This is a genomic window from Streptomyces sp. NBC_00523 (assembly GCF_036346615.1).
In the GTDB taxonomy this organism is placed as follows: Bacteria; Actinomycetota; Actinomycetes; order Streptomycetales; family Streptomycetaceae; genus Streptomyces.
This window is the reverse complement of record NZ_CP107836.1, coordinates 3,244,671-3,472,748: the sequence shown is the minus strand read 5'-3', so window position 1 is coordinate 3,472,748 and position 228,078 is coordinate 3,244,671. Positions and strand designations below refer to the sequence as shown.

Sequence of the window (228,078 nt, the reverse complement as noted above, 5' to 3'; positions counted from 1 at the left end):
GCTGCGCGTGGGGCCGGGCTCGAACTCCGTCACCGGGTACCTGACCGACGTACTGCCCGCCGTGGCCGTCCTCGGCGTCGGTCTCGTCACCGTCGTGGCGCCGCTCACCGCGACCGTCCTGGCCTCCGTCGACACGGGCCGGGCCGGGCTCGCCAGCGGCATCAACAACGCCGCCGCCCGCGCCGCCGGCCTCATCGCGGTGGCCGCGTTGCCGCTGCTCGCCGGCATGGGGCCGGAGGCGTACCGGGACGCCGGGGAGTTCGCCGCGACGTTCCGGCGGGCGATGCCGATGTGCGCCGGACTGCTGGTGCTGGGCGCGCTGATCGCCTGGGCGACCGTACGCACACCCGCCCCCGTGGACGACACCGCGCGGCCCGAGTGCGCGGTGCACTGCGGCGTCACGAGCCCGCCGCTGGAACCCGCACCGGAGGCCGCCCGGCCGGACACCACCGGCTGACGGGCGCGGGCTGTTCCCCGGCCGCACGGGCCGGGGCCGGAATCGTGCCCACCCGGTCCTCGGCGCGTCCCGTGCCAGGCACACTGGGAGCATGTCGATCCACGAGAACCTGCTCGGGGGCCCGCCCCCGACCCACCTGCCCGACGACCCGGAGCCGCGCGAACTGCTCGCCGCCGGCACCGCGCCCGCCGATGTCGCCGCGAAGTACCCGACCTCCTCGCTGGCCTGGGCGCAGCTCGCCGACGAGGCGTTCGAGGGCGGCCGGGTCGTCGAGTCGTACGCCTACGCCCGCACCGGCTACCACCGCGGCCTCGACGCGCTGCGCCGGGCCGGCTGGAAGGGCCACGGCCCCGTGCCGTTCGAGCACGAGCCGAACCGCGGCTTCCTCCGCGCCCTGCACGCCCTCGCCCGGGCCGCGCAGGCCATCGGCGAGCAGGAGGAGTACGAGCGCTGCTCGTCGTTCCTGCGCGACTCCTCGCCGACCGCCGCCGAGACCCTCGGCTAGCAGACGCCCTACCGCAGGCCCCGCAGCTCCGCATCCGCGACTGCGGGGCCTGCGCGTGTCCGGAGCAGGCGTTTAGTATGCGAACAGGGGACCGGGGCTCCACTTCCGAGGGGAAGGGGCGGACCGCTACCCGGAAGCTCGTGTCGAGGAGACAGCGATGTCGACGATTCACCCCGACCCCGAAGCCACCGGTGCGGAGACCCCGCACCTCGACTTCGCGGGCACGACTCCGTACGAGGACTATGTCCAGGCGGATGTCCTGACCCACCTCCAGCACCTCCGCTCGGACGATCCCGGCGAGATGGTCTTCCTGGTCACCACCCAGGTCATGGAGCTGTGGTTCACCGTCATCGTCCATGAGTGGGAGACCGCCGCGCACGCGATGCGCGAGGACCGCCTGGACGTCGCGCAGGACGCGCTGAAGCGGTCGCTGCGGGAGCTGGAGGCCCTGAACGCCTCCTGGACGCCGCTCGCCCAGCTCACCCCCGCCCAGTTCAACTCCTACCGCTCCTCGCTCGGCGAGGGTTCCGGTTTCCAGTCGGCGATGTACCGGCGGATGGAGTTCCTGCTCGGTGACAAGTCCGCGTCCATGCTGGTGCCGCACCGGGGCGCGCCCCGGGTCCACGCGGAGCTGGAGAAGGCCCTCGCGGAGCCCGGCCTGTACGACGAGGCCCTTGCCCTGCTCGCCCGGCGCGGGCACCCGATCCCGGAGTCCGTGCTCGGCCGGGACCTGACCCGGAAGTACGAGCCGTCGCCCGAGGTCGAAGCCGTCTGGGCGGAGATCTACGCCAACCCGGACCAGAACGACGAGCTGGTCCGTCTCGGCGAGGTGCTCACCGATGTGGGCGAGCTGGTGTGGCGATGGCGCAACGACCATCTCCTCGCGACCCGGCGGGCCATGGGCTCCAAGACCGGCACCGGCGGCTCGGCCGGCGTGGCCTGGCTGGAGAAGCGTGCCACGAAGAACGTGTTCCCCGAGCTCTGGACGGCCCGCAGCCATGTCTGACCTGCAGGAGCGCGCACAGGCGCTCGACACCGAGGACGCCCTCGCACCGCTGCGCGAGCTGTTCACCCTGGACGACACCGTCTACCTGGACGGCAACTCACTCGGCGCGCTGCCCCGCCATGTGCCCGCCCGGGTGCAGGAGGTCCTCACCCGCGAGTGGGGCGAGCTGCGCATCCGGTCCTGGGGCGAGAGCGGCTGGTGGACGGCGCCGGAACGGATCGGTGACCGCATCGCCCCGATCGCCGGCGCGGCGGCCGGCCAGATCGTCGTCGGGGACTCGACCAGCGTGAACGTCTTCAAGGCCCTCGTCGCCGCGACCCGGCTGGCGCCGGAGGGCCGCGACGAGATCCTGGTCGACGCGCAGACGTTTCCCACCGACGGCTACATCGCCGCTTCGGCGGCCCGGATGACCGGCCACCGGATCGTCCCGGTCGCCCCCGCCGACGTGCCGGACGCGCTCGGCCCGCGGACCGCCGCCGTCCTGCTCAACCACGTCGACTACCGCTCGGGCCGGCTGCACGACCTGCCGGGGCTGACCGCCGCGGTGCGGGCCGCGGGCGCGATCGCCGTCTGGGACCTGTGCCACAGCGCGGGCGCGCTCCCCGTCGGCCTGGACGAGCACGGCGTGGACCTGGCGGTCGGCTGCACGTACAAGTACCTCAACGGCGGCCCCGGTTCGCCCGCCTACCTGTACGTCGCGGAGCGCCACCAGGCGTCCTTCGACTCGCCCCTGCCGGGGTGGACGTCGCACGCCGACCCGTTCGCGATGACGCCCGGCTACACCCCGGCGGACGGTGCGGTCCGGGGCCGGGTCGGCACACCGGACATCCTGTCCATGCTGGCCCTGGAGGCGTCCCTCGACGTCTGGGACGGGGTCGGGATCGAGGCGGTCCGGGCCAAGTCCCTGGCCCTGACGGACTTCTTCCTGGAGTGCGTCGAGGCGTACGCCCCCGAGGGGCGGGTCACCTCCGTCACCCCGGCCGCCCACGCGGAACGGGGCAGCCAGGTCGCGCTGCGGTGCGACGACGCCGAGCCCGTGATGGCCGAGCTGATCGCGCGCGGTGTCGTCGGGGACCTGCGCCGTCCCGATGTGCTGCGGTTCGGTTTCACACCGCTGTACGTGGGGTTCGCGGACGCGGAACGCGCGGCGCGGGTTCTCGCGGAGGTTCTGGGCGCTCCGGCGGCGTAGGCTGCCGCATCCGTCCGGTGACCGGCTCGCCCCGGTCACCGGACGGCGCCGTGCGGGGGCTCGCGCGGGACGGGGCCGGCGCGGTGTGCGGGGTGCCGATTCCCGGTGGGCGGGGTGGTCCGCTGTACTGGTACCGTCCCCGCAGGTCAGGCCAGTTGGGCCGGACGACAGGGAGGGTGGAGCAGGATGTCGGATTCCGCCGCGCGCGAGCGGGACGCCGCCGAGACCGAGTCGGCCTTCTCGCATCCGGCCGTCGCCCCCGACGCGTCCGCCGCCTACGGCAGCCACCCCGACCAGGTCATCGACTTCTACGCCCCGCGCGGGGGCCGCACCGGCGTGCCGGTCGTGGTCGTGCTGCACGGGGGCGCGTGGCGGGCTCCGTACGACCGGGCGCACGTGTCGCCGTTCGCGGACTTCCTGGCCCGGCACGGATTCGCCGTGGCCAGTGTGGAGTACCGGCGCGGCAGCGAGCTCCCGCAGCAGCGCGGGACCGGACCGGTCGCCGGGCGCTGGCCGGAGACCTTTGACGACGTCGCCGCCGCGATGGACGCGCTGCCGGAGCTGCTGGCGCGGGAGCTGCCCGCGGCGGACGTCCGCCGGATCGTCGTCACGGGGCACTCGGCGGGCGGACAGCTGGCGCTGTGGGCCGCCGCCCGGCACGTACTGCCGGAGGGGTCGCCGTGGCGGCTCCCGAGGCCGCCCGCACTGCGGGGCGTGGTGGCGCTGGCGCCGATCGCGGACTTCGGCTCGGCGGTCGCGCTCGACGTGTGCTCGGGGGCGATCGGCCAGCTTCTGGGGGCCGCGGAGGACTTCGCCGAGCGGAGCGCGCACGCCGATCCGTCCCGGCTGCTGCCCACGGGCATCGCGACCGCGGTCGTCCAGGGCACGACGGACCTCACGGTCCCGGCGGCCGTCTCCGAGGCGTTCGTGGACGCGGCGGCGAAGGAGGGCGAGACGGTGGGGCTGACCCTGCTGCCGGACGTCGGCCACTTCCCGCTGATCGACCCGGCCGCCGACGCGTGCGCGGTGGTCGCGGAGGAGATCGCCCAGCTTGCCTGGTAGACGTGTGGCGGCGGGCGCGTAGTACTTGCGACGGACGGCCGGGAATCCGCAACACTGCTGACGACCCGGCCCGCCGCCCCGCCTACCGTGGAGGCGTGACCGAGACCAAGACCCGAAGCCCCGAGCTACGGCTCGCCGCGCGTGCGATGGACGACCTCTGGGAAGACCTCTTCGAGGACGCCTTCGCCTACCGGCCGATGGCACCGATGCGCACGGACGGGGCCCTGACCAGGCGCTTGCCGCGCCGCCTCGCGGCACGGGCCGCGTGGCTCACGCACGCGGCGGTGCTGGGCGTCGCGCTGATCATCTTCATGGCGGGGTTCGCCGTCACCGGCAACGCCGGCGTCCTGCTGGCCGGGCTGCTGCCCGCGGCCTGTGTGGCGATGACGCTGATCAGGCCGGTCGGGGCGTTCTGGATGTCGATGGTCCTGATGCCGGTGAGCGTGGTGGTGGGCGGCTACGAACCGTGGTCGGCCACCGTCTTCGTCTGCCACCTGGTGGTGCTGTTCGTGGTCGCGGCCAGGACCCGGCCGCGCACCGCGGCCTGGATGTGGGTGCTCACGCTGCTGCTGGGCCTCGTCGTGGAGGGCGTCGTCACCGGCGGGGCCGGTGGGCCGAACACCGCGGGCATGGCGGTGGCCTCGGCGTTCGCGCTGCTCGTGGTGAGCATGGTCCAGGTCCGGCGGGAGGCGCAGCGCGAGGTCACCGTGCAGCGCACCGTCACCGCCGTCGAGCGCGACCGGCGCACCCTGCTGGAGGAGCGCAGCACGATCGCCCGGGAGCTCCACGACGTGGTCGCCCACCACATGTCCGTCGTCGCCATCCAGGCCGAGGCCGCCCCGTACCGGGTGGAGAACCCGCCGCCGGAGCTGGAGCAGGCGTTCGTCACGATCCGGGAGAACGCCGTGGCCGCGCTCACCGAACTGCGCCGGGTGCTCGGCGTCGTCCGGGCCGACGACTACGAGGCACCGGACGCGCCGCAGCCCACCCTCGCCGACCTCGACCGGCTGCTCACCAACGTCGGGGACGCGGGCCTGGTGACGGAGAAGGCGGTGACCGGAGCGGTCCGCGAACTGCCCCAGGGCGTCGAGCTGTCGGCGTACCGGATCATCCAGGAGGCGCTCAGCAACAGCCTGCGGCACGCCCCGGGCGCCACGGCCAGGGTCGAGATCGGCTACGTCCTCGGCGGGCTCGGCCTGCGCGTGGTCAACGGACCGCCGACCGCTCCCGTGAAGCCGTCGCCGGGGGCCGGGCACGGAATCACCGGGATGCGGGAGCGCGTCGCGATGCTGAACGGCGAGATGACCGCCGAGCCCACCGAGGAGGGCGGCTACGAGGTCACGGCCTTCATCCCGGCCCAGCAGACGGCGCCCGGTGCGACCGGCGCCTTCAAGGAGCAGGCATGACGACGCAGCCCGCCGCCCCGCCGATCCGGGTCCTGATCGTGGACGACCAGATGATGGTCCGCGAGGGCTTCTCGGTCCTGCTCAACGCCATGCCGGGCATCGAGGTCGTCGGCGAGGCGGTGAACGGCCGCGAGGCTGTCTCCCAGGTCACCGCGCTCCGCCCCGACGTGGTGCTGATGGACATCCGCATGCCGGAGCTCAACGGCATCGAGGCGACCCGCGAGATCGTCGCCGCGGACGCGGATGCGAAGGTCCTGGTCCTCACCACCTTCGACCTGGACGAATACGTTTACCAGGCGCTTCGCGCGGGGGCCTCCGGCTTCCTCCTCAAGGACGCCTCGGCCCGCCAGCTGGCCGACGGGGTACGGGTGGTCGCCTCCGGGGAGGCGCTGCTGGCCCCCACCGTGACCCGGCGCCTGATCACCGAGTTCTCCAAGCTCGCCTCCGCTCCCCGCCCTCCGGCCCTGGCCCGGGTCGGCGACCTCACCGAGCGCGAGACCGAAGTGCTCGTCCTCATCGCCCAGGGTCTGTCGAACGCGGAGATCGCCGGGCACCTCGTCGTCGCCGAGTCGACCATCAAGACCCATGTGAGCCGCATCCTGGTCAAACTCGGCCTCCGCGACCGCACCCAGGCCGCCGTCTTCGCCTACGAGGCCCGCTTGGTCACCCCTTCCTGAGCACCGTGGTCTAGCGTCGGCCCATGGACCAGCCCAGCACCTCCCCCGCCCCGTTCGACCCCTGGTCGGCGGCGTTCGTCGCCGACCCGTACCCCGCCTACGCCGAGCTGCGGGCCACCGGCCGGGCGCACTACTTCGAGGCCACCGACCAATGGCTCGTCCCGCACTACGCCGACGTGTCGGCCCTGCTGCGGGACCGGCGGCTCGGGCGCACCTACCTCCACCGGTTCACGCACGAGGAGTTCGGCCGGACACCGCCGCCCCCGGAGCACGAGCCGTTCGAGACGCTCAACGGGCAGGGGCTGCTGGACCTCGAACCGCCGGACCACACCCGCATCCGGCGCCTGGTGTCCAAGGCGTTCACCCCGCGCACCGTCGAACAACTCGTCCCCACGGTCCAGCGGCTGGCCGCCGGACTCGTGGACGACTTCGTGGAGCAGGGCGGGGGCGACCTGCTGGCGGCCGTCGCCGAGCCGCTGCCCGTCGCCGTGATCGCCGAGATGCTCGGTATCCCGGAGTCCGACCGGGCCCCGCTGCGGCCCTGGTCCGGGGCGATCTGCGGGATGTTCGAGCTCAACCCGTCCGAGGACACCGCCCGCGCCGCCGTCCGTGCCTCCCTCGAATTCTCCGCGTATCTGCGCGAGCTGATCGCCGAGCGGCGCGCGCACCCGGGTACCGACCTCATCTCCGCCCTCGTCGCCGCCCACGACGAGGGCGAGCGGCTGACCGAGCAGGAGATGGTCTCCACCTGCGTCCTCCTCCTGAATGCCGGGCACGAGGCGACCGTCAACACCACGGTCAACGGCTGGTGGACGCTGCTGCGCCACTCCGAGCAACTGGCCGCCCTCCGTGCCGACCACGGGCTGCTGCCCACGGCGCTGGAAGAACTGATGCGGTACGACACCCCCCTTCAGATGTTCGAGCGCTGGGTCCTGGACGACATCGAGATCGACGGCACCGTCATTCCGCGGGGGTCCGAGGTGGCCCTGCTCTTCGGCTCGGCCAACCGCGACCCCTCCCGCTTCGCTGCCCCGGACACCCTGGACCTCGCCCGGCGGGAGAACCCGCACATCACCTTCGGCGCCGGCATCCACTTCTGCCTGGGCGCCCCGCTCGCCCGGGTCGAACTGACCGCCTCCTTCGGTGAGCTGCTGCGCAAGGCTCCCGGCCTGCGACTGGCCGCCGAGCCCGAGTGGAACCCGGGCTACGTCATCAGGGGCCTGAAGGAGCTGAGGGTCGAGGTGTGAGCCCGTGGGCGGGCGGCCCTCCCGTTCGCGCCCGCCCCACCTCAGGTCACCAGATCCCGGCGGCGCAACGCCGTCAGGGCCGCGGCCACCAGAACCGCCGACAGCGCGGTGAGGAGCGTCACCGGCCCCCATTCCATCCCCGCCCCCGGCAGCTTCGGCAGGTGCGTGAACGGCGACGCGTCCATCACCGGCTGCGGCAGGTCCAGGGCGGGCCCGATCCAGCCGAGCGCCAGGCAGAGCCCCACCACCCCCCAGCTCGCCGGGGCCGCCTTCGGTATCGCCCCGTGGAGCAGGGCCGTGATCCCGCCGAGCAGCCAGACGGCGGGCAGCTGCACCAGGCAGGCGCCGAGCACGGCCGGAAGCGCGTGACCGTATCCCGCCGCCAGGCCGAGGCCGCCGACCGCCATGATCAGGGCCGCCCCGCCGAAGGCGATGAGCAGATGGCCCCCCGCCCAGCGGAGCCGGCCGACCGCCCCCGCGAGCACCGGCTCCGCGCGGCCGGCGGTCTCCTCCCCGTGCAGCCGGAGCACCGACGCGGCGATGTACAGGGCGGCGACCGTGCCGAGCACGGAGACCATCGAGGCGAGGAACGCGTCGGTGAGACCGGACTGCCCGCCCATCCGCTCGAAGATCTCGCGGGCCTTCTCGTTGTCCCCGACCAGGTCCGCCGCCCCGCCGGCCAGTCCACCGAAGACGAAGCCGACCACGGCGAAGGACACCGTCCACCCCAGGAGCGCACCGCGTTGCAGCCGTATCGCGAGGCCCCAGGCGGTGGACATCCGGCCCCGCGCAGGCCCCGGACGCGCCGCCAGGAAGCTCATGCCGACGTCCCGGCGCCCGGTCAGCGCGTACCCCACGAGGCACTGCACCACCACCGCGCCCGCGATCAGGAGCAGCACCCACCACCGCTCGTCCGCGTACGGCCGGACGTTCTCCGCCCAGCCGAGCGGGGAGAGCCAGGTGAGGAGGGACGAGCCGTCGTCCGTGGCCGAGTCGCCCGCCGCCTTCAGGACGAACGCGGCACCCACCACCGCCGCCGTCACCCCCTTCGCGAGACGGCCGCTCTCGGTGAACTGCGCGGTGATCGCAGCGGTGCAGGCGAACAGGACACCGACCCCGGCGACGGCCGACGCGAGCGCCAACGCCCCCGCGCCCCCCGCGCCCGAGCCGGCCATTCCGGCGGTGATCACCAGCGTCAGGCCGGCATTGGCGATCAGCGCCGCGAGCAGTGCGGCCGTGAGCGGGGCGCGGCGCCCGACCACCGCTGAGGAAAGCATCTCCTGACGACCCGTCTCCTCTTCCTCCCGGGTGTGGCGCACGACGACGACCAGGCTCATCACCGCTGCCAGCGCCGCGCCGAAGGCGAGCATGCGCCAGCTGACGAGCCCTCCTACGGAGTCGCCGAACACGGGCCCGTACATCGCCCGCACGGAGCTGTTGGCGTTCATCGACGCGGCGAGCTCGGCCCGTTGGGACGGCGTCTCGTAGAGCGAGGAGATGGATTTACCGACGGAGGAGAAGGACCCGCCGAGGACGAGTACCCAGACAGGGATGACGATGCGGTCGCGTCGCAGGGCGAGCCGCAGCAGGGCACCGGTCCCGGTGAGCGAGCCGGTGGACGCGCGGCGCCGCACACCCGTCTTCGTCGCGAGGGGCACGGCGGTCATCGCGCCACCGCCCCCGACGACTGCTCCGCTTCCGCCGTGTAGTGACGGAGGAACAGCTCCTCCAGCGTGGGCGGGGTGCACGTCAGCGAGCGGACGCCGGATGCGGACAGGGACTTGAGGGCGGCGTCCAGCCGGTCCGTGTCCACTTGGAGCGAGACCCGCCGCCCTTCGACATCGAGGTCATGGACCCCCGGGAGCCGTGTCAGGCCGTCCGGCTCGCGTATCAGCTCGGCGCTGATGTGCGTCCGCGTCAGATGACGCATGTCTGCGAGTGATCCGGTCTCCACCGTCCGTCCCTGGCGGATGATGCTGACCCGGTCGCAGAGCGATTCGACCTCGCTCAGGATGTGGCTGGAGAGCAGCACCGTCCGACCGCGCTCACGCTCCTCGGCCACGCAGCTCTGGAAGACCTCCTCCATCAGCGGGTCGAGCCCGCTGGTCGGCTCGTCCAGGATCAGCAGATCGACGTCCGACGCGAAGGCGGCGACCAGCGCCACCTTCTGCCGGTTGCCCTTGGAGTACGTCCGCCCCTTCTTCGTCGGGTCGAGCTCGAAGCGGTCCACGAGGTCCGCGCGCCGGCCCCCGTCGAGCCCGCCGCGCAGCCGTCCGTACAGGTCGATCACCTCGCCGCCGGAGAGGTTGCGCCACAGGGTGACGTCCCCGGGGACGTACGCCACGCGCCGGTGCAGCTCGACCGCGTCGTGCCAGGGGTCGCCGCCGAGCAGCTGGGCAGCGCCCGAGTCGGCTCTGAGCAGCCCCAGCAGGACCCGAATCGCCGTGGACTTCCCCGACCCGTTCGGACCGAGGAATCCGTGGACCTCACCGGTCTCGACGGCCAGGTCGAGCCCGTCCAGCGCCTGCGTCCGGCCGAACGATTTGCACAGTCCGGCCACGGTGATTGCTTTCGTCATGATTTTGAACGTACGCTACTTTCACAAAATTGTGAAGTTAAGGAACCGTATAAACTCGAAGGAGTGACATGCAGTGGCGCACGGAGGAAGAGGAGCGGGATGAGCGGCGAATCCGCGGAGGAGAGCGCGGGCGAGGACGCGGTCCGGGGCCCCGGGGACCGGGATACCGAGGCCGTCGCGCGGTTTGTCGAGCGGTTCGCGTCCGAGATGACCGAGGCGGGGATGCAGCGCATGGCCTCGCGCGTCTTCGCCGCGCTGCTCGCGGACGACGACGCCTCGATGACCTCGGCGGAGCTCGCCCTGGCCCTGCAGATCAGCCCCGCCGCCGTATCCGGCGCGATCAACTACCTCACGCAGGTCAGCATGGTCGGCCGCGAGCGCGAACCGGGCTCGCGCCGCGACCGGTACCGCCTGCACAACGAGATCTGGTACACCACCTTCGCCAGCCGCGACCAGGTCCTCACCCGCTGGGAGCGCACCCTCAAGGAAGGCGCGCGCACGCTCGGCGAGCACACCCCGGCCGGCGCCCGGATCGCCGAGACGGCGGCGTTCTTCGAGTTCCTGCAGTCGGAGCTGGAGGGGCTGATGGGGCGCTGGGAGGAGCACCGCAAGGCCCTCGACCTGCCGGTGGGCAGGTCCGGCGCGGGCACCTGACCGCCCGCGTCCGCTACCCCGCCGGGAGCATCAGCCCCCAGGCCCCCGCCCGTACCGTCCACGTACGTGTCCGCACCGGCCCCGCGACCTGTATGTCCGCCCGGTAGCGGAAGTCCGCCCCCGAGACCGTGACCGCCTTGGCCTCCGTGGTGACCGGGGCGGTATCCGGCGCGTCGATCGTCACGGCGGCCAGGCCGTCGTCGCCGCAGCCCGACGTCACCGTCACGGAGGCGACCGGGCGGTCGAGGTCGTTCAGCACGACGCCGTCGGCCTCCACGCGCAGCCGGTGCGTCGGCGGCACGGCGGCCGGTTCCGGAGGAGCGGGGCGCACCAGGGTGCGGACCAGGGAGCGGCAGGCGTCCCAGACGGAGGACACGCCCGGCCGGTCGGCCGCCGTGCCGGGGGCTCCGTTCAGCGCGGGGATGCGCAGCGCGCCGAGGACCACGCCGTCGCTGTCGTCCACGAGCAGGTCGAGACGGCGCACCGCCCCGTCCAGCGCCGTGCGCGCCGCCGCCACGGCGCCGTTCGGCACGCCGAGCGAGTGGGCGAGTTCCAGCGCACCCGACGCGCCGACGGGGACGAGCGACAGCGCGCTCATGGCGGGCTCCCGTTCCCGGTGCAGCAGAGACACGGCGCGCCGCAGCGCGCGGTCGTCGCCGATCACCACCGGGCGCCGGCCGCCCCGGCGGGACAGGGCCCGGGCGAACTCCCCGGGGCTGTCCGGGAGGCAGATCTTGGCGTGCGAGCCGGCGCTCAGCACGTCCTTCGCGATGCGGACGGACTCGCCGTCCGTCCGGCGGGCGACCGGATCGATCACCACCAGCAGGTGGGGCGCACCGTTACCGGGGGGCTGGGCAGCCGACACCTCGGTCCTTCCTCGGGTAGCATCTTGGTGCAAGAGCCCCTTGCGCTATTGCGCCAGGGGTTTCGTCTATTCCGGGGCACCCGGTTCGACGGTTCGGACTGTGCCGTACAACGACGTACGGCATGTACGGCGTTTTCGTACGCCCCCTGACCTTGGACATGCCCCGCCCGGAAGGGGTGTACGCCTGTGCCCGCACTTGTGCTGCTCGGTGCTCAGTGGGGTGACGAGGGCAAGGGAAAGGCCACCGACCTCCTCGGTGGATCCGTGGACTATGTGGTGCGCTACCAGGGCGGCAACAACGCCGGCCACACGGTGGTCGTCGGTGACCAGAAGTACGCACTGCATCTCCTCCCCTCCGGCATCCTGTCACCGGGATGTACCCCGGTCATCGGTAATGGTGTCGTCGTCGACCCGGCGGTCCTGCTCTCCGAGCTGAGTGGGCTGAACGACCGCGGCGTGGACACGTCGAAGCTGCTGATCAGCGGCAACGCTCATTTGATCACCCCGTACAACGTCACCGTCGACAAGGTGACGGAACGGTTCCTCGGGACGCGCAAGATCGGCACCACCGGGCGCGGCATCGGCCCGACGTACGCCGACAAGATCAACCGGGTCGGCATCCGCGTCCAGGACCTCTACGACGAGTCGATCCTGGAGCAGAAGGTCGAGGCGGCCCTGGAGCAGAAGAACCAGCTTCTGGCCAAGGTCTTCAACCGGCGCGCCATCGAGGCCGGCAAGGTCGTCGAGGACATGCTCCAGTACGCGGAGCAGCTCAGGCCGTACGTGGCCGACACGACGCTCGTCCTGAACAACGCCATCGACGAGGGCAAGGTCGTCCTGTTCGAGGGCGGCCAGGGCACGCTGCTCGACGTCGACCACGGCACGTACCCCTTCGTGACCTCCTCGAACCCGACCGCGGGCGGCGCCTGCACCGGTGCCGGGGTCGGTCCGACCAAGATCAGCCGGGTCATCGGCATCCTCAAGGCGTACACGACCCGTGTCGGCGCCGGTCCGTTCCCGACGGAGCTCCACGACGAGGACGGCGAGGCCCTGCGGCGGATCGGCGGCGAGCGCGGTGTCACCACCGGCCGTGACCGCCGGTGCGGCTGGTTCGACGCGGTCATCGCGCGGTACGCGACCCGGGTCAACGGCCTCACCGACTTCTTCCTCACCAAGCTGGACGTGCTGACCGGCTGGGAGCAGATCCCGGTGTGCGTCGCGTACGAGATCGATGGCAAGCGCGTCGAGGAGCTTCCGTACAGCCAGACCGACTTCCACCACGCGAAGCCGGTCTACGAGATGCTTCCGGGCTGGTCCGAGGACATCACCAAGGCGAAGACGTTCGCCGACCTGCCGAAGAACGCGCAGGCGTACGTGAAGGCGCTGGAGGAGATGTCCGGCGCCCCGATCTCCGCGATCGGCGTCGGCCCCGGCCGGACCGAGACCATCGAGATCAACTCGTTCCTGTAGCCGTACGGGGGCACAGGAGGGCCGGGGCGGCGGATCAGCCCCGGCCCTCCGGCGTGCGCGCCCAACGGGGCCTGTCTGGTCTAGACCTTGACAGGTTCAGACCAGCGACGGTTGGGTGCAGGGATGCCCGCACGGCCGCCCGCCGAGGTGTGCGGCGCACCGTGCCCCGTCCTCGCAGAAGGAGTGAGCAGCGCTGAACCGCATCAAGAGCATTCTGACCGTACTGAGCGCGGTCGTCGCCACGGCGGCCTTCCTGCCCGGCGCCGCCAACGCCGCACCGGCCGCCTCGGACACCGCAGGCTCCGCGTCGTGCGCACCCCTGTGGAACTCCTCGACCGCCTACACGGCCGGCGGCGCGGTCTCGCACCACGGCCGCAACTGGACGGCGAAGTGGTGGACGCAGAACGAGAACCCGGGCGCCACCACCGTCTGGGCGGACGAGGGCGCCTGTACGGGAGGGGTCTCCGACTTCGTCATCAGTGAGGCGGAGTTCGACGCGATCTTTCCCGAGCGCGACCCCTTCTACACCTACCAGGGCCTGATCGACGCGCTGCACGCGTATCCCCGCTTCGCCAACACCGGGACCGAGGAGACCAGGAGCAGGGAGGCCGCGGCGTTTCTGACGCACGCCGACTTCGAGTCGGTCGGCCTGCGGTATGTGAAGGAGATCAACGAGGCCAACTACTGGATCAAGTGCGACTACAGCCAGCCGTTCGGCTGCCCGGCCGGCCAGTCCGCCTACTACGGGCGCGGCCCGATCATGTTCAGCTGGAACTTCAACTACAAGGCGGCCGGAGACGCGCTCGGCCTCGATCTCCTCAACGACCCGTGGCTGGTGGAGCGCGACCCGTCCGTCGCCTGGCAGACCGCGCTCTGGTACTGGAACACCCAGAACGGTCCCGGAACCATGACCTCACACGACGCCATGGTCGGCGGGGCCGGCTTCGGTGAGACCATCCGCTCGCTCAACGGCTCGCTGGAGTGCAACGGCGGAAACCCCGGGTCGGTGCAGGCGCGGGCGGCCAAGTACGAGCACATCACCGAGGTCATCGGCGTCGACCCGGGTTCGCACCTCACCTGCTGACGCTGCCTCGAACCCCGGTGCCCATGCCGTCTTTGTGCAGGGGGAGGGCTCCGGGGTTCTCGCGGCGGAAGAGGTTCCGTTTTTTGGTCTAGACCTTGACAGGTCCAGACCAACCGCGCTTGAGTGGCGGCAACCCCCCACGGCGGTGCGCCGCGACGATCGGTGCGCCGCGACGAAGGAGTGTGCAGATGTTCCGTCGCATCATGGGCCTGCTCGCCGCGCTGGGCGCGGTCGTCGCTGGGCTCGTCGTACTCCCCGCCACCACCGCGTCGGCCGCCGACTGCGCGGCCGCCTGGAACGCCTCGTCCGTGTACACGGGCGGCGGCTCCGCCTCGTACAACGGGCACAACTGGACCGCCAAGTGGTGGACTCAGAACGAGACGCCGGGCAGCTCGGACGTCTGGGCCGACCAGGGCGCCTGCGGAAACGGAGGCGGCACGGACCCGGGTGACCCGGGCTCGTCCTCCGGCTTCGTGGTCAGCGAGGCGCAGTTCAACCAGATGTTCCCCGGCCGCAGTTCCTTCTACACGTACAGCGGGCTGGTCGCCGCGCTGGACGCGTACCCGGGCTTCGCCAACACCGGCAGCGACACCGTCAAGAAGCAGGAGGCCGCGGCCTTCCTCGCCAACGTCAGTCACGAGACCGGCGGACTGGTGTACATCGTCGAGCAGAACACCGCCAACTACCCGCACTACTGCGACAGCAGCCAGCCCTACGGCTGCCCGGCGGGCCAGGCCGCGTACTACGGGCGCGGTCCGATCCAGCTCAGCTGGAACTTCAACTACAAGGCCGCGGGCGACGCGCTCGGCATCGACCTGCTGGGCAACCCCTACCTGGTCGAGCAGGACGCCGCCGTGGCCTGGAAGACCGGCCTCTGGTACTGGAACACCCAGAACGGCCCCGGCTCCATGACGGCCCACAACGCCATGGTGAACGGCGCCGGCTTCGGTGAGACGATCCGCTCCATCAACGGCTCGATCGAGTGCAACGGCGGCAACCCCGCCCAGGTCCAGAGCCGCATCGACAAGTACCAGGCTTTCGTGCAGATCCTCGGAACCACGCCCGGTTCCAACTTGAGCTGCTGACCAGGGCTTTAGCCCGGCAACTTCACTCGTGTGGGGGATGCCTCCGGCCTCGTGGCCGGAGGCATCCCCCCTCTCGTTGTCAGTGGTCGCCTCTAACGTCGAAAGCGTCGGGACCGCAGGCGGTCGGCGCATGAGGAGAGGGCATCACGATGGAGTTCCGGATCGAACGAAGCGAGCTGACGGACGCCGTCTCCTGGGCCGCCCGCGTTCTGCCCACCAGGTCGCCCGTGCCCGTCCTGGGCGGGCTGCTGCTGGAGGCGGCGGACGACAGACTGAGCATCTCCGGCCTCGACTACGAGGCGTCCGCCCGCATCGAGGTCGCGGCGCGGACCGAGCGGCCCGGGAAGGTCCTGGTCATGGGCCGCCGCCTGCTGGACGTGTGCAAGGTGCTGCCCGAAGGGCCGGTGGAATGCGCGGTCGAGGGCTCACGGTTCACGGTGACGGGCGGCGGCGCCGGGTTCGGTCTGTCCGTCCTGCCGCTGGACGACTACCCCGCGCTGCCGCCGCTGCCGGAGATGCTCGGCGAGGTGGACGGGCAGGAGTTCGCGGCAGCCGTCGCCGACGTCTCGGTGGCCGCCGGCCGGGACGACACCCTCCCCACGCTCACCGGAATCCGCCTGGCGCTCGACGGTGAGCGGATGACCCTCGCGGCCACCGACCGCTACCGCTTCGCCGTCCGCACGCTCGACTGGCGGCCCACGGGCCACGGTGTCACGGCCGACGTCGTCGTCTCGGCCCGTCGGCTCACCGAGATCGCCCGCTCGGTCGGCAGCCGCCCCGGTACGGTCCGCCTCGCCCTGGACGGCGGTTCGGCGGGCTTCGAACGGGAGGGCATGCGCACCACCGTCCGGCTGCTCGACGGCCGACTGCCGCGCCACGACAAGCTGTTCGTGCTGAGCGCCCCGGTCACGGCGGTGACCGAGCGCGAACCGCTGGTCGAGGCGGTGAAACGGGTCGCGGTCGTGGCGGACGGCGACAGCCCGCTCCAGTTCGCCTTCACCGGGGAATCCGTCCTGCTCCAGGCCGGGTACGAGGACGACGTGGCCTCCCAGCGCCTGCCCGCCGTGCTCCTGGGCGCCGAGGAGATCACCGTGGGGTTCAACCCCGCCTACCTGATGGACGCGTTGGCCACATTCGACGCCCCGGTGGTCCGGTTCCAGCTCATGGGCCAGGGCCAGCGCGCCATGATCACCGGGCACCGGGACCACGAGGAGGCGGCGGCAGCGACGGACGGGGTGGGGGACACGGTCCACCAGCACCTGCTCATGTCGCTCCGGCCGCTGGTCCAGTGAGCCCGGCGGCGGGGCCGCCCGGCAGCGGGCGGCCGCACGCACGCAGGGGCGGCCTCGCCCGGTCCGGAGGGTCAGCCGGACTTCGTGTACGTGAGCTTCTCGCCGCTCGACGTGTTCTCACGGCTCAGGCTGCCGTCCGGGAGCAGCGTGAGCGTGGTCGGAGCCCCCGGAGTGCAGGAAGCCGCCGGTTCGCCCTCCGTCACGGTGGAGGGGCCGATGCGGACGGACTCGCCGTCACCGGTCTCGGCGCTCAGGGTCGCCTCGAAGACGCAGCGGTAGGTGCCGCCGCCGGCGAGAGGGCCCTCGGCGGTCAGGGTGAGGATCGTGTCGCCCACCTCGCCCTGACGGATGACGAGTTCACGGGTGGAGTGGCCGGTGGCGTTGTCGATGCTGCCCGACCAGGAGCCCAGGTAGCTGTCGGGGACGGCTCCCTCCTCGCCGTTGGCCCCGTCATCGGGCGAGGGGTCCGGGGAGACGTCGGGGGTGGGGGAGTTGTCGATGGCCCGCGAGGGGGAGGGACCGGCCGAGCGGGTGGGCTCGGCCGTGGGCGTTCCTCCCTTGTCGCTCATGAGGGCGTAGACGGACCCGCCCGCGCCTATGGCGACCAGTACGGCGACGAGGATCAGCGCGATGGTCGAACCGCTGCTCCTGCGGGCCGGTTCGGGAGCGGGGGCCGGATGCTGGGTGCCCGTGGGGTACCCGGGGCCGTAGGGGGGAGTGGCGCCTTGGCCGGGCTGCTGCGGATAGCCGTACGGGTAGCCGTGGTCCGGGCTCGGCTGCTGGGGGTAGCCATATGCCTGGCCCTGGCCGGGATGCTGTGGATAGCCGTACCCCTGGCCGGGGTTGGGCTGCTGCGGGTGGCCGTAGCCCTGGGCCTGCTGCGGCTGGGCGGCCTGGTGCGGGTAGCCGTAGCCGGGAGGCGGGGTGGCCGGGGGCGGCCCGCTCGGCGGCGTGGCGGCGGCCCCGGCCGCGCCGGCGGCCGCGGTGGGGAGCGCGTGGACGGGCCCGGGCCCGGGCTGCCCGGGGGACGGAAGCGGGGCGGGCGGACCGGCGGGGGCGTCGAGGACCGCGGTCTCCGGCTCCGCGGGAGGCTCGGCGCCCGGTCCGGACGGGGCGCCGACGGGAGCATCGGACGGGCCGCCGGGGACGGCGTCCGACGGGGCGCCGCTCGCCGCGTCGGCGGGGGCGCCCGGCTTGGTGAGCGGGACCGCGCCCTGCGGCTTCCCGCCGACCGGGGCGGGGGAGGTGCTCGGGGTGCGGTCCGGGTCCGGCACCGCGTCCGCCGGTGCGGCGTCACGGGGCCCCGCATCGGCGGGCGCCGTGCCACCCGGCGCCACTGCGTCGGCCGGCACCGCGTCCTCGGGGTCCTCCGAGTCGAGCAGTTCCACGGCGTGGCGCCCGAGTTGGGCGAGGAGCGCACCCGGGAGCCAGGGCTCCGGGCTGTTGTCGCCGTCGGCCAGGATCGCCAGGATATCGTCCGTGGACGGCCTGGCCTGCGGGTCCTTGTGGAGGCAGCCGCGGATCAGGTCGTCGAGCCCCGGCGTGACCCCGGTCAGGTCCGGGTCCTCCTGCGCGATGCGGAACAGCAGGGCGTGCATCTCGTTGGCCGCGGCGCCGAAGGGAAGCCGGCCGGTCAGGGCGTACGTCAGCACCGAGCCCAGGCAGAACACGTCGCTGGCCGCGCTCACCCGCTCGCCCCGCACCTGCTCCGGAGACATGAAACCGGGCGTGCCGACCAGCGCGCCGGTGCGGGTGAGGCCGCCGTCGGTGATGGTGTCCAGGGCCCTGGCTATCCCGAAGTCGATGACGCGCGGGCCGTCGATCGTGAGCAGGATGTTGGAGGGCTTCAGGTCGCGGTGGATCAGCCCGGCCGTGTGGATGGCCTTCAGGGCGTGCGCCAGGCCGGAGCCGAGAATGCGGACGGACCGCTCCGGCAGGGGGCCGTAGGCGCCGGGGGCCCGGCCGGACGCGGTGCCCGGCCTGCCCGAGACGGTGGCGTGAAGGGAGGGGCCGGCCACATACCCGGTGGCGACCCACGGGACGTCGGCCTCGGTGTCGGCGTCCAGGACGGACGCGGTCCAGGTGGAACCCACCCGCCGGGCGGCCCGCACCTCCTGGCGGAACCGGTCGCGGAATTCCTGCTGCGCGGCCAGCTCCTCGCGTACCAGCTTGAGCGCGACCGTGCGGCCGCGGTCGGACCGGGCCAGATAGACCTGCCCCATCCCGCCCGCGCCGAGGCGCCCCAGCAGTCGGTAGGCGCCGATGCGCTGTGGATCGGTGGACCCGAGCTTCTCCATGGTGTGCGGCCTCCCCCGTACGACAACACGCCGGACGGGGACGAGAATAGCGGCGTGGATCGTCCGGCCGGGCCCCTCCGGGGCTCAGGGGCGGTACGACCCCGGTCTAAGGTGACCCGGAACCGAATGGGGGAGGGGCGCCATGTGCCCGAGCGGAGCCGTCACCCGCAGCACCCTGCGACAGCAGATCGCGGACGCGCTGCGTGACGAGGTGCTCGCCGGGCGTCTACTGCCGGGGCGCGAGTTCACCGTCAAGCAGATCGCCGAGCAGTACGGGGTGTCCGCGACGCCCGTTCGCGAGGCGCTGTTCGACCTGTCCGCGCAGGGCCTCCTCGAATCCGACCAGCACCGCGGATTCCGGGTGCACCAGTTCACGGTCGCGGACTACCGGGCGATGGTGGAGGCCCGCGCCCTGGTGATGGACGGGGTCATCCGGGACGTCTTCCACGAGCCGGTCCCGGACCGGCGGGCCGACTACCGGGACGCGCTCGTCTCCGTACGGCGACGGGCCGAGGAGGCCGCCCGCGCGGCACGCGGCGGTGACCTGGACATCCTCATCGGCTACGACCTGCGCTTCTGGCGCGAGCTCGGCGGGCTCATCGGCAACGGCTACATCAGCGACTTCCTGCACCGGCTGCGCGTCCAGGCCTGGGTGTTCGCCGTGCCGTACCTGCGGGGCGACGCCGATCTGCGGGACTGGCTGTGGAACGGCCATGCCGAACTGGTCGCCGCCATCACGCACCGGGACCGCGAGGCCCTGCGCGCGGTGATAGACGGGTACAACGGCCATGCGCTGAGCTGGGCCGACCGACTGGCCGGGCTGGGGCCGTCCGGGGCGGAGACCGAGGGGCCGGTCTGAGCCCCCGGCACCGTCGTCGCTCCTCTGCGCCTCGGGCCGGTCGTGAGTGACCACTGTGCGCGCGCTGCCGGTCGCATTACGCTGTCCCGACCACCGCACGCCCCCGTTGGAGAGCGAGACTTCGTGGCCTGTGACCTGTGGCTGGTCCCCCTCGTCGATGTGCTGTGCCACAGCCCCGACAACCCCTTCGCCGAAGAGATCGCCCTCTACGACAAGGCCCTGGGCGAGGCCGGACTGCCGCCCGTCCCCGTCTACGCCTACATGCCGGGACTGACCGGAGACGTCGCCCCGGTCGCGGGCTTCGACTACGACGCCCTGCACTTCCTCCGCCGCGCCTATCTGCTCCAGCTCAGCGGCCTCGCCGTCACGCCGGTCGGTGAGCTGGGTGGGGACTACGAGCAGCTGCTGGAGATGTTCGAGTCCACGGCCCGGCAGTCGCACCTGGTGTGGCACTTCGACCACGCGGGGGCGTACGTCCCCCTCGACTTCGCCGCACCCGTGTCCACCGACGACCTGCTGGCGGCGGGCGGACCGCTCGGTTCCGCGCACGGGCTGCTGCGGGAGCTGGAGTTCGTCGCCCCGGCCATCGGAATCGACCCGGCGAACCCGCCGGCCGCCCCCCTGCCGCCCGCCGCCCCCACCGAGCTGGAGGAACCGGCGACCTCCGTCCCGTACGACGACAACCCCTTCGCCCGGGAGCGCCACGTCTGGCTCGGCCTGCACGCCGCGGCCACCCGCAGCCTTGCCCAGGGATCGATGATCGTCTTCAGCTGACGCGGTCCCGGCGTCCCGCGCCGGAGCCCCGCACCGGCCGGAGAGCGGTCAGCGCGGGGACTCCGGCGGGCGCTGCCGGGGCATGTTCGGCCGGCCCATCGACTGGAGCGGGAAGCGTCCGGGCGCCGCCCCCGGCTCCGGGCGCCCGTTCCCGGAGCCGCCGGAGACCAGGGCCTGCATCCCCAGGGGCGCGGGACCGGCCCGGAACTCCACCATCCAGTCGGCGGTCTCCGACCGTACGAGCTCCGTGATGTCCTCGGAGAAGCGCCGCAGCACGCCCAGGCACCGCTCGGTCGCCTCGCTCGCCGTGCCCTCGGCCGGGCCGAGCACCTCCCGTACGCACTCCGACGCCCAGTCGAACCGGAGCACCTGGAGCCTGCGCTGCACCGCCTGCGCGGTCGCGAGGTTCCTTATCCAGCCCGAGGTCAGGCCGAAGTAGCGGTCGCACGCCATGCACGCGGCACCGAGCAGCAGCGACAGATAGCCCCAGCCGGCCGCGCCGTGCAGCGCGCCCGTCAGGTCGAGCAGGGGCAGGGCGGCGCCCGCGACCATCCCGGCGGCGGTGCCCATCCGCAGCGCCCTGGCGCCGCGCCGCTTCCACAGCCGGTCGTTCAGATACCAGTCGGCGGTGCGCAGCGCGTCCGCCTCCAGCCACCGGTAGAGGTCGTCCAGCCGCTGGGACGGCTCTCCCCAGTCGCCCAGCGGGAACGGCTCCCCGGTCAGGTCACGGGCCCGCCCCGCACGGTCCTCGGAGTCCGTACCGGAGGGAGCGGCCGCACCCGCCGGGCCGGACGTGCCGGACTTGCGGGGCGGCACTTCGGGCTGCATCTCCGGCTGACTCACCGGGGTACTCCTCTGCATGCTGCATAGCGACGCGTGCTCTCGACCGCGTACTCGACGACGGGGCGGATCTCTGCTCTGCTCCCGGTCCCTTGACGCGACGGGCAGTCCCCCATGCGTAACCATGCGTGACGAGGGGTAGGCGCGTGCGTGCCGGGACGCATGCCCTTCCTACCGCCGAATGGTGGGGCGTGGGGTCGAAATCGCGGTATTCCCGGGTGCGCACGGCCTCTGGTCAGGTATAGGAGTCCCGGCACCGCTCCCGCGATCTCACTCGAAAGAGTTGCTCGTCGGCGGGTGGGGCGCGCCGCCCGGGGACAACGTAGGCTCGGCGTACCGAAACATTTGTCGTCGAAATGCCTGGAGTGACCGTGATTCCCGGTGGTGGTCAGCCCAATATGCAGCAGCTGCTGCAGCAGGCCCAGAAGATGCAGCAGGACCTCGCTCAGGCCCAGGAAGAGCTTGCCAGGACCGAGGTCGACGGTCAGGCGGGCGGCGGCCTGGTCAAGGCGACGGTCAACGGCTCGGGCGAGCTGCGCGCCCTGGTGATCGACCCGAAGGCGGTGGACCCGGAGGACACCGAGACCCTCGCGGACCTCGTCGTCGCGGCGGTCCAGGCGGCCAATGAGAACGCCCAGCAGCTCCAGCAGCAGAAGCTGGGCCCGCTGACCCAGGGCCTGGGCGGTGGCATGCCCGGCCTGCCGTTCTGACCGGCCGCATACCCAAGACCGTACGTACCCCCTACGGTACGTACCACGACTCAGCCGACTCAGTCAGGAAGGCGTTCCGTTGTACGAAGGCGTGGTTCAGGACCTCATCGACGAACTGGGCAGGCTGCCCGGCGTCGGTCCCAAGAGCGCGCAGCGGATCGCCTTCCACGTGCTGCAGGCGGAGCCCACGGACGTGCGGCGCCTGGCCCACGCCCTCCTGGAGGTCAAGGACAAGGTCCGCTTCTGTGCGGTCTGCGGCAACGTGGCCCAGGAGGAGGAGTGCGGGATCTGCCGTGATCAGCGCCGCGACCGGTCGGTCATCTGCGTGGTCGAGGAGCCCAAGGACGTCGTCGCGATCGAACGGACCCGTGAGTTCCGGGGGCGCTACCACGTGCTGGGCGGGGCCATCAGCCCCATCGAGGGCGTCGGCCCGGACGACCTGCGCATCCGCGAGCTCCTCGCCCGCCTTGCCGACGGCTCCATCACCGAGCTGATCCTGGCGACCGACCCCAACCTGGAGGGCGAGGCCACCGCGACGTACCTGGCGCGGATGGTCAAGCCGATGGGCCTGCGCGTCACCCGGCTCGCCAGCGGCCTGCCGGTGGGCGGCGACCTGGAGTACGCGGACGAGGTCACGCTCGGCCGCGCCTTCGAGGGGAGGCGGCTGCTCGATGTCTGACGGTCGCGTTTCCGCATCTCACGGCGGCTTTACGTTCAGCGCGGTTATCTTCTACTCACCGTCTCCGACCGTGCACACGGGAGGTCTCCTCGATGTCTGACGCCACGTTGAACACCGTCACGCAGGACCCCGGCGATTTCGCGGTCCAGATCGCGGACCAGATCAAGACGTTCATCGTCGCGGTCACCGAGGTGTCCAAGGTCGAGGAGCCGGAAGAGGCCGTTCCGGTCCTGCTCCTCCAGGTCTCCCAGCTCCTGCTGGCCGGCGGCCGGCTCGGCGCGTACGAGGACATCCTCCCTGACGAGCGCTACGAGCCCGACCTGGGCGCCGAACCGGACGCGGACGGCCTGCGCGAGCGCTTCGCGGCCCTCCTGGAGCCGATCGACGTCTACTCCGAGGTTTTCGACCCGTACGAGCCCCGCAAGGCCCCGGTCGCGTCCCGCATCTCCGACGACCTGGCCGACCTCGTGACCGACCTGCGCCACGGCCTGGCCCACTACGAGGAGGAGCGCACCACCGAGGCCCTGTGGTGGTGGCAGTTCTCCTACTTCTCCAACTGGGGCTCCACCGCTTCCGCCACGCTCCGCGCCCTTCAGTCCCTGATCGCCCACATCCGCCTCAACCAGCCCCTCCAGGAGCTGGACGGCCTGGACACCGACCAGGACGCCGGCGACGACGACCTCGCCGAGGAGGCGGGCCGCGTCATGTTCGAGGAGATCGCGGGCCCGCTGGGCCTGCGCCCGGCCAAGTAGCGGCCCCATGTGGTCCGGCCCGTGTGTGGGCTGGGCCACAAAGGGGAATGCGTACGTGTTCGGTGGGCAGCAGGGCGGTACGAGCAGTTCGGGACGACGCCCCGATGATCACGTGGTGAGCGGGACATCTCACCATGTGGTATCAGCGGGGCGTTTCCGGGCTGCTCGTTAAACTGAGCCGACCGCAGTAATGGACTGAGCGAGGAGCGCACGTGGGCCTTGTCGTGCAGAAGTACGGAGGCTCCTCCGTAGCCGATGCCGAGGGCATCAAGCGCGTCGCCAAGCGAATCGTCGATGCCAAGAAGAACGGCAACCAGGTGGTTGTCGTGGTGTCCGCGATGGGCGACACGACGGACGAGTTGATCGATCTCGCCGAGCAGGTATCCCCGATACCGGCCGGGCGTGAGTTCGACATGCTGCTGACCGCGGGAGAGCGGATCTCCATGGCGCTGCTGGCCATGGCGATCAAAAACCTGGGCCACGAGGCCCAGTCGTTCACCGGCAGCCAGGCAGGCGTCATCACCGACTCGGTCCACAACAAAGCGCGCATCATCGATGTGACGCCGGGCCGTATCCGTACGGCGCTGGACGAGGGGAACATCGCGATCGTCGCGGGGTTCCAGGGTGTGTCCCAGGACAAGAAGGACATCACCACCCTCGGCCGCGGCGGGTCCGACACCACTGCCGTCGCGCTCGCGGCCGCGCTGGACGCCGAGGTCTGCGAGATCTACACCGACGTGGACGGCGTGTTCACCGCCGACCCGCGGGTCGTCAAGAAGGCCCGTAAGATCGACTGGATCTCCTTCGAGGACATGCTGGAGCTGGCCGCGTCCGGCTCCAAGGTGCTGCTGCACCGCTGCGTCGAGTACGCACGCCGATACAACATCCCGATCCACGTCCGCTCGTCCTTCTCCGGACTGCGCGGCACCTGGGTCAGCAACGAGCCGCAAGGGGACCAGAAGGTGGAGCACGCGATCATCTCCGGAGTCGCCCATGACGTCTCCGAGGCCAAGATCACCGTCGTCGGCGTGCCCGACAAGCCGGGCGAGGCCGCCGCGATCTTCCGTACGATCGCGAACGCCGAGGTCAACATCGACATGGTGGTGCAGAACGTCTCCGCCGCGTCGACCGGTCTGACGGACATCTCCTTCACGCTCCCGAAGGCCGAGGGCCGCAAGGCCATCGACGCCCTGGAGCGCAACCGCGGCGTGATCGGCTTCGACTCGCTGCGCTACGACGACCAGATCGCCAAGATCTCCCTGGTCGGCGCGGGTATGAAGACGAACCCCGGGGTCACCGCGGGCTTCTTCGAGGCGCTGTCCGACGCCGGCGTCAACATCGAGCTGATCTCGACATCCGAGATCCGCATCTCGGTGGTCACCCGCGCCGACGACGTCAACGAGGCCGTGCGCGCCGTGCACACCGCCTTCGGTCTCGACAGCGACTCCGACGAGGCCGTCGTGTACGGGGGCACCGGCCGATGACCGCACGCCGCCCTTCGCTCGCGGTCGTCGGTGCGACCGGGGCGATCGGTGGCGTCATGCTCCAGATCCTCTCGCAGCACGCGGACGTCTGGGGCGAGGTCAGACTCGTCGCCTCACCGCGCTCGGCCGGCCGCAAGCTGGTCGTACGCGGTGAGGAGTGCGAGGTCCTCGAAATCACCGAGGACGTCTTCGAGGGCATCGACGTGGCGCTGTTCCTGGTGCCCGCCGAGGTCTCCGCGCGCTGGGCACCGCTCGCCGCGTCTAAGGGCGCGGTCGTCATCGACGACTCCGCCGCCTTCCGGACCGACGACGACGTTCCGCTCGTCGTGCCCGAGATCAACCCGCACGCCGTACGGATGAGACCGCGCGGCATCGTCGCGAACCCGAACTGCACCACGCTGGCGCTGATCGTCGCCATCGGTGCCCTGCACGCCGAGTTCGGTCTGCGGGAACTCGTCGTCTCCTCGTACCAGGCCGTCAGCGGCGCCGGCCGCGACGGGGTCGCCGCACTGCGCGAACAGCTGTCGATGGTGGCCGGCACCGAACTCGGCACGAAACCGGGCGACGTGCGCCGCGTCGTGGGCGACACGCACGGCGGCCCCTTCGCCGCTCCGGTCGCGCTCAACGTCGTCCCGTGGGCCGGTACGGACGCCGGCGACGGCTGGTCGTCGGAGGAACTGGCCATCCGCGAGGAGTGCCGCAAGATCCTCGGCCTGCCGAGCCTGCGGGTGTCGGCGACCTGCGTGTACGTACCCGTCGTCGCCACGCACTCGATGTCCGTGCACGCCCGCTTCGAGAACGAGGTCGCGGTCGACCGGGCCCACGAGATCCTGGCGACCGCTCCCGGGGTGGTGCTGTACGACAGCCCGGGCGCCGGTGACTTCCCCACCCCGTCCGACGTGGTCGGCACCGACCCCACCTGGGTCGGCCGGGTCCGGCGCTCGCTGGACGACCCGCAGGCGCTGGAACTCTTCGTCTGCGGCGACAACCTCCGCAAGGGGGCCGCGCTCAACGTGGCGCAGATTGCCGAATCGGTGGCCGCCGAATTTCCCCGGTCCTGAGCGATCGTGATCATGAGGTCCGGATCGAACCCCTTTTGCACTTTCTGTGAACGATCTGTGAGCAACTCGCTGGTCTGAACCTCTTGAGCTGGGCAGTCGCCGTGACCGACGATGACCTTTCGGTTCGTTGCAACCGCGGGTCGGGCGCCAAGCGTCTAAGCGGTCACTTCTTGCGCGGCGGGGCGCATGTGCGGGGCATCTGAAGAAGAGCGGGTACGTATGAAGGCATATCGCAGGGCCTCAAACGCTGTGCCGTATGCGTACAACCCTGACGGGGGGAAGCGTGTCCAACTGGCGTGGCAGAGGTTCTCGATATCACAGTGGTGGGCCCCTTGCGCGGCGCTTCGGTGCGACCGCTCCGACGGGCCCGTGCAGCCGGTGGCATGCCGGTGATCGCGCCCATGCCCGCCGCGCGCCAGACGGGGCTGCCGGCGCAGCGCGAGGGTGCTGAAGAGAGCGTGGCAGCCGGAACAACCGTCGACCATCTCACCGAAACCTACCGCGCCCACTACCGTTCGCTGCTCGGCCTCGCGGCCCTGCTGCTGGACGACACGGCGTCCTGCGAGGACGTCGTGCAGGAGGCGTTCATCCGCGTGCACTCCGCGCGCAACCGGGTCCGCGAGCCCGAGAAGACCCTCGCGTACCTGCGCCAGACCGTCGTCAACCTCTCCCGCTCCGCCCTGCGCCGCCGCATCCTCGGGCTGAAGCTCCTCTCGAAGCCGATGCCGGACATGGCGAGCGCGGAGGAGGGGGCGTACGACCAGCTGGAGCGGGACGCGCTGATCAAGGCGATGCGCGGCCTCCAGAGGCGCCAGCGCGAGGTGCTGGTGCTGCGCTACTTCGCGGACATGACCGAGGCTCAGGTGGCCGAGACGCTCGGGATATCCCTGGGCTCGGTGAAGGCGTACGGGTCACGCGGTATCGCGGCCCTGCGCGTGGTGATGGAGGCGCAGGTATGACCCGGCGCGGTGAGCACCACGATCACGACCATGAACAGGACCCGCGGCCGGGGGGCCGTAACGGATACCGGCGCGGTCCCTCGCGCGGGTTCCCGCTGGACCGGACTGGGAACGGAACTGTGAACCACGGGCCGGAGAACGCTCCGCACGCGGACCGCGACGACGACACCCTGGGCCTCGCGGCCACGGCCGGCCTGTTCGGCGGGGGCGGCTCGTCCGGCGGGGGCGTGCCCTTCGGCGACGACGGTGACGAGGATGCGCTGCGCCGCATGATGCACGGTGTCGTGCAGGGCCTGGAGCCGAGCGAGGGCAGCCTCGACCGGCTGCAGCGCGCGGTGCCCGCCCGGCGGGCCCGCCGACGGCAGGCCCTGGTGGGCGCCGCCGCGGCGGCACTGCTCATCGGCACCGCGATCCCCGCGTTCGTGCACGTCGCCAACTCGGACGGCTCCAGCACGGCCAGTCCCGCCATCGCCGGTCACGGCGAGCAGGCCCAGGGTGGCAGCGGCGACGACTCCGGCGCGGACTCCGGCAACGGCGGTGACGGCGAGAGCGGTGGCGGCCACCCCAACGGCGGCCAGGGGCTTCCGGAGAGCACCATGAGCCCGTCCGGCAGCAGCGGCCAGGGCCAGGAGGGGGACCCGGCCGGGGCGTCCGCCGACCCCTCCAGAAGCGCGGTGGACGCCATGCGCCCGTGCGACCCGGGCCAGCTCGGCGTGGAGTCGGCCAGGACCGGCGCGGCGGGTGCCGACGGCACGGTGTACGGGGCCTTCCGCATCGCCAACGTGTCCGGCGAGAACTGTGCGGTGCGGAGCAGCGGCACCGTGGGCTTCGAGGCGATGGGCGCGGCCGACCCGACCCGGATCGAGGTCGTCCGGCACACCCAGGGTGATCCCGCGTCGGGCCTGCCCGACCCCGCCGCCGAAGAGCCCGTCGTCGTGCTGAAGCCGGACGCGGTCTACGAGGTGCAGTTCGCCTGGGTCCCCAAGGACACCTGTCCGTCCACCGGTGGTTCGCCCTCCCCGACGCCGACCGAGGGTGCGGCGGGCGCCGCAGGTGGCGGCGGCGCGGCCGGATCCGGGGCGGCCGGCGGCTCCGGAGAGAGCGAGACGGGTACGGAGACGCAGTTCGGCGCCGACGGTGGCACCCCCGCCCAGGGCAGCATCTCCGTGCAGCACACCCCCGAGCCGGGGGCCCCGGTGGCCGCCGCGAAGATCGACAACGCCTGCGCGGGAACGATCTACCGGACGGGCGTCCTGGAACCGTCGTCGTAGGAGCCGCTACGGGGCACCCGGCGGCCCGCACCGCCGGGCCACCGGCTCACGTCCCTGAGCGGGCCTCCGCCTCGGGGACGGCCTCCGCCTCGGGAACCGACGGGGAAGCGGGCTCCGCGTCCGGGATCAAACCGAGCCGCACGTCCCGGGCGGCCTCGGCCTCGCGCCGGAGCAGCCGGAACCACATGAAGACCACGAACCCGGCGAAGACGAACCACTCACCCGTGTAGCCGAGGTTCTGGAACGCCTTGAGATCGAGACCGCCACCCTCCGGCGCGGTGGCCGGCACCGGGCGCAGCGCGGTCGCCTCGGACGGGGCGGCACCGCCCGCCGCCTCCCCCGAGGCACCCGCGGCCTTCTCGGAGCCGCCCGCACCGCTCGCCGGGAGCGTCACCCAGGCGTCGTACACCTGGTACGGCACCAGGTTGACGAGCGACGCCGCGCTGATCATGCCGACCTGGCCGTCCGGCAGCCCGCCCGTCGCGCCGATCCCCGCGGTGCCCGCGTTCTCCGAAGCCTGGAGGTCGCCGGTCACCGTGACCCGCCCGGCCGGCGCGGGCGGCACCCGGGTCTGTCCGGGCTTCCCGGGCAGCCAGCCGCGTACCACCGGCAGGGCCTTGCCGCTGTCCGTCCGCAGCATGTCCAGGACGTAGAAGCCCTTCCGGTCGTCCAGCTCACGGCCGGGCACCAGGAAGCGGTCCGCGTACCGGCCGGTCGCGGTGGCGGGCCGGCCGGAGGTCTCCGTGTCGACGGGCAGCAGCTCGTCGAGCGGTTTGGCGGCCCTGGCGCCCGGCGCGGGCTGCTTCTCGGCGGCCTCGTGCGTGTGCACGCGGTCCTCGAAGCGGCCGAGCTGCCAGGTGCCCATGAACACGCAGAACGGGATCGCCAGCACGACGAAGAGGTTGATCCCCCACCATCGCGGGGTCAGCAGGAACCGGTACACCCCTCCACGGTACGGTCCCCGCTCCGGCCGACCGGAGCGGGGGCACCCGGAAAGCAGCCCTTTATCCGGCCCCTACGCGCCGATCAGCTCGTCGTCCGCCCACCGTCCGACGCCTCGCCCACGTACCGGCCAACACCTCCCTTACGCGCCCCCGGTCGGCACCTCCTCGCCCTGGCCGACCGGGTCCCCGGGCCCCGCCGGCGACCCCCCGGACAGGTGCCGGCGGGCGAAGTCGAGCTCCAGCCGGACCTGCTTGATCCGCTCCTCCACGACGAGCGAGCCGTGCCCCGCGTCGTACCGGTAGACCTCGTGCACGGCGGCCCGGTCCTTCAGCCGGTCCACGTAGTTCTCCACCTGGCGGATCGGGCAGCGCGGGTCGTTGACCCCGGCGGAGATGTAGACCGGGGCGCGCACGGCGTCGACGTACGTCAGGGGCGACGATGCCTCGAACCGTTCGGGCACTTCCTCCGGCGTCCCGCCCAGCAGCGTGCGGTCCATCGCCTTCAGGGCCTCCATCTCGTCGTGATACGCCGTGACGTAGTCCGCGACGGGGACTGCGGCCAGCCCGAGCGCCCAGTCGCCGGGCTGCGTCCCGAGGCCGAGCAGCGTGAGATAACCGCCCCAGGAGCCGCCGGCCAGGACGAGCTTCGCCGGGTCCGCGAGGCCGGACTTCACCGCCCACTCCCGTACCGCCGCGATGTCCTCCAGCTCGATCAGCCCGACCCGGTGCTTGAGCGCGTCCGTCCACGCCCGTCCGTAGCCGGTCGACCCGCGGTAGTTGACCCGGACGACCGCGTAGCCGTGGTCCACCCAGGCCGCGGGACCGGCCGCGAAGGCGTCGCTGTCGTGCCAGGTGGGGCCGCCGTGGATCTCGAAGACCGTCGGGAACGGCCCCTCGGCGGGGGCCGCCGGACGCTGGACGAGCGCGTGGATCCGGCCGCCGGGCCCGTCCACCCACACGTCCTCGACGGGCACCGAGGCCGGGGCCTTGGCACCCGGCGGGTCGAGCACCACCGCGCCGGTCGTGGAGCGGACGACGGGCGGCTCGGCCGCCGACGACCACAGGTATTCGACCGTCCCGTCCGGGCGGGCCGTGGCGCCGGAGACCGTGCCGGTCGGCGTCTCCACCCGGACCGTCTTGCCGTCGGCCGCGGCGGGCTCGTACCGCCAGAGCTCGCTGCGGGCCTCGAAGCCGTGCTCGATGAGCAGCGCGGAGCCGTCCGGATACCACTCGGCGCCCACGTCGCCCGGCAGGTCGATGGCCAGGTCCGTCTGCGTGCCCGCCACCGGGTCCCAGATCATCGGCTCCCAGCGTCCGCGCCTCTGGTGTCCGACCAGCAGCCGGGTGTCCCCGGCGACCGGGGCGAAGCCGAGGACCGCGAGGCCGAGCTCCTTCGTACCCCCCTCGGTGTCGTCCAGCTCCGCGACCGTCGTCCCGTCCGGCCGGACCACGCGCAGCGCGGAGTGCATCGCGTCCCCGTGCTCCGTGTGCTCCAGCGCGATCAGCGTCCCGTCGTGGCTCAGGTCGCCGACCCCGGCCGACTCGCGGTGCCGGTAGATCTCCACGGGGGCCTCGCCGGGCCGTACGACGTGGACCGTCGTGCCGTCCTCGTCCGTCGAACGGCCGATCACCGCCGTGTTGTCCCGGCCGATCGCGAGCCCGGCCGGATAGGACGGCCCGAGACCGGGGGCGGCCGGTGCGGACTCGGTGTCGACGCCGCCGTGGAACGGCCGGCGCATCCACACCCCGAACTCGTCCCCGTCGGTGTCGTCGAACCACCACACGGCCTCGCCGTCCGGTGTCAGCACGCCGTCCGTCGTCCCGTTCGGCCGGTCGGTCACCTGACGCTGCTCACCGGTCGCCCGGTCCCACGCGTACAGCTCATAGGTCCCCGTCGCGTTGGAGACGAACAACGCGCGGTCCGGCGCGTCCTCGGCCCAGTCGGGCAGCGATACCCGGGGAGCGCGGAAGCGCTGCTCCCACAGTGGGGCGGATGCGGTCGTCGGGGAACCAGTGGCCTCAGTCATGACCCCATTCTGCGCAGAACCCCCGACAATCCGTTCGCTTCGTCCGCAGCCTGTGGATAACCTCGCGCACATGTCCACCGCTCCGATACCGCCCGACTGGCGCGAGGCCAACCGCAGGATGTGGGATGAGCGTGTGCCCATCCATGCAGGCGGTGACTTCTACGACCTGGGCTCCTTCCGCGCGGGGAAGGACGCCCTGAGGCCCTTCGAGGTGGCCGAGGTCGGTGATGTGACCGGACGCTCGCTGCTGCACCTGCAGTGCCACATCGGACTCGACACGCTCTCCTGGGCGCGGCACGGCGCGGCGCAGGTCGTCGGCCTCGACTTCTCCGAACCGGCCGTCGAGACCGCTCGCGCCCTCGCCGAGGACCTGGGGCTCGGCCCCGACCGCGCGGCCTTCGTCGCCGCCGACGTGTACGACGCGGCCCAGGCCGTACCGGATTCCTCGTACGACATCGTCTATACGGGCGTCGGCGCGCTGAACTGGCTGCCCGACATCGAGCGCTGGGCCGAGACGGCCGCGTCGCTGGTGAAGCCCGGTGGCTTCCTGTACCTCGCGGAGTTCCATCCGCTCACGGACTGCCTGGACGACGAGACGGGTTCGCGGATCGTGCACGACTACTTCAGTCGCGAGGCATGGGTGGACGAGACGCCGGGTACGTACGCGGACTTCGATGCCCCAACCGTCCACAACCGCAGCGTCGAGTGGCAGCACCCGGTGGGCAGCGTGGTGTCCGCGCTGGCCGCCGCCGGTCTGCGGATCGAATTCCTCCACGAGCACGATGTCTCGCTCTTCGCGCGTTTCCCGGTCCTGAAACGCGGCGGGGACGACTTCTTCCGCTTCCCGTCGGACCGTCCGCGCATCCCGCTGATGTACTCCCTCAAGGCCACCCGCCCGACGGCCTGACGGTGGTGCGGCGCCCTGGTTCTCCACCGGGGCGCCGCCTCCGTGTTACGCCGCCGAGCGGAACGCCGGCAGGTAACCGCCGGACTGGCCCTCGGGCTTGGGGTGGTACGAGTTGGAGACGGGGATCGAGACGCTGTGCAGCCACGGGTCTCCGGAGCACAGCTCGTGCCCGGTGAACTCGTCGGCAACCCCGGAGAAGGTGAACCCGGCGTTGGCCGCCTGCTTGGCGATGACACCGTTCAGCACGTCGGACGCGTTGTTGATGGCCGTACGCGCCTTGTCGGACAGACCGACGACGCAGCTCCCGCCGATCTTGTAGAAGCGCGGGTACCCCAGCACCACGACATGGGCCTGCGGCGCCTTGGAGTGGATGGAGGAGTACAGCGAACTCAGCCCTGACGGCAGGGTGTTGTTCATCTTCCCGACGGCCGCGTTCACGGCCGAGATGCAGGTGGACTCGCCGGACAGCACGCAGTCCTGCATGACATCGGCGAACCCGACGTCATTGCCGCCCGCGGTGACGCTCACCAGCGAGGTGGACGAGCTGAGCGCCCCGAGCTGACCACTGGCCACGGTGCTCGAGGTGGCGCCCGAACACGCGACGAAGGTGAACGAGGACGGCGAGTTCGCCGCCGCCCAGAGGTACGGGTACGCCTTGGTGCTGCGCTTGCAGTCACCGCTGTCGGACAGATAGCTTCCCGCGCCGACACCGGACGAGTACGAATCGCCCAGGGCGACGTACCCGCCGGCGGCGGCCGAGGAGGACGCCGAAGCCGGCTGGGCGATCCCCAGAGCGGCAGCGGCGGCGAGGAGCAGAGTGGATGCGGACGCCCAGAATCTCCGTACTGACATAGCTGTCAGCCCTCCGAAGTGTGGGGGGTGGGTGGGGGGTTGAGTGAGCGGTCCCTGTTGTAGCAGCTCCCGGTACCAGTCGGTAATAGCTCTGCGAGAACCCGCCTGAATTGCCCGAATGATCGGTCGGGAGTCGTAGCTCCGCGCGTAGATAAACCCACAACTCCCCCTGAAATAAAGGTTCTAGAGCGTTTGCTCCGCTGCTTCGCAGGGGTGCTCTCTTCGGGGTTCTGCGCCCCGGATGGCGTCCGTACCGGTCGAGCCGGGCCGCGTCATCGCTTCCTCGGTGTTCATCAGATCGGGGGAAGCGGATCTCGTTCCGTAGCTTGAACCGTCACTTTTGATTACTGTCAGTGACATTCATGCTGCTGGCCAACGGCTGTCGGAGATCGGGGGAACCGCTCGCCATGGACGCCATCCTTCGCGCCACGGGCCTGGAGCTGAGCTATGGCTCACAACGCGCTGTGTCTGATGTGGACTTCACGCTGAGGTCAGGGGAGGTCTGTGCGATCACGGGCAGCAGCGGATCGGGGAAGTCCTCGCTCCTCCACTGTCTGGCCGGGGTCGTGGCGCCCACGCGAGGGGACGTCTACTTCGGAGGAGTGGGGTTCCGGAGCCTTGACGACGGACGAGCTGAGCGCTGTGCGCCGAGAGCGGTTCGGGTTCGTCTTCCAGTACGGGGAACTGCTTCCGGAGCTGACCGTCGAGGAGAACGCCGCCCTTCCGCTGCGGCTGGCCGGGCGGCGCAAGGCGGCTGCGCACGAGGTGGCGGGGGGAGGTGCTCGGCCGGCTGGGCCTCGCCGAGCTGCGGCAGCGCAGGACTTCGCAGATCTCGGGAGGCCAGAGCCATCGAGTCGCGGTGGCCTGGGCGCTCGTCCACCGCCCCGCCGTGGTCTTCGCGGACGAGCCGACAGGTGCTCTCGACAGTGCCAACGCCGATGCGGTGCTGGAGGAGTTCCTGAACCTGGCGCGCTCCCAGGACACCGCCGTGATCATGGTGACCCACGATGCCGCGGTGGCCGCCCGGGCCGACACCCGGTACACCGTGACCGGCGGTGCCCTGACCAGGCAGGCAGCGGCGTGAAGCCGCGTCCCGCGATCAGCCTGCTGATCGGGATCAGGCTTCTGCGCGGTGCCGGCCGTGCCGGCCTGGCGCGCTTCCTCCTGATGTCTCTGGGCTGTGCGATGGGCGTCGCTTGCCTTGCCGCCGTGCTGACCATCCCCGCGATCCTGTCGGCGCACGACAGCCGGGCCGCAGCGCGCGAACCGCAGCCCGTGACCGGGGCCTTGCACGCCCGGTCCGCCGCCGACACCGTTTTCCTGACACGCCGGGACCCCTACGGCTCCCAGCCGTTCACCCGGGTCTTCGTCGGGCACGTGGCCGGTGACCACCTGCCCCGACCACCTGGCGTCGACCGCGTGCCGAGTCCCGGCGAGGTGCGCGTCTCGCCACACCTGCGGGAGGTCCTGGCCGGCCAGCCAGGCCTCGCCGGACTTCTTCCCGGCCGGATCGTCGGCACGATCGGCCCCGCAGGGCTCACCGGGCCCGACGAGCTCTATGCGTACATCGGCCGCACTCCTGGGCAACTACCCGCCTCCGCAAGGCCACTGGCAGGCTTCGGTTCGAAGTGGGCTCCGACTCCCGCGGTGGACTCCTCGACCCTCGACATCCTGCGCTTCGCCCTCGCCTGCCTCGTGCTGCTGCCCCTGGCCGTGTTCCTGTCCGTCTGCGCCCGGCTGTCCGCCGAGGCGCGGGCGCGCAGACTGGCCGCGCTGCGTCTGCTCGGACACAGCGTGAAGGGAACCCTGCGCGTCAACGCCGTGGAGACGGTGGCCGCCGCACTTCTGCGCGCGGTGATCGGCGTCGGCGTGTACGCGCTGGCCAACGAAGTTCTCGCGGAGGTCGGCCTGCCGGGGCTCCAGTGGTATCCGCCCGACGGACGCCCCACCACCACCGTCCTGGCCGTGTGTCTGATCGGCTGTCCCGCCCTGGCATGGTTCGTGGGACGCCACCGAGCCCGTGAGGCCGCGCTTCGCCCGCTCCAGGTACGGAGAGGGGCACGGCCGCGGCCCCCGAAGAAGTACGGGCTGCTGCTCCTTCTGCCGGGACTGGGCGTCATCTGCGGCTACTGCGTCCTCGGTGTCCTCGGCCGTGATCCCTCCGAGGGGCCGGCCAATTCGGTCTTCGTCCCCGCCGGGGTCCTGCTGGCGGGGGCCGGCCTCGTCCTGGCACTCGCGCCGGTCACGGCCTGGCTCGCCCGTCGACTCGCCGGCACCACCGAGTCGTTGCCCATGGCCCTCGCCATGCGCCGCAACGAAGTCGAACCCGGCAGCTCACTGCGCGTCGTCACGGGGCTGGTCCTCCTCGTCTACGCCGCATCCCTCGCCCAAGGCCTCCTGGTCGAGCTCGCCCACATCAGTCGCCCCACCTCATCCACCCAGGAATACGCGATCCCGCTCAGCGATCTGAGTGACAGCCGCCGTGTACGGATGGGGCTGGTCGAAGGCGTGAAGGGGCAGGCGGTCGCCATGGGCTCCTGGATCCCGGACGCCGGGTCTTCCGAGCCCCGCATCACCGCCGTGGTCGCCGACTGCGCCCAACTCGCGGCGTTCAGCGCGGTGCCGCCCCGAGGATGAGTAGAAGGCAGGATCCAGCGCCTCACCGACCCTGAGGTGGCCGAGGACCCGGGCATCCGGCCCGGCCGCAGCTCGGCCCGCGGCGGGCAGCTTCCTCCTGCTGTCGGATTCGGACCCGGACACCGTACGCGCGGTGCTCGACGGCCTCTGAGCTCTCGCACCTACCGCCGAGGTGGAGGCGGTGGGCGTCAACGTGGAGGCGCTTCAACAGATCACCGTCGTCAAGAGTCTCCTTGCGGCCGGAATGGTCCTCGGCCTCGCCATCGGTGTCGCCGCCTTCGCCGTGTCCGCCGCAGACCGTGCGATCGAGCGCCGAGGCCGGCTCGCCATGCTGAACCTCCTGGGTGCGTCCCCTGACCGTCCGCGCGGCCCAGTGCATCCAGGTCCTGCTCCCGCTCGCCGTGGGCCTTGTCGGCGCCCTGGTCGCAGGCCGCCTGGCTGAGTCCAGCTACCTGATCACCGGAGGCGGGACCGTCCACTGGGACGCCGACGGGCTTCCGCTCCTGGTGGTCTGCACCGGCGGCATCCTGCTCGCAGCAGCCCTGGCCTCCCTGTCGCTCACCCGGCGCCACGTCGAGATCCAGCACATCCGCCGCGACTGACCCGAGGCTTCCCGCTCGAAGAGATCTCGCGGCTGGTGGGCCATTCCGGCACAGTCATCACGCGGATAGATACGGACAAAGCCAGAGGGCCGGTACTGAGATCAGTACCGGCCCTCTGGCCTGCTGCTTAGCTGTCGGGGTGGCGGGATTTGAACCCACGACCTCTTCGTCCCGAACGAAGCGCGCTGCCAAGCTGCGCTACACCCCGATCGCCGCCGGTCTCCCGGCGACATCGACAACTCTAGCCCACCGGCGCCCGGAGACGAAATCCGGTTTTTGTCGTGATCGGCGGGAGCGCGGCGGTCAGGCGTCCCGGGGTGTCAGGGTGAGCAGGGTCGCCTCCGGGGGGCAGGCCACGCGGACCGGGGCGTAGCGGCTCGTACCGCAGCCCGCCGAGACGTGGAGGTAGGAGCGGTTGCCGCCGGAGTAGTGGGTGGAGAGGCCCTTCACGCGGTCCGTGTCCAGGTCGCAGTTGGTGACCAGGGCACCGTAGAAGGGGATGCAGACCTGGCCCCCGTGGGTGTGACCGGCCAGGATCAGGGGGTAACCGTCCGTGGTGAACGCGTCCAGGGACCGCAGGTATGGGGCGTGGACCACGCCGATCGAGAGGTCGGCGCCCGTCTCGGGGCCGCCGGACACCTCGGCGTAGCGGTCGCGCTTGATGTGCGGGTCGTCCAGGCCGGTGAAGGCGAGCTCCAGGCCGTCCAGCTTCAGGCGGCCGCGGGTGTTGGACAGGTTCAGCCAGCCCGCCTCGTCGAAGGCGTCACGCATCGGCTCCCACGGGTTGTGGACGACGCCGGTCGCCGGGGCGTTGCCGTTGAGGCCGTGCTTGCCCGACGCCTTCTCGAAGAGATAGCGGACCGGGTTGCGCAGCTTGGGGCCGTAGTAGTCGTTGGAGCCGAACACGTACACGCCCGGGAGTTCCATCAGCGGGCCGAGCGCGTCCAGCAGCTCCGGCACGGCCTCGGGGTCGGAGAGGTTGTCGCCGGTGTTCACCACGAAGTCGGGGCGCAAACCGGCCAGGGACTGGAGCCAGGCCCGCTTCCTGCGCTGTCCGCTGACCATGTGCACGTCGGAGACCTGGAGGACGCGCAGCGGGCGCGCCCCACTCGGAAGCACCGGGACCGTGACCCTGCGCAGGCGGAACGAGCGGACCTCGAAGCCTGCCGCGTAGGCGAGACCGGCGGCGCCGGCCGCGGCGGTGACCGCCGTGATTTTCAGGGGTACTCCGTAGCGTGCGCGCATGCGCCCATCGTCGCAGACGTCGTGCGCCCGCAGGAAAACAGGCGGGCGCCGGGTGTCCCGCACCTGCCACAATCACCTCATGACCACGCTCAAGTCCAAGCTCAAGGAAGACCTCACCACGGCCATGAAGGCGCGTGACGAGCTGACCTCGTCCACGCTCCGGCTGACCCTCACCGCGATCACGAAGGAAGAGGTCGGCGGCAAGACCGCCCGCGAACTCTCCGATGACGAGGTGCAGAAGGTGATCGCCAAGGAGGCCAAGAAGCGCCGTGAGGCCGCCGACGCCTTCGCCAAGGGCGGCCGGACCGAGCAGGCCGAGCGGGAGAAGAAGGAGGGCGCGATCCTCGACGCGTACCTTCCCCAGCAGCTGAGCGACGAGGAGCTGACCGCGATCGTGGCCTCCGCCGTCGAAGAGGCGAAGGCCGCCGGGGCCGAGGGGCCGCGCGCGATGGGCGCCGTCATGAAGATCGTCAACCCGAAGGTCGCGGGGCGCGCCGAGGGCGGCCGGGTGGCCGCCACGGTGAAGAAGCTCCTCGCGGGCTGAGCGGAGCCGGAGCAGGAGCAGGAGCCGGACGGACCGGCCGTACGTACGAGGGCGGGGCGCCCCGGATGATCCGGAGCGCCCCGCCCTCGTATGCGTAACGGCTGATCAGGGGCCGTTCGTACCGCCGTCGTTCTGACCGCGGCCGTGGCCGTTGTTCCCGCCGAGGATGTCCGGCGGGATGCTGATGCCGGGGAACGGGTTGTCGTCGCCGCCGGGCTTGTTGTCGCCCGGCTTCTTCTTGTCCCCGCCCTTGTCCTTGTCCTCCTTCTCCTTCGCCCGCGGTACGTCGACCGGGTTGAAGGAAGGAGTCTCGGACGGGCTCAGGGCGCCGGTCATCGCCGTCCGCCAGATCGGACCGGGCAGGCAGCCACCGCAGACCTTGTCGTAGTACTGGCCGCCGATGGTGATGCCGGTCATCTCGTTCTGGTGGGTGCCGTCGCTGCCGACCCATACCGCGGTGGACAGGTTCGGCGTGTAGCCGACGAACCAGGCGTTCTTGCGTCCGTCGGTGGTACCGGTCTTGCCCGCGTTGTCACGGTCGCTGAGGCCGGCCTGCGTGCCGGTGCCGTCCTCGACGACGCCCTTGAGCATCTGGTTGATGGTGTCGGCCGTGTGCTCGCTCATCGCGCGGTTGCACTGCGACTTCGGTACGTCGATCGGCTTCCCGTCCGGCTTGGTGACCGAGAGGAGCGCGACCGGGGTGCAGTACGTGCCGCGGTTGGCGAAGGTCGCGTACACCGAGGCCATGGCCAGCGGGGTCGACTCCTGCCCGCCCAGCGTGGTGTTGGCGACCTGCCACAGCGGCTTGTTGTCGCCGCGTTCGTAGCCGACCTTCTTCGCCATCGCGAGCGTCTCGCAGAGGCCGGTCTTCTGTTCCAGCTTCGCGAAGTAGGTGTTGATCGACTTGCCCAGCGCGCTGGTCATGTCGAACATGCCCTTCTCCGACTCCGTCTCGTTCTGCACGTCCCACGGCTTGTCGTCCGTGGGGGCGCCCTCACAGGTGCGGAAGGCGTCGGCGGGCAGGCTGATCTTGCGCGGGGTGTCGAAGCTCTGCGCCGGGCTGATGCCCTTCTCCAGCGCCGCCGCCGCGGTGATCGGCTTGAACGTCGAACCGACCTGGAAGCCGACGTAGCTGCCGCCCATCGCGTGGTCGACGGAGAGGTTCAGCACGGTCTGGTGCTTGGAGGCGTCGAGACCGTACGGCCGGGACTGGGCCATCGCCAGGATCCGTCCGGTGCCGGGCTGGACCTGGACGACCGCGTCGGCGACCTTGTCGTCCTTGTTGACCCGGGAGACGGCGGCCTCGTTGGACGCGGCCTGCGACCTCGGGTCCAGGGTCGTCTTGATGGTCAGACCGCCGGTCGCCCAGAGCTTCGCGCGGTCCTTCTCGGTCTTGCCGAAGGCCGGGTCGTTCTTGACGATCTTCGAGACGTAGTCGCAGAAGAACCCGGCACCGCTCACGGCGGTGATGCAGCCGTTCTGCGGTCGCTTGACCTTCAGCTTGATCGGGGTGTTCTTGGCCTTGTCCGCCTCTTGCTGCGAGACCTTGCCGATGTCCGCCATCCGCTGGAGCACGGTGTTGCGGCGCTTGGTCGCTTCCTCCGTGTCGTTGATGGGGTCGTAGCGGCTGGGTGACTGCACGATCCCGGCCAGCAGCGCCGCCTCCTCCAGCTTCAGGTCCTTCGCCGACTTGGAGAAGTAGCGCTGGGAAGCCGCCTCGACGCCGTATGCCTGCTGCCCGAAGAAGGTGATGTTGAGGTAGTTCTCCAGGATCTTCCGCTTGCCGAGCTCCTCCTCGACCTGGATCGCGTACTTCAGCTCCTGGACCTTGCGGCCCAGCGTCTGCTGGGTGGCCTCGGCGACCTTGGCCGGGTCGTCGCCGGCCTCCTCCACGAAGACGTTCTTCACGTACTGCTGGGTGAGGGTCGACGCGCCCTCCGCCGTACCGCCCGTCTGAACGTTTCGGTTCAGCGCGCGCAGGATGCCCTTGAGGTCGACCGCGCCGTGCTCGTAGAACCGGGCGTCCTCGATCGCGATGATCGCGTTCTGCATGTACGGGGAGATGCTCGTGAGCGGCACCACCGTGCGGTCGCGCGAGTAGACCGTGGCGATCAGGCCGCCCTTGCTGTCGAGGATCTTGGTGCGCTGGCTCAGCGGCGGGGTCTTCAGGTTGGCCGGGATCTCGTCGAAACCGTCGACCGTCCCCTTGGCCGCGAGGCCCAGTGCTCCGGCCGCCGGCAGCGCGATGCCCGCCAGGACGACTCCGGAGAGTGCGGCGACACCGAGGAACTTGGCGGCCTGCTGGGTCGTGGTGAGACCCCCGCCCGAGCGCTTCTTTGGCATGGGGGCAGCCTAATCCGTAGATATGAGTGTTCCGTGGGACCGGGGGCCTCTCGGAGCGTTCGCGTACCGGACCGTGACATTCGGAACCGGCGTGGGTGCCGCGCTGCGGATGCTGGACCTGGTGGCATGGTGACGAGAGGCGGCTACGTTCCCATTCGCCGGACACACGGATATGCCTTGGCCTAAGCTGCTCTCAACTGTCACAGCAGTCCGGTTCCGTATCAACCCCCGTGCACGATCCGGCCACACGCCCGGCGCTCCCGAATTCGCCCGGTGTGTCACCGAACGCCCGATGCGGTTCTAGCAGACTGTCCCGATTCTGACGGGATAGTCCTGCATGTCCTCACCTCACTCCCCTGGGTGATCTGCCGTATACGCATAGTCCGTTCGGGCCATTCAAGATTGGGCCCGAAGGGGGTGTTGTGCTGTCGCCACCTTCCGTAACGTCCTCAACTGGCAGCGGTGAATATGCCGCTGCCGCCGTGGGGGAGCCTCGATTCGGGAGAGGACGGCGCCGGGATGGGCTGGGTAACCGACTGGAGTGCGCAGGCAGCCTGCCGCACTACTGATCCGGATGAACTGTTCGTACAAGGGGCAGCGCAGAACAGGGCCAAGGCGGTGTGCACCGGATGCCCGGTGCGGACCGAGTGCCTGGCCGACGCGCTGGACAACCGCGTCGAATTCGGCGTGTGGGGCGGGATGACCGAGCGGGAGCGCCGCGCGCTGCTGCGCAGGCGGCCGACGGTGACGTCGTGGCGCCGGCTGCTGGAGACCGCCCGCAGTGAGTACGAGCGTGCCTCGGGCATCCTGCCCGTGGCGATCGGGCTGGAGGGCAGCGAGGAGCTGCACGAGACGTTCGCCGCCGTCGGCTAGTCCCCGGCGGTCCGTACGCTGTACGGCTTACGTAGGACGAGGGGCTAGGCAGCTCCGGCCGGTGCGGAACCGGTCGCGAGGCGGTCCCCGATGGTGCGCAGGCCCGAGAGGTCATGGACGTCTCCGGGCAGCGCGGCCACGGCGGTCACGGCCACCTCGGGGTGCAGCGCGGTGAAGCGGTCGCGTGTGTTCTGTTCGCGCGCGACCACCTGCATCCGCTCGGCATGCAGACGGAGCAGGCCCGCGGTCAGTTCTTCGGTGGTGACGGCTGCCGTGTTGTCCGGCCGGGGTTCGGAGTCCGTGGTGGGTGCGTGCCCGGCCGCGGGGGAGTCGGCGGGCTCACGCAGTCCAGCCTTCCCGGCCGCCTGATCCACAATGCCGTCGGTTTCAAGATTTTCTGCTTCAAGTTTCTCCGCGCCGGCCAGCGCCTGCTCGGCGGAGAGCCGCGCCGCCTCGCTGCCGTGGACCCGGTTGAGCACCAGCCCCGCGAGCGGCATGTCCTCCGCGGCCAGGCGCTCCACGAAGTACGCCGCCTCGCGCAGCGCGTCCCGCTCCGGAGTCGCGACGACGAGAAACGCCGTACCGGGCGCCTGAAGGAGTTTGTACGTGGCGTCCGCCCGGGTACGGAAGCCGCCGAACATGGTGTCCATCGCGGCGACGAACGTCTGTACGTCACGCAGGAACTGACCGCCCAGCAGCTTGCCCAGGGTCCCGGTCATCATCGACATGCCCACGTTGAGGAACTTCATCCCCGCGCGGCCGCCCATCTTCGCGGGCGCCATCAGCAGCTTGATGAACTTCCCGTCCAGGAACGACCCCAGACGCTTCGGGGCGTCCAGGAAGTCCAGCGCGGACCGCGACGGCGGGGTGTCCACGACGATCAGGTCCCATTCGTCCCGCGCCCGGAGCTGCCCCAGCTTCTCCATCGCCATGTACTCCTGCGTGCCCGCGAAGCCCGCCGACAGGGACTGGTAGAAGGGGTTCTCCAGGATCGCGCGGGCCCGCTCGCCGTCCGCGTGCGCCTCGACGATCTCGTCGAAGGTCCGCTTCATGTCGAGCATCATGGCGTGCAGCTCACCGGAGCCCTCGATGCCCTTCACCCGGCGCGGGACGTTGTCCAGCGAGTCGATGCCCATGGACTGGGCGAGCCTGCGGGCCGGGTCGATGGTGAGGACGACGACCTTGCGGCCGCGCTCCGCCGCCCGCACCCCGAGCGCCGCGGCGGTGGTCGTCTTGCCGACGCCGCCGGAACCGCAGCAGACGATGATCCGGATGCCCGGATCATCGATCAGGGCGTCGGTGTCCAGAGCCGGTACGGGATCCGCCGCGTCGCCCTCGGCACTGCTCTCCGTCCCCGTCTTCGTGCGCGCTGTCATGAACCCGCCCCTCGTCCGGCTCCCGGTTGGCCCGCGCCCTGTTCGCGGAGGGCGGCCGCCAGGTGGTCGAGCCCGGCCCGGTCCACCCCCTCGCCCATCAGCGGCAGCTCGTACCCCGGCAGACCGAGCCCGGCCAGCACGCCGCGCTGCTCACGCTCCAGCGCGACCCGCTGGGTGTGCTCGGCGGCCTGCTCGACCAGCGGGCGTACGAGCCCCGCCGCGCCGGTCACGCCCGCCCGCGTCAGCGTCTTGGCGATCTCCTTGCGCCGTCCGCCCACCGTGGCGCGCAGCGCGTCCCCGTCCAGCAGCTGCGGGCGCACCATGTTCACGATGACCCGGCCCACCGGCAGCTCGGCGGCGCGCAGCTCCGCGATGCCGTCCGCGGTCTCCTGGACCGGCATCTCCTCCAGCAGCGTCACCAGGTGCACCGCGGTCTCCGGGGACTTCAGCACCCGCATCACGGCCTGCGCCTGATTGTGTATCGGGCCGATCCGAGCGAGCCCGGCCACCTCGTCGTTCACGTTGAGGAAGCGCGTGATGCGGCCGGTCGGCGGGGCGTCCATGATCACGTAGTCGTAGACGAACCGGTTCTGCCGGTCCTTGCGGCGGACCGCCTCGCACGCCTTGCCCGTCAGCAGGACGTCCCGCACCCCGGGCGCGATGGTGGTGGCGAAGTCGATCGCGCCGAGCTTCTTGAGCGCCCGGCCCGCGCTGCCGAGCTTGTAGAACATCTGGAGGTAGTCGAGGAGCGCCAGCTCCGCGTCGATGGCGAGTGCGTAGACCTCGCCGCCGCCCGGAGCGACGGCGATCCTGCGCTCCTCGTAGGGGAGGGAGTCCGCCTCGAAGAGCTGGGCGATGCCCTGTCTGCCCTCTACCTCCACGAGGAGGGTGCGCCTGCCCTCGGCCGCGAGGGCGAGCGCGAGGGCGGCGGCGACCGTGGTCTTACCGGTACCGCCCTTGCCGCTGACGACCTGGAACCTGCTCACGTATTCGAGCCTAACCAGTCGCACCGCAGGCTACGCACGAGGCTGCGCGTGCCCTGGATTGCGCAGGCATTACAGTCGGGCCATGACCAAGTGGGAATACGCGACCGTGCCCCTTCTCGTGCACGCGACCAAGCAGATTCTGGACACCTGGGGCGAGGACGGCTGGGAGCTGGTCCAGGTCGTTCCCGGCCCGAACAACCCCGAGCAGCTCGTGGCCTACCTGAAGCGGGAGAAGCAGTAGTGGCGGGCGCCGTCGAGGCGAAGCTCGCCGAGCTGGGACTGCCGCTGCCGGCCGTCGTACCGCCGCTGGCCTCGTACCAGCCGGCCGTGCAGTCCGGGGTGTACGTGTACACGTCCGGTCAGCTGCCCATGGTCGACGGCAAGCTGGCGGTGACCGGCAAGGTCGGCGCCGAGGTCACGGCCGACGAGGCCAAGGAGCTCGCGAAGACCTGCGCGCTGAACGCCCTCGCCGCCGTGAAGTCGGTCGCGGGCGACCTGGACCGCATCGCCCGGGTCGTGAAGGTCGTCGGCTTCGTCGCCTCGGCCACCGACTTCACCGGCCAGCCCGGTGTGATCAACGGTGCGAGCGAGCTGCTCGGTGAGGTCCTCGGGGACAAGGGTGTGCACGCCCGCAGCGCCGTGGGCGTCGCCGTGCTGCCGCTGGACGCGCCGGTCGAGGTCGAGATCCAGGTCGAGCTGACCGGAGTCTGATCCGTACCGTCTCCGCCCCTGATCCCGTCCGGCCGTGAGGACCGGGCGGGATCTTGTGTGTACACGCCATGTACGGATCCGGGGACCCCTCGAACATCGACGCGGTTCCGGATAGCCTCCGGCCATGTCCAATGGTCAGTGGTACCCCCCGGAATGGCCCGGCCGGATCAGGGCCCTCGCCGCAGGCGAGCTGACGGCCGCCGAGCCCCGGCGGGCCGCCACCGTGATGCTGCTCCGGGACGACGCCACCGGCGCAGGGGGCGCGCCCGCCGTCCACATGCTGCGCCGGCGCACCTCGATGGCCTTCGCCGGAGGGGCGTACGCCTATCCGGGTGGCGGCGTCGACCCGCGCGACGACGACCGGCTCGTCCGCTGGGCCGGGCCCGCGCTGGAGACCTGGGCGCACCGGCTGGGGGTCGGCACGCCAAAGGAGGCGCAGGCGATCGTCTGCGCCGCGGTCCGCGAGACGTACGAGGAGGCCGGCGTCCTGCTGGCCGGTCCGACGCCGGAGACCGTCGTCACCGACACCACCGGCGACGACTGGGAGGCCGACCGCGCGGCGCTGGTCGCCCGGGAGCTGTCGTTCGCCGGATTCCTGGAGCGGCGCGGGCTGGTGCTGCGCTCGGACCTGCTGGGCGCGTGGGCGCGCTGGATCACTCCGGAGTTCGAGCCGCGCCGCTACGACACCTGGTTCTTCGTCGCCGCGCTCCCTGCGGGCCAGCGCACCCGGAACGCCTCGACGGAGGCCGACCGCACGGTGTGGATCACCCCGGGCGACGCGGCCGACGGATACGACCGGGGCGAGCTGCTGATGATGCCGCCGACCGTGGCGACGCTGCGGACACTGCGGCCGTACGCCACCGCCGCGCGGGCGCTGGAGGCGGCGTCGGACCAGGACCTCACCCCCGTACTCGCGCAGGCGCGTCTGGACGGTGACGAGCTGGTGCTGAGCTGGCCGGGGCACGAGGAATTCACCAAGCACGTCTCCACGGCCGGGGCGGACGAAACGCACGGCGGGGAGCAAAAGGGCGACGCGGAAGGCGGTGCGGCATGAGTGACGCGGCGGCGCTGCCCGGACAGCCGCGCGGCAGTGTGCTGTCCGGTCCCGCCACGGCCCGTACGGTCAACGTCCTGGCGCCCAACCCCTCGCCGATGACGCTGGACGGGACCAACACGTGGATCGTCGCCGAGCCCGACTCGGACCTCGCGGTGGTCATCGACCCGGGCCCGCTGGACGACGCCCATCTGCGGGCCGTCATCGACACCGCCGAGCGGGCGGGCCGCCGGATCGCGCTGACGCTCCTCACCCACGGCCACCCCGACCACGCGGAGGGCGCGGCGCGGTTCGCGGAGCTGACCGGGACCAAGGTGCGCGCGCTCGACCCGGAGCTGCGGCTCGGTGACGAGGGCCTGAGCACGGGTGACGTGATCACGACCGGCGGCCTGGAGATGTACGTGGTGCCGACGCCGGGCCACACGGCGGACTCGCTGTCGTTCCACCTGCCGGCCGATCAGGCGGTGCTGACCGGCGACACGATCCTCGGACGCGGGACGACGCTGGTGGCGCACCCGGACGGGCGGCTCGGGGACTACCTCGACTCGCTGCGGCGGCTGCGCTCGCTGACGGTGGACGACGGGGTCCATACGGTGCTGCCCGGCCACGGGCCCGTCCTGGACGACGCGCAGGGGGCGGTCGAGTTCTATCTCGCCCATCGCGCGCACCGGCTGGCCCAGGTGGAGACCGCGGTGGAATCGGGCTACCGGACCTCGTCCGAGGTCGTGGCCCATGTCTACGCGGACGTGGACCGTTCGCTGTGGCCGGCGGCGGAGCTGTCGGTGCGGGCGCAGCTGGACTACCTGACCGAGCACGGGCTGATCTGACAGGCATGCATGAGAAGAGGGGCCCGGCCGGCTGTCGGCGGGGCCCCTCACTCATGGCGTACGACGGGTCAGCGCGACCGCTTGGCCAGCCGCTCCACGTCCAGGAGGATCACCGCGCGGGCCTCCAGGCGCAGCCAGCCGCGGCCGGCGAAGTCGGCGAGGGCCTTGTTGACCGTCTCGCGGGAAGCGCCGACCAGCTGGGCCAGCTCCTCCTGCGTCAGGTCGTGCACCACGTGGATGCCTTCCTCGGACTGGACGCCGAAGCGGCGCGACAGGTCCAGGAGGGCGCGGGCGACGCGGCCGGGCACATCGGAGAAGACCAGGTCGGACATCTGGTCGTTGGTCTTGCGCAGGCGCCGGGCGACGGCACGCAGGAGGGCCGTGGCCACCTCGGGGCGCGCGTTGAGCCAGGGCTGGAGGTCGCCGTGGCCGAGGCCGAGGAGCTTGACCTCGGTCAGCGCGGTGGCGGTGGCGGTGCGCGGGCCCGGGTCGAAGAGCGAGAGCTCACCGATCAGCTCGCCGGGGCCGAGGACCGCCAGCATGTTCTCGCGACCGTCGGGGGAGGTGCGGTGGAGCTTCACCTTGCCCTCGGTGACCACGTAGAGGCGGTCACCCGGGTCACCCTCGTGGAAGAGCGCGTCACCGCGCGCGAGGGTCACCTCACTCATCGAGGCGCGGAGCTCCGCGGCCTGCTCGTCATCGAGCGCCGCGAAAAGCGGGGCGCGCCGCAGAACGTCGTCCACGAGTTCTCTCCTTGTCGGCCTGTTCAGGGAACCGTGGTCCCCATCATGCCGGACGGTAAAACAGTGCGATCAATCACAAACCAGTTTGACGCACGCGCGTGCCGAGGGGTACGGCAGGGGGCCGATTGGGGGCGGATCACCCGTGACCGGGGCGGATGTCAGTGCCGGGCTCTAGGCTGGCCGAGTGTCCGGATTGCCGGTGAGAGCGCAGGCCAAGGGGGCTGATGGGGTGTCGGAGGGGCGTGATTCCGCTGTGGGCGAACAGGGTGCGAGCAAGAGGAAAAACCTGAAGAAATCGACCGAAAGCGGCTCCGGGGCGGCGAAGAGCCGGTCCGCCGGAGCGGCCGCGCCGAAGAAGAAGCCGGGGCGGCCCGAATCGCATCTGGCCATGGTCCGCCGCGCCCGCCGGATCAACCGCGAGCTCGCCGAGGTCTACCCGTACGCCCATCCGGAGCTGGACTTCCGGAATCCGTTCGAACTGCTCGTCGCCACGGTTCTCTCCGCCCAGACCACCGACCTGAGGGTCAACCAGACGACGCCCGCCCTCTTCGCCGCCTACCCCACCCCCGAGGACATGGCCGCCGCCGTTCCGGAGAAGCTGGAGGAGATCATCCGGCCCACCGGCTTCTTCCGGGCCAAGGCGAGGTCGCTGCTCGGGCTGTCCGCCGCGCTCCGCGACGACTTCGGCGGCGAGGTGCCGGGGAGGCTCGCGGATCTCGTGAAGCTGCCGGGGGTCGGCCGCAAGACGGCCAACGTCGTGTTGGGCAATGCCTTCGGAGTGCCTGGAATTACCGTAGACACCCATTTCGGGCGGTTGGTCCGGCGGTGGAAGTGGACCGAGCAGGAGGACCCGGAGAAGGTCGAGGCGGAGGTCGCGGCGATCTTCCCCAGGAGCGAGTGGACCATGCTCTCGCACCGCGTCATTTTCCATGGCCGCCGCGTCTGCCACGCCCGCAAGCCCGCCTGCGGCGCCTGCCCGATCGCCCCGTTGTGCCCGTCGTACGGTGAGGGCGAGACGGACCCGGAGAAGGCCCGCAAGCTCCTGAAGTACGAGATGGGCGGCAAGCCGGGCCAGCGGCTGAGCCCGCCGCCGGACTACCCGGGAAGCCCGGCACCTCCCCTGGGCGCCGACTGACGCGGACCGCCGCTGCGGAACGAATCGCGGGACGACGGGCGTTGTGAGACGGAGGGGTGCCTATGAAGACGCATGAGACCGGCACGGAGCGCGGTGGGCCGGACGGCCCTGCGGTCATGGTTTCGGAGGAGGGGCTGCCCGACTGGCTCGACCCCGTCGCCCGTGCCGCGCGCACGGTGCGGCCGCAGCAGCTCAGCCGCTTCCTGCCGCCGGAGAACGGGGCGGGACGCCAGTCGGCCGTGCTCGTCCTGTTCGGAGAGGGCGCGCGCGGCCCGGAGCTGCTTCTGATGGAGCGCGCCGGAAGCCTGCGCTCCCATCCCGGCCAGCCGTCGTTCCCCGGCGGCTCGCTCGACCCGGAGGACGGCGACCAGGCGACGACCGGGCCGCTCAGGGCCGCCCTGCGCGAGGCGGAGGAGGAGACCGGCCTCGATCCGCGCGGGGTGCAGATCTTTGGTGTGCTGCCCCGTCTCTACATCCCCGTGAGCAGCTTCGTGGTGACGCCGGTCCTGGGCTGGTGGCGGACGCCCAGCCCGGTCGACGTGGTCGACCCGGGCGAGACGGCACGGGTCTTCACGGTCCCCGTGGCGGATCTCACGGACCCGGCCAACCGGGCGACGGCGGTCCACCCCAGCGGTCACCGAGGCCCGGCATTTCTGGTCGAATCAGCACTCGTCTGGGGGTTCACGGCCGGCGTGATCGACCGGATTCTGCACTTCGCGGGCTGGGAACGCCCGTGGGACAGAGCCAGGCAGGTGCCGCTCGACTGGCGCGCATGACAGGCTGACTTCCGTGCTCCGCCGATCCGGGACCGCCCGGCCACGGAGACGTACGGGCCCGGTGACGAATCTGCGAGGCTATAGACGGTGAACGTGCTGGACATCCTGCTGCTGGCCGGAGCCGTGTGGTTCGCGGTCATCGGCTATCGCCAGGGGTTCGTCGTCGGCATTCTGTCGGTGATCGGGTTCCTGGGCGGCGGTCTCGTCGCCGTCTACCTCCTGCCGGTTCTGTGGGACCAGATGACGGACGGTTCGGAGGTCTCCTCCACCGCGGCCGTCGTCGCGGTCGTCATCGTCATCGTGTGCGCGTCGATCGGCCAGGCGTTCACCACCCATCTGGGCAACAAACTCCGCCGCCACATCACGTGGTCGCCCGCGCGCGCCCTGGACGCGACCGGCGGCGCCCTGGTCAACGTGGTGGCGATGCTGCTCGTCGCCTGGCTGATCGGCTCCGCCCTGGCGGGCACCTCGCTGCCGACGCTGGGCAAGGAGGTCCGCAGCTCCTCGGTCCTGCTGGGCGTCTCCCGGGTGATGCCGCCCCAGGCGTCCACCTGGTTCACGGACTTCTCCTCGGTCCTCGCGCAGAACGGCTTCCCGCAGGTCTTCAGCCCGTTCGCCAACGAGCCCATCACCGAGGTCAGGGCCCCCGACCCGGCGCTGGTCGGCAGCCCCGTCGCCGCGCGCGCCAAACAGTCCATTGTGAAGGTCGTGGGTACGGCCCCGAGCTGCGGCAAGGTCCTCGAAGGCACCGGGTTCGTGTTCTCCGACCGCCGGGTGATGACCAACGCGCACGTCGTCGGCGGCGTGGACGAGCCGACCGTGCAGATCGGCGGCCAGGGACGCCTGTACGACGCGAAGGTCGTCCTCTACGACTGGCGGCGCGACATCGCCGTACTCGACGTCCCGGACCTCGACGTGAAGCCGCTGCGGTTCACCGGCCCCGACAGCGACGCGGAGACGGGCGACAGCGCCATCGTCGCGGGCTTCCCGGAGAACGGCTCGTACGACGTACGCTCCGCGCGCGTCCGGGCCCGCATCGATGCCAACGGCCCCGACATCTACCACCGGGGCACGGTCCGCCGTGATGTGTACTCGCTCTACACCACGGTCCGCCAGGGCAACTCCGGCGGCCCGCTGCTGACCCCCGAGGGCAAGGTGTACGGAGTCGTGTTCGCGAAGTCGCTCGACGACCCGGACACGGGCTACGCGCTGACGGCGGACGAGATCCGCGACGACATCACGCAGGGCCGTACCGCCAACCAGCAGGTCGACAGCCAGGGGTGCGCGCTCTAGAGGTCCGCGGTGGTGCCCGCGGGTACGTCAGTTACGAGGATGGCGCAGCCGCGCCGAGACCCAGCGGGCCCTGCGGCGGAGGATGCGTGAGATGCCGAGCCGAGGATCATGCATGACGTGCAAAGCGTGCACCCGGCCCTGAAGGCCGTCCCCCTCGTGAATGCCCGGATCCGCCGTGGCGGTCGAGCGACGGTTGCGTGCTGCGTCACCGAAGTCGTGCGTCCAGCCCATACCCGGACGTCTGCCCGTGCCTCATGGTCCGTAACCGCCTATCCGTCAGCCAATTGGCTTATGCGCCAGGCACGTGGCCGTTCGTAGGACATGTGTGCCAGAACGGCTAGCGATCCGGCTCGGAATCCTTGAGCCAGTTGATGAGTTCGGCCGAGAACCCCGCCGGATCCTCCTCGTGGGGGAAGTGGCCCAGACCGTCGAAAAGTCGCCAACGGTAGGGCGCCTCGACGTACTCGCCGGACCCGGCCGAGCTGCGCGTGCGGACCGCCGGATCGAGTGAACCGTGAAGGTGCAGCGTCGGCACCCGAACGGGCCGCTTCATGCGCCGGTTGAACTGGATGCCGTCCGGGCGCGCCAGCGAGCGCACCATCCAGCGGTACGGCTCGATCGAGCAGTGCGCCGTCGAGGGGATCGTCATGGCCCGCCGGTAGACGCCCAGCGTCGTCTCGTCGGGGAACTCCGCCTTGCCCGGTCCCGGTCCCGCCCACTCGCTGATCAGCCGGCCCACCAAGGCGCCGTTGTCGGCGACGAGCTGACGCTCCGGCACCCAGGGCCGCTGGAAGCCCCAGATGTACGAGCCGGCCCGGGACTGCGCGAAGTCGGAGAGCATCGAGGAGCGCCACCGCCGCGGGTGGGGCATCGAGGAGACGACCAGCCGGCGCACCAGCTTCGGGCGCATCACGGCGGCCGTCCAGGCCAGGTACCCGCCCATGTCGTGGCCGACGAGGGCGGCGTCCGGCTCGCCGAGGGACCTGACCACCCCCGTGATGTCGAGCGCCAGGTTGGCGGGGTCGTAGCCCCGGGGCGTGCGGTCGCTGCCGCCGACGCCGCGCAGGTCCATCGCCACGGCCCGGAACCCTGCCTCGGCGAGCGCGGGCAGCTGGTGGCGCCAGGTCCACCAGAACTGCGGGAAGCCGTGCAGGAGGAGGACCAGCGGCCCTTCACCCATTTCGGCGATGTGGAAGCGGGCGCCGTTCGCCGCGACGTCCCGGTGGGTCCAGGGGCCGTCGAGGCGGACGGGGCCGCCGGCCGGGGCGGACGGTGCGGGAACGGTCATGTGGACGAGCGTGCCACAGCCGACGCCTTGTCCTGGACCGGTGCGCTCTCGATGGCGCGGTCGGAGCGGGTGCTGCCACCCACCGGGAGGATCGCGTCGGCGGCGGTCTCGGGGCGCGGGTGCGGCTTGACGCCCTGGAGGACGGCGGCGGTCTGCTTGGCGGAGGCGATGGACTTCTCCGGCGGCTTGACCTTCTTGATCTTCGCGTACCCGAAGAGCGCGAGCAGAATGCCCAGCAGGATGAACGCGCCGCCCACGATCAGGAACGACCAGGCGAGGCCCAGTCCCAGGTTGTGGATGCCGTACGCGGCCGCGAAGCTCAGCACCGGGATCGCGAACAGGATCAGCACGCCCGTGACGATGAACGCCACGCTGCCGATGACGCCGCGCTTGACGTCCTGCCGCACCTCGGCCTTGGCCAGGGCGATTTCGTCGTGCACCAGCGCCGACAGTTCGGCCGTCGCCGACGCGACCAGCTGGCCGAGACTGCGGTCGGCGCTGCCCGCGTAATTGCCGGGGTCGCTCATCCCTGACTCCCTCTCCTGTTCAACACGTCCGATGTCAGATCATGCCGGACTGTCCGGCCTGTTGCTCGCTGCCCCCGCCAGTCGGGCAAGGCGGCGGTGCTCGGCCGCCTTCTCCTCGTAGATGGCGGCCATCCTCAGGTGGTAGGCCGGATCGTCCTGTTCGTAGACGTCCGGCACCCCTGAACCGTCCTCGTCGAGTTCCTCGGCGTCGGTCAGTGCCCTGTATCTGCGTACCCGGAGTTTGAGCAGTACACCGGAGAGTACGGCGGCAATGAGGGAGCCGACGAGAACCGACGCCTTGATCTCGTTGATCATGTCGTCGTCACCGGCGAACGCGAGCTCCCCGATCAGCAGCGACACGGTGAAGCCGATGCCGGCGAGGGTGGCGATCGCGAAGACGTCCGCCCAGGCCAGGTCCTTGTTCAGCTCGGCCCTGGTGAGCCTGGTGGTCAGCCACGTACCGCCGAAGACGCCGATGGTCTTGCCGGCGACGAGGCCCAGGACGACCCCGAGCGTTTCCGGCCGTTGGAACACAGCGCCCAGCGCGCCTCCGGACAGGGAGACCCCTGCGGAGAAGAGCGCGAAGACCGGCACGGCGAAGCCCGCCGACAGCGGGTGCACCAGGTGCCCGATGCGCTCCCCGGGTGAGTGCTCCTCGCCCTCGCGGCGGGTGCAGCGCAGCATCAGGCCCATGGCGACACCGGCGATGGTGGCGTGGACGCCGCTGTTGTACATCAGCCCCCAGATGACCAGGGCGAGCGGCACGTAGACGTACCAGCCGCGCACTCCGAGGCGGAGCAGCAGGTAGAAGAGGCCCAGGCCGAGGAAGGCGCCGCCGAGCGCGAGGAAATTGATGTCCTCGGTGAAGAAGACGGCGATGATGAGGATCGCGAAGAGGTCGTCCACGACGGCGAGCGTCAGCAGGAAGGCCCGGAGCGCGTTGGGCAGCGAGGCGCCGATGACGGCGAGAACGGCGAGCGCGAAGGCGATGTCCGTGGCCGTGGGGACTGCCCAGCCGCCCTTCGAGCCGTCGCCGAAGACGTTCACCAGGGTGTAGACGAGCGCCGGGACCGCCATGCCGCAGAGCGCGGCGGCCACGGGGAGTGCCGCGGCCTTGGGATCGCGCAGCTCTCCCGCCACGAGTTCGCGTTTGAGCTCGACGCCCGCGACGAAGAAGAAGACCGCGAGCAGCCCGTCGGCGGCCCAGTGCTCCACGGAGAGGTGCAGACCGAGGGTCTGGGGCCCGATGTGGAAGTCGCTGACGGCCGAGTAGCTCGAACCCGCGGTGTTCGCCCACACCAGCGCCGCCACGGCGGCGACCAGCAGGATGACGCCCCCGACGGTCTCCGTACGCAGGGCGTCGGCGACGTAGTTGCGCTCAGGGAGAGGCAGCCGCCCCAGAAGGGTGCGGCGCGGGCCGGCGGGCGTAGGGGTGGGTGTGGCCACGGGGGGAGACCTCCGGGTCGGTACGGCAGCGATGGCATGGCTGATGCACTTGCCGACCAGACTTCCCGGCACCCCTGTGAAGATTTTCTTATCGTGTTGTCGATCAGCTGCCACTGTACCCGCGGGGCGTGGCGGTGAGGATGCTTGGGAGCGGTGCTCTCACCGTAAGCGCCCGAAGGGCACCCGGCGCGCTGCCGGGTGCCCTTCGGATCGTGCGTCGCTGTCAGTCCTCGGAGGAGGCCGACGGCAGCTGGCTCTGGATCAGATCCATGACCGAGGAGTCGGTCAGGGTCGTGACGTCGCCCAGGGCCCTGTTCTCCGCCACGTCGCGCAGCAGACGGCGCATGATCTTGCCGGAACGGGTCTTCGGCAGCTCGGCCACCGGCATGATGCGCTTCGGCTTGGCGATCGGGCCGAGGGTCGCCCCGACGTGGTTGCGCAGCTCCGCGACCAGCTCGTCGGAGGCGGTCGCGGTGCCCCGCAGGATGACGAAGGCGACGATGGCCTGACCGGTCGTCTCGTCGGCGGCGCCGACCACGGCGGCCTCGGCGACCGAGGGGTGCGAGACGAGCGCCGACTCGACCTCGGTGGTCGAGATGTTGTGCCCGGACACCAGCATGACGTCGTCCACCCGGCCGAGCAGCCAGATGTCGCCGTCCTCGTCCTTCTTGGCACCGTCACCGGCGAAGTACTTGCCCTCGAAGCGTGACCAGTAGGTGTCGAGGAACCGCTGGTCGTCGCGCCAGATGGTGCGGAGCATCGACGGCCACGGCTCGGTGAGGACCAGGTAGCCGCCTCCGCCGTTCGGGACCTCGTTGGCCTCGTCGTCCACGACGGTCGCGGAGATGCCCGGCAGGGCGCGCTGGGCGCTTCCCGGCTTGGTCTCGGTGACGCCGGGCAGCGGCGAGATCATCATCGTGCCGGTCTCGGTCTGCCACCAGGTGTCCACGATCGGGCACTTGTCGGCACCGATGTGCTTGCGGTACCAGATCCACGCCTCGGGGTTGATCGGCTCACCGACCGAACCGAGGACGCGCAGGGACGACAGGTCGAACTTGGCGGGGATGTCGTCCCCCCACTTCATGAACGTACGGATCGCGGTCGGCGCGGTGTAGAGGATCGTGACCCCGTACTTCTGGACGATCTCCCAGAAGCGCCCCTGGTGCGGGGTGTCGGGGGTGCCCTCGTACATCACCTGCGTGGCGCCGTTGGCCAGCGGTCCGTAGACGATGTAGGAGTGCCCGGTCACCCAGCCGATGTCGGCGGTGCACCAGTAGACATCGGTCTCCGGCTTGAGGTCGAAGACCGCGTGGTGGGTGTACGCCGCCTGGGTGAGGTAGCCGCCGGAGGTGTGCAGGATGCCCTTGGGCTTCCCGGTGGTGCCCGACGTGTACAGGATGAAGAGCGGCTGCTCCGCCTCGAACGCCTCGGGCGTGTGCTCGGCGGACTGGCGGCCCGTGATCTCGTGCCACCAGACGTCGCGGCCCTCGGTCCACGCGGTGTCCTGGCCTGTACGGCGGACGACCAGGACGTGCTCCACGCTGTCGATACGGGAGACGGCGTCGTCGACCGCGGGCTTGAGCGCGGAGGGCTTGCCGCGGCGGTAGCCGCCGTCGGCGGTGATGACGACCTTCGCGTCCGCGTCCTGGATGCGGGCGGCGATGGCGTCGGCGGAGAACCCGCCGAAGACCACCGAGTGCGCGGCGCCGATGCGGGCGCAGGCCAGCATCGCGAAGGCGGCCTCGGGGATCATCGGGAGGTAGACGGCGACCCGGTCGCCCTTGCCGACACCGAGCTCGGTGAGGGCGTTGGCGGCGCGGGAGACCTCGTCCTTCAGCTCCGCGTAGGTGATGGCGCGGCTGTCGCCGGGCTCGCCCTCGAAGTGGATGGCGACCCGGTCGCCGTTGCCCGCCTCGACATGACGGTCCACGCAGTTGTACGCGACGTTGAGCTCGCCGTCCGCGAACCACTTCGCGAAGGGCGGGTTGCTCCAGTCGAGGGTCTCGGTCGGCTCGGTGGCCCAGGTCAGGCGGCGGGCCTGCTCGGCCCAGAAGCCCAGCCGGTCCGCTTCGGCCTGCTCGTACGCCTCTGCGGTGACGTTGGCGTTGGCGGCCAGCTCGGCAGGCGGAGCGAACTTCCGCTCTTCCCGAAGCAGGTTGGCCAGGCTCTCGTTGCTCACGACTTCTCCCAGTCCCAGGGTGTCCGTTGTGTCCCGGGGCATAGCTCATCAGTCCCAAGGCCAGGTGACAAGTGTCTGCCGGGAATTGGTTTAGACCTGTGTCTCGTGTATAGAGGCATGATCCCGCCTCCACGCCGTGGCGGCGCGGTGGAGCACACCGTCGGTGCGGGCGCCGCCGACACGGAAGCGGGATCACCAGGTCTTACGGATCTGAGCTGCCTGCGGTTCAGCCGCCGGTACGGGCCAGCTCGGCCGGGTCCGCCGGTGCGGCCGGGTCGGCCGGGTCCGCCGGTGCGGCCGGGTCGGCCGGGTCGGCCAGGTCCGCCGGTGCTGTCGGGCGCGCCGGTGTGATCGGGTGCGTCGGTGTGGCGGACTGATCCGGTGTGATCGGGTCGAACACCTCGGCCGTGCCGCTCTCCGTGCCCGTGCTCTCGTCCAGCAGATACGACTGGGCCTCGGCCACGTGGAAGTACATGCCGTGGAGCTGAAGGGTGCCGTCGGCGATCCGGCGCGCCACCGATGGGTGGGCCCTCAGATGGTCGAGCTGCTGGACCACGTTGGTCAGGCAGAGCTGCTCCACCGCGTCGGCGGGCAGCCGTCCGGAGAGCCGGACCGGGGCGTCGCCGGCCGAGGTCACCCGGGTCAGGCTGGGCAGCCCGTTTCGGAGCCAGCGCCACAGCGAGGTGTCCGGGGCTTCCGGGGCGGCCCCCAGCAGCGCGTTCATCGCGCCGCAGTCCGAGTGGCCGCAGACGGTGATGGACTCGACGCCGAGCACGTCCACCGCGTACTCGATCGCGGCCCCCACCGAGTGATCGCCCTCCTCGGCGTCGGGAGGTGGCACCAGGTTGCCGATGTTCCGCACGGTGAACAGGTCACCCGGGCCGCTGGCCGTGATCATGCTCGTCACGAGGCGAGAGTCCGCGCAGGTGATGAAGAGCTGCGAGGGGCGTTGGCCCTCCCTGGCGAGCCGCGCCAGTTCCCCCCGGACCAGGGGCGCCGTGTCCCGCTGGAACGAGCTGAGACCTCTGACCAGCCGGTGATCGCGGGCGGGGCGCGTGGGCCGGCCGGTGGATGCGGGCTGCCCGGTGGGGGCGGATTGAGCGGGGCGATCCGCGTGCGGGGCGGTGAGTGCTTGGGAGGAGGCGGAGGTGGGGGTGGTGACGGTGGGGGCGGTGCTGCCGGTGTGAGGCGGGGCGGAGGCGGGGGTGGGGCTGCCTGGGGCCGGGCCGGTGGAAGGTGCGATCCCCGTGGGGGTGACTGTCGCGGCGCCAGTGGTGGATGTGGGGCTCGGCGGGTGGACCGTGCCCGGGGCGCTCGCCGGGTGCTGCGGGACCTCGGTCGCGGCGGCATCCGCGCCGTCGTCGACCTCTGCGGGAGGGGCATGCTCGGGTTGGTCGTGGCAGTGGTGGTTGCGCCAGGGGGTCCATGGCCGGCAGCAGGAGTGTGCTGCCGCAGCGGGCTCGGCGATCCTGCCGCCCGACCTCCCGGCGAACGCCACCTGGCCGCCGTGGGCCGCATGGGCGCTGGACCAGTCCTGGATCGTCTCGTATGCGGCGTGGTCCACGAACGACCCGTCCAGCTCCAGGACCACATCGGCATCCTGGGGGAGCCGGCCCAGGACCCGGCTGAGGCGGGGGACGGCCAGGAAGGTCAACTGGCCCCGTACGACCACGAGATGCTGTCCGTTCTGTTCGGACACCGAGATCCGGGTCTGGCCCAGCCGGTGCAGGGCGACGGCCACCGCTACGGCGATGCCGATGACCACGCCCTTGAGTACGCCGACGACCAGCACCCCGGCGATGGTCGCGCCGTACACCAGGAACTCCCGGTGCTTATGGACGTTGCGGATGTGCGCCAGGCTCACCATCTTGAGGCCGACCATCATCACCAGCGCCCCCAGGGCGGCGAGCGGGATGCGCTCCAGCAGGGTGACGAGCAGGCCGGATGCGACCAGGATCCATACGCCGTGCAGCACGGTGGACGCGCGACCGGTCGCCCCGGCTCTCACATTCGCCGAACTGCGCACGGCGCCACCGGAGACCGCGAGTCCCCCCAGCAGGCCCGATACCGCATTGGCGACGCCTTGTGCGCGTAGCTCCCGGTCGAGGTCGGAGCGTTTGAGCAGGGGTGGCGCGGGTCGCTTGGTGCCGTCCGGGCCGGCATGGGCGGTGGCTGCTTCGACGGCGGGTGTCCCGGAAGAGTGCGGGCGGTCCCTGTTCTCGCGGGCCTCGTCGCCTCGTACCTCACCGGGCCGCGCAGGAGAGTCTGTCGAGTGGGCGCGGCTCCGGTCGGCGGCCAGTTTGTCCACGGCGACGGCGGCGAGCAGTGACTCCAGGCTGGCCACCAGCATCATCGTGAACACGGCTGTGGCCAGGCCGAGCACCGGCCCATGCGGCATTTCCGGCAGGGCGTGCGAACGCCAGGACGGGAGATCGACCCGGGCGATCGACGGTGCCGCCCACGCGGCCACGGCCGTGGCCAGACCCACAGAAGCCAGGGCCGCCGGAACGCGGCGCAGGAGCCGTCCGGTCCGGCCGGGCAGCAGTGGCCACAGGACCAGGATGGCAACGGTGAGCGCGCCGATCAATGGGGCGGCGGGACTGACACGTGCAAGTTGGTCGGGAAGATGCAGCACGTTGGAGATCGCCGAGCTCTGCGGGGAACCGCCCAGCACGATGTGCAGTTGAGCCAGCGCGATGGCCACGCCGATGCCGGCGAGCGTGCCGTGGACGATGGCGGGGCTGACGGCAAGTGCGCTGCGGGCCGCCCGCAATGAGCCGAGCGCGAGCTGAAGCAGGCCCGCCCCGATCGTGATGGCGCAGGTGGTGCGCCAGCCGTAGACCTGGATCGTCTCGGCGGTGACCACGGTCAGTCCGGCGGACGGGCCGGAGACCTGCAGGGGGGTGCCGCCGAGGAGTCCGGCGACGATGCCGCCGACTGCGGCGGAGATGAGGCCCGCCTCCAGAGGGGCTCCCATGGCGACAGCCAGGCCGAGCGACATGGGGATGGCGAGCAGAAAGACAGTGATGGACGCGGACACATCGGCGCCCGAGATGCGGAACCGTCCGCCGCGCGGCGGCGGGGGCGGGCTGTGTGGTCGCTTGACCCCCGAGGACCGGGAGGGGCGCGAGCTGCGGGATGAGTGGTCGTGGCGAGTGGGTACGCAGGCAGACATATTTCCCGTCTCTTCCTGGGCAACGCGGTCGTGGAACTCGATGACGCGGCCGTGGGTCGGGGCATGCAGCGGCGGGATTTCTCAACTCTCAGTAAACAGACAGTAATGGAGAGTAAAGAGCGGTGTCCAGGATTAAGGGCAAATGGGCCATCCGGCCACCCATTCCGGTGAATAGTCAGTTTTTCATTCGGCCTGTCGTGCTGACTCTTGGACAGTGCGTGCGACTTTGGCGGCGCCGTGTCGGCACCCGGCGCAAGCTACCTGCGAGAAAGAGGTGGGCGGATGATGGCCGCCGCGAAGAAGTCGATGGGCGCCACGAGAAGGATCGCCCTGGGCGTCGGGACCGTCGTACTGGTCGTGGGGGCGGCCGGGTGCGCGGGGACCGGCTCCGGCGCGGAGGGCTCCGGCCTCGGGGCCGTGAACGGCGCCGCGGGAGAGAAGAAAAAGGGTGCTGAAGCCGCACCCAAGCGCGTGTTCCGGGCCATTGGCGATGGTTCCACCGCGTTCACGGGTGTCCAGCCCAAGCAGCCGGCTGTGGCCCACCTGACGGCCGGCCAGAAACCCCCGCAGTTCGTTGTGTTCTCGTGGGACGGGGCGGGCGAGGACAGTCAGCGGCTCTTCTCGCACTTCCGCGAGGTGGGCAAGAAGTACAACGCCGCGATGACGTACTTCCTCAGTGGCGTATATCTGCTGCCGGAGGGGAAGCGGGCCCTGTACGACCCGCCCAAGCACAACGCCGGCGCCTCGGACATCGGCTTCAACGACACCAAGGGCATCCGCGACACCCTGACCCAGCTCCGCGGCGCCTGGCAGGACGGCAACGAGATCGGCACCCACTTCAACGGGCACTTCTGCGGCAAGGACGGCGGCGTCGGCACCTGGTCCGTCGAGGAGTGGAAGAGCGAGATCAGCCAGGCCAAGTCATTCGTGAAGGGCTGGAGGACGAACGACCCGGTCCTCAAGAACGAGAAGGCGCTGCCCTTCGACTACGACAAGGAACTCGTCGGCGGCCGTACCCCCTGCCTGGAGGGTCAGAAGAACATGGTGGAGGCGGCACGCACCATGGGGTTCCGCTACGACTCCAGCGGTGTCAACGACCAGGTGTGGCCGCAGAAGAAGAACGGTGTCTGGGACCTCTCCATGCAACTGGTGCCGGTCCCGGGGCGCGCGTTCGAGACGCTGTCGATGGACTACAACTTCATGTTCAACCAGTCCGGAACGACGCAGGGCGACCCCGACAAGCACGCGTACTGGGGGAACCAGATGCGGGACGGCCTGCTCCAGGCGTTCGACCGCGCGTATGACGGCAACCGCGCGCCGCTGATCATCGGCAACCACTTCGAGTCCTGGAACGGTGGCACGTACATGCGTGCCATCGAGCAGACGATCGCGGCGGTCTGCACCAAGAGGGACGTGCGCTGTGTCTCGTTCAGGCAGCTGGCGGACTGGCTCGACGCCCAGGACCCGGAGACCCTCGCGAAGTTCCGGACGCTGAAGGTCGGCCAGGCGCCCAAGGCAGGCTGGCCCGCGTTCCTGGAGGCAGGCCGGGAGCAGTCGCCCTCAAAGGCTCCGGCCGCTGCCGCGGGCAACCCGGCCGGTCGTTAGATCCGGTGGCTCCGGGCGCCGGGCAGGAGACATGCCCGGCGCCGTCCGGTGCGCCCCTCGGAGCCACGGCGGCGCCGCGGCATGCCCGCCCGGGACCTCAGTCGCTCACGCGGGCTGGGCGGCTTCGGCGCGGATGAAGCGTTCGTCCAGTACGAAGCCGGGGTCGACCTGCGCGGCGAGGTCGGCGCCGGTCTTCTCGTTCCCCCAGCTCTCCGCGTTCCTCAGGTGGAAGTGGACCATCTGGCGCGTGTAACGGCCCCAGTCCCGGCGCTCGTACGAGTCCTCCGCCGCGTTCTGCAGGGCCTGCAGGGCCATCCGGTTGTCCGCCTCGAGCAGCTCGAAGCGAGCGGGGCGGCCCTTCTCCATGGCCCGCACCCAGTCGGAATGGCCGACGGCCACCAGCAGGTCGTCGCCCACTTCGGAGCGCAGGAAGTCCAGGTCGTTTTCGTCCTGCACCTTGTTCCCGACGACCTTCAGGTCCACGCCGAAGTCCCGCGCGTACTCCTTGTACTGACGGTAGACGGAGACGCCCTTGCGGGTCGGTTCGGCGATGAGGAACGTCATGTCGAAGCGGGTGAACATCCCCGAGGCGAAGGAGTCCGAACCGGCGGTCATGTCGACCACCACGTACTCGTCGGGGCCGTCCACGAGGTGGTTGAGGCAGAGCTCGACCGCGCCGACCTTCGAGTGGTAGCACGCCACGCCCAGGTCCGATTCGGTGAACGGCCCCGTGGCCATCAGCCGGATGTCTCCGTCGTCGAGCCGGACCGTACGGGCACAGGCGTCGAAGATCGGGTTGTCCTCGCATACGCGCAGGAGGCGGGAGCCCTCGCCCGGCGGCGTCGTCTTGATCATCGTCTCGGCCGAGGCGATGCGCGGATTGCTGCCGCGCAGATACTCCTTGATCAGGGGCAGCTGGGCGCCCATGGCGGGCAGCGCTGCGGATTCGTCCTCGTCGAGGCCGAGTGCGGCTCCGAGGTGCTGGTTGATGTCGGCGTCCACCGCGACGACGTGGGCTTCATTGGCTGCGAGGTGGCGGATGAAGAGCGAGGACAGCGTGGTCTTTCCGCTGCCGCCCTTCCCTACGAAAGCGATCTTCATGTTCACCTAGGGTAGTCGATTGCTCGCTATGAGTTGTGTGGTTTCGTGAAGAAGGCCACTCCCGGCGGGTAGGTGGGCGGGAGGCGCGTAGCCTCGCTACTTATGAGTACGACTTCCTCGGACCCGCTCGTCGCTCTGGGCGCTCTGCCGGGCGTGACCGACGCGGTGGACTCCGTACGCAAGGCGGTGGACCGCGTGTACGGCCACCGTGTGATGCGGCGCCGCAGCAACGAGGTCACGGCGGAGGCCGCTCTGCGGGGCGCGCGCGGATCGGCCGCTCTGTCCGGCGCCGACTGGAACCTCGAAGAGGTGCGCCGGCGCACCGATTTCAGCAGCGACGACGAGGCGCGCGTCGTCGGGGCCGCGCTTCGCCTGACGGCGGAGGCCGGTCAGCTCCTCTCCATCTGGCGGCAGTCGCCGCTGCGGGTACTGGCGCGGCTTCACCTGGTGGCGGCCGGCAGTGCCGCCCCGGAGGACGCGGTCGGACGGCCCCGGCTCGCGGGCGAACCGGTGGACGAGCCCCTGATCGAGGCACCGCTGCCGGGTGCCGATGAGGTCGCGGGCCGACTGGACGGCCTCAGCAGAATCATCCTTTCGGGGAGTGAGGCGCCCGCTCTGGTGACCGCCGCCGTCGTCCACGGAGAGCTGCTGGCGCTGCGTCCCTTCGGTTCGCACAACGGCCTGGTGGCGCGGACCGCGGAGCGGATCGTGCTGATCGGAAGCGGGCTCGATCCCAAATCGATCTGCCCGGCCGAGGTCGGGCACGCCGAGCAGGGGCGGGCGGCCTACGCGGCCGCCTTCGACGGCTACCTGTCCGGCACGTCGGAAGGCATGGCGGCCTGGATCGGTCACTGCGGACGCGCGGCGGAGCTCGGTGTCAGGGAATCGACAGCGGTGTGCGAGGCGCTGCAGCGAGGCGCCGCATAGGGCGGGCTGCCGCTCGTCACCGGCGCAGGCCGGTGACTGCTGTCCGGGGCGTCGCTGTCGTACAGGCTGAGCATGGTTGCGGCGGTACCGGTCTCGGTACCGCCGCTGGCACGTCCGCCCGGTTACCAAGCGTCCTCGATATGTGCCCATCAGGGCGGAGTCTTTGCCCGCTCCTGGTGTGGCTGGCCCGTAATCGACGGGTCGACGTCGCGTGGGTGCCGGGTTTTCATGCGCGGTCCGTGGGGCCTTTGCTGCGTAATTCAGGTCATCCTCGCGGATGTCCTTGGTCTCGCGGGCCGTTGAATCCTTTGTACTCCAGGGGCCCGTGGAGCGGTAGTGGTGGCCGCACTTCTTTACTTTTAGGTTCAATTACGGACGAGTTGGTTCAATCGGTCGGTCGGTTCAGGCGGTAGCGGCGCCGGCCCGTCGGCGGGCCGCGTACCAGACGGCTCCTGCCGTGAGTGCGGCCGCACTCACGGCAGCCGCGGCCACGAGTGCCGGTCGGGGCGGCAGGGAGAACGCCGAGAGGCGCTGCTTGAGGCGGACGGGCCGGTCGAAGGCGAGAATCGGCCACTCGCGGAGCGTGGCCTCCCGTCGCAGCGCACGGTCCGGGTTGACCGCGTGAGGGTGTCCGACGGATTCCAGCATCGGGACATCGGTGGCCGAGTCGCTGTACGCGTAGCAGCGGGCCAGATCGTATCCCTCGGATTCCGCGAGCGCCTTGATGGCTTCGGCCTTCGTGGGGCCGTACGCGTAGTACTCCACCTCGCCCGTGTAGCAGCCGTCGTCACCGACGACCATGCGGGTGGCGACCACGCGGTCGGCGCCGAGCAGCTCACCGATCGGTTCGACCACCTCGGCGCCCGAGGTCGAGACGATCACGACGTCGCGGCCGGCGGTGTGGTGCTCCTCGATGAGGGTCGCCGCCTCGTCGTAGATGATGGGGTCGATCAGTTCGTGCAGGGTCTCGGCCACGAGTTCCTTGACCTGCTGCACGTTCCAGCCCTTGCAGAGCGCCGAGAGATATTCGCGCATCCGCTCCATCTGGTCGTGATCCGCGCCCCCGGCAAGGAACACGAACTGTGTGTACGCGGTACGCAGCACCGCGCGGCGGTTGATCAGCCCGCCGTGGTAGAAGGACTTGCTGAAGGTCAGTGTCGAGGACTTCGCAATGACCGTCTTGTCCAGGTCAAAGAAGGCGGCTGTGCGCGGCAAGAAGCGGTTTTCCACACCGCAGAGCATAGGGGCCCGCCATTCGGCGTAAACCCCGGCGCGTGGGTTTGCTTGAGAAGGGCCTCGGGTACACCATGGAAGTCACGGATCGTTCGCGACCGTGCTAACCCGGTCCGGCTCCTCCCCCCCCGAGTCGGCCGTGGGGACGACCCCCGCTCTCCCCCCCGGCGGGGGTCGTCGCATGTCCGGACGCGGTTTCTCGCGCGGAATCGACCATTTCTCCTCCTCCTGCTTTCTGTCGGGCTGTGTCCACGCCCGACTCACTTCAGCGTGCACTGTGACGCTGGGTAGCGAAAGAGTCGCACCAGGAAGTCACCGGTATGAGCGACGAAGTTATTCACAACCACTGAGTTGTCCACGGTTTTTGAGCAAGATCCACATGATTTCCGGAAGCGCTGCACCTTGATTCCACCCGCGAACTCCGCGGGTACCGGAATCACCGTTCTCGGACGGGCTCCGAGATCGCCGCGACCCGCGGTGAAGGTGAGTGATGGAGGGGGAGAGCGTGGCTGAATCCAGTGCGCAGGGCCGATGGGCGGGTGTCACCACGCGGCGGGGTGGACCGCTGATCGTGACCGAGGACGTGGATCTGCTCGACGACCTGCTCAGGCTGTGTGCCGCCGCCGGCGCGGAACCGGAGGTGCATCACACGCTGCCGGACCATCGAGAGGGGTGGGAGCAAGCACCCCTGGTCCTCGTCGGCGACGACGCGGCCGCACGGTGCCACGGTGCGGCGCGCCGGCGGGGCGTCATGGTCGTGGGACGAGGCCGGGACGTGCCGGACGTGTGGCGTCGTGCCGTCGAGATCGGCGCCGAGTGCGTGATCCGCCTGCCTGACTCCGAGAACTGGCTTGTCGACCAGATCGCCAACGCGTCGGAAGGCGTCGGCCGGCCAGCGGTCACGGTCGGGGTGATCGGGGGCCGGGGAGGTGCGGGAGCGTCCACACTTGCCTGCGCCCTCGCGGTGACCGCGGCCAGGGCGGGGCAGCGGACCATGCTCATCGACGGGGACCCACTGGGGGGCGGCATCGATGTGCTGCTCGGCGGCGAGCGGGCGGACGGCATGCGGTGGCCGGATTTCGCCCACTCCAAGGGCCGGGTCGGCGGGGGCGCGCTGGAGGAGTCACTGCCCGCGCTGCATGGGCTTCGGGCGCTCAGCTGGGGCCGTGACGACTGGGTGGTGATCCCGCCACCCGCCATGCGGGCGGTGCTGGCAGCCGCACGCCGGCTCGGCGGAGTGGTGGTGGTCGACCTGCCGCGCCGGGTGGACGAAGCGGTGGCCGAGGCCCTTGCCCAGCTGGACCTGGGGCTTGTGGTCGTTCCCGGCGAGCTGCGCGCGGTCGCGGCGGCGAAGCGGGTGGCGTCGATGGCGGGGACGGTGCTTGACGATCTGCGGGTAGTGGCGCGGGGTCCGTACGCGCCGGGGCTCGACGCGCAGTGGGTGGCTCGAGCGATGTGCCTGCCACTGGCCGGTGAGGTCCCGCTGGAAAGAGGTCTGTCGGCCGAGCAGGACGCCGGCGAGCCGCCCGGTGGCAACGCGCGCGGCCCGCTGGCCAGATTCTGTGATGCCTTCTGGGAACAGGCCCTCGTGGGGGAGAGCGTCAGCGGCCCGGCCGTGGGGGTCGCCTCATGACCGAGGCGCTGCTTGATGCGGTGAGGCAGCGGCTCGCCTCCAGCGGCACTGCTCCGACCCCGGCCGGGGTCGCCGCCGCTCTGCGAGCCCAGGGTCGTCTGCTCGGTACCGCTGAAGTGCTCGGACGTGCGGACGAACTGAGGGGGGAGCTGATCGGGACCGGGGTGCTGGAACCGCTCCTCGCCGACCCCGATGTCACGGACGTTCTGGTGTCCGCGCCCGACAGGGTCTGGGTGGACCGGGGCGGCGGACTCGAACTCACCGAGGTGACCTTCGCGGACGCGGCTGCGGTCCGCAGGCTGGCCCAGCGGCTCGCCGCCGTGGCGGGGCGCCGGCTGGACGATGCCAGGCCCTGGGTGGACGCGAGGCTGCCGGACGGCACCCGAATGCACGCCGTGCTTCCCCCGGTATCGGTCGGGTCGACGTGCCTGTCGCTGCGGGTGGTCAGGCCCCGGGCCTTCTCACTGGCGGAGCTGGTCGAGGCCGGGACCGTGCCGCCCGGAGGCGACCGGGTGCTGAGGGCCCTGGTGGAGGCGAGGGTCTCCTATCTGATCAGCGGCGGGACGGGGGCGGGGAAGACGACCCTGCTTTCGAGCCTTCTGGGTGCGGTGGGGGAGCGCGAACGGATCGTGCTCGCCGAGGACTCGGCAGAGCTGCGACCGGACCATCCGCACGTCGTACGGCTGGAGTCGCGCCCTCCGAATCAGGAGGGTGCCGGACGGGTGACCCTTCGGGACCTGGTGCGACAGGCCCTGCGTATGCGTCCCGACCGGCTGGTGGTCGGTGAGGTGCGAGGAAGTGAGGTGACCGAGCTCCTGGCCGCCCTCAACACGGGACATGAGGGAGGCTCTGGAACGGTCCATGCCAATGCCGCCGGGCACGTCCCCGCACGGTTGGAAGCGCTCGGAACCGCGGCGGGGCTGGACCGGCTGGCGCTGCACAGCCAGTTGGCGGCGGCTCTGTCGGTCGTGGTCCACCTCGTACGGGACCGGACGGGACGCAGGCGGATCGCGGACATCCATGTGCTGGAGCGGGATGTGGCCGGGCTGGTACTGACTGTTCCGGCGTTGCGGTGGGGTACCACGGGCTTTGAGCGGGAGCGGGGCTGGGAGCGGCTGCGCGAGCTCATCGGGGGTGCGCTGTGACCGTGGAGTCGGCGCACGTCGGGGTGCCGGACGTGGTGCACGCCGCGGCGCTGTGCGCGGCGATGGCGGCCTGGCTGGTGGTGATCGGACGCAGTCGGCCGCTGCGCCGGGCGCGAGCGCTGTTGACCGACGGGGGCGAGCGGTCACCGGCCGGGGAGAGGTGGTGGAGGGTCCGCAGCCGGATCGAGAAGCGGCTGCGTGGGCGGTGGGAATGGCTGTGTCTCCCGGTCGCTTCGGTGCCGGCGGTGCTCGGGCAGTCCGTACTGCCGTTGATCGCGGGGGCCGCCGCCGTTCCGCTGGCACGGAGATGGCTGCTGAAAAGGCGGTCACGCGAGGAACAGGAGGCCCGGGCGAACGGGGTCGTTGACCTGTGCGGTGCGCTGGTCGGCGAGCTCAGGGCCGGCCGCGAACCGGGGGAGGCGCTGCTCGTCGCGGTGCGCGGCACGGACGTCATGGGCGAAGCCGGATTCCGGGTGTCGGCCGCCGCGCGGTTCGGGGGCGACGTGCCGCGAGCTCTCGTCCAGGCGGCGGGGGAACCGGGGCTCGCCGGGTTGGCCGGGGTGGCCGCCTGCTGGCGGGTGGCGGTGGGCAGCGGGGCCGGGCTCGCGGCGGGCCTGGGACGGCTCGAAAGCGCTCTGCGTGCCGAACGCCGTCAGCGGGACGAACTGCGGGCGCAACTCGCGGGGGCGTGGTCGACGGTCACGGTGCTCGCCCTCCTCCCCGTGGTCGGGCTGGGGCTCGGCGCCGCGCTGGGCGCGGACCCGTTGGGGGTGTTGCTGCACAGCACCGCCGGCCTCGTCTGCCTGGTGGCCGGCCTCCTGCTGGAGGTGTGCGGTCTTTTCTGGGCTGCCCGCATCGTCCGGGCGGGGGAAGCGGGATGAGCGCTTCGGCCGGCGGGATGGTCCAGGCGGCGGAGGCCGTTGGGGTTGCGTTGTGCCTCCACTCGCGCGTGGTTCTTCCTCTGGCGCGGCGGCAGGTCGGTCGGCGGGTACGGCGTCGGGGCGAGCGGCTTCTGGCGGTGGGACCGGCGGTTCCCGGGGTCTGGACGGGGCCGTTCCGGTCCGGGCCTCGGGTGGGCCGGATGGCCTCCGTCGGCCCGGTCCGGCAGTGGGCGGTGTTGTCGGCGGTCGTGCTGACCGGGTGGTTCCTCGTGGGCGGCCTGGCGGGATGGGCGGTCGGCCTGGCTTCGGCCTGCGGTGCGCGGCGGTGGCAGCGGCAGAGGCTCGGACACGCCTCGCTCCTCGCCGCCGAGAGCAAGGCCCGAACGGCGGAGACCGTTCGGCAACTCCCCATGGCGGCGGACCTGCTGGCGGCCTGCCTCTCCGCCGGTGCCGGCCCGGTGGAGGCGGCCCAGGCGGTGGGGGAGTCCCTGGGCGGTCCGGTGGGCGATCAGCTCGCCCGGACCGCGGCGGAGATCCGGCTCGGCGGAGACCCGGCCGTCGCCTGGGGGAGGTTCGGCGGGATACCGGGGGCGGCCGCCCTGGCCGGCTGCCTGGACCGGGCGGGCTCGACCGGGGCCCCGGCGGCGGAGCCGGTGGCCCGGATCGCCGAGGCACTGCGGGCCGAGCGGGCAAGGGCGGCCGTGGCGCGGGCGCAGAGGGCCGCCGTGATGGTCACCGCGCCCGTGGGGCTCTGCTTCCTTCCCGCGTTCCTGGCGGTGGGGGTGGCGCCCGTGGTGATCGGGCTGGCCGGGGGCCTGCTCCAGCCGGCGTAGTCCGGAAGGCCAAGACGTAAGAGCAGTTCAGCCGTGTTGTACGTAACCGATGTATCGGGGGTTTGAAGTGATGGGGGTTTGAAGTGATGCGCAAGATCAAGAACTGGACGCGGTCCGTGGTCCGTCTCGCACGGTCCCGGGCCGACAGCGGAATGACGACGTCCGAGTACGCAGTGGGCACGATCGCGGCCTGTGCGTTCGCTGCCGTGCTCTACAAGGTCGTCACCAGTGCGGCGGTGATGTCCCAGCTGCAGTCGCTGCTGAAGGGCGCGCTCGATGCGAAGTTCTGAGGCCGTTGCGGCGGTGGCAGGGGCCGGGCTTGGAGGCCAGGCGGGACGAGAGGACGGACGGTGCGGGGGCGCTGTGCCGGGCGGCAGGAGGTTCGGTGATCGGGGAGCGGTGACGGCGGAGGCCGCCATGGTGATCCCGGTGCTGGCGGTGTTCGCCCTGGCCCTGCTGTGGGCGCTGATGGCCGCGTCGGCCCAGATTCGCTGTGTGGACGCGGCCCGGGCCGGTGCTCGTGCCGCAGCCCGTTCGGAGCCGGCGCCCCAGGTGCGGGAAGCCGTTCTTTCCGCCGCGCCCGGCGGGGCTTCGGTCGAGGTGGAGCGGGCCGGAGAGCTGTGGCGGGTGACGGTGACCGCTCCGACGCCCGGGCCCGGGCGCCTCGCCGTGACGCTGAGAGCGGAGGCGGCGGCTGCGGCTGAGGACGCCCCGGTGCCTGCTGCCGGGTCCGCCGCGGGCGCGCCGGACCCGGCGGTGGAAGGGCCCGGCCGGTGAGGGGGCGGCGTCGGTGCCGGTGGGTCGGGGCTCCGGTCCGGTGGTGGGGGCGGCGTCGGATGCCGGTGGGGGATCAGGGGCTGGCGACCGTTTGGGCGGCGGTGACCACGACGACGTTGTGCACCGTGTTCGCGGTCGTCCTGGCGCTCGGGCAGGTGGTGGCCGCTCGGCACCGGGCCGGGGGCGCGGCCGACCTGGCGGCGCTGGCGGCGGCGGACCGGGCGCTGGAAGGCATGGAGCGAGCCTGCGCGTCGGCCGAGGAGGTGGCCAGGGCGCAGGGGGCGGAGGTGGTGCGGTGCGCGGTGCTGGGGGAGGTTGCCGATGTGACGGCCCGGGTGCGGTTCGGGCCGTACGCGCCGGAGGTCAGGTCCCGGGCGGGGCCGGCGGAGGTTGTTCCTCCGGCGGGCGTGCCGCCGCCCCGGGCGGGCCGGGATCAGCGCGGTGGCCCGGACCGGATTCAGCCGGGTGGCCCGGGCCCTCCGCCGTAGCGCCCCGGTTCTCCGGCGGAACGCCAGGCCCCTGGGGCGCCCTGCCCGGCTGCTGGGCCGCCCCGCCGGGCCCCCGGTCCGCCCCGCCGAGGCCCCCCAGCGCACCCTCCTGGCCCTCCACCGCATCCCCCGGCTCGTCGGCCCCGACCGCTCCGACCGCCTCGCCCGTCTCCCCGCCCGGAGCGGAGCGGAGGAGTTCCGTGAGGAGGCGGACGGCGCCTCGTTTGTGCAAGGGGTCGTTGCCGTTGCCGCACTTGGGGGACTGGATGCAGGACGGGCAGCCCGCGTCGCACTCACAGGACGCGATGGCCAGGCGCGTGGCGGACAGCCACTCGCGGGCGGTGTGGAAGGCGCGCTCGGCGAATCCGGTGCCGCCCGGGTGGCCGTCGTACACGAAGACCGTGGGCAGCAGGGTGTCGGGATGCAGCGGGACGGACACCCCGCCGATGTCCCAGCGGTCGCAGGTGGCGAAGAGCGGCAGCATGCCGATCGAGGCGTGCTCGGCGGCGTGGAGCGCGCCGCCGAGGATCTCGGGGTTGATCCGGGCGGCGTCGAGCTGGTCCTCGGTCACCGTCCACCAGACGGCTCGGGTGCGCAGGGTGCGGGGCGGCAGGTCCAGCTTGGTCTCGCCGAGCACCTCGCCGGAGATCAGTCTGCGGCGGAGGAAGGAGACGACCTGGTTGGTGACTTCGACGGACCCGTAGCAGAGGCGGCCGTCCCCCCAGGGGATCTCGGTGTCGGTGTCCAGGACGGCGATGGAGGTGGTGTCGCGGGCGGTGGTCGAGTACGGCGGGTCGGCCTGTTCGACCAGGGCCACGGAGTCCTCCAGGTCCAGTTTGCGGACCAGGTAGGTGCGGCCCTGGTGGAGGTGGACGGCGCCCTCGTGCACGGCGCTGTGGGCGGCGGACTCGTCCACGGTGCCCAGCAGCCGGCCGGTGCCCTCTTCCACGATCTGGACGGGGCGGCCGCCCTCGCCCCGGATGTCGGTGAGGTCGGCGGCCCGCTCACGCCGGGTCCAGTGCCAGCCCGACGGCCGTTTGCGGAGCAGCCTGGCGGTTTCCAGCTGGGGGAGGAGTCCGGCTGCGGCCGGGCCGAAGAGCGGGAGGTCGTTCTCGGTGAGCGGCAGCTCCGCGGCGGCGGCGCAGAGGTGGGGTGCGAGGACGTACGGGTTGTCCGGGTCCAGGACGGTCGACTCCACGGGCTGCTCGAACAGGGCCTCGGGGTGGTGGACGAGGAAGGTGTCGAGCGGATCGTCGCGGGCCACCAGGATGGCGAGGGCGCCCTGACCCGCCCGCCCGGCCCGGCCCGCCTGCTGCCAGAGGGACGCCCTCGTCCCCGGGTAGCCGGATATGACGACGGCGTCCAGCCCGGACACATCGATGCCGAGTTCGAGGGCGGTGGTGGCGGCGAGGCCCAGGAGGCTGCCGGAGTGCAGGGCGCGTTCCAGGGCGCGGCGTTCCTCGGGGAGGTACCCCCCGCGGTAGGCGGCGACCCGGGACGGCAGGGTGCGGTCGACCTCGGCGAGGCGCTCCTTGGCGATGACGGAGATCAGCTCGGCGCCGCGTCGGGAGCGTACGAAGGCGACCGAGCGGACGCCCTGGACGGTCAGGTCGGTGAGCAGGTCGGCGGTCTCGGCCGTGGCGGTACGGCGTACGGGAGCCCCCTTCTCGCCGTGCAGCTCGGTCAGCGGGGGTTCCCACAGGGCGAAGACCAGTTCGCCGCGCGGGGAGGCGTCGTCGGCCACCTCCGTGACGGGGAGGCCGGTGAGGCGGCCGGCCGCGAGGGCGGGCTCGGCGGAGGTGGCGGAAGCGAGGAGGAAGACGGGATCGGAGCCGTAGCGGGCGCAGAGACGGCGGAGCCGGCGCACCACCTGGGCGACGTGGGAGCCGAAGACACCCCGGTAGGTGTGGCACTCGTCGATGACGACATAGCGCAGGGAGCGCAGGAAGGAGGACCAGCGGGGGTGTGACGGGAGGATGCCCCGGTGCAGCATGTCGGGGTTGGTGAGGACGTAGTTGGCGTACTGGCGCACCCACTCGCGTTCCTCGACCGGCGTGTCGCCGTCGAAGACGGCGGGCCGGATGCCGTTGCCCAGCGGGGCCGCGAGTGCCTTGACCGAGCGTCGCTGATCGGCGGCCAGGGCCTTGGTGGGGGAGAGGTAGAGAGCGGTGGCGCCGCGCCCGTTCGGGGCTTCGGAGCCGTCCAGGAGGGCGCTGAGGACCGGGGCGAGGTAGGCCAGGGACTTGCCGGACGCCGTTCCGGTGGCGATCACGACCGACGTGCCGTCCAGCGCGTGCTCCGCGGCGGCCGCCTGATGGGCCCAGGGGTGGTCGATGCCGGCCTTATGGATGGCGGCGATCACTTCCGGACGGATGCGATCGGGCCAGACTGCATGGGTTCCCGCGCGCGGGGGCAAGTGCTCCGTATGAGTGATGCGCGCGGACCGGCCCGCCCCTGCGGCGAGCCGGTCGAGGACCATGTCGGGAGAGGGGCGGGAGCCCCCACTCCCCGGGGGTCGACTGGGGCGTTGATTCTTGGCCATCGGCACCGAGTGTGTCACTGGCGAGGCGGACAATGGTCCGAAGGCGTCGTGCATGGCTGCCGGTAAGTGATTGAATGCCATCGCGGCTGGCGATCCGTCCCCCGGCTCCGTCGGGGAGACCGAGGGGCGACCGCTCGATAGCAAGGTGCTGGAGGATCCGTGGACCTGTCCTTGTCGACTCGCAATGTGTCCGGCCCTGGTGGCGACCGTACGGTCGTCGAGGTCGGTGGCGAGATTGATGTGTATACCGCGCCCAAGCTGCGCGAGCAGTTGGTCGAGTTGGTGAATGACGGCAGCTACCACCTGGTTGTCGACATGGAAGGCGTCGACTTCCTCGACTCCACCGGCCTCGGCGTGCTCGTGGGCGGCCTGAAGCGGGTGCGGGCCCATGAGGGCTCGCTGCGCCTGGTGTGCAACCAGGAGCGCATTCTCAAGATTTTCCGGATCACCGGTCTGACCAAGGTGTTCCCGATCCACACCACGGTCGACGAGGCCGTCGCGGCCACCGACTGACGTCCGGCCCGGCGCCGGGCCGGTTCGTGCCGGTCCGGCGGCGGCCCGCCCGCGGCGGCTCCGCAGGGAGCCTGCCGGGGTGGCAGTCCCTGTCCCGCCGTGGCCGGTGGGGCGTGCAGCGGGCTGCCGGGATCACCCGGTCGGCGGCCGTGGCCGATTTATTTGTCAGCTGTTGTTCGTCAGCCGCCCGATCCGTCCGGGAGAGTCCGCTCGGCGCCGGGAGCCAGGGTCCCCAGAGGGAGCCGGGGCTTCGGGTCGCGCGGCCTGTCCCTGGCATGCACATACGTACGTTCGAGGGGGATCGCATGGCCACCGTTGAACTCCGCTTCAGCGCCCAGCCCGAACACGTCAGGACCGCCCGTCTCGTGGCGGCGGCCGTGGCGCGCAGGGCCGGAGTGGACGAGGCCGTGCTTGACGAGGTCCGCCTCGCCGTGGGCGAGGCGTGCAGCCGCGCCGTCGGCCTGCACCGCAGCCACGGCATCACGGCTCCCGTCACGGTCCGCCTGATCGAGGAGGAGAAGACCTTCGCCATCGAGGTCGGGGACGAGGTGCCGGGCCCCGGCGCCGATGGCTCCGTTCCCGGCGGGGTCTCCGGGCGAGGCGGCACCTCCGGCGGAGGACCCGATGAGGCCGAGGCCGACGAGGAGGACGAGATGGGCCTCGCGGTCATCAGCGGCCTCGTCGACGACGTGGAGGTCAGGTCCGGTGCGGAGGGCGGGGTCATCCGGATGAGCTGGCCGAAGACGCCGGTCGCCGTTCTTCCCTGAGCGGTGCCGACGCACGTCCCGAACGACGCGCGCTCAGTTCTCTTCCCAGAGGGTCGTTCTGACGCCGCGTCCGCCCCGTCGGTCTCCCGCGAGAGTGAAGAATCGTTCGCGTGTTCACCTCGGTGAGGGCTGTCCGGGTGAGTTGCGTATCCCTCATTTCCCTTGGTGCAAATGGCTGCAAAAGCCTGCCTATCGGACGCCTGGCACCCGGATGGAGGGCGTTCGGCGTGTAAGTTCCGGGGCCGAGAGCCTTGGAAGGGACCAAACCGGTGAACAAGAAGCTTGCAGCCGCGCTGTCCGGCGGTGCGGTACTCGTACTGGCACTGTCGGGCTGCAGCGACGACAGCGACGACAAGGTGAACGACTGGGCGAAGAAGGTCTGCGACCAGGTTCAGCCGCAGCTGCAGAAGATCGCGAACGCCAACGCGTCCATCCAGCAGCAGACCTCCGACAACAGCAAGCCCGCGGACGTCCAGAAGACCGACTCCGCAGCCTTCCAGCAGATCTCGCAGGCGTACAAGGCGCTGGGCTCGGCCGTCGAATCGGCGGGTCCGCCGCCGGTGGACGACGGCGAGACCACGCAGAAGGAGGCGGTGAAGGAGCTCAACGCCTCCTCCGCGGCCTACGCGAAGCTCCAGGAGAAGGTCGACGACCTGGAGACGAAGGACCAGGGCAAGTTCGCCGACGGACTCAAGAGCATCGCGGAGGAGCTGAACAAGATCAGCACCAGCGGTGACCAGGCGCTGCAGAAGCTCCAGTCCGGCGAGGTCGGCACCGCGATGGCCAAGCAGGAGGGCTGCCAGAAGCCGACCGCCTCGGCGTCTCCCTCGGGCGGATCGTCGGACGACTCCGAGCCCTCGTCCAAGCCTTCGATTGAGCCGTCGAAGGAAGCGTCTCCCTCCGCGTCCGCCAGCAAGAAGGCGTAACCGGGCGCACGGCGTCACGGCCCGCGGAGAGCGGACGGAAACCGGGTGAGCGGCCCGGCCACCCCGGGGATACCCGGTGCGGTGGCCGGGCCGCTGCCGTTGTCAGCGGGAGCCGTCACAATGGAGCACGTGAGTAAGACCAGCCTTTTCGCAGCAGACCTTCCCGCGGCGGACCACGCGCACCGGTTCCGCGAGGCCCTGCTCGCGGCCGCGTTCACGGCCGACGGGCTCCTCGACCGGCTCGGCGGGTCCGCCTACGCCGCGCTGGCGCGCAGTGAGACGGTCCCGGCGCTGCGGGCCACCCGTGGCGACGCGCCGCTCGACACGCTGGTGCGCCTCTTCCTCCTCCAGCGCCCCGTGCCCGTCGAGCGGGCGGCGGCCGTGCTCCCGCTGAAGGAGTGCGTGGCGGACGGCTGGCTGGCCGAGACGGCCGGCGAGGTGCGGGCGACCGTCGATGTGCGGCCGTACGGCGGGCCGGACGGCGAGGACTGGTTCATCGTCTCCGACCTCGGCTGCGCGGTGGGCGGCGCCGGTGGGATCGGCTCGCACGAGAAGGGCGTCGTCCTCGGCATCGGCGGGGCCTCCACCACCCTGGCCGGGATCACCGTCCGCAAGCCCGTCGGCTCCGCCCTCGATATCGGTACGGGCTCCGGCATCCAGGCGCTGCACGCCGCGCAGCACGCCACCAGGGTCACGGCGACCGACCTCAATCCGCGCGCCCTCGCGTTCACCCGGCTCACCCTCGCCCTGTCCGGCGCCGCCCCCGCCGACCTGCGCGAAGGCTCGCTGTACGAGCCGGTCGGCGCCGAGACCTTCGACCTGATCGTCTCCAACCCGCCGTTCGTCATCTCCCCGGGCGCCCGGCTCACCTACCGCGACGGCGGAATGGCCGGTGACGACCTGTGCCGGACCCTGGTGCGGCAGACCGGCGACCGGCTCAACGAGGGCGGCTTCGCGCACTTCCTGGCCAACTGGGAGCACACCGAGGACGAGGAGTGGCAGGACCGGCTGCGCACCTGGGTCCCGGAGGGCTGCGACGCCTGGATCGTGCAGCGCGAGGTGCAGGACGTCACGCAGTACGCCGAGCTGTGGCTGCGCGACAGCGGCGACCACCGCACGGACCCGGCGGAGTACGAGGCGCGGTACGACGCCTGGCTGGACGAGTTCGAGGCGCGGCGGACGAAGGGCGTCGGCTTCGGCTGGATCACGCTGCGCAAGTCCGCCGCGGCCGCGGCCGGGAAGCCCTCCGTCGTGATCGAGGAGTGGCCGCACGCGGTGGAGCAGCCGCTCGGCCCCGCCGTCGAGGCGCACTTCGCCCGCCAGGACTATCTGCGCGAGCAGGACGACGCCGCGCTCCTCGCCGCCCACTTCACCCTGGCCGCCGAGGTGGTCCAGGAGCAGGTGGGACTCCCCGGCGCGGAGGACCCGGAGCATGTGGTGCTCCGTCAGAACCGGGGCATGCGGCGGGCCACCAAGGTCGACGCGGTCGGCGCCGGGTTCGCCGGTGTCTGCGACGGCTCGCTGCCCGCCGGGCGCATCCTCGACGCGATCGCCCAGCTGATGAACGAGGACCCCGTGCTGCTCCGGGACCGCACCCCGCAGGCCATCCGGCTGCTGGTCGAGGAGGGCTTCCTGGAGCCGCTGCCCCCGGGCGGGCGGTGACCGGATGATCCGGATCGAGCTGGACGAGGCGTCGCTCGGCGCGACCCGTATCGCCATCAGCCCGCTGTGGGACGCCTTCTGCAGCCTCCATCTCGCGATGCCGCACCGCCACCCCTCCCGCCCGTACGAGGAGTGGGTGGTGCGGGCCCGCGAGGTGCTGCGCGAGGACGAGCGGACGCATGCGCTCCGGCTGCTGATCGACGGTCCGCACCAGTTCCCCGACTTCATGCTGCCCCGGCCGGTCGGCGCCACCTCCGTCGGGACGGAGCTCGACGCCGTACGGACCACCCCGGCCGACGCCGTACGCGCGGGAATCGCCGAGCACTACGCGGGGCTGGAGGACCATCCGTACGTACGCCCCTATCTCGCCGATCCCGAAGGCGCGTGCGCGGCGCTCGCCGATGCGTACGCGGCGTACTGGGAGGGCGCGATGGCCGCCCACTGGCCCGTCATGCGCCGCCTGGTCGAGGACGAAGTGCTCATCCGGGCGCGGACCTTCGCCACCGAGGGCATCGACGCGCTCTTCACCGGCCTGGAGAGCCGGGCCAAGTGGCAGCCACCCGTCCTGGAGCTGACGAAGCACATCGACGCCGAGTACCGGGCGGGCGAGCGGCGGCTCCTGCTCGTGCCCCTCGTCTTCGCGGAGGGCTGCCGTCTCTACTCCACTGACGACCCCGAGGTCCTGACGGTGTCCTTCCAGGCGCGCGGCGCGGGCGCCCTGCGCGAGCGGCCGGTGGAGCGCGCCGACAGCGGCGACCGGCTCGGACTGCTGCTCGGCCGGGGCCGGGCCTCCGTGCTGCGCCAGCTCGGCGGTCCGCTCACCACCGCCGGGATAGCCGACCGGCTGGGGCTCGCGCCGAGCACGGTCTCCGAGCATCTGTCGGCCCTCGCCGAGGCCGGTGTCGTCACCCGGCACCGGATAGGCCGCAGCGTCTACTACCAGCTCACCGACACCGGCCGCGCCCTCCTCGCGCTGCTCTCCGGGGAGGACGTGCTGCGCGCGGTCTCATGAGCGCGAGCGCGGACGATTCGGGGGGTTCCGAATCGATGGCAGAGCGGCAGCGACGGACCTAGCGTCCGGGCCATGCTTGCGATCGAGGCGAAGAACCTGCGCCGCACCTACACCAGCCGGAGCGGCTTCCTGCGTCCGCGCCGCACCGAGACCGAAGCCGTGCGGGGGATCACCTTCGAGGTGGCGCGCGGCGAACTCTTCGGGCTGCTCGGGCCGAACGGCGCGGGCAAGACCACCACCATCAAGATGCTCAACACCCTGCTGCTGCCCACCTCCGGCACGGCCCGGGTGCTGGGGCACGACGTGGCGTCCGACCCGGTCGCCGTACGCCGCCGGATCGGGTACGTCTTCGGCGGTGACCGGGGCCTGTACGACCGGCTCTCCGCCCTCGACAACCTGCGCTATTTCGCCGAGCTGTACGGAGTCGAGCCCCGGGACCAGAAGCGGCGGATCGCCGCACTCCTCGACCTGGTCGGCCTCGCCGGGCGCGAGAAGGAGCGCGTCGAGGGGTACTCGCGGGGCATGCGGCAGCGGCTGCACATCGCGCGCGGCCTGCTGCACGGCCCCGATGTGCTGTTCCTGGACGAACCCTCCATCGGCGTGGACCCGGTGGCGGCGCGCGACCTCCGCCGCACCGTCGCCGACCTGCGCGCCGACGGCACCACGGTGCTGCTGACCACGCATTACATGGCGGAGGCCGACGAGCTGTGCGACCGGATCGCCGTCATCGCGGGCGGCACGATCAAGGCACTCGGCACCCCGGACCGGCTCAAGTCCCGCGTCCAGGAACGCGGCATCCTGGAGATCGAGGCGTACGGGGCGGGCGAGGACCACCTCGAACGCATCCGTGCCGTGGCCGGTGTGCACGGCGTGGCCGCCGAGGACCGGGGCAGCCGACAGGCCGTCATCGTGCAGACGGAGCACGGCGCCGACCTGCACGGACAGGTCCTGGCGGCGCTCGACGGGGTCCGCGTCGGACGGGTCGTCACCCGGGAACCCACGCTGGAGGACGCCTACATCGCCATCGTGGAGGAGGCGGACGAGCCCTCCCGCGCGGAGCCCGCACCGACCGGGCCGGGTCCCGGCGAGCAGGCCCCCGTTGCCGGAACGGACCGCCACCTCGACGGGGAGGTCGCCGCATGACGCCCGCCCGGGCCCTGCGCCTGACCACCGTCGGCGTGCGGACGCACGTGTCGTACATGAGCCGTTCGCCGCTGGAGATCACCTTCGCCGTCCTCGTCCCCCTGGTCTACGCGACGCTCTCCGTCTACCTCTTCCGCGCCGCCGACGACCCCGACCGGCTGCTGACCGCGGCCGTCGGCGCGGGGCTGATGGGCATCTGGTCCTCGGTCCTCTTCGGATCGGGCGGGGCCGTGCAGAACCAGCGCTGGCTGGGCACCCTGGAAACGCTCGTCGCCTCGCCCACCCCGCTCGCCCTCGTCCTGCTGCCCATCACCCTGGCCACCGCTGTGATCGGCACCTACTCCATGGGCGCGACGGTGCTCTGGGGCGCCGTGCTCTTCGACGTGCCGCTGGACTTCGCGCATCCGGTGCTCTTCCTGGCCGCCGTCCCGGTCTGTGTGCTCTCGCTCGGGATGATGGGGCTGCTGCTCGCCGCCACCTTCGTCCTGCTGCGCAACGCGAACGCGCTGGCCAACCCGCTGGACGCGCCCGTGTGGCTGCTCTCCGGAATGCTCGTGCCGATCACCGTCCTGCCGGACTGGACGCGTCCGGTCTCCTGGGCGCTCCCCACCACCTGGGGCTCCCGCGCGGTGCACGCGGCGACCTCCGGCGGCGCGGGCGCGGCCGAGGTGCTGGTCCCGATGGGCGCCGCCCTCGGACTCGGGGCGCTCTACGCGCTGCTCGCCGTCCTCGTGCTGGGACGCGTCGAACAGCGCGCGCGGGCCGCCGCGACCCTCGCCCTGGCCTGACCCGGCGCGCCGCCCGCGCCGACCCTGCCCTCCCCGCCTCCCCTTCCGCCCCACCCCAGGAGTTGCCGCATGCCCGCCCGTATCCCCCACGCGGATTCCGGTTCCGCGCCCGGCCTCCGCCGCCGGATCGTTTCCTCGGCCAGGCTCGTGGTGATCGGCGGCGCGCTCTCGTACCGGGCGCTCTTCAACTGGACGACACCGCCCATGTTCATCGGCACCCTGCTCGTCGGCCCGCTGCTGCAACTCCTCTTCTTCGTCTTCCTGGGACGGCAGCTGGGCCTCGCCGACGACCGCTTCTACCTGCTCGGCAACGCCGTGATCTCCTCGTCCACAGCCTGTGTGTACGGCGGCACGATGGCCGTCGCCAACGAGCGGCGCTACGGGACGCTCGGCGCGGTCCTGCTCAGCCCCCGCCACCGTGCTCCGCTCTGGTTCGGCCGGGCCCTCCCGTATGTGCTGAACGGCCTCGTCATCAGCGTCTTCACGCTCTCCGCCGCCTGCCTCCTGCTCGGCCTGCGCATTCCGCTTGGGGCTCTTCCCGGGCTCGGCGCGGTGCTGCTCGCCGCCGCTGCCGGATGCTCCGCCTTCGGCCTGGCGCTGGGGGCCCTGGGGCTGCGCTTCCGGGACGTCTTTCTCGTATCGAACGTGGCCGCTTCCGTACTCCTGCTCCTGACCGGTGCGAACGTGCCGCGGGAGACCCTGCCGGGCTGGATGCGGGCCGTCGGGGACGTACTGCCGCTGACTCACGCCGCCGACGCGGCGCGTCAGTTGTCCGCCGGGGCCGGGCTCGACGGCCGGGGCATCGCCGCGGAACTGCTGACGGGCGCCGGGTACGCCCTGCTCGCCGTCGTCCTGCTCGCCCTGTTCGAACGGGGGAGCAGGCGGCGCGCGACGCTCGACGTGATGTGACGCGCCCTGCTGTTCACCCCGCGTTGGCGTCCGCGACGCTCCGCGGTGGGAGCCTCCCCGCGTATCCGAGATGTGGCAGGGGAAGAGGGAGGCGTACGGAATGGAGAGCGGGCCCGCTGTCCTCGCCGGAACGACGTTCGCACTGTTCGGCGCGGCGCTGCTGCTGTGGACGGGGGCGCGTGTGCTGAACCGCGCGCCGGTGGCGTACGGGGTGCGCCCCCTTGTCTCCACCGCACTCGCCACCGTGTTCGGCGTACTTTTCCTCGTCCTCGGGGTGTGGTGCTTCGGCCGCGCGTGAGTACGCCGGTGCGGCAGGTGTACGAGGCCGGGCCGCTCCAGGACCCGGTGGTGAGGCCGGAAACACGCCCGGGCCGCGTGACCCTCGCGCCCCGCACCCGCAGGGCGGTCCGGACCGTACCGAAACCCGCAGGCCGTGGCCGTGCGCGCGGCGGACCGAGCGGGCCGGGCGGCAGGAATGGCGGAAGTCGGGTTACCGTTCGAGTGGCCGTTGCGGGCTTTTGCCGTTTGACACGGGGGCGGGTTGTACCGTCACACTCCGCAGCGACAGCACTGTCGGCAGCGCCCTCGCGCTGCCCCGGATGCCCACCGAGCGTCGACCGGAGAGAAGAGCGAAGTTGTCCCCGACCAGCGAGACCGCACAGGGCGGCCGCCGACTCGTCATTGTCGAGTCCCCTGCCAAGGCGAAGACGATCAAGGGCTACCTCGGCCCCGGATACGTTGTCGAGGCGAGCGTCGGGCACATCCGCGACCTCCCGAACGGTGCCGCCGAGGTGCCCGACGAGTACACCGGTGAGGTGCGCCGTCTCGGCGTCGACGTCGAGAACGACTTCGAGCCGATCTACGTCGTCAACGCGGACAAGAAGGCCCAGGTCAGGAAGCTGAAGCAGCTGCTGGCCGAGTCCGACGAACTCTTCCTCGCCACCGATGAGGACCGCGAGGGCGAAGCCATCGCGTGGCACCTCCAGGAAGTCCTGCGGCCCAAGGTCCCTGTCCACCGGATGGTCTTCCACGAGATCACCAAGGACGCGATCCGCGCCGCCGTCGCCAACCCGCGCGAGCTGAACCAGCGCATGGTCGACGCCCAGGAGACCCGCCGTATCCTCGACCGCCTCTACGGCTACGAGGTCTCGCCGGTCCTGTGGAAGAAGGTCATGCCGAAGCTCTCGGCGGGCCGCGTCCAGTCCGTCGCCACCCGGCTCGTCGTCGAGCGGGAGCGCGAGCGCATCGCCTTCCGCTCCGCCGAGTACTGGGACCTGACCGGAACCTTCGCCACCGGGCGGGGCGGCGACGCCTCCGACCCCTCGACCTTCACGGCCCGGCTCAGCGCCGTCGACGGGCGCCGCATCGCCCAGGGCCGCGACTTCGGCGCGGACGGGCAGCTGAAGTCCGGCTCCGGCCAGACGCTGCACCTGGACGAGGCGAACGCCCGGGCCCTGGCCGCCGCGCTCGCGGACTCCTCGTTCGCCGTGCGGTCCGTCGAGTCGAAGCCGTACCGCCGCTCCCCGTACGCGCCCTTCCGTACGACGACCCTCCAGCAGGAGGCGAGCCGGAAGCTGGGCTTCGGGGCGAAGGCCACGATGCAGGTCGCGCAGAAGCTGTACGAGAACGGCTTCATCACCTATATGCGTACCGACTCCACGACCCTCTCGGACACCGCGGTCTCCGCGGCCCGGGCGCAGGTCACGCAGTTGTACGGGGCGAATTACCTGCCCGAGAAGCCGCGTACGTACGCCGGCAAGGTCAAGAACGCGCAGGAGGCGCACGAGGCGATCCGCCCCTCGGGCGACCGCTTCCGCACGCCTGCCGAGACCGGCCTCACCGGCGACCAGTTCCGGCTGTACGAGCTGATCTGGAAGCGGACCGTCGCCTCCCAGATGAAGGACGCGACCGGTAACTCGGTCACCGTCAAGATCGGCGGCCGGGCGAGCGACGGGCGGGACGCCGAGTTCTCCGCGTCCGGCAAGACGATCACCTTCCACGGCTTCATGAAGGCGTACGTCGAGGGCGCCGACGACCCGAACGCCGAGCTGGACGACCGCGAGCGGCGGCTGCCGCAGGTCACCGAGGGCGACGCGCTGTCCGCCGACGAGATCTCGGTCGACGGCCACGCGACGAAGCCGCCCGCCCGGTACACCGAGGCGTCGCTGGTCAAGGAGCTCGAAGAGCGCGAGATCGGCCGGCCGTCGACGTACGCCTCGATCATCGGGACGATCCTCGACCGCGGCTATGTGTTCAAGAAGGGCACGGCCCTGGTGCCGTCGTTCCTCTCGTTCGCCGTCGTCAACCTGCTGGAGAAGCACTTCGGCCGGCTCGTCGACTACGACTTCACGGCCCGCATGGAGGACGACCTCGACCGCATCGCACGCGGTGAGGCCCAGTCCGTGCCGTGGCTGAAGCGGTTCTACTTCGGTACGCAGGAGGGCGACGACGCGGCCGGTGCGGGGGCGGCCTCCGACGCGGGCAACGGCGACGGCGACCACCTCGGCGGGCTCAAGGAGCTCGTCACCGACCTCGGCGCGATCGACGCGCGGGAGATCTCGTCCTTCCCCGTCGGCAACGACATCAAGCTTCGCGTCGGCCGCTACGGCCCGTACATCGAGCGCGGCGAGAAGGACTCCGAGGGCCACCAGCGCGCGGACGTCCCCGAGGACCTGGCCCCCGACGAGCTGTCCGTCGAGTACGCGGAGGAGCTGCTGGCCAAGCCGAGCGGCGACTTCGAACTCGGCGCGGACCCGGTCAGCGGGAACCAGATCATCGCCAAGGACGGCCGCTACGGGCCGTACGTCACCGAGGTGCTGCCCGAGGGCACGCCGAAGACCGGCAAGAACGCGGTGAAGCCGCGGACGGCCTCGCTGTTCAAGTCGATGTCGATCGACACGGTGACGCTGGCCGACGCGCTCAAGCTGATGTCGCTGCCGCGGGTGGTCGGCGTGGACGCCGAAGGCGTGGAGATCACGGCGCAGAACGGGCGCTACGGGCCGTACCTGAAGAAGGGCACGGACTCGCGGTCGCTGACCTCCGAGGACCAGCTCTTCGATATCACGCTCGAAGAGGCGCTGGCGATCTACGCGCAGCCGAAGCAGCGGGGGCGGGCCGCGGCGAAGCCGCCGCTGAAGGAGCTGGGCACGGATCCGGTGAGCGGGGCTCCGGTCGTCGTGAAGGACGGGCGGTTCGGTCCTTACGTCACCGACGGGGAGACGAACGCGACGCTGCGTACCGGGGACAGTGTCGAGGACATCACGCCGGAGCGGGGGTTCGAGCTGCTGGCGGAGAAGCGGGCCAAGGGGCCGGCGAAGAAGAAGACGACGAAGAAGGCTGCGGCGAAGAAGGCGCCGGCGAAGAAGACCACGACGAAGAAGACCACGACGAAGAAGGCTGTCGCCAAGAAGGCTGCGGCGGAGGAGTAGGGGGCGCCTGCGGCGGGCGTCTTCCCCTACCCGCCCCTTCCCGAAACCGGGGCTCTGCCCCGGGCCCCGCGCCTCAAGCGCCGGCGGGGCTGGAGTTTCGGGGCTCTGCCCCGGGCCCCCGCGCCTCAAGCGCCGGCGGGGCTGGAGTTTCGGGGCTCCGCCCCGGGCCCCCGCGCCTCAAGCGCCGGAGGGGCTGGAGTTTCGGGGCTCCGCCCCGGACCCCGCGCCTCAAACGCCGGCGGGGCTTGGTGGTGCGGCGGGGCTGGATTGGCGGGCGGGGCACGGGGGATGTGGGTGGGCCGTTAGGCTGGGCGGATGACGCGAGCCGAGCAGCCTACGGTCGTGAGCCCCACCTCCGACGCACTTGCCGCAGACTCACGCGAGCGCGCCGTGCGAGCCCTGTTGCGTGTTCCTCCGCTGAAGCGGTTGTGGAGCGCCCAGCTCGTCGGCAGTACCGGCGATGCACTCGCCCTTCTCGTGCTGGTGCTGTTGTCGCTGCAAGCGGCGGTTCTCGAGGGCTCATTCGGGACCGGATACCGGGGGGCGGCCTTTGCCGTCGCCGCCGTGTTCGGGGCCCGGATCATTTCCACCCTGCTCTTCGGAGCCGTACTTCTGGGGCCGTTGACGTCGCTCACGGCACCGGGCGGGCCGGTCGACCGGCGGTGGCTGATGATCGGCGCCGACGGGTTGCGGCTCCTGCTGCTCGTCGTGGCGCCCCTGTGGATCGACTGGACGCCCGCCAACGCGCTCACGATGATCCTCGTCACCGTCTTCGTGGCCGGGGTGGCCGAGCGGCTCTGGACCGTCGCCAAGGAGAGCGCGGCGCCCGCGCTGCTGCCCGCCCCGCCGATCGAGGGCGCCGCCGTGCGCCCGCTGCCGGACCACCTCGACGCACTGCGCCGGCTGTCCCTGCGTACGGACTTCGCGGCCGTTCCGCTGGCCGCGGCCGTTCTGCTGGTCGCCACGGTGATCGGCAGCCTGCTGGGCTCCGGCCTGGACTGGTTCTCCTTCCATCAGGCGGCCCTCGGTTCGTACGTCGCGGCCGGGCTGTTCTCCGCCTCCATCTCCACCCTGTACTTCCTGCAACTGCCCGCCACACAGACGCCACGCCCGCGCTCGCCCCTGGAGGGGTTGCGCCGGCCGTCCGCGGGGAACGGGCCCGACAAGGGCCGCACCGGTTCCATCCCGCTGATCGTCGCCACCTGCGCGGCGGTCGCCGGAGCCATCGCGGCCGCGGCCGCCGTCGCCGTGCTGCACGCCAGCGACCTCGGCGGCGGGCCCGTCACGCTCGCCCTGCTGGTCCTCGCCCTCACCGGCGGTACGGGTGTGGGCATCCGTACGGCGGGCAAGGTGCTGCCCACCCTGTCGCGGCGGCGGATGCTCTCGTTCGCCACCGCCGTCACGGGCATCGCCCTCCTGGCGATGGGCCTCGTCCCGGACACCGCGACCGTCGTCCTGCTCGCCGTACTCGCCGGATACGCGGCGGGCGTCGCCGCGAACACCGGTCACGTCCTGGCCGACCAGGAGACCGAGGAGGCCCGCCGGACCCGGATCACCGAGCACCTCCAGGCCGTCGTCCGGATCCTCATCGCCCTCGGCGCGGTCGGCGGCCCCCTGGTCGCCGCGGCCATCGGCACCCACCGGCTGACCATCGGCGACTTCGTCTTCGCGCACGGCGGCGCCGCGTTCACCCTGATGCTGGTCGGCGCCCTGCTGCTGCCCGTCGCGGTCATCGTCCTCGCGAAGACGGACGATCGTTCCGGCGTACCGCTGCGGCGCGATCTGCGCGAGGCGCTGCGCGGCGGCGACCCGGCCGTCACGCCCGCCGCGAACGGCTTCTTCATCGCCCTGGAGGGCGGCGACGGAGCCGGCAAGTCCACCCAGGTCGAGGCGCTCGCCGAGTGGATCCGGGCCAAGGGCCACGAGGTCGTCGTCACCCGTGAGCCGGGCGCGACCCCTATCGGGAAGCGGCTGCGGTCCATCCTGCTCGACGTGTCGTCGGCCGGGCTCTCCAACCGGGCCGAGGCCCTGCTGTACGCCGCCGACCGCGCCGAGCACGTCGACTCGGTCGTCCGCCCGGCCCTGGAGCGCGGCGCCGTCGTCATCTCCGACCGCTACATCGACTCGTCCGTCGCCTATCAGGGCGCGGGCCGCGATCTGGCCCCCACCGAGATCGCCCGCATCTCGCGCTGGGCGACGAGTGGCCTCGTACCGCACCTGACCGTCCTCCTGGACGTCGCGCCCGAGACCGCGAGGGAACGGTTCACCGAGGCGCCCGACCGGCTGGAGTCCGAGCCGCCCGAGTTCCACGCCCGGGTGCGCTCCGGCTTCCTGACCCTGGCCGCCGCCGACCCGACGCGGTACCTCGTGGTGGACGCCGCGCAGGAACCGGAGGCCATCACCACCGTCGTACGCCACCGCCTCGACCAGGTCCTGCCGCTCTCCGAGGCCGAGATCAAGGCCCGCGAGGAGGCCCGCAAGGCCGCCGAGGAAGAGGCCAGGCGCCGCGCCGAGGAAGAGGCCGCCCGCAAGGCCGAGGAGGAGCGCCTGGAGCGCGAGCGGCAGGAGCAGCTCGCCAAGCTCCGCGCCGAGGAGGAGGAGCGCAAGCGCCGCGAGGAGGAGGAAGCCCGCCGCCGCGAGGCCGAGCGCCAGGCGGAAGAAGCCCGGCAGCGCGCCGAGGAGGCCAGGCTCCGCGCCGAGGAGGAGGCCGCCCGCAAGGCCGAGGAGGAGCGGCAGCGTGCTGAGGAGGCCCGCCGCGTCGCCGAGGCCGAGCGTGTGCGCCGCGAGGCCCAGGAAGCGGCGTACGAAGCGGAGCAGGCGCGGCTGCGCCGGCAGGCGGAGGAGGAAGCCCGGCTCCGCAAGGAGGCCGAGGCCGCGCGGCTGGAGAAGCAGCGCAAGGCCGAGGAGGCCCTGCTCCGGGCCGAGGCCGCCCGCCGCCAGGCCGAAGCGGAGGCCCGGGCGAAGGCTCAGGCCGAAGCGGATGCCGCCGAGGAGCGTGCCCGTGAGCGGGCCGCCCGCGAGGAGGAGGCCCGCGCCCTGGCCGCACGGCAGGAAGCCCGCGCCCGGGCCGCCCGGGAGGAGGAATCCCGGCTGCGGCAGGACTCCGGGGGCTCATCGGAGGCCGGCGGTTCCGGCAGCGGCGACCGGCCCGCCGGGCCCGACAACGAGTTGACCGTGCCCACGCCGATCGTGGACCCGAACGAGATCACGCAGCCCGTTCCCGCGCCCGGGGAGCCGGAGTCCGGCTCCGGCCGGGGGCCCTGGCCGTCCGACCAGGACGAGACGACCGTGATCCCGAAGTTCTCGGACGACTCCGAGGAGACGACCGTGCTGCCCGCCGTGCCGGACACCGGGCGCGGTGCCGGCGTACGGGACTCCGACCCGGCCGGCCGCGTGCCGCGCGGCATCTTCCGGGACGAGCGGCAGCCGGAGGGCGACAACGAGCGCACCCGTGAGCTGCCGCAGGTCACCGACCCGCACGCGGAGCAGCAGCGACCCCGGCGCCCCCGGCCCGACTGGGCGGAGGAGACCCCGCTGGACGACCTGCCCAGCCTGGCCGACGAACTGCTGGGCGGTTACGACGACGAGGGCCCGGAGTCCTCGGGCCGGGGACGACGGCCGCGCCGCTGACCGGGACACCCTTACGGGACGACGCCGATGGCCCCGCACCTTTCCCTGGTGCGGGGCCATCGGCGTCCGAGTTGTCAGACCCGTCCCTCACAATGGGAGACCGGAGCGACGGGAGCCACGCGTCGAGCGAAGCGGAAAGGCGGTGCCCCATGTCCGTGTGGGACGACCTGGTCGGCCAGGACCGGGTGCAGGAGCAGCTGGGCGCCGCCGCCCGGGACGCCGATGTGCTGGTCACCGCCGACGCGGCGGGGGAGCCGGTGCCGCCCGGCTCGAAGATGACGCACGCCTGGCTGTTCACCGGCCCGCCGGGCTCCGGGCGCTCCACCGCCGCCCGGGCCTTCGCCGCAGCGCTCCAGTGCACGAGCCCCGACCGCGCCCTGGGCGGGGCGCCGGGCTGCGGCTTCTGCGACGGCTGCCACACCAGCCTCATCGGTACGCACGCGGACGTCGACGTGATCCGCACCGACCTGCTCTCCATCGGTGTGAAGGAGACCCGTGAGCTGGTGCGCCGCGCCCAGCTCTCGCCGGCCGTCGGGCGCTGGCAGGTCATCGTCATGGAGGACGCCGACCGCCTCACCGAGGGCGCGGGCAACGTCCTGCTGAAGGCGGTCGAGGAGCCCGCCCCGCGCACGGTGTGGCTGCTCTGCGCGCCCTCGCTGGAGGACGTGCTGCCGACGATCCGGTCGCGGTGCCGCCACCTCACCCTGCGTACGCCGCCGGTCGACGCCGTCGCGGACGTGCTGGTGCGCCGGGACGGCATCGACCCGGAGCGGGCCGCAGCCGCGGCCCGTGCGACGCAGGGGCACATCGGCCGGGCGCGCCGCCTCGCCACGGATGAGCGGGCCCGGGCGCGGCGGGCCGCGGTGCTGAAGCTGCCGCTGCGCGTCGAGGACATCGGGGGCTGCCTGAAGGCGGCTCAGGAGCTGATCGACACCGCGACCGAGGACGCCAAGCAGGCGTCCGAGGAGGTGGACGCAAAGGAGACCGAGGACATGAAGGCGGCGCTCGGGGCCGCCGCCGGAGGCCGGATGCCGCGCGGCACGGCCGGGGTGATGAAGGAGCTGGAGGACAGGCAGAAGCGCCGCAAGACCCGCACCCAGCGCGACAGCCTCGACCTGGCGCTCACCGAACTGACCGGTTTCTACCGCGATGTGCTCGCCCTGCAGTTCGGCTCGCGGATCGCGATAGCCAACGCCGACGCCGAGGACGCCCTGGACCGCGTCGCCCGCGCGTCCACCCCGGAGCGCACGCTGCGCCGGATCGAGGCGGTGTCGGCCTGCCGCCGCGCCCTGGACCGCAATGTGGCGCCGCTGCTGGCGGTGGAGGCGATGACGATGGCGCTGCGCGCGGGCTGAGACGGCGTGCCCGTACACCCGCCGGATCACCCGAAAGAGCAAGGAATCGGGTGAACGGCCGGGCTGCGGCTACGCTCCGGGCATGGACACCAGGCGCCCGTTCCGCACTCTCGCCCTCGCGCTCGGCACCGCCGGCCTGCTCGTCTCCGGGTGCAGCGGCGGAGACTCGTCGTCGGGAACCTCGTCCTCCGCCGACACGGCGTCCGCGTCGCCCTCGGCGGTCCCGGCCGCCCTGAAGTCGTACTACGCGCAGCACCTCAGCTGGCGGGACTGCGGAGTCAGCGGCTTCCAGTGCACGACGATGAAGGCGCCGCTGGACTACGCGAAGCCGGACGGCGGCGACATCAAGCTGGCCGTCTCGCGCAAGAAGGCCACCGGCCCCGGCAAACGGATCGGCTCCCTCCTGGTCAACCCGGGCGGCCCCGGCGGATCGGCTATCGGCTACCTCCAGGGCTACGCAGGGATCGGCTACCCCGCCCAGGTGCGGGCCCGCTACGACATGGTGGCCGTCGACCCGCGCGGGGTGGCGCGCAGCGAGCCCGTCGAGTGTCTGACCGGGCCGCAGATGGACGCGTACACGCAGGTGGACCAGACCCCGGACGACGACGCCGAGGTCACGAAGCTGAGTGACGCCTTCGAGAAGTTCGCCTCGGGCTGCGATAAGCGCTCGGGCGAGGTGCTGCCGCATGTCTCGACCGTGGAGACCGCTCGCGACATGGACATGCTGCGCGCCCTGCTCGGCGACGAGCGGCTGAACTACGTGGGGGCGTCGTACGGGACGTTCCTCGGGGCGACGTACGCCGAGCTGTTCCCCGGCCGCACCGGCCGCCTGGTCCTCGACGGGGCGATGGACCCCTCGCTCTCGTCGGTGGAGATGAACCGGGCCCAGACGGCGGGGTTCGAGATGGCGTTCCAGTCGTTCGCGAAGGACTGCGTGCAGCAGGCGGACTGCCCGCTCGGGAGCACGTCCGCCTCGGATGCGGCGGACCGCCTGAAGAAGCTCTTCGCCGACCTGGACGAGAACCCGATCCGCACGGGCGAGTCCCGCGAGCTGGGCGAATCGCTCGCCACGACGGGCGTCATCGCCGCGATGTACGACGAGTCGGCCTGGCCCCAGCTCCGGAGCGCGCTGACCGGTGCCGAGTCGGGTGACGGTGCCGGGCTGCTGGCCCTGGCCGACAGTTACTACGAGCGTGAGCCGAGCGGTAAGTACACCAATCTGATGTTCGCCAACGCCGCGGTGAACTGCCTCGACCTCCCGCCCGCCTTCACCGGTCCCGAGGCCGTCGAGAAGGCGCTCCCCTCCTTCGAGAAGGCGTCCCCGGTCTTCGGCAGGGGCTTCGCCTGGGCGGCCCTGAACTGCGGCCACTGGCCCGTCCCCGCCACCGGCACCGCCCATCGCATCGAGGCGAAGGGCGCCGCCCCCATCGTCGTCGTCGGCACCACCCGCGACCCGGCCACCCCGTACGCCTGGGCCGAGTCCCTGGCGGACCAGCTCTCCTCGGGCACCCTCCTCACCTACGAGGGCGACGGCCACACCGCGTACGGACGCGGCAGCGACTGCATCGACACGGCGATCAATACGTATCTCCTGGAGGGCACCCCGCCCGCCGCGCACAAGAAGTGCCGCTGACCTGCGCGAACGGTGCCGGAACGGGCTGGTTCGGAGCACCCCTGGAAACTGTGTAGACTTGGCGTCGCTGCTGATCGCATCATGGTGCGAACAGGGCGCGCCGCCTTAGCTCAGTTGGCCAGAGCAACGCACTCGTAATGCGTAGGTCTCGGGTTCGAATCCCGAAGGCGGCTCAGTCGAGAACCCCAGGTCACTTTCGTGACCTGGGGTTTTTGGTTTCGGGCCTGCGGGTCAGGTCGTCAGGTGGTGGGCGAGGCGGAGGGCCAGGGCTACTACCGTCAGGGTGGGTGGGGCGTAGCCGCCGGTGGGGAAGGTGGAGCCGCCCGCGATGTACAGGTTGGTGACGTCGTGTACGCGGCTGTCGCTGTTCACCACGCCCTCGGACGGGGAGTCGGCCATGCGGGTGGTACCCAGGTGGTGGGGGCCGCCGACGGTGTCCAGGGACCAGGCGTTGGGGCGTATGCGGGCCTCGGTGGCGCCGAGGGTGTGCAGCAGGTCGCGGGCGGCGGCCGCCGCCACGTCCACCGTGCGGTGGTCCGTGTCCGTGAGCTCCCAGTGGACGACCGGCTTGGGCACTCCGTAGCGGTCCCGGTCCTCGCCGAGGACGACGCGGCTGTCGCGGTTCGGGATCTGCTCGGTCACCGCGACGAGGGCCAGTTCGTCGCTCGTGGCGGGCACGCTCTGCTTCAGGTGGACGGGGCGGTCCCGGTGCTCCACGGCGATGCGGTGCTGGGTGTGGTCGCCCACCTCCTCCAGGAACAGCTGCGCCCTGCCCACCCCGGCCGCGCGGCAGGCGTCGTCCGAGAGCATCAGGGCGCCGGTCGTGGACATGGGCTGTCCGTCACGGGACGTCCCGGCCGGTTCGCCCGCGAAGAAGCCCAGGTCGAAGTCGGCGGCGTTGCCGCGGAAGCGGAGGATGTCGACGTGAGGGTGCTCCATGAAGTAACGGCCCACGATGTCATGGCCGTTGCCGAGACCCTCGGGCCACTGACCGTTCGCCGAGGCGAGGAGCAGGCGGGGTGTCTCGAAGCCGCCGGCGGCCAGGACGAAGGAGCCGCCGGTGACGCGGCACTCGCCCTTCGGCGACGCCACGACCAGGTGGTCGACGCTCGACCCGTCCGGTGACGTCACGATCCGCGTCACCGTCGCGTCGAGCAGGAGGTCCGCCCGGCCCGTCGTGAACATCCCGGCGTGCCGGTGGCCGAGCTGGACGGCACCGAGCGCCGGGAAGCACCGCGACTCCAGCGGGGAGCCCGCCGCACGCGCCTCGTCCTGGCGCTTCCAGGACCTGAGGTCCACCTTGTCGGGCACCCCGCAGAAGGCGAGCGCTTCGGAGTAGTACGGCGCGAGCTCCGCGTGGTCCAGGCACCAGCCGGACGCGCCGGTGACCTCGGGGCGGTCCTCGAAGTCGATGGGGTCGAGCGGTTCGATCCAGCCGCCCCACAGCGTCGTGCTGCCGCCGAGACCTCGCGGCCGGCACGCGGCGAGGTTGTAGTACGGGTTGCCGCCCTCGATCCGGCCGCCGCCCAGATCGGGGTCGGGGGCGGGGCGGAAGGCTCCGCTGTCGAGTACGAGGACGTGGCGGCCGGCTTCGATGAGTCCCGAAGCCACCGCCATCCCCGCGGGGCCGGCGCCGACAACGACTACGTCCGCTTCGAGCGCGGGCTGCTGCGGATCGATGGTGGAGATCACCGGACTCGTTCCTCGTGTCTCGTATCAGGGGTGGGCGGAAGTGGGGTCTATTCGGCTTCGGTACGGATCTCCGGGCGCCCACCGGCGTACGGGCCCGTGAGCAGCTGCCGCTGGCGCGGGGTCCAGGGCTGGTCCAGGTTGGCCCAGGGGGATGCCTTCTCCCACTGGATGTGCCCGGGGGCGTACTTGCAGAGAACCGCGCGCCGGTCGTGCCCGGCGGCCCAGGGGAGCGATCCGTGGGTGACGGCCTCGGTGAAGATGACCGCGTCGCCGGCCTTCATGGGCACGTGGACGACGGGCGGTTCCTCGCCGGTGATCGCGCGGATCTCGTCCGGGACGGGGAACGACGACTTGTGGCTGCCGGGTATGACGCAGAAGCCTCCGTCGCCCGGGTTGACGTCGCTGAGCGCGAAGGAGACGACGACCAGCCCGTTGTGCATGCGGCCGTCGCGGACGAGGTAGTACTGCGAGGGGTCGAACGGTGTGGCGCCGTTGTGCAGGTGGTGCGGGGTTCCGTCGCCGGCGCCGGCGCGCATGAAGATCGCGTAGCTGTGGTCGATGCGGAGCTGGGGGCCCAGGAGCTGTTCCAGGGCCGGCAGGATGCGCGGGTGGTCGACGAGGTCCCGGAACGGCTTGCCCCAGTCGCTGAGGAGACCGTTCGTCAGGTCGACCGGGCCCATGGACTCGTCGTCGTTGCCCTCCTCGGAGTCGGGGAACCCGGTGTGGATGTAGTGCGTCTTCTCCAGGAGTTCGGGTACGCCCGCCTCGTCGACGCCCGCGTTGAGGGCGGTCAGCTCCTCCTGGCTCAGCACATCGCGCAGCACGATGTAGCCGTTGAGGTCGAAGAGGTAGCGCTCGGTCTCGTTCAACGGATGTCCTTCGGTAGTGACGTGTGAGGGAGGCCGCGGCACTTCCCGGGCCTTCCGAGTACGGCCGGTGCTACTTCGGGGCGAATTCCGCCCGCAGGACGCATTCCTGCCCGGCCCCGGCATCGAGTTTGTAGAGCTCGTCACCGCGCCCGGTCCGGAGGCGTGCGCAATCGCGAGCGGTGAGTTGTCCGAGCGTTTCTTCCAGCAGGATTCTTCCCGGACTGTACTTTCTGAAGTCCGTGGAATAGCTGCGCATATAGAGAAGGGGATCCTCCGGTGGGCCGACATGCAGGTCCTCGGCTATGCGGAGGCCGTTCAGTTCGAGCACCCATAGCCTGGCCATATTGCGTTGTGCCAGCCCGCACATCATGGTGCCCATGAAGTGAGGAAATCCGGGGAGGCGTTCGACCGAGGGAAGCTGGTCGATGCGTCCCTGCCGGGTCCAGTTCTCGAATCTTGTCCGCAGGAACCTTTCGCCTTCGGCGACCGTCAATTCGTCCCCGGTGACGACACCGAAGGTGAGAGGCCCCCGGCCGCCCAGATAGCGCCTTCTTCGTGCATGTCTCGCGGCGTTGACGCGGGCCAGTGCCGGCGTGATGACGGGCGCGGCCTCCGTCTCCAGGGCCCACTGCGGGGACCGCCGCAGTTCCCGGGTCAGGTGGCCGTTCGGCGCCAGGGCGTCGAGCGTGACCTTCTTGCCGACCTCGGCGGCGACGTCCTCCAGCAGCCCCACCAGTGCGGTGACCAACTCGCCTGCCTGATCAGGGCGGTGGAGGACCAGGTCGTGCTCGTCCCCCAGCGGTTGGCCGGCGAGGGTGAGCGTGCCCGCGCCCGGCTCACCGGCTTCGGTGAGTGCCACCGCGGCCCAGGCGTCGTCGTCGCGGACGACGGCCACGGCGGGCTTCCCGAGCTCGGGCAGGCTGTTCCATGCGGAAAGGACCCATTCGGGCCGGCAGAACTCGGTCGCGGTGATCTCCGCGGGCCAGTTCTTGACGAATTCGACGGCGTCGGACGAACGAAGCACTATTGCAGAATGCAATTGATCGGACACCTCCCCCGTGTCTGCATTGATAGTACCCAGCAAGATCGCACCGTCAAGCGTCTTCCGTGACGGACCGAGAGGGCGGGCCGCACCCGCTCCTTCACCCATGACGTCACGTCAACTACCAGCGGTTCCACAGGTCGTGGGATCAAAGGTGTAACGCAGAGCACATGCCCCCGGCACCCGCCAGGACGGTGATCGAGATGTCTTCTATGTCGCTTTGATTAGATTTTTTCGTCCGCCATGAAGACGCCTTCGTGTGCTTCACTGTTTGCCGACTGAAGATCTGGTCACCTCACAAGGGGGATGTAGTGACGGACGCAGCCGATCTGATTCCTGCCCTGCCCGACATAACCGATGACCTCGGCACTGCCATCGAGCACGTACGCGCATACGGATGCGCACGATTGGCCGGTGCGCTGTCCGAGGAAGAAGTCGGTGAGCTCCGCGAAACAATTCACGCGGAAGCGGCGAAGGACTTGGCCGACGACAACGACCACATCTATTCCGACGGGTCGAACCAGCGCGTCTGGGCGCTGTTCAACCGCGGTGAGTCGTTCCTGAAGCTCGCCGAACACCCCACCGCCCTCGCGCTCATGGAGTCCTGCCTGGGGCCGGATGTGCGCATGTCCAACCTGAGTGCCAACATCACCGGTCCGGGCGGCGGTGCCATGACGCCGCACTGGGACCAGGACTGGGCGGCACGTCCCTGGCCGCAGGCGCTCGCGGCCCATGTCATCTGGATGGTCGACGAGTTCACGGAGGAGAACGGGGCCACCCTGGTCGCGCCGGGCAGCCATCTGCTCGACGGCCCGCCGCCGGAAGGTTCGATGGTGCCCGCCACCGGGCCCGCCGGTACCGCCCTGGTCATCGACGGCCGGATCTGGCACGGCACGGGGGCCAACCGGTCGGCCGGCTCCCCGCGCACCGGCGTGCTCGCGTACTACTGCCGTCCGTACATCCGCCAGCAGGAGAACTTCCAGCTGAGCATGGCCCCTTCGGTGCTGGAGTCGCTTTCGCCCGCGCGCCGCGACTTCTACGGCTTCGGCTTCTACGAGTACCTCAACATGATCAGCGGACCGCCGCGCGACCTCGACCGCTACTGAGCAGGGGGAAGAACGGAGTGAAGGTCAGTATCGGCATCTTCGCCCACAACGAGGAACACACCGTCGGCCGCGCGATCGAGGCGATGCTCGCGCAGGAGCCGGAGCAGGCGAAGATACTCGAGATATTCGTGCTGTCCTGCGCGAGCACGGACAGCACCGTCGCGGCCGCCGAGGCCTACGTCCGCCATGACGCCCGCCTCACCGTGGTGAACAGACCGAAGCGCGAAGGCAAGCTGGCCGCCATCAACGACTTCCTCGCCCGGGCCACGGGCGACGTCCTGGTGATCGCCGGCGCGGACCTGGTGGTCGCGCCGGGTCTCGTGGAACGCCTCGTCGAGCCCATGAGGCGCGATCCGCGGTGCGGGATGACCGGACCCCGTATCGCCACGCACGGCACGGCTGGGCTGACCGGGCGGATGCACGATCTGCTCTGGCGCATGCATCACGAGATCGCCTCCATGCAGCCCAAGCTCGGCGAAGTCGTGGCACTGCGACGAGATTTCGTGCCGGAGGGGCTGCCCACGGGCATCCACTGCGACGAGGTGGTGATGGAGGCCGAGGTGATCCGGCAGGGCGGCCTTCTCGCGTACGTCTCCGAGGCCGAGGTGCGCAACTTCCCGCCGAGCGACGTCCGCGAGTTCTACGGCCAGCGGCGCCGCATCGCCTGCCAGCACCGGGCGGCGGACCGCCGGCTGTCCTACCGGCCGGCCACCCTGAGGAAGCGGAACGTCGTGCGCGCCGCCCTCAACGTCGTGCGCGAGAACCCGGGCCGGGTGCTCACCCTCGCCTCGCTCTGCGGAGTCGAGCTGGCCGCCCGGATGCAAGGGGCCATCGATGAGCGGCGCGGGCGCACGTACCAGGTCTGGAGCCCGGTGCTGCGCGAAGTCCGGGTCAACGCCACCCAGCCCAACTGAACCGCCCGCAACGTGAGGTGAAGAGAGACATGCCCGAATACGCGGCACAGCAGTACTGGGACGAGGTGGCCGGCCACATCGGAGTCCGCTCCGACGGCGGCGGTGTCGTCGCCGGGGACGACACGGAGTTCTACCGGCTCAAGCGCTCCATGTTCATGCGGCGGTTCCTGGGCCCGGCGCTGCGGGACGCGGCCACGGTCCTCGAAGTCGGCTGCGGCCCCGGCGGCAACGTCCGGTGGCTGACCGAGCAGGGCAAGAAGGTCGTCGGCGCGGATCTTTCGGAGACCATGCTGCGGCACGCCGGGCGTACGGTCGACGCCGAGTTCGTCCACATCGACGGCCGGACCCTGCCGTTCGAGGACCGGCGTTTCGAGGCGGTGTTCGTCGCCACGGTCCTCCAGCACAACCCGCCCGAGGACGCCCGCTCACTGCTCCTGGAGATGGCCCGGGTCGCCGAACGAGACGTGCACCTCTTCGAGGACACCGCCGTGCTCCCGGTCCACGACCGGTCATCGCACTGGCTGCGGCGGCCCTCGTGGTACGCGGCGACGCTCCGCGACGCCGGATTCACCCCGGTGGCGACCGAGCGGCTGAGGCTGAGCGCCCAGGAGGTGTCCGCCGCGCTGGTGCGCGCCGCCGCGTCGGGCGGGCGGCACGAAGGAGCGAGGGCCACCCGGCGGCACATCAGGGCCGAGGCCGCCGTGCTTCCGGTGGCGCGGGTGGTGGACGCGGTCGTGCCGCCGGCCGTGGGGCTGACCCGTATGTCGTTCCGGCGCGTGCGGTAAGGGGCGGGTGCGGCAAGGAGCGGGTGCGGCAAGGAGCGGGTGCGCCCGTCCTTCCGGGCGTCAGCGCGAGAAGCGGTTCAGCGAGCGGCGGTAGGTGCCCATCCCGATGAGCAGGGGCTTGGCGGGGGTCCTGGGCGCCTGGCGCCGCTCGCCGCCCTGCCGGTCCTGCGGCGTCCCGGGCTCCTGGGGCTCCTGGGAGTCCTGCGATTCCTGGGATTCCTGTGCCCTCCGGGACTGCTGTGGCTCCTCGGTCTGCTGCGACGGCTCGGTGCCGGTTCGCCGGTCGCCGACGAAGACCGTGGCCGGGTGGCCGTTGACCAGGATCTCGTGCGTCTGACGGACCGCGAGGCCGGCCTCCGTGAGCGCCGCCTCGAAGGCGGGCGCGCCCCGGCGGGCGCAGAGCAGCACGTACCGGCCCTTCGCCGGGTTCAGCACCCGGGCCAGGGAGAGCGCCGTGGTCCGGGCGAACTCCTCGTACGGCACGGGCAGTTCCTCGTGCTCGCCCCACGGGGGGTCCGTCACGACGGCGTCCACCGAGCCGTCGGGGACGGACGGGAGGTCCATGGCGTCCTCGTCCAGCAGTCGCAGCCGGCGGTCGCGCAGCACCTCGCCGGGCAGCAGTTCGCGGTGGTCCGCGAGGTCCAGGTCGGAGTAGACGACCTCCCGCGCCGGCAGGGAGAGCCGGGCGACCACGAAGGAGCCGCTGCCGGCGAACGGATCGAGGAAGGTGTCCTCGGGGCGCGGCTCGGACGCCAGGACGAGCATGGACGACAACTCGTGGGACAGGGCGCCGCGGGCCTTCTTGGGCCGGGCGGGCTTGGGCAGCCGTGCGCAGAACATGAGGTCGCGCATGTCCAGGCGGCCGATGACCCAGTACTCCTGGCCGCGGCCGCTGGGTTCGAGCCGCATGCCCGTGCAGGCGGAGACCGTGCGCTCGATCTCCCTCTTCGGGGCGCCCGCGACCGACGCCAGTTCGCCGTCGATGTGGACCATCACGCGGAAGCCCCGGGCGCGGGGACCGGGGAGCGGCGGGAATTGCGATTTCTTCAGCGATCCCGCGAGCTGCGCCACATTCGCATTGATGTCTCCGCGCCGGATTTCGGAGATCACCGCAAAGGCGTTCTTCGCGAAGGGAATGTCCGCGACGCGTTCCATCGGTGAACTGGACGAGAAGAGCATGGCGCTGTCGTCCTGGTACTCCGCGCGGAAGTCGTCGACGAAGTGCGACATGGCATCCGCGACGAGTTCGCTGGTGCCGGCGGGGTACTGGATGAAATAGCGCATCCGGGAAGCGTACCGGAACCGGGGGCCGCCGGAGGCGGCCGTGTTCGGGGTGCGGAGGGCCCCGCGCCCCGGTCCGGTCCGGGGCGCGGGCGGCCCTTCCCGGCCGCCTAACCGCCGGTGAACCGCCCGCCCCCGACACGGCCCCGCGGTCAGCGGGAATGCGAGGTGGCGAGCGGCCAGGCGGTCGACGTCGCCCGGGCGTATACCTCGCTGATTTCCGCCCACATGCGGGCGACTCCGAATTTCTCCATGGCCCGGAGCCGGCCCGCCCCGCCCATTTCCGTCGCCTTCCCCGGCGCCTCCAGGAGGGTCCGCAGCGCATCGGTGAGCTGGGATTCGGAGCCCGCGTCCGTCAGCAGGCCCGTCGTGCCGTCGGCCACCAGATCGGGAAGTCCGCCGACCCGGGTGGCCACCACGGGCAGCCCGGCCGCCATGCCCTCCACGACGGCCCGGGGCGTCCCCTCGGTGTCCGAGCAGCACACGAGGATGTCCGCGCCGGCCAGCAGATCCGGGACGTCCCGGCGCAGGCCCGTGAAGTGGACGCGGGCGGACAGCCCGAGGTTCGCGGAGCGCTTCTCGTACTCCGCGAGCAGCGGGCCCGCCCCGATGACGACGAAGGACACATCGGCACGCTCCCGCGTCAGGGTGCGCGCCGCGCCGAGGAAGAGATCGGGCCGCTTCTCCGGGGAGAGACGTCCTACGTACACGACCTTGGGGCCTTCGGGGGGCAGGGGGAGTGCGTCCATGGGGAAGGACTCCCCGCCGCCCGGCGCGGCCCGGACGCCGTTGGCCACGTACTGGACGTCGGCGTGGCCGAGCGCGCGCAGCCGGGTCGCCTCCGCGGCTCCGGCGGTGATGATGGCGTCGGCGAAGCGGAGGCAGCGTTCGTTCAGGACGGTCATCGCGCGCAGTTTGATCCCGGTGCGTATGAAACCGTGGCCGGAGATGACGTAGGACGGGAATTTCCCTTTTCCCGTGCCGGGCATCACCTTCAGGGCGGTCGCCACGTAGTCGGCGTCGTAACCGTGCGAGTGCACGAGCGTGGGGCCGATTTCTTCGACGTACGCCCGGAGGTGCTTCGTCCAGCGGCGCAGTCCGTCGGCCGGCAGGCCCGAATTCTCTATGCCCCGGGCGTCCAGGAGTGCCCCGTACTCGGGATTTCCGTAATGGCAGACGAGTGCGCGTGCGCCGGTGCGGTTCTGTTCCTCGGCGAGGTCGGCGATGTGCAGGTCCGCGCCGCCGACCTCGCCGGGGGGCTGCGGGCGGATGACGTGCAGGACGGTCGGCAGGGTCACGGCCGCCACCAGTACCGCTCGGCCGGGGTCCCGCCGCCCAGGGCGGTCGCGTGCGCGGTGATCTCCTCGCGGCGGGAGTCCGGTTCGAACCAGAGAATGGGGTGCTGGGAGGCGTAGCAGTCGATCGCGTCGAGCTTCCGGTCCCAGTTCTCGCGGGAGTACCGGCTGATCAGCGGGGTGCCCGGGGCGATCTCCGCCTCCCAGCCCGCGCAGTGGTCGTAGAGGATGTACGGCAGTTCCTCGTACCAGACGACGGAGTCCCGGGGGCGGTCGAGCCGGCGGGCCGCGGCCGCCACCAGTACGTGGTCGGCGTGGCGGCCCACGCCGAGCGGAGCGAGGACCAGATCGGCCTCCTGGACGGCGGGCAGGGCGGAGAAGGCGGCGGCCAGCCGGCCGGTCAGTTCCGGTTCCAGGTCCTGGGCCTGCCCGGGGACGAAGATGTCCTGGTCATGGGGGTAGAGGTGGCGTCCCGACGCGTCGCACCGGTACAGCGCCTCCGGCATGCCCAGTCGCGTGGAGCCGACGCCGAGCAGACCGTGCGCCCTGTCGTCCTCGGCCTCACGCGGCCCCATGGGGTCGTCGGTCAGGCCGATCGACTCGTGGAAGCTCAACGCGGCCTCGGACAAAGGGCTTTCGGGCATCCCGTTGAATACGGTGACGGTCGTGACCCGGGAACCCCATTCGGCGCAGGACGACAGGAGTGCGCCGCAGGACAGAACCGCGTCGTCCAGGTGGGGCGAAAGCACCACGAGGGAACGGCCCTTGAACATGTCCGGGTCTTCCTCGGCGCCGGGAATCGGCTGAATGGCTGCGGACGTCATGCTTTCCCCTTGTGCATGTGTTTCTGAACTACCCTTTTATTGAGCGTACTTGAGGTATGGGTGCCGGAAGTAAGGAATATGAGTTGACGGGCTTCGACCGGATTGAGGTCGCCGGCTTCAACCTTCACTGGGGGTGCGGCGGCGACGGGGTTCCTTTCGACGTGACGGCCGCGTGCGCGGCCCTCGGCGCGGATGTGATCGCCCTCCAGGAGGTGTGGACACCCAGCGGCCGGCCGAGCATCGCCGCGCGGGCCGCCGAGGAGCTGGGTTACGGGATCAGGGAGCTGCCCCTGACCGGCCTGGCGGACATCGATGGGTTCCGGGTCGTGGAGCGCGAGCAGGAGGCCACCGGGTCGTGGGGCCTCGCCCTCCTGACCCGCCTCCCGGTCACCGCCTACCGCGTCCTGGACCTCGGCCGCGCGGCGGGTGACACGGTGCGCCGGGCGGCGCAGTCCGCCGTGCTGGAGCTCCCCTCGGGGGGCACGCTGCATGTGGTGAACACTCACCTGACGCACCGGCTGCACGCGGGCCCCCGGCAGTTGCGGCGGCTCGTCCGCGGGCTCGGGCCGCTCAGCGGGGCCGTGGTGATGGGCGACCTGAACATGACCGGCCCGGTCGCCGCCGCCCTGGCCCGTCGGCGGCGCGCGGTAACAGGGCGGACCTGGCCGGCCGGGCGACCGGTCGCCCAGCTCGACCACATCCTCGTACCACGCGGATACGAGAGCGCCGGGGGAGAGGTGCTTCCCGGTCTCGGCTCCGACCACCGGCCCGTCCGGGCGGCGCTGCTGTCCCGCGCACAGTGATCACTCGTCCTCCTCGGGAAGCGGCTGCGGTGCCCAGGTGCCGCCCGCGTCCCGCACCAGGAGGACCGTCGCAGGGCGGCGGTCGTCGCGTTCGCCCATCGGGCTCGTACCGGCCCACACCAAGTGGATGAGGGCCGCGTCCGAGCGGTTGTCGTAGCGTTCCCCGACGCCCGCGCGGATGCGGCAGTCCCGCCAGCGGTCCGTGGCCGACGCGCCCTTGAAGTAGTCCGGGAACGCCTTGCGGCCCGTGCCGGTGACGTCGGCGAGCAGGACCTTCCCGCCGAGGTCCACGAGGCGCTCCTCCAGCGTGGGCGGGATGTTCGCCTGGCGGCTCAGCCGGAGCGAGTGCAGCAGGGCCGCGTCGCTGACCGACCCCGCCAGGTCGTCGCCGTCCCGGGGCGCGGAGGCGGACGGGGACGGGGACGGCGAGCCGGTGGTGCGGGACGGGCTGGGCGTCGGCTTCGGCCCCACCGTGGGGGTGACCTCGGGCGAGGGGGCGGCCGTCGTGGGCGACGGGGCCGGTGAGCTGGCCGGGGGCCGGGCCACCGGGGCCCGGCCGCCGCTCATGTCGGGCCAGAGCAGTGCGACGCCGACCACGGACAGCACTGCCGCCATGGCGAGCATCACGAGGCCGGAGCGCTCCGCGCCGGTCACTTCAGATGTCCGATGCTGTCGAGCGAACCCATCCGGACGTCGGACTCCTTGACGAAGTCGTTCGGTTTCGGCGCCTCGATCTGTCTGTTGCCGCCCAGATAGATGGACACGTGGAAGATCCCCTTCCCGCTCCCCGGGTTGTCCGAGAAGAACAGGAGATCGCCCGGCTGCGCGTCCTTCAGGTTCCGCTGGTGGGTGACCCGCACCTTCCCGCTGTCGTGCTGCGCCTGCGCGGTGCTTCCGATCATGATGCCCACCCTCCCGTAGGCGTACTCGGTCAGCCCCGAGCAGTCGAAGCCCTTGATGCCCCGGCCGGAGTGGCCGCCCGGGGAGCAGCAGATGCCGTACGAGGGGCCCAGGGTGTCCCCGCCGCCCCAGGAATAGGGCTGGCCCGTCTGCGACTTGGCGGCCTGGATGATCTGCTTGGCCTTTCCGGAGGCGTTGACCGGCCCGGAGATGTCGCCCAGGGCGTCGTACTCCGCCTTGGCGTTCAGGACGTCCTTGACGTACTGCTCCGAGTGGTTGTAGCGGAAGATCGCGTCGTGCTCGGTCTTCGCGTCGGACATGTCGACCTCGCCCTTGCCGCACAGCAGCGCGGCCGTGCTCAGCGCGGAGTCGAAGACGTTCTGCGGGTCGGTGTCGCCGTCGTCGTCACCGTCCTGGGCGACGCTCTCCCAGGTCTGCGGGATGAACTGGGTGGGGCCGACGGCCCGGTCGTACGTGGTGTCGCCGTCGTACTTGCCATTGTCGGTGTCGTAGATCCGCTGGGTGTTGTGGGTGCCGTCCAGGACCGGACCGATGACCGGTGGTTCCACGTTGCCGTACTTGTCGCCGTACTTGTCGATGACCTTGCGGCCCATGAACGTGCCGTGGTGGGACTCGATCTTGCCGATGCCGGCCAGCAGGGTCCAGCTGAGGTTCTTGCACTTGGGGCGGACTTCCTTGATCTTCTCCTCCGCCGACAGATACGCCTCGCAGGTCGGCTTGGGGATGCCGGACACCTTGACGCAGCTGACCGCGACCGGGACCTTCTCCTCGCTCGACGCGCCGCCGGGCAGCATGCTCGCCGCGATGAAGGTGGCGATGATGAAGAAGATCCACGGGGCGAAGGCGGTGATGGCCAAGCCGATGGCCCATTTCTTGCCACTGCTCATCGGCTCGGCCTTGGCGGCTGCGCTCACCTGCCGTTACCTCCGCCGCCTCCTCCGCGTGGCGTGCGGCGGCCGTTCCGGCCGGAGGAGCGCCGTGCGTTGCGCTGCTGGCTGCGGCGGCTGTTGACCGTACCGTTCACCTGCTGGCTGCCACTGCGCTGCCGGCTCCTGGTCTGGCGCATCCGGCGGGCGGCGTCCCGCTGCGAGTCGCGGGCGCGCTCGCCGTCGGTCGGCGGGACGCTGTCCGCGAGGTTGCGCCGCTCGGCGGCCGCCGCGTTCCGGAACCTGCTCCGGGTGATGGGGGCGTCGTTCTTCAGATACCGGCCGGTGCGGGCGGCCGTGAGGGTGGCCCGGCCGACGCGGTTCTTCTGGAGCCGGTTCGTCGCCGCCTTCTTGAGGCGGGCCTTGAGGGCGGCCTTCGCCGTGGCCTGCACCGCGGCGCTGGTGCCGCCGGAGCCGACGGCCGCCGCGACGGTGGTGCCCAGCTTGACGGCGCCCTGGACCCGGTCCTTGAGGCTCTTCTTCGGCTTGCCGGAGCCGGCACCGCCGCCTCCGCCGCCCGATCCGCCTCCGCCACCCGGTGCCTTGCCCTTCCAGAGGTCGCGGGCGCGGCCGCCGACCTTGCTGAGGGTGGCCCCGTCGTCCTTGAGCTGTTCCAGGCCGGACTTGCCGTTCTCGGTGGCGCCCTGGAAGGCATTCGGGGGCGCGTCGTCGGGATCGACACCGTTGCCGGTCTTGGCGGCCATCCGCTGGCCGAAGTTGGAGGAGATGTTCTTGGCCGCCGCGGTGATCCTCTTCCGGAAGATCAGGAAGGCCACGGCCAGGAAGTCGATGGTCAGGAACTTGACCGTCATGACCTCGCCGGTGTCGGCGTTCAGCAGGGCGATGACCATGACGAGGAAGAACGCCAGGAACATCACCGACAGGAAGATGGCCAGGATGACGCGTACGACCCCCGACACCCAGTTCCACATGGCGGTCCGGCCGCCACCGGGCAGGATGCCGGCCACCAGCGCCGGCTGGGCGCGGATGACTTCGATCGCCATCCACACCTGGGAGATCAGGAAGGTGCAGGAGACCGCGACCACCAGCACCACGACGATGATCGCGGCGAGGGCGATGAACCAGACGCTGAGCAGGTTGTCGAGCGAGGCGGAGATCTGCTGGTCGTCCATGGGGACGTCGCCGCCGCACGCCTTCTGGACCTTCGGGTCGGCCGCCTGGTCGGAGCCGTTCTTGCCGCTGATGTAGGTCTTCCAGGCTTCGGTGCCCTCCGCCTTCTTCTTGAACTCCTCCACGGCCTCCTTCTGTTCGCCCTTCACCACGGTGTAGATGGCCCAGGGGTTACCGGTGGCGATCAGCAGGCTGTCCTTGAGCCCGTCGAGGGAGAACACGTCGCTGAACGCGTCACCGAGCTTCTCCATCCAGCCCTTGTTGTTCTCCTCCTCGATGAGCCTGGGCAGGACGAGCCGGTTGAAGTTGTAGCGGGCGAGCGTCGCCCTGCCGTACGCGGCGCTGCACGCGCCGTCGATCGGCTTCTTGGTGTAGAGCACCCACACCGGGCGCTGGATGAAGGCGTCGACCAGCCCGTCGGTGATGGGCCGGGCGACCGAATCGCTCTTGGACTTGCCCTTGCCCTGGCCGTCGCAGGTGGTGGCCTGGCCGTCCTTCTCGGCCGGGGTCACCCCGTCCGCCGCGCACCGGTCCTCCAGGATCACGTCGGCGATGTCCAGGGAGAACTGCTTGGTCTTGCCCAGCACGCCGGTGTCGTCGGCGTTGCCGATGAGGAACGCACCCGGGCTGGCCAGCGTGACCGTGGCGATCGAGGCGATCACGAGGGAGGTGCAGATCTCGATCCAGCCCTTGGACCGCTGCTTGAACAGGATGAGGTAGCCGGCGTACACGGCGACGAGCGTCAGGAAGAGGATCTTCAGACCGAGGCTGTCGATCACCTGGGCCTTGATCGTCGCGGCGACGTCGGACACCGGGTTGAGCAGCTGCTTCGCCAGACCGAAGTCCAGGGCCCAGTCCACCAGCCAGCAGGCGAAGCCGATGACGGTCCGCAGGACGCTGAAGCCGACGCCGATCAGAAACGCGATGATCTTGCTGATGACGTCGAGCATGCCGCCCTGGTCGACGTTGAGACCGTAGGCGCTGATCGGGACGCCGTTCTTGTCCACCACATCGAAGATGCCGAGGACCTTGCCGTTGTCCTTCGGCTTCGGCGGCTCGCAGAAGAGGTTCGGAACGTCGTCCTTCGGGCTGCAGTTGTCCGCCCAGGCGTGGTGCGAGAACAGCAGCGTGAGCAGGATCGGCACGCCGACCAGCACCAGCAGCCGCAGCCAGGTGCGACGCTGCTGGATCACCCCCGTGAGTGCGGTCATATGCGCTGCGCCTCCACCGCTTCCGTGGCGTCGGCCGCCTCGATGGCCTCGGCGGGCTCGTCCAGCGTGGCGCGGCCCGGGGTCGTGTGGATGGCCTCGGCCGCGTACTCGTCCGCCGGGATCAGGACCTTCATGCCGCCGATCCGCTTCTTCAGGTCGTAGTAGAGGCACTCGCCGGAACGCAGCAGCCGCTCGTCGTCCGAGACGTTGATCGGCGACAGGTTCTCGGTGACCAGCTTCAGCAGCTCCGGATCGGTGCCGTCCAGGCCCAGGAACTCCAGCCCGCGCGCGGCCAGCTGGCGGTTGCGGTGGCGGAAGAGGAACCGGTGCGAGACCAGGCCCCGGATCTTCTCGCCGTACTCGGAGTTGGCCGGGCCGACGTCGTACGGGTCGTGGGAGCCGGCGAAGGCGCCGCAGCCGTGCTTACGGCCGTCGTTGATGATCTCCAGGAGCAGTTCCGTACCCTCGGCGGACGAGGTCAGCCACCAGCACTCGTCCAGGAAGACGCCGACGAACTCCTCCGGGTCGGCGAAGGCGATCTCGCGGCAGAGCGCGGCCACCAGATACATCAGGCGCCAGCCGAACTTCTTCTCGACCTCCAGGCTGGACAGCCGGTGGCCCTCCAGCTCGGTCTTCTTGGGCAGACCGATGTTGGCGGCGGAGAAGATGATCGTGTCGGCGTCGGTGATCTCCACGATCGGCAGGCTCGGGTCGAAGATCACCCGGCCCAGGTCCTTCTTGGCCAGCGACCGCAGCTTCCGGGCGAGTTCGCTCGCCGCCGCCCGGACGTTGTGGTCGTCCGGGTCCAGCGGATCGGGCGTCTGCGCGCGCTCCGTCAGGGTCTCCAGGAGCAGCCGCATGCTGGGCTCGGGCGCCTTGTGCGTGGCGTCGATGGCGTCCGCGAGCGTCACGCCCTCGGTGGACATCGAGGCGATGTCCAGCAGCGGGGTCAGGAAGGACTCGGTGTAACGGGCGGCCCGCGGGCCCTTGAAGACGCGCAGCGGGTCCAGCGACACCGAGGCGTCCTCGTCGACGGTGATCACCTGGGTCTCGCCGGGGCAGGCGCGCGCGAACCGGGCCCATTCCTGCTGGGGCGTACGGTCGATGGCCAGCGCCCGGCCGCGGCTGCGGGAGCGCCCGACGCGCCGGCCGGTCGTCAGGATCGAGTACATCGCGGTCTTCATGGCGACCGACTTGCCGGAGCCCAGCTCGCCGATGAACACGGCGGACGCCGAGGCGTTCATGCGCGGGCCCAGACTGAAGTCGACCAGGACCGGGCGGGCGCCGCCGCCGTTGAGCTGGAGGCCGAAGAGCGAGCCGCCGTCGTCGCCGAGCGCCTGTCCGCAGAACGGCAGGGACATCGCGAAGTCCCGGGCCAGCAGGAACTGGGCGTAGTCGTTCATCACCCGGGGCGTGGGCGTGCCCGGGAGCATGCTGTGGAAGAGGGACGTCTGCTCGCCGATCGGGCGGACGAGCGTGTAGTCGTTGCCGCCGAAGTGGTTGATCAGCGCGGCGGCCTTCTCCTCGGTCTCCTCCGGCGTCCCGCCCCATACGCAGGTGACCACGCTCGCCCTGATCTCGACCTCCGTCGAGGACGAGGTGAGCCGGGAGCGGTACTCGTTGAGCGCGCTGCTCGCCTTGTCCAGGCTGGCCGGGACGCCCGCCGTCTCGCCGTCGTACTCACCGCGCTGGTGGGCGAGTTCGCGGGCCTGGCGGCGCGACTTGGGCTCGGCCTTGGAGCCCTGCTCGATGTGCAGCCGGACCGCCCAGTCCACCGGGAAACCGAAGTCGTCCAGGGCGGCCAGGTATTCGCTGCCGGGGAAGGCGAAGGAGTCCGGCATCTCGGCCAGGATCGAGAACGACTGGTAGCTGTCGCCGAATTCGGTGCTGGACTTCACATAGCGGTGCCGGAAGGGGTTGAGCGGGACGCCGCGCCGCTCCTGGATGCCGTCGCCGCGCCCGCCCTCGTCCAGGATGACCTCGCTGTACGCGGCCACGGGGCGCCCGCGCCCCACCACCGCGCGCGGTTCGTCGTGCTCCGGGAGCAGCGGCTCGGCCAGGCCGCGGCGCGCGCAGTGGCCGTAGATCCACAGGATCTCGCCCTCGGTGGCGGGCCGGAGCCGGATGGCGCTCGGCCAGGTCGCGGCGAGGTGCCGGGCCTGCTCGATCCGGCGCTCCTCCTCGGCCTTGCCGACCGGGGTGGTCGGCAGCCCGAGGGTGTTCATGACCTCGTAGTGGGCGGAGGACAGGACCGCGAACGCGCCCTGCTTGAAGTCGGTGTGCTTCATCGGGACGGCGAGGAAGTCGACCCGCCCCGAGAGCTCCATCTCCTCCAGCTCGTCCAGGACCCGCAGGGACAGGTCCACGTACTCCGGGGACGCGTCCAGGTCGATCCCCGCCGTCATGCGGGTGACCACACTGGCCGCGTCCACCTGCGGGCAGAGGCTGAGCAGCAGGGCCTCGCCCTTGATCGCCTTGAACAGGGACTCCAGGGCGTTGAGCCGTTCGTGCTTGGCCGCCTTGGAGGCGTGGCTGTAGTTGTCGGAATCGACCCGCCACACGGCCCACACCGTCGCGTTGGTGGTCCAGATCAGATGGCCGCTGATGTGGCGCACGGGAAGACGCATGGCAGTTCATCCATCCTTCGGTTCAGTGCTGCCGCTCTGCTTCGTCGAGCAGTTCCTGGAGGCGGGTACGGGGCCGGGCCGGCGCGGAGCCGGATGCGGGCGGTGCCGCCTCGGCAGGGGGCCCACCGGTACGGCCCGTCGTGGAGACGAGCCGTACCGGGCGGGCCTCGGGGGCGGGGGACGGTGCGGGCTCCGCGGGGAGCCGCACGTTGACGGTCACCCGTCCCGTCACCAGCTTGGTCTTGAAGGTCCGTTGCGGGCGGCCGGCCAGCCGGCCCCCCGGCGGCGAGGTGCCGTAGGTCAGCAGTCCGAGCAGGGCCCGCGCGGGGTCACGGCCGTCCATCCGGGCGTACCGCATCAGCCACGCGAGTCCCCACGGGACGACGACCAGGACCAGGGCGTTCCCGAGTCCGAAGAACGCCCACAGGTCCCGGAGGCCCAGCAGGAGCACGAAGACCCCCACCATGGTCACGATCTGGGTGATCGTGTACGGGCCGCCGGGGATCCGTCCGCCGCCGGGGAGCTTGCCGATGACGAGAGGGTGCTTCCGTGCCCGGGTGTACGAACGCCCGATCAGCGGCTTCCCGTCGGACGGCTGCCCGCCGCTCACAGCAGGTCGGCCTGGCCCACCGCGGTGGCCGGCGCCTCATAGGGCTGGACCACGGAGATGGCGTCCTTCGGGGCGTCCGGCACCTCGCTGTCGACCATGTTGCTGAGCGCGTCCATGTTGCCGACGGCGAAGACCACGACGGCCCCCAGGATGGCGGCGGTCAGGGTGCCCGCCCACGACTTCGTCTTCACGTACGCCATGACCGTGCCGACGATCGCCATGACCGTGGCGGCCGTGACGGCCAGGGTCTTGATGTTGCGGAGGGTGCCCTTGACCCAGTCGAAGACGCTGCCGTCGACGGCCAGTTGCACCATGTCGGTGTGCTCTGCGTAACTCACTGTCATTTCCCCTCGTGTGATCAGCTGGGTGGTGCGTCGCTCCCCGGCGGCGTCCGCCGGGGCGTCTCAGGACTCGTCCGACGAGGCGTCCGGTGCGGGCCCGGCCTTGTCGGCGACCGGTCCGGTCTGGTCCGGGGACAGCGCCGGGGCGGTGTCGAACGACGCCACCTCCCAGCGCCCGTCCCGGGTGGTCAGGGTGAGTGCGTAGCTGAGCAGGTAGTCCTGGCCGCCGGTCGTCGCGCTCACGGAGACCAGTACGTGCCGCTGCGTGCCGTCCTCGGGGACCGCGTCCGCGTCGTCGCTGTCGGCCGGCTGGTCGTCCCGGACGCCGGTGAGCAGCGTGGACTCGTACGGGGCGGGCGTGATGGCCGCGACCTGGAGGCCGGGGGACACGTAGCGGTTGAGCTCGCCCTGTCCGGTCAGGTAGGCCGCGAGGAAGCGGCTCACGGTGTCGGTCACGGGGTTGTCGGCGCTGACGCCCCGGTCCGATCCGTAGGCAAGGTCGCCGTGCTCGGCGGCGGCCGGGGCGTTGACCTCGGCCGGCAGGGAGGTCGCCGCGTAGAGCGCCGCCGGGCCCCGGTGCGCGGGGGCCGGGGCGGAACCGCTCGGCTGCGGCGACGCCTGGGCGGCGGGCGAGGACTGCGCGGGGGACGGGGCCGGGCCCGAGGCGGCCGGGGAGGCCGGGCCCTCGGCGGCCTTCGACGGGTCGATCGTGCCGCCCGCCTCCGGTGTGCCCGAGACCTGGACGCCGACCCGGTAGTAGTGCATGCCCCGGTCCTTCATCTTTCCGGCCTTGTCCTTCGCCGAGATCCGGGCCGCGACCGTCACCGACCAGTAGCCCTTCTCCGCCTGCTGGGCCGCCACGGTGACGACGCTCGACGCGGAGCGCGAGCCCGGCTCGTTCGCGAGGGTCACCGGCTCGGAGTAGTACGGAAGCAGGTCCTCCTCCGTGCCCTCGCCCGCCGCCAGATACGCCGCCACGTACAGCTCGGCGAACCCCGACGGCCCGGTGGCGGACGGGGCGGAGCCGGTCCCGCCCTGCTTGCCGGTGGTCGTCGGCGCCTGCGAGGAACTGGCCACCGCGACCGCGAAGAACCCCAGCAGCGGTCCGGCGACGACCATGATCCAGACGACGACGGTGACCAGCTTGGTGAGGCCCGCCATCTTGACGGTGGTCTGCTGCCAGCCGGTGGCCGCCTCGTCCAGCTCGTCGGTCTCCTCCTCGGCGACTGCCTCGGCGGGCACCGCCCGGGGAACCGTGGCGTAGCGCGAGGTGCGCGTGGCCTTCGGCTTCGACGGTGCCTGTTCGGTGGTCTTCTGCTTCTTGTTCGCCAGCCTGAGGCCGCGCTTCATCGCATGTCTCCCTGAGCGGTCCGCAGCATCGGGTGTGCACGGGGCAGGTGGATCCGGCCGTACGGGTGTGACGTCAACAGGCCACCATCCTGGGTGACTTGTGTCACTGGATCGTCACTTCGCTGTCGCGAACCTGTCAGGGGTTGCGAACCTCCCGGAGGCCGCTGCCGTGAGCCGCCGGACGGCCCTGCTCCGCCGCTGCCGCTGCCGGGCACCGTCCCGCGCGGAGGGGCGCGGGGTGACCGGATGGCCGGCCGGCCGGTCCCGGTAGTAGCCGGTGATGAGGCGCGCGTCCTCCACGTCCAGCGCGCCCGACTCCAGCGCCCAGACGAGGAGTTCGACCAGCTCCGCCCGGGCGTCCCAGCCTGCCGCGCGCCCCGGTTCGTCCTCGGCGAGCAGCCGGTAGTCGGCGGCCCTCGCGAGGAGCAGGGTCAGTTCGGCCTGGGAGGCGGGGGAGGGGTCGGCGGTCGAGATCCCGGCCGCACTGTCGGGGTCCAGCGGCACGGCGGACGCGTCGTCCCCGATCAGACGGCGCGTCAGGCTCAGTGTCTCCAGGGAGAGGTTGGCCGCGATACGCCGGGGGCGGCGGTGGATGGGATAGGTCCGGACGACCTCGTAGAGGGCGCCGACCGTGAGGGAGACCGTCTCCTCCCAGTCGTACTGCGGGCGCAGCTGGCTGCGGGCGATGCGGATCGCCTTCGGGAGCATCGTCTGCACCACGGTGCGCGCGGCGAGCGGGCCGCCTGGGCCGCCCGTGACGGCCGCCCTGAGCAGCGGGAGCAGGATGCGGTCCTGGCCGCCGGAGGTCCGGCAGGCGCGCAGGGTGTCGAGCAGGGACTGCGGGCCGGTGGGTGCCGGGTCGCCGTACCAGCGGCGCAGGTGCAGCCGGAACGTCTCGTCCTGGCTCAGGTCCGCCCACTCGGTGTTGAGGCGGCCTATGAGCCCTTCGCTTCTTGTGGGTGGTGGTGCGTGGGTGCGCATTGGATCGTCTCCCCCTGGACGCGCTGTGGAACACGGCTGATGGTGCGCCTCACCCCTTGACCGCCCCCTTGACCGCGCGAAGGAATCTTCTGGACAAGGGCGGTTGGCGGTACGGACAAGGTCTTGACCGGCCAACTCGGAGCCGCTGCCGGACCGATGGCAGGGATGTGATCGGTGTGGCGGGTGAGGTGATCAGATTCTGCTCATACGCAGGTCATCAACCGGCCCTTCTGTCACCGCAGTCGGACATAGTTGTGACAGAACGGCGCCCGTTCGGCCCGGGACCGTGATGCAGAATGACGGCACATCACTTTCCGGACGCAGACGACGATGCGCACCACGGCGCATGACCAGGGGGGTCCGATGGCACGCGGGAAGAAGGCCGGCCTGATGGCCTGTTCGGGGATGGCGGTCTGCCTCCTCGTACTGGCCACGGGCTGTGGTGCGAAGGACGAGAAGAAGCCCGCCGGGCCCACGGCGAGCGCCACCAAGGACGACGGCGCGGCGAAGAAGCGCGCGGCCGCCGAGCGGGACGCCCTCGCGGCGTACCGCGGGATGTGGGAGGCGCAGACCAAGGCGTACTCCACGGGCAGCATGAAGGACGTGAAGCTCAGCGAGTACACGACCGGCGACGCCGGCATGATGATCATCGAGGCCTTCACGTACTACCAGAAGACGGGCATCGCCTTCACGGGCCCGCCGGTCATCTCGCCGAAGGTCACGGCCGTCGATGTGGACTCCTCGGTGCACACCGCCACGATCACCGACTGCGTCGACGTGACGGGCATCGTGGTGCGCCGGGCGACGGGCAAACCGATTGCAGGTGTGAAGGAGGACGACCGTCGCCCCTGGACCGCGAAGGCCACCACGGCCAAGGACGGCAAGGGCGGCTGGCGGATTGTCGACTACACGATCGACAAGGACCGGACATGCTGACCCCGGTGCGGTACGCGCGCGGTGTGCTCACCGCCCTGGCCGCCGGCGCCCTGGCGCTGGCCGGCACGCAGGCAGCGGTGGCCGACGGCGGCGTGAAGTGCCCGCCCGGCACGCAGGTCTGCGACATCACCGCCGAGGACCCCGGCGATCCCGGGGACGACGGCTCCGGCGGGGGCACGGGCGGCGGTTCCGGGGGCGGCCGGAAGTGCCACCGGGAGAACGGCCAGGAGATCCCCTGCTACGTGCCGGGGCTCGGCTTCTGGAACGAGTCCTGCTACTGGACCCTGCTCGACCCGCAGCCCCCGGCCGACGACTACATCATCTGGGGCAACCACAAGCCCGACGAGGGCGACATCTACCACCCCACGAACTGCCCCGACTTCCCGTACAAGGGCGCCGGGACCTTCGTACCCCGTGACACGTTCTTCCCCAACGGCACCATCGGCAAGGACGCCGGGCCCACCCCGGCCGAGCTGGCCGAGCGCGCCGTCGCCCGGATGACCCTCAAGGGCGCGGACATCGGCATCGCGCCGGAGCCGGGCCGCACGGGTCTGGTCGGGCTGCCGGTCTGGATGTGGAACAAGCAGCACCCGAACACCACCGGACCGCAGGCCAGGACCGTCACCGCCGGGGCCGTCTCGGTCACCGCCACCGCCAAGGTGTCGAAGGTCGTGTGGAACATGGGCGACGGCTCGTCCGTCACCTGCACCAAGCCCGGCGAGCCCTACCAGGCGTCGTACGGGAAGCGGGAGTCGCCCGACTGCGGGCACGTCTACCGCCACACCTCGCGCGGCGAGGCCGGAAACAAGTTCAAGGTCACCGCCACGTCCACGTGGACCATCCACTGGGAGGGCGGCGGTGAGAGCGGCGACCTGACCGAGACCCGGGAGTCCGCCACCACCGTGGCCATCGGCGAGCTCCAGGTCGTCGGCTGACGACCGGGAAGCACCACCGCCCGATGACGAGCGCGCGCAGCGAAAGCACTGCTGGAGGCACCCATTGAGCAGGACCAAGACCGCCGCCCCGCCCTACCAGGGCGGCGCGCCGGGCACCCCCACCCCCGTGGCGCCCCCGCGGGCACTGAAGCAGCGACGGCGCCGCCCGGCCCTCATCGCCCTGTCCCTCGCCCTGACCGCCGTCGGCGGGCTCTCCGGCGCCCTGCTGTTCACGGCGACCGGCGAGCGCACCGACGTGCTCGCCGTCACCCACGCGGTGGCGGCCGGTGAGGTCATCGAGGACGGCGACCTCACCGAGGTCTCCATATCCCTGGACCCGGCCCTCAAGCCCGTCAAGGCGGCGGACCGGGGCGCCGTCGTCGGCAAGCGGGCGGCGGTCTCGCTCACCCCGGGCGCCCTGCTCGCCCGCGACCAGTACACCTCCACCAGCCTCCTCAAGCAGGGCGACACCCTCGTCGGCGTCGCCACCAAGCCCTCCCAGCGGCCCACCTCCGGGCTGTTCCCGGGGCGCAAGGTCCTCATCGTCAGCACCCCGGGCGAGAACGACGAGACGTCCGACGCCCCGCCGCAGACCATCGCGGCTACCGTCGTCGCGGTCGGCGACCCCGCCGACGCCACCGGGGTCGCCACCATCGACGTGGCCGTCCCGGCGACCGACGGACCGGCCCTCGCGGCGCGGGCCGCCACCGGCCGGGTGGCGATCGTCGTGAAGAGCGGGAGCGGTTCCTGATGTCCGTGATCGCGCTGGCCGGCGGGACCGGGGCCCCGGGGGTGACCAGCTCGGCGCTCGCCCTGCTGCTCGCCTGGCCCCTGGACCCCGGGCGCCGGCTGATCCTCGCCGAGTGCGACCCCGACGGCGGGGCCGTCCTCGCGGGCGCCCTCCAGGGCCGCATGGACGCCCGCTACGGGCTGCGCAACCTCGCCGTGGCCCAGCGGAAGGACGAACTGGTCGAGGCGTTCTGGCGGCAGCTGGTCGACATCTCCGAGGACAACAGCAGCAGCCGGCTCCTGCTGCCCGGGATCACCGACCCCGCGCAGGCCGCCGGGCTCGACCCCGCCTGGGGCAGCCTCGCCGAACTGTTCGCCCGGATCGAGGACCACCAGCACGACGTCCTGGTCGACCTCGGCCGGCGCGGCGCGTTCGGCGCCTCGGCGGTGCTCGCCAAGCGGGCGGACGTCGTCGTGATGGTCGTCCGCAACACTCTGCGCGGGGTCCAGAGCGCCCAGGTCCGCGTCGAGGCGCTGCGCAAGTCGCTGGCCGGGCCCGGCGGCACGGGCGCCGACGCGCTCGCCGTCCTGCTGGTCGAGGGCGGGCCCTACACGTCCGGCGAGGTCGAGAAGGCGCTCGGGGTGCCGGTGCTCGCCAGGATGCCCTGGCGGCCCAAGCAGGCCGAGGTGCTGTCCGACGGGGTGGACGGCGGCAGCCGCTTCGACCGCTCCGACCTGATGCGCGCCGCCCGGGCGGCCACCGGTCCGCTGCGCGAGCGGGTCGCCCTGCGCCGCGACCGCCTCGCACCCCGCGCCCCGGGCCCGTACCACCAGGGCGCCGCCTACCACCCGCAAGGACCGTACGGGGAAGGGGAGAAGGCCGATGCGCGCTAACCCGCTGCACCCCGACCCGGTGATGCACCCCAATCCGGCGGCCGAGCACACCGTCGCGTTCAAGCGCGGCGAGTTCGGCCCGCCCGTCCCGCCCCGGACCGACCCGCGCGCCGGGCAGCGGCCCACCGCCGGGGTCTCCTCGATCCGGGCGATCGGCGAGACGCGCCTCCCGCAGGCCACCGTCGACTACCGGGTCGCCGGCGAGATCAAGAAGCGGGTCGCGGACCGGCTCGCCCAGGAGATCAAGGCGTCGGCCCGGATGAGCCCGGAGTCCCAGGCCCAGCGCGGCCGCGCCCTGATCAACGAGGCCGTCGCCGTCTGGTCCGACGCCATCGCCGTCGAACGCGGGGCGAGCACCACCCAGGCCGAGGACGCGGCCCTCGCCTCCGCCGTCTACGACATGCTCTTCCGGGCCGGGCGCCTCCAGCCCTATCTGGACGACGAGCGCGTCGAGAACATCCTCATCAACGGCTACGACGAGGTGTGGCTCGACTACGGGGACAGCGGGCGGGTCCGGGTCGCGCCCGTCGCCGACTCCGACGAGGAGCTCCAGGAGATGCTCCGGGACCTGGCGCGCCGCACCGGGCAGAGCGAGCGGACCCTGTCCACCGCCGACCCGTTCCTCGCGCTGCGCCTCGCCGACGGCTCCCGGCTCCAGGCCGTCACCGGGGTCACCCCGAAGACCTTCGTCACCATCCGCAGGCACCGCGTCAAGGACGTGGACCTCGACGGGATGATCCAGCTCGGCGCCATCGACGAGACCCTGGCCGCCTTCCTGGCCGCCGCCGTGCGCGCCGAGAAGAACATCATGATCACGGGCGAGCAGGCGGTCGGGAAGACCTCGCTGCTGCGCGCCCTGCTCAAGGAGATCGACCCGGACGAGCGCTTCGCCACCATCGAGACCGAGTTCGAACTCTTCGCGCACACCAACGGCTTCCACCGCCAGGTCGTGCCGATGGAGTCCCGCGAGTCCAACGGCGAACGCGGCGCCGACGGCCGGGGCGCGGGCGAGATCACCCTGCTCGACCTCATCCACCGCGCGCTGCGCATGTCGCTGTCCCGGGTCGTCGTCGGCGAGGTCCGCGGCCAGGAGATCGTCGCCATGATGCAGGCGATGACCAACGGCAAGGGCGGCAACCTCTGCACCATCCACGCCCGCCGCCCCGAGATCGTCTTCGACCGCATCGCGGAGCTGTACCTGCTGGCCCAGGACAACATGACCGAGCAGCTGGCGTACCGTCAGGCCGCCAACGGGCTGGACTTCATCGTGTTCGTCTCGATGCGCGACGAGACCCGCATCGAGGGCAAGCGGCACCGGTTCGTCTCGCACGTCCTGGAGGTCACCGGCATGGGCGAGAACGGCCGCCCCGCCACCAACCGGATCTTCGCGCCCCGCCCCGGCGAGCCGAGGGCCGTCCCGCACATGCACCCCTCCTGCCTGGAGGACCTGGTCCGGGTCGGCTTCCCCGTACACCTGCTGGACCATCCGCACGGCTCCTGGCCGCGCCCGCTGGACCTCCAGGTGATGGCCGGATGAATCTCATGCTGATGTGGGTGCTCGCCGGACTCGCCGTCGCCGGCGGCCTGGTGGGCCTGGTCGCGGGACTGGTCGGCACGACGGCCCCGCGCCCGGTCCGCCGCTCGCGCAGGGGCCTCGGCGGCAGCGTGGCGCACGACGCGGCCATGCGCCGCCGGACCCGCTGGGCGGCGGGCGGCGTCCTCGCCCTGGCCGTCTGGGTGATCACCGGCGTCTTCACCGGCGGGCTGCTCGTCGGCGCCGCCGTGGTCGGGGTGCCCTGGCTGCTCTCGCCCACGAAGAACGCGACCGTGCGCATCGACAAGCTGGAGGCGCTCGGCGAGTGGACCCAGCGCCTGTCCGACGTGCTGCGCCTCGGCATGGGCCTGGAACAGGCGATGATCGCCAGCCGCCGCGGCGCGCCCGCCGACCTGGAGAACGAGATCGCCGACCTCGCCGACCGCCTCCAGGTCGGCTGGCGCCCCGCCGACGCGCTGGAGTCGTTCGCCGACGCGCTGGACGACGTCACCGCCGACAAGGTGCTCGCCGCGCTGATGCTCTGCGCATCGGATCGGGGTCCCGGTCTCGCGCAGGCGCTGGAGGACCTGTCCGAAGCGGTACGCGAAGAGGTCGGCAAGCGCCGCCAGATCGAGGCCGACCGGGCCAAGCCGCGCACCACCGTGCGGTGGATGACCATCATCACGCTCTGCGTGGTCGGGGCCGGCTTCCTCGTCCCCAGCTACACCGCGCCCTACGGCACGCTCCTCGGACAGCTCGTCCTGGCCCTGCTGACGGCGGCGTTCGCCGGGGTGCTGATCTGGATGCGCTCGCTGGCCGACCACCGCCCGGTGGCCCGGTTCCTGATCGCCGATCCGCGCAGCCGGGTCAAGCTGCCGGAACCGCCCGAACCGCTCCAGGAGGCCCAGTCGTGATACCCCCGGCCGCGATCTTCGCGGGCCTCGCCGTGGGCGGCGGCCTCGCCCTGCTCATACGGGAACTGGTCGGCCCGCAACCCGACTTGGCGGCAAGCCTGCGCCGCCTGAACGCCACCGCCCCGGAAGCGGACCAGGAGACGGGCCCGGTCAGCCGGGACGACGCGTGGGGCGCCTGGCTCCTCGAACACCTCCAGGGACTGCCCGGGGTCACCATCCCGCGCAAGGACCTGGCGCTGGTCGGCCAGACCCCCGAGCGGTTCCTGCTGCTCAAGGCGGCGCTGGCGGGCGGCGGACTGCTGATCCCGCCGTTCGTCGTCGGCGCCTGGACGCTGATGGGGCTCGGCGTGCCGTTCTACCTGCCCGTCGTGGTGGGTCTGGTCCTGGGCGTGCTCCTCTGGTTCATCCCGGACCTGTCCGTACGGGACCAGGCGGCGCGGGCACGCGAGGAGTTCTCGCACGCGATCGCCGCCTACCTGGACCTCGTCGCGCTCAAGCGGGCCGCCGACTCCGGGCCGACCGAGGCCCTGGAACGCGCCGCCGCCGTCGGCCGGGGCTGGGCCTTCACCCGGCTCCAGGAGGCGATGATGCGGGCCCGCGTGGACAAGGTCCCGCCGTGGGAGGCGCTGGTTCAGCTGACCCAGGAGCTGGACCTGCCGGTCCTGGAGGACGTCGCCGAGATCATGCGGATGTCGGCGCACGACGGCGCCGCCGTCTACACGACGCTGCGGGCCCGGTCCAAGTCCCTGCGGACCGAACTGCTCGCCAAGCAGGCCGCCGAGGCGAACGAGAACAGCGAGAAGATGACCGCCCCCGGCGCGCTCCTCGCCGTGCTCGTGATGCTGATGGTCGCCTTCCCCGCGGTGATCAACATCATGGCCACGTAACAGCGGTAACAACCGGCTACGCGCCGAACCGGCGTGACGGCCAACGGCGTCTCCTCACAAGGGAGTCGACGCTTACGAAGAGAAGGAACGAGGAGGCTCGCAGCATGAACGCGATCAACAAGCTCACGAACCGGGCCGCTGTATCCCTGACCATGGTCCTGGCGGTGCTGGCCGACCGCGTCGAGCAGGGCGCCAAGGACCCGGACCGCGGTGACGTCTCCATCACCACGGTGATCATCTGGGTCGCCGCCGTGACGGGTGCGCTGCTCATCGCCGGCACCATCGCGACGGTCATCTCCAGGTACAACGGCAAGCTGGCGGGCATCTGATGAAGCCCGCGGTCGTCGCGCGCCGCCCGCTGGACGACCGCGGCGACACCTCGGTCCAGATGGCGATCGTCTTCCCGTTCATCATCCTGCTGACGATCGCCGTGGTGCAGGTGTCGCTCTGGTACTACGCGCGCAACGTGGCCCTGACCGCCGCCCGTGAGGGCGTCGCGGCCGCCCGGGTCTACGAGTCGGGCCCGGGCGCCGGCGCGGAGCGCGCGCAGGCGGTGCTCGGCCGGATCGCGGGCAACACACTGCTCGGCCCGTCCGTCTCCACGGGCGGCAGCACGGCGGAGCGCATCCGCGTCCAGGTCACCGGACGCGCCCCTTCGCTGCTGCCCGGCGTGCCGGGGCTGACGATCACACAGAGCGCGTCCGGGCCCGTGGAGCGCTGGACCACCGGGGGATGAAGTGAACTGGGACGACCGGGGGAGCGAGGCGATCCAGGCCGCGATCGTCACGCCGTTGATGATCATTTTTCTCTGCCTGGCCCTCGCGGGCGGCCGGGTGGTGACCGCCGGGAACAAGGTGGACGCCGCCGCCGAGGACGCGGCCCGCGAGGCGTCCATCTCGCGCACCGCCGGGGCCGCGCAGAGCAACGCCCTCGCCGCCGCGCAGGAGACGCTGGCGGACCAGGGCCTCACCTGCTCCGGCACCAGCGTCAGCGTGGACGCCTCGGGGCTCAACGCCCCCCTGGGCACCGTCGGAACGGTCCGCGTGACCGTCGCGTGCACCGTTCCGCTGTCCGACCTGATGCTGCCGGGCGCCCCCGGCAGCCACACCCTCACGTCGACGTTCACCTCGGCGGTCGACGCGTACCGGGAGCGCGACTGATGCGTACGTACGACGACCGCGGCGGCATCGCCGTCTACAGCGCCATCGTCACCGTGGCGCTCCTCGCCGTCATCGGGATCACCGTGGACGGCGGCGGCAAGCTGCGCGCCACGGAGCGGGCCGACGCCATCGCGATGGAGGCCGCCCGGGCCGGGGGCCAGGCCATCGACCCCGCGCAGGCCATCCCGGGCAAGGCCGTCGTCGCCCAGCCCGCCGCCGCGCAGGCCGCGGCGGCGGCGTACCTCTCGGCGGCCGGGGCGCACGGCAGCGCGACGGTGTCGGCCGACGGGAAGCGGGTGACGGTCACCGTGACCGGCACGTACGACACGCGCTTCCTCACGGTCGTCGGCATTTCCTCCATGTCCGTCCACGGGGAGGGGCACGCCACGCTCATCCACGGTGTCGTCGCCCCGGAAGGGTCGTGATCGCGGTGCGTACGGTCGGCAATCTGATACGGGCCCTGCTGAGCCTGCTCGTCCTGGCGGCGCTGCTCGCCGGGCTGCCGGTGCTGCTCTGGTGGGCGACCGGTGTCGTCCTCGGCAACGGCATCGAGGACCTGACCCACCTGTTCTCCCGGCAGGACACCGGGGGAGCCTTCCTGCTCCTGCTCGCCGCCGTCGGCTGGGTCGGCTGGGCGGGCTTCGCCTTCTCCGTCCTGCTGGAGATCCCCGCCGGGCTGCGCGGCCGCACGGCCCGCCGGCTGAGCGGCCTCGGGGCGAGCCAGCGGGCCGCCGCGACGCTGATCGGCTCCATCCTGGTGCTCCTGCCGACGGCCGGATCGGCCCTCGCCGCACCGGCCGCCGCGCCGGTCTCCGTCACCCAGTCGTACGCCCACACCGGCGCCCAGGACACCGCGCACGCCTCGGACGCCCGCACCACGCGGCAGGCCGCATCGGCCGACTCGTACACCGTGCGGGACGTCCGTCCGGCCGAGAGCCTGTGGAGCATCGCGGAGGACCGGCTGGGCGACGGCAACCGCTGGCAGGAGATCGCCACGCTCAACGAGGGCCGGGTGATGACGGACGGCACGGTCTTCCACGCCCAGGGCTTCCTCCAGCCCGGCTGGAAGCTGCGGATGCCGGCCGGTACGGGGGCCGCCCACGAGGCGGCGGCGTCCTCCGGCGAGAGGGCGACCGTGCGCCCCGGCGACTCGCTGGGCGCCATCGCGGACCGCGAACTCGGCGACCCCGCGCGCTACGGGGAGATCTTCGACCTCAACCGGGGTACGGAGCTGCCGGGTGGCGGCACGTTCACGAACCCGGACCTGATCATCCCGGGCCAGAAGCTGAAGCTCCCGGCCTCCGGCCCGGACGAGGCGGGCCCGGCGAAGCCCCGGCCGGCGGAGCCGGCGAAGCCGAAGCCGGCGGACCCGGCACCGGACGAGTCGGCCCGCCCCGCCCCCGCCCCGGCCAAGCCCGCCGAGACGGCGAAGCCGAAGCCCGCCGAGACGGCGAAGCCGCACCCGGCCGAGAGCGCCGAGCCCGTACCGGCCAAACCGGCGGAGACTGCCAAGCCGAAGCCCGCCGAGACGGCACCCGCGAAGCCCGCCGAGACGGCACCCGCGAAGCCCGCCGAGTCGGCGAAGCCGAAGCCGGAGGAGTCGGCCAAGCCCGCCGAGTCCGCCAAGCCCGCGCCCGCCGAGTCGGCGAAGCCGACCCCCGCGCAGTCGGCGCCCGAGACGGCCGCCCCGGCTCCCGCCGACACCGCCTCCGGTGACGAGGACGCCGGGTTCTCCGCCCGTACCGGCGCCGGAATCGGCGCCCTGCTCGCCGCCGGGGTGCTCGGCGTCCTCGGCACGCGCCGCATCGTGCAGCAGCGTCGCCGGCGCCCCCGGCGCCGCATCGCGTTGCCCGAGGGCGATGCGGCCGTGCTGGAGAGGGACATGCGGGCGGCCTCGGCGGACGTGCCCGAGGGCCTCGACCTGCTGGACCGCGCCCTGCGCACCCTCTCCGCCGAGCTGGCCCGCGAGGGCACCGCGCTGCCGCGGCTCGACGCCGTCGTCGTCACCCCGGACGGGGCCGCGCTCCACCTCTGCGAACCGGCCGTCCCCGTCACGCCGTTCGTGCCCGTGGTGAGCGGGGAGGAGATCTGGTGGTGCCCGAAGGACTCGGCGGCGCTGCTGCCCGCCGAGGGCGCCTCGGCCACCGCGCTCCCGTATCCGGCGCTGATCAGCCTGGGCACCAGCTTCGAGGGGTTCCCGGTCCTGGTCGACCTGGAGCGGATCGGGATGCTCCGGCTCGACGGCGAGACGGACGACGTACGGTCCGTGCTGCTGGCGCTGGCCGTGGAGCTGGCCTCCGACTCGCTGCACGCCGAGCACACGATCCGGCTCGTCGGCTTCGGCGAGGAGCTGAAGACCGCCTTCCCGGGCCGCGTCGCGCACCACGCGACCCTGGAATCCGCCGTCACCGGCCTCCGCGCCCACGACGAGGCGCAGCGGCGGGCGCTGGCCGAGAGCGGGGCGGAGAGCCTGCGCGAGGCGCGGTTGATGGGGGCCGGGGCGGACGCCTGGGCACCGCAGATCGTGCTGTGCGCGCTGCCGCTGACCGGCTCGGACCCGAGCGCGCTCGACCTGCTCGACCTGACGGCGGCGCAGCCCCGCACCTCGCTGGCCGCCGTGACGAGCGCCGACGCCGGGCTCGGACTGCCGGAGACGTGGAGCGTCGACGCGGCGCCCGGCGTCGTCGTGACGATTCCGGAGACAGACCTCGAAGTGATGCTGCAACGCCTCGAACCCGCCCAGTACGCGGCCCTCTTGGAGCTGATGGCGGTCTCCGGGCAGCCCATGGACGAGCCGACGCCCGACTGGGCCCGGCCGCAGGACCCACGACTCACGCTCGCCGTCATGGCCGCCCCGGAAGCGGAGGCCGCCGGGAAGGACGGGAACCCGATGCACGCCGTCCCCGTGGAGGAAACGATCACCGCTGCCACGCCGATGCCCGCCCACCCGTACATCCGGGTGCTCGGGCCGGTCGGGATGGAGTCGGCGGAGGGGCCCGTCGAGTCCAACCGCCGAGGCCGGCTGACCGAGATGGCCGCCTGGCTCGTCCTGCACCCGGGCCTGGAGCACCGCGCGCTGGACGCGGCGATCTGGCCGGGCCGGGAGGTCGGGCACTCGCTGCGCAACTCCAACATCAGCAAGCTGCGCGCCTGGATGGGCGGCCAGTCCTACCTGCCGTTCGTGACGGACGGGCGGTACGCCTTCGCCCCGTACGTGCGGTGCGACTGGCTGGACTTCCAGGAGCTGTACCAGGAGGGCATGCACGCCCGGGGCGCCGCCGCCGACACCGCGCTGGCGCGGGCGCTGTCGCTGGTCCGGGGCACCCCGTTCGCGGGGACCAACCCGCGCAACTACCTGTGGGCGGACACCATGTTCCACGACATCGTGTCGTCGGTCGTGGACGTCGCCCACGAGCTGGCGGAGCGGTGCCTGGCGGCCGGTGACCTCACCGGCGCCGTCGCGGCGGCCACGCGCGGCCTGGTCGCCTCGCCGGAGAGCGAACTGCTCACCCGGGACCTCTTCCGGGCCCACGCGGCACGCGGCGACCGGCCCGCCGTCATCGAGGCGGCGGACCGGCTCAACCGGCTCAACGAGGAGCTGGGGACCGACGCGGAGGACGAGACGATCGACCTGCTCCGCGACCTCCTCAAGGCCCTCCCCGACACGCCCGCGCCCGCCACCACATCGGCCGCCTAGAGGGGTTCGTACGCGAACCAGTCGAAGCGCACCGTGCCGCTCGCCGCGTACAGGCCGATCACCCGGCCCGTGAAGCCGCCGGTCACCTCCGTGGAGAGGTAGCGCCCGTCGAGGGAGCCGAGCGCGGTGAACGTGCCGTCCGGCTCTTCGACGCCCAGGGACACCGTGTCCGGGCCGGTGCACGGGTCGAGCGGGGCCCGGGTGGGCACGATGTCGATCCCGAGCACCACCGGTCCGGCGGGCGCCGGGCGGGACGCGACCACCGTGCGGAGCGGGCCGATGCGGGCGACGAGCCGGATCTGGCCGCCGCCCGCCTCGACCGCGTAGTGATGCGCCTCGTCGAGCCGGACCGCGAGCCCGCCGTGGCCGTCCGCCGCGTCGGTCAACGCCCGTGCCCGGCAAGCCAGGTGCTGCTGGCGGCGGCCGGTGAACACCGCGTCCGGGTCGTCCAGCGTGCCGCCCCGCCCGTGCAGGGTCAGCCAGCCGGGGCGCTCCTTCGTCCCGGCCCGTCCGGCGGTCGAGCGGCGGGGCGAGATCCAGTACGGGCGCGGCTCGGCCTCATCGAAGTCGTCCCGCGCCGGGGCGTCGGGCACGGGCGTCAACGGCCAGGGCGGCGCCGGGAGTTCGGTGGCCACCTCGCCGACGACGGGCCAGCCGTCCACCCAGGTCACCGGCGCGAGGAAGGTCTCCCGGCCGAGCACGTGCCAGCCGGGGGTGCCGCCGCCCGGCCGCACGCCGAGGAGCACCAGCCACCAGGAGCCGTCCGGCCCCTGCACCAGGTCGCCGTGGCCGGTGTTCTGGACGGGGTGCTCGCGGCCCCGGTGGGTGAGCACGGGGTTGTCCGGGCACGGCTCGAACGGCCCGGCGGGCGACGGGCCGCGCGCGACGGAGACGGCGTGCCCGCGCTCGGTGCCGCCCTCCGCGATGACCAGGTACCAGTGGTCGCCGATCCGGTAGAGGTGAGGCGCTTCCGGCGCCTTCGCCCCGGGCGCCCCGGACCAGATGCGGCGCGGTTCGCCCAGGGCCTCGCCGGTGTGCGGGTCGATGCGGACCTGGGAGACCCCGGCCACGGTGCACCAGCAGCTGCCGTCCTCGTCCCAGGCCAGGTCCGGATCGATGCCGGGGACGCCGGGCAGCGGGACCGGGTCGGACCAGGGGCCGGCCGGGTCGGTGGTGGTGAACAGCAGGTTGCCCACCTCGACATTGGTGACGACGAGCCAGAACCGGCCGTCGTGGTGCCGGAGCGTCGGCGCGTAGATGCCGCCGGAGGCCCGGGTCCCCGGGGTCAGGTGCAGCTGCTCGGGGCGGTCGAGGACGTTGCCGATCTGCGTCCAGTGGACCAGGTCGCGGCTGTGGAAGAGCGGGATGCCCGGGAAGTACTCGAAGCTGGAGCACGCCAGGTAGTAGTCGTCGCCGACGCGGCAGACGCTGGGGTCGGGGTGGAACCCGGGGATCACCGGGTTGCTGACGGTGGTGCCCGTCTGGTCTCGGACTGGCATGGCATCCGTTCCTGTACGTCGCGCGTGCTGTCGGAGGAGGGCGTCGAGGCGTGTCTGTCGAAGCGCTTCGACAACGAGGTGACCCTAATGACCGGGTGCGCGCGCGACAAGGGGGTCCTCCGTCAGCGGCGAGGGCCCTACGCGGCTCCGCCGTTGCTCTTGAGCAGCTGGCCGTTGACCCACTGGCCCTGCGGCGAGCACAGGAAGTCCACCAGGTGGGCGGTGTCCTGCGGGGTGCCGAGCCGGCCCAGCGGGGTGCCCAGGCGCAGCTCCTCCGCCAGCTCCTCGCTCATCCACCCGGTGTCCACGGGGCCCGGGTTGATGACGTTGGCGGTGACCCCGAGGTGCGCCAGTTCGCGCGCGGCGGCCAGCGTGATGCGGTCCAGGGCGCCCTTGCTGGCCCCGTACGGCAGGTTGCCGACGGTGTGGTCGCTGGTGAGCGCGACGATCCGGCCCGTCCCGGCGGGGGCGCGGAAGCGCAGCGCGTACTCCCGTATCAGCAGCCACGTGGCGCGGGCGTTCACCGCGAAGTGGCGGTCGAAACTCGCGAGGGTGGTGTCCAGGAGCCCGGAGTCCACGGATTCGGCGTGGCTCAGGACGAGCGCGGTGACCGGCCCGATCCGGCGCTCCGCCTCGTCGAAGATCCGGGTGGGGGCGTCCGGGTCGATCAGGTCCGCCTCGATCGCGGCGGTGCGGGCGCCGTGCGCGGCGAGCGACGCCTCGATGGCCGCTGTCGCCCCGCGCTCCTCGCCCCAGGTCATGCGCCGGTCGTAGGGCGTCCAGTAGGTGAAGGCGATGTCCCAGCCGGACGAGGCCAGTTGGCGGGCGATCCCGGCACCGATGCCGACCGTGCGGCCGACCCCGGTGATGAGCGCGAGGGGACGGGGCGGGACGGCGGGCTGCGGCGTTTCGGTGGTGGTCACGGGGTCCGATCCTGCTCGACAACCCGGGCCCCGGGCAATGGAATTCGGGGACGTACCCCTGGCCGCCCGAGGGGCCCGAACGGGCAGTGCGTACGGGCAGGCCCACGGGCCATCCCGGCCGGGCAGCCCGAAGAGGGAGCTGCCGGGGCGGCGGCGGGAGCGGCAGGCTGAAGGCATCGCACCGCACCCCTTCCCTTCTGCTCCGAGGAGTCTCCCCATGGCACTGACCGCCGACCGGCCCACCGCGACGCAGGACACGACGGGCCCGCGGGCCACCGGCCGGCCGGACCTCGCCGTCCGCTCCCGGCTCGCCGCGCTCAACGCGTTCCTGATGAGCGGGCTCACCCTGTGGCTGGGCCTCGTCACCCTCAACAACCTCAACGACTTCGGCACCAACAAGGCGCTCATCGGCTCGATGCTGACCATGCGCGACCTGGTGAAGGACCCGATACGGGGCAACGGCCTGGAATGGCGCGCGATGCCCGAGTCCATGGCCACACCGGCGCTGATCGGCGTCATCATCTACGAGCTGCTGATCGTGGCCCTGCTGGCCCGGGCGGCGTACGGGCTGTGGCGCAGGGCGCGCGGTCTGGAGACCGGGATCGTCGTGACGCAGCGCGCCAACATCGCGCTGGGCGCCTTCGCCGGGCTGTTCCTGCTGTTCCTCTCGGGCGGCATGTTCTTCGGCTACTGGATCTACATCGGCGCCGCCCAGCAGGTCCACTTCACCGGCCTCATCATCGGCCTGCTCGCCGCCCTGCTGGTCAACCTGCCCTCGGTGACGGGCGCCCAGCGGGAGAGCTGACGCTCCGTCAACTCAGCTGCCGGCACTGCCCCGTCGGCGGTCCTTCCGATACGGCCCCTTCCCCAAAAGGGGTATCGGAACGCCCGCCGATGGGGCATGTGTGTGTCCCGGGCCCGTCATTAATGTCCCTGGTCATGGGGGCATACACCGCACAGCTCAGTTCCGCGACACCGACTTCCACCCTGCGGATCGCAGGTACGGCACGCGCCGCCGTCCTCTTCCTCGAAGAGGCCCGCGTCAGTGTGCAGATCGTCTTTCTGATGCGTTTCCTGGCCGCCGCCGCGGTCACCGCCGGGGGCGGGCTCACGGGGGTGGGGCCCGGGCTGATCGCCCCGGCGGTCAGCTGGGTCCTGGCGACCCTCTTCACGTACGGCATCAACGGGGTGTCGGACGTCCAGGAGGACCGGCTGAACCGGACCGGGCGGCCGATCGCCCGGGGCGACCTCTCGCCGACGGCGGCCGCCCGGCTGACCTGGCTCTCCGCCGCCGGCTCCGTCGTCACCGCGCTGGCCTGCAACAACATCCTGCTGATCACGTTCGTGCTGGCGTTCCTCTTCCTCGGCTACGCCTACTCCGCGGCGCCCTTCCAGCTCAAGCGCAGCGCGGCCGGCACCTCGGGGTCCGTCCTGCTGATGGGCCTGCTGACGTACGCGGCGGGCTGGACGGCCGCGGGGGAGGGCAGGCCGCCGGGCGCGATGCTCGTCCTGGCCGCCGCCATGTCGCTGTGGATGTGCGTGGTGGGCGCCGTGACCAAGGACTTCTCGCACGTCCGGGGCGACGCGGCGGCGGGCCGCCGTACCTCGGTGACCGCCTGGGGCGACACCACCGCCCGGCTGGTGGGCGGGGCGGGCGCCCTCCTGACCGGCGGGGGTTTCCTGGCCGCCGCGCTGACCGGCTGGCCGGCGCTCCTGGGCCCGGCGGCCGCGGTCCTGGCGGGCGGGTCCCTGGTGGTGGCGGTGCTCTGCTACTCGACGCGGGGCGACGCGGCCCGGGGCCGCACCCCGTACCGCGCCTTCATGGTGACGCAGCACCTGGTCCATCTCACCCTGTTCGCCGGGCTGTTCGTCACCGCCTGACCCGGCCGTCCGCACCCGCCCCGCACACGCCTCGTGTGCGGGGCCGAGCCGTTCTCAGAAGCGGCGGCGGGGCTGTTCGGGCTGGGGGAGCAGGCTGCGCTCCACGGCCTTGTTCACGGCGTCGATGCGGGAGACGGCGTCGAGCTTGGTGAAGATGTTCCGCATGTGCCGCTTGATGGTCCCCTCGGCGATGCCGAGCTTCACCGCGATCTGACGGTTGCTCATGGCCTGCGCCACCAGGGCCAGTACCTCCGCCTCGCGTTCGGAGAGTCCGCCCGCGCCGTCGGGTGCGGGCTGCGGTGCGCGCAGGCTGTCGGGCGAGACGGAGACGGTCACGGTGCGCAGCTCGCCGCCCTCGCGGGAGCGGACGGCGGAGATCAGGGTCTCGCGGCCGGTGCTCTTGTGCAGATAGCCGCTGATGCCGAGCTGCAGCAGCTCCTGCACCAGCTGCTGCCCGTCGTACATGCTCAGCACGATGATCCGGAGGCCCGGATCGCCCTGGAGCAGTCTGCGGACGGTGGCCGGGGGGTCGTTGCGCGGCATCTCGATGTCGAGCAGGACGACGTCGGGGCGGTGCGCGGCGGCGAGCCGGATCGCGTCCTCGCCGTTTCCGGCCTGGGCCACGATCTCGAAGCCGGGCTCGGAGCGCAGCAGGTCGCACAGGGCCTCGCGCAGCAGCGTGTGGTCGTCGGCGACGAGGATGCGTACGGATTCGGGGGCGGTCTCGTTCATCGGAGAGCCCGGTCCTCCTTGATCGGTATCCACATGGTGACGTGCGTGCCCCGCCCGGCCGACGAGCCGATGTGCAGGGTGCCGCCGAGCAGGTCGGTGCGTTCCTGGAGGCCGGTGAGGCCGTTGGTGCGGTCCCCGGCGAGGACCTGTTCCACGTCGAAGCCGAGGCCGTCGTCGATGATCTCGCTCTGGATCTCGTGCGGGGCGATGTCGATGTGGACGACGATGTTGCCCGCCTCCGCGTGCCGGAAGGCGTTGCGCAGGCACTCGCGGACCATGACGAAGACCTCCTCCGCCACGGGCGCCGGAATCCACTCGTCCAGGCCCCGCACCCACAGCTGTACGGGGACGCCCTCGTCCCCCATGGAGGCGACGAAGTCGGCGAGCGCCGCCTCCAGGCAGCCCGTGATGGCCGGGCGGCGCAGTTCGGTGACCAGTTCCCGGGTGTGCGCGAGGGTCTCCAGGATGGCGTCCTGGGCGGCCCGCACCTCCTTGGGCACGTCGGAGTTCTGCCGGGCCACCTGGAGCTCGTACAGCTCCAGCTGGCGCATGGCGAGGCTGAGGGAGTTGCCGATCTGGTCGTGGATCTCACGGGCCAGCTTGCGGTGGCCCTTGTCGTGCACCTCGCGGACCCGGGCGAGCATGAACGAGTCGTACGCGATCGAGCCGACCTCCAGGCGCCTGCCGATGCCCTGCTGAAGGGCCCGGATGGCGGCCGCGTAGGCCCGGTCGGCGCCCTCGACGCCCACGGTGCACTCCAGCAGGCGTTCCAGGACGGTGTCGAAGAGGATCACCCCGGCCCGCACCGAGTGCGTGAGGTGGACGCCCTGCTGGACCCGGGCGCTGCCGAGGTCCACGACCTCGGCGATGTGGCTGTCGGAGACCTCGGTCAGGCCGGCCTCCAGGCTGTCGGCGCAGTCACGGAAGACCCGGCGGCCCTGTAACTCGCACTGCGCCCAGACCTCGTCGTCGGCGGCGAGCGGACTGCTGATCCCGCGGAGCCGGGCGTGGTAGAGGGCGATGACCTCGTCCTCGTACGCCCTGAAGCGTTTCACGGGCGGGCCGCCCTGGCGGCTGCCGAGGCGGCTCTGCGCCGGTTCTCTCATCACGCTCTCCTCCCCCGGGGCTCAACTGCTTCTCTAGCGCTGAACCGGTGCAGGATAAGCCGATTTGCGGACTGCGTGGCGGTGATGGCTGGAATCAGCCATTGCCGCACGGCTCAGCCGCGGCGGCGCAGGACGGCGGCGCGGACCTTCAGGAGGTTCGGCACCAGCGTGTAGACGACCGCCGGCACGACGATCCCGGTGATCACCAGGGTGCGCAGAAGCATCGGGAAGCCCTTGACGTACGGGCCGACCAGCAGCTGCACCACGGTCAGGGCGGAGAAGACCGCGATCCAGGTGAGCAGGGCACGCATGTGGACGGAGGGCAGCGCGGCCGGCTGGGCCGGGGTGGCGGGGCGGGGCTGATTCCGGTCGGCGGCGGAGGTGGCGGAAGCGGCGGCGGGGCGGGCGACGGTGGTCATGAGAAGTCCCATCCAGGTCGGTGTGCGGTGCGTACGGAAGGCGGTACGGGCAGTGCTGTCGCTGGTCCTGTCCTGGGGCCTGGGCGGTGGTGCTGCCCTCGGCGACGTGTTCCACTCTGCCAACCAACTAGTTGGATGTCAACCATCCAGTTGGTTGGCATCTGCGGGAAGGCGTTCTACGCTGGTGGCATGACCTCGGACACGACCCACACCAAGGAACGGCTCCTCGCTGCGGCGAAGGAGGAATTCGCAGCTCACGGCATTGCCGGGGCGCGCGTCGACCGCATCGCGGAGCTGGCCGGCGTGAACAAGGAACGGATCTACGGCTACTTCGGCAACAAGCAGAAGCTGTTCGACGCCGTCGTGGGACGTGCGCTGGACGAGCTGGCCGCGGCCGTCCCGCTGAAGGGCGGCGACGACCCCGCCGAGTACGTGGGCCGGGTGTACGACTTCCACCGCGACAACCCGGTCCTCGTCCGGCTCTTCTTCTGGGAGGGCCTGCACTACCGCGACGGCGTCCTGCCCAACGAGGAGGGCCGCCGCGGCCACTACGAGGAGAAGATCGCCGCCCTCGCGGAGAGCTTCGGGACCGAGGCGTCGCCGCAGGTCGCGGCCTGTCTGCTGAGCCTGATCGGGCTCGCCGCCTGGCCCAACGCGGTGCCGCAGCTGGCCCGCCTGATCATCGGCCCCGACGCGGAGGCGGCCGGCGGCCTCGACCTGCGCGCCCACGTGGTGGCCTTCGCCCGCCAGGCCCTCTCCGACGTCCCGCTCGCGGCCCCGGCGGCCTGAGCGGCAGCCCCCAGCGGCCGGATACCCCCGAGGTATCCGGCTACTACTTTCGGTCCGCGGCCACCCGGACTAGGAGGCAGTGACGGCCTCCGGGGCCCTTCGCGCGTCTAGCGTTCCTTGCATACGGGTGGCCCCAGCGGTCACCGACAAGGACCCCTGGGGGTAAGGGCAATGTCGCAGAACCGCGCGGCTCCGGGCCGTGTCCGTGAAGTCCCGTCTGGCCCGCGACGCCTGGCACGCACTCTCGCCGCACCGGCCGAAATCCCAAGTACGTCCAGTACGAGGGATGTCGGCCGGCACGCCGAGAGCACGCACCAGACGCCGCAGGCCACGCCCTCCGGGCGTACGACGGGACTTCACGGACACGACCCGGCAGTCGCCGCTCCGCCGGTACGTTCCACCTCGCCGCTGGTCCCGCAGCAGGCGACCGATGTCATCCTCTCCGTCCGCGACGACCTTCAGCGCTACGGCCTGGAGCGCATGCTCGGTGCCGTGGACGCGGTCGGGAGCTGCCGGGCCTTCCCGGAGCTGTCGGCGGCCGTGGACGCGGTCGGCGACCCGGCGACCGATGTGCTGCTCATCGTGCCGGAGCCGGCCGACCTGGACGGCGACTCCGTGCTGCACCGCGTCGCCGCGTACGGGGTGCGCGTGCTCCTGCTCCTGCCGGACAGCCGGTCCTTCGACCTCGACCGGGTCGCCTCCGTGGCGGGCGCCTCGCTGCTGTTCTCCGACGGCCTCGACGCGGCGGCCCTCGGTGACGTGCTCGGCGCGATGCGGGCCGGCGAGGCGCGCATACCGGCCGCCCTGACCCGGCCCCTCCTCGAACTCGCCGGGCGCGGCGCCCGCGAGGTCCCGGCCGCGCCCCGGCTCACGCCGCGCGAGCGCGAGGCCCTGACGCTCGTCGTGGACGGCCTCAGCAACAAGCAGATCGGGCGCCGGCTGCGGATCTCCGAGCACGGCGCGAAGCGGCTGGTCGCCAACATCCTGGCCAAGCTCAACTGCCCCAACCGCACGCTCGCCGCCGCCCGCGCCCTGCGCGAGGGCCTGTGCGGCCCCGCCCCGCAGGCCGCCGCCCACGCGCCGGCCTCCCCCTACGGAACCGGCTGGTGAACTCCGCGATGAACTTCATGAACCGAGCGATCACGACGAAGGCCACCCGCGCCGCCTTCTTCGACGTCGACGAGACGCTGATCAACACCAAGAGCATGTTCGACTTCCTGCGGTTCTGGATGGCCCGCCACGGCGACGACGGCTCAGGACACGCCGCCGTGATGGCCGGCGTCCGCGAGGCCGCCGACTCCGGCGTGCACCGCTCGGAGATCAACCGCCGCTACTACCGCCGCTTCGCCGGGGTCCCGATGGACGCGCTGCGCACCGCCGGGCGCGAGTGGTACGAGGAGTACCGGCGCGGGCCCGCCGCCGTCACCGTCGCCACCTGGGCCGCCGCGAGCCGGCACCGGGAGGCGGGGGACCTGGTGGTGCTGGTCTCCGGCTCGTTCCGGGGCTGCCTGGACCCGCTCGCCGAGGACCTGGGCGCCGATCTCATCCTCTGCTCGGAGCCGGTCGTCGGCCCCGACGGACTGCTCACCGGTGAGGTGGAGCGCCCGATGATCGGCTCGGTGAAGGCCGACGCGGTCCGCGAGACCATCGCCGGACTCGGCCTGGACGCCGGGGAGTCGAGCTGTTACGGGGACCACGCGAGCGACCTGGACATGCTCCTCGCGGTCGGCCGCCCCGTGGTCGTCGGCGGCACGGACCGGGTCCTGATGGAGCACGCCCAGCGCCTCGACTGGCCGGTCCTCCCGTCGGCCCCGGGCCAGTTGCGTACGGCGGGCGCCTGGGCGGCGGCGGAGCTCACGGGCCTCGCGGACCGGTCCACGTTCACCGCCGCCGCCGTCACCGCCCCCGCCGCAGTGCGATCGCGGTGAGCACCAGGCCCTCGCGCACCGCCCAGTGGCCGGTGAACCAGCCCAGGCGGGCGCCGTCCATCACCGGCCCCGGCACCATCAGCCGGGCCCGGAAGGTGCCCGCCTCCGGGTCGAACGCGAGCCGGGCGTCCCGGAAGCCGAGCCAGCGCCCGGTGAGCGGGAACCACGTCTTGTAGACGGCCTCCTTCGCGCTGAACATCACCGTGGGCCAGTGCACTTCGGGCCTGGCCCGGGCCAGCTCCGCCAGGTGCTCGCGCTCGGCGGGCACGGAGATGTGCCGCACCATCCGCTCCTCCAGGGGCGCGTGGCACTCCGCGTCGATCCCGACGCTGTGGAACCGGTCGCTGCGGGTCAGCGCCGCGGCCCGGTAGCCGTCGCAGTGGGTCATGCTGCCGGTCACCCCGGCCGGCCAGCGCGGTTCGCCCTTGGCGCCCGGGAGGACCGGGGCGGGGGCGACCCCGAGCGCGGACATCGCGCGGCGGGCGCAGTGCCGGGTGGTGGTGAACTCCCGGCGCCGCTGCTCCACGCACTTCGCGAGCAACGGCTCCTCCTCCGGCAGCACTTGGGCCGCGGGGACGTCGGCGGTGGCGTCGGCGCAGGCGACGGCGGGCGGCAGGATCTGCTGGATCACTTCTGCTCCTGGGGGCAACGCGCCGGAGAACCGGCGCACCGGGGCCGGCCGGATTCGGCGGCCCGCTGCCATCCCAGGACAGGTCACGGCAGTCGTGCGTTACGCCTCCCAGCATGCGCCGGCCGATGCCTCTTCCGCTACATAGCCGTGCGGCTACCCCGTACCCCTGCCCGAATGGCCACTCCGAATGGCCACCCCGTACGAGGGCTCATAAAAGCCATATTGAGCGGCGAATTACCGCGTACTAGCTTCGAGTCATCGACATCCGAAAGCCTTCGAAATCCAGGAGAAAACAATGCCTCACCCTTTTCTGGCCCGACTGGAATCCTTCCGGGATTCCGAGGCCGTCGCTTTCGAGGGCCGCAGTTACCGCTACGAGGACCTGCTGAGGCTCGTGGACGAGTGGCGCGGCTTCCTCGACCGCCACCAGGTCCGCCCCGGCGAGGTCGTCACGCTGGAGGGGGCGTACTCCCCGCAGGCGTGCGCCGGTCTGCTGGCGCTCATCGAGCGCGGGGTCGTCGTCGTCCCGCTCACCGTCCTGCCCGCCGCCAAGCGCGCCGAGTTCCTGGACGTGGCCGAGGTCGAGGTCGTCGTCCGGGTGGACGAGGGCGGCGTGCACCGCTGCGAGCGCACCGGCCGCCGCGCGGACCACGCCCTCTACGGCGAGCTGCGGGACGCCGGCCGGCCCGGCCTGGTGCTCTTCAGCTCGGGCACCACCGGCCGCAGCAAGGCGTCCGTGCTCGACTTCGACAAGGTCCTCGCCCGCTACGGCGAGCCGACCCGCCCCTCGCGCATCCTGTCCTTCCTCAGCCTGGACCACATCGGCGGCGTCAACACCCTGCTGCACACGCTCAGCCAGGGCGGCACCGTGGTGACCGTCGCGGAGCGCACCCCGGAGGCCGTCTTCGAGGCCATCGCCGACCACCGGGTGCAGATCCTGCCGACCACGCCCACCTTCCTGAACATGGTGCTGATCTCCGGCGCCCACGAGCGGTACGCCACGGACTCGCTGAAGCTCGTCACGTACGGCACCGAGCCCATGCCGCTCCAGACGCTGCGGCGGCTCGGCGAGGCGCTGCCGGGCGTCCGGCTCAAGCAGACGTACGGGCTGTCCGAGCTGGGCATCCTGCCGACCCGGTCGCGAGGCGACGACACCCTGTGGGTGAAGCTCGGCACGGCCGGATTCGAGCACCGGATCATCGACAACATCCTGTGGATCCGCTCCGAGATGGCCATGCTCGGCTACCTCAACGCGCCCGCGCCCTTCGACGAGGACGGGTTCTTCAACACGCAGGACGTGGTCGAGGTGGACGGCGACTGGGTGCGCATCCTGGGCCGGAACTCCGAGATCATCAACGTGGGCGGCGAGAAGGTCTACCCCAGCGAGGTCGAGAGCGTCCTGCTGGAGGTCGAGAACATCGCGGAGGCCACCGTCAGCGGCCGCCCGAGCCCGGTCACCGGCATGGTCGTCAAGGCGACCGTGCAGCTGGTCGAGGACGAGGACCGGCGCTCCGTCACCCGCAGGGTCCGCGAGTACTGCGGCCGGCGCCTGGAGGCGTACAAGGTCCCGGTGCTCGTGGAGGTCTCCGCCGCCCCGCAGCACTCGGAGCGGTACAAGAAGATCCGGAGTGCGGCATGAGCGCCGACGGGGCTACCGCCTCCGAGGACCGGGTCGCCCTCGTCAGCGGCGGCAGTCGCGGGCTCGGCCGGCTTCTGGTCGAGCGGCTGCTCGCCGAGGGGTGGCGGGTCGCGACCTTCAGCCGGTCCGCCAACGACTTCGTGAAGGACCTCCAGGCCGAGCGGGGCGACCGCTTCCTCTGGGAGGCCGCCGACCTCGGGGACCCGGACGCGCTGCGCGGGGTCGTCCGCACGGTGGTGCGCCGCTTCGGCCGGGTCGACCTGCTCGTCAACAACGCGGCCGTGCTCCACCAGGAGCTCTTCCTCACCACCTCTCGCAAGCAGACCGAGACGCTGATCGCGAGCAATCTGCTCGCCCCGATCACCCTCGCCCAGGCGTGCGCCCGCGCGATGACGCGCCAGGGCGGCGGCCAGATCCTCAACATCTCGTCCATCAACGCCATCCGCGGCTACCGGGGCGTGGCGGTCTACGCCGCCACCAAGGCCGGGCTCGACGGATTCAGCCGCAGCCTGGCCCGGGAACTCGGGGCCTTCAATATCCGGGTGAATTCGCTGGTGCCCGGATTCTTCGACAGTGACATGACCGAGGAAGTCACCGAGAAGAATCGGGAACGCATTCGGCGCCGCACCCCGCTCGGCCGGCTCGGCACCATGAACGAAATCGCCGACGCCGTTCTCTATCTCATCTCGCCCGCCTCTTCATTCATCACCGGACAGTCGATCGTCGTAGACGGAGGAATCACATGCTGATCGCAGCCGACATCACCGCCCTGGTCCACCAGGAGATCAACGCCCTGCTCGCCGAGGCCGAGCGCCCGACGCACCCCACGCTCACCGGCTCGGAGTTCCTGCACGAGCTGGGGCTCAACTCCCTGCTGCTGGCCCGCCTCGTCATCCAGCTGGAGATGGAGCTCGGCGTCGACCCCTTCGAGGAGGAGTACGTCATCTCCGACGTCCGCACGGTCGGCGCCCTGTCCGACGCGTACGTCCGCACCGTCGAGCAGCTGGCGGCCACCGCCGTCTGACGCACCGCACCCGCCCGCACCAGCCCCACATCCTGGAGGGATCGACATGTCGCACGAAGCACTCATCGCCGTCGGGGACCGTTTCGAGGACTTCCTCGCCAACCGGGGGACCGTCCCGGTCTCCGAGCTGATCGCCCGGCTGCGCGCCGGGGAACTGGCCGAGAGCCTGACGGTGAGCATCGGCCAGGGCCTCAGCGCCGGCCAGCTCGCCGAGATACGCGCCCTGGCCGAGGCGCACGGACCGGCCGTCTCGCTGGGCAAGGGCGGGGTTCCGGAACCGGCCGACCAGCACCTCACCCACAAGCACGACGCCAAGAACGTCCTGATCGGCCCGGTCGGCCAGACCGGTGAGAAGCGCTTCGTCGCCGACCTCGTCATCGACGAGCGCGTCGAGGTCCTGGAGGACCACCTCACCGGCCAGCACATCCCGGCCATCACCCTGCTGGAGGCGGCCCGCCAGATGTGGACGGTGGTCACCGAGCAGTTCTTCGTCACCGGCCCGGAGAAGACCCGCTTCGTGATCGGCTCGGTCAACTCCGAGTTCCACAGCTTCGTCTTCCCGCTGCCCGCCACCGCCCAGTACGAGTTGCTCGAACACACCCGCAGTCCGGTCGGCTCGGTCTTCCGGTGCCGCATCGGCTTCCACCACGGCGAGAAGCTCGCCAGCGTGGTCGAGGCCGAGTACCGGGTCATCCCCGAGCGGTTCTCCGTCAAGCAGGAGAAGCTCGCCGCCCGCCAGGCCGTCGTCAGCGAACTGACCCGGCTCCGCGAACAGTCGGCCCCCGCGTTCAGCACCGAACGCGCCGCCTGAGCGGACCCCGTCACCCCCACCGGAAGGAGAAGGACATGTTGTGGGCGATCCACTGCCTGGACGCGCCGGGCACCGCGGAGCTGCGCGCCGCCCAGCGCCCGGCCCACTCGGCGCGGCTGCGGGAGGCGAGCGTACGACCCGTGCTGTACGGGCCGTTGACGGCCGCCGACGGCACCACCGCGGTCGGCAGCCTGATCGTGGTCGAGGCCGCCACCCGGGAGGAGGCGGAGGAGTTCGCCACCGGTGACCCGTTCGCCGTCTCCGGGGTGTGGGAGCGCATCGACGTCCAGGCCTTCGTGCCCTCGGAGCGGTCCCCGGTCCGGATCGGGGCAGGCACGCCGTGAAGGTCCGCCGGCTCCCGCCCGGGGTGGACGGCCGGGACTTCACCCGGGCCCTGGCCGCCTTCCGGGTGGCCCTGGGCCCGCGGTGGGTCCTGACCGAGGGCGCGGTCGGCCTCCCCGGCTACACCGACCCCCAACCCGTGGTGGACGAGGGTCACTTCGGGGCCTCCGCCGCCCTGATGCCCGCCACCGTCGAGGACGTCCGGGCGGTGGTGCGCATCGCCGGGGCGTTCGGAGTGCCGCTCTCGCCGGTGCTGCCGGGCCGCGACCCCGGCTTCGGCGGCCCGGCCCCCCGGCTCCCGGGCGCGGTCGCCGTGGACCTCGCCCGGATGAACCGGGTGGTCGAGGTGGACCCGGCGGGCGGTTACGCGGTCGTGGAGCCCGGGGTCACCTTCCACGACCTCGCGGGGCGCATCGCCGAACTCGGCCTGGACCAGCGGGTGGACCTCGAAGGTCCCCGCTGGGGCAGCGTCCTCGGCGAGGTCCTGGAACGCTCCACCGGCGGCCCCGGCTACGAGGGCGCCGACGCGGCCCCGTACGGCATGGAGGTCGTGCTCGCCGACGGGGAGGTGGTGCGCACCGGGGCCGCCGCCCTGACCGGCCCCGGGCCCTGGGCCCCCTACGGCTGCGGACCGGCCCTCGGCGCGATGTTCGCCCGGTCCGCGTTCGGGATCGTCACCAAGCTCGGGGTGCGGCTGCGCCCCGAACCGGCGGCGCGCCGGGCCTACGCGGTCGCCGTTCCGGCCGAGGACGGCCTCGGGCCCCTGGTCGACGCCCTGCGCCCGCTGCTGCGGGACCGCACCGTCACCGGGACGCCGACCGTCCGCAGCGTGCTCCTCGACGCGGCGGCGGCCGGCAGCCGCGCCACGTACCACCAGGGCACCGGGCCGGTCCCCGACAGCGTCGTCCGCACGCTGATGGCGGACCTCGGCATCGGCCGTTGGAACCTGTACGGGGAGCTGGCCGGGGCGCCCGCCGTGATCGACGCCCAGTGGTCCGTCATCCGGGACGCGCTCGCCGCCGTCCCCGGCGCGCGGTTCTCCCGTACCGGGGCGGCGGGCGGCGAGGCGGGACACGTACGCCCGGCGGACGAGGCCGACGGCTGGCTGCCGTACGCGGGCCGGCTCGACCTCACCCCCGTCTCGCCGGTGACCGGCGCGGACGCCCTCGCGCAGTACGCGCTGGCCCGGGACCTCGCGCACGCCCACGGCACGGACTACCTGGGCGCCTTCGCGGTCGGGGCGCGGGCCCTGCACCACCGGGTCACCGCCGTCTTCGACACCCGGGACGCGGACGACCGGGCGCGCGCCCTGGGGCTGTGCGAGGCGCTGGTCCGGGGCGCGGCGGAGGCCGGATACGGCGTCCAGCGGGCCCATCCCGCGCTGATGGACCGGGTCGTCGCGACCTACGGCTTCAACGACCACGCCGTGCGCAGGCTCGGCGAACGCATCAAGGACGCACTCGACGCGGAGGGCATTCTCGCCCCCGGCAAGCACGGCATCTGGCCGCGCCGCTACCGCGGCCTCGGCCTCTGACCCGGCTGAGCAGACAAGGGAGTCGAACCGTGGAAACCCAGACACTGGCCGAACTGGAGGAGGAGTTCGCGGCGCCCGCCGCGGTGCTCTCGCTCCGTACCCGCACCGCCGAACTGAACGGCCTGCACACCACCGTGGCCACCGGGGACGCCGCCGCCACCGAACGCCAGCACGCCAAGGGCAAGCTCACCGCCCGCGAGCGCATCGAGCTGCTGCTCGACCCGGGCACCTTCCAGGAGGTCGAGCAGCTGCGCAGGCACCGCGCGACCGGCTTCGGCCTGGAGGACCGGCGCCCGCACACCGACGGCGTCGTCGGCGGCTGGGGCACCGTCGAGGGCCGCACGGTCTTCGTCTACGCCCACGACTTCCGGATCTTCGGCGGAGCGCTCGGCGAGGCGCACGCCGCGAAGATCCACAAGGTGATGGACCTGGCCCTCGCGGCCGGGGCCCCGCTCGTCTCGCTCAACGACGGCGCGGGCGCCCGCATCCAGGAGGGCGTCACCGCGCTCGCCGGCTACGGCGGCATCTTCCAGCGCAACACCCGTGCCTCCGGGGTCATCCCGCAGATCAGCGTCATGCTCGGCCCGTGCGCGGGCGGCGCCGCCTACTCCCCGGCGCTCACCGACTTCGTGTTCATGGTCCGCGAGACCTCCCAGATGTTCATCACGGGCCCCGACGTCATCCAGGCCGTCACCGGCGAACAGGTCACGCAGAACGGCCTCGGCGGCGCCGACGTCCACGCGGGCACCTCGGGCGTCGCGCACTTCGCGTACGACGACGAGGAGACCTGCCTGGACGAGGTCCGCCACCTGATCACCCTGCTCCCGGCCAACAGCACCGAGGAACCGCCGGCCGCGCCCTGCGACGACCCGGCCGACCGCCCCGGCGACACCCTGCTCGACCTGGTCCCGGCCGACCCGCAACGCCCGTACGACATGCGCCAGGTGGTCCGCGAACTGCTGGACGACGGCGACCTGATGGAGGTCCACGAGCACTGGGCGGGCAACGTCATCTGCGCCCTCGGCCGGATCGACGGACGCACGGTCGGTGTCGTCGCCAACCAGCCCATGGTGCTGGCCGGGGTGCTCGACATCCACGCCTCCGAGAAGGCCGCCCGCTTCGTGCAGCTCTGCGACGCCTTCAATATCCCGCTCGTCACGCTGGTCGACGTGCCCGGCTTCCTGCCCGGCGTCGACCAGGAGCACGGCGGCATCATCCGCCACGGGGCGAAGCTGCTGTACGCGTACTGCAACGCGACCGTGCCCCGCATCCAGGTCATCCTGCGCAAGGCGTACGGCGGCGCGTACATCGTCATGGACTCCCGGTCCATCGGCGCGGACCTCTCCTACGCCTGGCCGGCCAACGAGATCGCGGTCATGGGCGCGGAGGGCGCCGCCAACGTCGTCTTCCGCCGCCAGATCGCCGCGTCCGACGACCCCGAGGCCGCGCGGCAGCAGCTGGTCAAGGAGTACAAGGCGGAGCTCATGCACCCGTACTACGCGGCCGAGCGCGGGCTCGTGGACGACGTCATCGACCCCGCGCACACCCGGGCCGTCCTCGCGGCCGGTCTCGCCATGCTCCGGACCAAGTCGGTGCCCCTGCCGCACCGCAAGCACGGGAACCAGCCCGCATGAACATCCGCCTCCTGTCCGGAGACCCCACCCCCGAGGAACTGGCCGCCGTCCTCACCGTCCTGCACGCCCTGGCCTCCCACCGCGCCGAGGCCCTGCCCGCCGACGTGGTCCGCCCAGCCCCGTGGGCGCGCGCGGGCCGCCGCGTCCGGCCCGGCGGCCGCAGCGAGGCCGGCTGGGCGCGCAGGTCCGGAGGGGTCAGCCCCTGAGACCGGAGGGGTCAGCCCCTGAGATACGCCAGCACCGCGAGCACCCGGCGATTGGTGGTGTCGTCCACGGACAGGTCCAGCTTGCCGAGGATGGAGCCGAAGTGCTTGCTCACCGTGCCCTCGCTCACCGAAAGGGCCGCCGCGACCGAGGCGTTGGACTTGCCCTCCGCCATCAGGGCCAGCACCTCCAGCTCGCGCGCGCTCAGCCGGGACAGCGGATCCCGGCGGTGCCGGATCAGCTGCCGGACCACCTCCGGGTCCACCACGGTGTCCCCGGCGGCGACCCGGGCGAGGGCGTCCACGAACTCCTCGACGTGGCCGATGCGTTCCTTGAGGAGATAGCCGACGCCCCGCCCGTCCGCCGAGTCGAGCAGATCCTCCGCGTAGGTGCGCTGCACGTACTGGCTGAGCACGAGCACCGGCAAGCCGGGCTGCTTCGCGCGCAGTTCGAGCGCGGCGCGCAGGCCCTCGTCGGAGAAGCCGGGCGGCATGCGGACATCGGTCACCACGATGTCCGGGCCGTGCTCGGCGACCGCCGCGATCAGCTCGTCCGCCGTCCCCGCGCCCGCCACCACCCGGTGGCCGAACCGTTCGAGGAGACCGACGAGCCCTTCGCGCAGGAGCACGCTGTCCTCGGCCAGTACGATCCGCACGCTCAGGGCCTCCCGCTCGCACCCGGCACCGGGACTTCCAGGCGGAACACCGTGGGCCCGCCGGGGGGACTGGACAGTACCAAACGGCCGTCCAGCACCGAGAGACGGTCGGCCACCCCCTGGAGCCCCGTCCCGTCCCCGGCCGAGGCACCGCCCCGCCCGTCGTCCGCCACCTCCACCACCAGTCGGCCGCGCGCCACCTGCCCGGACACCCGGACCCGCTCCGCCCCACTGTGCCGAGCCGCGTTCGCCAACGCCTCGCACACCGCGAAGTAGACCCCGCTCTCCACGGCCCCCGGCAGCCGCGCCGGCAGCTCCAGCTCCACATGGACCGGTATCACCGAGCGGTCCGCGACGTCCTCCACGGCCGCGCCCAGCCCCCGGTCGGTGAGGACCTGGGGGTGGATGCCCCGGATCAGCTCCCGGATCTCCACCAGCGCGGTGTCCGCCTCGCCGTGCGCCTTGGCCAGCAGCCCGGCCAGCGGCTCCGGCGGGTCCTCCAGCCGGGCCAGTCCGAGCGTCATCGACAGGGCGACCAGCCGTTGCTGCGCCCCGTCGTGCAGATCGCGCTCGATGCGCCGCCGCTCCGCCTCGAAGGCGTCCACCAGCCGGCTTCGGGAGCGGTCCAGCTCCCGCAGTCGCGCGCCCGCCCCGGAGTCCGAGAGCAGCGCCCGGGCCACCGTCGCGCGCCAGGCCGCCAGCACCCCCAACGGATACGCGAACACCGGGAGCAGCATCAGCCCGGCGAGCAGCGACCCGAAGGCGGCCGGATAGGAGTGGACGAGCCACAACTTCAGCACCCGGACCTCCTCGCCGCCGCTCACGGCCAGCGCCACGGGCGCCGCGATCAGCCCGCCGCACACCGTGAGCGCCGCCCCCACGGTCACCGCTTCCACCGGCCACAGGACCACCGCGGTGAGCAGCGCGTACCCCAGCTCCCGCCAGGTCGCCCGCTCCCGCAGCCGGGTCCGTAGCCAGGCGGTGAGCCCGGTGCCGTCCGGTTCGCCGTGGACCGGGGCGAGCGGGCGGGGGTCCACCAGCCGCAGCCTGCGGCGCTCCAGAGCGGCGAGCGGGATGCCCGAGAGGGCCAGGGTGAGCAGGAGCGGGAGGCCGACGAGGAGCACGGCGAGCGCACCGCCCGCGACCGCGAGCAGCAGGAGGACGGCGAACGCCAGGACGCCGACGAGCGCGCCGGTCAGCAGGTAGAGCGCCGCCCGCCACGGCCAGGGGCCGCGCAGGTAACGCCGCTGCCACAGGGCCTGGTGGAGGCCGGAGGACGAGGACATGGAGGAACCGTAGGCGGCGCCCACGGACCCGGACCACCCAGCGGTTTCCACTTCTGAGGTGGAGCTACCTCCACCTCAGAAGTGGAAACCGCTGCGATGTGCCGGGCGGCCGACGGCGGTTGGCTGAAGGCATGAATCACTCAGCCGTCCGACTCCGCTCGGTCACCCGGTCCTACGCTGGGAAGTCCGGTGCCGTCACCGCGCTCGACGCGGTCAGCCTGGACATCCCCCGGGGCTCCTTCACCGCCGTCATGGGCCCCTCCGGCTCCGGCAAGTCCACCCTGCTCCAGTGCACCGCCGGGCTCGACCGGCCCACCGCGGGGCAGGTGTTCCTCGGCGACACGGAGCTGACCGGGCTGAGCGAACGCCGGCTGACCCTGCTCCGCCGCAGCCGCATAGGCTTCGTCTTCCAGGCGTTCAACCTGCTCCCCGCCCTCACCGCCGAGCAGAACGTGGCCCTCCCGCTCAGACTCGCGGGCCGCCGCCCGAAGCGCGCCGACGTCCTCGGAGTCCTCGACCGGGTGGGCCTCGGCGGGCGCGCCGGGCACCGCCCCGGTGAGCTGTCGGGCGGCCAGCAGCAACGGGTGGCGCTCGCCCGCGCCCTGGTCACCCGGCCCGACGTCCTGTTCGGCGACGAGCCGACCGGCGCGCTGGACTCCACGACCGGCCGCGAGGTGCTGACGCTGCTGCGGACCATGGCGAACGACGGCCAGACCGTGATCATGGTGACCCACGACCCGGTCGCCGCCTCCTACGCGGACCGGGTGCTATTCCTCGCGGACGGCAGGGTGCGCGACGAGCTGCACGCCCCGGCGGCCGAGGAGATCGCGGCCCGGATGACCCGGATGGGGGCCCTCCCGTGCTGAAGCTCGTCCTTCAAGGCATACGGACCCGCTGGGTCACCCTCGCCGGCTCCTTCCTCGCGCTGGCCCTCGGCGTGGGGATCATCGCCACGACGGGGCTGGCCCTCGCCGCCACCTTCGCCGGACCGGAGCAGGCACCGGAGCGGTTCGCCGCCGCGCCGGTGGTGGTGCGGGGCGCGGACCAGGTGCGCGTCAGCACTCCGATCGGCGTCCGTACGCAGAAGCTCACCGATCCCCGGCCCGTTCCGGCCGAGGTGGCCGAGCGACTGGCGGGGCTGGGGCGCACGGAGCTGGACCGCACGTTCTGGGTGTCGGCGGGGAACGGGTCCGGCGAGGCGGCCGGGCACCCCTGGCCCGTCGCCGCAGCGGCCCGGTACCGGCTGCTCTCCGGTCGTCCGCCCGCCGTGCCCGGCGAGGTCGTGGTCGCGGCGGGGGAGGGGGCCGTGGGAGACCGGATCACCCTCACCACACCCGCGGGCAAGGGGCGTTGGACGGTGACCGGGACCGTGCGCCCCGCCCCCGTCGAGCGCGCGGTGTTCTTCGGCGAGGCGGAGGCCGCACGGCTCGCCCCGGACATCGACGCCGTCGTGGTGCACGCCGGCCCGGCCGCCGTGCGCGCCGCCCTCGGCCCGGGCCTGGACGTCCTCACGGGCGACGAACGGCGCAAGGCCGACCCCGACCCGGACCGGGACGCCGAGGCCCTCGTCTCCGTGAACGCCCTGCTGGGCACCGCCGCCGGAATCACCGCCTTCGTCTCCGTGTTCGTCGTCGCCTCGACGTTCTCCTTCGCCGTGGCCCAGCGCCGCCGCGAGTTCGGCCTGCTGCGTATGGCGGGCGCGACGCCCGGCCAGGTGCGCCGCCTGGTGTACGCGGAGGCCGCGCTCGTCGGCGTCCTCGCCTCGGCGGCGGGCTGCCGGCTGGGGCTCTCCGGGGCGCCCCGGCTCGCGTCCTGGATGGCTCAACAGAGCTTCGCCCCGGCCTGGTTCGCCATTGGGCACCAGAACTGGCCGCTGCACACCGCCTTCTGGACCGGCCTCGCCGTCGCCCTCGCCGGAGCGGTCGCCGCCGCGCACCGCGCCGGACGGGTCCGCCCGGCCGAGGCCCTGCGCGACGCCGCCGTGGACAGCGGCACGATGCCGCCGGTCCGCGTGGTGCTGGGCGCCGCCGTCCTGCTCACCGGGGCGGTGCTGGTGGTGCTCGGCCTCGTCCAGGACCCGGCGGGGCTCCTCAAGCGGAAGACGTACACCACGCAGCCGATGCTCCTGATCACCGGATGCGCCCTGTTCGCGCCCGTCCTGGTCCGCCCCGCGATCCGCCTCCTGGCCTGGCTGCCCGCCCGGCTGCCGGGCGCCACCGGCCTCCTGGTCCGGGAGAACGCCTCGGCCGGGCTGCGCCGGACGGCCGCCGTCGCCGCGCCCGTGCTCGTCACCGTCGCCCTGGCCGCCTCGCTGATGGGCACCAAGGCCACCATCGACGCGGCCAAGGCGGCGGAGGCGCGCGGCCAGGTCACGGCGGACTTCGTGGCCGTGGGCGAACGTGCGGGCATACCAGGGGAGTTCGTGGACCGGGTCCGGCGCGTCGAAGGCGCCCGGGTCAGCGCCTCGCGCGCCACCTCCGTCACCGTCCTCGAAGAGCGCACCGCCCTCGTCCGCTCCGAAGCCCGGGCGGTGGACCCGGCCGACGAGGCCGCCGTGTCGGCGCTGCCCGTGGTCGCCGGACGGCTCGCCGACCTGGACGACCGCTCGATCGTCGTCAACGAGGAGTGGGCCGACCACCGGGTCGGCGCCCGCGTCCGCGTCTGGCTCGGCGACGGCCGCGAGGTCACCCTGCGCATCGCGGCCGTGCTTGCCGTCGGCACCGGCGACAACGGCGTCTACCTCACCCCGCACAACGCGGCGGGCGCCCCCGTCGACCGCGTCGGGATAGCCGTCCGCGCCGGGGCCGACCGGCAGGCCGTCGAGCGCGGGCTGCGCGCGGCCGGGCGGGCCACCGGCACCGAGGTGCTGACCCGGGAGCAGTGGGCCGCGACCCTCGCCCCGGGCGGCGGCTCCACCCGGACCGGGCTGCTGATGATCCTCGCCATCGCCCTGGTCTACACGGGGATCGCCCTCGCCAACACCCAGGTCATGGCCACCGCGGACCGGGTCCGTGACTTCGCCGTGCTGCGCCTCGCCGGGGCGACGAAGGCCCAGGTGCTGCGGCTGGCCGGGGCGGAGGCGCTGGCCGTGGTCGCGGTGGGCGCGGGGCTCGGCGGGGCGGTGGCCACGCTGAACCTGCTGGGCGTACGGGCGGCGCTCGGCCGGCTCGACGTCCCGGCGGCGGTCGTCGTGCCGTGGGAGGCGGTCGGGCTCGTGGTCGCGGTGAGCGCGGCGCTCGCGGTGGTCTTCGCCGTACTGCCCGCCCGGCTCGCCCTGCGTACCCGGCCGGTGGAGCTCGCCGGGGCGCGGGAGTAGGGCGCGCTACCGGCCCGCCAGCGCCGCCACCAGGGCCGCCGCCTCGCCGATCCGGGCCTTCTCGGGCGGGCTCATCGTCGGGTTGAGGGTGCGCCGGGCGGCCGCGTCGGCGAGTCGGGGGGCGGGGATGCCGTCGTCGGCGGCCAGGCGGGGCACCAGGGCGGTGACCAGCTCCCGGGCCCCGTCAGCCGCCGGGTGGCCGGGGTCCACCGCCACCTGCGCCAGGATCAGCGCCGACATGGCCCGGTCCAGGGCGGGCGGGCCCTCCTCGGTGTTGCTCCAGTCGATGACCACGGGCCCGTCCGCCGTCATCATCACGTTGTCGGGGTGCAGGTCCAGGTGGAGCACCCGGTCCTCGAGGTCGGGCGAGAGCCGGGCCGGGACGGAGTGCAGCTCGGTGAGGAGCCCGGTCAGCAGGCCCGCGCCCTCCTCGGCGCCCACCGCTCCGGACATCAGCGACTCCAGCATCGTCGGCCCGTGCAGGCGCTGGAGGACCAGATCGCCGGGCCCGGCCGACAGGGGCCGCGGGCCCAGCCGGGGCACCGGGTAGCCGGAGGCGGACAGGTAGGACATGACGGGCAGTTCCCGGGAGGCGTCCATCCCGTCGCGGTAACGCCGCAGCACCCACGCCTCGTCCAGCTCGTACACGTCCGCGTTGCGTCCACTGCCCAGCAGTCGGCCTATTCGCATGAGGGGAACCTACTCGGGCGCCGTATACAAAGGGAGTTCGGGCCCGGGCCCGGCGCGCCCCATAACGCGGCGCGATGGGGCGGACGGGATCTCCTGAACCCGGCGTGCACGCGGCTACCTTGGCGGCGATTCCCCCGAAACGCTTCCCCCGAAGTCAAGGAGAGTTCCGTGGAGAGATCCCCGCTCCGCAGACACGCCCTGGCCGCGTGTACCGCCACCGTGGCCGTCGGCGCGCTCGCACTCGCCGGGCTGACCGGCACCGCGTCCGCCGACCCCGCCTCCATCGCCCCCACCCCCGTGGCGGACTCCGCCCACCTCTCGCCCGGCCTGCTCAAGGCCATGCAGCGGGACCTCGGACTCACCGCCGCCGAGGCCCGTGTCCGCATCGCGGGTGAGTCGCGGGCCGCCGCCCTCACCGCCGGGCTGCGGTACTCGCTCGGCGAGCGGTTCGCCGGTGCCCGGGTCAGCGGTGACGACGCGGATCTGACCGTCGCCACCACCGACGCCTCGGACGCCGCCCGCATCGCGAAGGCCGGCGCCCGCGCCCAGGTCGTCGACCACAGCCTCGCCGAACTCGACACCGCCAAGGCCGCCCTGGACCGGGTCGCGCTGCGCACCGCGCCGAAGGACATACCCGCCTGGTACGTCGACGTACGGACCAACCGCGTCGTCGTCCAGGCCGGGAAGGCCTCCGCCGCCGACGCGTTCCTCGCGAAAGCCGGGGTCGCCCGCGACCTGGTGACGGTCGCCCGGTCCACCGAGCGGCCCCGCACCTTCACGGACCTGCGCGGCGGCGACGCGTACTACATGAACGGCTCGGGCCGCTGCTCCATCGGCTTCCCCGTCAAGCGCGGCACCCAGGGCGGCTTCGTCAGCGCCGGGCACTGCGGCACGCCGGGCGTCTCCACCAGCGGATACAACCAGCAGGCCCAGGGCTCCTTCCAGGGCTCCACCTTCCCCGGCCGCGACTACTCCTGGGTCGCCACCAACACCAACTCAACCCCGCGCCCGCTGGTCAACGGCTACGGCAACGGCGACGTGACGGTCACCGGCTCCACCGAGGCGGTCGAGGGCTCGTCGGTCTGCCGCTCCGGCTCCACCACAGGCTGGCACTGCGGCACGGTCCAGCAACGCAACAGCAGCGTCACCTACCAGGAGGGCACCGTCTCCGGGGTGACCCGGACCAACGTCTGCGCCGAACCCGGCGACTCCGGCGGTTCGTTCATCTCCGGCAGCCAGGCCCAGGGCGTCACCTCCGGCGGTACCGGCAACTGCTCGCAGGGCGGGGTGACCTACTTCCAGCCGCTGAACCCGGCGCTCCAGGCGTACGGGCTGACCCTGGTCACCAACGGCTCCACCACCCCGCCGGACCCGACCGACCCGCCGACCAACCCCGGCGGCACCTGGGCGGCCGGCACGACCTACGCGGCCGGTGACGTCGTGACGTACGGCTCGGCGAGCTACCGCTGCCTCCAGGGCCACCAGGCCCAGCCCGGCTGGACCCCGCCGAACGTCCCCGCGCTCTGGCAGGCCGGGTAACACCGCCCCGCACCACCACCCCCTCAGGCGATCGAGGAACGGGCCCGGGGCGGACCGACACCGCCCCGGGCCCCCGCACCGCGCACGTGCCCCTTCCCCCACCATCCCGAGGAGTCCGTCAGCCATGCCCCCCGCATCCCCCGAGAGCAACGAGCCCGCCGCCGCAGGCGGTCCGGCGATCAGTCGCAAGTCCCTCCTCAAGGCGGCGCTCGTGGCCACCGCCGTCCCGCTGTTCGCGGGCGGCGGGGTGGCGCTGGCCCGCGACGCCGGGAACACCGGCCGGCCGCTCGCCCCGACCCCGGACTGCGACGACGGCGACGAGCCGACGCACGACCAGATCGAGGGCCCCTACTTCAAGCCCAACTCCCCGCTCCGCACCAGCCTGGTGACCGCGTCGACGCCCGGCGTCCCGCTCACCGTCAGCGGCTACGTCTTCGGGCGCGAGTGCCGCCCGATCCCCGGTGTGCTGCTCGACTTCTGGCAGGCCGACACCAACGGCGCGTACGACATGAGCGGTTACGGCTTCCGAGGCCACCAGTTCACCGATCAGAACGGGGCCTTCACGCTCACCACGATCGTGCCCGGCCTCTACCCCGGCCGCACCCGGCACATCCATGTGAAGGCCCAGGCCCCCGGATCGGGCATCCTCACCACTCAGCTGTACTTCCCGGGCGAGCCGCGCAACAGCACCGACATGCTGTACGACGCGGCGCTGCTGATGAACGTCCGGGCGGTCGGCTCCGGCAAGGAGGGCACCTTCGACTTCGTCCTCGACGTCGCCCAGGACCCCACGGACCCGACCGATCCGCCCACCGACCCGACCGACCCGCCGACCACCCCGGGCGGCACCTGGGCGGCCGGGACGGCCTACACCGCGGGAGACCGCGTCACATACGGCGGGGCCGCCTACCGCTGTCTGCAGGCTCACACCGCCCTGACCGGCTGGGAGCCGCCGAATGTCCCCGCGTTGTGGGAACGCGGGTAGACAGCAGACGGGTTGAACGGTCGTAACCGCCGCGCCACGCGCCCCGGGCTCTCTCCCCGGGGCGCGTACGGCGCACGGCCCGGGCCGGAGGGGGTTCGGTCCCGGGCCGTTTCACTTCGCGTCCGAGTAGCGCTCCACCACCGCCGTGGTGAACGGGAAGCGCACCGGTGTCTCCCCGAAGGCCGTCCGGCCGGCCACCCCGGCCGCCTCCCGGAGCGCCGCCACGACCGCCTCCGTCTCACCGAGGGGGCAGTGCACGATCACCTCGTCGTGCTGGAAGAAGACCAGCTCCGCCCGGAGCCCGGCCACGGCGATTGCCTGCCGCAGCGCCGCCAGGAGGAGCAGCGCCCACTCCGCCGCACTGCCCTGGACCACGAAGTTCCGCGTGAACCGGCCGCGCGCCCGCGCGTCCGACGAGGCGTAACCCGGCGTGTACTCCGCCCGCGCCCCGTCCTCCTCCTGCGGGATGCCCGCCTCCTCGTCCTCCCCGTGCCCGGCCGCCGGCGGACTGGTCCGGCCCAGCCAGGTGCGTACGAGACGGCCCTCCTCGCCCGCCTTCGCGGCGTCGTCCACATAGGCGACCGCGCGCGGGAACCTGCGGCGCAGGGCCGCCAGATTCTTCAGGCCGTCCCCGGAGGTCTGCCCGTACACGGCACCGAGCAGCGCGAGCTTGGCGTGGTCGCGGTCGCCGTGGAAGGCACGGTCGGACAGCGCGGTGTAGAGGTCGCCCTCATGGCCCGCGACCTCCATCAGGCCCGGGTCGCGGGAGATCGCGGCCAGCACCCTCGGCTCCATCTGGGCGGCGTCCGCGACGACCAGGCGCCACCCCTCGTCCGCGACGACGGCCCGCCGGATCACCTTGGGGATCTGGAGCGCCCCGCCGCCGTTGGTCGTCCAGCGCCCGGTGACCGTGCCGCCCGGCTGGTACCCGGGGCGGAAGCGGCCGTCGCGTACCCAGTCCTGGAGCCAGCTCCAGCCGTGCGCGGTCCAGATCCGGTACAGCTTCTTGTACTGGACGAGCGGCGCGACCGCCGGGTGGTCCAGGGTCTCCAGCTCCCAGCGGCGCGTGGAGCGGACCTTGATCCCGGCCCGCGCGAACGCCCGCACCACATCGGCCGGGAGATCCGGGCGCACCCGGCGCCCGAAGGCGGCGGACACCTCGTCGGCCAGCTCGGCGAGGCGGCGCGGCTCGCCCCCGCCCGCGTACCGCTCGCCGAGCATTTCGTCCAGCACCTCGCGGTGGACGTCCGCCCGCCAGGGCAGGCCCGCCCGGTTCATCTCGGACGCGACGAGCATCCCCGCCGACTCGGCGGCCGTCAGCAGCCGCATCCGGTCCGGCCGGTCCGTCGCGTCGTGCCGCGCGAGCTGTGCCGCGTACACCTCGGTCAGCGCGTCGAACGGCAGCTCCGGGCCCGAGGGCGGGTCGAACAGGGAGGACTGGGAGCCGGGCTCCGCGGCCCGGGGCGGCGGATCGGGCGGCACCGGACCGCCGCGCAGCCGGGCGAGCGCGGCGGCGGCCGAGCGGGGCTCGCCGAGGCGGCCCTCGTGCCCGAGGAGCAGGGACTCGGCGGCCTCCACGTCGTAGGCCCGCTCGACCCGCACCCCGGCGGCCAGCAGCCGGGGGTAGACCTCGGCCGTCGAGCGCCACACCCAGCGGGTGACGTCCGGCCGGGAGCGGACCGCCTCCGCGAGGTCCGGCTCGGTCAGGACGGGGCCCGCCGGACGGCCGGCGCGGTCCAGCGGGGCGAGGCGCGCGCCCCCGCCCTCCGTGACGGCCAGCGCCCAGCGTTCGGTCATACGGTCGAGTCTTGCACCCGCCACTGACAACGCCCCGGAGCCCGAGTTTCGTGCGCGCGTTCGATATCCACAGCCTGTGGAGACCGCTGTGGACAGTGCTTGCTTACGCTGACCTCATGGAATCGGTGATCGACCAGGCGTTCGCGGCCGCCCTCTACACGGAGGGCGACGCCGGTCTCGACACCGGCGCCTCGCTGCTCGCCGCCGCCCCGCAGGCCGACGCGGAGCTGGTGCGCCGGGGCGAGGAGTTCGTCCGCCGGGCCTGGCAGCGCGGCTGGCTCCCCGCCGATGTCGTCCGCCTCGTCCGCCGCGACCTGGACGAGCACGCGGCGGGCCTGGCCGCCGGGCTCATCGCCTCCGAGGTCCGCCGCTACGACGAGCTGCCGCCGCGCTGGCGGTCCCAGCTGGACGAGCTGCCCGCCGCGCCGCCCGCGGGCCGGCCCGACCGCTTCTCGTACGCCTCCGCGTTCCTCGCCCTCTGCCGGCTGCTGCTCGCCCTCCCGGCCATCGAGCCCGTCGGGCCCCCGCCGGGCGCGGCGCGCGAGGCCCTGACCCGGCCGCCCGTCGCCGGGGAGCCCCGCATGCTCACCCGCATCCGCGCCCTGCTCGCGAAGGCGGAGGCGACCGGGTATCCGGAGGAGGCGGAGGCGCTGACCACCAAGGCGCAGGAGCTGATGGCCCGGCACAGCATCGACGAGGCCCTGCTCGCCGCCCGTACGCACGGCGACCGCACCCCCGGCGCCTGCCGGATCGGCGTGGATGCCCCCTACGAGACGGCCAAGGCGATCCTGCTCGACGCGGTGGCCTCGGCGAACCGCTGCCAGGCCGTGTGGAACAGCGACCTGGGCTTCACCACGGTCATCGGCTTCGAGGCGGACCTGGGGGCCGTCGAACTGCTCCACACCTCGCTGCTCGTCCAGGGCACGGCCGCGATGACCCGCGCGGAGGCGGGTCAGCGGGCCGGTGGACGCAAACGGACCAAGACGTTCCGGCAGTCCTTCCTGATGGCCTACGCCCAGCGCCTGGGCAGCCGCCTCGCCGACGGCACCGCCCGCGCCACGGCCGAGGCGGAGAGCGACACGGTCGCCGACACCGCGCTGCTCCCGGTGCTCGCCGCCCGCGACCTGGCGGTCACCGAGGCCGCCGGGCAGATGTTCCCCCGCACCACGACCACCCGGGTCAGGGGCGCGACGGACCTGGACGGCTGGACGCACGGCACCCGGGCCGCGGACCGGGCGCGGATGGGCGGGGAGCCACGGGGCATCGGGCGCTGAACGCCGCCGCCGTTCAACCCCCATAACTCGGGCAAAACGGCGGTTCCGGTTAGGCTCGGCACATGAGCTGGCTCCGGGCGCTGAAGGAGACCGCCCGCACCGGCCTGAAGATCGAGCGGCGGCGCCTCGAACCCCTGGTCGCGGTGCGCGGCGCGGCCGGGCTCGCCCTGGTCATCGGGGTCGGCCTCGCGCTGTTCGGTCCCGTGGTCGCCGCCAGCTCCGCGTTCGGCGCGTTCCAGGCCGCCATCGCCACCTTCCAGCGCAGCTGGCGCCCCCGCCCCGTCCTCGCCCTGATCTCCGGATTCAGCCTCGGTCTGTCCACCTTCGTGGGCTATGTGACCGGCACCCATCTCCTGCTCTTCGTGGTCCTCCTGATCCTCTGGACCTTCCTCGCCGGGCTCGCCTGGGCGGCGGGCCCGACCGGCGGGATCATCGCCGCGTCCAACGTCGCGATCATGCTCGTGACCATCACCCTGCCGACCTCCGTCGCCCAGGCGGCCCTGCACGGCGCGATGATCATGTTCGGCGGGGTGGTCCAGGCGGCGCTGATCGTGCTCTTCCCGATCCGCAGATGGGGCGCCCAGCGCGACGCGCTCGCCGACGCGCTGGCCGCCGAGGCCGACTACGCCCGGCGGCTGCGCCACGACCCGGTCGCCCACTTCGACCCGGAGCCGCTGATGCTCGCGCGCCGGGCCGCCGCCGTCACCGCCCGCGAGGCCCGCCGCCGACCCGCCGAACTGCACGGCTCACGCGGGGTCGCCGAACGCATCAGGCCGGTCCTGGCCTCGCTCGCCGACCCGGCCATGGGCGTGCCCGCCGAGGGCCCCGAGCGCGACCGCGTCCGCGAGCTGCTGGCCGCCGCCGGATCGCTGCTCGACGCGGCCGCCCGGGCGATCCGCAAGGGCGACCCGGTCAAGCTGCCCGCCCCGGCCGTCGCCGCGCTGAAGACCCCCGACACCGGGGCCCTGCTCGCCGGACCGCCGCTGCGCGCCGCCGACCGGCTCGCCGCCCTGCTCTCCGACGTCATCGAGGCCGCCGAGGGCGACGGCACCAAGGAGGAGCGGGCCGGGGCCGAGGAGGCCGCCGACGCCATCAAGGAGAGCCGGCTCCCCGCCGAGCACCACCCGCGCCCCGGACTGCTGCGCCTCGCACCGGTCGTCGTCGGGGCGATGCGCCGCGAGGTGCACCACGGCTCCCCGATCCTGCGGCACGCGATCCGGCTCTCCGCCGTCGCCGCGGTCGGCTACCTCCTGGGCCGCCTGCTGCCGCTCGGACACGGCTACTGGGCGCCCCTGGCGGCCGTGATGGTGATGCGCCCGGAGTTCTCGCAGACGTACTCCCGCGCGGTCGCCCGGTTCGGCGGCACCCTCGTCGGCGTCTTCCTCGCCTCCGCGATCGTGGAGGCCGCGCACCCGGGCACCGGACCGCTCGCCGCCCTCGCCGTGGGCTGCGCCCTGCTGATGTACCTGCTGATGCGGACCGGCTACGCGGTCGCCCAGGCGTGCGTCGGCGCCTATGTCGTCTTCCTGCTCGGCATGGCCGGCGACGACCTGTCCCAGACGGTGTTCGAGCGGGTGCTCCTCACCCTGGGCGGCGGGCTCCTGGCGATGATCTCGTACGCCGTCTACCCGGCCTGGGAGACCCCGCGCCTGCGGACCCGGCTCGGCGACTGGCTGAAGGCGGACGGCCGGTACGCGGCGGCGGTCGTGGACCAGTACGCGGACCCGGCCGAACGTGGCCGGGGCGATGTGCGGCACGCCCTGCTCGCCACCCGCGAGGCCCGGGTCGCCTGGCAGGAGGCGGTGGCGACGGCCCGGCACGAACCGGTGCGCCACCGGGGCCTCTCGCACGCCGCCGCCGACGCCACCCAGCACTCCCTGGCCCAGCTCGGCCGGGTCGCGATGCTGCTGGAGGCCCACATCCCGCGCCGCGGGGCCACGCCCGTGCCGGGGGCGGCCGCGCTGGCCGAGGCGCTGCGCCGGACCACGGACCGGGGTGCCAAGGCGGTGCGGGAGCGGCGGGTGCCGGACTGGACGCCGGTGCGGGAGGCGCTGGAGCGCTGGGACGCGGAGAGCCGGGCGCGCGAGGAGGAGGCGGCGGAGGGCGGTGCGCCGCCCTCCGCCGGGGCCGGTCTCGTACGCAACAACGTGGCCCTGCTCCTCGACGCGCTGGAGGACTTCTCACGGGGCCTGGCCTCTTAGGGCGCGCCCGAAAAGTCCCGTCTGGCCCGCGACGCCCTTCGGGCGTACGACGGGACTTTCCGGGCACGCCCTAGGTCGGGCCCGGAAAGCCCCGCGGCGTCACGGCGTCACGGCGTCGGCAGGTCCGACATGCCGGGGATGTCGGGGATGCCCTCCAGTGCGTCCGAGTCGGTCTTCTTCAGTGTGTCCTTCGTTCCGCTGCCCCACGCGACCACGACGGTCTTGCCGTCGTTGGACTCGACCTCGCCCGTGATCCGGGTGGTGTCGCCGTCGGCGCACTTCAGCTCCAGGGCCGGCTTGCCCTCGCCCGAGACGGTGCCCGTGCAGACATGGGCGTCGGCGAGGACGACGGCCTGCCCGGCGGCCACGGACAGCACCACCGGCTGGCCGTCGTCGGTCTTGCCCGACCAGGCGCCCTCCAGCGCCTTCGCGTCGCCCGCGGAGCCGCCCCCGGTGCTGCTGTCCGCGTCGCCGCCGCCGCCCGTCGTGGGGCTCGTGCTGGACCCGGAATCCTTGCCCGAGTCGTCCTTGTCGCCGTCGCTTCCGCAACCGGTGAGCGCGAGCGCGGCCAGCAGTCCGGTCGCGAGGACTGCGCCGGTACGTGCGATTTTGTGCATGTGGAATTCCCCCTGGAAGACGAATGGCCATCCAAGCTACCAGTGGGTCGCAGGGGGTGCCGAGAAGTCAACTCCCGGAATCGGGAGCCGGAGAGGCCGTTCACACGTCTCTATGGGCGGGAGCTGTAATCACGGCGACACCCCGCGTGCACGTGCATCCGCCCGTGCATCCGCCCATGCATCGGGAATTGAACACAGCTATGATCCGGGACAGTTGACACTTGCACCTTGCAACTCGGGGAGCGTCCTGTGCACCACGTGTACAACGGCATGGCGGCCACAGAGCTTCGCGGAGTCGTCTGGCAGAAGAGCAGACACAGCAACTCCCAGGGGTCCTGCGTGGAGTTCGCGAAACTGCCCGACGGAGATGTGGCGATGCGTAATTCGCGCCACCCGGACGGGCCGGCGCTGGTCTACACGCCGGCCGAGATAGAGGCGCTGCTCCTCGGCGTGAAGGACGGCGAGTTCGACCACCTGGTGGGCTGACGGCCCCGTACACCACAGAGGGCCGAACCCCGCGGGAATCCAGCGGTGTCCGACCCTCGGGCGGTGTGTCACGCGGTGCGCCGGCCGGTCGCACCGCCCCCGTTCACACCGGGTCGGTCAGTCTGAACAGAGCCCAGACGACCTTGCCTCGGGAAGCCGCCGTGCCCGGCGCGCTCTCGGTGGTCAGTACGGGGGAGGGGTGCCAGCCCCAGCAGTCGCTGAAGGACTCCACCAGGAACAGCCCCCGCCCCGACTCGGCGGAGTCCGCCGCCTCGGAGGCGACCGGGCTCGCCTGACTGGGATCGCGCACCGCGCACACCAGCCGCGAGGTCCAGCGCATCAGGTGCAGCCGTACGGGCGGCTCCTGGGGCTCGCGCGGGGCGTCGGCCGGCAGGGCGTGCCGCAGGGCGTTGGTGACCAGCTCGGAGACGACGAGGGCGACATCGTCGAAGCGCTCGCTCAGCCCCCATCCGCCCAGCGTGGACCGGGTGAACTGCCGCGCGCCGCCGACCGCTTCGTAGTGCGGTGGCAGGGTGCAGGTGGCCGACCCGGAGACGGCCGAGGGGTCGATGGGAGGAAGCCCCTGCCGTAACGGCTCGAGCATCGTCGATCCATTCGTCCCCATGCGAGGCACTCCCGGGAATCGCGGCTGGACCGGTACTCCGTACCGGCGACAGCGGCACAACACGAACGAGAACGCAGGTGCGCGGGCTCCATGGTTCCGAATGCGCACAGCAGATGCAAGGGCAGATGCACGTGCACGCGCCTGACCTGTCCGACGCCGTCCGGTTCTTGCTCATTTCTTCCCCGTCCCGGTTTCGGCGTCTCCCCAAGCTCTTCCCATTTCCGTAATCGAATGAGTACGGGGCGAAGCGTTTTGATGGCAGAATCCGGCACTTGGGGTTCAGGGGGAGCCCCGGTGCCAGGAAGCGATGGGGAGGGTTGGGACCAGTGGCGGCAGGCGAGTCGAGTGGGTCCGTGGTGCGGCGCATCCTGCTGGGCTCTCAGCTCAGGAGACTGCGTGACTCGCGAGGCATCACGCGCGAGGCGGCCGGCTACTCGATCCGGGCCTCCGAATCGAAGATCAGCCGCATGGAGTTGGGACGGGTGAGCTTCAAGGCCAGGGACGTCGAGGATCTGCTCACGCTCTACGGCGTCACGGACGAGGCGGAGCGCGACTCCCTGCTCGCCCTGGCCCGTGAGGCCAACGTGGCGGGCTGGTGGCACAGTTACGGGGATGTACTGCCCGGCTGGTTCCAGACGTACGTCGGTCTGGAGGGTGCGGCCTCGCTCATCAGGATCTACGAGGTCCAGTTCGTGCACGGACTGCTCCAGACCGAGGACTACGCCCACGCGGTCGTCTCCCGGGGCATGCGCGGCGCGCCGCCCGCCGAGATCGAGCGCCGCGTCGCCCTGCGCCTCGAACGGCAGAAGGTCCTCGTCTCCGAACGGGCGCCCCGCTTCCACGCCGTACTGGACGAGGCGGCGCTGCGCCGCCCGTACGGTGGACGTGAAGTGATGCGGGCGCAATTGCGGCATCTGATCGATATGTCGGAACAACCGAACATCACGCTCCAGGTGATGCCGTTCAGTTTCGGCGGCCACTCCGGAGAGAGCGGATCGTTCACCATGCTGCGATTCCCGGAATCCGATCTGTCGGACATCGTGTATTTGGAGCAGCTGACGAGCGCGCTCTATCTGGACAAGGACGAGGAAGTCGCCCAGTACGAAAAGGCGATGACGCGGCTCCACGAGGAGTGCCCTGACCCGGAGGAGAGTCGTGACCTGCTCCGAGGACTTCTCCAACTCTCCTGAATTTTCAGTACGATGGCGCTCCTACAGGAGTCTGCACCTGAGTTAAGGGATCGCATGTCCTTCTTCCAAGAGCTGGCCGGCCAGTACATCGACGGTGAATGGCGGACGGGCACCGGCTCCTGGGACATCATCGATTTCAATCCGTACAACGGCGAGAAGCTCGCCGCGATCACCATCGCCACCGCCGCCGAGGTGGACAGCGCCTACCGCGCCGCCGAGCGCGCGCAGGGCGAGTGGGCGGCGGCGAGCCCGTACCACCGCCGGGACGTCCTGGAGCGCGCGCTGCGGGTCACCGAGGAGCTGGCCGGTGAGATCACCGAGGCGATCATCGACGAGCTGGGCAGCACCCGCTCCAAGGCCGAGTACGAGCTGAGCCTCACCCAGGAGTTCCTGCGCGAGGCCGCCCGCCAGACGCTCGCCCCGGAGGGGCGCATCATGCCGTCCACCACCGACGGCAAGGAGAACCTCCTCTACCGGCTGCCCGTCGGGGTCGTCGGTGTCGTCGGCCCGTTCAACTTCCCCCTGCTGGTGACGATGAAGTCGGTCGCACCGGCCCTCGCCCTCGGCAACGCGGTCGTCGTCAAGGCCAACCAGAACTCGCCCGTGGTCGGCGGCGGGCTGATCGCCAGGATCTTCGAGGAGGCCGGGCTGCCGGCCGGCCTGCTCAACGTGGTCGTCACCGACATAGCCGAGATCGGCGACGCCTTCATCGAGCACCCCGTGCCCCAGGTGATCTCCTTCGTCGGCTCCGACCGGGTCGGCCGCCATGTCGCCGCCACCGCGGGCGCCCTCTTCAAGCGGACCGTTCTCGAACTCAGCGGCAACAGCGCCCTGGTGGTGCTGGACGACGCGGACATCGACTACGCGGTCGACGCCGCAGTCTTCAGCCGGTTCGTCTACTCCGGCCAGGTCTGCATGGCCGCCAACCGCATCCTGGTGGACCGCGCGGTGGCCGCCGCGTTCACCGAGAAGTTCTGCGCCCGCGTCGCCGCCCTCAGGACCGGCGACCCGCGCGAGCCGGAGACCCATATCGGCCCCGTCATCAACACCTTCCACGCCGACTCGCTGGCCGCCCTGGTCGACCAGGCGATCGCCGCGGGCGCCGAGGCCCCGGTGCACGGACGGGTGCGCGGCAATCTGATCGAGCCGACCGTGCTCACCGGGCTGCCCGAGGACTCCCCGCTGCTGCACCAGGAGATCTTCGGCCCGGTCGCGCTGCTGGTGCCCTTCGACGGCGAGGACGAGGCGGTGCGGATCGCCAACGACAGCCCGTACGGCCTCAGCGGCGCCGTGCATACCGCGCGCACCGGGCGGGGCGTCCGGTTCGCCCAGCGCATCCGCAGCGGCATGTTCCACGTCAACGACTCCACCGTGCACGACGATCCGGGCATCGCGTTCGGCGGCGAGAAGGACTCCGGTCTGGGCCGGATGAACGGGGACGCGGCGGTGGACGCGTTCACCACCCAGAAGTGGATCTCCGTCCAGCACGGCCGCAGCGTCTTCCCCTTCTGACCTCGCCCTACACCGCCCGCTAGGGTGGGCGACGGGTTGACCAGAGAGGTGGAGGGCATGTCCGCGATCCGGCTGCTGGTCCTCGGCGCCGTGCGCCAGCACGGCCGGGCCCACGGCTACCAGGTCCGCAACGACCTGGAGTACTGGGGCGCCCACGAGTGGTCCAACGCCAAGCCCGGCTCCGTCTACCACGCGCTGAAACAGCTCGCGAAGCAGGACATGCTCCTCGCCCACGAGGTGGCCCCGAGCACCGCGGGCGGCCCGCCGCGCATCGAATACGAGATCACGGGGCGCGGCACCGAGGAGTACTTCGCCCTGCTGCGCGCCTCGCTCACCTCGTACGACCAGCGGATGGACGTCCTCTCGGCGGGCATCGGCTTCATCGTCGACCTGGAACGCGCCGAGGCGGTCGCCCTGCTCCGGGAGCGCCTGGAGAACCTCTCGGCCTGGCGCTCCGCCGTCACCGAGCACTACCTCCCCGAGGGCGGCCCGGAGCAGCTGGGCCACATCGGCGAGGTCATGAACTTCTGGGTCCACTCGGCGGACGCGGGCGCGGAGTGGACGCGCGGCCTGATCACCCGGATCGAGGCCGGCGCCTACGTCTTCGCGGGCGAGGGTGACGCCTTCGTCGGCGTACTCGCGGAGGGCGAGGAGAACCCGTACGCGACCGGGTAGTTCAGTGGTGGAAGGACGTGGCCGCGTTCTGGTCCCTGGTCAGCGGGTGCGGCTGGGCGCGGAGTTCGGGCATCAGGAGGCGCAGGTCCTCCAGGAACAGTTCCGCCAGGTCCGACGAGAAGCCGTTGCGGCACACGATCCGGAGTACGGAGAGGTCCTGCCGGTTGGCGGGGAAGGTGTACGCGGGCACCAGCCAGCCGCGTTCGCGCAGCCGCCGTGACACGTCGAAGACGTCGTACGCCGTCACCTCCGGCTTGGTGGTGAGCGCGAAGACGGGCAGCTGGTCGCCCCGGGTGAGCAGCCGGAAGTCGCCCAGCTCCTCGATCTGCGCGGCGAGCCCGGTCGCCACGTCCCGGGCGGCCTGCTGCACGGCCCGGTAGCCGTCCCGGCCCAGCCTCAGGAAGGTGTAGTACTGCGCGACGACCTGGGCGCCGGGCCGGGAGAAGTTCAGCGCGAAGGTGGGCATGTCGCCGCCCAGGTAGTTCACCCGGAAGACCAGCTCCTCGGGCAGCTCCTCGGGCGAGCGCCACAGCGCCCAGCCGACGCCCGGGTAGACCAGGCCGTACTTGTGGCCGGAGGTGTTGATGGAGGAGACCCGGGGGAGCCGGAAGTCCCACACCAGGTCCGGGTCGAGGAACGGCGCGACCATGGCGCCGGAGGCCCCGTCGACGTGGACGGGGATGTCGAGACCGGTGCGCTCCTGGAGGTCGTCCAGGGCCGCGCACAGCTCCGCGACCGGCTCGTAGCTGCCGTCGAAGGTGGAGCCGAGGATGCCGACGACGCCGATGGTGTTCTCGTCGCACAGCTCCACGGCGGCCTGCGGGTCGAGGTGGAAGCGGTCGCCCTCCATGGGGACGAGGCGCGGCTCGACCTCCCAGAACGTGCAGAACTTCTCCCAGCACACCTGCACGTTCACCCCCATCACGAGGTTGGGCTTGGCGCTCGCCGGGTAGCGGTCGGCGTTCCTGGCCGCCCAGCGGCGTTTGAGCGCCATCGCGGCGAGCATGCACGCCTCGCTGGACCCGGTCGTGGAACAGCCGACGGCCGCCGAGGGGTCGGGTGCGTGCCAGAGGTCGGCGAGCATCGACACACAGCGCCGCTCCAGCTCGGCGGTGCGCGGGTACTCGTCCTTGTCGATCATGTTCTTGTCGCGGCACTCGCCCATCAGCACCCCGGCCTGGGGCTCCATCCAGGTGGTGACGAAGGTGGCGAGGTTGAGCCGCGAGTTGCCGTCCAGCATCAGCTCGTCGTGGACGAGCCCGTACGCGGTGTGGGGCGGCAGCGGTCCGTCCGGCATCCGGTGCCGGGGCGGGGCCGCCTCCATCCCGGCGACCGGGTCGGCGACCCCGTAGAACGGGTTGAGCGCCAGTTTGCGCTGCTTGATCGACGGTTCGCCCTCGTGCGCGGAGCCCCGGTGGAGCGGCATCACGGACCTGCCCTTCTCGGCTCGCGCCCGCGAGACCGGACGAATCCGACGATACGGACGACCCCGGCGCCCGGCGCCCGGTGCTGGTCCGTCCGGCTCAGCGCAGCGGAGTGCCGTCCTCCCGCAGCTGCATCAGCGGCCGGCCGGTCACCAGCAGCCAGGCGGGCAGTGAGGCCACGCACAGCACCGGCAGCAGGGCCGTGTCGAAGCCCAGCACCGCCGCCGTGAACAGGCTCAGCCAGCCCTGCCGGGTGACGGCCAGCAGGACGCCCAGCACCCCGCAGGTCGCCGCCAGCGCCACCGGCACCCCGTCCACGAGGGCGTGGGCGCACAGTCCGAGCGCGACGCCCGAGAACACCGCCGGGAAGATCCGGCCGCCCCGGAAGCCGCAGGTCGCCGCGATCACCAGGGCCGCCGTCTTCACCACCGCCATCGTCCCGAATTCGGCGGCCGACCAGCCGTCCGGATCGGCGGCGATCGTCTTCACCTCGTCCAGCCCCTTGAACAGCGTCAGGTGCCCGCCGAGCGCCCCGAGCAGGCCGAGCGCGAGGCCGCCCAGCGTCAGGGCGAGCACCGGGTGCGGCAGGGCCCGGAAGAAGCGGTGGACCAGGGGGAACGCGTATACCGCCGCGAGGCCGAGGACCGCTCCGGCCGACGCGATCACGAGGGCGGCGAGCAGGTCGCTCCAGCCGGTGTGCGTGTACGGGGGCAGCGACAGGTCGAAGCTGGGGTGGGCGGCCAGCGACATGGTGAGGGAGCCCGCCGCCCCGGCCGCCAGGGGCCCGAACAGCTTGTCCCAGAGGGCGCCGGGGGCGGGCGTGGCGGCCAGCGTCTCGGTGAGGATCAGGGCGGCGGCGACCGGGGTGCCGAAGAGGGCGCCGATGGTGCCGGCGGCGGCGAGCGCGAGCCACAGCTCACCGGGCGCGCCCGGGGCGATCCGGCGGCCGGCCCAGGCGGCCAGGGCGATGTTGGCCGCGGTGATCGGGTTCTCCGGGCCGAGGCTGACGCCGCCCGCCAGGGCCAGGACGGTGACCACGAGCAGACCGGGCACCACGTAGGGCGGCAGCGGAGGGTCGACCAGGCCCATGGTCGCCGGGTCCGGGCCGCCCCGGCCGGGTACGGCGCGCAGGGCCAGGCCGGTCACCAGGCCCATGGCCGTGAGCATCACGATCATCCACAGCGAGGAGTACCGGCCCACGGACAGCGCGTCGGGCAGCGTCTCCCACAGCACGTCCTGGAGCTGCTCCGCGAGCAGGCTGACCCCGAGCAGTACCAGGGCCGAGGCCACGCCCACGGCCAGGGCGGGCACGATGAGCACGAGCAGCCGGCGGGCGGGGGCGGGCTCGGCGGCGACGGCGGAATCGGTCGGCATCGGCACACCATAGCGACGTGAAAGCCGTAAAACCGTTCAAAAGGTGCGAGCGGCAGGCGGGACTTGCACCTCACGCGGCGTGAGGGCCGAGGCTCGTACCCGTACCCACACAGGAAGGAGCGGGGAGCCATGGAGCACTCCGTGGGACAGGTCGCCGGCTTCGCCGGGGTCACGGTGCGCACCCTGCACCACTACGACACCATCGGCCTGCTCTCACCGGGCGGGCGCAGCCACGCGGGCCACCGGCGCTACGACGACGCCGATCTGGACCGGCTGCAGCAGATCCTCTTCTACCGGGAGCTCGGCTTCCCGCTGGACGAGATCGCGGACCTGCTCGACGACCCGGACGCGGACCCGCGGGAGCACCTGCGCCGCCAGCACGCGCTGCTGTCGCACCGGATCGAGGAGCTTCAGCGGATGGCCGCCGCCGTAGAGACAGCGATGGAGGCACGCAGGATGGGCATCAACCTCACCCCCGAGGAGAAGTTCGAGGTCTTCGGCGACAAGGACCCCGACCAGTACGCCGAGGAGGCCGAGCGCCGCTGGGGCGGCACCGACACCTACGCCGAGTCGCAGCGCCGGGCCGCCCGCTACACGAAGGAGGACTGGCAGCGGATCAAGGCCGAGGTCGCCTCCTGGGGCGAGCGCTACGACGCGCTGATGGAGGCCGGTGAGCCGGCCGACGGCGAGCGCGCCACGGACCTCGCGGAGGAGCACCGGCTCCACATCTGCACCTGGTACTACGAGTGCACCTACGAGATCCACCGCGGCCTCGGCGAGATGTACGTCGCCGATCCGCAGTTCAAGGCGTTCTACGACGCCATGCGCCCGGGCCTCGCCGAGCACCTGCGCGACGCGATCGAGGCGAACGCCCGCCGCCGGGCGTAAACGGTCACGGAGGCGGGTGGAACCCGTGGCCGCCCCGGGGCGTTGATAGCTTGGGGCGGCCACGCAGCCGCCCATCGACCTCATCCTGGAGCCCGGACCCTTGAATACGCTTGCGCTCGGACCGAGCTGGCTGGACCCGGACTATCTCATCGGACAGTTCGGCCTGGCCGGTGTGCTGGTCATCGTCTTCGCCGAGTCCGGGCTGCTCATCGGCTTCTTCCTGCCCGGTGACTCCCTGCTGTTCACCACGGGCCTGCTGGTCACGACCGACAAGCTGCACACCCCGCTCTGGCTGGTCTGCGTCCTGGTCGCGCTCGCCGCGATCATCGGAGACCAGGTGGGCTACCTCTTCGGCCGCAAGGTCGGCCCCTCGCTCTTCAGCCGGCCCGACTCCCGCCTCTTCAAGCAGGAGAACGTCGAGAAGGCCCACGAGTTCTTCGAGAAGCACGGCCCGAAGTCGCTGATCCTGGCCCGCTTCGTGCCGATCGTGCGGACCTTCACCCCGATCATCGCGGGCGTCAGCCGGATGAACTACCGCTCGTTCATCGTGTTCAACGTGATCGGCGGCGTCCTCTGGGGCGTCGGCGTGACGCTGCTCGGCGCCGCCCTCGGCAACGTCGAGTTCGTCCACAAGAACATCGAGGCGATGCTCGTCCTGATCGTGCTGATCTCGGTCGTCCCGATCGCCATCGAGTTCCTGCGCGCCCGGAGCAAGTCCAAGAAGGAGGGCCCGGCCGCCGGAGGCGGCGAGGTGCCCCCGCAGGACCCGGCGGGCGGCCGCCGCGGCCGCCACGCCAGGCGCTGAGCGCCGTACGCCTCTGAGGTCAGAAGCCGCGCGTCCGCTTGGCCGCGCGGCGGTTCGCGCCGCCGACCGCGCCCGGTACCCGCATGAACAGCCGGGAGATCTCGCTCCCCAGATTCACCCCGATGGCGATGGCCAGTGCCGTCGCCACCGCCGTGGACAGCGAGGCGAGGCCCTGCGACAGGTGATTCTGCGCCACACCCAGCAGACCGAAGTACGTCGCCGAACCGGGCAGCAGCGGCCCGATCGCCGCCGTGATGTACGGCAGCGACGACGTGTAGCGGTACCGCGAGAACAGCTGCCCGAACAGCCCCACGAGCCCGGCCGCCGCAGCCGTCGCGGCCACCGCCGACAGGTTGCCCGTCCGGGCCATCGCCCCGAAGACGATCCAGGCCACGCCGCCGTTCAGGGTCACCGCGAGCACCGTCGCCCGCTCCTGCTGGAGCAGGATCGCGAAGGACAGGGTCAGCACCATCGACGCCAGGATCTGGATCACCGGCCGGTCGTGGGTGATGAGCCGCGCGTCCGGGTCCAGCTTCGCGCCCAGCTGAAGCCCCCCGTACAGGGCCAGCAGCACCCCGGTGACGATCGCGATGAAGAAGTACATGACCTCCAGGAGCCGCGCCGAGGCCGTGATGTAGTACCCGGTCAGCCCGTCCTGCACGCCCGCCACCAGCGCCCGCCCCGGCAGCAGCGCGAACAGCCCACCGGTGATCACCGCCGACGGCCGTACGTCCGACCAGTGCGTCAGCGTCAGCGCCACGCCCATCGCGGCGGGCGGCATCGCCGCCACCACGAACTGGTAGAACTCCGGCAGCCCGCGCCCCGCGCACAGCCAGGCCAGCCGGTCACCGAGCATCGCCCCGAGCGCCGCGACCACGAACACCAGCGGACCACCGCCGACCAGCACGGACGCCGCCCCGGCCAGCCCGCCGGCGGCCATCGTGAGCACCCAGCCGGGATACGGGTGCCGGTTGCGCCGGATCTCCGCGAGCCGCCGGTAGGCCTCCTCCAGCGACACCTCGTCGTCGGCCGTCGTGATGTCGTCGATCAGCCGGAAGACCGCCGCCAGCCGCGTGTAGTCGGTGCCCCGTCGGCGTACCGTACGGCTCGCCGTCACCGGGTCGTCCACCAGCGACGGCTGGTGCGAGATCGACAGCAGCGTGAACGTCACGGTCGGCTCGCAGCGGTCGAGCCCGTAGCTCCGCATCACCGCGAACATGGCCGCCTCGACGTCCTCGGCGCCCTCACCGCCCGCGAGCAGCAGTTCCCCGATACGCAGCGTCAGGTCGAGCACGCGCGGAACCGGAGGTCCCTCCTCCTCGTCGTGCCGCTGGACCGGCTCCGTGGCCGGGCGCTCGGCCACCGGCATCCGCAGCATGGTGCGCATCCGGTCCTGCCAGGGCGCCTCCTTGGTCAGCCGGACCATCGGCACCCCGTACGCCGGGGTGAACGCCGGCGGGGAGTCCCGGAAGCTGTACGTGCTCGGCGTCGCGAACGCCGAACCGGTCGTCTCGGACCCGGAAGCGGAACCCGTACCGGAACCGGAACCAGGGGCCGGCTGCTCCGGCGTCACGCCCTCCGGAAGGGCGAACTCCGACGTCGGGTGGTCCTCCTCCGGCGGCGCCGCCGGTTCGGTCCCGGCCGGCCACGAGAAGGCGCTGTGCGCCTCATCGGACTGGGGCTTCTCGTCCTCGGGCCCGCCCGGTTCCGCCACCACTCGACCTCGTTCCTCCTCGGCTGCGCGTCCTCGGGCGCACTCCTGCCCAGTATGGCCACGCCCAAGGGAGGGCACACGGAACGGGCGGCACACCCGCGTGGGTGTACCGCCCGTTTCGTAGCCCGCTCACACGAAGCGGAACGTCAGTGCGCGCCGCCCTGCGCCTCAAGGCGCTTGCGGGAGGCGACGATCTCGGCCTCGGCCTCGGCGCGGCCGACCCAGTCGGCGCCCTCGACGGACTTGCCCGGCTCCAGGTCCTTGTAGACCTCGAAGAAGTGCTGGATCTCCAGGCGGTCGAACTCCGACACGTGCTGGATGTCCTGGAGGTGCTCCACCCGGGGGTCGGAGGCCGGGACGCACAGCAGCTTGTCGTCGCCGCCGGCCTCGTCGGTCATCCGGAACATGCCGATCGCGCGGCACTTGATGAGGCAGCCCGGGAACGTCGGCTCCTCCAGGATCACCAGCGCGTCCAGCGGGTCGCCGTCCTCACCGAGGGTGTCCTCGACGAAGCCGTAGTCCGCCGGGTAGCTGGTCGAGGTGAAGAGCCGACGGTCCAGACGAATCCGGCCGGTCTCGTGATCCACCTCGTACTTGTTGCGCGAACCCTTCGGGATCTCGATAACGACGTCGAACTCCACGGGTGGCTCCTCCATGATCAACACATACGACTGGTGGTTAAGTGTCCCTCACGCAGATGTGTGCTCGCGAAAGGGGCTGGTCAACGGTGGCCGAGCCGGTGGAAAGACCGTCGACGGAACCGCCCGGCACGCCCGGCGGCGGTATCGCGGCCCGTCTGGGCGTACGCGGCGGAGTGAACGACTGGCAGTTCACGGCCGTGTCCGCCGTCGTCGGACTGGCCCTCGCGGCCGGCGCCGTCCTCGCCGCCGGACCCTGGGACTCGGGTCAGCGTAAGGCCGAGCGGGACCGGGCGGTCGCCGCCGAAGGAACAGGTGGCGTACATCACGACGGGGGCGACCCGGAGGGCCCCGCACCCGCCCCCAGCGCCCCCGCCGTCCTCGCCGCCCTGTCCGCCGCGGGCACCGGCCCGAAGGACGCCCCGGCCGGCGCCACCCGCGACCTGCGCGCCGTCCTGGAACCGCTGCTGGAGAACGACGCGCTGGGCACCCGGCGCGCCGCCGTCGTCATCGACACCGCCACCGGCAAGCGGCTCTACGGCAAGGGCGCCGACGCCCCCATGACACCCGCCTCCACCGTCAAGATCGCCACCACCGTCGCCGCCCTCGGTGCCCTCGGCCCCGCCCACCGCATCCCCACCACCGTGCGCGCCTCCGACGACCTGCGCACCGTCACCCTCGTCGGCGGCGGCGACCCCACCCTCGACAAGGCCGCCCTGCGCGCCCTCGCCACCGAGACCGCCCGCGCCCTCAAGGCAGGCAAGGCCCCCTCCGTACGGCTGCGCTACGACGCCTCCGCCTATTCGGGGCCCACGCACCACCCGATCGGCCCCAACGAGAACATCGCGCCCATGAGCGCCCTGATGCTGAACGAGGGCCGCCAGGACGACTCCGTCAAGGGTCCCGCCGCACGCACCGAGGACCCGGCGGGCGACGCCGCGCGCGCCTTCGCCGGATACCTGAAGGACGCCGGGGTCGCCACCAAGGGCGCCCCCGCCCCCGGCCGCCCCGCCAAGACGTCCCGTACGGTCGCCACCCACCTCTCCGCCCCGCTCTCCGGCCTGGTCGAACGCGCCCTGACCAACAGCGACAACGACATCGCCGAGGCCCTGGCCCGGCAGACCGCCATCGCCGCCGGGCAGCCCGCCGACTTCACCGGCGGCCGACGGGCCGTCACCGCCGGTCTGAAGAAGCTCGGCCTGCCCCTCAAGGGCGTGAACATCGCCGACGGCAGCGGGCTCAACCGCGAGGACAAGGTGACCGCGGCCCTGCTCGCCGGTCTCCTCGCCCGGGCGGCCGATCCCGCCCACCCCGAACTGCGCCCCGTCCTCACCGGCCTCCCCGTGGCCGGTTTCAGCGGCACGCTCAGCAGCCGTTACACCAGCGAGGCAGGCGGCACCGGCTTCATCCGCGCCAAGACCGGCACCCTCACCGGCGTCAACAGCCTCGCCGGGACCGTCGTGGACACCCAGGGACGACTGCTCTCCTTCGCCTTCCTCGCCTCCGGCACCACCGCCCCCACCGAGGCCCAGAAGGCCCTCGACAAACTCGCCACCGCACTCGGCGCCGGGAAGCGATGAGCGCGTCAACACCGCACCGCATCAAGGAGCGAGCACGTACGGTTGACGCATGACGAGCATCGGTGGTGCAGGGATGGTCGACTGGAACCTCGCGGTCGCGACCGCGACCCGGCTTGTGCGACCGGGTCCCGAGATCAGCCGCGAGGAGGCCCGCGAGGTCGTGGCGGAGCTGCGCAGGCACGCGAAGGCGGCGGAGGAGCACGTCCGCGCCTTCACCCGGATGATCCCCGAGGGAACCGAGCCGGAGGACACCCCCGTCCTCGTCGTGGACCGCACCGGCTGGATCAAGGCCAACGTCGCCGGATTCCGCGAACTGCTGCGCCCCCTCCTGGAGAAGATGGAGGAACGGCGCTCCGGCGGCGCGGGCGGCGCCGTGCTCGGCGCGGTCGGCTCCAAGGTCACCGGCGTCGAGGTCGGCATGCTGCTGTCCTTCCTCGCCTCCCGCGTCCTCGGCCAGTACGAGACCTTCGCCCCCGCCTCCCGCGAGCTCCCCGCCTCCGCCGAAGGCGGCGGACGCCTCCTGCTCGTCGCGCCGAACATCGTCCACGTGGAACGCGAGCTGGACGCGGACCCGCACGACTTCCGGCTCTGGGTCGCCCTCCACGAGGAGACCCACCGCACCCAGTTCACCGCGGTGCCCTGGCTCCGCGACCACCTCCAGGGCGAGATCCAGTCCTTCCTGGACGAGACCGACGTCGACCCGATGACCTTCCTGGAGCGGCTGCGCGAGGCCGCCCAGTCCCTCGCCGGCGGCCGGCCCGAGGGCGAGGAGGGCGAGGACGGCGGCCGCAGCCTGGTCGAGCTCGTCCAGACCCCCGCCCAGCGCGAGATCCTCGGCCGCCTCACCGCCGTGATGTCCCTCCTGGAAGGACACGCCGACTACGTGATGGACGGCGTCGGCCCCGAGGTGGTCTCCTCCGTCGCCGAGATCCGCGAGAAGTTCCAGCAGCGCCGCGCCCAGGGCGCCGGCCGCCTCGACCAGGCCCTGCGCAAGCTGCTCGGCCTCGACGCCAAGCTGCGCCAGTACCGGGACGGCGAACGCTTCGTGCGCGCCGTCGTGGACGAGGTCGGCATGGACGGCTTCAACCGGGTGTGGACCTCGCCCAACACCCTCCCCACCAAGGCGGAGATCGCCCGCCCCGCGGACTGGATCGCGAGGGTGCACCGTAAGGCAGAGTCGTGATCAAGGTCCCCGGTACGAAGGCAACGCGCCGGTAATCACCCATCCGAGGGACCGTAGGGGCATGGGAAGGCGTGCAATGCTCGATGAACGGCATTGCTCTGTCACCATCGACGCACTCTGAGTGACGGCACTCCTTCCCGTCCCGGCACTCCGAGACACCCCTCAAGCTCCTCACGAAGGGCACCGGACATGGGTCCCCATCCTGCGGTCGCGGCGATACGCCTGGCGGTCCGCCGCGTACTCCACGACGTCATCGCCGAACACGCCGAACAGACCGAACGCGCCGGGCACGCCCCGCACCCCGAGCTCGCCGGGGCCGGCGGGGGCAGCCGCCTCGGCACGCTCCCCGACCGCCCCGACACCCCCCTGGTGCTCGTGGCCTGCTCCGGCGGCGCCGACTCCATGGCGCTCGCCTCCGCCCTCGCCTTCGAGGCCCGCAAACTCCCCGTCCGGGCCGGCGGCATCACCGTCGACCACGGCCTCCAGGACGGCTCCGACCTCCGCGCCGCCGAGGTCGCCGCCCGGCTCGCCGCCATGGACCTCGGCCCCGCCGAGGCCGTCGCCGTCCACGTCGGCCGCGACGGCGGACCCGAGGCCGCCGCCCGCGACGCCCGCTACGCCGCGCTGGACGCCGCCGCCGAACGCCACGGCGCCGCCGCGGTCCTCCTCGGCCACACCCGCGACGACCAGGCCGAGACCGTCCTGCTGGGCCTCGCCCGGGGCTCCGGCATCCGCTCCCTGTCCGGCATGGCCGCCGCCTCCGGCCCGGCCGGCCGCTACCGCCGCCCCTTCCTCCAGCTCGACCGGCAGACCGCCCGCACCGCCTGCTTCGCCCAGTCCCTGCCCGTCTGGGACGACCCCCACAACATCGACCCCGCCTACACCCGCTCCCGGCTGCGCCACGAGGGCCTGCCCGCCCTGGAGAAGGCCCTCGGCAAGGGCGTCGTCGAAGCCCTCGCCCGTACGGCCCAGCTCTCCCGCGACGACGCGGACGCCCTCGACACCTGGGCCGCCGCCGCCGACCGTGACGTACGCGACGACGCGGGCCGGCTGGAGTGCGCCAAGCTCTACGCGCTGCCCCCCGCCGTACGCCGCCGGGTGCTGCGCCGGGCCGCCATAGACGCGGGTTCCCCGGCCGGTTCGCTCTTCGCCCGGCACATCGAGGAAGTGGACCGCCTGGTCACCGGCTGGCGCGGCCAGCAGGCCATCAACCTCCCCGGCCGCGTCGAAGCCCTGCGGCAGGGTGGCAGACTGGTCATCCGGCAGAGCTGACGCACGAGCGGCTGACACGCAGGGCGAGCGGCCGCGCAGGTCCGGGACTCCACCCCCGGACCCGGCAGGCACAGAAAGAGACGCGGGTGAACGAGAAGGACATGGGCACCGACCTCCAGTCGGTGCTCCTCACCAAGGAAGAGATCGACGCGAAGCTCGTGGAGCTGGCCGCGAAGATCGACGCGGAGTACGCCGGCAAGGACCTGCTCCTCGTCGGGGTCCTCAAGGGCGCCGTCATGGTCATGGCGGACCTGGCGCGTGCGCTGTCCACCCCCGTCACCATGGACTGGATGGCCGTCTCCTCGTACGGCGCGGGCACCCAGTCCTCCGGTGTCGTCCGGATCCTCAAGGACCTGGACACCGACATCAAGGGCAAGCACGTCCTGATCGTCGAGGACATCATCGACTCCGGCCTGACGCTGTCCTGGCTGATGTCGAACCTGGGCTCGCGCGAGCCCGCCTCGCTGGAGATCTGCACCCTGCTCCGCAAGCCGGACGCGGCCAAGGTCGCGCTCGACTGCAAGTGGGTCGGCTTCGACATTCCCAACGAGTTCGTCGTCGGCTACGGCCTCGACTACGCCGAGAAGTACCGCAACCTCCCCTTCGTCGGGACTCTCGCCCCGCACGTATACGGAGGCTGAGGGCCCGCGGACCCGCCGCAGGGCCCGCCGGGAACCCTCACGGGCCGCCCGCCGTTGAGCCTTCGAGGCGCGATTGCCGGACGTCCGAGGCGGACGCCGGTGACCATGCTGGGGTACCGTCCGAAGAACAGTCTTTACTCACAGCAGCATTTACCTACGGGCAGGAGGGACGGGGCGTCTTCGCCTCGTATGGATGGACGTGAAGCGATACTTCCGTGGGCCGGTCATGTGGATCGTGCTGGCCGTCCTCGCCGTGGTCGTGTTGATGAATGTCGTCGGCTCGGGCGGCGGCTACAAGACGGTGGACACCGGACAGGTGATCCAGGCGATCAGCAAGAACCAGGTGGACCAGGCCAAGCTCACCACCGGTGACGATCACATCATCAAGGTCGAACTGAAGGACGGTCAGAAGCTGTCCGGCGAGTCCGGCAGCAAGTTCCAGGCGAGCTACATCGGCAACCAGGGCGTCCAGCTCGCCGACATGCTCCAGAAGAAGTACGAGAGCGGCGACATCAAGGACGGGTACACCGTCTCGCCCTCGAAGCAGTCCCCGTTCGTCTCGATCCTCTTCTCGCTGCTGCCGTTCGTCCTCATCGTGGTCGTCTTCCTGTTCCTGATGAATCAGATGCAGGGTGGCGGCTCCAAGGTCATGCAGTTCGGCAAGTCCAAGGCCAAGCTGATCACCAAGGACACCCCGAAGACGACGTTCGCCGACGTGGCGGGCTCGGACGAGGCGGTCGAGGAGCTCCACGAGATCAAGGAGTTCCTCCAGGAGCCGGCCAAGTTCCAGGCCGTCGGCGCCAAGATCCCCAAGGGCGTCCTGCTCTACGGGCCTCCCGGTACGGGCAAGACCCTGCTCGCGCGCGCCGTCGCGGGCGAGGCGGGCGTCCCGTTCTACTCGATCTCCGGCTCCGACTTCGTGGAGATGTTCGTCGGTGTCGGCGCCTCCCGGGTCCGCGACCTCTTCGAGCAGGCCAAGGCGAACGCCCCGGCGATCGTCTTCGTGGACGAGATCGACGCCGTCGGCCGCCACCGCGGCGCCGGCATGGGCGGCGGTCACGACGAGCGCGAGCAGACGCTCAACCAGCTCCTCGTGGAGATGGACGGCTTCGACGTGAAGGGCGGCGTCATCCTGATCGCCGCCACGAACCGCCCGGACATCCTCGACCCGGCGCTGCTGCGCCCGGGCCGCTTCGACCGGCAGATCGCGGTCGACCGGCCGGACATGCAGGGCCGCCTGGAGATCCTGAAGGTCCACCAGAAGGGCAAGCCGGTCGCCCCGGACGTCGACCTCGGCGCCGTCGCCCGGCGCACGCCCGGCTTCACCGGTGCCGACCTGTCGAACGTGCTGAACGAGGCCGCGCTCCTGACGGCGCGCAGCAACCAGAAGCTCATCGACAACGCGATGCTGGACGAGGCCATCGACCGTGTCGTGGCGGGCCCGCAGAAGCGGACCCGGATCATGTCCGAGAAGGAGAAGAAGATCACCGCGTACCACGAGGGCGGACACGCCCTGGTCGCGGCGGCTTCCCCCCAGTCGGACCCGGTCCACAAGATCACGATCCTCTCCCGCGGCCGCGCCCTCGGTTACACGATGGTGCTCCCGGAGGAGGACAAGTACTCCACGACGCGCAACGAGATGCTCGACCAGCTGGCCTACATGCTGGGCGGGCGCGCGGCCGAGGAGCTGGTCTTCCACGACCCGACCACCGGCGCCGCGAACGACATCGAGAAGGCCACGGCGACGGCCCGCGCGATGGTCACGCAGTACGGCATGACCGAGCGGCTCGGCGCGATCAAGTTCGGCGGCGACAACACCGAACCGTTCGTGGGCCGCGAGATGGGCCACCAGCGCGACTACTCGGAAGAGGTCGCCGCGCTGGTGGACGAAGAGGTCAAGAAGCTCATCGAGACCGCGCACAACGACGCGTGGGAGATCCTCGTAGAGAATCGCGACGTGCTCGACACCCTGGTTCTCCGCCTCCTGGAGAAGGAGACCCTGGGCAAGGAGGAGATCGCCGAGATCTTCGCCCCGATCGTCAAGCGACCGGCCCGCCCCGCGTGGACCGGCTCCGCCCGCCGCACCCCGTCCACCCGCCCGCCGGTCCTCTCCCCGAAGGAGCTCGCCCTCACCAACGGCGCGAGCACGGCCGCCGCCCCCGTCACGGACACCGTGCCGGGCACGGAGGCCCTCCCCGAGGAGCGTCCCGAGAGCTAGTCACCGACCCGGTGTGTCCCCCGTCACGGGGCTCCCACCAGGCCCGGAATGGATGCCGCGTCCCCCAGGTTCTAGCCTGTTGGGGGCGCGGCTTTTCCGTACACCTGCGCGGATGCCCCCGCAGTGACAGCTCAAGGAACGAGGCACACATGACCGACCCGGTGACGCTGGACCCCCAGGGACCGATCGGCGAGTTCGACGAGAAACGTGCCGAGGCCGCCGTCCGGGAGCTGCTGCTGGCCGTGGGCGAGGACCCCGACCGCGAGGGCCTGAAGGAGACGCCGGGGCGGGTGGCGCGGGCGTACAAGGAGATATTCGCCGGGCTCTACCAGCAGGCCGAGGACGTCCTGACGACCACGTTCGACCTGGGCCACGACGAGATGGTGCTCGTCAAGGACATCGAAGTGTTCAGTACGTGTGAACATCATCTGGTCCCGTTCCGAGGTGTGGCGCACGTCGGGTACATTCCGGCCACCAGCGGCAAGATCACCGGTCTGTCGAAGCTGGCCCGGCTGGTGGACGTCTACGCCCGCCGTCCGCAGGTGCAGGAGCGGCTGACCACGCAGGTCGCCGAGTCCCTGATGGAGATCCTGGAGCCGCGCGGCGTCATCGTCGTCATCGAGTGCGAGCACATGTGCATGTCGATGCGCGGCATCCGCAAGCCCGGGGCGAAGACGCTGACCTCCGCGGTCCGCGGACAGCTGCGCGACCCCGCGACGCGCGCCGAGGCCATGAGCCTCATCATGGCGCGCTGACCCCGCTCCCCGCCCGTCCCCGAGCCGGACCCGGCAGCGGCGTTACGCCGCCGCCGCGTCCGGCTTGTTGTCGTCCTTGTCGTCCGGGAGCTTGCAGACGCGCTCCAGGAAGAGGGCGGCGGCGATGACCGCGATGCCGGCCAGGACCGCGAAGGCGGCGTAGATGGCCTGGTCACGGCGGGGCGGGTTGTCCAGGGAGCCGAGCAGGAAGACGGCCGTGCCGCCGTACATGCCGGAGACCAGGGCGACGACCAGGGCGCTCGCCTGGGCGAAGACCAGGGCGCGGGCGGCCATCATGGGCTCGACGCCCTTCGCGTCCGGGCGGCGCTCGCGCTGGGCGCGCAGGCGGGCGCGGATGGACAGCGCCGTGGCCAGCAGGACGACGGCGATCAGCGCCAGGACGATGGGCGCGAAGAGCGGGACGCTCGGCAGCGTGCCCAGGGAGTCCCAGAGGCGGGCGGCGCCCCAGGACAGGACTCCGGCGGCGGCGAAGAGGCCGGCCAGGACTCCGAGCCGTAGTTGCTTCACCCCGTGCGCCGCCCTTCGCCGCCTGTGTCCGTCGTGCTGTGTTCTGTGAGCCTAACGACTACTCGGGCAGCCGGAGTTCCAGGTCGGCCCGGGGGAGCACGCCGTCGCGCCCGACACCCGTCAGCAGATCGGCGACCGGGCCCGCGCCGGGCAGCTGGGCCTCGGGGTCCACGTCGTGCCAGGGGGCGAGGACGAAGGCGCGCTCGCGGGCCCTGGGGTGGGGCAGGGTGAGCACCGGGTCGTCGGAGACGACATCCGCGTACGACACGATGTCGACGTCGATGGTGCGCGGACCCCAGCGCTCCTCACGGACCCGTTCGAAGGCTTCCTCGATGGCCTGGCCGCGCTCCAGGAGCGAGGACGGGGGCAGCGTCGTCTTCACGACGATCACCGCGTTGAAGTACGAGGGCTGGGAGCCCGGGTCGACGCCCCAGGGCTCCGTCTCGTACACCGGGGAGACCGCCTTGACCCGGAGGCCGGGCGTGTCCTCCAGGGCGTCGATGGCGCCCTGGAGCGTCTCCAGGCGGTTGCCCAGGTTGGCGCCGAGCGAGAGCACGGCCATTTTGGGGTTGGAAAGGGTGATGTCCGCGGCATCCACCTGCTCGACCACGGAGGCGGGCACCGGCTGTACGGTCGGGTCGCTCTGCCCTTCGGTGGAAAATGCAGTCATGCTCGGCTCCGGGTGATGGTGATGGTGACGTCGTCGAACGGGACGGTGATGGGCGCGTCCGGCTTGTGCACCACGACCTCCACCTCCTCGACGCCGTCGTGCTTGAGGCACTGCTGGGCGATGCGCTCGGCGAGCGTCTCGATCAGGTCGACCGGCTCGCCCTGGACCACCGCGACGACCTCCTCCGCGACCACGCCGTAGTGCACGGTCTTCGTCAGGTCGTCGGTGGCTGCCGCGGGGCGGGTGTCGAGGCCGAGCACCAGGTCCACGATGAACGTCTGTCCCTCTTCCCGTTCCCGGGGGAAGACGCCATGGTGCCCGCGGGCCTTGAGGCCGCGCAGCGCGACACGATCCACGCGAATCACTCCTGCTGTCGTTGGTCTGGGGGCGCGGGGCCGCGTGCGGGCGGCCGGGTGCCCGATTTCGAATCTACCTGCGAGCACCGACAGCCCTCCCCCGTGGGGGCCGAGCCTGCGGGCGCGGAACAGATAGCCGCTGATACCCCGATGTGGCGGGGTCCAATCACCCGGGACCGGCTTTCGTGCCCGAAAGTGGGCCGGACCGGCTCAGGACGTGGGGTCTTCGTCCTCTTCCTCACCGGTTTCGGCCAGTACGGGCGAACCGTGGTGCGACCAGAGCTTCCAGCCGTCCGGAGTGCGGCGGAACACATTCGTGGCGACGACGAGCTGCCCGACGAGCGGGCCGAGCGAGGCGCCCTCCTCGGCGGGGCCGCCGCTGAGGATGTTCTCGGTGCAGGTCACCAGCGCGGTGTCGGCGGTCATGGAGACGCCGACGTCGGTCAGGAAGAACTGGATGTACTCGGTGTTCGCCATGATCAGCGCGTAGCTGCGCAGCACCTCGCGCCGCCCGCTGAGCACCGGCCACCCGGGGTGCACGCAGGAGACCGTCAGCTCCTCGTCCGGCAGCCAGGCCGAGGTCAGCGCGTCCAGGTCGCCACGCTCCACCGCCTCGTAGTACGCGGTGTTGGCCTGCTCGACGGCCGCGATGTCGGCGGCGGCGTCCGCGTGCTCGTCGCCCGGCCCGGTCACCTCGTCGCCCGGCCCGGTCACGCGGCTCCCTCGATGGCGCGGGCGACCCGGACGGCGTCGGCGGTGGCCCGGACCTCGTGGACGCGGACCGCCCAGGCGCCGGCCCGGGCGGAGAGGGCGGAGACGGCGGCGGTGGCGGCGTCGCGCTCGCGGGCGGGCGGCGGTGCGGCGCCCTCGCGGGCCAGGACGTGGCCCAGGAACCGCTTGCGGGACGCGGCGACCAGCAGGGGGCGGCCGAGGGCGTGCAGCGCGTCCAGCCCGGCCAGCAGCGCCAGGTCGTGCGGGGCGTCCTTGGCGAAGCCGAGTCCGGGGTCGATGACGAGGCGTTCCGGGGCGATGCCGCCGGCCACCACCGCGTCCATCCGGGCGCGCAGCTCGTCGGTGACCTCGCCGACCACGTCCCCGTACACCGCCCGGCTGTTCATCGACTCGCTGAAGCCGCGCCAGTGCATGACGACGAACGGCGCGCCGGCGGCGGCGACCACGGGGACCATGTCCGGGTCGGCCTGGCCGCCGCTGACGTCGTTGACGAGGACCGCTCCGGCGGCGATCGCCTGCTCGGCGACGCGTGCGCGCATGGTGTCGACGGAGACCTTGACGCCCTCCGAAACCAGGCCCCGGACGACCGGGATCACCCGGCGCAGCTCCTCGGACTCGTCCACCCGGCTGGCGCCGGGGCGGGTGGACTCGCCGCCGACGTCCACCAGGTCGGCGCCCTCGGCGACCAGGTCGAGGCCGTGCTTGACGGCCTTCGTGGTGTCGAACCAGCGGCCCCCGTCGGAGAAGGAGTCGGGCGTCACGTTGACGACGCCCATGACCGCGCAGCGGTCCCACTCCGGCAGACCCTGGACCGTTCCACGCAACGTACTCATATGACCAGCCTAGGCCCGTACGGGCTCCCGCTACGCCGTACGGGCGTCCTGGTCACCCGCCTGGGGCCGGGCGTGGGTGCAGGGGCGGCGCGGGGCGAACCGGAGCGGGCGGGGGAGCGCCAGGTGCACGAAGCCCTCGGCCTGCATCGCGGCGAAGGAGATGCGGGGCAGGTCGCGGGCGGTGCGGTAGACCACGAAGCGGGGCTCCCAGCGCGGCCGGAACTTGGCGTTGAACTTGTACAGCGACTCGATCTGGAACCAGCGCGAGAGGAAGATCAGCAGCCCGCGCCAGACCCGCAGCACGGGCCCCGCGCCCAGCTTCTCGCCCCGGGCGAGTGCGGAGCGGAACATCGCGAAGTTCAGCGAGACGCGGCTGATGCCGAGCCGGGGCGCGGCCTGGAGGGAGGCGACGATCAGCAGCTCGTTCATGCCGGGGTCGGCGGAGCGGTCGCGGCGCATGAGGTCGAGGGACATGCCGTCGCGGCCCCAGGGCACGAAGTGGAGCATGGCCTTCAGGTCGCCGTACGGGGAGTCGGCGCTGTGCTCGTCCGCCTTGTGGGCGGTGGCGATGAAGCAGTCCTGGTCGGAGGCGTCGCCGATCCGGCCGAGGGCCATGGAGAAGCCGCGTTCGGTGTCGGTGCCGCGCCAGTCGGCGGCGGCCCGGCGGATGCGGGCGAGTTCGGTCTCGCCGATGTCGGCCACGCGCCGGACGCGGGTCTCGTAGCCGTTGCGCTCAATGCGCTTCACCATCTGGCGTACGTTGCGCATCGCGCGCCCGGCGAGGGAGAAATCCGCGACGTCGACCACCGCCTCGTCGCCCAGCTCCAGGGCGGTGAGTCCGGTCTCGCGGGTCCAGACCTCGCCCCCGGTCTCGCCGCATCCCATGACGGCGGGGGCCCAGGAGTGCGCCCGGGCCTCGTCCATGAAGCGTTCGATGGCGCCGGGCCACGCCTCCACGTCGCCGATCGGGTCGCCGCTGGCGAGCATCACGCCGGAGACCACGCGGTAGCAGACGGCGGCCTTGCCGCTGGGCGAGAAGACGACGGCCTTGTCGCGGCGGAGCGCGAAGTGGCCGAGCGAGTCGCGTCCGCCGTGCCGTTCCAGCAGGGCGCGCAGCCGGGCCTCGTCGTCCTCGGTGAGCCGGGCGGCCGGGTGTTCGGGGCGGAAGGCCAGGTAGATGGTGGTGACGGCGGTCAGCAGGCCGAGGGCGCCGAGTGAGCAGCCGACGGTCCAGGAGGTGTCCCCGGCGTAGTCGACGGGCCCCTCGAAGCCGACCAGGCCGTACAGCACGTGCTGGAGGCGGTCGGCGATGCTGGGGCTGCCGACCATGCGGCGGGGGTGGGCGCTGACGATGACCAGGCCGAGGCCGAGCGAACCGGCGCCGAGCAGGACGAAGTTGGCCAGGGCCCGCCACCGGCTGCGCGGGTCGGGCAGGGCGGCGAACTCGCTCCGGTGGTGCACCAGCAGGTAACACAGCGTCAGCGAGACCAGGGCGCCCAGGACCGAGTGCCGATAGCTGAACTGGGCCAGCGCGCCCGCCGGGAGCAGGACGACCGCGGCCCGCCAGGCCCGGCGCTTGTGCCGCTTGAGGCCGTGGGCCAGGAGCAGCAGCAGGACCCCGGCGCTGAGCGAGAGCGCGGCCGCGAACGGGCCGAGGGCCCCGGGAAGGACCTCGGCCAGATTGTGCATGCGGCTGTGCCGGAAGCGCGGAAAGACCCCGGCCGCGACGTCGATCAGTCCGACGGCGGTGCATGCCGTGCCGACGAGCGCGGGCACGGCCTCCGGCCGGGGGCCGCGCACGAACGCACGTGCGCGAACCGGAACCGATCCTGATTTATCCCCATCTACCGTGACAGACATCGCTTCCCGTGGTTCCGCGAGAGATTCCTGGAGTCCGGCGGCCGGAGCCCTGCGGACGATGTGCGACCTCTAGGACGATCCTTCCGGGCCGTGGGTTCACCCGCTGCCCGGAAATTTCCTGACAGAAAGTTCACCGGTCATGGGCCTTACGGGCAAGCCACTGCTGATCCTCGCGATCGTGGTGGCCGTCGTGCTGTTCACCGTCACCATCTGGTGCTGGCCGAGGCTCGCCCGGCGCAGTGCGCCCGCGGTGGCCGGCCGGGTGGGCATGCTGCTCGCGACCCAGGTGGCGGTGTTCGCCACGGTCGGCCTGCTGGCCAACAACAGCTTCCTCTTCTACGGCTCCTGGGCCGATCTGTTCGGCCGCAAGCAGGAGCTGGGCGTCGTCACCGACCATGCCGCCGGGACGCTGGCCGCGAAGAACATCGTCCGGGTGGGCACGCAGCGGCCCGACGTGCCGGGCGGGGCGCTGCCGAGGATGGGCGGCCGGATCGACAAGGTCGTGATCGCGGGCAAGCACTCGGGCATCGAGAGTTCGGCGTACGTCTATCTGCCGCCGGAGTACTTCCAGCCGGCGTTCGCCCGGCGGAAGTTCCCTGCGGTGGTGGTGCTCACCGGCTACCCGGGCACCTCGGAGAACCTGATCAAGGGGCTGCGCTATCCGCGTACGGCACTCGAACGAGTGAAGGCCGGACGGGCCCAGCCGATGGTCCTGGTGATGCTGCGTCCGACCGTGGCGCCGCCCCGGGACACCGAGTGCGTGGACATAAAGGGCGGCCCCAAGACGGAGACGTTCTTCGCGGAGGACGTGCCCCGGGCGGTGTCGGCCGGGTACCGGGTCGGCAAGCGGGCCCGGAACTGGGGCATCATCGGCAACTCGACGGGCGGCTACTGCGCGTTGAAGATCGGGCTGCACCACCCGGGCCGGTACGCCGCGAGCGCGGGGCTCTCCGCGTACTACAAGGCGGCCGAGGACCCGACGACCGGGGACCTCTTCCACGGCGACCGGGCGGCGCGGCACCGGGCGGACCTGCTGTGGACGCTGGACAACCGGCCGCAGCCGGACTCCTCGTTCCTGGTGACGACCTCGCGCCACGGCGAGGCGAACTACGCCGACACGCAGAAGTTCGTGGCCAAGGTGAAGCAGCCCGCGCAGGTGTCCTCGATCGTGCTGGACAGCGGCGGGCACAACTTCAACACCTGGCGCCGGGAGATCCCGGCGGCGCTGGAGTGGCTGAGCAGCCGGCTGAGCGAGAGCTGAGCGTACGGCCCCGCCTTCTCACGTCCCGGCCTTCTCGCGGCCCCGCCTTCTCACAGCCCCGCCGCGCCCGCCACGCTCTCCACCTCGACCTCCGCGCGGGGGACCGCGCGGCCGTCCGCGCCGACCGAGCGGCGCAGCGCCTCGTGCAGCCGGGCCGGGGTGAGCACGCCCAGGAAGCGGCCCTCGCCCGCCTCGTCGATGACGGCGATCCAGCCGGCGTCGTGCTGGAGCATGGTGGCGAAGGCCTGTTTGAGCGGGGCGCCGAGGGGGAGCCACGCCTCCATGCGTCGGGCGTGGTCGCGGACGGTGCCCTTGGAGCCGGTGCGCGTGTCGTCGGCGGCGATCCAGCCGTGCAGGTGCTCGTCGCCGTCCAGGACGACGGCCCAGCGGGCGCCCTCCGCGCGAAGGCGTTCGGTCGCGGTGGACAGCGGGTCGTCCAGGTGGACGACGGGCGGGCGGTCGAGGTCGCTCTCCTCGACGGGGGTGACCGAGAGCCGCTTGAGGCCCCGGTCGGCGCCCACGAAGTCGGCGACATAGGCGTTGGCGGGGGCGCCGAGCACGGTCGCGGGGGTGTCGAACTGCTCGATCGAGCCCTGCCCGTAAACGGCGATGCGGTCGCCGAGACGGACCGCTTCCTCGATGTCGTGGGTGACGAACAGGACGGTTTTGCGGACCTGTTCCTGAAGCTTCAGGAATTCGTTCTGGAGGTGCTCGCGGACCACGGGGTCGACCGCGCCGAACGGCTCGTCCATCAGCAGGACCGGCGGGTCGGCGGCGAGCGCCCGGGCGACGCCGACGCGTTGGCGCTGTCCGCCGGAGAGCTGTTCGGGATAGCGGTCGCCATAAACGGAGGGATCGAGTCCGACCAGGTCGAGGAGTTCCGCGGCGCGGGCGCGGCCCTTTTGGCGTTTCCAGCCGAGGAGATGGGGAACGGTGGCGGTGTTCTCCAGGACCGTCTTGTGCGGGAAGAGGCCCACTTGCTGGATCACATAGCCGATGCGGCGGCGCAGTTGCACGGGGTCGATGGCGGATATGTCGTCCCCGTCGAGGAATATCCGGCCCTCGGTCGGTTCGATCAGCCGGTTGACCATCTTCATGGTGGTCGTCTTGCCGCATCCCGACGGTCCGACGAGCGTGACCAGTTCACCCTCGGCGACCTCGAAGGAAAGGCCGTCGACGGCGGTGGTGCCGTCCGCATACCGCTTGGTGACGTGCTCGAAACGGATCATGGTTCCCCATTGTCGCGGGTGTTCTGTGAAGGACATGTTGCTGGAACACAACGGCTCCGGCGATTGTCAGTGGTCGAGGATAGGCTCGCCGGACATCAGTACGAGAAAGCGAACGGGAGGTGGGGGGACGGATGGCCGGACAGAACTGCCTGGTGACGAACGACTGGATCTGCGGGGAGTATCTCCGTTCCCGGAGCCAGGAGTTGACGGACGCCACCGTCCAGCACATCTGGATCACCGCCGTCTCGGTCGCGATCGGTGTGGCCGTCGCCTTCCCGCTGGCGCTCCTCGCACGCAGGGGGCGCGGATTCGCCGGACCGGTCCTCGGGCTGACGACGGTGCTCTACACCGTGCCGTCGCTCGCGATGTTCTCGCTGCTGCTGCCCTTCTTCGGGCTCTCCGCCGCCCTGGTGGTCACCGGGCTCGTGCTCTATTCGCTGACCATCCTCGTACGCAACATCCTGGCGGGCCTGGAAGCGGTGCCCCAGGAGGCGAAGGAGGCCGCGCACGGCATGGGCTACGGGCCGGTCCGCCTGCTGTGGGAGGTGGAGCTGCCGCTCGCGCTGCCCGCGCTGATGGCGGGGATACGGATCGCCACGGTGTCCACGATCGCGCTGACCACGGTCGGTTCGATCGTCGGCCGGGGCGGCCTGGGCAATCTCATCGAGGACGCGCTGCCGAGCTTCTTCAAGGCCCAGGTGCTGGCCGCCTCGGTGCTCTGCGTGCTGCTCGCGGTCGTCGCGGACCTGCTGCTGCTCGGGGTGCAGCGGCTGCTGACGCCCTGGACGCGCATACGTGTGGCCGCACCCGGCCCGGCCAAGGCGGAGGCGGTCTGACATGGGAGTTCTCGGGTACGCCTGGACCTGGCTCACCACCGGTGCCAACTGGTCGGGGGAGAGCGGGGCCGGCCACCGGCTGAGCGAGCATCTGTACGTCAGCGGGGTCGCCCTCGCCCTGGCCTGCGCCATCGCCCTGCCCCTCGCGCTGTACCTGGGCCACATCAGGAAGGGCGGCGCCCTCGCGGTCAACCTGGCCAACGTGGGGCGCGCGGTGCCCGTCTTCGCGGTGCTGGCCCTCTTCATGGTCTCGCCCCTGCGCAACGCGGGGTACATACCCACGATCATCGCCCTGGTGCTGTTCGCCGTGCCGCCGCTGCTGACCAACGCCTACGTGGGGATGACCGAGGTGGACCGCTCGGTGGCGGAGGCGGCGCGCGGGATGGGCATGTCGGGCGGCCAGCTCTTCCTGCGCGTCGAGCTCCCCCTCGCCTACCCGCTGATCATGACCGGGCTGCGGTCGGCCGCCGTCCAGGTCGTGGCCACGGCGACCATCGCGGCCATGGTCGGCCAGGGCGGCCTCGGCCGCATCATCACCGCCGGTTTCAACACGTACGACACCGCGCAGGTGGTGGCGGGGGCCCTGCTGGTCGCCGTGCTCGCCCTGCTCGTGGAGGCGGTCCTGGTGGCCGTCGACCGCCTGCTGTCCCCGCTGCGCCGCCGCCGGACCGCATAGGGACAGCGGCTGCCCCACCCGTAAATCCTGTCGCATACGCACCACTTGTCACATACGGCCTCGCCGCCGTGGACGGAGAAGAACATGACCAGCACCTCACGCATGGCCGGCGCCGTCATCGGCATCCTCGCGCTGGCGGGTTCGCTCGCCGCGTGCGGCGGGGACAGCCTGGAGAAGGACAAGGGCGCCCCGGCCGGGGGCCAGGACTCCGGCAAGAAGGGCTCGCTGGTCGTCGGCGCCGCCGCCTTCACCGAGTCCAAGGTGCTCGCCGAGCTGTATGCGCAGGTCCTCGGGGACGCCGGATACAGCACCTCGGTCACCACCGTGAAGAACCGCGAGCTGTACGAACCCTCCCTGGAGAAGGGCGAGATCGACGTCGTACCGGAATACGCGGCGACGATCGCGGAATTCCTCAACGCGAAGGTGAACGGGGCGAAGGCCGCCGAGTCGAAGCCCGTCGCCTCGGGCGACACCGCCGCCACCGTCGCGGCCCTGAAGAAGCTCGCCGAGCCGCGCGGACTGAAGGTCCTTCCGGCGGGGAAGGCCGTCGACCAGAACGCGTTCGCGGTGACCAAGGAATTCGCCGACAAGCACAAGCTGAAGACCCTTTCGGATCTCGGCGCGGCGAAGATCGGCGTCAAGGTCGCGGCGGGCGACGAGTGCGAGGTGCGGCCCTTCTGCGCACCCGGCCTGAAGAAGACGTACGGCATCGACGTCACCGGAATCGACCCGAAGGGCGTCGGCACCCCGCAGTCCAAGCAGGCGGTGAAGGACGGCAAGGACCAGCTCGTCCTGACCACCACCACCGACGCCGTGCTCGACACCTACGACCTGGTGTTCCTGGACGACGACAAGAAGCTCCAGAACGCGGACAACGTCCTGCCCGTCCTGAACGCGAAGGACGCCGGCGACCAGGAGATAGCCGACGCCCTCGGCAAGCTCACCGGCGCACTCACCACCGACGACCTCGCGCAACTGAACCGCAAGGTCGACGCGGAGCGCGCCAAGCCGGCCGATGTGGCCCGCGAATATCTCCAGTCGAAGGGCCTGATCAAGAAGTAGCGAAGGCGCCCGGAGAACGGGCATCGGGGGCCGCCGGGTAACTTGCCGGGCACAGATTGCCGGGCGGCTCCCCAAGTACGCCGCGTACACGGTAAATTTCGGGCCATGCCCCGTGGACGCCATCGCCATTCGCCACCACTGCACAGAATCCTTCCGCCTTCGGCCGTCGCCGGAGCGGCGGTGGCCTGTGGAGCGGGAGCCTGGCTGCTGACCGAAACCATGGTCCTGCGCGCGCTGGTCGCGGCCGCGGCTGCGGCCGCCGTCACCGGCGCCGTTCTCATGCGCGGCTGGGACCGCGAGGCGGGCCGTCGCGTCGCCGAACTGACGCGCGCCCGGGCGAGCGACGAGTGGCGCGCCGAGGAGCGCGCGGCGGAGCTCGAAGCGGACCTGGAGGAGGCGCGCGAGATCCGCGCCCGCCTGGAGACGAAGCTGCGCCGCAAGCGCGTCGAGCTGGCCGGGCTGCGGGGCGAACACGCCGCGCTGCTGCGCCGGTACGCCAACGCGGAGACCGAGCGCGCGAGCGTCCTGGAGAGCCGGCGGCAGCTCGCGATCGAGGCGTCCGCGCCCGCCCGCGCCCTGCCCCCCGCCCGCTCCACGCCCACCCCGGACTCCTACGCCCGCGCCGCCCAGGCACTGGCCGACCTCCCGCGCAACGCGGCGCTCCAGAAGGCCCGCCGGATCGCCGGCCAGGCGCAGCGGGATCTCGCGGAGCGCGCCCGGGAGGAGAAGCCGGCGCAGGCCGCCCTGCCCGCGGCCCGGCCCGCCGTCCAGCCGCCCGCCATGCGCCCGGTGCCGGCCGCCAGCGCGGTCGTCCCGTACGCCGGGTCCCGCCGCCATCCGGTGCCGCAGGGCAACTTCGACTTCTTCGGTACGCAGAAGGCCGTGCCCGCCGCCGCCGAGCGCGCCGCCATCGAGTCCGTGCAGAACGAGGACCTGGCCGACGTGGTCGGCGAGGAGGTCCTGGCCGCGCACCGCCCGGACGCGCCGGAGGACCGCGCCGTCGGCAAGGTCATCGACCTCACCGCGCACGACGAGACGGAGCAGCTGGACGTCGCGCAGCTGCGCAGCGCGATCTCGTAACGCGGGGGCGCCCTCAGGCGCCTCCCGCCCGGTGCCGCCTACTTGTCGATGTCGCCGACGACGAAGAACAGCGAGCCCAGGATCGCGACCATGTCGGCGACCAGCGTGCCCGGCAGCAGTTCGGTGAGCGCCTGGATGTTGTTGAACGACGCCGAGCGCAGCTTCAGCCGGTACGGGGTCTTCTCGCCCTTGGACACCAGGTAGTAGCCGTTGACGCCGAGCGGGTTCTCGGTCCAGGCGTACGTGTGGCCCTCGGGGGCCTTGAGGACCTTCGGCAGCCGCTGGTTCACGGGCCCGGGCGCCAGGTCCGCCATCCGGTCGAGGCAGGCGTCGGCGAGGTCCAGGGCGTTGTGCGTCTGCTCCAGCAGGCATTCGAACCGGGCCAGGCAGTCGCCCTCGGTCCGGGTGACGACCTTCAGGGTGTCCCGCAGCTCCCCGTACGCGAGATACGGCTCGTCGCGCCGCAGATCGAAGTCGACGCCCGAGGCGCGGGCGATCGGCCCGGACACCCCGTACGCGTGCACCGCCTCGGCGGACAGCACGCCGACGCCCCGGGTGCGGCCCCGGAAGATCTCGTTGCCGAGGACCAGCCCGTCGTACACGTCCATCCGTGAGCGGACCGAGGCGACGGCGTCCCGGGCGCGGCCCAGCCAGCCCGCCGGCAGGTCCTCCTTGAGGCCGCCGACCCGGTTGAACATGTAGTGCATCCGGCCGCCGGAGACCTCCTCCATCACCGCCTGAAGCTCCTCGCGCTCCCGGAACGCGTGGAACACGGGGGTGATCCCGCCGAGTTCCAGCGGGTACGAGCCGAGGAACATCAGGTGGTTGAGGACCCGGTTCAGCTCGGCGAGCAGGGTGCGGGTCCAGACCGCGCGCTCCGGGACCTCCATGCCGAGCATCCGCTCGACGGCCATCACGACGCCCAGCTCGTTGGAGAAGGCGGAGAGCCAGTCGTGGCGGTTGGCGAGCATGATGATCTGGCGGTAGTCGCGGGCCTCGAACAGCTTCTCCGCGCCGCGGTGCATGTAGCCGACGACCGGTTCGGCGTGCTGGACGCGTTCGCCGTCCAGGACGATGCGGAGGCGGAGCACGCCGTGGGTGGAGGGGTGCTGGGGGCCGATGTTGAGCACCATGTCGGTGCTTTCGGCTGCGCCGCCGATGCCGATGGTCGTCTCCGTCATGGGGTCAGTATTCCTTGCGCGCCATTGCTGCGGGTCTCTGCCCCGGACCCCGCTCCTCAATCGCCGGAGGGGCTCAAAATCTCGGGTGCTCCAGCCAGCCGAAGTCGCCCAGGCCGCCCCGCGCCGTCAGTTCCGCTGCCTCGCCTGCCGTCGCGAGGGCGCGGAGGTACGCGGACGGGTCGGTCGACGCCAAGGTCAGGGGCGGGCGTCCGCCCGTGATGCCCAGGGCGGACAGGGCCTCGCGCTGGGTGCGTACGGTCGTGCCCGGGGCGGCCGCCGCGCACGCGTCCAGGGCCACGTGGGCGGTGAGGTCGCAGCTCCCGTCCGGGACCGGCCGGACCTCGCGGCCCGCGCGGAAGCCGGTGAGCGTGCCGAAGGGCGGGCGTTCCCCGCGTACGTGCGCGTAATCCACCGCCACCGCGAGCCCCGCGGACAGGGAGGACACCGCCGCCGCCCACGCCTCGTCGCGCGGGCGGCCGATCTCCGCCCGGCTGCCCGGGCCCGCCGACGGCCACCAGCGGCGCAGCCACTCCGCGTCCGCCCCGGTCACCGGAGCGCCCAGCCGCTCCGCGCCGTCCGAGGCGCGCACCTCGACGTACCGTTCGACGCCCTCGGCATCGGTCTCCGCGACGGGGAGCGGCACATTGTCCAGCCACTCGTTGGCGAAGAGCAGCCCGCGCGCCCCGGGCGGCGGCTGTGCGCACCACTCCACCCGGGGATCCAGGCCCTCGGGGCGGGCGGCGAGCTCCACCGCGTACGCACGCACCGCGAGATCCGCCCCGCCCTCGGCCGGGAGCGCGGCGAGGACGCCGGTGACGAGTTCCCCGCGCCCGGCGCCCATGTCGACCAGGTCCACCCGCGTGGTGCCGAGCTCCGCCGCCGTACGGACCAGGAGCCGGGCGACGGCGGCGGCGAACAGGGGGGAGGCGTGCACAGAGGTGCGGAAGTGGCCCGCGGGGCCCTCGGGGCGCCGGTAGAAGCCCTCGTCGCCGTAGAGAGCGGTCTCCGCCGCCTCCTGCCACCCACGCCACGCATCCGTCACGGGCCCAGTCTCCACCTTGGGGAGTACGGTCCGGGGACCCGGATCGGCCCTCCGGTTGACCCGGCGGCCTCCGGTCTTCTTTACGCTGGGTTACGTGCAACGCCTCTACGATTTCATCCGCAGACACCCGACGGGCGTCGACAGCTTCTGGGCTGTCTTCCTCCTCGGACTCTCCGGCATGACCATCGTGGTGGGCGACGTCGGGCACGGCGGCCGTCTCGAACGGGTCGCGATCGTGCCGGTCGTCCTGGGGCTCTGCCTCGTCGTCGCGCTGCGCCGCCGCGCGCCGGAGAAGATGCTGCTGCTCGCCATCGCGATGGGCGTGGTCCAGCTGATCTGCGGCGTCCGGCCGAACGTCGCGAACTTCGCGATGCTGGTCATCACCTTCACCGTGGCGACCGTCGGTGAGCGCTGGGCCTCCCGGCTCGCCCTGGCGTGCAGCCTGACCGCGGCCACGATGTCCCAGCTCCGCTGGCCGAACGAGGAGGGTACGCCGCGCAGCTGGGCGCAGACGCTGTTCCTCGTCGCCGTCCTGACGGTGCCCTTCGTGCTGGCCTGGGTGCTCGGCGACTCGATGCGGACCCGGCGGGCCTACTTCGACCAGCTGGAGGAGCGGGCGGCCCGCCTGGAGCGGGAGCGCGAGGCCCAGTCGAAGGTCGCGGTGGCCGCCGAGCGGGCCCGTATCGCCCGGGAACTGCACGATGTCGTCGCGCACAACGTCTCCGTGATGGTGGTCCAGGCCGACGGCGCCGCCTACGTCATGGACGCGGCGCCCGACCAGGCCCGGCAGGCGCTGGAGACCATCTCCAGCACCGGCCGCCAGGCGCTCGCGGAGATGCGGCGGCTGCTCGGGGTGCTGCGGACGGGCGACGCGCAGGAGAGCGGGGAGTACGTCCCGCAGCCCGACGTCGAGCAGATCGAGGAGCTGATCGACCAGGTCCGCAAGGCCGGCCTGGCGGTGGACTTCAAGGTGGAGGGGACCGCCCGCCCGCTGCCCAGCGGCGTCGAGCTGACCGCGTACCGCATCGTGCAGGAGGCCCTGACCAACACCCGCAAGCACGGCGGCCCGCACGCCGGGGCCAGTGTGCGGCTGGTCTACTTCGACGACGGACTCGGCCTGCTGGTCGAGGACGACGGCCGGGGCGCCGCGCACGAGCTGTACGAGGACGGGGGCGCCGACGGCGCCGGCCACGGCATGATCGGCATGCGGGAGCGGGTCGGCATGGTCGGCGGCACACTGGACGCCGGGCCGCGCCCCGGCGGAGGATTCCGGATCAGCGCGCTGCTGCCCCTCAAGGCCGCCGACCGCTGAACGAACGAGGAGAGAACAGCCCCCATGGCGATCCGCGTGATGCTCGTCGACGACCAGGTGCTGCTGCGCACCGGCTTCCGGATGGTGCTCGCCGCCCAGCCCGACATGGAGGTGGTCGCCGAGGCCGGTGACGGCGCCGAGGCGATCGACATCCTGCGTGCCACCGCCGTGGACGTGGTGCTGATGGACGTCCGCATGCCGCGGCTGGACGGCGTCGAGGCCACCAGCCGCATCTGCGCCCAGCCCGATCCGCCGAAGGTGCTGATCCTGACCACGTTCGACCTGGACGAGTACGCGTTCTCCGGGCTGAAGGCCGGGGCCAGCGGCTTCATGCTGAAGGACGTGCCGCCGGGCGAGCTGCTCGCCGCGATCCGCTCGGTGCACAGCGGGGACGCGGTCGTCGCCCCGTCCACCACCCGCCGGCTGCTCGACCGGTTCTCGCCGATGCTGCCCAGCGGCACCCCGGAACCGCAGCACAAGGACATCGCCAAGCTCACCGAACGCGAGCGCGAGGTGATGCTGCTCGTCGCGCAGGGCCTGTCGAACGGTGAGATCGCGGGGCGCCTGGTGCTCTCCGAGGCGACCGTGAAGACGCACGTCGGCCGCATCCTGACCAAGCTGTCCCTGCGCGACCGGGTGCAGGTCGTCGTCCTCGCGTACGAGACGGGGCTGGTCCGCGCCGGCGGCGGCGCGGGCTGAGCGACCTAGGGCCTGTCGTCAAACTGGCGTCGCGCGGCAGACGGCAGTTTGACGACAGGCCCTAGCGCAGGATCCCTTCCAGGAAGTCGCTGCCGAGCCGGGCCACCACGGTCAGGTCCAGCTGGTGCAGCACGTACCGGCCCCGGCGCCGGGTCGTGACCAGACCGGCCTTCTTGAGCACCGAGAGATGGCGGGAGACCTCGGGCGCGGTGATCCCGTTCGTGTCGGCGAGTTCACCGGTGGTGTACGGGGAACGCGCGATGTTCCGGCACAGCCGCATCCGCATCGGGTGCGCCAGCGCCTCCATCCGCAGCTGGAGCAGCTCCACCGAGGCGGGCGCGGGCAGCTCCGGCCGGTGCACCGGGTAGTGGATCACCGGCCGCCAGCCCGGAGCGTGCACCACCATCAGATGCGGCCAGCCGAAGCTGGTCGGGATCAGCGTGAGCCCGGGGCCCACGGCGGTGTCCGTGGCGTCGGTCGCCCCCTCGGTCAGTTTGTCGACGCTGATCCGGCCGCCGTCCGCGTCCAGCGTGAGCGCGGGCGAGACCGCCCGTATCGCCTCGGCGAGCCCCTTGTGCCGCAGCAGGTCCGTCTTGTGCCGGGCGTCCGCCACCAGCTGGACCCGCACCCGCTCCCAGGTGTCCGCGAAGAACGCCTGGTCGCAGTCCTCGAACAGGCGGCGCAGCCAGCGGCGCACGGGAGCGGGGTCGGCCAGCAGCCGCTTGGTGAACTCCACCTGGCGCGGGCCGCGCGCCGCCGCCATGTCCAGCGCCCGGGTACGCGCCTCCGCGTTGCGCAGCGGGGAGGCCGCGCCGGTCCCGTGGAACGCGGCGCAGGTGAACTCCAGGGCGGCCGAGACGAACCGGTCGTCGTCCAGACGGTCCAGGATGTCCAGCTCGGCGGCGAGGCTGTCGCCCGGCATGCCGTCACCGCCGACGACCCCGGCGGACGGGATGAAGATGTCCGAGAAGGTGTTCCGCCACAGGAACTCCGCCTCGTGCAGCCGGTCGGCGAGATCCGGCTCCAGGGCCGTGGCGGTGGCCGTCGTCCAGCCGTGCAGGCCCGGGTGGTGCCCCGGCTCGGAGAGGGCGTGCAGGGCGACGCCCAGCTCCACGAGCGGGGAGGTCCGGAAGACGATGCGCTCGGGGTCGAGCCCCGCTATGCCGATGGTGACGCTCACCGGACCATGGTGCCTTCCACCCGCTCCAGGAACGCGGCCACCGCGTCCCGTACGTCGTCCGCGCTCCACTCCAGCCCGGCCTCCGTCACCGTGACCTCCGTGAACGCCACCCCCGGCGCCCCCGCGTCCGGGGTGAACCAGCGGCGGAAGAGCACCGTGCCCGTCTCCTCCGCCTGCCGCACCGACGCCTCCGTCAGCACCTCGGCGTCGTACGGCAGCCACACCTGGAACTGGTGGGTGTGCGGCGCCTCCGGATGCACCCGGAACCAGCCCGCGCCGGCCGCCTCGAACCCCTCGGCCAGCGCCCCGGCGACCACCTTCGCGTGCGCCACGTACGACGGCAGCTTCGGCAGCTCCCGGTCGAGTCCGGCCAGGGCCGCGACCGCCGCCGGGAACTGCTGGAAGAGCTGACCCCCGTACCGGTGCCGCCAGAGGCGGGCCTCCTCGGTCAGCGAGGTGGAACCGGCGAGCACGGCCCCGGAGATCCCGCCCAGGGACTTGTAGAACGACACGTACACGCTGTCCGCGAGCGCGGCGATCTCCGGCAGCCCGCGCCCGAAGCGCGTGGCGCACTCCCACAGCCGGGCCCCGTCGAAGTGGACGACGGCATCCCGGTCCCGGGCGGCGGCCACCACGGCCTCCAGCTCCTCCCAGGTGGGCAGCAGGAATCCGGCGTCCCGCAGCGGCAGCTCCAGCATCAGGGTGCCGAACGGCTCCGGGAAGTCGCGGACCTCCTCGGCGGTCGGCAGCCTCGGATCGGTCGTCGGGTGGACCGTGCGCAGCCCGCTCACCGTCCCCAGAGCACCGCTCTCGTGCACCTCCGGGTGGGCGAGCGGATGCAGGGCGACGACGGGGTTGCCGGTGCGGGCGGCCCAGCAGCGCAGCGCGACCTGCTGCGCCATCGTCCCGGTCGGGAAGAACACGGCCGCCTCCGTGCCCAGCAGCCCGGCGACCCGCTGCTCCAGCTCGCCGACGACACCGTCCCCGTAGATGTCCGCGGGGAGCCCCGGGTCGGTGACGGCCCCGGCGTCCGCCGCCAGGGCGGCCAGCTGCTCGCCGAGCGTGCGGTCCTGCGGGAGACGGGACAGGGCGCGCCCGGCCTCCCGCCAGGCGGTGAGCTGCCGCAGCCGTCCCGCCTCTCCGCTCCCCGGCTCCGCCGTCCCGTCCGTCACCTGCGTGTTCATGTCTGCCATGGGACGATCATCACGCAGAACGCCGGACCTGCCCACCGCGTTTCCGGGGGCCGCCCGGCACGGTATCCACAGGCTGTGGACAAGCCGGGAGGGCGGGGCGGCCGCTGGCGTAGCATGCAAGGGAATCGTCCGGTACCCCCCGCGGACTGGAACGGAAGGCCCGCAGTGTGAACGCAACAGCTCCCAAGGACCCGCTCGACGCCAGGGACCGCCCCGCCCGGCTCACCGTCGGCGTGGTGGGGGCGGGCCGTGTCGGCCCCGCCCTGGCCGCCTCCCTCGCCCTCGCCGGGCACCGCCCGGTCGCCGTCTCCGGGGTCTCCGACGCCTCCCGGCGACGCGCCGCCGACCTCCTGCCCGACGTCCCGCTCGTGACGCCCGCCGACGTCTTCGCGCGCGCCGAGCTCGTCCTGCTGACCGTCCCCGACGACGCCCTCCCCGGGCTGGTCGAGGGCCTGGCCGAGACCGGCGCGGTCCGCCCCGGACAGCTCCTCGTCCACACCTCCGGGCGGTACGGGACGAAGGTGCTGGACCCCGCGCGCCGGGCCGGCGCCCTGCCGCTCGCGCTGCACCCCGCGATGACGTTCACCGGCACCTCCGTGGACGTCCAGCGGCTGGCCGGCTGCTCCTTCGGGGTCACCGCGCCCGACGAGCTGCGGCTCGCCGCCGAGGCGCTGGTCATCGAGATGGGCGGCGAACCGGAGTGGATCGCGGAGGAATCCCGTCCGCTCTACCACGCGGCCCTCGCCCTCGGCGCGAACCACCTGGTCACCCTGGTCGCCCAGTCGATGGAGCTGCTGCGCACCGCCGGGGTCACCGCCCCCGACCGGATGCTCGGCCCCCTGCTCGGCGCCGCCCTGGACAACGCCCTGCGCTCCGGCGACGCGGCGCTCACCGGACCGGTCGCGCGCGGCGACGCCGGCACGGTCACCGCGCACCTGGGCGAGCTGCGCGCCCACGCCCCGCAGACGGTCGCCGGTTACGTGGCGATGGCCCGCGCCACGGCGGACCGCGCCCTCGCCCACGGCCTGCTCAAGCCGGAGCTGGCCGAGGACCTGCTCGACGCCCTGGCGGACGGCGCGTCCGGCCCGTCGCGGCCCGGCTCCCACGGCAGCGGACCGGAGGAGTCCTGATGACCGTCACCACATCCACCCCGGCCCTGCTGCACACCGCCGCCGAGCTGCGCGCGTACGCCCCCGAGGGGCGGCGGGCCGTCGTCATGACGATGGGCGCCCTGCACGAGGGCCACGCCTCGCTCGTCCGCGCCGCCCGCGCCCACGCGGGCCCCGCCGGGCAGGTCGTCGTCACCGTCTTCGTCAACCCGCTCCAGTTCGGCGAGGCCGCCGACCTCGACCGCTACCCGCGCACGCTCGACGCCGACCTCGCGGTGGCCGGCGCGGCCGGCGCCGACGTGGTCTTCGCGCCGTCCGTGGACGAGGTCTACCCGGGCGGCGAGCCGCAGGTCCGGATCTCGGCGGGCCCGATGGGCGAGCGGCTGGAGGGGGCCTCGCGCCCCGGCCACTTCGACGGCATGCTCACCGTCGTCGCCAAGCTGCTCCACCTCACCCGGCCGGACACCGCGTTCTTCGGGCAGAAGGACGCCCAGCAGCTCGCCCTGATCCGGCGCATGGTGCGGGACCTGAACTTCCCGGTGGAGATCAGCGGCGTCGAGACGGTCCGGGAGCCGGACGGCCTCGCGCTGTCCAGCCGCAACCGCTTCCTCGACACCCATGAGCGCCGCACCGCGCTCGCCCTGTCCCGGGCCCTGTTCGCGGCCCGCGACCGGCTCGCCGCCCAGACCGCCCTGCACGCCCGCGCGCAGGCCACCGGCGCCACCGAGGACCGGGCCGCCGGGCTCAACCGGCTCGGCGAGGCCCGCCTCGCGGCCGACGCCCAGGCGGTGGCCCGGGCCCGCCCGGACGCCGGACCCGCCGCCGTGCGCGCGGCCGCCCGCACGGTCCTGGAGGAGGCGGAGGCCGCGAGCCCGCCGCTCGCCCTGGACTACGTGGCGCTCGTGGACCCGGCCGACTTCACCGAGATCCCCGACGACCGCGCGGCCGGTGAAGCCATCCTCGCCGTCGCCGCCCGGGTCGGCGCCACCCGCCTCATCGACAACATCCCCCTCACCTTCGGAGTGACCCCGTGACCGGAATACGGCTGACAGCCCCCGCACCCGGCTGGTCCATCGACGCCGACGTGGTGGTCGTCGGCTCCGGCGTCGCCGGGCTCACCACCGCCCTGCGCTGCGCCGCCGCGGGCCTCGCCACCGTCGTGGTGACCAAGGCCCGCCTGGACGCCGGTTCCACCCGCTGGGCCCAGGGCGGCATCGCGGCGGCACTCGGCGAGGGCGACACCCCGGAACAGCACCTGGACGACACCCTGGTCGCCGGTGTCGGCCTCTGCGACGAGTCCGCGGTGCGGGCCCTGGTCACCGACGGCCCGGGCGCGGTGCGCCGGCTGATGGAGACCGGCGCCCGCTTCGACACCGCCGAGGACGGCTCCGTCGCCCTCACCCGCGAGGGCGGCCACCACCGCCGCCGCATCATCCACGCGGGCGGCGACGCGACCGGCGCCGAGGTCTCCCGCGCCCTGGTGGAGGCGGTCCGCGCGGCCGCCCTGCACACCATCGAGAACGCCCTCGTGCTCGACCTCCTCACCGACGCCGAAGGCCGTACCGCCGGGGTCACCCTGCACGTCATGGGCGAGGGCCAGCACGACGGCGTCGGCGCGGTCAACGCCCCGGCCGTGGTCCTGGCCACCGGCGGCATGGGCCAGGTCTTCGCCGCCACCACCAACCCCTCGGTCTCCACCGCCGACGGCGTGGCGCTCGCGCTGCGGGCCGGCGCGGAGGTCTCGGACGTGGAGTTCGTCCAGTTCCACCCCACCGTGCTCTTCCTCGGCGCCGGCTCCGAGGGCCAGCAGCCGCTGGTCTCCGAAGCGGTACGCGGCGAGGGCGCCCACCTGGTCGACGCCTCCGGTACGCGCTTCATGCTCGGGCAGCACGAACTGGCGGAGCTGGCCCCGCGCGACATCGTCGCCAAGGGCATCACGCGCCAGATGCAGCTGAACGGCACCGACCACATGTACCTCGACGGCCGCCACTTCGGCGCCGAGATGTGGGAGAACCGCTTCCCGACCATCCTGGCCGCCTGCCGGTCCCACGGCATCGACCCGGTCACCGAGCCCATCCCCATCGCGCCCGCCGCGCACTACGCGTCCGGCGGCGTCCGCACCGACCTGCGGGGCCGTACCACCGTCCCCGGCCTGTACGCCTGCGGCGAGGTCGCCTGCACCGGGGTGCACGGCGCGAACCGGCTGGCGTCCAACTCGCTGCTCGAAGGACTCGTCTTCGCCGAGCGCATCGCCGCCGACATCGTCGCCGACCGCCCCCGCTCCGGCGAGGTCGTCGGACCCGCCGGGACGCCCGTCCCGCTCCTCGCCCCCGAGACCCGCCTCACGGTCCAGCGCGCCATGAGCCGGGGCGCCGGGGTGCTGCGCTCCGCCGAGAGCCTGGCCACCGCCGCCGCCGAGCTGGAGGAGCTGCGGCTCGGCGCCCGCGCGACCGGGGCGGCCGAGGCGAAGCCCGCGGTGCCCGGCGTAGAGGCGTGGGAGGCCACCAACCTGCTGCTCGTCGCCCGGGCCCTGGTCGCCGCCGCCCGCGCCCGCGAGGAGACCCGCGGCTGCCACTGGCGCGAGGACCGGCCCGAGCGGGACGACGCGCACTGGCGCCGCCACCTCGTCGTGCGGCTCGGCCCGGACGGCGGTCTCGTCCTCCGTCGGACGGATACCGAGGCATTCGGGCCCGTGGACGCGCCCGGGGCACCAGACTGCGCAGCGACGAGCACCACCCACCCCACCCCCGAGGAGCCGTAACCGTGAGCACGCCCGAAGAGAATCCGCGCCCCACTCCCGTGGACGTACCGCTGATCCGGGTCGGTGCGCCCGCCCCCGCCGCGGGCGGCTGCGGGGACGGCTGCGGCTGCGGCGGCGACGAGGAGTACGAGGAGTGCGGGCTCGACCCCGCGCTCGCCCAGCTCCTCGCCGAATCCGGCCTGGACCCGATCCAGGTCGAGGACATCGCGCACCTGGCCATCGCCGAGGACCTGGACGGCGGGGTGGACGTCACGACCGTCGCCACCGTCGCCGAGGACGCCATGGCCACCGGTGACTTCACCGCCCGCGAGGCCGGTGTGGTGGCCGGGCTGCGCGTGGCGGAGGCGGTCCTGTCGATCGTCTGCACCTCCGAGTTCGAGGTCGAGCGGCACGTCGAGGACGGCGACCGCGTCGCCCCCGGCCAGAAGCTGCTGACCGTCACCACCCGCACCCGCGACCTCCTCACCGGCGAGCGCAGCGCCCTCAACCTGCTCTGCCGCCTCTCCGGCATCGCCACCGCCACCCGCGCCTGGGCCGATGTGCTGGAGGGCACCAAGGCCGAGGTCCGGGACACCCGCAAGACGACGCCGGGGCTGCGCGCCCTGGAGAAGTACGCGGTGCGCTGCGGCGGCGGCGTCAACCACCGGTTCTCGCTGTCCGACGCCGCGCTGGTCAAGGACAACCACGTCATCGCGGCGGGCGGGGTCGCCGAGGCGTTCAAGCGGGTCAGGGAGGAGTTCCCGGAGCTGCCGATCGAGGTCGAGGTCGACACGATGGACCAGGTCGCCGAGGTCCTGGAAGCGGGCGCCGACCTGATCCTGCTGGACAACTTCACCCCGTCCGAGACCGCCGAGGCGGTCGCCCTGACCGGCGGCCGCGCCTTCCTGGAGTCCTCCGGCCGGCTCACCCTCGACACGGCCCGCGCCTACGCCGAGGCCGGGGTCGACTACCTGGCCGTGGGCGCGCTGACCCACTCCTCGCCGATCCTGGACATCGGCCTGGACTTCCGCGACACCGACGGGGCCGGCGCCTGATGCTGCTCACCATCGACGTCGGGAACACCCACACCGTCCTCGGCCTGTTCGACGGCGAGGAGATCGTCGAGCACTGGCGGATCTCCACGGACGCCCGCCGCACCGCCGACGAGCTCGCCGTGCTGCTCCAGGGCCTCATGGGCATGCACCCGCTGCTCGGCATGGAGCTGGGCGACGGCATCGAGGGCATCGCGATCTGCTCCACGGTCCCGGCCGTGCTGCACGAGCTGCGCGAGGTGACCCGCCGCTACTACGGCGACGTCCCCGCCGTGCTCGTGGAGCCCGGCATCAAGACCGGGGTGCCGATCCTGATGGACAACCCGAAGGAGGTCGGCGCGGACCGCATCATCAACGCGGTCGCCGCCGTCGACCTGTACGGCGGTCCGGCGATCGTGGTCGACTTCGGCACGGCCACCACCTTCGACGCGGTCTCGGCCCGGGGCGAGTACACCGGCGGTGTCATCGCGCCCGGCATCGAGATCTCCGTCGAGGCGCTGGGCGTCAAGGGCGCCCAGCTCCGCAAGATCGAGCTGGCCCGGCCGCGCAGCGTCATCGGCAAGAACACCGTCGAGGCCATGCAGGCGGGCATCATCTACGGCTTCGCCGGCCAGGTCGACGGGGTCGTGGAGCGGATGAAGAAGGAGCTGGCGTCCGACCCGGACGACGTCACCGTCATCGCGACGGGCGGCCTTGCTCCGATGGTGCTGGGCGAGTCCTCCGTCATCGACGAGCACGAGCCCTGGCTGACCCTCATCGGGCTGCGCCTGGTGTACGAGCGCAACGTGTCCCGGCTGTAGCGAAGGCCCTCTGACCGGCGGCTCCGGGGGTGACGACGCTCCGGGGCCGCCGCGCCACCGACGACCAGTTAAGCCGATTTTGTCCCTTTAGCACGTATTGTCGCGTCATGCCCACGCCCTACGGATCACGCGGCGGTATGGCCTTCAGCGCGGACGAGCTGCGAGTGCTCCGACGCGCCCTCGCCTTCGCGCTGCACCCCGCGCCCCTGCCCGACGAGGATGTCCAGGACTGCCTGCGGCTGGCGGGCAGCGTGGACGAGGCCGTCGCCGAGGCCGGACGGCTGCGCGCCTTCCTCCTCGCCGACCTCGTCCGCTACCGCGACGCCCTTCCCGGCTCCCTCACCGGCTATCTGGAGCTCCTCCAGGACGCCCTGGCCGCCGGATACGACCCGCTCCCCGAGGACCTGGCCGCGCTGCGCGCCCTGCGCGGCGGCCCGCTCGCCGCGGCCCTCCTGGAGCGCTGCCAGATGATCGCGGAGCGCTCGGTGCGCGCCCGGCTCGCCGGACGCGCCGTGCACGCGACCGCCCCGGCGCCCCGCAGCAGACTGCTCGCCCTGCCCGGCGGGCGCGCCGCCGAGCCGGACAAGCCGAAGGCGCCGCCGGCCCCGGCCCGCCCCGTACCGCCGTCCGAGCGCCCGGCGCCGAAGCCCTCCGAGGTCTTCCCGCCGCGCCGCCCGGTGCCCCAGCCGCCGCAGCGCCGCGCGGGGTAGGGCCTCTCCGGGGGCCGGGAGGCGGCTCGCTACTCTGGAGGGCATGGACTACGTATCCGCGCTCGTGCCCCCTGTGGTGATGGCCGCCTTCTTCATCGGCCTGGTCGTGACGATCGTCAAGAGCCAGGGCGGCCCCAACAAGGCCAAGGAGGACGCGGCCGTGGACGCGGCGATCAGCCGCGCCGAGTCGGTTCAGCAGACTCCGCGCACCGAAGGGGCCTGACCCCTCCGGGGTGCGCCAGGCACCCCCGTATGCGAAAAGGCGTACGACTCCCGAGGAGTCGTACGCCTTTTTGCTGTGTGAATAGCTACGCATTCCAGACATCTGGCACTAAGGTGACGCTGTGCCCCGTCAATTGGGAGAGCTCGAAGACGCCGTGATGACACGGGTCTGGGAATGGAACCGTCCGGTCACTGTGCGGGAAGTCCTGGAGGACCTTCAGCAGGAGCGGTCCATCGCCTACACCACCGTCATGACGGTAATGGACAATCTCCATCAGAAGGGCTGGGTCCGCCGCGAAGTGGAGGGCCGCGCATATCGATATACGGCCGTCTCCACCCGCGCCGCATACGCCGCCGCCCTGATGAACGAAGCCTGGTCGCTCAGCGACAACCCGGCGGCCGCGCTCGTCGCGTTCTTCGGGATGATGTCGGCCGAGCAGCGCGAGGCTCTGCGTGACGCGATGCGGATCGTTCTGCCCGCTCTTCCCGAGGACGGCGCGGCCGCCGCGGACGAAGCCGGGGAGGGCGAAGCCCGTGAAGCGGGCGATGACGCGGAGCCGGAGACCGGGCGATAGCGTCTGCGTATGTCCTCAGAGCTTCCGCAAACCGATTACCGGACCGAACCGTCGGTTATAAACGTGGCCATCACCGTCCGGCGTGCACGGACGAGCGATGTGCCCGCCGTCCGCCGTCTCCTCGACGGCTACGTACAGGAAGGCATCCTCCTCGACAAAGCCACGGTGACGCTTTACGAGGACATCCAGGAGTTCTGGATCGCCGAACGCGACGAGGACGCCTCGGTCGTCGGCTGCGGTGCGCTGCACGTCATGTGGGAAGACCTCGCCGAAGTACGCACGCTCGCCGTCGACCACGGCCTCAAGGGCGCCGGAGTGGGCCACCAGGTCCTCGACAAGCTGCTGCGGACCGCCCGCTGGCTGGGCGTCCGGCGGGTTTTCTGTCTCACCTTCGAAGTCGACTTCTTCGCGAAGCACGGCTTCGTGGAGATCGGAGAGACGCCCGTCGACGGAGATGTCTACAGCGAGCTGCTGCGTTCCTATGACGAGGGAGTCGCGGAGTTCCTCGGTCTCGAACGAGTGAAGCCGAACACCTTGGGCAACAGCCGGATGCTTCTGCACCTGTGACCGCGCGAAGACCGGAAGAGGGGGCCGAGCCCCTATGTCCGAATCGCGCATGTTTCCCGTCTCCTTGAGCTGCTGAACCTCTCCCGGGGGTTTGTGTTTTCCGGGGAAAAGCGGTTTCCTTTCCGCGTACTCCATTTTCGATGAAAGGAAATCCGGTGGCACAGAAGGTTCAGGTCCTTCTTGTTGACGACCTCGACGGTGGCGAGGCGGACGAGACGGTGACGTTCGCGCTGGATGGCAAGACGTACGAGATCGACCTCACCACCAGCAACGCGGACAAGCTGCGTTCCCTTCTCGAGCCCTACGCGAAGAACGGCCGGCGTACCGGTGGCCGTGCGGCGTCGGGACGTGGCAAGGGCCGCGCCGTCTCCGGTGGCAACAAGGACACCGCCGAGATCCGTAAGTGGGCCCGCGAGAACGGCCACAATGTGAATGACCGCGGCCGCGTCCCCGCCGAGATCCGCGAGGCTTACGAGAAGGCCAACGGCTGAGCCACGGGCTCATCGTGGAACAAGCCGGCCCGGGCACGTGCCAGTCGGGCCCGGTGGCATTCCGTCGCCACGGCGTCCACGAGACGGACGAGGTCGGGAGCATCGCTGTGCCTGCTCCCGAAGCCGGAGAATGCCGGGAGCACCGGCGCTTCGTCCAGTTCCCGTGACGGCCTGGGGGGCCGCAGCCAGGAGGCGGCCCCCGGCTCCGCCGGACGCCCCGGCGGCGGCGGAGCGGTGATCCGCCCGCCCGCGCCCAGACCGGTCAGCGACAGCGCGACCCCGCCCCACTCCAGCCAGTCGAGCAGCCCCGGCAACTCCTCCGCGCTTCCCGGCGCCACCAGCAGGCTCATCCGCAGCCCCATGAGCGCCACCGGCCCCGTCGGGCCCACCCGCCGCAGCGCCGCGTGTCCGGCCACGGCAGGGACGACGAGCACGTCGAACCGCAGCCCGGTCAGCAGCCGCACCGGCGCACCGCCCGCGGTGGCCCAGCCCAACTCCCGCTCGTACCAGCCGGCCCAGCCGTCCCCCGGCTCGCCCCGGGCGTCACCGCCCAGCTCGACGGCGGGCGGGACGCGGGGCGGCGGGACGGTGAGGGTCATGACGGAACAACCCCCGACCGGCCCACCAGGTTACGTAGCGCGTACGCACGACCGCGTAGGGTGTCCGGGTTGGGGGCGTACGGGCGCATTCAGGAGTACGAAGATGTTCGCCCGTAGCGGAGGGAACCCGCGTACGCCGCATGGACTGTCTGTAATTGCGGGTAAGACATCCCTAGTGGGGAGGGGCGACACGCAAGCCATGCACGTCTCACGTTCGCCATCGGCGTACTGGCGACTGGGGTATTGGCCTGGCCTGCGGGAACATCGTCTCGCACCATCGGGTTGGAGCAGTTGTCGGCGTTCGGGGCGGGCGATCCCCCCGGGAAGCAGGGCCGGGTGTCGGCAGTTGAAATGAGCGGTCCCCGCTTGCGGGACTAAGCTGCGGAAGGACAGGGAGGGGACCGACCCCTTACTGCCTGACCGCTCTGAGGAGCGATTAACGATGTTCGAGAGGTTCACCGACCGCGCGCGGCGGGTTGTCGTCCTGGCTCAGGAAGAAGCCCGGATGCTCAACCACAACTACATCGGCACCGAGCACATCCTCCTGGGCCTGATCCACGAGGGTGAGGGTGTCGCCGCTAAGGCCCTGGAGAGCCTCGGGATTTCGCTCGAGGCGGTCCGCCAGCAGGTGGAGGAGATCATCGGCCAGGGCCAGCAGGCCCCGTCCGGCCACATCCCCTTCACGCCCCGAGCCAAGAAGGTCCTGGAGCTGTCGCTCCGCGAGGCCCTCCAGCTCGGCCACAACTACATCGGCACGGAGCACATCCTGCTCGGCCTGATCCGCGAGGGCGAGGGCGTCGCCGCCCAGGTCCTCGTGAAGCTCGGCGCCGACCTGAACCGGGTGCGCCAGCAGGTCATCCAGCTGCTGTCCGGGTACTCCGGCGGCAAGGAGGCGGCCACCGCAGGCGGCCCCGCTGAGGGCACGCCCTCCACGTCGCTGGTGCTCGACCAGTTCGGCCGCAACCTCACGCAGGCCGCCCGCGAATCCAAGCTCGACCCGGTCATCGGGCGCGAGAAGGAGATCGAGCGGGTCATGCAGGTGCTCTCCCGCCGCACCAAGAACAACCCGGTGCTCATCGGCGAGCCCGGCGTCGGCAAGACCGCGGTGGTCGAGGGCCTGGCCCAGGCCATCGTCAAGGGCGAGGTGCCCGAGACCCTCAAGGACAAGCACCTCTACACCCTCGACCTCGGCGCGCTGGTCGCCGGCTCCCGCTACCGCGGTGACTTCGAGGAGCGCCTGAAGAAGGTCCTCAAGGAGATCCGCACCCGCGGCGACATCATCCTGTTCATCGACGAGCTCCACACCCTGGTGGGTGCGGGTGCCGCCGAGGGCGCGATCGACGCCGCGAGCATCCTCAAGCCCATGCTGGCGCGAGGCGAGCTGCAGACCATCGGTGCGACCACGCTGGACGAGTACCGCAAGCACCTGGAGAAGGACGCGGCCCTCGAGCGCCGCTTCCAGCCGATCCAGGTCGCGGAGCCGTCGCTGCCGCACACCATCGAGATTCTCAAGGGTCTGCGCGACCGCTACGAGGCCCACCACCGCGTGTCCATCACGGACGAGGCGCTGGTGCAGGCCGCGACGCTGGCCGACCGGTACATCTCGGACCGCTTCCTGCCGGACAAGGCGATCGACCTGATCGACGAGGCCGGTTCCCGGATGCGCATCCGCCGGATGACCGCGCCGCCGGACCTCCGCGAGTTCGACGAGAAGATCGCGGGCGTGCGCCGCGACAAGGAGTCGGCCATCGACTCCCAGGACTTCGAGAAGGCGGCCTCTCTCCGCGACAAGGAGAAGCAGCTGCTGGCGGCGAAGGCCAAGCGCGAGAAGGAGTGGAAGGCCGGCGACATGGACGTCGTGGCCGAGGTCGACGGCGAGCTCATCGCCGAGGTCCTCGCCACCGCCACCGGCATCCCGGTCTTCAAGCTGACCGAGGAGGAGTCCTCCCGGCTGCTGCGCATGGAGGACGAGCTCCACAAGCGCGTCATCGGGCAGAAGGACGCCATCAAGGCGCTCTCGCAGGCGATCCGCCGTACGCGGGCCGGTCTGAAGGACCCGAAGCGCCCCGGTGGCTCGTTCATCTTCGCCGGTCCGTCCGGTGTCGGTAAGACCGAGCTCTCCAAGACGCTCGCCGAGTTCCTGTTCGGCGACGAGGACGCGCTGATCTCCCTCGACATGTCGGAGTTCAGCGAGAAGCACACGGTCTCGCGTCTCTTCGGTTCGCCCCCCGGCTACGTGGGCTACGAGGAGGGCGGCCAGCTCACCGAGAAGGTGCGCCGCAAGCCGTTCTCCGTCGTCCTCTTCGACGAGGTCGAGAAGGCCCACCCCGACATCTTCAACTCCCTGCTCCAGATCCTGGAGGACGGTCGCCTGACCGACTCCCAGGGCCGGGTCGTGGACTTCAAGAACACGGTCATCATCATGACGACCAACCTCGGGACCCGGGACATCTCCAAGGGCTTCAACCTGGGCTTCGCCGCCCAGGGCGACGTCAAGACGAACTACGAGCGGATGAAGGTCAAGGTCAACGAAGAGCTCAAGCAGCACTTCCGGCCCGAGTTCCTCAACCGTGTCGATGACACCGTCGTCTTCCACCAGCTCAGCCAGGAAGACATCATCGAGATCGTCGACCTGATGATCGCGAAGGTGGACGAGCGGCTCAAGGACCGTGACATGGGCATCGAGCTCAGCACGGAGGCCAAGAAGCTGCTCGCCAAGAAGGGCTACGACCCCGTGATGGGCGCCCGGCCGCTGCGCCGGACGATCCAGCGCGAGATCGAGGACGTCCTCTCGGAGAAGATCCTCTTCGGCGAGCTGCGCCCCGGCCACATCGTGGTCGTCGGCAGCGAGGGCGAGGGTGACGACGAGAAGTTCACCTTCCGTGGCGAGGAGAAGTCGGCTCTGCCCGACGTCCCGCCGATCGAGCAGGCGGCGGGCGGCGGCCCGAACATGACTAAGGAAGCGTGACAGGCGCCTTCTGCCCCCTTCCGGCAGTAGCGTCCGAGCGTCCCGAAGGGGCGGCCCCGACCGGTTTCGACCGGCCGGGGCCGCCCCTTTTCGCGTCGCGGACACGGTGACAGCGGCGTCACAGGAACGTTCCGGTCGCGTTCGCTACGCGCGTGGAGCGAAAACCGCTGGTTAATCTGGCCCCGCTTCGGGCGATCGGCCCGGGCGGGGCTTTTCGATTGCGAATCGGGAGCCCTGGATCACGTAGATGAACGAGGGGGACGGGCACGCCATGGGCAGAGGCGAAGTGTCGCGCAGGCGGATGATCAAGCTGGCCGGAGCCGGGGCGGGGCTGGCCCTGCTGGGCGCCGGGACCGCGGCCTGCGGCCCGGTCGAGGAGCCGGCCGAGGGCGGCGGCTCCGGTTCGCCGAAGCCGGGGGAGTCCGCGAAGCCCGGGGGCGACGCCCCCGCGCCGGGCGGGAAGCCGAAGCCGGCCTGGCAGCACACCACCACGTACGACGGTCTGGCCTGGATATCCGCGGTCGCCGTGGTCGACAACGTGGTGCTGGTCTCCGGTGACCCGCTGGTGGCCCGCGACCTGACCACCGGCAAGGAGATCTGGTCGCGCGCCGAGGTGACCACCCCGGGCGCGAGCATGCTGCTCGGCGACGGGACGCTCTACCTGGCCAGCGCCCACTACGACGGCAACATCATCGGGCTCGACCCCAAGACCGGCAAGGACACCTGGCGCAGCCGCCTCGGCGACAAGGAGTACGCGCAGCCCCGGGTCATCGCCGCCGACGCCGACCACGTCTACGTCGTCGCCGGGATCCTGGACAAGGACTTCCGCACCCCGGACAACGTGATCGCCGCCATCGACACCTCCTCGGGCAAGGTCGTCTGGCGCGAGCAGCGCGACCACGGCACCGAGGCCAACGGCCTCACCGCGCGGGTCTCCGGCAGGCGCCTCGTCTACACCGACTTCCGCGAGAACCTCACGGTCCGCGACACCGCGACCGGCCACCAGGTCTGGACGAAGAAGATCGGCCGCAGCAGCAACCGCGGTTTCGAGGTCCACGAGGGCCTGGTCATCATCGCGACCGGCGAGCAGCTGCGCGCCTTCGACCTGGAGACGGGCGCCGAGCGCTGGTCCTTCGCGACCGAGAAGTACAGCCGGTTCAACGACCCGGCCGTTCTGGACGGCGTCCTCTACGCCTCGGACACCGTGCACGGCCTGTGGGCGGCCGATCCGGCGACCGGAAAGCGGCACTGGCACAACCCGGAGAGCCTGGACATCGACGCCCCCTGGCAGTTCGCCAAGGTGGGCGGCGTCCTCTACGGGGCGACCACGTTCGACAAGAACGGCGGCATCCACGCCTTCGACCCGGCCGACGGCAAGCTGCTCTGGACGTACAACGACGGCTCCGGCGACATCGACCGCTGGTACCTGGCCGCGGGCGCCAAGCACGTGGTCGCCGTGCACGCCAAGAAGGTGACCGCGCTGCCCGTCGCCTAGCGATCGGCACCGGGCCGAAGGTCCCGAAACGGACGGCCTTCGGTCCCACCGCCGGTGACAAGGCGCACAGGCCATTCGAGGCCTACTAGCCGCGTTAGGAGTAACGGGCCCGATCCGTCGGGGGCCTTTCGGCCCTGCGGCGGACGGGCCCTCGGCGTATGCGGGGGCGTATGCCCGTACAGAGGGCGTATGTCCGTTTGGGGTGGTTTGGAACTGGGCCTAAACCTGTTCCGGGGAGGACTTCCGAAGGTCTTCCGGAGGGGGCCGGGCGGGGGTTCGCCGGGCGAATTCCCGGGGCGCTTTCTACGGCTTTTGATCGTAGATGGGGTGTTTGAGCACCGGCGGGGGTGCGGGTTACCAAGGTATGGCCAGCCCGGCACGCCGCCGGGTCCAGTCATCTCCGGAGGATTTCCGCTTATGTCGAAGCGCGTTACGTTCCAGTCCCGCCGCCCGTCCGTGTCCCGTATGCGTGGCGCCGTGGTGGCAGCCGGTCTGGGGACATCGATGGTTCTCGGTGCGGGTGCTGCGTTCGCGGCCGGCACTGCGGACGCCCCCCAGGCCCCCGCCCTGGCCTCCTCGGCCACCGCCGACTCGGTCGCCCAGCAGGCGACCGCGCAGGGCAAGGCCGCGGCCAAGCACGCGGCCGAGAAGAAGGCCGACGCGGCGAAGAAGAAGGAAGCCGCGAAGAAGAAGGCCGCGGCCAAGAAGAAGGCCATCGCCAAGCTTCCGTGGGAGACCCCGGTCAGCAAGTACGAGCTGAGCGCGAGCTTCGGCAACGACGGCAGCCGCTGGGCGCACAAGCACTCCGGCCAGGACTTCGCCGTGCCGATCGGCACCAAGGTCGAGGCCGCCCACAGCGGCACGATCGTGAAGGCCGGCCCGAACGGCGGCGGCGACGGCCCCGCGTACGGCAACGCCATCGTGATCTCGCACGGCAACGGCACGTACTCCCAGTACGCGCACCTGTCCAAGATCGACGTGCACATCGGCCAGCACGTGAAGAAGGGCGAGAAGATCGCCCTGTCCGGCAACACCGGCAACTCCAGCGGCCCGCACCTGCACTTCGAGATCCGGACCACCCCGAACTACGGTTCGGCGGTCAACCCGGTCAACTTCCTGCACAAGCACGGCATCAACGTCTGATCCGCCCTGTGCCCCCGGCCCCCCGGCCCCTGCTCCCGAGCAGGGCTACCGGGGGGTTTCCGGTTCGTGGGCCCGGGTGACCAGCTCGACGGCGACCTCGAGAGCGGCCTTGCGCTTCTCCTCGGGGTCGCCTTCGACGTCCCTCAGCGCGAGCATCCCGGCGTGCAGCGTGAAGAGCGCGCTGAAGCACCGCACCTGGTCGGTGAGCGGGGCGTCCGGTTCCTTGATCAGGTCGACCAGGCCCAGGACCCGGTGCTTGATCGTGTCGCCGATGCTCAGATCGCGTACCGTCGCCTGGTTCTCCTGCATGAAGCGGAACAGCGGGGCGGCGTCGGCCATCGCGTCGCTGTAGCGGCGGAGCAGCTCCGTCTTGGTCTCCAGGGTGCGCGGCTGCGTCTCGCCCCAGGCGATCAGCTCCTCCACCGGCCGGTTCAGGTCCTCGAAGATGCTGACGAGGATGTCTTCCTTCGTCTTGAAGTGGTAGTAGAGCGCCGCCTTGGTGACGTCCAGCTTCTCGGCGATCTCCCGCAGCGAGGTCTTCTCGTACCCCTGCTCGGCGAAGAGCTCCAGGGCGACGTCCTGGATGCGCTGGCGCGTGTTGCCCCGGCGCGGCTGCGGCGTGCTGCCCATGATTGCTCTCCCCAATGAAACTTACTTGACGCCCGGCTAGTTACGGGGCTACTTTACTCCAGTGTAAGCAACTAGCCGGGCGGCAAGTAAGGGCCCGGTGGCAGGGTGACTGGGGAGTTGGGGAAGATGGCGGATCTGATCAAGACGGCGGACGGGAAGGCGGACGGACCACCGGCCACGAAGGCGGAGCCGTCGGCTCCGCCGCAGCGCAGCGTCCGGGTGGTGGTGCTCGCCCTGATGATCGCCATGCTCCTCGCGATGCTCGACAACCTGATCGTCGGCACCGCGATGCCGACGATCGTGGGTGACCTCGGCGGTCTCGAACACCTCTCGTGGGTCGTCACGGCCTACACCCTGGCCACCGCCGCCTCCACGCCCATCTGGGGCAAGCTCGGCGACATGTACGGACGCAAGGGCATTTTCCTCACGTCCATCGTGATCTTCCTGATCGGCTCGGTCCTCAGCGGCATGGCCCAGGACATGGGCCAGCTCATCGGCTTCCGGGCCGTCCAGGGCCTCGGCGCCGGCGGTCTGATGGTCGGCGTCATGGCGATCATCGGCGACCTCGTGCCGCCCCGCGAGCGCGGCAAGTACCAGGGCATGATGGCCGGCGTGATGGCCATCGCCATGATCGGCGGACCGCTGGTCGGCGGCACCATCACCGACCACCTCGGCTGGCGCTGGAGCTTCTACATCAACCTGCCGCTCGGCGCCGTCGCACTGATCATGATCACCGCGGTCCTGCACCTGCCCAAGCGGGAGCACACCAAGCGGAACGTCGACTACCTCGGCGCCGCACTGCTCACCATCGGCATCACCGCGATCGTGCTGGTCACCACCTGGGGCGGTTCCGAGTACGACTGGAACTCCGCGGTCATCATGGAGCTCATCGCGATCGGCGTCGCCGCGCTGGCCGGCTTCCTCTTCGTGGAGACGAAGGCCGCCGAGCCGATGATCCCGCTCCACATCTTCCGCAACCGCAACTTCACGCTCATGTCCGTGGTCGGCTTCATGGCCGGGTTCGTGATGTTCGGCGCGGTGCTGTTCCTGCCGCTCTACCAGCAGTCCGTGCAGCACGCCTCCGCGACCAACTCGGGGCTGCTGCTCCTGCCGATGCTGCTGTCCATGATGGTCGTCTCGCTCATCGCGGGCCGGGTCACCACCAGCACCGGCAAGTACAAGATCTTCCCCATCGTGGGCTCGATCCTCATGGTCATCGGCCTCTTCCTGCTCGCACAGATGGACACCGGGACCAGCCGCTTCACCTCCGGGCTCTACATGGCGGTGCTCGGCGCCGGCATGGGCTTCCTGATGCAGATCACGATGCTCGTCGCGCAGAACAGCGTCGAGCTGAAGGACATGGGCGTCGCCTCCTCCTCGACCACCCTGTTCCGTACGCTCGGCAGTTCCTTCGGCGTCGCCATCATGGGCGCGCTGTTCACCGGCAAGGTCCAGGACGAGATGGCGGCCCACGGCGGCGGCGCGGCCACCGCGCGCTCCGCCCAGCTGGACGCGGCGAGCCTGGCCAAGCTGCCGGTGCCGGTGCGCGAGGCGTACGAGTTCGCGGTGTCGTCCGGCACCCACGTCGCGTTCCTCGTCGGCGCCTCCGTCGGCCTGATCGCGGTCGTCGCCTCCCTGTTCGTCAAGGAGGTCCCGCTGCGGGGCGCCGGCCCCGAGGCCAAGCCCGCCCCGGCGGTCGCGGAGATCTGACCGGCACGGCTGTACGCAAAGGGCCCCGGGACCACGCGTCCCGGGGCCCTCGCCCGTATCAGCTCCCCGGCTCCGGGCTGCGCTGCTCCGCGAACTGGAGCATCGGATAGCTGCCCGTGGCCGTCGGCGCGTGCTCCGGCAGCCACAGCACCGCGACCGCCCCGCCGCTGCCCTCCGCCGCGCCCTCCGGCGCCGCGTTCCGGAAGGTCAGCCGGGCCCCGAGCACCCGGGCCTGGCCCGCCGCGATCGTCAGCCCGAGTCCGTGCCCGTGCCCGGCCCGGTCGGTCGACCCGGTACGGAACCGGCTCGGCCCCTCCCGCAGCAGCGCCGCCGGGAACCCGGGCCCGTGGTCGCGGACCCGGACCACCCGGCCCTCGACCGTGACCTGCACCGGGGTCGACCCGTGCTTCGCCGCGTTGCCCAGCAGGTTGCCGAGGATGCGCTCCAGGCGGCGCGGGTCCGTGTTGACCCAGGAGTCGTGGACGACCTGCACCCGGACCTCCGGGTCCAGCAGCGCCACCCGCCGGCTGACGAACTCGCCGAGCGCGATCTCCTGGAGCTCGGCCCGCTCCGACGCGCTGTCCAGCCGGGCCACCTCGAGGACGTCCTCGACCAGCGTGCGCATCGCCTGGGCCCGGTCGCGCACCAGCTCCGTCGGGCGTCCCGGCGGCAGCAGCTCGGCCGCCGTCAGCAGCCCGGTCACCGGTGTGCGCAGCTCGTGCGCGATGTCCGCGGTGACCCGGCGCTCCGCCTCGATCCGCCCGTTCAGCGCGTCGGTCAGCGCGTCCACCGCACCGGCCAGCTCGTCCGTCTCGTCGCGCACGACCCCGCCGACCGCGTCCCTGACCCGGACGTCCGTGTTGCCCTGGGCGACCTTCCCCGCCGCCGCGGCCGCCTTGCGCAGCCGGCGCGAGAGCTGGCCTCCGATCAGCACGCCCAGCGCGGAGCCGCCGAGGACCACCGAGACCGAACCGATGATCAGGGCCCGGTCCAGGTCGCCCATGATCGTGGTCGAGCGGTCCGCGAACCGGGTGTGCAGCGACAGCACGTTCCCGTTGCCCACCGGCACGGCTGCCCAGACGTCGGGCACCCCGCCGGAGTCGTCCACGTGCGTGGCGCGGCGGTTGCGCCGGATCTCCTCGCGCAGGCTCTGCGGCATGGTCGGGTCGTTGAGCTTCGCCCCGAACCGGGGGTCGGCCTTCTTCGTCTTCTTCGCCTCGTACAGCAGCTGCGCGTAGGTCAGCCGCTCCAGCTGCACCTCGCGGGCGTTCTCCAGCATCGAGACGCGGGCCGCGTTGTGCACCACCAGGCTCAGCGCGATAGCGATCAGCGCGCCGACCGCAGCGATCGCGATGCTGATCTTCCAGCGGACGCCCGTCCGCAGGGAGGGCCGCCTCATGCCCGGAGCTTGTAGCCGAAGCCGCGGACCGTCTCGATCCGGTCCTGGCCGATCTTCGTGCGCAGCCGCTGCACATGGACGTCGACGACCCGGGTGTCCCCGCCCCAGCCGTAGTCCCAGACCCGTTCGAGCAGCTTGTCGCGGGAGAGCACGGTGCCGGGCGCCGAGGAGAATTCCAGCAGCAGCCGCATCTCGGTCGGGGTCAGCCCCACCTGCGCACCGCCCCTGCGGACCTCCATGCCCTCGGTGTCGACCTCCAGGTCCCCGAAGACCAGCACCCCGCCGACGGCCTCCGGCTCCGGCTGTCCGCCCCCGGCCCTGCCGCCCGACGCATGGCCGAAGCGGCGCAGCACCGCCCTGATCCGGGCCACCAGGACCGCCCCGTCGAAGGGCTTGGTGACGTAGTCGTCCGCGCCGGCCTCCAGGCCGAGGACCACGTCGATCGAGTCGGCCCGCGCCGACAGCATGATCACGGGGACCGTCGACTCGTCCCGGATGCGGCGGCACAGGCTGACGCCGTCCAGACCGGGGACCATGACGTCGAGCAGCGCGATGTCGGGCCGGTCGGCCCGGAACGCTTCGAGGCCGGCCAGCCCGTCGGGCACCGCGGTGACCGCGAAGCCGTCCCGCTCCAGCGCGAGCTGGGTGGCCTCGCGGATGACGTCGTCGTCCTCGACGAACAGCACATGGGTCTCGGCCATCGGAAAGCTCTCAGTTCCTGGGCGGTTCCGAGGGCTCGGGAAGGTCCCCGTCGCCCGCGCCCACGGCTCGGTTGAAGTCGTTGCGCACCCGGTCCTCCTCGTTGAACCGGCCGCTCGCCCAGTGGTACGTGATCACCTCGTCGCCCGAGGGATAGGCCACCGAGTCCTTCTTCTCGTACACCTGGGTCGTCACGACCAGGTCGCCCCGGTCGATGGTGCCGTAGACGGCGGGCTGCTCGACGGCGAAGACGTTCTCGTACGTGCCGTCGGTGCGCGGCCGGTACACATAGGTGCCGACCCCCACCGAATCGCCGCAGGTCATCACGTTCACCACGACGTCGGCGGACGGGCCGCCGGTGATCCTGCCGTACGAGGTGTCCACCGGATACTCGTCGCCGCTGCACGCCTTCAGGTCCATCCGGACCCGCCCGCTCACCTTCGGGTCCGCCTTCAGCAGCGCCACGGCGTCCACCCGGGGCGCGGGCTTCGCCGTGGCGGCGGCCGTCGTGCTCGGGGTGACCTGGACGACCGGTTCGGCGCCCGCCGGGCCCTCGTCCCGGGTGCCCGTGCCACCGGTGGAGCAGCTGACGGCGAACAGCCCGAAGGCGGCGAGGCCGGCCAGTGCCGCGCTGCTCGCCGCCCAGCCGGTCAGCAGGCGCCTCCCGGCGCCCGCCCGTCCCCCGCCCGTCGTGCCGATGACCGTGTCGTCGTCACCGCTGCCTGTCAGGCCGCGCACCGCTCCCGCCCCCGCTTCTCGGCGAGCCGGGCCTCCCGGCTCGCCGCTTCCCTGTTCTCCAGCTCCTGGCGCAGTCGTGCCAGCGCACGGTGCAGCGTGCTCTTCACCGTACCGGCCGACATGCCGAGCGCCGCGGCCGTCTCCTCCGTGCTCATCTGCTCCCAGTGTCGCAGGACGACGACACTGCGCTGCTTGGGAGCGAGCACCCCCAGGATGTCCATCAGCAGGGCGCGGTCGGCGCGCTGCTCGGTGCCGTCCTCGATGCTGGCGTCGGGCAGCTGCTCGGTGGGCACCTCGTCCAGCTTGCGGGCCCGCCACCACTCGGTGCGCGTGTTGATCATGACGCGGCGCAGATAGGCGTCGGCGAGGGACTTGTCCTCGATGCGGTCCCAGCGGCCGTAGGTCCGGGCCAGCGCGGTCTGGAGCAGGTCCTGCGCGTCCACCGGGTCCGGGACGAGCCGGCGCGCACTGCGCAGCAGCGCCTCCTGCCGGGTCCGTACGTACTCTTCAAAGCCGAGCACCTCGCCCTGCGCCATCACAACCGCCTCCATCCCCGTGGATCCCCGTGGACCGCTCCGTACCGCTGTCCGCCGGTGGTCGTTCCGGCTGACGTCGCAGACGCTACGGAGCGGTTGTCACGAGGCTGTGCGGGGCAGCCGTACGCGGGCGCACGGCTGTCCATCGGTTGTGTAACAGCGCGGGGAGGAGACCGGACAAACGATCCCGCGCCGGACGCGCGAAGGGCCCGCCCACCCCGTCAGTGTCACGGGGCGGACAGGCCCTGTCCGCCGTTGTTACGAAGGCGGGCGACCGCTGTTACGCGGGTGGGACGGCCCGGTCGCTCAGGTCAGCGGCAGCCGGTAGCGGCCGTCGGCCAGCGGCTCGACCAGGCCGTCGGCCACCAACCCGTCCAGCGAGCGGGCGCGCTGCACCGGCTCGTCCCACACCGCGTCGAGCGCCGCCTGCGGCACCGGGCCGACCGCGTCGCGCAGCACGGCGAGGAGCCTGCCGCGCACCTGCCGGTCCGTGCCGGCGTAGGTCTGGCCCCGGCGCGGCGGCCCCTGGTGCGCGGGCTTCCCGGCCAGCCGCCAGGCGCACTGCTCCGCGATCGGGCAGCGCGAGCAGTCCTCGTTCTTCGCGGTGCAGACGAGGGCGCCCAGCTCCATCGTGGCCGCCGCCCAGCGGGCCGCCCGCTCGTCCTCGTCGGGCAGCAGCTCCCGGGCGAGCCTGCGCTCGGCGGCGGTCGTCGCGTTCGGCGGGTACTGGATGCCGGTCGCGGCCCGTGCGAAGACCCGGCGGACGTTGGTGTCGAGGACGGCGTGACGCTGCCGGTACGCGAACGAGGCCACGGCCGCCGCCGTGTACTCGCCGATGCCGGGCAGGGCGAGGAGCTGGGCGTGCTCACTCGGTACGTCTCCGCCATGGCGTTCCGTTATCGCCTGGGCGGCCCCGTGCAGGCGCAGCGCGCGGCGCGGGTAGCCGAGGCGGCCCCAGGCGCGGACCGCCTCACCGGGCGGCTCGGCCGCGAGGTCGGCGGGGCGCGGCCAGCGGGCGAGCCACTGCTCGTACACCGGGAGGACCCGGTTCACGGGGGTCTGCTGCAGCATGAACTCGCTCACCATCACGCCCCAGGCGCCCGCTTCGGGGCGGCGCCAGGGCAGATCGCGGGCGTGCTGGTCGAACCAACCGATCACGGGGGCGTGGAGGGAGGCGGGGGGCGTCTGTGTCGCAGTCGTGGCAGTCATCGCACCATCGATCCTGACACGGCGTTCCGCTTGGAGCCCCACGCCCCGCGAGCCGTTGCGGCAACTGGCCGATGGGCCGTTTTCTGCCTGGTCGGAGGTGTTGACCATGCGTAAACGTTTCGTCGCACATGGTCACCTCGCGCGCCTCCGGTGCCCGAACTGCCCCTCGCAGGATGATGATCCGCAAAACTTGGGGATCAAGGCGGCGGGTGGGGCGGGAGTTGGGCCGGATCTCTCGTACAGTTTGGGCCGTGGGATCTCTGCGCAATCCGATCGGTCCGCTACCCTCCAGCATCTACTGGCGACGGAGGGCGGTCGCGGCGGCCCTGGTCGTGCTGATCGCGCTGCTGATCGCCTGGGCCGTCACCTCCGGTGGCGGCAGCGGGGATCACCACGACGACTCCAAACCGCCCGGCTCGGGACCCGCAGGATCGATCACACCCGGACCCTCCGGTTCCGGCCCCGCGATCAGTGAACAGCCCGGCGGGAGCGGCGGATCGGACGGCTCCGGCGGCAGCAGCGGTGACGAGGAAGGCAGTTCGGGCGGCGGCTCCGCCGGTACGGGCGGCTCCTCGGGTTCCTCGGACACCAACGGCGGTGGCCAGGACACCGGTTCGGGTTCCGCTTCCGGTTCCACCGGTTCCGGCACGGGTGAAGGAGCCCAGGCCGCGCGCCCGGTCCCGGCCGGCTCCTCGCTCGCCGACTGCGCCGCGGGCGCGATCCGGATCGGCCTGAAGACCGAACTCAGCTACGCCCCCGACGAGAAGCCGAAGTTCCGGCTGTTCGTCACGAACAACTCGTCCACCTCCTGCAAGGCCGACTTCGGGCCGAAGAGCGCGGTGGTCACCGTCACCGAGGCGGGCGGGGACGACGACGAGGTGTGGTCGTCCAAGGACTGCCCGCGCAATCCGAAGCCCGTCCTGATCGAGGTGCCCGCCGGGAAGACCGTCGTGCACACCGTGGAGTGGGACCGCGACCGCAGCGCCCCCAAATGCGCGACGCCGCCCGCGGGCAAGGCCAAGCCGGGCACGTACCTCGTGGAGGCCAAGGCGCCGGGCCAGCCCGTGCAGCGCGCCTCGTTCGTCCTCGCGAAGGACTGAGCGCGGGGGCGGGCGCCCCGGGGGAGTGCCGGGGGCTTACACGTACCGTTCGAGGATGGACGACTCGGCCAGCCGGGACAGGCCCTCGCGCACACTGCGCGCCCGGGCCTCGCCGACCCCGTCGACCGTCTGGAGGTCGTCCACGCTCGCCGCGAGCAGCTTCTGCAGACCGCCGAAGTGCTCCACCAGCCGGTCGATGATCGCGCCGGGCAGCCGCGGCACCTTCGCCAGCAGCCGGAAACCGCGCGGCGACACCGCCGAGTCCAGCGTCTCGGGCGAGCCGCTGTAGCCCAGCGCCCGCGCCACCACCGGAAGTTCGAGCAGCTCCGTGTGGGTCAGCGAGTCCAGCTCGGTCAGCGCCTCCGCCACCGTGCGCGAACGCTTCGCGGTCGGCTCCGGCACGTAGTCCCGCACGACCAGCTCGCGCTCCGGCTCCACGCCCGCGATCAGCTCGTCCAGCTGGAGCGACAGCAGCCGCCCGTCGGTGCCGAGCTCCACCACGTACTCCGCGATCTCCGTCGCGATCCGGCGGACCATCTCCAGGCGCTGGGCCACCGCCGTCACGTCCCGGACGGTCACCAGGTCCTCGATCTCCAGCGCGGAAAGCGTCCCGGCGACCTCGTCCAGCCGCAGCTTGTACCGCTCCAGCGTGGCGAGGGCCTGGTTGGCGCGGGACAGGATCGCCGCCGACTCCTCCAGGACCCGCCGCTCCCCGTTCACGTACAGCGCGATCAGGCGCATCGACTGGGAGACCGAGACGACCGGGAAATTGCACTGCTTCGAGACCCGGTCCGCGGTGCGGTGCCGGGTGCCGGTCTCCTCGGTGGGGATCGACGCGTCCGGGACCAGCTGCACCCCGGCGCGCAGGATCTTCGTCATGTCCTTGTCGAGGATCAGGGCGCCGTCCAGCTTGGCCAGCTCCCGCAGCCGGGTCGCGGTGAACTCCACGTCCAGCACGAAGCCGCCCGTGCACATCGACTCGACGGTCTTGTCCATGCCGAGCACGATCAGACCCCCGGTGTTGCCGCGGAGAATGCGCTCCAGGCCGTCCCGCAGGGCCATTCCGGGCGCGACGGCGCTCAACGAGGCGCGCATCAGCGCCTCGTTGCCCGTGGTTTGGCCGGACTTTCCGGGCGATGCTGCCCGGTCGCTGGCTGCCACTGCACTCCTCCGGTCACAGGTTGCGGTGCCCTCGTGGCCTGTCGCTACGGAGCAGGCCCAATCCAATCGAAGGACCCAGGGGGTGTCTGACACACCCCCTGGTCCCTCGTACCGTTCGTACGGACGGGCGAGACCAGGGCAAAGTCTACCGGCGTGCGTCGTCCTCCCGGGGGGCCTGTGCGCGGGTCCGGCGCGGGAGTGCCCTGAGCGCGTCGCCCATGTCGGCCACTTCCGTCACCTTCATACCGGCCGGGACCTTGCCCGGATCGGTCGGGACCAGGGCGTGCGTGAACCCCAGCCGATGCGCCTCGGACAGCCGGCGCTGCACCCCCGTGACCCGTCTGACCTCGCCCGCGAGCCCCACCTCGCCGATCGCCACCAGGTTCTTCGGCAGCGGTGTGTCGCTCGCCGCGCTCGCCAGCGCCAGCGCGATCGCCAGGTCGGCGGCCGGCTCGGACAGCTTCACCCCGCCCACCGTCGCGCTGTAGATGTCCCGCTTGCCCAGCGAGCTGATCCGGCCGCGCTGCTCCAGGACCGCGAGCATCATCGAAACCCGGGAGGTCTCCAGGCCCGACGTGGTCCGCCGGGGGGACGGGATCTGCGAGTCCACCGTCAGCGCCTGCACCTCCGCGACCAGGGGCCGCTTCCCCTCCAGCGTCACGGTCAGGCAGGTGCCGGGCACCGGCTCGTCGCGCCGGGTGAGGAACAGGCCGGACGGATCGGCGAGCCCGGTGATCCCCTCGTCGTGCAGCTCGAAGCAGCCGACCTCGTCGGTCGCCCCGTACCGGTTCTTGACCCCGCGCACCAGGCGCAGCCGGGCATGGCGGTCGCCCTCGAACGACAGCACCACGTCCACCAGGTGCTCCAGGAGCCGGGGCCCGGCGATCGCGCCCTCCTTGGTGACGTGGCCCACGAGCAGCGTCGACATCCCGCGCTCCTTGGAGGCCCGGATCAGCGCCCCGGCCACCTCGCGGACCTGCGCCATCCCGCCCGGCGCGCCCTCGATCTCCGGCGAGGCCACGGTCTGCACCGAGTCCAGGATCAGCAGCGAGGGCTTCACCGCGTCGAGGTGGGCGAGCACCGCCGACAGATCGGTCTCCGCCGCCAGATACAGGTGGTCGCTGAGCGCGTGGATGCGGTCGGCCCGCATCCGGACCTGGGACGCGGACTCCTCGCCCGTCACATACAGCGTGCGGTGCTCGTCGGTCGCCGCCTTGGCCGCGACGTCCAGCAGCAGCGTGGACTTGCCGACGCCCGGTTCGCCGGCGAGCAGCACGACGGCCCCGGGCACCAGACCGCCGCCCAGCACCCGGTCCAGCTCGCTCACCCCGGTCGGCCGGGCGGTGGCCTGCCGGCTGTCCACCTGGCCGATGGGCAGCGCGGCGGTGGAGACCCGCCCCGCGGCCGTGGTCCGGACGGCGGGGGCGCCGCCGAACTCCTCGACCGTCCCCCACGCCTGGCACTCGGGGCAGCGCCCGAGCCACTTCGCGGTGGTCCAGCCGCATTCGGTGCAGCGGTAGGACGGCCGGTCCTTCGCGGATTTCGTACGGGCAGCCATGGCGCCACCGTATCGGTGGGGTCTGACAGCGCGGTCGGGAACGCCCGCCCCTTATCGCGCCATACGTTCACCCGTAAGGGTTAAATCTACTCAAGCGGCGCGAACGGGTGAGGCGCCGCGCCTACGGTCGCAAGGTGACGAGCAGCAGGCTGGAGACTCCGACGAACACCCCCGGCGCGCACCGGGGACAGCATCGCGCGCCCCACTCCTCGCACGCCGCCCCGAAGAAGCCGCCCGCCCGTTACGAGCCGCATCTCGACGGCCTCTTCACCTACTGCCTCTCCGTCCTCTGCGACCACGAGGCCGCCACCGAGGCGCTGGGCGGCGTCCTGGCCCTCGCCGAACGGCAGGGCTCCCGCTGCCCGGCCGACGAGGAGGAACGTAAAACCTGGCTGTACGCGCTGGCCAGGTGGACCTGTCTGCGCCGGCTCACCGAGCAGAAGCGGGGCCGCCGCGCCCACCGCCTCCCCGACCCCGCCCGCCCCCCGCACCGCAGGCCCCCCGACGAGGACCGCCACGCCCCGGCGGCCGCCCGCCCCACCCGCCGCGCGACGCGCCCCGCGCAGCAGCCGTCACCCGCCCCGCACGCCGCCGCACCGGCATCCGCATCCGTATCCGCCGCACCCGCCTCCGCCCCCACGCCCGCCCCGCCGCAGAGCCCCGCCGCACCGGAGAGCGCCCCCGCCGCCGAGGCGCACCGCCGGGAGCTGGCGCAGCTGGCCTGGCCCGAGGCCGCGGGCACCACGCCGGAGCAGCGCGAGGCCCTTGAGCTCGCCGTCCGGCACGGGCTGACCCCGCGCGCCGTCGCCGCCGTCCTCGGCCTCGACCGCACGGCCGCCCGCGAGCTGCTGGCCGGCGCCGCCTGCGAGGTCGAGCGCACCCGGGCCGCCCTCGCCGTCGTGGAGACGGGCAACTGCCCCACGGCCGGCCGGCTCACCGGCGACCACCGCGCGCTGCTCTCGCCCACCCTCCGCCGCGAGCTCGTCCGGCACGTGGACGACTGCCCGCGCTGCCGCCGCGCCGCCGAGCGCGCCGGGGCCGACGGGCCGTGGCCCGGGAAGACGGTGACCCCGGCCGCCGTGCTGCCGGTCGTGGAGGCCCCGAGGCCGTCCGCGTACGTGGCCATGCTGCACGCGCAGAAGCATCAGAAGAATCGGTCCGCCACACCGCGCTTCGACCGCACCGGCTTCCCCATGGACCCCAAGGACCACGCCGCGCGCCGCGACCGGCTGCGCTCCCGGGTCATGACGACGACGGTCGTCGCCACGGTCGTCGCCGCCCCGGTCATCGCCCTGTGGTCCGCCTACCGGGGCGCGCCCCTCACCGGCGAGGGACGCGACGGTCCGGCGGTCAGCGCGGCCGACAAGGAGACCGGCGGCGCCGAGACCCCGTACGCCCCCTACGAGAACGCCGGGAACGCCCGCCCGGACGGTTCCCGCTTCACCGGCAAGGACTCCCTGCCGGAGGTCTCCGCGGAGATCATCAGCAAGGGCACCGACCCCTCCCGCGACCCGGGCGCGCACGGCGAGGGCCGGCTCACCGTGCGGACCCGCACCGCCGGCTCCGCGACCCTGATCACCCTCAGCGCCTCGCAGGCCGGACCGGTCTCCTGGTCCGCCGCGACCGACCGGTCCTGGGTGAGCCTGAGCCGTACCTCCGGGAAGCTCCCGGCCGGTGGCAGCGTCACGATCCGCGCCCTCGTGGACCACGCGCGGCAGCCCGCGGGCCCCTGGACCGCCCACCTCACCGTCGCCCCCTCGGGCGCGGTCGTCGCGCTGCACGGCTACGGGGCCAAGGCGCCCACCCCCGGCGCCACGCCGCGCGGACTCCACCCGCGCCCGGCCAGGCCGAGTGCCGGTGCGCCGGACCCGACGCCCACGCCGGACCCGTCCACGCCGACGCCGGACCCCACGCCCACGCCGACGGAGACGGACCCGAGCCCGACCCCGGACCCGACCGGCTCATCGGAACCGCCCGCCCCGCCGAAGGGCCCGAGCACCCCGCCCCGCGCGGACTGACGGTGCGGGGCGGCCCGGAGGAACGGCCCTACGCCGGGTCCGCCGGGTGCGGGGCCATCGGCAGCAGCGAGGCGAGCCGCTGCTCGCACAGCTCGGTCAGCGTGGCGTACGCCTCCTTGCCCATCAGCTCGATGAGCTCCGGCCGGTACGACACGTACACCGGCTCACCGGCCCCGTGCGCGGATGTCGCCGACGTGCACCACCAGTGCAGGTCGTGGCCGCCCGGGCCCCAGCCCCGCCGGTCGTACTCACCGATCGACACCTGGAGCACCCGCGTGTCGTCGGGCCGGTCGATCCACTCGTACGTACGCCGTACGGGCAGCTGCCAGCACACGTCCGGCTTGGTCTCCAGGGGCTCCCGGCCCTCCCGCAGCGCGAGGATGTGCAGCGAGCAGCCCGCCCCGGCGGGGAAGCCCGGCCGGTTCTGGAAGATGCACGAGCCCTGCCAGCGCCGCGTCTGGCGGTCCCCGTCGTCGTCCGTCTGGGTCCAGCCCGTCTCCGTACCCACGTCGTGGAACTGCCACAGCTCCGGAGTGAGGCGCGCGACATGACCGGCCACGCGCTTCTCGTCGTCCTCGTCCGAGAAATGGGCGCCCAGCGTGCAGCAGCCGTCGTCGGCGCGGCCCGCCTGGATGCCCTGGCAGCCGCTGCCGAAGATGCACGTCCACCTGGACGTCAGCCAGGTCAGATCGCAGCGGAAGACCTGCTCGTCGTCGGCGGGGTCGGGGAACTCCACCCAGGCGCGCGCGAAGTCCAGCTCCGTCTCGTCGGAGGGATCCGGCTCCGCCGCCGGGGTGTGCATCTCCACCTTCTCCACGTGCTTGATGTCCTGCGGGGTCTCCGCCTCGATGTCCCGCTGCTTCGTGGCTTTGCCCGGCTTCGCCTTTTTCGTCTTTGGCACGGGCCCAGAGTAAGTGCCCCGCCCGCAGTAGCGTTCGCGGTATGAGACTCGGAGTCCTCGACGTGGGGTCGAACACGGTTCATCTGCTGGTGGTGGACGCCCACCCCGGCGCCCGCCCGCTGCCCGCGCACTCGCACAAGGCCGAGCTGCGCCTCGCCGAACTCCTCGACGAGGACGGCGCGATCGGCCCGCTCGGCGTGGACCGGCTGGTCGGGACGATCGCGGGCGCGCTCGAAGCCGCCGAGGACAAGGGCTGCGAGGACGTCCTCGCCTTCGCCACCTCCGCGGTACGCGACGCGAGCAACGCCGACCAGGTGCTGGAGCGGGTACGGGAGGAGACGGGCGTCGGCCTCACGGTCCTCAGCGGTACGGAGGAGGCCCGGCTCACCTTCCTCGCCGCCCGCCGCTGGTACGGCTGGTCCGCGGGCAAGCTGCTGGTCCTCGACATCGGCGGCGGCTCGCTGGAGATCGCGTACGGCATGGACGAGGAACCGGCCGCCGCGGTCTCGCTGCCGCTGGGCGCCGGGCGCCTCACCGCGGGCTGGCTGCCGGGCGACCCGCCGGACCCGGCCGAGGTCAAGGCGCTGCGCCGGCACGTACGGGCGCGCATCGCCCGCAGCGTCGGCGACTTCACCCGGATCGGCCGCCCGGACCATGTGGTGGCCACCTCCAAGACGTTCAAGCAGCTGGCCAGGATCGCGGGCGCGGCGCGCTCCGCCGAGGGTCAGTACGTGCCGCGCACCCTCAGCCGCAAGGCGGTCGAGGAGTGGGTGCCGAAGCTGGCCGCGATGACCGCCGAGGAGCGCGGGACCCTGCCCGGGGTGTCCGAGGGCCGGGCCGCGCAGCTGCTGGCCGGGGCGCTGGTCGCGGAGGGCGCGATGGACCTGCTCGACGTGGACGAGCTGGAGATATGCCCGTGGGCGCTGCGCGAGGGCGTCATCCTGCGCCGCCTGGACCACCTGCCGTCGGGCGGGGAGGCGGCGCTGGACTGAGGGCCGGGAGCCGGTGGTGCGGCCCTTCTCACTTTCCGCCGCTCTCCCTCGGCGGGGCGCACCACTGCCCGTACGCTGTCTGCGTGGCAGAACCAGTGGTGCGCGTCCCGGATGCGAAGGTCGCCCTGTCGACGGCCTCGGTCTATCCGGAGTCGACGGCGACGGCCTTCGAGATCGCCGCGCGCCTCGGCTACGACGGCGTCGAGGTCATGGTCTGGACCGACCCGGTCAGCCAGGACATCGAGGCGCTGCGCCGGCTCTCCGACTACCACCAGGTGCCGATACTCGCCGTGCACGCGCCGTGTCTGCTGATCACCCAGCGGGTCTGGTCGACCGATCCGTGGGTCAAGCTCCAGCGGGCTCGCGCCGCCGCCGAGAAGCTGGGCGCGTCGACGGTCGTCGTGCACCCGCCGTTCCGGTGGCAGCGCAATTACGCCCGCGACTTCGTCAGCGGAATCTGGCGGATGGCCGACGAGACGGACGTCCGGTTCGCCGTCGAGAACATGTACCCGTGGCGCTACCGGGACCGCGAGATGCTCGCGTACGCCCCCGACTGGGACGTCACCAACGACGACTACAGGCACTTCACGGTGGACCTGTCGCACACCGCCACCGCGCGCACGGACGGCCTGGCGATGGTGGACCGGATGGGCGACCGGCTGGCCCACGTCCACCTGGCCGACGGCAAGGGTTCCAACAAGGACGAGCACCTGGTGCCCGGCCGGGGCGACCAGCCCTGCGCGGAACTGCTTGAGCGGCTGGCCGGTTCCGGCTTCGACGGGCACGTGGTCATCGAGGTCAACACCCGCCGCGCGATGTCCACCGCCGAACGCGAGGCCGACCTCGCGGAGGCGCTGGCCTTCACCCGGCTCCACCTTGCCGCGTCCTCCGAGCGCGCCCCCCGCTCATGACGCCCGACGCACCGGGCCCCAGGCGCCGGGGCCGCCCCGCCCGCGCCGCGTCGGACACCGGCCCGGACGCGCGCACCCGCATCCTGGAGGCCGCCCGCACGGAGTTCGCCGAGCGTGGGTACGACAAGACCTCGGTCCGGGGCATCGCGCGCGCGGCCGGCGTCGACTCCGCGCTGGTCCACCACTACTTCGGTACAAAGGACGAGGTCTTCGCCGCCGCGATCGAGCTGTCCTTCGAGCCCGCCCTGCTCGTCCCGGCCGTCCTCGAAGGCGACACCGCCGACGTGGGCGAACGCCTGGCCCGCGCCTTCATCGGCATCTGGGAGAACCCGAAGACCCGGGCCCCCCTCCTCGCGGTCCTCCGCTCCGCCCTCACCCACGAGGCCGCCGCGAAGGTCCTCCGCAGCTTCGTCCTGCGCCGCCTGCTGGAACGCGTGGCGGCCGGCCTGGACATCCCGGACGCGACGTTCCGCGCGGAGCTCGCGGCTTCGCACATGGTGGGGATCGCGATCGTGCGCTACGTACTGAAGGCCGAGCCGCTGGCGTCCGCGCCGCCGGAGAAGATCGTCGCGATGGTGGCCCCGACGCTCCAGCGGTACCTGGCGGAGCCGTCCGCGTGAGCCTTGCTCACAGTCCCGCCGGCGTTTGAGGCGCGGGGTCCGGGGCGGAGCCCCGAAACCCAGGCCCGCCGCAGGTGCCCCCGCTCACCGCCCAAGGCTTCCGCATAGCGGACACCCGGTCCACATCCTGGCACCGACGGCGTACGCTCAAGAGCAGTCTTCAACGCAGAAGGAGCGAAAGACGATGCCCACGCTGAGGTCCCGCACAGTCACCCACGGCCGCAACATGGCGGGCGCCCGCGCCCTTATGCGCGCCTCCGGGGTACCCGGCGCGGACATCGGCCGGAAGCCGATCATCGCCGTCGCCAACAGCTTCACGGAGTTCGTGCCGGGCCACACGCACCTGGCCCCTGTCGGCCGGATCGTCAGCGAGGCGGTCGTCGCCGCCGGAGGCATCCCGCGCGAGTTCAACACGATCGCCGTGGACGACGGCATCGCCATGGGCCACGGCGGCATGCTCTACAGCCTCCCGTCCCGCGACCTCATCGCGGACAGCGTGGAGTACATGGTCGAGGCGCACTGCGCCGACGCCCTGATCTGCATCTCCAACTGCGACAAGATCACCCCGGGCATGCTCAACGCGGCCCTGCGCCTGAACATCCCGACCGTCTTCGTCTCCGGCGGTCCGATGGAGTCGGGCCGCGCCACGCTGGTCGACGGCACGGTGCGCACGCTCGACCTGGTCGACGCGATGTCGGAGGCGGTCAACGACAAGATCTCCGACGAGGACATCCTCCGCATCGAGGAGAACGCCTGTCCCACCTGCGGTTCCTGTTCCGGCATGTTCACCGCCAACTCGATGAACTGCCTGACCGAGGCCATCGGCCTCTCCCTCCCCGGCAACGGATCGGTGCTGGCCACCCACACCGCGCGCAAGGCGCTGTACGAGGACGCCGCCCGCACGGTGCTGGACCTGACCCGCCGCTACTACGAGCAGGACGACGAGTCGGTCCTGCCCCGCAACATCGCCACGGCCGCCGCCTTCGGGAACGCCATGGCGCTCGACATCGCGATGGGCGGCTCCACCAACACGATCCTGCACCTCCTGGCCGCCGCCCAGGAGGCGGGCGTCCCGTACGGCCTGACCGAGATGGACGCCCTGTCGCGCCGCGTCCCGTGCCTGGCCAAGGTCGCCCCCAACGTCGGCAAGAACCGCACGTACTACATGGAGGACGTGCACCGCGCCGGCGGCATCCCGGCCCTCCTCGGCGAACTGCACCGCGCGGGCCTGCTCAACGAGGACGTGCACTCCGTGCACAGCCCGTCGCTGGCCGACTGGCTGAAGACCTGGGACGTGCGCGGCGGCTCCCCGGCCCCGGAGGCGGTCGAGCTGTGGCACGCCGCTCCCGGCTGCGTGCGCTCGGCGGAGGCGTTCTCCCAGTCCGAGCGCTGGGACAGCCTGGACGAGGACGCCGAGAGCGGCTGCATCCGCTCCGTGGAGCACGCCTACTCCAAGGACGGCGGCCTCGCGGTCCTGCGCGGCAATCTGGCCGTGGACGGCTGCGTCGTGAAGACGGCGGGTGTCGACGAGTCCATCTGGACCTTCGAGGGCCCGGCCGTCGTCTGCGAGTCGCAGGAGGAGGCCGTCCAGAAGATCCTCACCCAGCAGGTCAACGAGGGCGACGTCGTCGTGATCCGCTACGAGGGCCCCAAGGGCGGCCCGGGCATGCAGGAGATGCTCTACCCGACCTCGTACCTGAAGGGCCGCGGCCTCGGCAAGACCTGCGCCCTGATCACGGACGGCCGGTTCTCCGGCGGCACGTCGGGCCTGTCCATCGGCCACGCCTCGCCCGAGGCGGCGTCCGGCGGCGCGATCGCGCTGGTCGAGGACGGCGACCGCATCCGGATCGACATCCCGAACCGCTCGATCGACCTCCTGGTCCCCGACGAGGAGCTGGCCGCCCGCCGCGAGGCCCTGAACGGCGTGTACGCCCCGAAGAACCGCGACCGCAAGGTCTCGGCCGCCCTTCGCGCGTACGCCGCGATGGCGACGAGCGCCGACCGGGGCGCCGTCCGCGACGTCTCGAAGCTGGGCTGACCCGGGCAGCACCGGGGGGCCGCAGGCACGGCCCCCCGGCTGCTCCGGAACCTGCGGGATAATCGACCCCGTGAGCGAGAACAGCGAGACCCCCGAAGGCGCGGCCCCCGGCCCGTCCGAGCCCGCGACCCCGCAGGGCCCGCAGCCCGAGCCCCTCCGCTTCTTCGGCACGACCTGGGTCGCCCACGACGGCCACTACGGACTGCGCCGCGCCGGAGCCGCCGTCGGCTCCCTCCTCGCGGCCGCGGCCGCCTGCCTCGTCCTGCGCTTCGCGTACCAGGGCCTGGAGATCGCCGACGTCGGCGGCTTCGTCGGCGTGCTGGTGGTCGCGATGTTCGCCATCTGCAGCGCGATCGCCTTCCGCAAGACCTGGGAGGGCTTCGGCAGCCGCCCCGCCGACCCGGCCCGTGAGGAGAACCTGCGCGGCCTGAAGGCCATCGGCTTCGTCGGCTCGCTGCTCGCGTACTTCTTCCGTACGTTCACCGAGGCGCCCGGCGAGAAGCTGCGGCGTACGGAGTACGAGGAGGCCGTCGCCCGGTACGCGAAGCGCCGCGCCTCCCGCACCGGCAACCCGGCCGCCCGAAAGAAGAAGGGCCGCCGCGGCTGACCCGTGCGCCCACCGGGCACGATGGCCGCATGACCACGACACACTCACCGGGCGCCGTCCCGGGCCCCTCGCGCGCCCTCTCCTTCGACCGGGCCGCCGCCCAGTACGCCGCGGCCCGCCCCAGCTACCCGGACGCGCTGTTCGACGCCGTCGAGGACATCGCCGGACGCCCCCTGCGCGGAGCCCGCGCCCTGGACGTGGGCGCGGGCACCGGCATCGCGACCCGCCGCCTCCTCGACCGGGGCGCCCGCGTCGTCGCCGTCGAACCCGGACCGGGCATGGCCGCCGAGCTGCGCCGGGGCCTCCCGGACGTCCCGCTCGTACAGGGCGACGGCAACCGGCTTCCCTTCGCGACCGCCTCGGCCGACCTGATCACGTACGCCCAGTCCTGGCACTGGACCGACCCCGCCCGCGCGGGCGCCGAGGCCCGGCGCGTCCTGCGCCCGGGCGGCGCGCTCGCCCTCTGGTGGAACGTCACCGACAACACGGTCCCGTGGCTCGCCGCCCAGGAGGAACGGCTCGTCCGGTTCTTCGGCGTCGGCCCGGAACACCTCGGCCCCAGGCGCGCGGCCGCCCAGGACCGCGACCTGCCGCCGGACCTCGACTTCACGTACCGCCGCGTCCCGTGGACCCGGCGCATCCCCCTCGACACGCACCTCGACAACCTCGGCAGCCACTCCGCGTTCCTGACCATCGACGACGAGGCGGCCCGCGGCTTCCTCGCCGAGGAGCGGGCCCTGCTCCTGGCCGAGTTCCCGGACGGCACCGTGCAGGAGGCGTACGTCGTGGAGCTGCACGCGGCCGTGCGCTGAGCCGAGGCTGCCCCGCCCCGTCCCTTGACGGCGGCGCCTCGCCGGAGCCAATATTCATCACATGATGAATTCTTCGGGCGTCGCCGTCGAGGCCCGTGGCCTCACCGTCCAACGAGGCAGCCGCACGGTCCTCAAGGGCCTCGACTTCACCGTCGAACCCGGCAGGATCACCGGCCTCCTCGGCCCCTCCGGCTGCGGCAAATCCACCCTCATGCGCGCCGTCGTGGGCACCCAGGCCAAGGTCACCGGCACCCTCCAGGTCCTCGGCAGCCCCGCAGGACACCCCTCCCTCCGCCCCCGCGTCGGGTACGTCACCCAGGCGCCGTCCGTCTACACCGACCTCACCGTCCGGCAGAACCTCGACTACTTCGCGGCGATCCTCCAGCCGGGCCGCGCCCACCGCGACGCCCGCCACGAGGCCGTCACCCGCGCGCTCACCGAGGTCGACCTGACCAGCCACGAGGACGCCCTCGCCGGCAACCTCTCCGGCGGCCAGCGCACCCGCGTCTCGCTCGCCGTCGCCCTCCTCGGCACCCCGGACCTGCTCGTCCTGGACGAACCGACCGTCGGCCTCGACCCGGTCCTGCGCCGCGACCTGTGGCAGCTCTTCCACACCCTCGCCGCCGAACGCTCCACCGCGCTCCTCATCTCCTCCCACGTCATGGACGAGGCCGAGCGCTGCCACCGCCTCCTCCTCATGCGCGAGGGCGAGATCCTCGCCGACGACACCCCGGACGCCCTGCGCACCGCCGCCGGCACCGACACCGTCGAAGCGGCCTTCCTCCACCTGGTCGACGCGGCCGCCACCCGCAAGGAGAACGCCCGATGAGCACCACGGCCCCCACCACCGGCACCGCACCGCTGAGCCCGGCCCGCACCCTCGCCACCGCCGCCCGCGTCCTGCGCCAGCTCGCCCACGACCCCCGTACGGTCGCGCTGCTCCTGCTGATCCCGGTCGTCCTGATCACGCTGCTGCGGTTCGTCTTCGACGGCAGCCCGCAGACCTTCGACTCGACCGGCGCCTCCCTGCTCGGGATCTTCCCGCTGATCACGATGTTCCTGGTGACCTCGATCGCCACCCTGCGCGAACGCACCTCCGGCACCCTGGAGCGCCTGCTCTCGATGCCGCTCGGCAAGGGCGACCTCATCGCGGGTTACGCGCTCGCCTTCGGCGCCGTCGCCGTCCTCCAGTCGCTCCTGGCCACCGGCCTGTCGGTGTGGGCCCTCGGCCTGGACGTCATGGGATCGCCGTGGCTGCTGCTCCTGGTCGCCCTGCTCGACGCCCTGCTCGGCACGGCACTCGGGCTGTTCGTCTCGGCGTTCGCGGCCTCCGAGTTCCAGGCCGTGCAGTTCATGCCCGCGGTGATCTTCCCGCAGCTGCTCCTCTGCGGCCTCTTCATCCCGCGCGACCAGATGGCGCCGGCCCTGGAGGCGGTCTCGGACGTGCTGCCGATGTCGTACGCCGTGGACGGGATGAACGAGGTGCTCCACCACACCGACGTCACCGGCGACTTCGTGCGCGACATCCTCATCGTGGCGGGCTGTGCCCTGCTCGTCCTGGCCCTGGGCGCGGCCACCCTCCGCCGCCGCACCGCCTGACGGGGCGGTGCGAAGATGGCGCCGACGAGCACGGAGCACCGCGCATATCGAGCACCGCCCGGAGGGTGAACGGCATGACCCAGACAGTTGCAGTCCTCGGTACCGGCAAGATCGGCGAGGCCCTGCTCAGCGGGATGATCCGGGCCGGCTGGCGCCCGTCGAACCTGCTGGTCACCACCCGTCGCTCGGACCGGGCCGCCGAACTGCGCGACCGCTACGGCGTGGACGCGGTCACCAACGCGGAGGCCGCCAAGCGAGCCGACATCCTCATCCTCGCGGTGAAGCCCCAGGACATGGGCCGCCTCCTGGACGAGCTGGCCCCGCACCTCACCGCGGACCGCCTGGTCATCAGCGCGGCGGCCGGCATCACGACCGCGTTCATCGAGGACCGCCTCACCGCCGGCACCCCGGTCGTCCGCGTCATGCCGAACACCCCCGTCCTGGTGGACGAGGGCATGTCCGTCATCTCGGGGGGCAGCCACGCCACGGGGGACCACCTCGCCTCGACGGACGCGATCTTCAAGGGCGTCGGCAAGACCCTGCGCGTCCCGGAGTCCCAGCAGGACGCGGCCACCGCCCTGTCCGGCTCGGGCCCGGCGTACTTCTACTTCCTGGTCGAGGCGATGACGGACGCCGGCATCCTGCTCGGCCTGCCGCGCGCCCAGGCCCACGACCTCATCGTCCAGGCCGCGATCGGCGCGGCCGTGATGCTCCGGGACAGCGGTGAGCACCCGGTCAAGCTCCGCGAGGCCGTCACCAGCCCGGCCGGCACGACCATCAGCGCCATCCGCGAGCTGGAGAACCACGGCGTACGCGCGGCCCTCATCGCCGCACTCGAAGCGGCCCGCGACCGCAGCCGCGCACTGGCCTCCGGCAACGGCTGACTCAGCCCGCCGCGGCGATCACCTCGGCGCTCCGCACCACCTTCGCGAAGCCACCGCCGTGCAACGACACGGCGGTGGCCCGCGCCAGCTCGTCCGCCGTCAGCGCCGAGCCCCATGGCCCGGCCAGGTCGAAGGTGTGCGTCGCGTCGAGCGGCACGAACACCTCGTACCCCAGATTCCCCGCCATCCGCGCCGTCGTCTCGACGCACATATTGGTCTGGATGCCGGCGACCACGATCTGCCGCACCCCCGCCGCGTCCAGCCAGGCCCGCAGATCCGGCGTTCCGTAGAACGCCGAGTTCACGCTCTTCGTCACCAGCACCTCCGCCCCGGAGCCCCGCCCCCGCCGCTCCTCCACGTACGGCTTGAGACCGTTGCCCGCGTTTCCGGGCCGCAAGGGCGAATCCGGCTTGTCCGAGTCGTGCCGTACGAAGACGACCGGCCGCCCGCTCTCCTGCCAGGTGTCGATCAGCCCGGCGATGTTCCCGTCGGCCTCCGGATTGTTCCGAGGGCCCCAGAACGCCTCGTCCTCGAAGCCCACCTGCACGTCCACCACGACCAGCGCCGCGTTCTCTGCGATCTCCATGACCACGATCCTGCCGCCCGCGCGCCCCTCGTCCCAGAGGTCGCAAAGCCATCGATCGATGCTTTACTGCCACCATGGCCGCATCCGGACAGCCCCGCACCGACCCCTTCCGCGTCGCCCTCGTCGCGTTCCCCGGCATCCGGGCCTTCGACGTCTCGGTCATCACGGAGGTCTGGGGTGTGGACCGTACGGACCGGGGCGTCCCGCCCTTCGTCCTGCGCCGCACGGCGGCGATCGATGCCCCGATTCCGCTGCGCGGCGGACTCACTCTGACCCCCGACCGCACACTGAGCTGGCTGGCCCGCGCCGATCTCCTCGTGGTCCCGGGCCTTGACGACCAGGTGACGCCGGCCCCGGAGCCGGTCCTTGAAGCGCTGCGCCGGGCCCATGACCGGGGGACCCCGGTCGCTGCCCTCTGCGGCGGGGCCTTCACGCTCGCGCAGGCCGGGCTCCTGGACGGCCGCCGTGCCGTCACCCACTGGAACCTCACCCGACACCTGCGCACCCGTCACCCCGGGGTGACCGTCGTCCCGGACGCGCTGTTCGTCCACGACGGCAACCTCTGGACGTCGGCGGGCACCGCGGCCGGCATCGACTTGTGCCTGCATCTCGTGCGTACGAGCCAGGGCGCGGAGGCCGCGGCGACGATCGCCC

General features: G+C 72.0%; 209 protein-coding genes, 2 tRNA genes and 2 pseudogenes (2 of these 213 running past the window's edge). 138 read left to right on the top strand and 75 right to left on the bottom strand.

Annotated features, from left to right (window positions below; genetic code table 11):
* The 8 genes from OHS17_RS15660 to OHS17_RS15625 form a co-directional block, all read left to right on the top strand.
* On the top strand, window positions 1-457 hold the final stretch of the coding sequence (locus tag OHS17_RS15660) for an MFS transporter (protein WP_330312677.1). It extends 1,064 nt beyond the left edge of the window; the window shows 457 of its 1,521 coding nt (coding positions 1,065-1,521); its start codon lies off the left edge, out of view; the stop codon is at window positions 455-457.
* 91 nt (window positions 458-548) lie between these two features.
* Entirely contained in the window at window positions 549-962 is a 414-nt protein-coding gene (locus tag OHS17_RS15655) for a DUF3151 domain-containing protein (protein WP_018102096.1), read from the top strand.
* A 157-nt stretch (window positions 963-1,119) separates the two neighbouring features.
* On the top strand, window positions 1,120-1,968 hold the full coding sequence (locus OHS17_RS15650; RefSeq protein WP_164629258.1) for a tryptophan 2,3-dioxygenase family protein: 849 nt from the start codon (window positions 1,120-1,122) through the stop codon (window positions 1,966-1,968).
* Window positions 1,961-3,157 (top strand): kynureninase, encoded by a 1,197-nt coding sequence (gene kynU, locus OHS17_RS15645; RefSeq protein ID WP_330312676.1) that lies wholly within the window; start codon window positions 1,961-1,963, stop codon window positions 3,155-3,157. Before OHS17_RS15650 ends, kynU begins: the two co-directional genes overlap by 8 nt.
* A gap of 186 nt (window positions 3,158-3,343) precedes the next feature.
* A complete protein-coding gene (locus OHS17_RS15640; protein ID WP_330312675.1) occupies window positions 3,344-4,219 on the top strand; it encodes an alpha/beta hydrolase family protein in 876 nt (291 codons plus the stop codon).
* Between the two features lie 146 nt (window positions 4,220-4,365).
* Window positions 4,366-5,625: a sensor histidine kinase gene (locus tag OHS17_RS15635; protein WP_383164040.1), complete on the top strand. Its 1,260-nt coding sequence runs from the start codon at window positions 4,366-4,368 to the stop codon at window positions 5,623-5,625.
* The gene (locus OHS17_RS15630; RefSeq protein ID WP_018102101.1) at window positions 5,622-6,302 is read left to right on the top strand and encodes a response regulator; all 681 of its coding nucleotides are present in this window, start codon (window positions 5,622-5,624) and stop codon (window positions 6,300-6,302) included. The genes OHS17_RS15635 and OHS17_RS15630 overlap by 4 nt, the downstream gene beginning before the upstream one ends.
* Window positions 6,303-6,325: 23 nt before the next feature.
* Window positions 6,326-7,549 carry a cytochrome P450 gene (locus tag OHS17_RS15625; RefSeq protein WP_330312673.1) on the top strand — a complete coding sequence of 408 codons (1,224 nt, stop codon included), beginning with the start codon at window positions 6,326-6,328 and terminating at the stop codon, window positions 7,547-7,549.
* Window positions 7,550-7,590: 41 nt separating this feature from the next.
* On the opposite strand, the gene OHS17_RS15620 is transcribed toward OHS17_RS15625, so the two are convergent.
* On the bottom strand, window positions 7,591-9,216 hold the full coding sequence (locus OHS17_RS15620; RefSeq protein WP_330312672.1) for an ABC transporter permease: 1,626 nt from the start codon (window positions 9,214-9,216) through the stop codon (window positions 7,591-7,593).
* Entirely contained in the window at window positions 9,213-10,127 is a 915-nt protein-coding gene (locus OHS17_RS15615; protein ID WP_330312671.1) for an ABC transporter ATP-binding protein, read from the bottom strand. Before OHS17_RS15615 ends, OHS17_RS15620 begins: the two co-directional genes overlap by 4 nt.
* A gap of 99 nt (window positions 10,128-10,226) precedes the next feature.
* Between OHS17_RS15615 and OHS17_RS15610 the strand changes: the two genes are divergently transcribed.
* The gene (locus tag OHS17_RS15610) at window positions 10,227-10,781 is read left to right on the top strand and encodes a GbsR/MarR family transcriptional regulator (protein WP_330312670.1); all 555 of its coding nucleotides are present in this window, start codon (window positions 10,227-10,229) and stop codon (window positions 10,779-10,781) included.
* Window positions 10,782-10,794: 13 nt separating this feature from the next.
* Here OHS17_RS15610 and OHS17_RS15605 read toward each other — a convergent pair whose 3' ends face one another.
* Window positions 10,795-11,646 (bottom strand): diacylglycerol kinase, encoded by an 852-nt coding sequence (locus OHS17_RS15605; RefSeq protein WP_161211205.1) that lies wholly within the window; start codon window positions 11,644-11,646, stop codon window positions 10,795-10,797.
* Between the two features lie 186 nt (window positions 11,647-11,832).
* On the opposite strand from OHS17_RS15605, the gene OHS17_RS15600 reads away from it, so the two are divergent.
* The 4 genes from OHS17_RS15600 to dnaN all read left to right on the top strand — a co-directional run bounded on the left by OHS17_RS15600 (window position 11,833) and on the right by dnaN (window position 16,577).
* Window positions 11,833-13,116 (top strand): adenylosuccinate synthase, encoded by a 1,284-nt coding sequence (locus OHS17_RS15600; protein WP_026171388.1) that lies wholly within the window; start codon window positions 11,833-11,835, stop codon window positions 13,114-13,116.
* A gap of 211 nt (window positions 13,117-13,327) precedes the next feature.
* Window positions 13,328-14,200, top strand: coding sequence for a glycoside hydrolase family 19 protein (locus tag OHS17_RS15595; RefSeq protein ID WP_443053290.1), 873 nt, complete (start codon window positions 13,328-13,330; stop codon window positions 14,198-14,200).
* 188 nt (window positions 14,201-14,388) lie between these two features.
* The gene (locus OHS17_RS15590) at window positions 14,389-15,285 is read left to right on the top strand and encodes a glycoside hydrolase family 19 protein (protein WP_018102110.1); all 897 of its coding nucleotides are present in this window, start codon (window positions 14,389-14,391) and stop codon (window positions 15,283-15,285) included.
* 149 nt (window positions 15,286-15,434) lie between these two features.
* Entirely contained in the window at window positions 15,435-16,577 is a 1,143-nt protein-coding gene (gene dnaN, locus OHS17_RS15585; RefSeq protein ID WP_330312669.1) for a DNA polymerase III subunit beta, read from the top strand.
* Window positions 16,578-16,648: 71 nt separating this feature from the next.
* Here dnaN and OHS17_RS15580 read toward each other — a convergent pair whose 3' ends face one another.
* Complete coding sequence (locus OHS17_RS15580) at window positions 16,649-18,874, bottom strand: serine/threonine-protein kinase (protein ID WP_330312668.1); 2,226 nt, start codon at window positions 18,872-18,874, stop codon at window positions 16,649-16,651.
* 142 nt (window positions 18,875-19,016) lie between these two features.
* On the opposite strand from OHS17_RS15580, the gene OHS17_RS15575 reads away from it, so the two are divergent.
* Window positions 19,017-19,733: a GntR family transcriptional regulator gene (locus OHS17_RS15575; protein WP_161210846.1), complete on the top strand. Its 717-nt coding sequence runs from the start codon at window positions 19,017-19,019 to the stop codon at window positions 19,731-19,733.
* Window positions 19,734-19,856: 123 nt separating this feature from the next.
* A complete protein-coding gene (locus OHS17_RS15570; protein ID WP_018102114.1) occupies window positions 19,857-20,507 on the top strand; it encodes a hypothetical protein in 651 nt (216 codons plus the stop codon).
* A gap of 48 nt (window positions 20,508-20,555) precedes the next feature.
* Here OHS17_RS15570 and OHS17_RS15565 read toward each other — a convergent pair whose 3' ends face one another.
* Window positions 20,556-21,335 carry an SLATT domain-containing protein gene (locus tag OHS17_RS15565; RefSeq protein ID WP_161210848.1) on the bottom strand — a complete coding sequence of 260 codons (780 nt, stop codon included), beginning with the start codon at window positions 21,333-21,335 and terminating at the stop codon, window positions 20,556-20,558.
* Window positions 21,336-21,718: 383 nt separating this feature from the next.
* On the opposite strand from OHS17_RS15565, the gene OHS17_RS15560 reads away from it, so the two are divergent.
* The 7 genes from OHS17_RS15560 (at window position 21,719) to OHS17_RS15530 (ending at window position 28,263) form a co-directional block, all read left to right on the top strand.
* On the top strand, window positions 21,719-22,057 hold the full coding sequence (locus OHS17_RS15560; RefSeq protein WP_330315266.1) for a YbaB/EbfC family nucleoid-associated protein: 339 nt from the start codon (window positions 21,719-21,721) through the stop codon (window positions 22,055-22,057).
* Between the two features lie 79 nt (window positions 22,058-22,136).
* Entirely contained in the window at window positions 22,137-22,736 is a 600-nt protein-coding gene (gene recR, locus OHS17_RS15555; protein ID WP_018102117.1) for a recombination mediator RecR, read from the top strand.
* Between the two features lie 92 nt (window positions 22,737-22,828).
* Window positions 22,829-23,488: a DUF5063 domain-containing protein gene (locus tag OHS17_RS15550; protein WP_018102118.1), complete on the top strand. Its 660-nt coding sequence runs from the start codon at window positions 22,829-22,831 to the stop codon at window positions 23,486-23,488.
* A 212-nt stretch (window positions 23,489-23,700) separates the two neighbouring features.
* On the top strand, window positions 23,701-24,972 hold the full coding sequence (locus OHS17_RS15545) for an aspartate kinase (RefSeq protein ID WP_018102119.1): 1,272 nt from the start codon (window positions 23,701-23,703) through the stop codon (window positions 24,970-24,972).
* Window positions 24,969-26,033 (top strand): aspartate-semialdehyde dehydrogenase, encoded by a 1,065-nt coding sequence (locus OHS17_RS15540; RefSeq protein ID WP_330312666.1) that lies wholly within the window; start codon window positions 24,969-24,971, stop codon window positions 26,031-26,033. The genes OHS17_RS15545 and OHS17_RS15540 overlap by 4 nt, the downstream gene beginning before the upstream one ends.
* 383 nt (window positions 26,034-26,416) lie before the next feature.
* On the top strand, window positions 26,417-26,992 hold the full coding sequence (locus OHS17_RS15535; protein WP_018102121.1) for a SigE family RNA polymerase sigma factor: 576 nt from the start codon (window positions 26,417-26,419) through the stop codon (window positions 26,990-26,992).
* Window positions 26,989-28,263 (top strand): hypothetical protein, encoded by a 1,275-nt coding sequence (locus OHS17_RS15530; RefSeq protein ID WP_383163823.1) that lies wholly within the window; start codon window positions 26,989-26,991, stop codon window positions 28,261-28,263. Before OHS17_RS15535 ends, OHS17_RS15530 begins: the two co-directional genes overlap by 4 nt.
* A gap of 46 nt (window positions 28,264-28,309) precedes the next feature.
* On the opposite strand, the gene OHS17_RS15525 is transcribed toward OHS17_RS15530, so the two are convergent.
* Both OHS17_RS15525 and OHS17_RS15520 read right to left on the bottom strand, forming a co-directional pair.
* Window positions 28,310-29,206 carry an SURF1 family protein gene (locus OHS17_RS15525; protein ID WP_330312664.1) on the bottom strand — a complete coding sequence of 299 codons (897 nt, stop codon included), beginning with the start codon at window positions 29,204-29,206 and terminating at the stop codon, window positions 28,310-28,312.
* A gap of 141 nt (window positions 29,207-29,347) precedes the next feature.
* Window positions 29,348-31,234 carry a S9 family peptidase gene (locus OHS17_RS15520; protein ID WP_330312663.1) on the bottom strand — a complete coding sequence of 629 codons (1,887 nt, stop codon included), beginning with the start codon at window positions 31,232-31,234 and terminating at the stop codon, window positions 29,348-29,350.
* 70 nt (window positions 31,235-31,304) lie between these two features.
* On the opposite strand from OHS17_RS15520, the gene OHS17_RS15515 reads away from it, so the two are divergent.
* Entirely contained in the window at window positions 31,305-32,141 is an 837-nt protein-coding gene (locus tag OHS17_RS15515; protein ID WP_330312662.1) for a class I SAM-dependent methyltransferase, read from the top strand.
* 45 nt (window positions 32,142-32,186) lie between these two features.
* Here OHS17_RS15515 and OHS17_RS15510 read toward each other — a convergent pair whose 3' ends face one another.
* Window positions 32,187-32,993, bottom strand: a complete 807-nt coding sequence (locus tag OHS17_RS15510) for an SGNH/GDSL hydrolase family protein (protein WP_330312661.1) — start codon at window positions 32,991-32,993, stop codon at window positions 32,187-32,189.
* Between the two features lie 407 nt (window positions 32,994-33,400).
* On the opposite strand from OHS17_RS15510, the pseudogene OHS17_RS15505 reads away from it, so the two are divergent.
* From OHS17_RS15505 to OHS17_RS33890, 3 genes and pseudogenes are all read left to right on the top strand, one after another.
* Window positions 33,401-34,077 (top strand): annotated as a pseudogene (locus tag OHS17_RS15505) (ABC transporter ATP-binding protein).
* A complete protein-coding gene (locus OHS17_RS15500) occupies window positions 34,074-35,630 on the top strand; it encodes a hypothetical protein (RefSeq protein ID WP_443066136.1) in 1,557 nt (518 codons plus the stop codon). Before OHS17_RS15505 ends, OHS17_RS15500 begins: the two are co-directional and overlap by 4 nt.
* A gap of 344 nt (window positions 35,631-35,974) precedes the next feature.
* Complete coding sequence (locus tag OHS17_RS33890) at window positions 35,975-36,232, top strand: hypothetical protein (RefSeq protein WP_383163832.1); 258 nt, start codon at window positions 35,975-35,977, stop codon at window positions 36,230-36,232.
* A gap of 134 nt (window positions 36,233-36,366) precedes the next feature.
* Here the strand turns inward: OHS17_RS33890 and OHS17_RS15495 are convergent.
* Together OHS17_RS15495 and OHS17_RS15490 are read right to left on the bottom strand one after the other, a co-directional pair.
* A tRNA-Pro gene (locus tag OHS17_RS15495) sits at window positions 36,367-36,440 on the bottom strand.
* Between the two features lie 95 nt (window positions 36,441-36,535).
* Window positions 36,536-37,477, bottom strand: a complete 942-nt coding sequence (locus OHS17_RS15490; RefSeq protein WP_330312660.1) for a metallophosphoesterase — start codon at window positions 37,475-37,477, stop codon at window positions 36,536-36,538.
* A gap of 79 nt (window positions 37,478-37,556) precedes the next feature.
* Between OHS17_RS15490 and OHS17_RS15485 the strand changes: the two genes are divergently transcribed.
* The gene (locus OHS17_RS15485) at window positions 37,557-38,021 is read left to right on the top strand and encodes a GatB/YqeY domain-containing protein (protein WP_161210836.1); all 465 of its coding nucleotides are present in this window, start codon (window positions 37,557-37,559) and stop codon (window positions 38,019-38,021) included.
* Window positions 38,022-38,126: 105 nt separating this feature from the next.
* On the opposite strand, the gene OHS17_RS15480 is transcribed toward OHS17_RS15485, so the two are convergent.
* Complete coding sequence (locus OHS17_RS15480; protein WP_330312659.1) at window positions 38,127-40,364, bottom strand: transglycosylase domain-containing protein; 2,238 nt, start codon at window positions 40,362-40,364, stop codon at window positions 38,127-38,129.
* Between the two features lie 519 nt (window positions 40,365-40,883).
* Between OHS17_RS15480 and OHS17_RS15475 the strand changes: the two genes are divergently transcribed.
* On the top strand, window positions 40,884-41,237 hold the full coding sequence (locus tag OHS17_RS15475) for a WhiB family transcriptional regulator (RefSeq protein WP_018102132.1): 354 nt from the start codon (window positions 40,884-40,886) through the stop codon (window positions 41,235-41,237).
* 44 nt (window positions 41,238-41,281) lie between these two features.
* On the opposite strand, the gene OHS17_RS15470 is transcribed toward OHS17_RS15475, so the two are convergent.
* On the bottom strand, window positions 41,282-42,613 hold the full coding sequence (locus OHS17_RS15470; RefSeq protein ID WP_330312658.1) for an ArsA family ATPase: 1,332 nt from the start codon (window positions 42,611-42,613) through the stop codon (window positions 41,282-41,284).
* Entirely contained in the window at window positions 42,610-43,599 is a 990-nt protein-coding gene (locus tag OHS17_RS15465) for an ArsA family ATPase (protein WP_330312657.1), read from the bottom strand. Before OHS17_RS15465 ends, OHS17_RS15470 begins: the two co-directional genes overlap by 4 nt.
* An 82-nt stretch (window positions 43,600-43,681) precedes the next feature.
* Between OHS17_RS15465 and OHS17_RS15460 the strand changes: the two genes are divergently transcribed.
* The 4 genes from OHS17_RS15460 to OHS17_RS15445 all read left to right on the top strand — a co-directional run bounded on the left by OHS17_RS15460 (window position 43,682) and on the right by OHS17_RS15445 (window position 46,191).
* Window positions 43,682-43,840 carry a DUF4177 domain-containing protein gene (locus OHS17_RS15460; protein ID WP_003991873.1) on the top strand — a complete coding sequence of 53 codons (159 nt, stop codon included), beginning with the start codon at window positions 43,682-43,684 and terminating at the stop codon, window positions 43,838-43,840.
* On the top strand, window positions 43,840-44,310 hold the full coding sequence (locus tag OHS17_RS15455) for a RidA family protein (protein WP_164625462.1): 471 nt from the start codon (window positions 43,840-43,842) through the stop codon (window positions 44,308-44,310). The genes OHS17_RS15460 and OHS17_RS15455 overlap by 1 nt, the downstream gene beginning before the upstream one ends.
* A gap of 124 nt (window positions 44,311-44,434) precedes the next feature.
* Window positions 44,435-45,364 (top strand): NUDIX hydrolase, encoded by a 930-nt coding sequence (locus OHS17_RS15450; RefSeq protein WP_330312656.1) that lies wholly within the window; start codon window positions 44,435-44,437, stop codon window positions 45,362-45,364.
* Window positions 45,361-46,191, top strand: coding sequence for an MBL fold metallo-hydrolase (locus OHS17_RS15445; RefSeq protein ID WP_330312655.1), 831 nt, complete (start codon window positions 45,361-45,363; stop codon window positions 46,189-46,191). The genes OHS17_RS15450 and OHS17_RS15445 overlap by 4 nt, the downstream gene beginning before the upstream one ends.
* Window positions 46,192-46,259: 68 nt before the next feature.
* Here the strand turns inward: OHS17_RS15445 and OHS17_RS15440 are convergent, their stop codons facing one another.
* On the bottom strand, window positions 46,260-46,934 hold the full coding sequence (locus OHS17_RS15440) for a Crp/Fnr family transcriptional regulator (protein ID WP_014046869.1): 675 nt from the start codon (window positions 46,932-46,934) through the stop codon (window positions 46,260-46,262).
* Window positions 46,935-47,187: 253 nt separating this feature from the next.
* Between OHS17_RS15440 and nth the strand changes: the two genes are divergently transcribed.
* The 3 genes from nth (at window position 47,188) to OHS17_RS15425 (ending at window position 50,138) form a co-directional block, all read left to right on the top strand.
* A complete protein-coding gene (gene nth / locus OHS17_RS15435; protein ID WP_330312654.1) occupies window positions 47,188-48,069 on the top strand; it encodes an endonuclease III in 882 nt (293 codons plus the stop codon).
* A 62-nt stretch (window positions 48,070-48,131) separates the two neighbouring features.
* Window positions 48,132-48,845, top strand: coding sequence for an NUDIX hydrolase (locus OHS17_RS15430; RefSeq protein ID WP_018102138.1), 714 nt, complete (start codon window positions 48,132-48,134; stop codon window positions 48,843-48,845).
* Between the two features lie 87 nt (window positions 48,846-48,932).
* Window positions 48,933-50,138 (top strand): MarP family serine protease, encoded by a 1,206-nt coding sequence (locus OHS17_RS15425; protein WP_018102139.1) that lies wholly within the window; start codon window positions 48,933-48,935, stop codon window positions 50,136-50,138.
* A 27-nt stretch (window positions 50,139-50,165) separates the two neighbouring features.
* Here the strand turns inward: OHS17_RS15425 and OHS17_RS15420 are convergent, their stop codons facing one another.
* The 6 genes from OHS17_RS15420 to OHS17_RS15395 form a co-directional block, all read right to left on the bottom strand.
* Entirely contained in the window at window positions 50,166-50,369 is a 204-nt protein-coding gene (locus OHS17_RS15420; protein WP_073864044.1) for a hypothetical protein, read from the bottom strand.
* A 106-nt stretch (window positions 50,370-50,475) separates the two neighbouring features.
* A complete protein-coding gene (locus OHS17_RS15415) occupies window positions 50,476-51,426 on the bottom strand; it encodes an alpha/beta fold hydrolase (protein WP_330312653.1) in 951 nt (316 codons plus the stop codon).
* Window positions 51,423-51,953: a phage holin family protein gene (locus OHS17_RS15410; protein WP_018102141.1), complete on the bottom strand. Its 531-nt coding sequence runs from the start codon at window positions 51,951-51,953 to the stop codon at window positions 51,423-51,425. Before OHS17_RS15410 ends, OHS17_RS15415 begins: the two co-directional genes overlap by 4 nt.
* Window positions 51,954-51,992: 39 nt before the next feature.
* Complete coding sequence (gene nhaA / locus OHS17_RS15405; protein WP_330312652.1) at window positions 51,993-53,399, bottom strand: Na+/H+ antiporter NhaA; 1,407 nt, start codon at window positions 53,397-53,399, stop codon at window positions 51,993-51,995.
* 223 nt (window positions 53,400-53,622) lie between these two features.
* The gene (acs, locus tag OHS17_RS15400; RefSeq protein ID WP_020207268.1) at window positions 53,623-55,620 is read right to left on the bottom strand and encodes an acetate--CoA ligase; all 1,998 of its coding nucleotides are present in this window, start codon (window positions 55,618-55,620) and stop codon (window positions 53,623-53,625) included.
* A 184-nt stretch (window positions 55,621-55,804) separates the two neighbouring features.
* Window positions 55,805-58,753 carry a bifunctional SulP family inorganic anion transporter/carbonic anhydrase gene (locus OHS17_RS15395; protein WP_330312651.1) on the bottom strand — a complete coding sequence of 983 codons (2,949 nt, stop codon included), beginning with the start codon at window positions 58,751-58,753 and terminating at the stop codon, window positions 55,805-55,807.
* Window positions 58,754-59,035: 282 nt separating this feature from the next.
* On the opposite strand from OHS17_RS15395, the gene OHS17_RS15390 reads away from it, so the two are divergent.
* Window positions 59,036-60,358 carry a hypothetical protein gene (locus OHS17_RS15390; RefSeq protein ID WP_330312650.1) on the top strand — a complete coding sequence of 441 codons (1,323 nt, stop codon included), beginning with the start codon at window positions 59,036-59,038 and terminating at the stop codon, window positions 60,356-60,358.
* A 105-nt stretch (window positions 60,359-60,463) separates the two neighbouring features.
* On the opposite strand, the gene OHS17_RS15385 is transcribed toward OHS17_RS15390, so the two are convergent.
* Window positions 60,464-61,459, bottom strand: coding sequence for an ATP-binding protein (locus OHS17_RS15385; RefSeq protein WP_330312649.1), 996 nt, complete (start codon window positions 61,457-61,459; stop codon window positions 60,464-60,466).
* A 102-nt stretch (window positions 61,460-61,561) separates the two neighbouring features.
* Here OHS17_RS15385 and OHS17_RS15380 point away from each other — a divergent pair, with 102 nt between their 5' ends.
* Complete coding sequence (locus tag OHS17_RS15380; RefSeq protein WP_330312648.1) at window positions 61,562-62,386, top strand: oxidoreductase; 825 nt, start codon at window positions 61,562-61,564, stop codon at window positions 62,384-62,386.
* Window positions 62,387-62,788: 402 nt separating this feature from the next.
* Here OHS17_RS15380 and OHS17_RS15375 read toward each other — a convergent pair whose 3' ends face one another.
* On the bottom strand, window positions 62,789-63,628 hold the full coding sequence (locus OHS17_RS15375) for an HAD family hydrolase (protein WP_330312647.1): 840 nt from the start codon (window positions 63,626-63,628) through the stop codon (window positions 62,789-62,791).
* A 562-nt stretch (window positions 63,629-64,190) separates the two neighbouring features.
* On the opposite strand from OHS17_RS15375, the gene ssd reads away from it, so the two are divergent.
* The 7 genes and pseudogenes from ssd to OHS17_RS15340 form a co-directional block, all read left to right on the top strand.
* On the top strand, window positions 64,191-65,252 hold the full coding sequence (gene ssd / locus OHS17_RS15370) for a septum site-determining protein Ssd (protein ID WP_330312646.1): 1,062 nt from the start codon (window positions 64,191-64,193) through the stop codon (window positions 65,250-65,252).
* Window positions 65,249-66,397 (top strand): TadA family conjugal transfer-associated ATPase, encoded by a 1,149-nt coding sequence (locus OHS17_RS15365; RefSeq protein ID WP_330312645.1) that lies wholly within the window; start codon window positions 65,249-65,251, stop codon window positions 66,395-66,397. Before ssd ends, OHS17_RS15365 begins: the two co-directional genes overlap by 4 nt.
* A complete protein-coding gene (locus tag OHS17_RS15360) occupies window positions 66,394-67,278 on the top strand; it encodes a type II secretion system F family protein (RefSeq protein WP_330312644.1) in 885 nt (294 codons plus the stop codon). The genes OHS17_RS15365 and OHS17_RS15360 overlap by 4 nt, the downstream gene beginning before the upstream one ends.
* Window positions 67,275-68,111 carry a type II secretion system F family protein gene (locus tag OHS17_RS15355; protein WP_443066135.1) on the top strand — a complete coding sequence of 279 codons (837 nt, stop codon included), beginning with the start codon at window positions 67,275-67,277 and terminating at the stop codon, window positions 68,109-68,111. Before OHS17_RS15360 ends, OHS17_RS15355 begins: the two co-directional genes overlap by 4 nt.
* 86 nt (window positions 68,112-68,197) lie before the next feature.
* Window positions 68,198-68,401: a DUF4244 domain-containing protein gene (locus OHS17_RS15350; RefSeq protein ID WP_073864057.1), complete on the top strand. Its 204-nt coding sequence runs from the start codon at window positions 68,198-68,200 to the stop codon at window positions 68,399-68,401.
* Window positions 68,402-68,510: 109 nt separating this feature from the next.
* Complete coding sequence (locus OHS17_RS15345; protein WP_330312643.1) at window positions 68,511-68,888, top strand: TadE family type IV pilus minor pilin; 378 nt, start codon at window positions 68,511-68,513, stop codon at window positions 68,886-68,888.
* 59 nt (window positions 68,889-68,947) lie between these two features.
* Window positions 68,948-69,211, top strand: a pseudogene (locus OHS17_RS15340) (Rv3654c family TadE-like protein); the annotation flags it as partial.
* 40 nt (window positions 69,212-69,251) lie between these two features.
* Here OHS17_RS15340 and OHS17_RS15335 read toward each other — a convergent pair.
* On the bottom strand, window positions 69,252-71,999 hold the full coding sequence (locus tag OHS17_RS15335; RefSeq protein WP_330312642.1) for a DEAD/DEAH box helicase: 2,748 nt from the start codon (window positions 71,997-71,999) through the stop codon (window positions 69,252-69,254).
* A 78-nt stretch (window positions 72,000-72,077) separates the two neighbouring features.
* Here OHS17_RS15335 and OHS17_RS15330 point away from each other — a divergent pair, with 78 nt between their 5' ends.
* From OHS17_RS15330 to OHS17_RS15265, 14 genes are all read left to right on the top strand, one after another.
* Window positions 72,078-72,431, top strand: a complete 354-nt coding sequence (locus tag OHS17_RS15330; protein WP_003967428.1) for an STAS domain-containing protein — start codon at window positions 72,078-72,080, stop codon at window positions 72,429-72,431.
* Window positions 72,432-72,736: 305 nt separating this feature from the next.
* On the top strand, window positions 72,737-73,198 hold the full coding sequence (locus OHS17_RS15325) for an ATP-binding protein (RefSeq protein WP_330312641.1): 462 nt from the start codon (window positions 72,737-72,739) through the stop codon (window positions 73,196-73,198).
* A 269-nt stretch (window positions 73,199-73,467) separates the two neighbouring features.
* Entirely contained in the window at window positions 73,468-74,124 is a 657-nt protein-coding gene (locus OHS17_RS15320) for a small secreted protein (protein WP_330312640.1), read from the top strand.
* 120 nt (window positions 74,125-74,244) lie between these two features.
* Complete coding sequence (locus tag OHS17_RS15315; protein WP_330312639.1) at window positions 74,245-75,786, top strand: class I SAM-dependent methyltransferase; 1,542 nt, start codon at window positions 74,245-74,247, stop codon at window positions 75,784-75,786.
* Between the two features lie 4 nt (window positions 75,787-75,790).
* Entirely contained in the window at window positions 75,791-76,798 is a 1,008-nt protein-coding gene (locus OHS17_RS15310; RefSeq protein ID WP_330312638.1) for a helix-turn-helix domain-containing protein, read from the top strand.
* 72 nt (window positions 76,799-76,870) lie between these two features.
* On the top strand, window positions 76,871-77,941 hold the full coding sequence (locus tag OHS17_RS15305; protein ID WP_330312637.1) for an ABC transporter ATP-binding protein: 1,071 nt from the start codon (window positions 76,871-76,873) through the stop codon (window positions 77,939-77,941).
* Window positions 77,938-78,729: an ABC transporter permease gene (locus OHS17_RS15300; protein WP_330312636.1), complete on the top strand. Its 792-nt coding sequence runs from the start codon at window positions 77,938-77,940 to the stop codon at window positions 78,727-78,729. The genes OHS17_RS15305 and OHS17_RS15300 overlap by 4 nt, the downstream gene beginning before the upstream one ends.
* 69 nt (window positions 78,730-78,798) lie before the next feature.
* Complete coding sequence (locus tag OHS17_RS15295) at window positions 78,799-79,638, top strand: ABC transporter permease (protein WP_330312635.1); 840 nt, start codon at window positions 78,799-78,801, stop codon at window positions 79,636-79,638.
* A 100-nt stretch (window positions 79,639-79,738) separates the two neighbouring features.
* Window positions 79,739-79,936 carry a hypothetical protein gene (locus OHS17_RS15290; RefSeq protein WP_026171399.1) on the top strand — a complete coding sequence of 66 codons (198 nt, stop codon included), beginning with the start codon at window positions 79,739-79,741 and terminating at the stop codon, window positions 79,934-79,936.
* Between the two features lie 337 nt (window positions 79,937-80,273).
* A complete protein-coding gene (gene topA / locus OHS17_RS15285; RefSeq protein ID WP_330312634.1) occupies window positions 80,274-83,066 on the top strand; it encodes a type I DNA topoisomerase in 2,793 nt (930 codons plus the stop codon).
* Window positions 83,067-83,381: 315 nt separating this feature from the next.
* Entirely contained in the window at window positions 83,382-86,696 is a 3,315-nt protein-coding gene (gene tmk, locus OHS17_RS15280) for a dTMP kinase (protein WP_330312633.1), read from the top strand.
* Between the two features lie 149 nt (window positions 86,697-86,845).
* Window positions 86,846-88,051 carry a DNA polymerase III subunit delta' gene (locus OHS17_RS15275; protein ID WP_330312632.1) on the top strand — a complete coding sequence of 402 codons (1,206 nt, stop codon included), beginning with the start codon at window positions 86,846-86,848 and terminating at the stop codon, window positions 88,049-88,051.
* 82 nt (window positions 88,052-88,133) lie between these two features.
* A complete protein-coding gene (locus OHS17_RS15270) occupies window positions 88,134-89,684 on the top strand; it encodes an alpha/beta hydrolase (protein ID WP_330312631.1) in 1,551 nt (516 codons plus the stop codon).
* Between the two features lie 99 nt (window positions 89,685-89,783).
* Window positions 89,784-89,857, top strand: a tRNA-Thr gene (locus OHS17_RS15265).
* A gap of 58 nt (window positions 89,858-89,915) precedes the next feature.
* On the opposite strand, the gene OHS17_RS15260 is transcribed toward OHS17_RS15265, so the two are convergent.
* From OHS17_RS15260 to OHS17_RS15250, 3 genes are all read right to left on the bottom strand, one after another.
* Window positions 89,916-91,376 (bottom strand): GMC family oxidoreductase, encoded by a 1,461-nt coding sequence (locus OHS17_RS15260; protein ID WP_330312630.1) that lies wholly within the window; start codon window positions 91,374-91,376, stop codon window positions 89,916-89,918.
* A gap of 47 nt (window positions 91,377-91,423) precedes the next feature.
* Window positions 91,424-92,245 carry a phytanoyl-CoA dioxygenase family protein gene (locus OHS17_RS15255; protein WP_330312629.1) on the bottom strand — a complete coding sequence of 274 codons (822 nt, stop codon included), beginning with the start codon at window positions 92,243-92,245 and terminating at the stop codon, window positions 91,424-91,426.
* A 70-nt stretch (window positions 92,246-92,315) separates the two neighbouring features.
* Window positions 92,316-93,329, bottom strand: a complete 1,014-nt coding sequence (locus OHS17_RS15250) for a GNAT family N-acetyltransferase (protein WP_330312628.1) — start codon at window positions 93,327-93,329, stop codon at window positions 92,316-92,318.
* 215 nt (window positions 93,330-93,544) lie between these two features.
* On the opposite strand from OHS17_RS15250, the gene OHS17_RS15245 reads away from it, so the two are divergent.
* From OHS17_RS15245 to OHS17_RS15235, 3 genes are read left to right on the top strand one after another with little or no spacing between them, the layout of a single operon-like run.
* The gene (locus OHS17_RS15245; RefSeq protein WP_330312627.1) at window positions 93,545-94,393 is read left to right on the top strand and encodes a phytanoyl-CoA dioxygenase family protein; all 849 of its coding nucleotides are present in this window, start codon (window positions 93,545-93,547) and stop codon (window positions 94,391-94,393) included.
* Window positions 94,394-94,410: 17 nt separating this feature from the next.
* Window positions 94,411-95,307, top strand: coding sequence for a glycosyltransferase (locus OHS17_RS15240; RefSeq protein WP_330312626.1), 897 nt, complete (start codon window positions 94,411-94,413; stop codon window positions 95,305-95,307).
* Window positions 95,308-95,336: 29 nt separating this feature from the next.
* Window positions 95,337-96,092 carry a class I SAM-dependent methyltransferase gene (locus tag OHS17_RS15235; protein WP_018102173.1) on the top strand — a complete coding sequence of 252 codons (756 nt, stop codon included), beginning with the start codon at window positions 95,337-95,339 and terminating at the stop codon, window positions 96,090-96,092.
* Between the two features lie 60 nt (window positions 96,093-96,152).
* On the opposite strand, the gene OHS17_RS15230 is transcribed toward OHS17_RS15235, so the two are convergent.
* The 3 genes from OHS17_RS15230 to OHS17_RS15220 form a co-directional block, all read right to left on the bottom strand.
* Window positions 96,153-97,376, bottom strand: coding sequence for a TRM11 family SAM-dependent methyltransferase (locus OHS17_RS15230; RefSeq protein WP_330312625.1), 1,224 nt, complete (start codon window positions 97,374-97,376; stop codon window positions 96,153-96,155).
* Window positions 97,377-97,525: 149 nt separating this feature from the next.
* Window positions 97,526-98,671, bottom strand: coding sequence for a glycosyltransferase family 4 protein (locus tag OHS17_RS15225; protein ID WP_330312624.1), 1,146 nt, complete (start codon window positions 98,669-98,671; stop codon window positions 97,526-97,528).
* Window positions 98,668-99,492, bottom strand: a complete 825-nt coding sequence (locus OHS17_RS15220; protein WP_330312623.1) for a PIG-L deacetylase family protein — start codon at window positions 99,490-99,492, stop codon at window positions 98,668-98,670. Before OHS17_RS15220 ends, OHS17_RS15225 begins: the two co-directional genes overlap by 4 nt.
* An 83-nt stretch (window positions 99,493-99,575) precedes the next feature.
* Between OHS17_RS15220 and OHS17_RS15215 the strand changes: the two genes are divergently transcribed.
* Window positions 99,576-100,295 carry an endonuclease/exonuclease/phosphatase family protein gene (locus OHS17_RS15215; RefSeq protein WP_330312622.1) on the top strand — a complete coding sequence of 240 codons (720 nt, stop codon included), beginning with the start codon at window positions 99,576-99,578 and terminating at the stop codon, window positions 100,293-100,295.
* Here OHS17_RS15215 and OHS17_RS15210 read toward each other — a convergent pair whose 3' ends face one another.
* From OHS17_RS15210 to OHS17_RS15175, 8 genes are all read right to left on the bottom strand, one after another.
* Window positions 100,296-100,949 (bottom strand): hypothetical protein, encoded by a 654-nt coding sequence (locus OHS17_RS15210; protein ID WP_330312621.1) that lies wholly within the window; start codon window positions 100,947-100,949, stop codon window positions 100,296-100,298. It abuts the gene before it with no gap.
* On the bottom strand, window positions 100,946-102,130 hold the full coding sequence (locus OHS17_RS15205) for a C40 family peptidase (RefSeq protein WP_241836619.1): 1,185 nt from the start codon (window positions 102,128-102,130) through the stop codon (window positions 100,946-100,948). The genes OHS17_RS15210 and OHS17_RS15205 overlap by 4 nt, the downstream gene beginning before the upstream one ends.
* On the bottom strand, window positions 102,127-104,484 hold the full coding sequence (locus tag OHS17_RS15200; protein WP_330312620.1) for a hypothetical protein: 2,358 nt from the start codon (window positions 104,482-104,484) through the stop codon (window positions 102,127-102,129). The genes OHS17_RS15205 and OHS17_RS15200 overlap by 4 nt, the downstream gene beginning before the upstream one ends.
* The gene (locus tag OHS17_RS15195) at window positions 104,481-107,111 is read right to left on the bottom strand and encodes an ATP-binding protein (RefSeq protein WP_330312619.1); all 2,631 of its coding nucleotides are present in this window, start codon (window positions 107,109-107,111) and stop codon (window positions 104,481-104,483) included. Before OHS17_RS15195 ends, OHS17_RS15200 begins: the two co-directional genes overlap by 4 nt.
* 22 nt (window positions 107,112-107,133) lie before the next feature.
* A complete protein-coding gene (locus OHS17_RS15190; protein WP_330312618.1) occupies window positions 107,134-107,721 on the bottom strand; it encodes a TcpE family conjugal transfer membrane protein in 588 nt (195 codons plus the stop codon).
* Window positions 107,718-108,059, bottom strand: coding sequence for a hypothetical protein (locus OHS17_RS15185; protein ID WP_330312617.1), 342 nt, complete (start codon window positions 108,057-108,059; stop codon window positions 107,718-107,720). Before OHS17_RS15185 ends, OHS17_RS15190 begins: the two co-directional genes overlap by 4 nt.
* A gap of 66 nt (window positions 108,060-108,125) precedes the next feature.
* The gene (locus OHS17_RS15180; protein WP_330312616.1) at window positions 108,126-109,412 is read right to left on the bottom strand and encodes a conjugal transfer protein; all 1,287 of its coding nucleotides are present in this window, start codon (window positions 109,410-109,412) and stop codon (window positions 108,126-108,128) included.
* Between the two features lie 114 nt (window positions 109,413-109,526).
* Window positions 109,527-110,393, bottom strand: coding sequence for a hypothetical protein (locus OHS17_RS15175; protein ID WP_330312615.1), 867 nt, complete (start codon window positions 110,391-110,393; stop codon window positions 109,527-109,529).
* Window positions 110,394-110,756: 363 nt separating this feature from the next.
* Here OHS17_RS15175 and OHS17_RS15170 point away from each other — a divergent pair, with 363 nt between their 5' ends.
* The 12 genes from OHS17_RS15170 (at window position 110,757) to OHS17_RS15115 (ending at window position 122,079) form a co-directional block, all read left to right on the top strand.
* Window positions 110,757-111,329, top strand: coding sequence for a hypothetical protein (locus OHS17_RS15170; RefSeq protein WP_330312614.1), 573 nt, complete (start codon window positions 110,757-110,759; stop codon window positions 111,327-111,329).
* Window positions 111,323-112,264, top strand: a complete 942-nt coding sequence (locus OHS17_RS15165) for a hypothetical protein (RefSeq protein ID WP_330312613.1) — start codon at window positions 111,323-111,325, stop codon at window positions 112,262-112,264. Before OHS17_RS15170 ends, OHS17_RS15165 begins: the two co-directional genes overlap by 7 nt.
* Before the next feature lie 64 nt (window positions 112,265-112,328).
* Complete coding sequence (locus tag OHS17_RS15160; protein WP_330312612.1) at window positions 112,329-113,015, top strand: SAF domain-containing protein; 687 nt, start codon at window positions 112,329-112,331, stop codon at window positions 113,013-113,015.
* Complete coding sequence (locus OHS17_RS15155; protein ID WP_330312611.1) at window positions 113,015-113,887, top strand: hypothetical protein; 873 nt, start codon at window positions 113,015-113,017, stop codon at window positions 113,885-113,887. Before OHS17_RS15160 ends, OHS17_RS15155 begins: the two co-directional genes overlap by 1 nt.
* Window positions 113,877-115,424, top strand: coding sequence for a CpaF family protein (locus OHS17_RS15150; RefSeq protein WP_330312610.1), 1,548 nt, complete (start codon window positions 113,877-113,879; stop codon window positions 115,422-115,424). The genes OHS17_RS15155 and OHS17_RS15150 overlap by 11 nt, the downstream gene beginning before the upstream one ends.
* Window positions 115,421-116,335 (top strand): type II secretion system F family protein, encoded by a 915-nt coding sequence (locus tag OHS17_RS15145; protein ID WP_330312609.1) that lies wholly within the window; start codon window positions 115,421-115,423, stop codon window positions 116,333-116,335. The genes OHS17_RS15150 and OHS17_RS15145 overlap by 4 nt, the downstream gene beginning before the upstream one ends.
* A complete protein-coding gene (locus tag OHS17_RS15140; RefSeq protein WP_330312608.1) occupies window positions 116,332-117,222 on the top strand; it encodes a hypothetical protein in 891 nt (296 codons plus the stop codon). The genes OHS17_RS15145 and OHS17_RS15140 overlap by 4 nt, the downstream gene beginning before the upstream one ends.
* A gap of 104 nt (window positions 117,223-117,326) precedes the next feature.
* Window positions 117,327-117,551 carry a hypothetical protein gene (locus OHS17_RS15135; protein WP_161209902.1) on the top strand — a complete coding sequence of 75 codons (225 nt, stop codon included), beginning with the start codon at window positions 117,327-117,329 and terminating at the stop codon, window positions 117,549-117,551.
* Complete coding sequence (locus tag OHS17_RS15130; RefSeq protein WP_018102193.1) at window positions 117,551-117,958, top strand: TadE family protein; 408 nt, start codon at window positions 117,551-117,553, stop codon at window positions 117,956-117,958. Before OHS17_RS15135 ends, OHS17_RS15130 begins: the two co-directional genes overlap by 1 nt.
* A gap of 1 nt (window position 117,959) precedes the next feature.
* Complete coding sequence (locus OHS17_RS15125) at window positions 117,960-118,382, top strand: TadE/TadG family type IV pilus assembly protein (protein WP_018102194.1); 423 nt, start codon at window positions 117,960-117,962, stop codon at window positions 118,380-118,382.
* Complete coding sequence (locus tag OHS17_RS15120; RefSeq protein ID WP_330312607.1) at window positions 118,382-118,807, top strand: hypothetical protein; 426 nt, start codon at window positions 118,382-118,384, stop codon at window positions 118,805-118,807. The genes OHS17_RS15125 and OHS17_RS15120 overlap by 1 nt, the downstream gene beginning before the upstream one ends.
* On the top strand, window positions 118,804-122,079 hold the full coding sequence (locus OHS17_RS15115; RefSeq protein ID WP_330312606.1) for a LysM peptidoglycan-binding domain-containing protein: 3,276 nt from the start codon (window positions 118,804-118,806) through the stop codon (window positions 122,077-122,079). The genes OHS17_RS15120 and OHS17_RS15115 overlap by 4 nt, the downstream gene beginning before the upstream one ends.
* On the opposite strand, the gene OHS17_RS15110 is transcribed toward OHS17_RS15115, so the two are convergent.
* Complete coding sequence (locus OHS17_RS15110) at window positions 122,076-123,578, bottom strand: glycoside hydrolase family 43 protein (protein WP_330312605.1); 1,503 nt, start codon at window positions 123,576-123,578, stop codon at window positions 122,076-122,078. The genes OHS17_RS15115 and OHS17_RS15110 overlap by 4 nt on opposite strands.
* Before the next feature lie 137 nt (window positions 123,579-123,715).
* Window positions 123,716-124,501 (bottom strand): SDR family oxidoreductase, encoded by a 786-nt coding sequence (locus OHS17_RS15105; RefSeq protein WP_330312604.1) that lies wholly within the window; start codon window positions 124,499-124,501, stop codon window positions 123,716-123,718.
* Window positions 124,502-124,718: 217 nt separating this feature from the next.
* On the opposite strand from OHS17_RS15105, the gene OHS17_RS15100 reads away from it, so the two are divergent.
* On the top strand, window positions 124,719-125,306 hold the full coding sequence (locus OHS17_RS15100; protein ID WP_330312603.1) for a DUF2165 family protein: 588 nt from the start codon (window positions 124,719-124,721) through the stop codon (window positions 125,304-125,306).
* Window positions 125,307-125,440: 134 nt separating this feature from the next.
* The gene (locus OHS17_RS15095) at window positions 125,441-126,382 is read left to right on the top strand and encodes a UbiA family prenyltransferase (protein WP_330312602.1); all 942 of its coding nucleotides are present in this window, start codon (window positions 125,441-125,443) and stop codon (window positions 126,380-126,382) included.
* A 54-nt stretch (window positions 126,383-126,436) separates the two neighbouring features.
* Here the strand turns inward: OHS17_RS15095 and OHS17_RS15090 are convergent, their stop codons facing one another.
* From OHS17_RS15090 to OHS17_RS15080, 3 genes are all read right to left on the bottom strand, one after another.
* On the bottom strand, window positions 126,437-127,114 hold the full coding sequence (locus tag OHS17_RS15090; RefSeq protein WP_164629103.1) for a response regulator: 678 nt from the start codon (window positions 127,112-127,114) through the stop codon (window positions 126,437-126,439).
* The gene (locus OHS17_RS15085; protein WP_330312601.1) at window positions 127,111-128,220 is read right to left on the bottom strand and encodes a sensor histidine kinase; all 1,110 of its coding nucleotides are present in this window, start codon (window positions 128,218-128,220) and stop codon (window positions 127,111-127,113) included. Before OHS17_RS15085 ends, OHS17_RS15090 begins: the two co-directional genes overlap by 4 nt.
* Before the next feature lie 113 nt (window positions 128,221-128,333).
* On the bottom strand, window positions 128,334-128,651 hold the full coding sequence (locus tag OHS17_RS15080) for a hypothetical protein (protein ID WP_330312600.1): 318 nt from the start codon (window positions 128,649-128,651) through the stop codon (window positions 128,334-128,336).
* 177 nt (window positions 128,652-128,828) lie between these two features.
* Between OHS17_RS15080 and OHS17_RS15075 the strand changes: the two genes are divergently transcribed.
* The 3 genes from OHS17_RS15075 (at window position 128,829) to OHS17_RS15065 (ending at window position 131,356) form a co-directional block, all read left to right on the top strand.
* Window positions 128,829-129,428 carry a TetR family transcriptional regulator gene (locus OHS17_RS15075; protein ID WP_161210426.1) on the top strand — a complete coding sequence of 200 codons (600 nt, stop codon included), beginning with the start codon at window positions 128,829-128,831 and terminating at the stop codon, window positions 129,426-129,428.
* 492 nt (window positions 129,429-129,920) lie between these two features.
* Window positions 129,921-130,538 carry a helix-turn-helix transcriptional regulator gene (locus tag OHS17_RS15070; protein ID WP_330312599.1) on the top strand — a complete coding sequence of 206 codons (618 nt, stop codon included), beginning with the start codon at window positions 129,921-129,923 and terminating at the stop codon, window positions 130,536-130,538.
* A gap of 17 nt (window positions 130,539-130,555) precedes the next feature.
* Window positions 130,556-131,356, top strand: coding sequence for an HAD family hydrolase (locus tag OHS17_RS15065; RefSeq protein ID WP_330312598.1), 801 nt, complete (start codon window positions 130,556-130,558; stop codon window positions 131,354-131,356).
* On the opposite strand, the gene OHS17_RS15060 is transcribed toward OHS17_RS15065, so the two are convergent.
* Window positions 131,325-131,987 (bottom strand): 4'-phosphopantetheinyl transferase family protein, encoded by a 663-nt coding sequence (locus OHS17_RS15060; RefSeq protein WP_330312597.1) that lies wholly within the window; start codon window positions 131,985-131,987, stop codon window positions 131,325-131,327. The two genes, OHS17_RS15065 and OHS17_RS15060, sit on opposite strands and share 32 nt — an antisense overlap.
* Window positions 131,988-132,282: 295 nt before the next feature.
* On the opposite strand from OHS17_RS15060, the gene OHS17_RS15055 reads away from it, so the two are divergent.
* The 8 genes from OHS17_RS15055 to OHS17_RS15020 all read left to right on the top strand — a co-directional run bounded on the left by OHS17_RS15055 (window position 132,283) and on the right by OHS17_RS15020 (window position 139,177).
* Complete coding sequence (locus tag OHS17_RS15055) at window positions 132,283-133,626, top strand: ANL family adenylate-forming protein (RefSeq protein WP_330312596.1); 1,344 nt, start codon at window positions 132,283-132,285, stop codon at window positions 133,624-133,626.
* Window positions 133,623-134,375, top strand: a complete 753-nt coding sequence (locus OHS17_RS15050; protein WP_330312595.1) for an SDR family NAD(P)-dependent oxidoreductase — start codon at window positions 133,623-133,625, stop codon at window positions 134,373-134,375. Before OHS17_RS15055 ends, OHS17_RS15050 begins: the two co-directional genes overlap by 4 nt.
* On the top strand, window positions 134,369-134,650 hold the full coding sequence (locus OHS17_RS15045) for a phosphopantetheine-binding protein (RefSeq protein ID WP_018102210.1): 282 nt from the start codon (window positions 134,369-134,371) through the stop codon (window positions 134,648-134,650). The genes OHS17_RS15050 and OHS17_RS15045 overlap by 7 nt, the downstream gene beginning before the upstream one ends.
* Window positions 134,651-134,696: 46 nt before the next feature.
* Complete coding sequence (locus OHS17_RS15040; protein WP_330312594.1) at window positions 134,697-135,461, top strand: AfsA-related hotdog domain-containing protein; 765 nt, start codon at window positions 134,697-134,699, stop codon at window positions 135,459-135,461.
* A 35-nt stretch (window positions 135,462-135,496) separates the two neighbouring features.
* The gene (locus OHS17_RS15035) at window positions 135,497-135,805 is read left to right on the top strand and encodes a YciI family protein (protein WP_330312593.1); all 309 of its coding nucleotides are present in this window, start codon (window positions 135,497-135,499) and stop codon (window positions 135,803-135,805) included.
* Entirely contained in the window at window positions 135,802-137,337 is a 1,536-nt protein-coding gene (locus OHS17_RS15030; RefSeq protein WP_330312592.1) for an FAD-binding oxidoreductase, read from the top strand. Before OHS17_RS15035 ends, OHS17_RS15030 begins: the two co-directional genes overlap by 4 nt.
* An 83-nt stretch (window positions 137,338-137,420) precedes the next feature.
* Window positions 137,421-138,971, top strand: a complete 1,551-nt coding sequence (locus tag OHS17_RS15025) for an acyl-CoA carboxylase subunit beta (protein WP_443066171.1) — start codon at window positions 137,421-137,423, stop codon at window positions 138,969-138,971.
* On the top strand, window positions 138,968-139,177 hold the full coding sequence (locus OHS17_RS15020; protein ID WP_330312591.1) for an acyl-CoA carboxylase subunit epsilon: 210 nt from the start codon (window positions 138,968-138,970) through the stop codon (window positions 139,175-139,177). The genes OHS17_RS15025 and OHS17_RS15020 overlap by 4 nt, the downstream gene beginning before the upstream one ends.
* An 11-nt stretch (window positions 139,178-139,188) precedes the next feature.
* Here OHS17_RS15020 and OHS17_RS15015 read toward each other — a convergent pair whose 3' ends face one another.
* Window positions 139,189-139,830, bottom strand: a complete 642-nt coding sequence (locus OHS17_RS15015) for a response regulator transcription factor (RefSeq protein WP_330312590.1) — start codon at window positions 139,828-139,830, stop codon at window positions 139,189-139,191.
* 2 nt (window positions 139,831-139,832) lie between these two features.
* On the bottom strand, window positions 139,833-141,116 hold the full coding sequence (locus tag OHS17_RS15010; RefSeq protein WP_330312589.1) for a sensor histidine kinase: 1,284 nt from the start codon (window positions 141,114-141,116) through the stop codon (window positions 139,833-139,835).
* Window positions 141,117-141,247: 131 nt separating this feature from the next.
* Here OHS17_RS15010 and OHS17_RS15005 point away from each other — a divergent pair, with 131 nt between their 5' ends.
* Together OHS17_RS15005 and OHS17_RS15000 are read left to right on the top strand one after the other, a co-directional pair.
* Complete coding sequence (locus OHS17_RS15005) at window positions 141,248-141,982, top strand: ABC transporter ATP-binding protein (protein ID WP_330312588.1); 735 nt, start codon at window positions 141,248-141,250, stop codon at window positions 141,980-141,982.
* A complete protein-coding gene (locus tag OHS17_RS15000) occupies window positions 141,976-144,432 on the top strand; it encodes an ABC transporter permease (RefSeq protein ID WP_330312587.1) in 2,457 nt (818 codons plus the stop codon). The genes OHS17_RS15005 and OHS17_RS15000 overlap by 7 nt, the downstream gene beginning before the upstream one ends.
* 6 nt (window positions 144,433-144,438) lie before the next feature.
* Here the strand turns inward: OHS17_RS15000 and OHS17_RS14995 are convergent, their stop codons facing one another.
* Window positions 144,439-145,122 carry a phosphotransferase gene (locus OHS17_RS14995; RefSeq protein WP_330312586.1) on the bottom strand — a complete coding sequence of 228 codons (684 nt, stop codon included), beginning with the start codon at window positions 145,120-145,122 and terminating at the stop codon, window positions 144,439-144,441.
* 168 nt (window positions 145,123-145,290) lie between these two features.
* Between OHS17_RS14995 and OHS17_RS14990 the strand changes: the two genes are divergently transcribed.
* Window positions 145,291-146,661, top strand: coding sequence for an alpha-lytic protease prodomain-containing protein (locus OHS17_RS14990; RefSeq protein ID WP_330312585.1), 1,371 nt, complete (start codon window positions 145,291-145,293; stop codon window positions 146,659-146,661).
* A gap of 124 nt (window positions 146,662-146,785) precedes the next feature.
* Complete coding sequence (locus OHS17_RS14985; protein WP_330312584.1) at window positions 146,786-147,646, top strand: dioxygenase family protein; 861 nt, start codon at window positions 146,786-146,788, stop codon at window positions 147,644-147,646.
* 111 nt (window positions 147,647-147,757) lie between these two features.
* Here OHS17_RS14985 and OHS17_RS14980 read toward each other — a convergent pair whose 3' ends face one another.
* On the bottom strand, window positions 147,758-149,443 hold the full coding sequence (locus OHS17_RS14980) for a bifunctional 3'-5' exonuclease/DNA polymerase (protein ID WP_330312583.1): 1,686 nt from the start codon (window positions 149,441-149,443) through the stop codon (window positions 147,758-147,760).
* A 116-nt stretch (window positions 149,444-149,559) separates the two neighbouring features.
* Between OHS17_RS14980 and OHS17_RS14975 the strand changes: the two genes are divergently transcribed.
* Window positions 149,560-150,717 carry a DUF2786 domain-containing protein gene (locus OHS17_RS14975; RefSeq protein ID WP_330312582.1) on the top strand — a complete coding sequence of 386 codons (1,158 nt, stop codon included), beginning with the start codon at window positions 149,560-149,562 and terminating at the stop codon, window positions 150,715-150,717.
* A gap of 62 nt (window positions 150,718-150,779) precedes the next feature.
* Window positions 150,780-152,918 (top strand): FUSC family protein, encoded by a 2,139-nt coding sequence (locus tag OHS17_RS14970; RefSeq protein ID WP_330312581.1) that lies wholly within the window; start codon window positions 150,780-150,782, stop codon window positions 152,916-152,918.
* A 107-nt stretch (window positions 152,919-153,025) separates the two neighbouring features.
* Here OHS17_RS14970 and OHS17_RS14965 read toward each other — a convergent pair whose 3' ends face one another.
* A complete protein-coding gene (locus OHS17_RS14965) occupies window positions 153,026-153,535 on the bottom strand; it encodes a hypothetical protein (RefSeq protein ID WP_330312580.1) in 510 nt (169 codons plus the stop codon).
* Window positions 153,536-153,784: 249 nt separating this feature from the next.
* Between OHS17_RS14965 and OHS17_RS14960 the strand changes: the two genes are divergently transcribed.
* Window positions 153,785-154,021 carry a DUF397 domain-containing protein gene (locus tag OHS17_RS14960; protein WP_018102227.1) on the top strand — a complete coding sequence of 79 codons (237 nt, stop codon included), beginning with the start codon at window positions 153,785-153,787 and terminating at the stop codon, window positions 154,019-154,021.
* 103 nt (window positions 154,022-154,124) lie between these two features.
* On the opposite strand, the gene OHS17_RS14955 is transcribed toward OHS17_RS14960, so the two are convergent.
* Window positions 154,125-154,625: an ATP-binding protein gene (locus OHS17_RS14955; RefSeq protein WP_161209112.1), complete on the bottom strand. Its 501-nt coding sequence runs from the start codon at window positions 154,623-154,625 to the stop codon at window positions 154,125-154,127.
* A gap of 347 nt (window positions 154,626-154,972) precedes the next feature.
* Here OHS17_RS14955 and OHS17_RS14950 point away from each other — a divergent pair, with 347 nt between their 5' ends.
* From OHS17_RS14950 to OHS17_RS14940, 3 genes are read left to right on the top strand one after another with little or no spacing between them, the layout of a single operon-like run.
* A complete protein-coding gene (locus OHS17_RS14950; protein ID WP_161209110.1) occupies window positions 154,973-155,836 on the top strand; it encodes a helix-turn-helix domain-containing protein in 864 nt (287 codons plus the stop codon).
* A 54-nt stretch (window positions 155,837-155,890) separates the two neighbouring features.
* The gene (locus OHS17_RS14945) at window positions 155,891-157,348 is read left to right on the top strand and encodes an aldehyde dehydrogenase family protein (RefSeq protein ID WP_330312579.1); all 1,458 of its coding nucleotides are present in this window, start codon (window positions 155,891-155,893) and stop codon (window positions 157,346-157,348) included.
* 57 nt (window positions 157,349-157,405) lie between these two features.
* A complete protein-coding gene (locus OHS17_RS14940; RefSeq protein ID WP_330312578.1) occupies window positions 157,406-158,023 on the top strand; it encodes a PadR family transcriptional regulator in 618 nt (205 codons plus the stop codon).
* A 1-nt stretch (window position 158,024) separates the two neighbouring features.
* On the opposite strand, the gene OHS17_RS14935 is transcribed toward OHS17_RS14940, so the two are convergent.
* Complete coding sequence (locus OHS17_RS14935) at window positions 158,025-159,449, bottom strand: glutamate decarboxylase (protein ID WP_330315263.1); 1,425 nt, start codon at window positions 159,447-159,449, stop codon at window positions 158,025-158,027.
* Between the two features lie 97 nt (window positions 159,450-159,546).
* Complete coding sequence (locus OHS17_RS14930) at window positions 159,547-160,821, bottom strand: ion channel protein (RefSeq protein ID WP_330312577.1); 1,275 nt, start codon at window positions 160,819-160,821, stop codon at window positions 159,547-159,549.
* Between the two features lie 129 nt (window positions 160,822-160,950).
* Here OHS17_RS14930 and OHS17_RS14925 point away from each other — a divergent pair, with 129 nt between their 5' ends.
* Window positions 160,951-161,709 carry a MerR family transcriptional regulator gene (locus OHS17_RS14925; RefSeq protein ID WP_330312576.1) on the top strand — a complete coding sequence of 253 codons (759 nt, stop codon included), beginning with the start codon at window positions 160,951-160,953 and terminating at the stop codon, window positions 161,707-161,709.
* Window positions 161,710-161,809: 100 nt separating this feature from the next.
* Window positions 161,810-162,514 carry a DedA family protein gene (locus OHS17_RS14920; protein ID WP_330312575.1) on the top strand — a complete coding sequence of 235 codons (705 nt, stop codon included), beginning with the start codon at window positions 161,810-161,812 and terminating at the stop codon, window positions 162,512-162,514.
* Window positions 162,515-162,533: 19 nt separating this feature from the next.
* On the opposite strand, the gene OHS17_RS14915 is transcribed toward OHS17_RS14920, so the two are convergent.
* Window positions 162,534-164,231 (bottom strand): threonine/serine ThrE exporter family protein, encoded by a 1,698-nt coding sequence (locus tag OHS17_RS14915; RefSeq protein WP_330312574.1) that lies wholly within the window; start codon window positions 164,229-164,231, stop codon window positions 162,534-162,536.
* A gap of 143 nt (window positions 164,232-164,374) precedes the next feature.
* Window positions 164,375-164,869, bottom strand: a complete 495-nt coding sequence (locus OHS17_RS14910) for an inorganic diphosphatase (protein WP_018520452.1) — start codon at window positions 164,867-164,869, stop codon at window positions 164,375-164,377.
* Window positions 164,870-164,955: 86 nt separating this feature from the next.
* Here OHS17_RS14910 and dacB point away from each other — a divergent pair, with 86 nt between their 5' ends.
* The 6 genes from dacB (at window position 164,956) to folE (ending at window position 172,515) form a co-directional block, all read left to right on the top strand.
* A complete protein-coding gene (dacB, locus tag OHS17_RS14905; protein ID WP_330312573.1) occupies window positions 164,956-166,446 on the top strand; it encodes a D-alanyl-D-alanine carboxypeptidase/D-alanyl-D-alanine endopeptidase in 1,491 nt (496 codons plus the stop codon).
* A 49-nt stretch (window positions 166,447-166,495) separates the two neighbouring features.
* Complete coding sequence (locus OHS17_RS14900; protein ID WP_330312572.1) at window positions 166,496-167,629, top strand: zinc-dependent metalloprotease; 1,134 nt, start codon at window positions 166,496-166,498, stop codon at window positions 167,627-167,629.
* A 189-nt stretch (window positions 167,630-167,818) separates the two neighbouring features.
* Entirely contained in the window at window positions 167,819-168,901 is a 1,083-nt protein-coding gene (tilS, locus tag OHS17_RS14895) for a tRNA lysidine(34) synthetase TilS (protein WP_330312571.1), read from the top strand.
* Between the two features lie 101 nt (window positions 168,902-169,002).
* On the top strand, window positions 169,003-169,542 hold the full coding sequence (gene hpt, locus OHS17_RS14890; RefSeq protein WP_037777945.1) for a hypoxanthine phosphoribosyltransferase: 540 nt from the start codon (window positions 169,003-169,005) through the stop codon (window positions 169,540-169,542).
* A 193-nt stretch (window positions 169,543-169,735) separates the two neighbouring features.
* Window positions 169,736-171,760 (top strand): ATP-dependent zinc metalloprotease FtsH, encoded by a 2,025-nt coding sequence (ftsH, locus tag OHS17_RS14885; protein ID WP_330312570.1) that lies wholly within the window; start codon window positions 169,736-169,738, stop codon window positions 171,758-171,760.
* Between the two features lie 149 nt (window positions 171,761-171,909).
* Window positions 171,910-172,515, top strand: a complete 606-nt coding sequence (gene folE, locus OHS17_RS14880) for a GTP cyclohydrolase I FolE (RefSeq protein ID WP_330312569.1) — start codon at window positions 171,910-171,912, stop codon at window positions 172,513-172,515.
* Window positions 172,516-172,557: 42 nt separating this feature from the next.
* On the opposite strand, the gene OHS17_RS14875 is transcribed toward folE, so the two are convergent.
* The 6 genes from OHS17_RS14875 to OHS17_RS14850 form a co-directional block, all read right to left on the bottom strand.
* Complete coding sequence (locus tag OHS17_RS14875) at window positions 172,558-173,043, bottom strand: DUF3180 domain-containing protein (RefSeq protein ID WP_330312568.1); 486 nt, start codon at window positions 173,041-173,043, stop codon at window positions 172,558-172,560.
* Window positions 173,044-173,101: 58 nt separating this feature from the next.
* Window positions 173,102-173,713 carry a 2-amino-4-hydroxy-6-hydroxymethyldihydropteridine diphosphokinase gene (gene folK / locus OHS17_RS14870; RefSeq protein WP_026171402.1) on the bottom strand — a complete coding sequence of 204 codons (612 nt, stop codon included), beginning with the start codon at window positions 173,711-173,713 and terminating at the stop codon, window positions 173,102-173,104.
* The gene (gene folB / locus OHS17_RS14865) at window positions 173,710-174,069 is read right to left on the bottom strand and encodes a dihydroneopterin aldolase (protein WP_073966343.1); all 360 of its coding nucleotides are present in this window, start codon (window positions 174,067-174,069) and stop codon (window positions 173,710-173,712) included. The genes folK and folB overlap by 4 nt, the downstream gene beginning before the upstream one ends.
* Before the next feature lie 210 nt (window positions 174,070-174,279).
* Window positions 174,280-174,783, bottom strand: coding sequence for a nuclear transport factor 2 family protein (locus OHS17_RS14860; RefSeq protein ID WP_383166175.1), 504 nt, complete (start codon window positions 174,781-174,783; stop codon window positions 174,280-174,282).
* The gene (gene folP, locus OHS17_RS14855) at window positions 174,780-175,634 is read right to left on the bottom strand and encodes a dihydropteroate synthase (RefSeq protein ID WP_443053315.1); all 855 of its coding nucleotides are present in this window, start codon (window positions 175,632-175,634) and stop codon (window positions 174,780-174,782) included. The genes OHS17_RS14860 and folP overlap by 4 nt, the downstream gene beginning before the upstream one ends.
* Before the next feature lie 30 nt (window positions 175,635-175,664).
* The gene (locus tag OHS17_RS14850) at window positions 175,665-177,494 is read right to left on the bottom strand and encodes a phosphatidylglycerol lysyltransferase domain-containing protein (protein ID WP_330312567.1); all 1,830 of its coding nucleotides are present in this window, start codon (window positions 177,492-177,494) and stop codon (window positions 175,665-175,667) included.
* A gap of 139 nt (window positions 177,495-177,633) precedes the next feature.
* Here OHS17_RS14850 and OHS17_RS14845 point away from each other — a divergent pair, with 139 nt between their 5' ends.
* Window positions 177,634-178,755: an alpha/beta hydrolase gene (locus OHS17_RS14845; protein WP_330312566.1), complete on the top strand. Its 1,122-nt coding sequence runs from the start codon at window positions 177,634-177,636 to the stop codon at window positions 178,753-178,755.
* Between the two features lie 50 nt (window positions 178,756-178,805).
* On the opposite strand, the gene OHS17_RS14840 is transcribed toward OHS17_RS14845, so the two are convergent.
* Entirely contained in the window at window positions 178,806-179,984 is a 1,179-nt protein-coding gene (locus tag OHS17_RS14840; RefSeq protein ID WP_161209218.1) for an ABC transporter ATP-binding protein, read from the bottom strand.
* A gap of 131 nt (window positions 179,985-180,115) precedes the next feature.
* On the opposite strand from OHS17_RS14840, the gene OHS17_RS14835 reads away from it, so the two are divergent.
* The 4 genes from OHS17_RS14835 (at window position 180,116) to OHS17_RS14820 (ending at window position 183,638) form a co-directional block, all read left to right on the top strand.
* A complete protein-coding gene (locus tag OHS17_RS14835) occupies window positions 180,116-180,820 on the top strand; it encodes an ABC transporter permease (RefSeq protein WP_330312565.1) in 705 nt (234 codons plus the stop codon).
* A gap of 1 nt (window position 180,821) precedes the next feature.
* The gene (locus OHS17_RS14830; protein ID WP_330312564.1) at window positions 180,822-181,496 is read left to right on the top strand and encodes an ABC transporter permease; all 675 of its coding nucleotides are present in this window, start codon (window positions 180,822-180,824) and stop codon (window positions 181,494-181,496) included.
* A gap of 84 nt (window positions 181,497-181,580) precedes the next feature.
* A complete protein-coding gene (locus OHS17_RS14825) occupies window positions 181,581-182,558 on the top strand; it encodes an ABC transporter substrate-binding protein (RefSeq protein WP_018102255.1) in 978 nt (325 codons plus the stop codon).
* A gap of 105 nt (window positions 182,559-182,663) precedes the next feature.
* Entirely contained in the window at window positions 182,664-183,638 is a 975-nt protein-coding gene (locus OHS17_RS14820; protein ID WP_330312563.1) for a hypothetical protein, read from the top strand.
* Window positions 183,639-183,676: 38 nt separating this feature from the next.
* Here OHS17_RS14820 and OHS17_RS14815 read toward each other — a convergent pair whose 3' ends face one another.
* Window positions 183,677-184,819 (bottom strand): NADH-quinone oxidoreductase subunit D, encoded by a 1,143-nt coding sequence (locus tag OHS17_RS14815; protein WP_018102257.1) that lies wholly within the window; start codon window positions 184,817-184,819, stop codon window positions 183,677-183,679.
* 73 nt (window positions 184,820-184,892) lie between these two features.
* A complete protein-coding gene (locus OHS17_RS14810) occupies window positions 184,893-185,861 on the bottom strand; it encodes an SAM-dependent methyltransferase (protein WP_330312562.1) in 969 nt (322 codons plus the stop codon).
* 94 nt (window positions 185,862-185,955) lie between these two features.
* Here OHS17_RS14810 and OHS17_RS14805 point away from each other — a divergent pair, with 94 nt between their 5' ends.
* Complete coding sequence (locus OHS17_RS14805; protein ID WP_330312561.1) at window positions 185,956-187,173, top strand: sensor histidine kinase; 1,218 nt, start codon at window positions 185,956-185,958, stop codon at window positions 187,171-187,173.
* Between the two features lie 24 nt (window positions 187,174-187,197).
* Window positions 187,198-187,872 (top strand): response regulator, encoded by a 675-nt coding sequence (locus OHS17_RS14800; protein WP_018102260.1) that lies wholly within the window; start codon window positions 187,198-187,200, stop codon window positions 187,870-187,872.
* 61 nt (window positions 187,873-187,933) lie between these two features.
* Here OHS17_RS14800 and OHS17_RS14795 read toward each other — a convergent pair whose 3' ends face one another.
* Both OHS17_RS14795 and OHS17_RS14790 read right to left on the bottom strand, forming a co-directional pair.
* A complete protein-coding gene (locus OHS17_RS14795) occupies window positions 187,934-189,052 on the bottom strand; it encodes a DUF5937 family protein (RefSeq protein WP_330312560.1) in 1,119 nt (372 codons plus the stop codon).
* Complete coding sequence (locus OHS17_RS14790) at window positions 189,049-190,245, bottom strand: threonine aldolase family protein (protein ID WP_330312559.1); 1,197 nt, start codon at window positions 190,243-190,245, stop codon at window positions 189,049-189,051. Before OHS17_RS14790 ends, OHS17_RS14795 begins: the two co-directional genes overlap by 4 nt.
* Before the next feature lie 167 nt (window positions 190,246-190,412).
* Between OHS17_RS14790 and OHS17_RS14785 the strand changes: the two genes are divergently transcribed.
* The 10 genes from OHS17_RS14785 (at window position 190,413) to OHS17_RS14740 (ending at window position 198,511) form a co-directional block, all read left to right on the top strand.
* A complete protein-coding gene (locus tag OHS17_RS14785) occupies window positions 190,413-191,375 on the top strand; it encodes a Rossmann-like and DUF2520 domain-containing protein (RefSeq protein WP_018102263.1) in 963 nt (320 codons plus the stop codon).
* Window positions 191,375-192,388, top strand: coding sequence for a pantoate--beta-alanine ligase (panC, locus tag OHS17_RS14780; protein WP_330312558.1), 1,014 nt, complete (start codon window positions 191,375-191,377; stop codon window positions 192,386-192,388). The genes OHS17_RS14785 and panC overlap by 1 nt, the downstream gene beginning before the upstream one ends.
* Complete coding sequence (locus OHS17_RS14775) at window positions 192,385-194,115, top strand: L-aspartate oxidase (RefSeq protein ID WP_330312557.1); 1,731 nt, start codon at window positions 192,385-192,387, stop codon at window positions 194,113-194,115. The genes panC and OHS17_RS14775 overlap by 4 nt, the downstream gene beginning before the upstream one ends.
* Window positions 194,116-194,117: 2 nt before the next feature.
* Window positions 194,118-195,149: a carboxylating nicotinate-nucleotide diphosphorylase gene (nadC, locus tag OHS17_RS14770; RefSeq protein ID WP_330312556.1), complete on the top strand. Its 1,032-nt coding sequence runs from the start codon at window positions 194,118-194,120 to the stop codon at window positions 195,147-195,149.
* Window positions 195,149-195,946 carry a type III pantothenate kinase gene (locus OHS17_RS14765; protein WP_330312555.1) on the top strand — a complete coding sequence of 266 codons (798 nt, stop codon included), beginning with the start codon at window positions 195,149-195,151 and terminating at the stop codon, window positions 195,944-195,946. The genes nadC and OHS17_RS14765 overlap by 1 nt, the downstream gene beginning before the upstream one ends.
* Window positions 195,947-196,083: 137 nt before the next feature.
* Window positions 196,084-196,656, top strand: coding sequence for a hypothetical protein (locus tag OHS17_RS14760; protein WP_330315260.1), 573 nt, complete (start codon window positions 196,084-196,086; stop codon window positions 196,654-196,656).
* Window positions 196,657-196,699: 43 nt separating this feature from the next.
* Complete coding sequence (locus OHS17_RS14755) at window positions 196,700-196,879, top strand: hypothetical protein (protein WP_018102269.1); 180 nt, start codon at window positions 196,700-196,702, stop codon at window positions 196,877-196,879.
* Window positions 196,880-197,000: 121 nt separating this feature from the next.
* Window positions 197,001-197,453 (top strand): BlaI/MecI/CopY family transcriptional regulator, encoded by a 453-nt coding sequence (locus OHS17_RS14750; protein WP_018102270.1) that lies wholly within the window; start codon window positions 197,001-197,003, stop codon window positions 197,451-197,453.
* A 9-nt stretch (window positions 197,454-197,462) separates the two neighbouring features.
* Complete coding sequence (locus tag OHS17_RS14745) at window positions 197,463-198,020, top strand: amino-acid N-acetyltransferase (protein WP_026171407.1); 558 nt, start codon at window positions 197,463-197,465, stop codon at window positions 198,018-198,020.
* Between the two features lie 155 nt (window positions 198,021-198,175).
* A complete protein-coding gene (locus tag OHS17_RS14740; protein ID WP_018102272.1) occupies window positions 198,176-198,511 on the top strand; it encodes a histone-like nucleoid-structuring protein Lsr2 in 336 nt (111 codons plus the stop codon).
* On the opposite strand, the gene OHS17_RS14735 is transcribed toward OHS17_RS14740, so the two are convergent.
* Window positions 198,490-199,110, bottom strand: a complete 621-nt coding sequence (locus OHS17_RS14735; RefSeq protein WP_330312554.1) for an SCO3374 family protein — start codon at window positions 199,108-199,110, stop codon at window positions 198,490-198,492. The genes OHS17_RS14740 and OHS17_RS14735 overlap by 22 nt on opposite strands.
* Before the next feature lie 442 nt (window positions 199,111-199,552).
* On the opposite strand from OHS17_RS14735, the gene OHS17_RS14730 reads away from it, so the two are divergent.
* The 3 genes from OHS17_RS14730 (at window position 199,553) to OHS17_RS14720 (ending at window position 204,716) form a co-directional block, all read left to right on the top strand.
* Window positions 199,553-202,078 carry an ATP-dependent Clp protease ATP-binding subunit gene (locus OHS17_RS14730; RefSeq protein WP_018102274.1) on the top strand — a complete coding sequence of 842 codons (2,526 nt, stop codon included), beginning with the start codon at window positions 199,553-199,555 and terminating at the stop codon, window positions 202,076-202,078.
* 247 nt (window positions 202,079-202,325) lie between these two features.
* Window positions 202,326-203,573 carry a PQQ-binding-like beta-propeller repeat protein gene (locus tag OHS17_RS14725; RefSeq protein WP_330312553.1) on the top strand — a complete coding sequence of 416 codons (1,248 nt, stop codon included), beginning with the start codon at window positions 202,326-202,328 and terminating at the stop codon, window positions 203,571-203,573.
* 417 nt (window positions 203,574-203,990) lie between these two features.
* Window positions 203,991-204,716 carry a M23 family metallopeptidase gene (locus OHS17_RS14720; protein WP_330312552.1) on the top strand — a complete coding sequence of 242 codons (726 nt, stop codon included), beginning with the start codon at window positions 203,991-203,993 and terminating at the stop codon, window positions 204,714-204,716.
* A gap of 45 nt (window positions 204,717-204,761) precedes the next feature.
* Here the strand turns inward: OHS17_RS14720 and OHS17_RS14715 are convergent, their stop codons facing one another.
* A complete protein-coding gene (locus OHS17_RS14715) occupies window positions 204,762-205,346 on the bottom strand; it encodes a TetR/AcrR family transcriptional regulator (protein ID WP_330312551.1) in 585 nt (194 codons plus the stop codon).
* A gap of 126 nt (window positions 205,347-205,472) precedes the next feature.
* Between OHS17_RS14715 and OHS17_RS14710 the strand changes: the two genes are divergently transcribed.
* Window positions 205,473-207,056, top strand: a complete 1,584-nt coding sequence (locus OHS17_RS14710) for an MDR family MFS transporter (RefSeq protein WP_330312550.1) — start codon at window positions 205,473-205,475, stop codon at window positions 207,054-207,056.
* A gap of 58 nt (window positions 207,057-207,114) precedes the next feature.
* Here OHS17_RS14710 and cseC read toward each other — a convergent pair whose 3' ends face one another.
* From cseC to OHS17_RS14685, 5 genes are all read right to left on the bottom strand, one after another.
* Window positions 207,115-208,455 (bottom strand): two-component system sensor histidine kinase CseC, encoded by a 1,341-nt coding sequence (gene cseC, locus OHS17_RS14705; RefSeq protein WP_018102279.1) that lies wholly within the window; start codon window positions 208,453-208,455, stop codon window positions 207,115-207,117.
* The gene (gene cseB, locus OHS17_RS14700) at window positions 208,452-209,156 is read right to left on the bottom strand and encodes a two-component system response regulator CseB (protein WP_073864177.1); all 705 of its coding nucleotides are present in this window, start codon (window positions 209,154-209,156) and stop codon (window positions 208,452-208,454) included. The genes cseC and cseB overlap by 4 nt, the downstream gene beginning before the upstream one ends.
* A 10-nt stretch (window positions 209,157-209,166) precedes the next feature.
* Window positions 209,167-209,892 (bottom strand): hypothetical protein, encoded by a 726-nt coding sequence (locus tag OHS17_RS14695; protein ID WP_161206639.1) that lies wholly within the window; start codon window positions 209,890-209,892, stop codon window positions 209,167-209,169.
* The gene (locus tag OHS17_RS14690; RefSeq protein ID WP_018102282.1) at window positions 209,880-210,428 is read right to left on the bottom strand and encodes a SigE family RNA polymerase sigma factor; all 549 of its coding nucleotides are present in this window, start codon (window positions 210,426-210,428) and stop codon (window positions 209,880-209,882) included. Before OHS17_RS14690 ends, OHS17_RS14695 begins: the two co-directional genes overlap by 13 nt.
* 306 nt (window positions 210,429-210,734) lie before the next feature.
* Window positions 210,735-211,637, bottom strand: a complete 903-nt coding sequence (locus OHS17_RS14685) for an A/G-specific adenine glycosylase (protein WP_330312549.1) — start codon at window positions 211,635-211,637, stop codon at window positions 210,735-210,737.
* 332 nt (window positions 211,638-211,969) lie between these two features.
* Between OHS17_RS14685 and OHS17_RS14680 the strand changes: the two genes are divergently transcribed.
* Window positions 211,970-212,737, top strand: coding sequence for a hypothetical protein (locus OHS17_RS14680; RefSeq protein WP_330315259.1), 768 nt, complete (start codon window positions 211,970-211,972; stop codon window positions 212,735-212,737).
* Between the two features lie 36 nt (window positions 212,738-212,773).
* On the opposite strand, the gene disA is transcribed toward OHS17_RS14680, so the two are convergent.
* Entirely contained in the window at window positions 212,774-213,898 is a 1,125-nt protein-coding gene (gene disA / locus OHS17_RS14675; protein WP_026171409.1) for a DNA integrity scanning diadenylate cyclase DisA, read from the bottom strand.
* A 145-nt stretch (window positions 213,899-214,043) separates the two neighbouring features.
* Window positions 214,044-215,456, bottom strand: a complete 1,413-nt coding sequence (radA, locus tag OHS17_RS14670; RefSeq protein WP_330312548.1) for a DNA repair protein RadA — start codon at window positions 215,454-215,456, stop codon at window positions 214,044-214,046.
* Window positions 215,457-215,590: 134 nt separating this feature from the next.
* Here radA and OHS17_RS14665 point away from each other — a divergent pair, with 134 nt between their 5' ends.
* Window positions 215,591-217,474 carry a hypothetical protein gene (locus OHS17_RS14665; protein WP_330312547.1) on the top strand — a complete coding sequence of 628 codons (1,884 nt, stop codon included), beginning with the start codon at window positions 215,591-215,593 and terminating at the stop codon, window positions 217,472-217,474.
* Between the two features lie 28 nt (window positions 217,475-217,502).
* On the opposite strand, the gene OHS17_RS14660 is transcribed toward OHS17_RS14665, so the two are convergent.
* On the bottom strand, window positions 217,503-218,276 hold the full coding sequence (locus tag OHS17_RS14660) for a hypothetical protein (RefSeq protein WP_239079682.1): 774 nt from the start codon (window positions 218,274-218,276) through the stop codon (window positions 217,503-217,505).
* A gap of 140 nt (window positions 218,277-218,416) precedes the next feature.
* On the opposite strand from OHS17_RS14660, the gene OHS17_RS14655 reads away from it, so the two are divergent.
* From OHS17_RS14655 to proC, 9 genes are all read left to right on the top strand, one after another.
* Complete coding sequence (locus tag OHS17_RS14655; RefSeq protein WP_018102289.1) at window positions 218,417-219,367, top strand: Ppx/GppA phosphatase family protein; 951 nt, start codon at window positions 218,417-218,419, stop codon at window positions 219,365-219,367.
* A gap of 83 nt (window positions 219,368-219,450) precedes the next feature.
* Complete coding sequence (locus OHS17_RS14650; protein ID WP_330312545.1) at window positions 219,451-220,278, top strand: sugar phosphate isomerase/epimerase family protein; 828 nt, start codon at window positions 219,451-219,453, stop codon at window positions 220,276-220,278.
* Window positions 220,275-220,898, top strand: coding sequence for a TetR/AcrR family transcriptional regulator (locus OHS17_RS14645; protein ID WP_330312544.1), 624 nt, complete (start codon window positions 220,275-220,277; stop codon window positions 220,896-220,898). The genes OHS17_RS14650 and OHS17_RS14645 overlap by 4 nt, the downstream gene beginning before the upstream one ends.
* A gap of 184 nt (window positions 220,899-221,082) precedes the next feature.
* A complete protein-coding gene (ilvD, locus tag OHS17_RS14640; RefSeq protein WP_164630932.1) occupies window positions 221,083-222,936 on the top strand; it encodes a dihydroxy-acid dehydratase in 1,854 nt (617 codons plus the stop codon).
* 70 nt (window positions 222,937-223,006) lie between these two features.
* Window positions 223,007-223,543 (top strand): hypothetical protein, encoded by a 537-nt coding sequence (locus tag OHS17_RS14635; RefSeq protein WP_161212774.1) that lies wholly within the window; start codon window positions 223,007-223,009, stop codon window positions 223,541-223,543.
* 29 nt (window positions 223,544-223,572) lie between these two features.
* A complete protein-coding gene (locus tag OHS17_RS14630) occupies window positions 223,573-224,355 on the top strand; it encodes a class I SAM-dependent methyltransferase (protein ID WP_330312543.1) in 783 nt (260 codons plus the stop codon).
* Window positions 224,356-224,416: 61 nt separating this feature from the next.
* The gene (locus OHS17_RS14625) at window positions 224,417-225,184 is read left to right on the top strand and encodes an ABC transporter ATP-binding protein (protein ID WP_330312542.1); all 768 of its coding nucleotides are present in this window, start codon (window positions 224,417-224,419) and stop codon (window positions 225,182-225,184) included.
* Window positions 225,181-225,954 carry an ABC transporter permease gene (locus OHS17_RS14620; RefSeq protein WP_330312541.1) on the top strand — a complete coding sequence of 258 codons (774 nt, stop codon included), beginning with the start codon at window positions 225,181-225,183 and terminating at the stop codon, window positions 225,952-225,954. Before OHS17_RS14625 ends, OHS17_RS14620 begins: the two co-directional genes overlap by 4 nt.
* 74 nt (window positions 225,955-226,028) lie before the next feature.
* Window positions 226,029-226,838, top strand: a complete 810-nt coding sequence (proC, locus tag OHS17_RS14615) for a pyrroline-5-carboxylate reductase (RefSeq protein WP_330312540.1) — start codon at window positions 226,029-226,031, stop codon at window positions 226,836-226,838.
* Between the two features lies 1 nt (window position 226,839).
* On the opposite strand, the gene OHS17_RS14610 is transcribed toward proC, so the two are convergent.
* Window positions 226,840-227,424, bottom strand: a complete 585-nt coding sequence (locus OHS17_RS14610) for a cysteine hydrolase family protein (RefSeq protein WP_330312539.1) — start codon at window positions 227,422-227,424, stop codon at window positions 226,840-226,842.
* Window positions 227,425-227,498: 74 nt separating this feature from the next.
* On the opposite strand from OHS17_RS14610, the gene OHS17_RS14605 reads away from it, so the two are divergent.
* A protein-coding gene (locus OHS17_RS14605; protein ID WP_330312538.1) for a GlxA family transcriptional regulator crosses the window boundary here: on the top strand, window positions 227,499-228,078 show its 5' portion. 443 nt of this gene lie beyond the right edge of the window; only the first 580 of its 1,023 coding nucleotides appear in the window; its start codon is at window positions 227,499-227,501; its stop codon lies beyond the right edge, outside the window.

Coding starts and splice junctions, on each gene's coding strand:
- OHS17_RS15655 (WP_018102096.1), top strand. CDS start 549: ATGTCGATCCACGAGAACCTGCTCGGGGGCCCGCCCCCGACCCACCTG.
- OHS17_RS15650 (WP_164629258.1), top strand. CDS start 1,120: ATGTCGACGATTCACCCCGACCCCGAAGCCACCGGTGCGGAGACCCCG.
- kynU (WP_330312676.1), top strand. CDS start 1,961: ATGTCTGACCTGCAGGAGCGCGCACAGGCGCTCGACACCGAGGACGCC.
- OHS17_RS15640 (WP_330312675.1), top strand. CDS start 3,344: ATGTCGGATTCCGCCGCGCGCGAGCGGGACGCCGCCGAGACCGAGTCG.
- OHS17_RS15635 (WP_383164040.1), top strand. CDS start 4,366: ATGGACGACCTCTGGGAAGACCTCTTCGAGGACGCCTTCGCCTACCGG.
- OHS17_RS15630 (WP_018102101.1), top strand. CDS start 5,622: ATGACGACGCAGCCCGCCGCCCCGCCGATCCGGGTCCTGATCGTGGAC.
- OHS17_RS15625 (WP_330312673.1), top strand. CDS start 6,326: ATGGACCAGCCCAGCACCTCCCCCGCCCCGTTCGACCCCTGGTCGGCG.
- OHS17_RS15620 (WP_330312672.1), bottom strand. CDS start 9,216: ATGACCGCCGTGCCCCTCGCGACGAAGACGGGTGTGCGGCGCCGCGCG.
- OHS17_RS15615 (WP_330312671.1), bottom strand. CDS start 10,127: ATGACGAAAGCAATCACCGTGGCCGGACTGTGCAAATCGTTCGGCCGG.
- OHS17_RS15610 (WP_330312670.1), top strand. CDS start 10,227: ATGAGCGGCGAATCCGCGGAGGAGAGCGCGGGCGAGGACGCGGTCCGG.
- OHS17_RS15590 (WP_018102110.1), top strand. CDS start 14,389: ATGTTCCGTCGCATCATGGGCCTGCTCGCCGCGCTGGGCGCGGTCGTC.
- dnaN (WP_330312669.1), top strand. CDS start 15,435: ATGGAGTTCCGGATCGAACGAAGCGAGCTGACGGACGCCGTCTCCTGG.
- OHS17_RS15580 (WP_330312668.1), bottom strand. CDS start 18,874: ATGGAGAAGCTCGGGTCCACCGATCCACAGCGCATCGGCGCCTACCGA.
- OHS17_RS15575 (WP_161210846.1), top strand. CDS start 19,017: ATGTGCCCGAGCGGAGCCGTCACCCGCAGCACCCTGCGACAGCAGATC.
- OHS17_RS15565 (WP_161210848.1), bottom strand. CDS start 21,335: ATGCAGCCCGAAGTGCCGCCCCGCAAGTCCGGCACGTCCGGCCCGGCG.
- OHS17_RS15550 (WP_018102118.1), top strand. CDS start 22,829: ATGTCTGACGCCACGTTGAACACCGTCACGCAGGACCCCGGCGATTTC.
- OHS17_RS15540 (WP_330312666.1), top strand. CDS start 24,969: ATGACCGCACGCCGCCCTTCGCTCGCGGTCGTCGGTGCGACCGGGGCG.
- OHS17_RS15535 (WP_018102121.1), top strand. CDS start 26,417: ATGCCGGTGATCGCGCCCATGCCCGCCGCGCGCCAGACGGGGCTGCCG.
- OHS17_RS15530 (WP_383163823.1), top strand. CDS start 26,989: ATGACCCGGCGCGGTGAGCACCACGATCACGACCATGAACAGGACCCG.
- OHS17_RS15520 (WP_330312663.1), bottom strand. CDS start 31,234: ATGACTGAGGCCACTGGTTCCCCGACGACCGCATCCGCCCCACTGTGG.
- OHS17_RS15515 (WP_330312662.1), top strand. CDS start 31,305: ATGTCCACCGCTCCGATACCGCCCGACTGGCGCGAGGCCAACCGCAGG.
- OHS17_RS15510 (WP_330312661.1), bottom strand. CDS start 32,993: ATGTCAGTACGGAGATTCTGGGCGTCCGCATCCACTCTGCTCCTCGCC.
- OHS17_RS15490 (WP_330312660.1), bottom strand. CDS start 37,477: ATGCGCGCACGCTACGGAGTACCCCTGAAAATCACGGCGGTCACCGCC.
- OHS17_RS15485 (WP_161210836.1), top strand. CDS start 37,557: ATGACCACGCTCAAGTCCAAGCTCAAGGAAGACCTCACCACGGCCATG.
- OHS17_RS15480 (WP_330312659.1), bottom strand. CDS start 40,364: ATGCCAAAGAAGCGCTCGGGCGGGGGTCTCACCACGACCCAGCAGGCC.
- OHS17_RS15475 (WP_018102132.1), top strand. CDS start 40,884: ATGGGCTGGGTAACCGACTGGAGTGCGCAGGCAGCCTGCCGCACTACT.
- OHS17_RS15470 (WP_330312658.1), bottom strand. CDS start 42,613: ATGACAGCGCGCACGAAGACGGGGACGGAGAGCAGTGCCGAGGGCGAC.
- OHS17_RS15460 (WP_003991873.1), top strand. CDS start 43,682: ATGACCAAGTGGGAATACGCGACCGTGCCCCTTCTCGTGCACGCGACC.
- OHS17_RS15450 (WP_330312656.1), top strand. CDS start 44,435: ATGTCCAATGGTCAGTGGTACCCCCCGGAATGGCCCGGCCGGATCAGG.
- OHS17_RS15445 (WP_330312655.1), top strand. CDS start 45,361: ATGAGTGACGCGGCGGCGCTGCCCGGACAGCCGCGCGGCAGTGTGCTG.
- OHS17_RS15430 (WP_018102138.1), top strand. CDS start 48,132: ATGAAGACGCATGAGACCGGCACGGAGCGCGGTGGGCCGGACGGCCCT.
- OHS17_RS15420 (WP_073864044.1), bottom strand. CDS start 50,369: ATGGGCTGGACGCACGACTTCGGTGACGCAGCACGCAACCGTCGCTCG.
- OHS17_RS15415 (WP_330312653.1), bottom strand. CDS start 51,426: ATGACCGTTCCCGCACCGTCCGCCCCGGCCGGCGGCCCCGTCCGCCTC.
- OHS17_RS15410 (WP_018102141.1), bottom strand. CDS start 51,953: ATGAGCGACCCCGGCAATTACGCGGGCAGCGCCGACCGCAGTCTCGGC.
- acs (WP_020207268.1), bottom strand. CDS start 55,620: ATGCCCCGGGACACAACGGACACCCTGGGACTGGGAGAAGTCGTGAGC.
- OHS17_RS15395 (WP_330312651.1), bottom strand. CDS start 58,753: ATGTCTGCCTGCGTACCCACTCGCCACGACCACTCATCCCGCAGCTCG.
- OHS17_RS15390 (WP_330312650.1), top strand. CDS start 59,036: ATGATGGCCGCCGCGAAGAAGTCGATGGGCGCCACGAGAAGGATCGCC.
- OHS17_RS15385 (WP_330312649.1), bottom strand. CDS start 61,459: ATGAAGATCGCTTTCGTAGGGAAGGGCGGCAGCGGAAAGACCACGCTG.
- OHS17_RS15380 (WP_330312648.1), top strand. CDS start 61,562: ATGAGTACGACTTCCTCGGACCCGCTCGTCGCTCTGGGCGCTCTGCCG.
- OHS17_RS15375 (WP_330312647.1), bottom strand. CDS start 63,628: ATGCTCTGCGGTGTGGAAAACCGCTTCTTGCCGCGCACAGCCGCCTTC.
- OHS17_RS15365 (WP_330312645.1), top strand. CDS start 65,249: ATGACCGAGGCGCTGCTTGATGCGGTGAGGCAGCGGCTCGCCTCCAGC.
- OHS17_RS15355 (WP_443066135.1), top strand. CDS start 67,275: ATGAGCGCTTCGGCCGGCGGGATGGTCCAGGCGGCGGAGGCCGTTGGG.
- OHS17_RS15350 (WP_073864057.1), top strand. CDS start 68,198: ATGCGCAAGATCAAGAACTGGACGCGGTCCGTGGTCCGTCTCGCACGG.
- OHS17_RS15335 (WP_330312642.1), bottom strand. CDS start 71,999: ATGGCATTCAATCACTTACCGGCAGCCATGCACGACGCCTTCGGACCA.
- OHS17_RS15325 (WP_330312641.1), top strand. CDS start 72,737: ATGGCCACCGTTGAACTCCGCTTCAGCGCCCAGCCCGAACACGTCAGG.
- OHS17_RS15315 (WP_330312639.1), top strand. CDS start 74,245: ATGGAGCACGTGAGTAAGACCAGCCTTTTCGCAGCAGACCTTCCCGCG.
- OHS17_RS15310 (WP_330312638.1), top strand. CDS start 75,791: ATGATCCGGATCGAGCTGGACGAGGCGTCGCTCGGCGCGACCCGTATC.
- OHS17_RS15305 (WP_330312637.1), top strand. CDS start 76,871: ATGCTTGCGATCGAGGCGAAGAACCTGCGCCGCACCTACACCAGCCGG.
- OHS17_RS15300 (WP_330312636.1), top strand. CDS start 77,938: ATGACGCCCGCCCGGGCCCTGCGCCTGACCACCGTCGGCGTGCGGACG.
- OHS17_RS15295 (WP_330312635.1), top strand. CDS start 78,799: ATGCCCGCCCGTATCCCCCACGCGGATTCCGGTTCCGCGCCCGGCCTC.
- OHS17_RS15290 (WP_026171399.1), top strand. CDS start 79,739: ATGGAGAGCGGGCCCGCTGTCCTCGCCGGAACGACGTTCGCACTGTTC.
- tmk (WP_330312633.1), top strand. CDS start 83,382: ATGACGCGAGCCGAGCAGCCTACGGTCGTGAGCCCCACCTCCGACGCA.
- OHS17_RS15275 (WP_330312632.1), top strand. CDS start 86,846: ATGTCCGTGTGGGACGACCTGGTCGGCCAGGACCGGGTGCAGGAGCAG.
- OHS17_RS15270 (WP_330312631.1), top strand. CDS start 88,134: ATGGACACCAGGCGCCCGTTCCGCACTCTCGCCCTCGCGCTCGGCACC.
- OHS17_RS15235 (WP_018102173.1), top strand. CDS start 95,337: ATGCCCGAATACGCGGCACAGCAGTACTGGGACGAGGTGGCCGGCCAC.
- OHS17_RS15230 (WP_330312625.1), bottom strand. CDS start 97,376: ATGCGCTATTTCATCCAGTACCCCGCCGGCACCAGCGAACTCGTCGCG.
- OHS17_RS15220 (WP_330312623.1), bottom strand. CDS start 99,492: ATGACGTCCGCAGCCATTCAGCCGATTCCCGGCGCCGAGGAAGACCCG.
- OHS17_RS15200 (WP_330312620.1), bottom strand. CDS start 104,484: ATGACCGCACTCACGGGGGTGATCCAGCAGCGTCGCACCTGGCTGCGG.
- OHS17_RS15195 (WP_330312619.1), bottom strand. CDS start 107,111: ATGCGTCTTCCCGTGCGCCACATCAGCGGCCATCTGATCTGGACCACC.
- OHS17_RS15180 (WP_330312616.1), bottom strand. CDS start 109,412: ATGAAGCGCGGCCTCAGGCTGGCGAACAAGAAGCAGAAGACCACCGAA.
- OHS17_RS15175 (WP_330312615.1), bottom strand. CDS start 110,393: ATGCGCACCCACGCACCACCACCCACAAGAAGCGAAGGGCTCATAGGC.
- OHS17_RS15170 (WP_330312614.1), top strand. CDS start 110,757: ATGGCACGCGGGAAGAAGGCCGGCCTGATGGCCTGTTCGGGGATGGCG.
- OHS17_RS15165 (WP_330312613.1), top strand. CDS start 111,323: ATGCTGACCCCGGTGCGGTACGCGCGCGGTGTGCTCACCGCCCTGGCC.
- OHS17_RS15155 (WP_330312611.1), top strand. CDS start 113,015: ATGTCCGTGATCGCGCTGGCCGGCGGGACCGGGGCCCCGGGGGTGACC.
- OHS17_RS15150 (WP_330312610.1), top strand. CDS start 113,877: ATGCGCGCTAACCCGCTGCACCCCGACCCGGTGATGCACCCCAATCCG.
- OHS17_RS15145 (WP_330312609.1), top strand. CDS start 115,421: ATGAATCTCATGCTGATGTGGGTGCTCGCCGGACTCGCCGTCGCCGGC.
- OHS17_RS15135 (WP_161209902.1), top strand. CDS start 117,327: ATGAACGCGATCAACAAGCTCACGAACCGGGCCGCTGTATCCCTGACC.
- OHS17_RS15130 (WP_018102193.1), top strand. CDS start 117,551: ATGAAGCCCGCGGTCGTCGCGCGCCGCCCGCTGGACGACCGCGGCGAC.
- OHS17_RS15120 (WP_330312607.1), top strand. CDS start 118,382: ATGCGTACGTACGACGACCGCGGCGGCATCGCCGTCTACAGCGCCATC.
- OHS17_RS15110 (WP_330312605.1), bottom strand. CDS start 123,578: ATGCCAGTCCGAGACCAGACGGGCACCACCGTCAGCAACCCGGTGATC.
- OHS17_RS15100 (WP_330312603.1), top strand. CDS start 124,719: ATGGCACTGACCGCCGACCGGCCCACCGCGACGCAGGACACGACGGGC.
- OHS17_RS15095 (WP_330312602.1), top strand. CDS start 125,441: ATGGGGGCATACACCGCACAGCTCAGTTCCGCGACACCGACTTCCACC.
- OHS17_RS15090 (WP_164629103.1), bottom strand. CDS start 127,114: ATGAACGAGACCGCCCCCGAATCCGTACGCATCCTCGTCGCCGACGAC.
- OHS17_RS15085 (WP_330312601.1), bottom strand. CDS start 128,220: ATGAGAGAACCGGCGCAGAGCCGCCTCGGCAGCCGCCAGGGCGGCCCG.
- OHS17_RS15080 (WP_330312600.1), bottom strand. CDS start 128,651: ATGGGACTTCTCATGACCACCGTCGCCCGCCCCGCCGCCGCTTCCGCC.
- OHS17_RS15075 (WP_161210426.1), top strand. CDS start 128,829: ATGACCTCGGACACGACCCACACCAAGGAACGGCTCCTCGCTGCGGCG.
- OHS17_RS15065 (WP_330312598.1), top strand. CDS start 130,556: ATGAACCGAGCGATCACGACGAAGGCCACCCGCGCCGCCTTCTTCGAC.
- OHS17_RS15055 (WP_330312596.1), top strand. CDS start 132,283: ATGCCTCACCCTTTTCTGGCCCGACTGGAATCCTTCCGGGATTCCGAG.
- OHS17_RS15050 (WP_330312595.1), top strand. CDS start 133,623: ATGAGCGCCGACGGGGCTACCGCCTCCGAGGACCGGGTCGCCCTCGTC.
- OHS17_RS15045 (WP_018102210.1), top strand. CDS start 134,369: ATGCTGATCGCAGCCGACATCACCGCCCTGGTCCACCAGGAGATCAAC.
- OHS17_RS15040 (WP_330312594.1), top strand. CDS start 134,697: ATGTCGCACGAAGCACTCATCGCCGTCGGGGACCGTTTCGAGGACTTC.
- OHS17_RS15035 (WP_330312593.1), top strand. CDS start 135,497: ATGTTGTGGGCGATCCACTGCCTGGACGCGCCGGGCACCGCGGAGCTG.
- OHS17_RS15020 (WP_330312591.1), top strand. CDS start 138,968: ATGAACATCCGCCTCCTGTCCGGAGACCCCACCCCCGAGGAACTGGCC.
- OHS17_RS15010 (WP_330312589.1), bottom strand. CDS start 141,116: ATGTCCTCGTCCTCCGGCCTCCACCAGGCCCTGTGGCAGCGGCGTTAC.
- OHS17_RS15005 (WP_330312588.1), top strand. CDS start 141,248: ATGAATCACTCAGCCGTCCGACTCCGCTCGGTCACCCGGTCCTACGCT.
- OHS17_RS14995 (WP_330312586.1), bottom strand. CDS start 145,122: ATGCGAATAGGCCGACTGCTGGGCAGTGGACGCAACGCGGACGTGTAC.
- OHS17_RS14985 (WP_330312584.1), top strand. CDS start 146,786: ATGCCCCCCGCATCCCCCGAGAGCAACGAGCCCGCCGCCGCAGGCGGT.
- OHS17_RS14980 (WP_330312583.1), bottom strand. CDS start 149,443: ATGACCGAACGCTGGGCGCTGGCCGTCACGGAGGGCGGGGGCGCGCGC.
- OHS17_RS14975 (WP_330312582.1), top strand. CDS start 149,560: ATGGAATCGGTGATCGACCAGGCGTTCGCGGCCGCCCTCTACACGGAG.
- OHS17_RS14970 (WP_330312581.1), top strand. CDS start 150,780: ATGAGCTGGCTCCGGGCGCTGAAGGAGACCGCCCGCACCGGCCTGAAG.
- OHS17_RS14965 (WP_330312580.1), bottom strand. CDS start 153,535: ATGCACAAAATCGCACGTACCGGCGCAGTCCTCGCGACCGGACTGCTG.
- OHS17_RS14955 (WP_161209112.1), bottom strand. CDS start 154,625: ATGCTCGAGCCGTTACGGCAGGGGCTTCCTCCCATCGACCCCTCGGCC.
- OHS17_RS14945 (WP_330312579.1), top strand. CDS start 155,891: ATGTCCTTCTTCCAAGAGCTGGCCGGCCAGTACATCGACGGTGAATGG.
- OHS17_RS14940 (WP_330312578.1), top strand. CDS start 157,406: ATGTCCGCGATCCGGCTGCTGGTCCTCGGCGCCGTGCGCCAGCACGGC.
- OHS17_RS14935 (WP_330315263.1), bottom strand. CDS start 159,449: ATGCCGCTCCACCGGGGCTCCGCGCACGAGGGCGAACCGTCGATCAAG.
- OHS17_RS14930 (WP_330312577.1), bottom strand. CDS start 160,821: ATGCCGACCGATTCCGCCGTCGCCGCCGAGCCCGCCCCCGCCCGCCGG.
- OHS17_RS14925 (WP_330312576.1), top strand. CDS start 160,951: ATGGAGCACTCCGTGGGACAGGTCGCCGGCTTCGCCGGGGTCACGGTG.
- OHS17_RS14900 (WP_330312572.1), top strand. CDS start 166,496: ATGACGAGCATCGGTGGTGCAGGGATGGTCGACTGGAACCTCGCGGTC.
- tilS (WP_330312571.1), top strand. CDS start 167,819: ATGGGTCCCCATCCTGCGGTCGCGGCGATACGCCTGGCGGTCCGCCGC.
- hpt (WP_037777945.1), top strand. CDS start 169,003: ATGGGCACCGACCTCCAGTCGGTGCTCCTCACCAAGGAAGAGATCGAC.
- ftsH (WP_330312570.1), top strand. CDS start 169,736: ATGGACGTGAAGCGATACTTCCGTGGGCCGGTCATGTGGATCGTGCTG.
- folE (WP_330312569.1), top strand. CDS start 171,910: ATGACCGACCCGGTGACGCTGGACCCCCAGGGACCGATCGGCGAGTTC.
- folK (WP_026171402.1), bottom strand. CDS start 173,713: ATGACTGCATTTTCCACCGAAGGGCAGAGCGACCCGACCGTACAGCCG.
- folP (WP_443053315.1), bottom strand. CDS start 175,634: ATGAGTACGTTGCGTGGAACGGTCCAGGGTCTGCCGGAGTGGGACCGC.
- OHS17_RS14850 (WP_330312567.1), bottom strand. CDS start 177,494: ATGTCTGTCACGGTAGATGGGGATAAATCAGGATCGGTTCCGGTTCGC.
- OHS17_RS14845 (WP_330312566.1), top strand. CDS start 177,634: ATGGGCCTTACGGGCAAGCCACTGCTGATCCTCGCGATCGTGGTGGCC.
- OHS17_RS14840 (WP_161209218.1), bottom strand. CDS start 179,984: ATGATCCGTTTCGAGCACGTCACCAAGCGGTATGCGGACGGCACCACC.
- OHS17_RS14835 (WP_330312565.1), top strand. CDS start 180,116: ATGGCCGGACAGAACTGCCTGGTGACGAACGACTGGATCTGCGGGGAG.
- OHS17_RS14830 (WP_330312564.1), top strand. CDS start 180,822: ATGGGAGTTCTCGGGTACGCCTGGACCTGGCTCACCACCGGTGCCAAC.
- OHS17_RS14825 (WP_018102255.1), top strand. CDS start 181,581: ATGACCAGCACCTCACGCATGGCCGGCGCCGTCATCGGCATCCTCGCG.
- OHS17_RS14820 (WP_330312563.1), top strand. CDS start 182,664: ATGCCCCGTGGACGCCATCGCCATTCGCCACCACTGCACAGAATCCTT.
- OHS17_RS14815 (WP_018102257.1), bottom strand. CDS start 184,819: ATGACGGAGACGACCATCGGCATCGGCGGCGCAGCCGAAAGCACCGAC.
- OHS17_RS14800 (WP_018102260.1), top strand. CDS start 187,198: ATGGCGATCCGCGTGATGCTCGTCGACGACCAGGTGCTGCTGCGCACC.
- OHS17_RS14790 (WP_330312559.1), bottom strand. CDS start 190,245: ATGGCAGACATGAACACGCAGGTGACGGACGGGACGGCGGAGCCGGGG.
- panC (WP_330312558.1), top strand. CDS start 191,375: ATGACCGTCACCACATCCACCCCGGCCCTGCTGCACACCGCCGCCGAG.
- OHS17_RS14765 (WP_330312555.1), top strand. CDS start 195,149: ATGCTGCTCACCATCGACGTCGGGAACACCCACACCGTCCTCGGCCTG.
- OHS17_RS14760 (WP_330315260.1), top strand. CDS start 196,084: ATGGCCTTCAGCGCGGACGAGCTGCGAGTGCTCCGACGCGCCCTCGCC.
- OHS17_RS14755 (WP_018102269.1), top strand. CDS start 196,700: ATGGACTACGTATCCGCGCTCGTGCCCCCTGTGGTGATGGCCGCCTTC.
- OHS17_RS14745 (WP_026171407.1), top strand. CDS start 197,463: ATGTCCTCAGAGCTTCCGCAAACCGATTACCGGACCGAACCGTCGGTT.
- OHS17_RS14735 (WP_330312554.1), bottom strand. CDS start 199,110: ATGACCCTCACCGTCCCGCCGCCCCGCGTCCCGCCCGCCGTCGAGCTG.
- OHS17_RS14730 (WP_018102274.1), top strand. CDS start 199,553: ATGTTCGAGAGGTTCACCGACCGCGCGCGGCGGGTTGTCGTCCTGGCT.
- OHS17_RS14725 (WP_330312553.1), top strand. CDS start 202,326: ATGAACGAGGGGGACGGGCACGCCATGGGCAGAGGCGAAGTGTCGCGC.
- OHS17_RS14720 (WP_330312552.1), top strand. CDS start 203,991: ATGTCGAAGCGCGTTACGTTCCAGTCCCGCCGCCCGTCCGTGTCCCGT.
- OHS17_RS14715 (WP_330312551.1), bottom strand. CDS start 205,346: ATGGGCAGCACGCCGCAGCCGCGCCGGGGCAACACGCGCCAGCGCATC.
- OHS17_RS14710 (WP_330312550.1), top strand. CDS start 205,473: ATGGCGGATCTGATCAAGACGGCGGACGGGAAGGCGGACGGACCACCG.
- cseC (WP_018102279.1), bottom strand. CDS start 208,455: ATGAGGCGGCCCTCCCTGCGGACGGGCGTCCGCTGGAAGATCAGCATC.
- cseB (WP_073864177.1), bottom strand. CDS start 209,156: ATGGCCGAGACCCATGTGCTGTTCGTCGAGGACGACGACGTCATCCGC.
- OHS17_RS14690 (WP_018102282.1), bottom strand. CDS start 210,428: ATGGCGCAGGGCGAGGTGCTCGGCTTTGAAGAGTACGTACGGACCCGG.
- OHS17_RS14685 (WP_330312549.1), bottom strand. CDS start 211,637: ATGACTGCCACGACTGCGACACAGACGCCCCCCGCCTCCCTCCACGCC.
- radA (WP_330312548.1), bottom strand. CDS start 215,456: ATGGCTGCCCGTACGAAATCCGCGAAGGACCGGCCGTCCTACCGCTGC.
- OHS17_RS14660 (WP_239079682.1), bottom strand. CDS start 218,276: ATGCACACCCCGGCGGCGGAGCCGGATCCCTCCGACGAGACGGAGCTG.
- OHS17_RS14655 (WP_018102289.1), top strand. CDS start 218,417: ATGAGACTCGGAGTCCTCGACGTGGGGTCGAACACGGTTCATCTGCTG.
- OHS17_RS14645 (WP_330312544.1), top strand. CDS start 220,275: ATGACGCCCGACGCACCGGGCCCCAGGCGCCGGGGCCGCCCCGCCCGC.
- ilvD (WP_164630932.1), top strand. CDS start 221,083: ATGCCCACGCTGAGGTCCCGCACAGTCACCCACGGCCGCAACATGGCG.
- OHS17_RS14630 (WP_330312543.1), top strand. CDS start 223,573: ATGACCACGACACACTCACCGGGCGCCGTCCCGGGCCCCTCGCGCGCC.
- OHS17_RS14625 (WP_330312542.1), top strand. CDS start 224,417: ATGATGAATTCTTCGGGCGTCGCCGTCGAGGCCCGTGGCCTCACCGTC.
- OHS17_RS14620 (WP_330312541.1), top strand. CDS start 225,181: ATGAGCACCACGGCCCCCACCACCGGCACCGCACCGCTGAGCCCGGCC.
- proC (WP_330312540.1), top strand. CDS start 226,029: ATGACCCAGACAGTTGCAGTCCTCGGTACCGGCAAGATCGGCGAGGCC.
- OHS17_RS14610 (WP_330312539.1), bottom strand. CDS start 227,424: ATGGAGATCGCAGAGAACGCGGCGCTGGTCGTGGTGGACGTGCAGGTG.